This is a genomic window from Flavobacterium sp. GW821-FHT12A05 (assembly GCF_058807735.1).
Genome location: NZ_JBXAQY010000002.1, coordinates 57,672 through 288,357, shown reverse-complemented (window position 1 = coordinate 288,357; position 230,686 = coordinate 57,672). Strand labels below are relative to the sequence as shown.

At 33.9% G+C, this 230,686-nt stretch carries 175 protein-coding genes, 8 tRNA genes, 4 pseudogenes and 1 riboswitch (2 of these 188 only partly in view); of the genes and pseudogenes, 114 read left to right on the top strand and 73 right to left on the bottom strand.

Going from position 1 to position 230,686, the window contains the following annotated elements:
• Both AC1RRQ_RS04585 and nadE read right to left on the bottom strand, forming a co-directional pair.
• A protein-coding gene (locus AC1RRQ_RS04585) for a response regulator transcription factor (protein WP_026730588.1) crosses the window boundary here: on the bottom strand, positions 1–128 show its 5' portion. It extends 502 nt beyond the left edge of the window; the window shows 128 of its 630 coding nt (coding positions 1–128); its start codon is at positions 126–128; its stop codon lies off the left edge, out of view.
• Positions 129–220: 92 nt separating this feature from the next.
• Positions 221–1,027 (bottom strand): NAD(+) synthase, encoded by an 807-nt coding sequence (nadE, locus tag AC1RRQ_RS04580; RefSeq protein ID WP_493021847.1) that lies wholly within the window; start codon positions 1,025–1,027, stop codon positions 221–223.
• Positions 1,028–1,128: 101 nt separating this feature from the next.
• Here nadE and gldB point away from each other — a divergent pair, with 101 nt between their 5' ends.
• Together gldB and gldC are read left to right on the top strand one after the other, a co-directional pair.
• Positions 1,129–2,085, top strand: a complete 957-nt coding sequence (gene gldB / locus AC1RRQ_RS04575; RefSeq protein ID WP_493021846.1) for a gliding motility lipoprotein GldB — start codon at positions 1,129–1,131, stop codon at positions 2,083–2,085.
• A complete protein-coding gene (gldC, locus tag AC1RRQ_RS04570) occupies positions 2,085–2,420 on the top strand; it encodes a gliding motility protein GldC (protein ID WP_493021844.1) in 336 nt (111 codons plus the stop codon). Before gldB ends, gldC begins: the two co-directional genes overlap by 1 nt.
• Positions 2,421–2,587: 167 nt before the next feature.
• Here the strand turns inward: gldC and AC1RRQ_RS04565 are convergent, their stop codons facing one another.
• The 3 genes from AC1RRQ_RS04565 to AC1RRQ_RS04555 form a co-directional block, all read right to left on the bottom strand.
• Positions 2,588–3,217 (bottom strand): hypothetical protein, encoded by a 630-nt coding sequence (locus AC1RRQ_RS04565; RefSeq protein WP_493021842.1) that lies wholly within the window; start codon positions 3,215–3,217, stop codon positions 2,588–2,590.
• A 198-nt stretch (positions 3,218–3,415) separates the two neighbouring features.
• A complete protein-coding gene (gene yihA, locus AC1RRQ_RS04560) occupies positions 3,416–4,048 on the bottom strand; it encodes a ribosome biogenesis GTP-binding protein YihA/YsxC (protein ID WP_493021840.1) in 633 nt (210 codons plus the stop codon).
• A 42-nt stretch (positions 4,049–4,090) separates the two neighbouring features.
• A complete protein-coding gene (locus AC1RRQ_RS04555; RefSeq protein WP_493021838.1) occupies positions 4,091–4,855 on the bottom strand; it encodes an alpha/beta fold hydrolase in 765 nt (254 codons plus the stop codon).
• Positions 4,856–5,222: 367 nt separating this feature from the next.
• Here AC1RRQ_RS04555 and AC1RRQ_RS04550 point away from each other — a divergent pair, with 367 nt between their 5' ends.
• From AC1RRQ_RS04550 to AC1RRQ_RS04465, 18 genes are all read left to right on the top strand, one after another.
• Entirely contained in the window at positions 5,223–5,696 is a 474-nt protein-coding gene (locus tag AC1RRQ_RS04550) for a division/cell wall cluster transcriptional repressor MraZ (RefSeq protein WP_493021836.1), read from the top strand.
• A complete protein-coding gene (gene rsmH / locus AC1RRQ_RS04545) occupies positions 5,671–6,579 on the top strand; it encodes a 16S rRNA (cytosine(1402)-N(4))-methyltransferase RsmH (protein WP_493021834.1) in 909 nt (302 codons plus the stop codon). Before AC1RRQ_RS04550 ends, rsmH begins: the two co-directional genes overlap by 26 nt.
• Positions 6,580–6,595: 16 nt before the next feature.
• Complete coding sequence (locus tag AC1RRQ_RS04540) at positions 6,596–6,943, top strand: FtsL-like putative cell division protein (protein ID WP_071636466.1); 348 nt, start codon at positions 6,596–6,598, stop codon at positions 6,941–6,943.
• The gene (locus tag AC1RRQ_RS04535) at positions 6,934–8,943 is read left to right on the top strand and encodes a penicillin-binding protein (RefSeq protein WP_493021831.1); all 2,010 of its coding nucleotides are present in this window, start codon (positions 6,934–6,936) and stop codon (positions 8,941–8,943) included. The genes AC1RRQ_RS04540 and AC1RRQ_RS04535 overlap by 10 nt, the downstream gene beginning before the upstream one ends.
• Complete coding sequence (locus AC1RRQ_RS04530) at positions 8,940–10,403, top strand: UDP-N-acetylmuramoyl-L-alanyl-D-glutamate--2,6-diaminopimelate ligase (RefSeq protein ID WP_493021830.1); 1,464 nt, start codon at positions 8,940–8,942, stop codon at positions 10,401–10,403. The genes AC1RRQ_RS04535 and AC1RRQ_RS04530 overlap by 4 nt, the downstream gene beginning before the upstream one ends.
• A 76-nt stretch (positions 10,404–10,479) precedes the next feature.
• Entirely contained in the window at positions 10,480–11,715 is a 1,236-nt protein-coding gene (gene mraY, locus AC1RRQ_RS04525) for a phospho-N-acetylmuramoyl-pentapeptide-transferase (protein WP_493021829.1), read from the top strand.
• On the top strand, positions 11,716–13,047 hold the full coding sequence (gene murD / locus AC1RRQ_RS04520; RefSeq protein ID WP_493021828.1) for a UDP-N-acetylmuramoyl-L-alanine--D-glutamate ligase: 1,332 nt from the start codon (positions 11,716–11,718) through the stop codon (positions 13,045–13,047).
• Positions 13,048–13,130: 83 nt separating this feature from the next.
• Positions 13,131–13,334 (top strand): four helix bundle protein, encoded by a 204-nt coding sequence (locus AC1RRQ_RS04515; protein ID WP_493021827.1) that lies wholly within the window; start codon positions 13,131–13,133, stop codon positions 13,332–13,334.
• Positions 13,335–13,540: 206 nt separating this feature from the next.
• Positions 13,541–14,860 (top strand): FtsW/RodA/SpoVE family cell cycle protein, encoded by a 1,320-nt coding sequence (locus AC1RRQ_RS04510; RefSeq protein WP_493021825.1) that lies wholly within the window; start codon positions 13,541–13,543, stop codon positions 14,858–14,860.
• A gap of 49 nt (positions 14,861–14,909) precedes the next feature.
• On the top strand, positions 14,910–15,995 hold the full coding sequence (murG, locus tag AC1RRQ_RS04505; protein ID WP_493021823.1) for an undecaprenyldiphospho-muramoylpentapeptide beta-N-acetylglucosaminyltransferase: 1,086 nt from the start codon (positions 14,910–14,912) through the stop codon (positions 15,993–15,995).
• A 188-nt stretch (positions 15,996–16,183) separates the two neighbouring features.
• Entirely contained in the window at positions 16,184–17,533 is a 1,350-nt protein-coding gene (murC, locus tag AC1RRQ_RS04500) for a UDP-N-acetylmuramate--L-alanine ligase (protein ID WP_493021821.1), read from the top strand.
• Positions 17,520–18,242, top strand: a complete 723-nt coding sequence (locus tag AC1RRQ_RS04495) for a cell division protein FtsQ/DivIB (protein ID WP_493021819.1) — start codon at positions 17,520–17,522, stop codon at positions 18,240–18,242. Before murC ends, AC1RRQ_RS04495 begins: the two co-directional genes overlap by 14 nt.
• Positions 18,243–18,248: 6 nt before the next feature.
• Positions 18,249–19,655 (top strand): cell division protein FtsA, encoded by a 1,407-nt coding sequence (gene ftsA / locus AC1RRQ_RS04490; protein ID WP_493021817.1) that lies wholly within the window; start codon positions 18,249–18,251, stop codon positions 19,653–19,655.
• 85 nt (positions 19,656–19,740) lie between these two features.
• Positions 19,741–21,729 carry a cell division protein FtsZ gene (gene ftsZ, locus AC1RRQ_RS04485; RefSeq protein WP_493021815.1) on the top strand — a complete coding sequence of 663 codons (1,989 nt, stop codon included), beginning with the start codon at positions 19,741–19,743 and terminating at the stop codon, positions 21,727–21,729.
• A gap of 206 nt (positions 21,730–21,935) precedes the next feature.
• The gene (locus tag AC1RRQ_RS04480; protein ID WP_493021814.1) at positions 21,936–22,385 is read left to right on the top strand and encodes a GatB/YqeY domain-containing protein; all 450 of its coding nucleotides are present in this window, start codon (positions 21,936–21,938) and stop codon (positions 22,383–22,385) included.
• A gap of 72 nt (positions 22,386–22,457) precedes the next feature.
• A tRNA-Arg gene (locus AC1RRQ_RS04475) sits at positions 22,458–22,531 on the top strand.
• Positions 22,532–23,237: 706 nt separating this feature from the next.
• Positions 23,238–27,446: an MBG domain-containing protein gene (locus tag AC1RRQ_RS04470; protein ID WP_493021812.1), complete on the top strand. Its 4,209-nt coding sequence runs from the start codon at positions 23,238–23,240 to the stop codon at positions 27,444–27,446.
• An 84-nt stretch (positions 27,447–27,530) separates the two neighbouring features.
• Positions 27,531–28,421, top strand: coding sequence for a PorP/SprF family type IX secretion system membrane protein (locus tag AC1RRQ_RS04465; protein WP_493021810.1), 891 nt, complete (start codon positions 27,531–27,533; stop codon positions 28,419–28,421).
• 311 nt (positions 28,422–28,732) lie between these two features.
• Here AC1RRQ_RS04465 and AC1RRQ_RS04460 read toward each other — a convergent pair whose 3' ends face one another.
• Positions 28,733–29,452, bottom strand: coding sequence for a DUF3667 domain-containing protein (locus AC1RRQ_RS04460; RefSeq protein WP_493021808.1), 720 nt, complete (start codon positions 29,450–29,452; stop codon positions 28,733–28,735).
• Between the two features lie 354 nt (positions 29,453–29,806).
• On the opposite strand from AC1RRQ_RS04460, the gene AC1RRQ_RS04455 reads away from it, so the two are divergent.
• Positions 29,807–30,607, top strand: a complete 801-nt coding sequence (locus AC1RRQ_RS04455; RefSeq protein ID WP_493021806.1) for a zinc-dependent peptidase — start codon at positions 29,807–29,809, stop codon at positions 30,605–30,607.
• Positions 30,608–30,737: 130 nt separating this feature from the next.
• Here the strand turns inward: AC1RRQ_RS04455 and AC1RRQ_RS04450 are convergent, their stop codons facing one another.
• The 8 genes from AC1RRQ_RS04450 to AC1RRQ_RS04415 form a co-directional block, all read right to left on the bottom strand.
• Entirely contained in the window at positions 30,738–31,589 is an 852-nt protein-coding gene (locus AC1RRQ_RS04450; RefSeq protein ID WP_493021804.1) for an alpha/beta fold hydrolase, read from the bottom strand.
• A gap of 150 nt (positions 31,590–31,739) precedes the next feature.
• Positions 31,740–32,420, bottom strand: coding sequence for a metal-dependent hydrolase (locus tag AC1RRQ_RS04445; RefSeq protein ID WP_493021802.1), 681 nt, complete (start codon positions 32,418–32,420; stop codon positions 31,740–31,742).
• Positions 32,421–32,535: 115 nt separating this feature from the next.
• Positions 32,536–34,377: a TlpA disulfide reductase family protein gene (locus tag AC1RRQ_RS04440; RefSeq protein WP_493021800.1), complete on the bottom strand. Its 1,842-nt coding sequence runs from the start codon at positions 34,375–34,377 to the stop codon at positions 32,536–32,538.
• Between the two features lie 172 nt (positions 34,378–34,549).
• The gene (locus AC1RRQ_RS04435; RefSeq protein WP_493021798.1) at positions 34,550–35,422 is read right to left on the bottom strand and encodes a class I SAM-dependent methyltransferase; all 873 of its coding nucleotides are present in this window, start codon (positions 35,420–35,422) and stop codon (positions 34,550–34,552) included.
• A gap of 8 nt (positions 35,423–35,430) precedes the next feature.
• The gene (locus AC1RRQ_RS04430) at positions 35,431–35,895 is read right to left on the bottom strand and encodes an Mpo1 family 2-hydroxy fatty acid dioxygenase (RefSeq protein WP_493021796.1); all 465 of its coding nucleotides are present in this window, start codon (positions 35,893–35,895) and stop codon (positions 35,431–35,433) included.
• Between the two features lie 46 nt (positions 35,896–35,941).
• Positions 35,942–36,481 carry a DUF2199 domain-containing protein gene (locus tag AC1RRQ_RS04425; protein WP_493021794.1) on the bottom strand — a complete coding sequence of 180 codons (540 nt, stop codon included), beginning with the start codon at positions 36,479–36,481 and terminating at the stop codon, positions 35,942–35,944.
• A gap of 77 nt (positions 36,482–36,558) precedes the next feature.
• Complete coding sequence (locus AC1RRQ_RS04420) at positions 36,559–37,788, bottom strand: TMEM143 family protein (protein ID WP_493021792.1); 1,230 nt, start codon at positions 37,786–37,788, stop codon at positions 36,559–36,561.
• 269 nt (positions 37,789–38,057) lie between these two features.
• On the bottom strand, positions 38,058–38,285 hold the full coding sequence (locus AC1RRQ_RS04415; RefSeq protein WP_493021790.1) for a hypothetical protein: 228 nt from the start codon (positions 38,283–38,285) through the stop codon (positions 38,058–38,060).
• 92 nt (positions 38,286–38,377) lie between these two features.
• Here AC1RRQ_RS04415 and AC1RRQ_RS04410 point away from each other — a divergent pair, with 92 nt between their 5' ends.
• The gene (locus AC1RRQ_RS04410; RefSeq protein WP_493021788.1) at positions 38,378–39,070 is read left to right on the top strand and encodes a S24 family peptidase; all 693 of its coding nucleotides are present in this window, start codon (positions 38,378–38,380) and stop codon (positions 39,068–39,070) included.
• Positions 39,071–39,303: 233 nt separating this feature from the next.
• On the opposite strand, the gene AC1RRQ_RS04405 is transcribed toward AC1RRQ_RS04410, so the two are convergent.
• Complete coding sequence (locus AC1RRQ_RS04405; protein WP_493021786.1) at positions 39,304–39,771, bottom strand: hypothetical protein; 468 nt, start codon at positions 39,769–39,771, stop codon at positions 39,304–39,306.
• Positions 39,772–39,992: 221 nt separating this feature from the next.
• Here AC1RRQ_RS04405 and AC1RRQ_RS04400 point away from each other — a divergent pair, with 221 nt between their 5' ends.
• The gene (locus AC1RRQ_RS04400) at positions 39,993–40,409 is read left to right on the top strand and encodes a DoxX family protein (RefSeq protein ID WP_493021784.1); all 417 of its coding nucleotides are present in this window, start codon (positions 39,993–39,995) and stop codon (positions 40,407–40,409) included.
• A gap of 157 nt (positions 40,410–40,566) precedes the next feature.
• Here AC1RRQ_RS04400 and AC1RRQ_RS04395 read toward each other — a convergent pair whose 3' ends face one another.
• Positions 40,567–41,280, bottom strand: coding sequence for a LytR/AlgR family response regulator transcription factor (locus tag AC1RRQ_RS04395; protein ID WP_493021782.1), 714 nt, complete (start codon positions 41,278–41,280; stop codon positions 40,567–40,569).
• The gene (locus AC1RRQ_RS04390) at positions 41,253–42,251 is read right to left on the bottom strand and encodes a sensor histidine kinase (RefSeq protein ID WP_493021780.1); all 999 of its coding nucleotides are present in this window, start codon (positions 42,249–42,251) and stop codon (positions 41,253–41,255) included. The genes AC1RRQ_RS04395 and AC1RRQ_RS04390 overlap by 28 nt, the downstream gene beginning before the upstream one ends.
• 180 nt (positions 42,252–42,431) lie before the next feature.
• On the opposite strand from AC1RRQ_RS04390, the gene AC1RRQ_RS04385 reads away from it, so the two are divergent.
• The 5 genes from AC1RRQ_RS04385 (at position 42,432) to AC1RRQ_RS04365 (ending at position 47,596) form a co-directional block, all read left to right on the top strand.
• Entirely contained in the window at positions 42,432–43,421 is a 990-nt protein-coding gene (locus tag AC1RRQ_RS04385; RefSeq protein WP_493021779.1) for a hypothetical protein, read from the top strand.
• Positions 43,422–43,451: 30 nt separating this feature from the next.
• A complete protein-coding gene (locus tag AC1RRQ_RS04380) occupies positions 43,452–43,664 on the top strand; it encodes a hypothetical protein (protein WP_071636493.1) in 213 nt (70 codons plus the stop codon).
• 249 nt (positions 43,665–43,913) lie between these two features.
• Entirely contained in the window at positions 43,914–45,446 is a 1,533-nt protein-coding gene (locus tag AC1RRQ_RS04375) for a SulP family inorganic anion transporter (RefSeq protein WP_493021777.1), read from the top strand.
• A 309-nt stretch (positions 45,447–45,755) separates the two neighbouring features.
• Positions 45,756–46,664 carry a helix-turn-helix domain-containing protein gene (locus AC1RRQ_RS04370; protein WP_493021775.1) on the top strand — a complete coding sequence of 303 codons (909 nt, stop codon included), beginning with the start codon at positions 45,756–45,758 and terminating at the stop codon, positions 46,662–46,664.
• Positions 46,665–46,756: 92 nt separating this feature from the next.
• Complete coding sequence (locus tag AC1RRQ_RS04365; RefSeq protein ID WP_493021774.1) at positions 46,757–47,596, top strand: oxidoreductase; 840 nt, start codon at positions 46,757–46,759, stop codon at positions 47,594–47,596.
• Positions 47,597–47,761: 165 nt separating this feature from the next.
• Here the strand turns inward: AC1RRQ_RS04365 and AC1RRQ_RS04360 are convergent, their stop codons facing one another.
• The 11 genes and pseudogenes from AC1RRQ_RS04360 to miaB all read right to left on the bottom strand — a co-directional run bounded on the left by AC1RRQ_RS04360 (position 47,762) and on the right by miaB (position 57,829).
• Entirely contained in the window at positions 47,762–48,964 is a 1,203-nt protein-coding gene (locus AC1RRQ_RS04360; protein WP_493021772.1) for an alkaline phosphatase family protein, read from the bottom strand.
• A gap of 236 nt (positions 48,965–49,200) precedes the next feature.
• Positions 49,201–50,832 carry a chaperonin GroEL gene (gene groL, locus AC1RRQ_RS04355; RefSeq protein ID WP_493021770.1) on the bottom strand — a complete coding sequence of 544 codons (1,632 nt, stop codon included), beginning with the start codon at positions 50,830–50,832 and terminating at the stop codon, positions 49,201–49,203.
• Positions 50,833–50,874: 42 nt separating this feature from the next.
• Positions 50,875–51,231, bottom strand: a complete 357-nt coding sequence (locus AC1RRQ_RS04350; RefSeq protein ID WP_493021768.1) for a four helix bundle protein — start codon at positions 51,229–51,231, stop codon at positions 50,875–50,877.
• 81 nt (positions 51,232–51,312) lie between these two features.
• Positions 51,313–51,588: a co-chaperone GroES gene (locus AC1RRQ_RS04345; RefSeq protein WP_012023920.1), complete on the bottom strand. Its 276-nt coding sequence runs from the start codon at positions 51,586–51,588 to the stop codon at positions 51,313–51,315.
• A 146-nt stretch (positions 51,589–51,734) separates the two neighbouring features.
• Positions 51,735–52,076, bottom strand: a complete 342-nt coding sequence (secG, locus tag AC1RRQ_RS04340; protein WP_493021766.1) for a preprotein translocase subunit SecG — start codon at positions 52,074–52,076, stop codon at positions 51,735–51,737.
• Positions 52,077–52,080: 4 nt separating this feature from the next.
• Positions 52,081–52,596, bottom strand: a pseudogene (locus AC1RRQ_RS04335) (tetratricopeptide repeat protein); the annotation flags it as partial.
• A gap of 1,044 nt (positions 52,597–53,640) precedes the next feature.
• Positions 53,641–53,790 (bottom strand): annotated as a pseudogene (locus AC1RRQ_RS04330) (DUF8458 domain-containing protein); the annotation flags it as partial.
• Positions 53,791–53,934: 144 nt separating this feature from the next.
• Complete coding sequence (locus AC1RRQ_RS04325; RefSeq protein WP_493021764.1) at positions 53,935–54,444, bottom strand: LptE family protein; 510 nt, start codon at positions 54,442–54,444, stop codon at positions 53,935–53,937.
• Between the two features lie 99 nt (positions 54,445–54,543).
• Positions 54,544–55,800 carry a sigma-54 interaction domain-containing protein gene (locus AC1RRQ_RS04320; RefSeq protein WP_493021762.1) on the bottom strand — a complete coding sequence of 419 codons (1,257 nt, stop codon included), beginning with the start codon at positions 55,798–55,800 and terminating at the stop codon, positions 54,544–54,546.
• 125 nt (positions 55,801–55,925) lie between these two features.
• Entirely contained in the window at positions 55,926–56,297 is a 372-nt protein-coding gene (locus AC1RRQ_RS04315) for a GxxExxY protein (RefSeq protein WP_493021760.1), read from the bottom strand.
• A gap of 86 nt (positions 56,298–56,383) precedes the next feature.
• Complete coding sequence (miaB, locus tag AC1RRQ_RS04310) at positions 56,384–57,829, bottom strand: tRNA (N6-isopentenyl adenosine(37)-C2)-methylthiotransferase MiaB (protein WP_493021758.1); 1,446 nt, start codon at positions 57,827–57,829, stop codon at positions 56,384–56,386.
• 334 nt (positions 57,830–58,163) lie between these two features.
• Between miaB and topA the strand changes: the two genes are divergently transcribed.
• The 8 genes from topA (at position 58,164) to AC1RRQ_RS04270 (ending at position 69,187) form a co-directional block, all read left to right on the top strand.
• Complete coding sequence (gene topA / locus AC1RRQ_RS04305) at positions 58,164–60,680, top strand: type I DNA topoisomerase (RefSeq protein ID WP_493021756.1); 2,517 nt, start codon at positions 58,164–58,166, stop codon at positions 60,678–60,680.
• A gap of 3 nt (positions 60,681–60,683) precedes the next feature.
• Positions 60,684–61,835, top strand: a complete 1,152-nt coding sequence (locus AC1RRQ_RS04300; protein WP_493021753.1) for a formimidoylglutamase — start codon at positions 60,684–60,686, stop codon at positions 61,833–61,835.
• 263 nt (positions 61,836–62,098) lie between these two features.
• A complete protein-coding gene (gene porK / locus AC1RRQ_RS04295; RefSeq protein ID WP_493021751.1) occupies positions 62,099–63,502 on the top strand; it encodes a T9SS ring complex lipoprotein PorK/GldK in 1,404 nt (467 codons plus the stop codon).
• A 69-nt stretch (positions 63,503–63,571) separates the two neighbouring features.
• On the top strand, positions 63,572–64,219 hold the full coding sequence (gene porL, locus AC1RRQ_RS04290) for a type IX secretion system motor protein PorL/GldL (RefSeq protein WP_493021749.1): 648 nt from the start codon (positions 63,572–63,574) through the stop codon (positions 64,217–64,219).
• Between the two features lie 49 nt (positions 64,220–64,268).
• Positions 64,269–65,810 carry a type IX secretion system motor protein PorM/GldM gene (gene porM, locus AC1RRQ_RS04285; RefSeq protein ID WP_493021747.1) on the top strand — a complete coding sequence of 514 codons (1,542 nt, stop codon included), beginning with the start codon at positions 64,269–64,271 and terminating at the stop codon, positions 65,808–65,810.
• Positions 65,811–65,854: 44 nt separating this feature from the next.
• A complete protein-coding gene (porN, locus tag AC1RRQ_RS04280; RefSeq protein WP_493021745.1) occupies positions 65,855–66,844 on the top strand; it encodes a type IX secretion system ring subunit PorN/GldN in 990 nt (329 codons plus the stop codon).
• A 202-nt stretch (positions 66,845–67,046) separates the two neighbouring features.
• Entirely contained in the window at positions 67,047–68,036 is a 990-nt protein-coding gene (gene porN, locus AC1RRQ_RS04275; RefSeq protein ID WP_493022281.1) for a type IX secretion system ring subunit PorN/GldN, read from the top strand.
• Positions 68,037–68,113: 77 nt separating this feature from the next.
• Complete coding sequence (locus AC1RRQ_RS04270; RefSeq protein WP_493021743.1) at positions 68,114–69,187, top strand: NAD(P)/FAD-dependent oxidoreductase; 1,074 nt, start codon at positions 68,114–68,116, stop codon at positions 69,185–69,187.
• Here AC1RRQ_RS04270 and AC1RRQ_RS04265 read toward each other — a convergent pair.
• Complete coding sequence (locus AC1RRQ_RS04265; protein WP_493021741.1) at positions 69,168–69,551, bottom strand: DUF983 domain-containing protein; 384 nt, start codon at positions 69,549–69,551, stop codon at positions 69,168–69,170. The genes AC1RRQ_RS04270 and AC1RRQ_RS04265 overlap by 20 nt on opposite strands.
• Positions 69,552–69,986: 435 nt before the next feature.
• On the opposite strand from AC1RRQ_RS04265, the gene AC1RRQ_RS04260 reads away from it, so the two are divergent.
• Both AC1RRQ_RS04260 and AC1RRQ_RS04255 read left to right on the top strand, forming a co-directional pair.
• Positions 69,987–70,994: a TerC/Alx family metal homeostasis membrane protein gene (locus AC1RRQ_RS04260; protein WP_493021739.1), complete on the top strand. Its 1,008-nt coding sequence runs from the start codon at positions 69,987–69,989 to the stop codon at positions 70,992–70,994.
• A gap of 254 nt (positions 70,995–71,248) precedes the next feature.
• Positions 71,249–73,162, top strand: a complete 1,914-nt coding sequence (locus AC1RRQ_RS04255; protein ID WP_493021738.1) for an ABC-F family ATP-binding cassette domain-containing protein — start codon at positions 71,249–71,251, stop codon at positions 73,160–73,162.
• A 369-nt stretch (positions 73,163–73,531) separates the two neighbouring features.
• Here the strand turns inward: AC1RRQ_RS04255 and AC1RRQ_RS04250 are convergent, their stop codons facing one another.
• Positions 73,532–74,494: an App1 family protein phosphatidate phosphatase gene (locus AC1RRQ_RS04250; RefSeq protein WP_493021736.1), complete on the bottom strand. Its 963-nt coding sequence runs from the start codon at positions 74,492–74,494 to the stop codon at positions 73,532–73,534.
• A 63-nt stretch (positions 74,495–74,557) separates the two neighbouring features.
• Between AC1RRQ_RS04250 and AC1RRQ_RS04245 the strand changes: the two genes are divergently transcribed.
• Positions 74,558–75,427 carry a diacylglycerol/lipid kinase family protein gene (locus AC1RRQ_RS04245; RefSeq protein WP_493021734.1) on the top strand — a complete coding sequence of 290 codons (870 nt, stop codon included), beginning with the start codon at positions 74,558–74,560 and terminating at the stop codon, positions 75,425–75,427.
• A gap of 3 nt (positions 75,428–75,430) precedes the next feature.
• Here AC1RRQ_RS04245 and AC1RRQ_RS04240 read toward each other — a convergent pair whose 3' ends face one another.
• Together AC1RRQ_RS04240 and AC1RRQ_RS04235 are read right to left on the bottom strand one after the other, a co-directional pair.
• Positions 75,431–76,576, bottom strand: a complete 1,146-nt coding sequence (locus AC1RRQ_RS04240; RefSeq protein WP_493021732.1) for a GNAT family N-acetyltransferase — start codon at positions 76,574–76,576, stop codon at positions 75,431–75,433.
• Between the two features lie 117 nt (positions 76,577–76,693).
• Positions 76,694–77,182: a DUF1761 domain-containing protein gene (locus AC1RRQ_RS04235; protein ID WP_493021730.1), complete on the bottom strand. Its 489-nt coding sequence runs from the start codon at positions 77,180–77,182 to the stop codon at positions 76,694–76,696.
• Positions 77,183–77,366: 184 nt separating this feature from the next.
• Here AC1RRQ_RS04235 and AC1RRQ_RS04230 point away from each other — a divergent pair, with 184 nt between their 5' ends.
• Positions 77,367–78,080: a leucine-rich repeat domain-containing protein gene (locus AC1RRQ_RS04230; protein ID WP_493021729.1), complete on the top strand. Its 714-nt coding sequence runs from the start codon at positions 77,367–77,369 to the stop codon at positions 78,078–78,080.
• Between the two features lie 118 nt (positions 78,081–78,198).
• Here AC1RRQ_RS04230 and AC1RRQ_RS04225 read toward each other — a convergent pair whose 3' ends face one another.
• Positions 78,199–79,179, bottom strand: coding sequence for a helix-turn-helix transcriptional regulator (locus AC1RRQ_RS04225; RefSeq protein WP_493021727.1), 981 nt, complete (start codon positions 79,177–79,179; stop codon positions 78,199–78,201).
• A gap of 346 nt (positions 79,180–79,525) precedes the next feature.
• On the opposite strand from AC1RRQ_RS04225, the gene AC1RRQ_RS04220 reads away from it, so the two are divergent.
• The 13 genes from AC1RRQ_RS04220 to AC1RRQ_RS04160 all read left to right on the top strand — a co-directional run bounded on the left by AC1RRQ_RS04220 (position 79,526) and on the right by AC1RRQ_RS04160 (position 107,013).
• Positions 79,526–79,831, top strand: coding sequence for a hypothetical protein (locus AC1RRQ_RS04220; protein WP_493021725.1), 306 nt, complete (start codon positions 79,526–79,528; stop codon positions 79,829–79,831).
• A 216-nt stretch (positions 79,832–80,047) separates the two neighbouring features.
• Complete coding sequence (locus AC1RRQ_RS04215; protein ID WP_493021723.1) at positions 80,048–81,496, top strand: MBOAT family O-acyltransferase; 1,449 nt, start codon at positions 80,048–80,050, stop codon at positions 81,494–81,496.
• 7 nt (positions 81,497–81,503) lie between these two features.
• Positions 81,504–82,550, top strand: coding sequence for an alginate O-acetyltransferase AlgX-related protein (locus AC1RRQ_RS04210; RefSeq protein ID WP_493021721.1), 1,047 nt, complete (start codon positions 81,504–81,506; stop codon positions 82,548–82,550).
• A 307-nt stretch (positions 82,551–82,857) separates the two neighbouring features.
• A complete protein-coding gene (locus AC1RRQ_RS04205; protein WP_493021719.1) occupies positions 82,858–84,846 on the top strand; it encodes a fibronectin type III domain-containing protein in 1,989 nt (662 codons plus the stop codon).
• A gap of 4 nt (positions 84,847–84,850) precedes the next feature.
• Entirely contained in the window at positions 84,851–89,932 is a 5,082-nt protein-coding gene (locus AC1RRQ_RS04200; RefSeq protein ID WP_493021716.1) for a T9SS type A sorting domain-containing protein, read from the top strand.
• Between the two features lie 4 nt (positions 89,933–89,936).
• On the top strand, positions 89,937–95,138 hold the full coding sequence (locus AC1RRQ_RS04195) for an AHH domain-containing protein (protein WP_493021714.1): 5,202 nt from the start codon (positions 89,937–89,939) through the stop codon (positions 95,136–95,138).
• Positions 95,139–95,142: 4 nt separating this feature from the next.
• On the top strand, positions 95,143–95,835 hold the full coding sequence (locus tag AC1RRQ_RS04190; RefSeq protein WP_493021712.1) for a hypothetical protein: 693 nt from the start codon (positions 95,143–95,145) through the stop codon (positions 95,833–95,835).
• A 3-nt stretch (positions 95,836–95,838) separates the two neighbouring features.
• Positions 95,839–96,189 carry a hypothetical protein gene (locus AC1RRQ_RS04185; RefSeq protein WP_493021710.1) on the top strand — a complete coding sequence of 117 codons (351 nt, stop codon included), beginning with the start codon at positions 95,839–95,841 and terminating at the stop codon, positions 96,187–96,189.
• On the top strand, positions 96,189–97,037 hold the full coding sequence (locus AC1RRQ_RS04180) for a hypothetical protein (protein WP_493021708.1): 849 nt from the start codon (positions 96,189–96,191) through the stop codon (positions 97,035–97,037). The genes AC1RRQ_RS04185 and AC1RRQ_RS04180 overlap by 1 nt, the downstream gene beginning before the upstream one ends.
• A gap of 31 nt (positions 97,038–97,068) precedes the next feature.
• A complete protein-coding gene (locus tag AC1RRQ_RS04175; RefSeq protein ID WP_493021706.1) occupies positions 97,069–98,370 on the top strand; it encodes an IPT/TIG domain-containing protein in 1,302 nt (433 codons plus the stop codon).
• Positions 98,371–98,451: 81 nt separating this feature from the next.
• On the top strand, positions 98,452–99,795 hold the full coding sequence (locus AC1RRQ_RS04170; protein ID WP_493021704.1) for a PKD domain-containing protein: 1,344 nt from the start codon (positions 98,452–98,454) through the stop codon (positions 99,793–99,795).
• A 7-nt stretch (positions 99,796–99,802) separates the two neighbouring features.
• Complete coding sequence (locus AC1RRQ_RS04165) at positions 99,803–102,259, top strand: TonB-dependent receptor (protein WP_493021702.1); 2,457 nt, start codon at positions 99,803–99,805, stop codon at positions 102,257–102,259.
• A gap of 89 nt (positions 102,260–102,348) precedes the next feature.
• The gene (locus AC1RRQ_RS04160) at positions 102,349–107,013 is read left to right on the top strand and encodes a hypothetical protein (protein ID WP_493021700.1); all 4,665 of its coding nucleotides are present in this window, start codon (positions 102,349–102,351) and stop codon (positions 107,011–107,013) included.
• Positions 107,014–107,086: 73 nt separating this feature from the next.
• Here the strand turns inward: AC1RRQ_RS04160 and AC1RRQ_RS04155 are convergent, their stop codons facing one another.
• Positions 107,087–107,440 (bottom strand): hypothetical protein, encoded by a 354-nt coding sequence (locus tag AC1RRQ_RS04155; RefSeq protein ID WP_493021698.1) that lies wholly within the window; start codon positions 107,438–107,440, stop codon positions 107,087–107,089.
• 104 nt (positions 107,441–107,544) lie between these two features.
• Here AC1RRQ_RS04155 and AC1RRQ_RS04150 point away from each other — a divergent pair, with 104 nt between their 5' ends.
• The gene (locus tag AC1RRQ_RS04150; RefSeq protein WP_493021696.1) at positions 107,545–107,865 is read left to right on the top strand and encodes a hypothetical protein; all 321 of its coding nucleotides are present in this window, start codon (positions 107,545–107,547) and stop codon (positions 107,863–107,865) included.
• A gap of 176 nt (positions 107,866–108,041) precedes the next feature.
• Positions 108,042–109,319, top strand: a complete 1,278-nt coding sequence (locus tag AC1RRQ_RS04145) for a RidA family protein (RefSeq protein ID WP_493021694.1) — start codon at positions 108,042–108,044, stop codon at positions 109,317–109,319.
• A gap of 105 nt (positions 109,320–109,424) precedes the next feature.
• Here the strand turns inward: AC1RRQ_RS04145 and AC1RRQ_RS04140 are convergent, their stop codons facing one another.
• Both AC1RRQ_RS04140 and AC1RRQ_RS04135 read right to left on the bottom strand, forming a co-directional pair.
• Positions 109,425–110,519, bottom strand: a complete 1,095-nt coding sequence (locus AC1RRQ_RS04140; protein ID WP_493021692.1) for a Ppx/GppA phosphatase family protein — start codon at positions 110,517–110,519, stop codon at positions 109,425–109,427.
• Positions 110,520–111,205: 686 nt separating this feature from the next.
• Positions 111,206–116,074 carry a RecQ family ATP-dependent DNA helicase gene (locus tag AC1RRQ_RS04135; protein ID WP_493021690.1) on the bottom strand — a complete coding sequence of 1,623 codons (4,869 nt, stop codon included), beginning with the start codon at positions 116,072–116,074 and terminating at the stop codon, positions 111,206–111,208.
• Positions 116,075–116,334: 260 nt separating this feature from the next.
• Between AC1RRQ_RS04135 and AC1RRQ_RS04130 the strand changes: the two genes are divergently transcribed.
• Positions 116,335–116,508, top strand: a complete 174-nt coding sequence (locus AC1RRQ_RS04130) for a hypothetical protein (protein WP_493021688.1) — start codon at positions 116,335–116,337, stop codon at positions 116,506–116,508.
• A gap of 243 nt (positions 116,509–116,751) precedes the next feature.
• Here AC1RRQ_RS04130 and AC1RRQ_RS04125 read toward each other — a convergent pair whose 3' ends face one another.
• From AC1RRQ_RS04125 to AC1RRQ_RS04090, 8 genes are all read right to left on the bottom strand, one after another.
• Positions 116,752–117,000, bottom strand: a complete 249-nt coding sequence (locus AC1RRQ_RS04125; RefSeq protein WP_493021686.1) for a GIY-YIG nuclease family protein — start codon at positions 116,998–117,000, stop codon at positions 116,752–116,754.
• Positions 117,001–117,056: 56 nt separating this feature from the next.
• Positions 117,057–117,129, bottom strand: a tRNA-Met gene (locus AC1RRQ_RS04120).
• A 127-nt stretch (positions 117,130–117,256) separates the two neighbouring features.
• On the bottom strand, positions 117,257–117,781 hold the full coding sequence (locus AC1RRQ_RS04115) for a DUF4269 domain-containing protein (RefSeq protein ID WP_493021684.1): 525 nt from the start codon (positions 117,779–117,781) through the stop codon (positions 117,257–117,259).
• 8 nt (positions 117,782–117,789) lie between these two features.
• Positions 117,790–119,304: a glycosyltransferase family 39 protein gene (locus AC1RRQ_RS04110; protein ID WP_493021682.1), complete on the bottom strand. Its 1,515-nt coding sequence runs from the start codon at positions 119,302–119,304 to the stop codon at positions 117,790–117,792.
• A gap of 215 nt (positions 119,305–119,519) precedes the next feature.
• Positions 119,520–120,068, bottom strand: a complete 549-nt coding sequence (locus AC1RRQ_RS04105) for a DUF4494 domain-containing protein (RefSeq protein WP_493021680.1) — start codon at positions 120,066–120,068, stop codon at positions 119,520–119,522.
• A gap of 182 nt (positions 120,069–120,250) precedes the next feature.
• The gene (locus AC1RRQ_RS04100) at positions 120,251–121,810 is read right to left on the bottom strand and encodes a PKD-like domain-containing protein (protein ID WP_493021678.1); all 1,560 of its coding nucleotides are present in this window, start codon (positions 121,808–121,810) and stop codon (positions 120,251–120,253) included.
• A gap of 17 nt (positions 121,811–121,827) precedes the next feature.
• Positions 121,828–122,985 (bottom strand): YncE family protein, encoded by a 1,158-nt coding sequence (locus AC1RRQ_RS04095; RefSeq protein WP_493021676.1) that lies wholly within the window; start codon positions 122,983–122,985, stop codon positions 121,828–121,830.
• 32 nt (positions 122,986–123,017) lie between these two features.
• A complete protein-coding gene (locus AC1RRQ_RS04090; protein WP_493021674.1) occupies positions 123,018–125,087 on the bottom strand; it encodes a TonB-dependent receptor in 2,070 nt (689 codons plus the stop codon).
• A 77-nt stretch (positions 125,088–125,164) separates the two neighbouring features.
• Positions 125,165–125,402, bottom strand: a riboswitch (cobalamin riboswitch).
• A gap of 229 nt (positions 125,403–125,631) precedes the next feature.
• On the opposite strand from AC1RRQ_RS04090, the gene AC1RRQ_RS04085 reads away from it, so the two are divergent.
• The 9 genes and pseudogenes from AC1RRQ_RS04085 to AC1RRQ_RS04045 all read left to right on the top strand — a co-directional run bounded on the left by AC1RRQ_RS04085 (position 125,632) and on the right by AC1RRQ_RS04045 (position 140,284).
• A complete protein-coding gene (locus AC1RRQ_RS04085) occupies positions 125,632–131,295 on the top strand; it encodes a DUF5977 domain-containing protein (RefSeq protein ID WP_493021672.1) in 5,664 nt (1,887 codons plus the stop codon).
• Between the two features lie 33 nt (positions 131,296–131,328).
• Positions 131,329–134,697 carry a DUF6443 domain-containing protein gene (locus AC1RRQ_RS04080; RefSeq protein WP_493021670.1) on the top strand — a complete coding sequence of 1,123 codons (3,369 nt, stop codon included), beginning with the start codon at positions 131,329–131,331 and terminating at the stop codon, positions 134,695–134,697.
• A gap of 406 nt (positions 134,698–135,103) precedes the next feature.
• A pseudogene (locus tag AC1RRQ_RS04075) lies at positions 135,104–135,268 on the top strand (IS1 family transposase); the annotation flags it as partial.
• A gap of 52 nt (positions 135,269–135,320) precedes the next feature.
• Positions 135,321–135,434: pseudogene (locus AC1RRQ_RS04070) on the top strand (RHS repeat domain-containing protein); the annotation flags it as partial.
• 589 nt (positions 135,435–136,023) lie between these two features.
• Complete coding sequence (locus tag AC1RRQ_RS04065; protein ID WP_493021668.1) at positions 136,024–136,560, top strand: hypothetical protein; 537 nt, start codon at positions 136,024–136,026, stop codon at positions 136,558–136,560.
• A 975-nt stretch (positions 136,561–137,535) separates the two neighbouring features.
• Positions 137,536–137,895, top strand: coding sequence for a hypothetical protein (locus AC1RRQ_RS04060; protein ID WP_493021666.1), 360 nt, complete (start codon positions 137,536–137,538; stop codon positions 137,893–137,895).
• Between the two features lie 273 nt (positions 137,896–138,168).
• Entirely contained in the window at positions 138,169–138,780 is a 612-nt protein-coding gene (locus tag AC1RRQ_RS04055) for a hypothetical protein (protein ID WP_493021664.1), read from the top strand.
• 241 nt (positions 138,781–139,021) lie between these two features.
• Positions 139,022–139,369 carry a YbbC/YhhH family protein gene (locus tag AC1RRQ_RS04050; protein ID WP_493021663.1) on the top strand — a complete coding sequence of 116 codons (348 nt, stop codon included), beginning with the start codon at positions 139,022–139,024 and terminating at the stop codon, positions 139,367–139,369.
• A 276-nt stretch (positions 139,370–139,645) separates the two neighbouring features.
• Positions 139,646–140,284, top strand: coding sequence for a hypothetical protein (locus tag AC1RRQ_RS04045; RefSeq protein WP_493021661.1), 639 nt, complete (start codon positions 139,646–139,648; stop codon positions 140,282–140,284).
• A 277-nt stretch (positions 140,285–140,561) separates the two neighbouring features.
• Here the strand turns inward: AC1RRQ_RS04045 and AC1RRQ_RS04040 are convergent.
• From AC1RRQ_RS04040 to AC1RRQ_RS04015, 6 genes are all read right to left on the bottom strand, one after another.
• A tRNA-Glu gene (locus AC1RRQ_RS04040) sits at positions 140,562–140,633 on the bottom strand.
• 293 nt (positions 140,634–140,926) lie between these two features.
• The gene (locus tag AC1RRQ_RS04035) at positions 140,927–141,334 is read right to left on the bottom strand and encodes a helix-turn-helix domain-containing protein (protein ID WP_493021659.1); all 408 of its coding nucleotides are present in this window, start codon (positions 141,332–141,334) and stop codon (positions 140,927–140,929) included.
• Positions 141,335–141,509: 175 nt separating this feature from the next.
• A complete protein-coding gene (locus AC1RRQ_RS04030; RefSeq protein ID WP_493021656.1) occupies positions 141,510–142,016 on the bottom strand; it encodes a GNAT family N-acetyltransferase in 507 nt (168 codons plus the stop codon).
• A 235-nt stretch (positions 142,017–142,251) separates the two neighbouring features.
• The gene (locus AC1RRQ_RS04025) at positions 142,252–143,016 is read right to left on the bottom strand and encodes a ThuA domain-containing protein (RefSeq protein ID WP_493021654.1); all 765 of its coding nucleotides are present in this window, start codon (positions 143,014–143,016) and stop codon (positions 142,252–142,254) included.
• Between the two features lie 123 nt (positions 143,017–143,139).
• The gene (locus AC1RRQ_RS04020; RefSeq protein WP_493021652.1) at positions 143,140–143,679 is read right to left on the bottom strand and encodes a DUF4468 domain-containing protein; all 540 of its coding nucleotides are present in this window, start codon (positions 143,677–143,679) and stop codon (positions 143,140–143,142) included.
• 91 nt (positions 143,680–143,770) lie between these two features.
• Positions 143,771–143,843, bottom strand: a tRNA-Met gene (locus AC1RRQ_RS04015).
• A gap of 116 nt (positions 143,844–143,959) precedes the next feature.
• Here AC1RRQ_RS04015 and era point away from each other — a divergent pair.
• The 3 genes from era to AC1RRQ_RS04000 all read left to right on the top strand — a co-directional run bounded on the left by era (position 143,960) and on the right by AC1RRQ_RS04000 (position 149,331).
• Positions 143,960–144,841, top strand: a complete 882-nt coding sequence (gene era, locus AC1RRQ_RS04010; protein WP_493021650.1) for a GTPase Era — start codon at positions 143,960–143,962, stop codon at positions 144,839–144,841.
• A gap of 282 nt (positions 144,842–145,123) precedes the next feature.
• Positions 145,124–146,431: a ribosome biogenesis GTPase Der gene (gene der, locus AC1RRQ_RS04005; protein ID WP_493021648.1), complete on the top strand. Its 1,308-nt coding sequence runs from the start codon at positions 145,124–145,126 to the stop codon at positions 146,429–146,431.
• A 134-nt stretch (positions 146,432–146,565) separates the two neighbouring features.
• Positions 146,566–149,331, top strand: coding sequence for an outer membrane beta-barrel protein (locus tag AC1RRQ_RS04000; RefSeq protein ID WP_493021646.1), 2,766 nt, complete (start codon positions 146,566–146,568; stop codon positions 149,329–149,331).
• Positions 149,332–149,437: 106 nt separating this feature from the next.
• Here AC1RRQ_RS04000 and AC1RRQ_RS03995 read toward each other — a convergent pair whose 3' ends face one another.
• The 8 genes from AC1RRQ_RS03995 to AC1RRQ_RS03960 all read right to left on the bottom strand — a co-directional run bounded on the left by AC1RRQ_RS03995 (position 149,438) and on the right by AC1RRQ_RS03960 (position 157,013).
• Positions 149,438–150,175 carry a DUF2490 domain-containing protein gene (locus tag AC1RRQ_RS03995; RefSeq protein ID WP_493021644.1) on the bottom strand — a complete coding sequence of 246 codons (738 nt, stop codon included), beginning with the start codon at positions 150,173–150,175 and terminating at the stop codon, positions 149,438–149,440.
• A gap of 169 nt (positions 150,176–150,344) precedes the next feature.
• Complete coding sequence (locus AC1RRQ_RS03990) at positions 150,345–152,891, bottom strand: TonB-dependent receptor (protein WP_493021642.1); 2,547 nt, start codon at positions 152,889–152,891, stop codon at positions 150,345–150,347.
• A gap of 250 nt (positions 152,892–153,141) precedes the next feature.
• On the bottom strand, positions 153,142–153,555 hold the full coding sequence (locus tag AC1RRQ_RS03985; protein ID WP_053470541.1) for an RrF2 family transcriptional regulator: 414 nt from the start codon (positions 153,553–153,555) through the stop codon (positions 153,142–153,144).
• Positions 153,556–153,683: 128 nt separating this feature from the next.
• On the bottom strand, positions 153,684–154,514 hold the full coding sequence (locus AC1RRQ_RS03980; RefSeq protein ID WP_493021639.1) for a TPM domain-containing protein: 831 nt from the start codon (positions 154,512–154,514) through the stop codon (positions 153,684–153,686).
• 3 nt (positions 154,515–154,517) lie between these two features.
• Complete coding sequence (locus tag AC1RRQ_RS03975) at positions 154,518–154,955, bottom strand: TPM domain-containing protein (protein WP_493021637.1); 438 nt, start codon at positions 154,953–154,955, stop codon at positions 154,518–154,520.
• Positions 154,956–155,040: 85 nt separating this feature from the next.
• The gene (locus tag AC1RRQ_RS03970) at positions 155,041–155,622 is read right to left on the bottom strand and encodes a LemA family protein (RefSeq protein ID WP_042563964.1); all 582 of its coding nucleotides are present in this window, start codon (positions 155,620–155,622) and stop codon (positions 155,041–155,043) included.
• A gap of 34 nt (positions 155,623–155,656) precedes the next feature.
• Positions 155,657–155,989 (bottom strand): MerR family transcriptional regulator, encoded by a 333-nt coding sequence (locus AC1RRQ_RS03965; RefSeq protein WP_493021635.1) that lies wholly within the window; start codon positions 155,987–155,989, stop codon positions 155,657–155,659.
• Positions 155,990–156,035: 46 nt separating this feature from the next.
• Positions 156,036–157,013 carry a M23 family metallopeptidase gene (locus AC1RRQ_RS03960; RefSeq protein WP_493021633.1) on the bottom strand — a complete coding sequence of 326 codons (978 nt, stop codon included), beginning with the start codon at positions 157,011–157,013 and terminating at the stop codon, positions 156,036–156,038.
• Between the two features lie 256 nt (positions 157,014–157,269).
• On the opposite strand from AC1RRQ_RS03960, the gene alaS reads away from it, so the two are divergent.
• Positions 157,270–159,900 (top strand): alanine--tRNA ligase, encoded by a 2,631-nt coding sequence (gene alaS, locus AC1RRQ_RS03955; protein ID WP_493021631.1) that lies wholly within the window; start codon positions 157,270–157,272, stop codon positions 159,898–159,900.
• A gap of 282 nt (positions 159,901–160,182) precedes the next feature.
• Here the strand turns inward: alaS and AC1RRQ_RS03950 are convergent, their stop codons facing one another.
• Positions 160,183–161,928 carry an ABC transporter ATP-binding protein gene (locus AC1RRQ_RS03950; protein ID WP_493021629.1) on the bottom strand — a complete coding sequence of 582 codons (1,746 nt, stop codon included), beginning with the start codon at positions 161,926–161,928 and terminating at the stop codon, positions 160,183–160,185.
• A 317-nt stretch (positions 161,929–162,245) separates the two neighbouring features.
• On the opposite strand from AC1RRQ_RS03950, the gene AC1RRQ_RS03945 reads away from it, so the two are divergent.
• From AC1RRQ_RS03945 to AC1RRQ_RS03925, 5 genes are all read left to right on the top strand, one after another.
• The gene (locus AC1RRQ_RS03945) at positions 162,246–163,028 is read left to right on the top strand and encodes a hypothetical protein (RefSeq protein WP_493021627.1); all 783 of its coding nucleotides are present in this window, start codon (positions 162,246–162,248) and stop codon (positions 163,026–163,028) included.
• A gap of 104 nt (positions 163,029–163,132) precedes the next feature.
• On the top strand, positions 163,133–164,089 hold the full coding sequence (locus AC1RRQ_RS03940) for a GSCFA domain-containing protein (RefSeq protein ID WP_493021625.1): 957 nt from the start codon (positions 163,133–163,135) through the stop codon (positions 164,087–164,089).
• A 240-nt stretch (positions 164,090–164,329) separates the two neighbouring features.
• Positions 164,330–169,432 carry a translocation/assembly module TamB domain-containing protein gene (locus AC1RRQ_RS03935; protein WP_493021623.1) on the top strand — a complete coding sequence of 1,701 codons (5,103 nt, stop codon included), beginning with the start codon at positions 164,330–164,332 and terminating at the stop codon, positions 169,430–169,432.
• Positions 169,416–171,731 (top strand): translocation and assembly module lipoprotein TamL, encoded by a 2,316-nt coding sequence (gene tamL / locus AC1RRQ_RS03930; RefSeq protein ID WP_493021621.1) that lies wholly within the window; start codon positions 169,416–169,418, stop codon positions 171,729–171,731. Before AC1RRQ_RS03935 ends, tamL begins: the two co-directional genes overlap by 17 nt.
• 244 nt (positions 171,732–171,975) lie before the next feature.
• Positions 171,976–172,605 (top strand): DUF4230 domain-containing protein, encoded by a 630-nt coding sequence (locus AC1RRQ_RS03925; RefSeq protein WP_493021619.1) that lies wholly within the window; start codon positions 171,976–171,978, stop codon positions 172,603–172,605.
• A gap of 184 nt (positions 172,606–172,789) precedes the next feature.
• Here AC1RRQ_RS03925 and AC1RRQ_RS03920 read toward each other — a convergent pair whose 3' ends face one another.
• The 3 genes from AC1RRQ_RS03920 to AC1RRQ_RS03910 all read right to left on the bottom strand — a co-directional run bounded on the left by AC1RRQ_RS03920 (position 172,790) and on the right by AC1RRQ_RS03910 (position 175,644).
• The gene (locus AC1RRQ_RS03920; RefSeq protein ID WP_493021617.1) at positions 172,790–174,547 is read right to left on the bottom strand and encodes an aromatic amino acid hydroxylase; all 1,758 of its coding nucleotides are present in this window, start codon (positions 174,545–174,547) and stop codon (positions 172,790–172,792) included.
• Positions 174,548–174,685: 138 nt separating this feature from the next.
• Entirely contained in the window at positions 174,686–175,132 is a 447-nt protein-coding gene (locus tag AC1RRQ_RS03915; RefSeq protein ID WP_493021615.1) for a hypothetical protein, read from the bottom strand.
• A gap of 101 nt (positions 175,133–175,233) precedes the next feature.
• Complete coding sequence (locus AC1RRQ_RS03910; RefSeq protein WP_493021613.1) at positions 175,234–175,644, bottom strand: group III truncated hemoglobin; 411 nt, start codon at positions 175,642–175,644, stop codon at positions 175,234–175,236.
• Positions 175,645–176,029: 385 nt separating this feature from the next.
• Here AC1RRQ_RS03910 and AC1RRQ_RS03905 point away from each other — a divergent pair, with 385 nt between their 5' ends.
• Positions 176,030–178,186, top strand: coding sequence for an RICIN domain-containing protein (locus AC1RRQ_RS03905; protein ID WP_493021611.1), 2,157 nt, complete (start codon positions 176,030–176,032; stop codon positions 178,184–178,186).
• Positions 178,187–178,263: 77 nt separating this feature from the next.
• Here the strand turns inward: AC1RRQ_RS03905 and ilvA are convergent, their stop codons facing one another.
• The 4 genes from ilvA to AC1RRQ_RS03885 form a co-directional block, all read right to left on the bottom strand.
• Positions 178,264–179,508, bottom strand: a complete 1,245-nt coding sequence (ilvA, locus tag AC1RRQ_RS03900; RefSeq protein ID WP_493021609.1) for a threonine ammonia-lyase IlvA — start codon at positions 179,506–179,508, stop codon at positions 178,264–178,266.
• A gap of 343 nt (positions 179,509–179,851) precedes the next feature.
• Positions 179,852–180,391, bottom strand: coding sequence for a DUF4136 domain-containing protein (locus AC1RRQ_RS03895; RefSeq protein WP_493021607.1), 540 nt, complete (start codon positions 180,389–180,391; stop codon positions 179,852–179,854).
• 46 nt (positions 180,392–180,437) lie between these two features.
• The gene (gene hutU, locus AC1RRQ_RS03890) at positions 180,438–182,417 is read right to left on the bottom strand and encodes a urocanate hydratase (protein ID WP_493021605.1); all 1,980 of its coding nucleotides are present in this window, start codon (positions 182,415–182,417) and stop codon (positions 180,438–180,440) included.
• 500 nt (positions 182,418–182,917) lie between these two features.
• Positions 182,918–183,103 carry a C1orf53 family protein gene (locus AC1RRQ_RS03885; RefSeq protein ID WP_493021603.1) on the bottom strand — a complete coding sequence of 62 codons (186 nt, stop codon included), beginning with the start codon at positions 183,101–183,103 and terminating at the stop codon, positions 182,918–182,920.
• A 117-nt stretch (positions 183,104–183,220) separates the two neighbouring features.
• Here AC1RRQ_RS03885 and AC1RRQ_RS03880 point away from each other — a divergent pair, with 117 nt between their 5' ends.
• The 5 genes from AC1RRQ_RS03880 to AC1RRQ_RS03860 all read left to right on the top strand — a co-directional run bounded on the left by AC1RRQ_RS03880 (position 183,221) and on the right by AC1RRQ_RS03860 (position 189,566).
• Positions 183,221–183,556 carry a hypothetical protein gene (locus AC1RRQ_RS03880; protein WP_493021601.1) on the top strand — a complete coding sequence of 112 codons (336 nt, stop codon included), beginning with the start codon at positions 183,221–183,223 and terminating at the stop codon, positions 183,554–183,556.
• Positions 183,553–184,461: a 1-aminocyclopropane-1-carboxylate deaminase/D-cysteine desulfhydrase gene (locus AC1RRQ_RS03875; RefSeq protein ID WP_493021599.1), complete on the top strand. Its 909-nt coding sequence runs from the start codon at positions 183,553–183,555 to the stop codon at positions 184,459–184,461. The genes AC1RRQ_RS03880 and AC1RRQ_RS03875 overlap by 4 nt, the downstream gene beginning before the upstream one ends.
• Entirely contained in the window at positions 184,454–185,344 is an 891-nt protein-coding gene (locus AC1RRQ_RS03870; protein ID WP_493021597.1) for a glucosaminidase domain-containing protein, read from the top strand. The genes AC1RRQ_RS03875 and AC1RRQ_RS03870 overlap by 8 nt, the downstream gene beginning before the upstream one ends.
• A 104-nt stretch (positions 185,345–185,448) precedes the next feature.
• The gene (gene hemL / locus AC1RRQ_RS03865; RefSeq protein WP_493021595.1) at positions 185,449–186,735 is read left to right on the top strand and encodes a glutamate-1-semialdehyde 2,1-aminomutase; all 1,287 of its coding nucleotides are present in this window, start codon (positions 185,449–185,451) and stop codon (positions 186,733–186,735) included.
• A 359-nt stretch (positions 186,736–187,094) separates the two neighbouring features.
• The gene (locus tag AC1RRQ_RS03860; RefSeq protein WP_493021593.1) at positions 187,095–189,566 is read left to right on the top strand and encodes a zinc-dependent metalloprotease; all 2,472 of its coding nucleotides are present in this window, start codon (positions 187,095–187,097) and stop codon (positions 189,564–189,566) included.
• A 52-nt stretch (positions 189,567–189,618) separates the two neighbouring features.
• On the opposite strand, the gene AC1RRQ_RS03855 is transcribed toward AC1RRQ_RS03860, so the two are convergent.
• The gene (locus tag AC1RRQ_RS03855; protein ID WP_493021591.1) at positions 189,619–190,350 is read right to left on the bottom strand and encodes a DUF4890 domain-containing protein; all 732 of its coding nucleotides are present in this window, start codon (positions 190,348–190,350) and stop codon (positions 189,619–189,621) included.
• Between the two features lie 209 nt (positions 190,351–190,559).
• Here AC1RRQ_RS03855 and AC1RRQ_RS03850 point away from each other — a divergent pair, with 209 nt between their 5' ends.
• The gene (locus AC1RRQ_RS03850) at positions 190,560–190,943 is read left to right on the top strand and encodes a hypothetical protein (protein WP_493021589.1); all 384 of its coding nucleotides are present in this window, start codon (positions 190,560–190,562) and stop codon (positions 190,941–190,943) included.
• 38 nt (positions 190,944–190,981) lie between these two features.
• On the opposite strand, the gene AC1RRQ_RS03845 is transcribed toward AC1RRQ_RS03850, so the two are convergent.
• Positions 190,982–191,413, bottom strand: coding sequence for a DUF4890 domain-containing protein (locus tag AC1RRQ_RS03845; RefSeq protein WP_493021586.1), 432 nt, complete (start codon positions 191,411–191,413; stop codon positions 190,982–190,984).
• A gap of 188 nt (positions 191,414–191,601) precedes the next feature.
• Between AC1RRQ_RS03845 and AC1RRQ_RS03840 the strand changes: the two genes are divergently transcribed.
• Positions 191,602–192,606 carry a 2-hydroxyacid dehydrogenase gene (locus AC1RRQ_RS03840; RefSeq protein ID WP_493021584.1) on the top strand — a complete coding sequence of 335 codons (1,005 nt, stop codon included), beginning with the start codon at positions 191,602–191,604 and terminating at the stop codon, positions 192,604–192,606.
• A 78-nt stretch (positions 192,607–192,684) separates the two neighbouring features.
• Positions 192,685–193,281 (top strand): hypothetical protein, encoded by a 597-nt coding sequence (locus AC1RRQ_RS03835; protein WP_493021582.1) that lies wholly within the window; start codon positions 192,685–192,687, stop codon positions 193,279–193,281.
• A 21-nt stretch (positions 193,282–193,302) separates the two neighbouring features.
• Here the strand turns inward: AC1RRQ_RS03835 and AC1RRQ_RS03830 are convergent, their stop codons facing one another.
• The 3 genes from AC1RRQ_RS03830 to lysS all read right to left on the bottom strand — a co-directional run bounded on the left by AC1RRQ_RS03830 (position 193,303) and on the right by lysS (position 195,645).
• On the bottom strand, positions 193,303–193,623 hold the full coding sequence (locus tag AC1RRQ_RS03830; protein ID WP_493021580.1) for a type II toxin-antitoxin system RelE/ParE family toxin: 321 nt from the start codon (positions 193,621–193,623) through the stop codon (positions 193,303–193,305).
• Positions 193,608–193,841 carry a hypothetical protein gene (locus AC1RRQ_RS03825; RefSeq protein ID WP_493021578.1) on the bottom strand — a complete coding sequence of 78 codons (234 nt, stop codon included), beginning with the start codon at positions 193,839–193,841 and terminating at the stop codon, positions 193,608–193,610. Before AC1RRQ_RS03825 ends, AC1RRQ_RS03830 begins: the two co-directional genes overlap by 16 nt.
• Before the next feature lie 100 nt (positions 193,842–193,941).
• Positions 193,942–195,645: a lysine--tRNA ligase gene (gene lysS / locus AC1RRQ_RS03820; protein ID WP_493021576.1), complete on the bottom strand. Its 1,704-nt coding sequence runs from the start codon at positions 195,643–195,645 to the stop codon at positions 193,942–193,944.
• A gap of 333 nt (positions 195,646–195,978) precedes the next feature.
• Between lysS and AC1RRQ_RS03815 the strand changes: the two genes are divergently transcribed.
• From AC1RRQ_RS03815 to AC1RRQ_RS03800, 4 genes are all read left to right on the top strand, one after another.
• Positions 195,979–196,731: a hypothetical protein gene (locus AC1RRQ_RS03815; RefSeq protein ID WP_493021574.1), complete on the top strand. Its 753-nt coding sequence runs from the start codon at positions 195,979–195,981 to the stop codon at positions 196,729–196,731.
• 5 nt (positions 196,732–196,736) lie between these two features.
• Entirely contained in the window at positions 196,737–197,438 is a 702-nt protein-coding gene (gene lipB, locus AC1RRQ_RS03810; RefSeq protein ID WP_493021572.1) for a lipoyl(octanoyl) transferase LipB, read from the top strand.
• 17 nt (positions 197,439–197,455) lie between these two features.
• A complete protein-coding gene (locus tag AC1RRQ_RS03805; RefSeq protein ID WP_493021570.1) occupies positions 197,456–198,274 on the top strand; it encodes an AraC family transcriptional regulator in 819 nt (272 codons plus the stop codon).
• Positions 198,275–198,352: 78 nt separating this feature from the next.
• Positions 198,353–198,943, top strand: coding sequence for an NAD(P)H-dependent oxidoreductase (locus tag AC1RRQ_RS03800; RefSeq protein WP_493021568.1), 591 nt, complete (start codon positions 198,353–198,355; stop codon positions 198,941–198,943).
• A gap of 51 nt (positions 198,944–198,994) precedes the next feature.
• Here AC1RRQ_RS03800 and rnhB read toward each other — a convergent pair whose 3' ends face one another.
• Positions 198,995–199,660, bottom strand: coding sequence for a ribonuclease HII (rnhB, locus tag AC1RRQ_RS03795; RefSeq protein ID WP_493021566.1), 666 nt, complete (start codon positions 199,658–199,660; stop codon positions 198,995–198,997).
• 335 nt (positions 199,661–199,995) lie between these two features.
• Between rnhB and AC1RRQ_RS03790 the strand changes: the two genes are divergently transcribed.
• From AC1RRQ_RS03790 to AC1RRQ_RS03760, 7 genes are all read left to right on the top strand, one after another.
• A complete protein-coding gene (locus AC1RRQ_RS03790) occupies positions 199,996–203,157 on the top strand; it encodes a SusC/RagA family TonB-linked outer membrane protein (protein ID WP_493021564.1) in 3,162 nt (1,053 codons plus the stop codon).
• Positions 203,158–203,161: 4 nt separating this feature from the next.
• Positions 203,162–204,634: a RagB/SusD family nutrient uptake outer membrane protein gene (locus AC1RRQ_RS03785; protein WP_493021562.1), complete on the top strand. Its 1,473-nt coding sequence runs from the start codon at positions 203,162–203,164 to the stop codon at positions 204,632–204,634.
• Between the two features lie 169 nt (positions 204,635–204,803).
• Positions 204,804–206,780, top strand: coding sequence for a putative porin (locus AC1RRQ_RS03780; protein ID WP_493021560.1), 1,977 nt, complete (start codon positions 204,804–204,806; stop codon positions 206,778–206,780).
• 46 nt (positions 206,781–206,826) lie between these two features.
• Positions 206,827–208,188 (top strand): pyridoxal-phosphate dependent enzyme, encoded by a 1,362-nt coding sequence (locus tag AC1RRQ_RS03775; protein ID WP_493021558.1) that lies wholly within the window; start codon positions 206,827–206,829, stop codon positions 208,186–208,188.
• Between the two features lie 83 nt (positions 208,189–208,271).
• Positions 208,272–208,754: a 3'-5' exonuclease gene (locus AC1RRQ_RS03770; RefSeq protein WP_493021554.1), complete on the top strand. Its 483-nt coding sequence runs from the start codon at positions 208,272–208,274 to the stop codon at positions 208,752–208,754.
• A gap of 75 nt (positions 208,755–208,829) precedes the next feature.
• Entirely contained in the window at positions 208,830–210,101 is a 1,272-nt protein-coding gene (locus tag AC1RRQ_RS03765; RefSeq protein ID WP_493021553.1) for a DUF2851 family protein, read from the top strand.
• A 91-nt stretch (positions 210,102–210,192) separates the two neighbouring features.
• Positions 210,193–210,420, top strand: coding sequence for a PspC family transcriptional regulator (locus AC1RRQ_RS03760; RefSeq protein WP_007810860.1), 228 nt, complete (start codon positions 210,193–210,195; stop codon positions 210,418–210,420).
• Positions 210,421–210,493: 73 nt separating this feature from the next.
• On the opposite strand, the gene AC1RRQ_RS03755 is transcribed toward AC1RRQ_RS03760, so the two are convergent.
• Entirely contained in the window at positions 210,494–211,945 is a 1,452-nt protein-coding gene (locus AC1RRQ_RS03755; RefSeq protein ID WP_493021552.1) for an amino acid permease, read from the bottom strand.
• Positions 211,946–212,219: 274 nt separating this feature from the next.
• On the opposite strand from AC1RRQ_RS03755, the gene AC1RRQ_RS03750 reads away from it, so the two are divergent.
• The 20 genes from AC1RRQ_RS03750 to AC1RRQ_RS03655 all read left to right on the top strand — a co-directional run.
• Positions 212,220–213,110 carry a ComEA family DNA-binding protein gene (locus tag AC1RRQ_RS03750; RefSeq protein ID WP_493021551.1) on the top strand — a complete coding sequence of 297 codons (891 nt, stop codon included), beginning with the start codon at positions 212,220–212,222 and terminating at the stop codon, positions 213,108–213,110.
• Between the two features lie 14 nt (positions 213,111–213,124).
• Positions 213,125–214,267 carry an acyl-CoA dehydrogenase family protein gene (locus AC1RRQ_RS03745; protein ID WP_493021550.1) on the top strand — a complete coding sequence of 381 codons (1,143 nt, stop codon included), beginning with the start codon at positions 213,125–213,127 and terminating at the stop codon, positions 214,265–214,267.
• A 91-nt stretch (positions 214,268–214,358) separates the two neighbouring features.
• Complete coding sequence (gene rpsU, locus AC1RRQ_RS03740) at positions 214,359–214,553, top strand: 30S ribosomal protein S21 (RefSeq protein WP_012024008.1); 195 nt, start codon at positions 214,359–214,361, stop codon at positions 214,551–214,553.
• A gap of 134 nt (positions 214,554–214,687) precedes the next feature.
• A complete protein-coding gene (locus AC1RRQ_RS03735) occupies positions 214,688–215,581 on the top strand; it encodes a tyrosine-type recombinase/integrase (RefSeq protein ID WP_493021549.1) in 894 nt (297 codons plus the stop codon).
• Between the two features lie 34 nt (positions 215,582–215,615).
• Positions 215,616–215,918 carry a ribosome hibernation-promoting factor, HPF/YfiA family gene (gene hpf, locus AC1RRQ_RS03730; protein WP_053472330.1) on the top strand — a complete coding sequence of 101 codons (303 nt, stop codon included), beginning with the start codon at positions 215,616–215,618 and terminating at the stop codon, positions 215,916–215,918.
• Between the two features lie 90 nt (positions 215,919–216,008).
• A tRNA-Thr gene (locus tag AC1RRQ_RS03725) sits at positions 216,009–216,082 on the top strand.
• Positions 216,083–216,147: 65 nt separating this feature from the next.
• Positions 216,148–216,228: transfer RNA gene (locus AC1RRQ_RS03720), tRNA-Tyr, on the top strand.
• A gap of 89 nt (positions 216,229–216,317) precedes the next feature.
• A tRNA-Thr gene (locus AC1RRQ_RS03715) sits at positions 216,318–216,389 on the top strand.
• Between the two features lie 55 nt (positions 216,390–216,444).
• Complete coding sequence (gene tuf, locus AC1RRQ_RS03710; protein ID WP_493021548.1) at positions 216,445–217,632, top strand: elongation factor Tu; 1,188 nt, start codon at positions 216,445–216,447, stop codon at positions 217,630–217,632.
• Between the two features lie 61 nt (positions 217,633–217,693).
• Positions 217,694–217,764 (top strand) — tRNA-Trp (locus AC1RRQ_RS03705).
• A gap of 18 nt (positions 217,765–217,782) precedes the next feature.
• Entirely contained in the window at positions 217,783–217,980 is a 198-nt protein-coding gene (gene secE / locus AC1RRQ_RS03700) for a preprotein translocase subunit SecE (RefSeq protein WP_008466927.1), read from the top strand.
• A gap of 10 nt (positions 217,981–217,990) precedes the next feature.
• Complete coding sequence (gene nusG, locus AC1RRQ_RS03695; protein WP_029273444.1) at positions 217,991–218,542, top strand: transcription termination/antitermination protein NusG; 552 nt, start codon at positions 217,991–217,993, stop codon at positions 218,540–218,542.
• A 66-nt stretch (positions 218,543–218,608) separates the two neighbouring features.
• Complete coding sequence (gene rplK, locus AC1RRQ_RS03690; RefSeq protein ID WP_144338356.1) at positions 218,609–219,046, top strand: 50S ribosomal protein L11; 438 nt, start codon at positions 218,609–218,611, stop codon at positions 219,044–219,046.
• A 13-nt stretch (positions 219,047–219,059) separates the two neighbouring features.
• A complete protein-coding gene (gene rplA / locus AC1RRQ_RS03685; protein ID WP_012024013.1) occupies positions 219,060–219,749 on the top strand; it encodes a 50S ribosomal protein L1 in 690 nt (229 codons plus the stop codon).
• Between the two features lie 22 nt (positions 219,750–219,771).
• Complete coding sequence (gene rplJ, locus AC1RRQ_RS03680; protein ID WP_042564008.1) at positions 219,772–220,275, top strand: 50S ribosomal protein L10; 504 nt, start codon at positions 219,772–219,774, stop codon at positions 220,273–220,275.
• Positions 220,276–220,365: 90 nt separating this feature from the next.
• Positions 220,366–220,737 (top strand): 50S ribosomal protein L7/L12, encoded by a 372-nt coding sequence (rplL, locus tag AC1RRQ_RS03675; RefSeq protein ID WP_007807437.1) that lies wholly within the window; start codon positions 220,366–220,368, stop codon positions 220,735–220,737.
• A gap of 264 nt (positions 220,738–221,001) precedes the next feature.
• Positions 221,002–224,814: a DNA-directed RNA polymerase subunit beta gene (gene rpoB / locus AC1RRQ_RS03670; RefSeq protein ID WP_053472304.1), complete on the top strand. Its 3,813-nt coding sequence runs from the start codon at positions 221,002–221,004 to the stop codon at positions 224,812–224,814.
• A 282-nt stretch (positions 224,815–225,096) separates the two neighbouring features.
• The gene (gene rpoC, locus AC1RRQ_RS03665) at positions 225,097–229,404 is read left to right on the top strand and encodes a DNA-directed RNA polymerase subunit beta' (RefSeq protein ID WP_493021545.1); all 4,308 of its coding nucleotides are present in this window, start codon (positions 225,097–225,099) and stop codon (positions 229,402–229,404) included.
• An 11-nt stretch (positions 229,405–229,415) separates the two neighbouring features.
• Positions 229,416–229,727, top strand: a complete 312-nt coding sequence (locus AC1RRQ_RS03660; protein WP_493021543.1) for a DUF3467 domain-containing protein — start codon at positions 229,416–229,418, stop codon at positions 229,725–229,727.
• Positions 229,728–230,078: 351 nt separating this feature from the next.
• Positions 230,079–230,686, top strand: the 5' portion of a protein-coding gene (locus tag AC1RRQ_RS03655; protein ID WP_493021542.1) for a hypothetical protein. Its footprint extends 130 nt past the window's final position; the window shows 608 of its 738 coding nt (coding positions 1–608); the start codon lies at positions 230,079–230,081; its stop codon lies beyond the right edge, outside the window.

Below are 230,686 nucleotides of genomic sequence, written 5' to 3'. Positions count from 1 at the left end.
AGAATATCTCTAACCATTGAAAAATTGCCTACGTTGGCAACAATTGAAATTTGATCGTGGTCTTTAAAATAAGACTTAACGCCAAAGTGAGTCACAGGATGATTGTCTGCAAGACATACTTTAATCATAATTTTACCTTTTTAGAATTGTTATCATGTTTTTGGAACTGTAAAATTAATAAATAAATTCTGTAATTAATTGCAGACAAATGTTAAAAAAATTATTTTAACGTTTTTGGTATTAAACAAACGGGTATTGCTTCCATTTTATGCTTGTTGCTGGTGTTTAATCTTTTATAGATTTCAAAGACAGATTTTTCTCGCCCATTAAAGTCATCTGCCGTATTTCCTGACTCCGCGGCTAACATTGCCCATTCAAGTTCGTCGTAACTTGCCCCTAATTGGTCTTCATCTGTCCTGTTATCACCAAAAAGTCCATCGGTTGGAGCAGCTGTTAAAATTGAGTTAGGAATTGCTAAAAACTCTCCCAAAGCATAAACATCCGACTTCATTAAATCAGCAATTGGACTTAAATCGACACCGCCATCTCCGTATTTTGTGTAAAATCCTACGCCAAAATCTTCTACTTTATTGCCTGTTCCTGCTACTAAAAGCCCGTGAATCCCGGCTAAATAGTACAATGAAGTCATTCTTAAACGTGCTCTTGTGTTGGCTAACGATAAATTAACTTTTGTTGAATCTTTTGTAGTTGGCACAGCAGCCTTAAAAGCTTCAAAAGTGTCAGTTAAATCCGTTTTTACACTCAAAACATTAGGAAAACGCTTAGATAATTGCTCAATATGTTCTCTCCCTCTTGATACTTGACTTTCAGCCTGGTGAATTGGCATTTCTACACATAAAACCTGTAAACCCGTTTGCGCACACAGCGTTGAGGTTACCGCAGAGTCAACTCCGCCCGAAATTCCTATTACAAAACCGTTTACTTTTGCGTTGACAGCGTAATTTTTTAACCACTCAACAATATGTGTATTTACTTTTTCTGTTTGAATTGTGCTTTTTTTAGCCATAATAGTTCAAGTTTTAAGATGCAGGGATGTATATTTGCAGAATTATTTTTTTAAGTAACCAATTACTTAAATTCCAGCAACACAAATCTAATTAAAATAAAATGAAAATTTATCGCTTTGTAGTGGTTCTGTGCTTGTTTTTTTTGTCTTGTGACCAAAAAACAAAGGTTGAAAAAGAGGTTGAAGAAATACCGGTTGATATTAAGGTAGAACGTTTTGATAAAGTGTTTTTTGAGACCAAACCTCAGGATTTGGCTAAGGTAAAAAAGCAGTATCCATTCTTTTTTCCTGAAGGAAATGACGACAGTGTCTGGCTGCAAAAAATGCAGGAACCAATTTGGAGAGAAGTGTATGAAGAAGTACAAAAAAAATACGCCAATTTTGAGCCTGTACGTGAAGAATTTGACGAGCTTTTTAAACACGTAAAATATTATTTTCCAAAAACTAAAACGCCAAAAGTAATTACGGTAATTGGAGAAATGGATTATAATGCAAAAGCCATTTATGCAGACAGCCTTGTAATTGTGGCATTAGAATTATATTTAGGAAAAGATCATAAGTTCTATGAGTTTCCTAATTATCTAAAATACAATTTTGAAGAAAAACAAATGATGCCAGATGTTGTTTCGAGTTTTACGTATCGAAATATTCCGGCTTATCAGGATAAAAATTTAATTTCTCAAATGATTTTTGAAGGGAAGCAATTATATGCAAAAGATTTGCTTTTACCTAAATATACAGATGCAGATAAAATAGGCTATACGCCGGAACAGATAAAATGGTGCGAAGAAAATGAAAACTATATGTGGCGTTATTTTCTGGAAAACGAAATGCTGTATAGTTTAGACCCTAAGCTTACTAGTCGTTTTATAAATCCGGCTCCATTTTCTAAATTTTATTTAGAAATAGATAACGATTCACCAGGAAGAGTGGGTGCCTGGATTGGCTGGCAGATTGTTCGTTCGTATATGAAGAACAATACTGTTTCGCTGTCAGAATTATTAAAAACAGACCCAAAAGTAGTATTCGAAAAGTCCAAATATAAACCTAAGAAATAATGTCAAATACAATAAAATCAGAAATTAAATTCAACGTTGAATTAGATGAAAACCGCGTTCCCGAAAAATTAACATGGAGTGCGCAAGACGGTGGTGTTCAGGCTGAAGAAGCAAAAGCAATAATGTTGTCTATTTGGGACAGCAAAGCGCAGGAAACAATGCGTATCGATTTATGGACAAAAGATATGCCGGTAGACGAAATGAAAATTTTCTTTCACCAGACTTTAGTTGCCATGTCTGATACTTTTAAACGTGCTACAGACGACGAAAAAATGTCTGACACAATGAAAGACTTCTGTGATTATTTTGCAGAAAAACTGGAACTTACTAAGTAATAGAAATTCCAATAATAAAAATCCCAAATTCCAATTCAAGAAGGAAATTTCAATAATAAAAATCCCAAATTCCAATTGCAAGATTGAAATTTGGGATTTTTTTATTTAGTCTTTCGTTTATTTGGAATTTGGAATTTCAAATATTGGATTTTTTTAATTGAATATTTTTATTTGACAGATCTTTGATCCAAGTCTTTAAATATTCGCCTTAAAGCTCCTTCCATTAATTGACTGGAATTTTTATAGAATGATATATTGTCTTTAAGTTTACCTGAGTTTTGGGTATTTCCGTCAGGTGGTGCAGTTACTTTTGAAGTTCTCCCAATTACATTTTGAGAATAAATAATCTCTTGCAGATTTAAATCGTAAATCTCAACAATTACAGAACCTTCGTTTCTTCCTGTATCGTTGTCGTTTTGATAAAGTTCGAGAGAAGAAAAATCGCTTTTGTTTTTTCTGGTCGAAATATTAATAAAGAAATCGAAACCAGTTCCGTCTTTTAATTCCTTAAGTTTTGTTTTACTTGGGTTTAAGGGGATTTTGCGTGTAACAAGTAATCCTTTAACATCGTGAATATAAGACACTCGTTCGCCTAAATGATTTTTGAAATATTTTAAAGATGAAGCGGTCAATTTATCTTGAGAACTGCCAGGACAATCTAATTCATTCAACAGCCATTTTCCCGAAGTAAAGTCAACGCCGGTTCTTTGTCCTGTAACAAATGTATACGACGGAGTGGTACACGATGAAAAGCTGATAAAGAGGAAAGTGCAAAATAAGAGTAAAGTTTTCTTCATAAACTATATTTTTGAATTCGTCTCAAATGTAGTTAAAAAGAAATTTCAATGAATACAAAAAAAGAAATACCAATATTTAAATTCCAAATTCCAATAAAAAAGATAATACTCAATAAAAAAAAACTCCAAATTCCAATTGTGAGTTTGGAATTTGGAATTTTATATTTTTTGGAATTTCAATATTGAAATTTAAGTTTCTTAAATTGAGTTTAAAAAACCGCTGTTGTTTTTAAAAACTTCCTGATTTACTTCGTCAATGTAAGAAAGTAGTTCTTCTTTACCAATTGATTCTGTAGACGAGGTAACGAAATACTGAGGCATTTCGGCCCAGTTGTTGGCAAACATTTGTTTTTTGTAAGCGGCAATATGCGAATCGATTTTTACTTTACTGATTTTATCGGCTTTGGTAAAAATAATGCAAAACGGAATTTCACTTTCGCCCATGTAAGACATAAATTCAATGTCTATTTTTTGAGCTTCGTGGCGAATATCAATCAAAACAAAAGCGCAAACCAGTTGTTCTCTGTTTTCAAAATAATCCGTAATAAACTGCTGGAATATCGATTTTGTCTTTTTTGAAACTTTAGCATAACCATAACCCGGTAAATCGACCAAAAACCAATTGTTGTTGATTTTAAAGTGATTTATCAGCTGTGTTTTCCCTGGTCTTCCAGATGTTTTTGCTAAGTTTTTATGATTGGTAATCATGTTTATCAATGATGATTTACCAACGTTTGATCTGCCTATAAATGCATATTCCGGAATGAAATCTTTCGGGCATTTTGATGCATCAGAATTACTGATAATAAATTCGGCGGTATTAATTTTCATGCTTTTTGGTTTTAAAACCTCCTTAAAATTGAAAGTTAGATGCTATAAATTCTTCTCAACAAGCCATTGTTCAAGAATTTTGTTGAATTCCTGAGGATGTTCCATCATAGCAGCGTGTCCACATTTGTCAATCCAATATAAAGTTGAATTAGGCAATAAAGTGTCAAATTCTTCAGCAACATTTGGCGGTGTTACGGCGTCATTTTTACCCCAGATGATACAGGTTTCGACTGTCATTTTAGGTAAATCTTTTGCCATATTATGACGAATTGCGCTCTTTGCAATTGTTAAGGTTTTAATCAATTTTATACGGTCGTTTACGGTCGCATAAACTTCATCGATTAATTCCGGTGTTGCTATTTTTGGGTCATAAAATACATCTTCAGCCTTCTTTTTGATGTATTCATAATCGCCTCTTTTTGGGTAACTGTCACCCATTGCGCTTTCGTAAAGTCCAGAACTTCCGGTAATTACAAGTCCGGCTACTTTTTCAGGATATAATTTTGTGTGGTAAAGTGCAATGTGCCCGCCCAATGAATTTCCTAATAAAATAACCTTATCAAAACCTTTAAAAGTGATAAAGTCCTTAACGTATTTTGCAAAACTTTTTACGTTCGTTTTTAAAATACTTTGTGTGTATATTGGCAAATCCGGGATAACAACTTTGTATCCTTTCGTTGGGAAATATTCTGCTACAGCATCAAAGTTACTAAGACCTCCCATTAATCCGTGTAAAATTACGATAGGAGTTCCTTCTCCAGCTTCAAAATAGCTGTATCTGCCTTCTTTTTTGTAGTGTTTGTCCATCTAATCTAATGCCAATTTCAATTTCGACAAATATAGGGTTAAATAAATAAAAATGAATTTTTGCCGCCATTTTTTAACTAGATAATTTTAGTAGAATATCTAAGTGTTTAAAAATCAGCTTTTTCTTATATTATGTAAATGTTAAAACTATTGCATTATAATTAATTTTTTAAGAGAAATAGTATTTAATTTTTGCAATTGTTAAAAGAATCTTTCTTTGGGCTGATTAATGTCTAAACTATTGATTGCTTAATGTTTATGTGAAGTGGTAGGAATGTGGTTAAACTTATTAACAAAGTGGTATATAGTGGTAATATGTGGTAAAATTTTTTATATTTTTGCTGTATAACATGTTAATAGATTTTTCTTGAACACAATTGTAGGAACATACGAGTGTAAAGTCGATGCTAAAGGGAGGCTGATGTTGCCTGCACCCTTGAAAAAGCAGCTGGCTGCCTCTCTTCAGGACGGTTTCGTTTTGAAGCGCTCGGTTTTTCAGCAGTGTTTGGAGTTATATCCAATGGAAGAATGGAATTTGATGATGGCGAAAATTAACAAGTTGAATCGTTTTGTAAAAAAGAACAATGATTTCATCCGCAGATTTACTGCCGGCGTAAAAGTGGTAGATATTGATGCATTAGGAAGATTGTTGGTGCCAAAAGATTTGGTGACTTTTTCTGGTATTTCTAAAGATGTGGTTTTTTCATCTGCGGTTAATATTGTGGAAATTTGGGATAAAGATTTATACGAGAAATCAATAAGCGGCGAAGATATGGATTTTGCAGATTTAGCCGAGGAAGTAATGGGAAATATTAATGACGACGACAATGGAATATCATAATCCGGTTTTACTTCATCCAACAGTTGATGGTTTAAATATTAAGCCAGACGGCATTTATGTAGATGTAACGTTTGGCGGCGGGGGGCACTCAAAAGAAATCTTGAGACGATTAGGGCCAAACGGAAAATTATTTGCTTTTGATCAGGATGAAGATGCGCTGGCAAATGCGCTGCCTGATGAAAGATTTACCTTGATTAATGAAAATTTTAGGTTTATAAAAAGGTTTCTTCGTTTTCATGGTGTTAAAGGAGTAGACGGAATTTTAGCAGATTTGGGAGTTTCATCTCACCAATTCGATGTTCCGGAAAGAGGTTTTTCAACCAGATTTGATGCCGAACTGGATATGCGGATGAGTCAAAAGAATGATTTAAATGCTTATCGGGTGGTTAACGAATATGAAGAACAGGATTTACGTCGTGTTTTTTTTGATTATGGGGAGTTGAAAAATGCACCGGTTTTAGCAAGAACCATTGTAGAAGCGAGACATGATTATCCAATTAAAACGACTGACGAGTTAAAAGATGTTTTGAAAAAGCATTTACCGGAGAAAGTTCGAAATAAAATATTGGCTCAAATTTATCAGGCCATTCGAATTGAGGTAAATCAGGAAATGGATGTGCTGAAAGAGTTTATTGAGCAGTCTCTTGAAATTTTGAACCCGGGCGGACGATTCTCAGTAATCTCTTATCATTCTTTAGAAGACAGACTGGTAAAAAGATTTATTAAAAACGGAATGTTTGAAGGAGAACCGGAACGCGATTTTTTTGGAAACTTTTCGGTGCCGTTTAAAAGTATAGGTAAGCTGATTGTTCCGGATGATGCCGAAATCAAAATAAACAATAGAGCAAGAAGTGCAAAATTGAGAATTGCTGAAAAGATATAATATATATAGGTAGAAAATGAAGAGTGGAGTATTTGGCATATTAAAAGCAAGATTTCTAATTAACGATGACGCGGTAAAAAACTGGCGGTTCATTGTTTTTATAATTCTGCTGGCAATTTTGATGATTGCAAATACACAGCGATACGAACAAAAAGTATTTGAAATCGCAAAACTAAATAATGAAGTAAAAGAGCTGAGATCAGAATTTGTAGATCGACGTTCAGAATTAATGAAGCTGAAAATGGAGTCAACGATCTCGGATAAAATGCTCGAAAAGCAGATTTTTCCGTCGACAGTTCCTCCGGTTAAGATAGAAGTTGAAAAAGAAGAAGAAAAAAGTTTCTTTAAAAGAATATGGCAGTAGACGATAAACATATATCCTACAGAATTTACCTCGTAGCAGTTTTCATCTTTTTGATGGCAATTGCTATTGTCGTTAAATTAACCAATATTCAATGGGTTGAAGGAGATTATTACAGAAAACTGGCCAAGCAGCGTACGGTTAGAAATTTTGTAATTCCGGCAAATAAAGGAAATATCTATTCGGCAGACGGAAGTTTATTGGCAACATCAATTCCTAATTATGAAATTCGTTTTGATGCCAAAGCGCCAAAAACAGAAACATTCGAAAAATACGTAAAAGGATTATCAGATTCGTTAGCAACAGTTTTAGATAAACCAGGAAGTTATTTCGAAAGAGAATTGCGAAAAGCAAGAACAAATAAAAACCGTTACTTTTTAATTGCGCGCAATTTAAGTTATACTGAATATGTAAAAATTAAAGGATTTCCATTATTCAATTTAGGAGCTTTTAAAGGCGGTATTATTATAGAGCAGGAAACGGTTAGAAAACATCCGATAGGAAAAATTGCCGAAAGAACAATTGGTTATGATCGTATTGATCCTGCAACCGGAGTAGAAGTTGGAAAAGGAATTGAGTGGGCTTTTAAAAATTATCTAAACGGAAAAGACGGAAAAATTTTAAAGCAGAAAATTGCAAAAGGCCAGTGGAAACCTATTCGTGATGTAAACGAAGTAGATCCTATTGATGGTTACGATGTGATTTCTACGATAGATGTTTTTATTCAGGATATTGCGCACCACGCTTTGTTGAAACAATTGGAAGATTACGAAGCAGATCACGGTTGTGTGGTGGTTATGGAAACAGAAACTGGGTACGTAAAAGCAATTTCTAATTTAGGAAGAGCAGAAGACGGGTCTTATTATGAAACAACAAATTATGCAATTGCTGAATCTCACGAACCTGGATCGACTTTTAAATTGGTCGATTTAATGGCAATTTTAGAAGATAAAGTAGCTGATACAAGTACGGTTTATGACAGCCACGGAGGTCAGGTAAGATACTATGGTCGCCCGGTTAATGATTCGCACAGAGGTGGTTACGGAAAGGTTACATTGGCACGCGGCTTTGAACTTTCGTCAAATACGGTAATGGTTCAGGCGGTTTATGAAAATTACAAAACCGATCCAAGAAAATTTGTAAATCACATTAATAGCTACGGATTAAATAAGACGTTAGGATTGCATTTTAAAGGAGAAGGAAGACCATATATTCCGCAGCCTGGAGATAAACATTGGTCGGGAATTTCGCTTCCGTGGATGGCTTTTGGTTATGGAGTTTCAGTAACGCCAATGCAGACATTAGCGCTTTATAATTCGATTGCGAATAACGGAGTAATGGTGAAACCTCAATTTGTTTCTGAAATTAAAGAATGGAACAAAACCATCAAGAAATTTGATGTTGAAGTCATAAATCCAAAAGTTTGTTCGCCTGAAACAATTAAAAAGGTGAAAGCAGTTTTAGCAAACGTGGTAAAAAAAGGAACAGGTTCTAAATTGTATTCGAAAGATTTTTCGATGGCAGGAAAAACGGGAACGGCTCAGGTAAATTATGGAGGTAAAGAAGGAAAATCGGCATTGTATTATGCTTCTTCTTTCGTAGGATATTTTCCGGCAGATCATCCAAAATACTCTTGTATCGTAGTGGTTCATAAACCGAATACATCTAAGAATAATTATTACGGAGCAGATGTTGCAGGACCAGTTTTTAAAAGAATCGCTCAAAAAATATTTACTGATGCACCATCAACAAATAAAATCAAAAGACTGGATTCTAAAATTCAAAAACAAGAAAGCAGTTATGATAAATACATTGTTGAAGACAATAAAAAATTAAATCAAATTCCTGATTTAAAAGGAATGCCGGGAATGGATGCCATTGCTTTACTCGAAAATTTAGGTTTAAAAGTGAAAGTAAACGGAGTAGGAAAAGTAAAAAAACAGTCGTTACAAGCTGGACAAAATATTAGTAAAAACTCAACAATAGTATTAGAATTATCGTGAAAATACTAAAAGACATATTATATAAAGTGGCTATCGAATCTGTAACAGGTTCGACAGAAATTGGCATTCAAAAAATCGAATTCGATTCTAGAAAAGTAGAATCAAATGATGTTTTTGTGGCTATTCGGGGTTCGCTTTCAGATGGGCATGATTATATCGAAAAAGCAATTCAGTTAGGTGCAAAAGCAATTATCTGCGATACACTTCCTGAAAATATCGAAAAAGAAGTTACGTATGTTCAGGTAAAAGATACCAATTCGGCATTGGCTTTTATCGCGGCTAATTATTTTGGAGATCCATCTTCAAAACTAAAATTAGTAGGCGTAACGGGAACAAACGGAAAAACAACCATTGCGTCGTTATTATTTCAGTTGTTTCAAAAAGCCGGTTTTAAAGTTGGTTTATTGTCAACTGTAAAAATCATGGTCGATGAAACAGAATATCCTGCAACGCATACGACTCCGGATTCTATTACAATTAATCATTATTTAAATGAAATGATTGAGGCTGGAGTAACGCATTGTTTTATGGAAGTAAGTTCACACGGAATCCATCAAAAACGTACAGAAGCTTTGCATTTTGTAGGCGGGATTTTTACGAATCTTTCGCACGATCATTTAGATTATCATCCAACTTTTGCAGAATACAGAGATGTAAAAAAATCATTTTTTGATTCGCTGCCAAAAACAGCTTTTGCATTATCAAACATTGATGATAAAAACGGAACTGTAATGCTGCAAAATACTGTGGCAAGAAAGTTTACATACGCGCTAAAAACGTATGCAGATTTTAAAGCAACAATTTTAGAAAGCCAATTGTCTGGTTTACTGTTAAAAGTAAATGACAATGAAGTTTGGGTAAAACTAATTGGAACTTTTAATGCTTACAATGTTTTGGCTATTTACGGAACTGCTATAGAGTTGGGAATGGATAGTCTTGAGGCGTTGCGCTTATTGTCTGATTTAGAGAGTGTTTCGGGACGTTTTCAATACATTGTTACTGATTCTAAAGTAACTGCTATTGTAGATTATGCTCATACACCGGATGCTTTGGAAAATGTTTTAAAAACAATTGAAGACATCCGTACAAAAAACGAACAATTGATTACAGTTGTAGGCTGCGGCGGAAACAGAGATAAAACAAAAAGACCAATTATGGCAAAAATTGCGACAGATCTTAGTGATAAAGCAATTTTAACATCAGACAATCCAAGAAACGAAGATCCGGAAGTGATTTTAGATGAAATGGAACAAGGCGTTGAAGCTCATAATTACAAAAAAATATTGAGGATAACTGATAGAAAACAGGCTATTAAAACGGCTTGTCAATTGGCTCAGCCCAACGATATTATTTTAATTGCCGGAAAAGGACATGAAACCTATCAGGAAATAAAAGGAGTGCGTCATCATTTTGATGATATGGAAACGGTAAAAGAAATTTTAGATCAACTAAACAAATAATATCCAGATTTACAATTCCAAATACCACAGAATAAACGGGATTTGAAGTTTAAGAAAGGAATTAAAATAAAGAGATATGTTATACTATTTATTTGAATATTTAGACAAAACACTGGACTGGCCAGGAACAGGAGTTTTTCAGTACATCACATTTAGATCGGCTTTGGCATTTATGCTTTCGCTGCTTTTATCAACGATTTACGGAAAAAGAATTATCAACTTCTTACGCAATCAGCAAGTAGGAGAAACTGTTCGTGAATTAGGTCTTGCAGGTCAAAATGAAAAAGCAGGAACGCCGACAATGGGAGGACTGATTATCATTTTTGCTACCATAGTTCCGGTTTTGTTATTTGCTCGTTTGCATAATATTTATATCGTTTTGCTTATTGTAACCACGCTTTGGATGGGAACAATTGGTTTTGTTGACGATTATATCAAAATATTCAAAAAAGATAAACAAGGACTTAAAGGGATTTTTAAAGTTATTGGGCAGGTTGGTCTTGGAATTATTGTAGGTGCAGTTCTTTATTTTAACCCTGCTGTAACTGTAAGAACAGATACCGGAAGAACGGATGTTTTTAAAACAGCTAATGTTAGTACAACGGTAATTTTGCCAGCTCCAATAGAAGAAAAATCTACAGCAACTACAATTCCGTTCGTAAAAAATAATGAGTTTGATTATGCCGAAGTATTGTCATTTTTAGGTGACGGATACGAAAAATGGGCTTGGCTGGTATTTATTCCGGTTGTGATTTTTATTATCACAGCAGTTTCAAACGGGGCGAATTTAACAGATGGAATCGACGGACTCGCCGCTGGAACATCCGCAATTTCCGTTCTCGCGCTTGGAATATTTACATTCGTTTCGGGAAATATTATTTTCTCCAACTATCTTAATATAATGTACATACCCAACTCCGGTGAGATGACGGTTTTTATATCCGCTTTTGTCGGGGCACTAATTGGATTTCTTTGGTATAACTCATTTCCCGCATCGGTTTTTATGGGAGATACTGGAAGTTTAACTATTGGAGGAATCATTGCCGTTTTAGCAATTGCCGTTCGTAAAGAAATTTTAATCGTTTTATTCTGCGGAATATTCCTTGCAGAAAGTGCTTCGGTAATTATTCAGGTAGCTTATTTTAAATATACAAAGAAACGTTTTGGCGAAGGCCGAAGAATTTTTCTGATGTCGCCGCTGCATCATCATTACCAGAAAAAAGGATACCACGAAAGTAAAATCGTGACCCGTTTCTGGATTGTAGCGATCATGTTAGCCATATTATCAATTGTTACCTTAAAATTAAGATAGATGAGGCTGGTAGTATTAGGTGGAGGAGAAAGCGGTGTAGGTACTGCTATTCTCGGAAAGAAAAAGGGATACGATGTTTTTGTATCTGATTTTGGAAAGATAAAAGAGAGTTACAAAGAAGTTCTTATCATTAATAAAATTGCCTGGGAAGAAGAACAGCATACTGAAGATTTAATTCTAAATGCTGATGTGGTGATGAAAAGCCCCGGAATTCCAGAGAAATCTCCGATAGTAAAAAAGCTGATTGCAGCAGGAGTAAAAGTGATTTCGGAAATTGAATTTGCCAAGCCTTTTACAGAAGCAATGACAATTGGAATTACCGGAAGTAATGGTAAAACGACCACTACAATGCTTACGTATCATTTGCTTAAATCGGCAGGATTAAATGTAGGATTGGGAGGTAATATCGGAAAAAGTTTCGCCTGGCAGGTAGCCGAAAATAAATTTGATGCATACGTTCTTGAATTAAGCAGTTTTCAGCTGGACGGAATTATAGATTACAGGCCGGATATTGCAATTATAACCAATATCAGCCCGGATCATTTAGATCGATATGAATATAAATATGAAAACTATATCGATTCAAAGTTCCGAATAACGATGAATCAAACCGAGGGCGATTATCTCATTTACGATGCAGACGATGAGGCAAGCGCAGAATGGTTAAAAAAGAACAAAACAAAAGCAAAATTAATTCCTTTTTCATTGACGAAAAAATTTGATGAAGGGGCTTCTATAAATAACAACAAAATGGAAATAAAGATCAACCAAGAAGAGTTTACAATGGAAACAGAACACATTGCGTTAGAAGGAAAACATAACATGAAAAACGCAATGGCAGCAAGCTCTGTAGCAAAATTGATGCAAATTAGAAATGCAACAATACGCGAAAGTTTATCTAATTTTCAAGGTGTTGAACACCGTTTAGAGAAAGTATTAAAAATCCAGAATGTACAATACATCAACGATTCGAAAGCAACAAATGTAAATGCTACTTTCTTTGCGCTGGACAGTATGAATGTACCTACGGTTTGGATTGTTGGAGGAGTTGATAAAGGAAACGATTATAACGAATTAATGTCATTAGTTCGCGAAAAAGTAAAAGCCATTATCTGTCTTGGAGTTGATAATCATAAAATTATTAACGCATTTGGAGATGTTGTAGATATTATGGTAGAAGTTAATAATATGAACGATGCTGTAAAAACAGCACAGAGATTAACAGAAAAAGGTGATGCCGTTTTATTGTCTCCAGCCTGCGCTAGTTTCGATTTATTCGAAAACTACGAAGACAGAGGGAAGCAATTCAAACAAGCAGTACACAATTTATAATTTTAGATTTTAGAGTTTAGATTTTAGATTGTTTCTAAACTTTGAGATTTTAGATTAATAAATGTTTTAAGTTCTTTTTGATTATGACGACGGATGAAATGAAAGTGAGAACAAAAAGGTTCTCTTTAATGATTATTGGATTGGCTGAAAAAATGCCAAATACAAATGTGGTTAGATCAATAACTAATCAAATAGTGCGGAGTGGAACATCGATTGGGGCAAATTATCGGGCTGTATGCAGAGCCAGAAGCGATAGGGAGTTTGTTTCTAAAATGAATATAGTTTAGAAGAGGCAGATGAAACTTTGTTTTGGTTAGAAATTATAAAAGAAAAAATGTGGATTGCAAAATCTGAATTAGAAATTATTTGGAAAGAAGGAAATGAGTTAACAGCCATTTTTGTCAGCAGTCTAAAAACGGTAAACAGCAGAATAAATAAATAAGAAAATTAAAGATTTTAAGAATAATCTAAAATCTAAAATCAGAAATCTAAAATGAAAGAACTGGTAAATAAATTAAAAGGAGATAGAGTAATATGGTCATTCGTGGCTTTATTGGCGTTGTTTTCGTTTATGCCTGTTTTTAGTGCGAGTAGTAATCTGGCGTATATAGGTCACGGAACCGGAAATACATTGGGTTATTTGGTAAAACATTTGGCGCACGTTTGTATCGGTTTCTTGATTATTTACTGGGTTCACAAAGTGCCGTATCATTATTTTAGAGCGATCTCAAAAATTGCGCTTCCGGTAGTTTGGCTGTTGTTATTGTATACGTTGTTAAAAGGAACCGTAATTGCGGGAGCAAACGCAAGTCGTTGGATTCAGGTTCCGTTTATTGGAATTACGTTTCAAACATCGACTTTAGCAGCAAGTGTATTATTTATTTATGTTGCACGTTATTTGTCAAAAACCAAAGAAGAAAATGAACCGTTTCAAACTTCATTAATTCAGCTTTGGGTTCCGGTATTTATCACTTTGGCACTAATATTACCAGCCAACTTTTCGACCACTGCGTTGATTTTTTCAATGGTGATGATGCTTACGTTCATTGGTAAATATCCATTAAAATATATTGGTTTTATTATAGGTTCGGGAGTTGCCATGCTGGCATTTTTCCTTTTGGTAGCTAAGGCGTTTCCAGAGTCCAGATTCTTTAGCAGGGTATCAACCTGGGAAAGTCGTATAATGAACTTTACAACTGATAAACCGGATGAAGACGATTATCAGATTGAAAAAGCAAAAATTGCAATTGCATCCGGAAGATTAGGCGGATTAGGCCCGGGAAAAAGTGTTCAGAAAAACTTTTTACCACAATCATCTTCAGATTTTATTTATGCCATTGTAGTAGAAGAATATGGTTTAGTAGGCGGGGTTTCGATATTAGTTCTGTATTTATTGTTATTGTTCCGATTTGTGATTGCATCGCATAAAGCTAATACGTTATTTGGGAAATTAGTTGTCGTAGGCCTCGGATTCCCCATGATATTTCAGGCTATGATTAACATGGCGGTTGCAGTCGAATTACTGCCGGTAACAGGGCAGACACTTCCGCTGATAAGTTCTGGAGGTAGTTCGATCTGGATGACTTGTTTCTCTCTTGGAATTATTATCAGTGTAACTAAAAAAGACGAAGAAATCGCCGAAGAACAGGAAGAAAAAGCAAGAAGAAAAGAAGCGCTTCAAAGATTGATAGATAAAGAATTGGCCGAAGACGATCTGCCGGTTGATGAAAGAGAAGAAATTTACGAAGACGAAGCTATGTATTCAATTCAGGATAATTCAAGAAATCCGATGAATGCAGTTTTAAACAAATAATAAAAGAATAACAAAGGATAAATAGTTTAAAAGATAACTATTACGAGATATGACAAAGTATAAATTCATACTAAGCGGAGGAGGAACAGGAGGACATATTTATCCTGCGATTGCGATTGCAAATGAATTAAAATTACAATTTCCTGATGCTGAATTCCTTTTTGTTGGTGCCAAAGACAAAATGGAAATGCAGAAAGTGCCTCAGGCAGGTTATGAAATAAAAGGTCTTTGGATAGCTGGTTTGCAAAGAAAACTGACGCTTCAAAACATGATGTTTCCTCTAAAATTAGCAACAAGTTTGTTAGAATCAAGAAGAATCATCAAACAATTTAAACCTAATGTAGCAATAGGAACAGGTGGTTTTGCCAGCGGACCTTTATTACAAGCAGCAGGTTCGGCGGGAATTCCAACGGTAATTCAGGAACAGAATTCTTTTCCGGGAATAACGAATAAATTGTTGAGCAAAAAAGCAAATGCAATTTGTGTGGCGTATGAAAACCTGGAAAGATTTTTTCCGAAAGAGAAAATCGTTTTAACCGGAAACCCTGTTCGTCAGGATTTAATTGATATTGACAGCAAGCGCGATGAAGCCATTGCTTTTTATGGTTTAGATCCAAATAAAAAAACGTTATTGGTTTTAGGAGGCAGTTTAGGTGCAAGAAGAATCAATCAGTTAATTGAAAAAGAATTATCAAATTTTCTTTCACAAGACGTTCAGATCATCTGGCAGTGCGGAAAATTATATTTTGAAGATTATAAAAAACACAATCAGCAAAGCGTAAGAGTAGTTGATTTTATCGAAAGAATGGATTTTGTTTACGCTGCGGCCGATGTCATTATTTCGAGAGCAGGAGCATCATCAGTTTCAGAATTATGCATTGTAGGGAAACCGGTTATTTTTATCCCGTCTCCTAATGTTGCTGAAGATCACCAAACTAAAAATGCACAAGCCATTGTAGATGCAAAAGGTGCAATTTTGTTGAAAGAATCTGAGCTGGAGAGCGAGTTTAGCATTGTTTTTGAAGCGCTGCTGAAAGATGATGGAAAACAAAAACAATTGAGTGCAAATATTAAAAAATTAGCACGTCCGGATGCCGTTAAGGTAATTGTGGAAGAAATTAAAAAGTTGTTATAATGTAACTTTTTCTAAATATTATGAAACATTTAGAAATATGCAGCATGCTATTTTAGGCAATTTGGTCAAATAAGAACAGAGAAAATACAAAGGCTTAATTATTAGTTTTTTATGGAATAAAAAGCAATAAATAAGTTTTGGAAATAAAATTAAAGAATAAGGTTTTACGGCTTAAAGCAAAAATTAAAATGAATTTAAATCAAATACAAAACGTTTATTTTATTGGTATTGGAGGCATCGGAATGAGTGCCCTGGCCCGCTATTTTAAATATATCGGAAAACAGGTTTCAGGTTACGACAAAACGCCGTCAATGCTTACAAATGAATTAATCGAAAGCGGTATTGATATTCATTTTGAAGATAATATTGATTTGATTCCGAGTGATTATTTTGCCGAGAATACGCTGGTGATCTTTACACCCGCAGTTCCCAAATCACATTCAGAATGGAATTATTTTATCGAAAGAAATTACGAAATTAAAAAGCGTGCCGAGGTTTTAGGGATTATCACCAAAGACACTTTTAGTTTTGCAGTTGCCGGAACACATGGTAAAACAACCACTTCAAGTATTTTAGGACATATTCTATACGAAAGCGGTGCAGATGTTACAGCATTTGTAGGGGGAATTGTAGAGAATTATAATTCAAATTTAATTGGAACCGGAAAAACCGTAACCGTTGTAGAAGCAGATGAATTCGATCGTTCATTTCTGCATTTACATCCTAATATTGCCTGCATTACCTCTATGGATGCAGATCATTTGGATATATACGGAACAAGCGATGCAATTGAAGCTTCGTTTGTGGAGTTTGCATCAAAAGTAGAAGATAAGAGCAAGTTGTTTATAACCAAAGAATTACCTCTAGAAGGTGTTCAGTGTGCTATAAACGAAGATGCCGTTTACAAAGCATATAATGTTCGAATTGAAGACGGAAGTTATGTTTTTGATGTGCAGACGCCGTCAGAAATTATAAAAGATCTTCATTTTGGACTGCCGGGAAAACACAATCTAATGAATGGGTTAATGGCTATTGCGATGGCAAAAACTTATGGCACCCCGACCGATGCCATTGCAAGAGCTATTGCCTCGTTTAACGGAATCAGAAGACGTTTTTCTTATCAGATTAAATCTGAAAAGTTAGTTTATATAGATGACTATGCACATCATCCAACAGAAATAAATGCTGTTCATCAGGCAGTTAGAGAATTGTATCCGGGACGTAAAGTACTGGCTGTGTTTCAGCCGCATTTGTTTAGCCGAACAAGAGATTTTGCTGACGGATTTGCGGAAAGCTTATCGCAGTTTGATGAAGTATTTTTAATGGATATTTATCCTGCACGCGAATTACCGATGGAAGGGATTACATCGCAATGGCTGTTAGGAAAAATGACAAATTCGAACAAAAAAATTGTTACAAAAGAACATTTATTAGCAGAAATCAAAGCCAGTGATGCGCCAATAATTGTAACAATAGGAGCTGGTGATATTGGAGAAATGGTGCCATCAATCAAAAAAATGCTAAATGAAAATATTTAATTGGACAAATATTCGATTAGTACTCATTTTAGGGCTTGTTCTTTTTCTATATTCTTTCGCACAACATCGAAATGGAGATAGAAAATTGAAAAAATCTATGGTTGTTTTTGTAGGAGAAAATACGCTTTTTGTGAAGCCTGAAACGGTTAATAAATTGTTGATAGAAAATAAAAGAGACGCTTCCAGTATTAGAAAAGATGAACTAGATTTGAATAAGATAGAGAAAACCCTTGATACGCAAGACATGATTGAGAAGTCAGATGTTTTTGTAAGTATCGACGGCGTTCTAAAAGCGGTAGTAAAACAGAAGACACCAATAGCAAGAGTTTATGATGGTGATCGCTCTTTTTATATTGACTATGAGGGTAATAAAATGCCCTTGTCAGATAATTTTACCGCGCGTGTTCCCATTATTTCCGGGGCAATAAATGAAAAAAATAACGAAGATTTAGCTGCTTTATTTCGCACAATTTACGACGATGCGTTTTTGAAAAAAAACATCATTGCGATTCAAATTATGCCGAATGGCAGCCTAAAAATGTTTAACCGAAACTATGATTACGTCATAGATTTTGGTCGTACAATGAATGTTGATAGAAAATTTAATAACTATAAAGCCTTTTTTCAAAAAGCGGTTTTAGATAGTTCGTTATATAAATACAGTAAGATTGACCTTAGGTTTACGGAACAAGTAGTTTGCACAAAATAATAGAAAATGGAAAAAGATAACATTGCAGTAGGTCTAGATATTGGAACGACAAAGATAGTTGCCATGATCGGCAAGAAGAATGAGTATGGTAAACTGGAAATTTTGGGTATAGGTAAATCCAAAAGTTTAGGTGTGGCCAGAGGCGTTGTAAATAATATTACACAAACAATTCAATCGATTCAGCAAGCGATCCTTGAAGCAGAAAATAATTCAGGTTATAAAATAAAAGATGTTGTTGTGGGTATTGCCGGACAGCACATCAGAAGTATACAGCATACAGATTACATCAGCCGTAATAATCCGGAAGAGGTAATTGGCGAAAAAGATATTCAGCTTTTAATCGATCAGGTAAACAAACTGGCGATGTTACCGGGAGAAGAAATTATTCACGTTTTGCCGCAGGAATTTAAAATCGACGGACAATCGGAAATAAAAGAACCTATCGGAATGTATGGCGGAAGATTAGAATCTAGTTTTCACGTTGTAGTAGGACAGGCATCTTCTATTAGAAACGTAGGAAGATGTATCCAGAGTTCAGGAATCGAATTATCAGGATTGACATTAGAACCATTAGCTTCGGCAGATGCGGTTTTAAGTCAGGAAGAAAAAGAAGCTGGTGTTGCACTTATCGATATTGGGGGCGGAACAACAGATTTAGCCATTTTTAAAGACGGTATTATTCGTCATACGGCTGTAATTCCTTTTGGAGGAAATGTAATTACAGATGATATTAAAGAAGGCTGTTCGATTATCGAAAAACAAGCAGAGCTTTTAAAAATAAAATTCGGATCGGCTTGGCCGGGAGAAAATAAAGACAACGAAATTGTTTCTATTCCTGGTTTAAGAGGCAGAGAACCAAAAGAAATTTCGCTTAAAAACCTATCTAAAATTATTCACGCCCGTGTGGTGGAAATTGTGGAACAGGTTTTTGCAGAAATTAAAGCTTACGGACACGAAGATCCTCGTAAAAAACTAATCGCAGGAATCGTTCTTACAGGTGGCGGCGCGCAGCTAAAACATATTAAGCAGTTAGTAGAGTACATTACAGGTATGGATACAAGAATTGGGTATCCAAATGAGCATTTGGCAGGAAACTCAAGCGAAGAAATTTCCAGCCCGTTATTTGCAACAGCTGTAGGTTTAGTAATGAACAGTATCGAAAACAGTACGCAAAGTGCCGTTAGAATGGAAATCGTAAATGAGCAGCCAAGAGTGGTTTACAGAAATGTACCTCCGCCGGTGCAGCGATACGAAGTCGAAGAAAACTACGTTGAACAAGTAGAAGCCTTTGAAGAAACAAGAGAAGTTAAAACAGCAAAGGTCGAAGCGGAATCTACGGAAACAAAAATTAGAAGATCATTTTTTGATAGATATGTCGATAAAATCAAAGATTTTTTAGACAACGCAGAATAAGAGAATAAAAAGAGAAAAGGATTACTTTTTGCCCCAAGTCAAGAAGTAAAAAATGTACTAAATAAGAATTTCAAAAACCAAAAAGATGATGAGCAACTCAGAATTTGGAAGTATTTCATTTGATTTACCAAAAAACCAATCAAATGTAATCAAAGTAATAGGTGTAGGTGGAGGTGGTAGTAACGCTATTAACCACATGTTTAAACAAGGTATTAAAGGTGTTGATTTTATAGTTTGTAATACCGATTCACAAGCACTACAGAACAGTTCAGTGCCTAACAAAATCCAGTTAGGTATGAATTTAACAGAAGGTCTTGGAGCAGGAGCAAATCCTGATGTAGGACAGCAGTCTGCTATTGAGAGTATCGCTGATATTGAGAAAATGTTAGACCGTGGTACCAAAATGGTATTTATTACCGCTGGTATGGGTGGAGGAACCGGTACAGGTGCAGCTCCCGTTATCGCACAATTAGCAAAAGAAAGAGAAATCCTTACAGTTGGTATCGTGACAATTCCGTTTCAGTTTGAAGGGAAAGTACGTCAGGAGCAAGCGTTATTAGGAATCGAAAAATTACGTAAACAAGTTGACTCTTTAATTGTAATTAACAATAACAAATTAAGAGAAGTTTACGGAAACCTTGGTTTTAAAGCCGGATTCTCTAAAGCAGACGAAGTTTTGGCAACAGCCTCCAGAGGTATTGCCGAAGTAATTACGCACCACTATACTCAAAATATCGATTTACGTGATGCTAAAACTGTTTTGGCAAACAGTGGAACAGCGATCATGGGATCTTCAGTATCAGAAGGTGAAAACAGAGCAAAAGATGCGATTGTATCAGCATTAGATTCTCCGTTATTAAATGACAATAAAATTACAGGAGCCAAAAACGTATTGTTGCTTATCGTTTCTGGGTCTAACGAAATAACGCTTGACGAAATTGGTGAAATCAACGATCACATTCAGGCAGAAGCAGGTTACAATGCAAATATTATCATGGGAGTTGGTGAAGACGAATCTCTTGGTGAAGCTATTGCTGTAACTATTATCGCTACTGGTTTTGATGTTGAACAACAAAATGAAATCGTTAATACTGAGCCTAAAAAAATCATTCATACGTTAGAAGATGAACAAAGAAGCGTTCATAATTTAACAAACAGAACACTTACTTCTTTTGATTTAAATGCAGAAACACCTACAGCAAAATCAGAGGAGAAAATTGTTTTTGATTTAATGGAAGATACGGTTGCTCCCGTAGTACAAACTCCAGCTGCGCCGGTAAAAACACCAACAATCAATCAGGAAGAATTGGTAGTAATGTCTGAGTTTATTAAAAACCTGGATGTAACTTTCGAAATCGTTTCGCCAATTACTGATATTGATTTTAAAATTTCGACTCCGGCAGCAGAAACTATTCAGGAAGTAAAACAACCTGTACAGCAAAGAACTTTTGAAAGAGAAGAACAACAAACTACTTTTTCATTTGATTTACCGCTTTTCAAATCTGAGCCAGAAGTGAGAAGAGAGCCGGTTGTAGAGCAAGACAATAAAATTGTTTTCGAACTGTCAAACGAAACTCGTAATATTAAAGTAAATGATCCGGTTTCATTTGTACCTGTAACAGAACTTTCTGATAAGGGAATCATCAAATATTCGTTAGAAGAATATATGGAAGTGGAGAATGAGTTGACTTCTTCAAAACCAGTTGAAAAAGTGATCGAAGATGTTGTTCCTGAGGAATTAAACATTACTTTAAAACCAAGAGTTGATTTTGCAAGTCAGCCTGATTTTTCAACAACTTCAGAAGTTTCTCCATTGGAATTAACAATTGAAGAAACACTTCGTTTAAGAGCTGAAGAAAGAAGAAAGAAACTGAAAGAATTTAATTATAAATTCCACAATAACGTTTCAAGAATTGACGAGTTGGAAAAAGAACCAGCTTACAAAAGATTAGGAATTGATTTATCGAATTCTCAATCAAACAATACAAATTCAAGAATTTCGGTTGGAACAGATAGTAACAACGATTTGCAATTGCGTTCAAATAATTCATTTTTGCACGACAACGTAGATTAATTTTACAATCATAATATTAGGGTAGCCCGAAAATTGGATTTAATTTTCGGGTTATTTTTTTTATCTTCGCACAGAATTTAGAAATTTGACTTCTTTACTTAACTTTTAAAGTTAATTCTGTTGTCAGTTCGAGTGAAGTCGAGAACACTTTTAATACAATGTCAATTTATAAGCAATTAGCTTATTCAAATAAAAAAATATAAAAGATGAGTTTACAAGCAAAAATCATGGACGAGATCAAAACCGCCATGAAAGCAAAAGATACAGTAGCATTAGAGTCATTAAGAGCAATTAAGTCTGAATTATTATTGGCTTCAACAGCTTCAGGATCTAAAGAAGATTTGTCAGAAGAAGACGAAATTAAATTACTTCAAAGATTAGTTAAAACTCGTAAAGAAAGTGCCAGGATTTTCACAGAACAAAATCGTCCTGATTTAGCTGAACCAGAATTAGCGCAAGTTGCGGTAATCGAGAAGTTTTTACCAGCTCAATTAAGCGAAGAAGAAGTAGAAGCAGTAATTGCAAAAATTATTGCCGAAACAGGAGCTTCAGGAATTGCTTCAATGGGTAAAGTTATGGGCTTAGCTTCTGCACAATTAGGCGGAACAGCTGAAGGAAAAACCATTTCTACAATTGTAAAAAAATTACTTTCGTAAATAATTTTAGATTTTAGAGTTCAGATTTTAGATTCAATCTACACTCTAAAATCATAAATCTAAAATATAACTGACCGCGTAGTTCAACTGGATAGAATATCAGATTTCGGCTCTGAGGGTTGGGGGTTCGAACCCCTCCGCGGTCACAAAAAAAGGCAAAATACATTATGTATTTTGCCTTTTTTATTTTCTGAATAAGAATGATCACATATTCTTTTTGTGAGTCTTAATTCATCTTTTTTATGGTAAACATTCGGTTTTAAGTTGCATTGCAACCTCTTTTATTCAATTTCAGATTCTTCTTTATTTCATTTATTAGATTCGATATATTGTCATTGAAGTACTAAATCATATCATTTTTGTTTGTATTTTAAGATTATACGTATTTATGTTTTTAATTAAACAAGATGTTTCGCATAAAAAAGTCTTTATGTATCAATTTTATAACTTTTAGAGGTCAAAAGAGACCTTAATTACCCCAATATTTGAATAACCAAATAGTCTAAATCTCAATGTTTGCTGGACTTCCTGATGTATGGGGCAATGTATTTACAGTCAGTATGTTGTGTTTTTGGTTCAATTTTTTAATGTAGAATCTCCAAAGTTCGATTCTTGTTAAAAGGAATTTTCATAATTGCCAGTTTTATTATTTGATGAGTTTGTAAATAAGTTAAGAGTCACTTTATGGCTAAAATTAAAATTTAGACTATAAGAATAGGGCTTTTTGATTCTCTTGTAAAAAGTGAATTACTGTGTTTTTAAAGATTTTAAAAAGAAATAAAAATAAACTAAAAAAGAGGAGAATGGAAGAATAGAAAATTAACAGAATGAAAAAAAATGTAATTAAAAAAAATGAATAGAAATAAAATGAAAATGAACAAAAATTTACTTATTGTATTTGCTTTTCTCCTATTTAATTTAGGGTATGGGCAAACAATTAATGCCAGTGATCCTGTTTTAGCATCAATGAATACGGTGTATGGTGTTCCATCGAATTCGGAAAGTTTTTCAGTATCTGGAACTAATATTGACCAAAGGATTACTGTTACACCTCCTTTAGGATTTGAAGTTAGTAGAAACGGAAGTATTTTTACAGATACAGTTATTATTAACACCCCTACCGGTGGTAGAGGAGATATTGGAGGTACAACAATTTATATTCGATTAAAGGGGACAATTCCTGCAGGCCTTTATGGAGGGGAAGGGGAGAGTTTATATTTAACAAGCCCAGGGGCTGGAGATGTAGAGATATCTATGGTGCCAAGTATTGTTAATAAAGCTGGGTTAACTATTTATGTAAGTAATACAAGTAAGGTGTATGGTGACTCAAACCCTGGGTTTACAGTTGCTAATTATGTAGGATTTGTTCTTACGGACAATATAAATAGTTTAACAGCCCCAATTAAGCTTGGAACTATTGCTGATAAAACAAGTGCTGCAGGAGTATATAATATTACAGTTACTGGAGGAGAGTCTCCAAATTATAATATATATAGTATTTCTGGTAAGTTAACTATTACGAAAGCTCCCTTAACTATTACCACAAATAGTGATACTAGGAAGTATGGTCAAGATAATCCGGCTTTCACAGTAAGTTATAATGGTTTTGTTAATGGAGAAACTGAAGCAAATTTAACTACAAAACCTACAATTAGTACTCTTGCAGTTGCAACAAGTCCTGTAGGGAAATATGACATTACAGCTAGTGGTGCTGTTTCATCAAACTATGATATTAGTTATCCTGCTCCAAAAGGAGTATTAGATGTTACTCCTGCAAAATTAACTATTACGACAAAAGATAATAGCAAAGTTTACGGATCAGTAAACCCTAATTTAACAGTAAGTTATAATGGTTTTGTTAATGGAGACACCGAAGCGAGTTTAACCACAAAACCTACAATTGCTACTCTTGCAGTTACAACAAGTCCTGTAGGAAAATATGAAATTACAGCTAGCGGAGCAGCTTCATCAAACTATGATATTAGTTATGGTACACCAAATGGTTTCTTAGATGTTACTCCTGCAAAATTAACGATTACCACAAAAGACAATAGTAAAGTTTACGGATCAGTTAATCCTGATTTAACAGTAACTTATAATGGTTTTGTTAATGGAGAAACCGAAACAAATTTAACCACAAAACCTACAATTACGACTCTTGCAGTTACAACAAGCCCTGTAGGGAAATACGAAATTACAGCTAGTGGCGCAGCTTCATCAAACTATGAAATTAGTTATGGTACGCCAAATGGTTTCTTAGATGTTACTCCTGCAAAATTAACTATCACCACAAAAGATAATAGTAAAGTTTACGGATCAGTTAATCCTGATTTAACAGTAACTTATGATGGTTTTGTTAATGGAGAAACCGAAACAAATTTAACCACAAAACCTACAATTACTACTCTTGCAGTTACAACAAGTCCAGTAGGAAAATATGAAATTACAGCTAGTGGAGCGGCTTCATCAAACTATGAAATTAGTTATGGTACACCAAACGGTTTCTTAGATGTTACTCCTGCAAAATTGACTATTACTACAAAGGATAATAGTAAAGCTTACGGATCAGTAAATCCTGATTTAACAGCAGATTACGCTGGTTTTGTTAATGGAGATAACGAAACAAATTTAACTAGTCCAGTTAAATTTGAAACTACTGCAATTACAACAAGTCCAGTTGGGAAATATGAAATTACAGCTAGTGGTGCAACTTCATCAAATTATGTGATTAGTTATGGTACGCCAAATGGATTTTTAACTATTAATCCTGCAGATTTAACTATAACAGCAGATAGAATTACAAAAAAACACGGAGAAAAAAATCCAGCTTTAACAGTACAATATTCTGGATTTGTAAATCAGGAAAATGAATCAAATTTAACTACTAAACCAATAATTGCAACTACGGCAGATACTAACAGTGCAATAGGAGAGTACCCTATCATAGTTAGCGGAGCAACTGCATTAAACTATAATATTAAGTTTGTTGGTAATGTGTTAGAAGTGATTGCTTCAAATGATGCAGGTTTATCTGATATTGTTATCAGCAATGGTAATTTAGATAAACCAGTTGATGCAAATACAAAAGATTATACAATAGAGGTTCCAAATGAGGTTAATACTTATGTAGTTAATCCGGTACCAAGCAATCCAAATGCGACGGTTGAAATGATCGTGGATGGAAAAGTTGTTGACTCAGCGGACCCTATAGATTTAAAAGTAGGAGATAACCCAATTACTATAGTTGTTACAGCTGAAGATGGAACTACACAAGAGACTTATACCGTAATTGTTACAAGAGATCCATCTCATAATTCAGGTCTAACTGATTTAGTACCTAGTGCGGGAACTTTAAGTCCAACTTTTGCAGAAGGAACTACAGCTTACACTGATACGGTATCTAATGATGTTACAAGTATAACGCTGACACCAATTACAGCAGATTCTACAGCAACGGTAACCATTAATGGAAAAGCAGTACCTAGTGGAGCTGCTTCAGAAGAAATTCCTTTAGAAGTTGGTAAAAATGAAATTACTACTGTAGTAACGGCTCAGGACGGAACTACAACGACTTATACAGTAGAGGTAACAAGACAGCCATCTAACAATTCAGGTTTAACAGATTTAGCAATCAGTGAAGGAACTTTAAGTCCAGCTTTCGCAGAAGGAACGACAGCTTATACAGCTTTAGTACCTAATAATGTTGAAAACATAACTGTTACACCAATTACAGCAGATCCTACAGCAACAATAACGGTTAACGGAATACCAGTACCTAGTGGAACAGCTTCGGCAGACCTTCCATTAAAAGTTGGTGAAAATGAAATCAAAACTGTAGTGACTGCTGAGGACGGAACAACTACTACTTATACAGTAATTGTTACAAGAGAGCCTTCTGATAATGCAGGTTTAGCAGATATTACAGTTAGTGAAGGTACTTTAAACCCAGTTTTTGATACAGATACACACGATTACAAAGTAGATGTTCCTTATGCAACAGATTCAATTGTAATTACTCCTGTAACTACAGATCCAACTGAAACAGTTGAAATGATAGTTGATGGAAAAGTTATTGACCCTGCAAATCCGGTAGATTTAAAAGTAGGAGACAATGTAATTACAGTAGTTGTTACAGCAGAAGACGGTACAACAAAAGAAACTTATACAGTTGTTGTAACCAGAGAAGAGGCACCGCTTTCTAATAACTCAGGTTTAACAGATTTAGCAGTAAATAAAGGAACTTTAAGTCCAGCTTTCGCAGAAGAAACGACAGCTTATACAGATACAGTGGCTAATGATGTTACAGGAATTACTGTTACACCGGTAACAGCTGATCCTACAGCAACAATAACCGTTAATGGAGTAGAAGTACCAAGTGGAACTGCTTCAGCAAACCTTCCATTAGTAGTTGGTGAAAATACAATTACAACGGTAGTAACAGCTCAGGATGGAACTATCACTACTTATACAGTAGTTGTTACAAGAGAGCCTTCTAGTGAAGCAGGTTTAGCGGATATTGTAGTTAGCGATGGTGCTTTAAGCCCAGCTTTTAACACAGATACACATGATTATAAAGTTGACGTTCCATTCGAAACAGATACAATTGTAATTACGCCTGAAACAATTGACCCAACAGCAACAGTTGCTATGATCGTTGATGGACAAACAGTTGATCCTGCAGCTCCAATAGATTTAAAAGTAGGAGACAATGTAATTACTGTAGTTGTTACAGCCGAAGACGGAACTCAGGAAATCTATACTGTTATTGTAAATAGAGCAGATGATGTACCGCCGGTAATTATTCCTTCGAATATTATTACTCCAAACGGAGATGGTAAAAATGATTTCTGGGTTATTCCTGGTATAGATAAATATCCTGCCAATTCAGTTAAAGTTTTTGATCGTGCAGCTAGATTAGTATACTCTAAAGAGCATTACAACAATGAGTGGGATGGTACTTACAAAGGATCTCCACTTACTCAGGATACTTATTACTATCTAATTGATCTTGGATCTGGTTTACCTAAAGTTAAAGGATTTATCACAATTGTTAGAGACTAACAATTAAGAGTAAAAGATATAAAGAATAGTAAAAATGGTTATTAGGTTAACCGTATAGACACGAATATAATGAAAATTGAATCAATGAAAACAATCTATATAAAGGTAATTTTGTTCCTGAGTATTATATTAGGATCAAGTACCGCGGCAAATGCACAGCTGACAGAATATGAGGCTATGTATTTTCAAAATCAATACTTAAACAACCCTGCGATGGCAGGGTTAGAGGAAGGAATAAAATTGAACGTTGGTTACCAGCGTCAATGGGATGAAGTTCCTGGAAATCCTGTGTTAATGAATGGAACTATTGAATATAATTCTGGAAACAGATCGGCGTTAGGACTAAACTTTAATAGTGACAGAGCGGGTTTAATTACCAGAACAAGAGCAGTAGCAACCTATGCGTATCATTTACCAGTAGGCTTTGAACAAAATCTTCATTTTGGATTATCTGCAGGAGCAAAATTTTCTGCTCTTGACCGAAGCAAAATTGTTGGAGATATGGGAGATATTTCTGTAGAGAATTTTAATCAGAGTGCAAAATTTGATGGAGAACTGGGTATGGCGTATACCAGCAAATTATGGACAATTCAGGTATCATTGCCAAGCCTTAATAATCTTTTATTAAATACAGATGATGGGGTAAAAAAATATGTAGACCGTTCTACGTTTTATTCAGCAGTGAGTTATAAGATTTTATTGTCTAATCAAGATGAAAACTTAAACGTTGAGCCATTGCTTGCTTATAGAGGAGTTATGGGACATAAAGATATTTTAGACGCTGGAGCAAGATTTAATTTTACAGATTATAAAATGAATTTAGCAGCATTTTATCATACCAATAAGACGGTGTCTACAGCATTTGGAATGTCACTAGAAAAAGTGGGTATCTTCTTGTCTTTCTCAAGATATTTTGGAGAGCTTGGTGCTTATGCAAACAATACTATTGAATGCGGACTTAATTATAAAATATAATAAATAAAGTCTGTTTAAAGAGCTAAGGGATATGTAATATATATTCCTTGGCTTTTTAATTTGGTTTTAAAAAAAAAGACCTATTTCGTTATGAAATAGGTCTTTTTTTTTACTTTTTCTCAGATCGTTTTCTAAAATTTTTTATCAGCACCAAAATCGAGCATACAAAAACAATAATGTAAACAACTGCCAGTGCTGGTTTCTCGAACTTTAAGGTTTCAAAATTGAATTGTTTATATAGCGTTGAGCCTAGAATGATTGCTATAATGCTAAAGATAAATACTGATGCTTTACTTTTATTTTCCATAGTTTTAGTGTTTTAAAATATCAATTATAATTCCTATTACATTTAAAGAAATTACCGCAGTTGCTAATCCTAATATATTTGATGCCAAAGCTTTTACATAGCTCATAGGTTTCTTTTTGTCGAAAAAATTGCCAATAGCCCAGCTGGTATAAAGAATACCTAAAGCATTTGCAGCTTGTACTAAGTCAATTTTTGTTAAGCCTTGAATTATAGCAAATAAAGCAGAAATCAACATGCCAATTCCCATTACAAAACAGAGCAGGATTAGAATTTCAAAAAAATTATAACCATATTTTCTGAAGAATATTTTGGTCCAAAAACCAATAAATAATCCCAATATTATGTTGGCATAACCATAATGATCCTGAATCCATGTAAAAATTTTACCTGTTGTGGTTTGCTGCAAAACCTTTTCATATTTTGCATAGCTTACCTCCTCGACATGAAAAAAATGATTAGCAATAGAATAAATAAGAGAAGTTACAATTATAAAAATAATGGGTTTTACAAGTCGGGTTCTGTTTTCCGAGAAGAATTGTTTTATATGATCTCCGGGATTGGTTATTAAGCCCTTTATGGTATAAAAAATACCTCTTTCAAGATGTAAAACGTGCTCAATTTCGTGAATTATGTAATGTTTGTCAATCCTTTTAAGTTTTGCAGGTTGTCCGCAGTTTGAACAATAATTTAAGTTTACTTCGCTGTTACAGTTTATGCAATTCATTTATTTTGGTTTAATAATTTGGTCACTTTACCTGTTTGCGATAAACTCAGTAAAATTGCTGCTAAATTGTTTATGTTATTTAGAAAATAGCCAAATCTTCTAATTTTAGACCGACTTTCTGCCAATAAATTAAATTTATTTTCAGCGAATATAACAAATAATACGAAATTATTTTGTCGAATTTTATTTAAAATCCTGCAGCAATATTTCATAAACAGCCTCTGGAAAAAATTTTCCAGACAAATTTTAACCTTAAAATGTTTAAAGCTTATTAAAAGAAATATTTAATTTCAATTTTATATTTTAGCCAAACAGGATCAATGAAGCTTTCTGTTTTTTAATCGAAGTAAAACTATGCTCGCTCTCCTTTTTATTGGAATTCTTATAGGTACTTTATTCATTATAATAATCATTTTCAGAATTATTGAACCTACTTATTTATTACTGTTTAACAAACCGCTGTATATATTCTGGTATCCAATTCTGAATAAAATAGAAGCAGATGATAAAGCAGTTTTACGCCGCGAATTTCCATTTTATCTAAAACTTTCAGATAAAAAGAAAGGATATTTTGAGCATCGGGTAAAATGTTTTATCGATCGGTATAATTTTGATGGAAAAGACATTGAAGTTACACAGGAAATGCAATTAATTATTGCCGGAACTTACGTAATGCTGACTTTTGGAATGCGAACCTATTTACTTGAGTTATTTGAAAATATTATCATTTACCCAACAGTTTACTATTCAACAATCAATCAGGATTATCATAAAGGAGAATACAATCCTAGAATGAAATCAGTCGTTTTTTCGTGGGAAGATTTCCTGAGCGGACATCAAACAAAAGATAATATCAACCTCGGATTACATGAATTTACACATGTCCTGCATTTTTATTCCAGAAAAAGCTCAGATCCCAGTGCTGTGATTTTCTACGATGAATTTACCGAAATTGAGAAATATTTCGATCAGGAAAATTTAACCAATAAACTAAAAGAAAAACAATACTTTAGAGATTACGCCTACACTAATAAATTCGAATTTCTGGCCGTTATTTTAGAACACTTTTTTGAAACTCCGGAAATCTTTAAAAAAGAATTCCCGGAGTTATATGAACACGTAAAAGTGATGATTAATTTTAAAGAAGAAGTTTAAGAAATATTCTCTATTTTTTCAGGAGCTTAATCCAGCCATACACTATATCTTTTGTGCTGAACACCAGCACAAAAGGATGCCGTTCCTGTCTGGGCTAAGGCACTCGTTTACAAAAGAAATTTCGGGAAATCTATTTCGTATTCTGTATAAAATTATCGATGTAATTGACCACCAGTGGAATATTTTGATGCTGAGGAGCATGACCTGTTTGCGGCAGTACAATTAACTGTGATGTTGGAAGCTGTCTGGTCAGCGGGTACCAATTCTCTACAGCGAAACTAGTATCGTGATCTCCGGAAATTATTAAAATAGGTGTTTTTGTTGTTTTCAGTTTATCTCTAAAATTATCTTTGTCTTCGGCAGCGCCTTCACCACCTGCAAAATACAGTTGAAAAACTTCCATAGTCGATGGAATCTTAGAAACATCAATTCTTTTACCAATTCTATCATGCGAAGCTTTTGCCGCTTTCTTACTTTCTTCCGATTCTGGTTCGAAGAATAGGATAACTTCATCGTTAAAATCATTTATTGGTTTTAAAGCGTGATCCAGAAAAGATTGTTCCAGTGGTACAACTTTTTTTCCTATAGGACCTGTACCTAGCAATATAGTTTGTGTAACCAATTCCGGATATTGATGCGTTGCTCCCTGCGTAACCAATCCGCCGTAAGACCAGCCCATTAAAATTGCTTTTTTAATTTTAAGAAAATCAGCCAGATCTTTTACATCTTTGGCCACTTCTTTAATATCTGTTGGTAATTTTCCGGTAGAATAACCAATTCCCGAATAATCAAAAGTAATAACCTGATGTTTTTCGGCCAGCAGATCCAAAAACAACGGATCCCAAGTGTCAAGTGTTCCTCTAAAACGGTTAATTAAAATAATTGGATTTCCCTCGCCAATTGATCTGTAAGCAATTTTTCGTCCAGCAATATCTGCAAATTGAGTTTCAGAGTTTGTTGCATCTATTTTTAATGTACTCATTACTTTTAGTTTTTAGGTTAATAATGAATTAAGAAACAATTTTAATGCCTTTTGAAAAAATATTTAAATTCAGGCTTCTGTAGAATAAGCCGTTTCTTTTCTTTTTTTATTTCGCTAAAAAAAATAACATTTCACGAAATATAGAAAATATTACAGCTCGATTGTATCCCCAATTTTAGGTAAAAAGAGACTCAGACCAGCATTTTTAAAATCATTTAAAGCCTTTTGATGATCCATTTTTATGAAACCAAACGTATCGTAATGAACGCCTAATATTTTGGTAACTTCAACCAGTTTAGAAGCTTCAATCGCTTCTTCAATTCCCATAGTTAAACCATCTCCAATTGGGAAAACCGCAAAATCAAGTTTGGTAAATTTCGGAATCAGTTTCATGTCTAAAGTCAAAGCAGTGTCGCCGCTGTAATAAAAATTTCCATCAACAGTTGTGAGAACAAAACCTGTAGCAATACCGCCGTAAGTTCCGTCCATAAAACTACTCGGATGCTGTGCTATAACACATTTTACAGTTCCAAAATCAAAACTGAATTTCCCACCCGGGTTTATTGGGTGTGCATTTTCGATTCCGTTTTTTAAAAGCCAGTTGTAGATTTCAAAATTTCCAAGCACTTTTGCTCCAGTATTTTTCGCAATCCTTTCTACATCCAGAATATGATCGTAATGCGCATGCGAAATAAAAATATAATCAGCTTTTATTTCGTCAACATTAATATGCTTTGCTAACTCATTTGGTGTAATAAAAGGGTCAAAAAGAAGATGTTTTCCATTAGCATAAACAGAAAAACACGAATGGCCGTAATACGTTAGTTTCATAAGATATCTTTTTTAAGGATTAATAATCTGCTGATTTTTAGTTCAATAAAGATACCAATAAAAAATGCGCAGTTGTTTTTACTGCGCATTTTAGACTTTAAGATTTTGAGTAAATCTATTTTAATTCATTGTCAATCATTTCTCCTAAGCTGCCATTATCATGGCCTGAAAATAGAATATTTCCATCTTTTCCAATAAGAATAGAGGTTGGAATTCCTTCTATCTTGTAATTAGCCACCACTTCTGATTTAGAATCAAAAACAACATTAAAATTGTATTTTTTTTCTGTTATATAGTTGGTAACGTTTTTTAAAACTTCATCTTTTTTTTTATTTTCCCAGGTATTTATAAATAAAAAAGCGACATCCTTGTCTTTGTATTGCGTAACTAAGTCCTGCATTTTAGGGAAAGAAGCTTTACAAGGTCCGCACCAGGTTGCCCAAAAATCAAGCACCACAACTTTACCTTTATAATCTGAAAGTTTGACTTCTTTTCCGTCCAGATTTTTCAGTGCAAAATCAGTTGCAGCAGCAGTTCCAAAAGTATCTATTACATTTTTAGCTCTGGCCGCTTTAAGATTTTGATCTGCTTTTTCTTTTAATTTTTCATACCCGTCAAGAGGAAGATTTTGTGCAATGTATATATCTTTTAATTTGGTAAGGAATATGGCTGGAGGAACCGTATTACGGTTAATTTCATTTTCAATATAGTCTTTAATTTCTCCCTGGCTTTTTACTTTTTCAAGAATCGCTAAGTAGCATTCTTTACCGTTAGCATCTAGGCCGTCAACTTTTCTTAAACTGTCCTGATAATTAAACGCCTCTTTGTATTTACCTTGTTTGTAAAGTATATGTGCATACGTATCAGCATACATATTGTACAAGCCTTGATATTCCGGAAAAAAGTTTTCTTTTTTCTTTTCTTCCAAAAGGTCTAACGATCTTTTAGAAATGATTGCCGCAAAGTCAAGATCTTTACCGGGAGCTTTTAAGGAGCCTCCAGACAAAACCCACGCAGCATCATTATATGTGCTTGAAGGATTATATAAATAAGACTCGATTGATTTTGCTTTTTCAAGATCTTTTTTATCCAGATATATACTTGCTAAATTTCCATAGAAATAACTTAACGACCTTTTAGAATGGTCTTTATATTTTGTTTTAAGCGTATTTATTGATTCTAAAACATAAGCCTCATTCTTATTAGGATGATCCATAAAACCTCGAATAAAGATCGTTTTTTGCATTTCCCCGTTTGGGTATCGCTTTAAGACATCTTTTTTAATTTTTTCTGTTTCTGCTGTCATACCATACCTTCCGTATATATAATAAGCGGTAACTAAACTACTTTCAGTGTTTTTCTTCACACATCTTTCGGCAAAAGCTATTGTTTCATTCTTAAGCTCTGATTTTTTAACTTTTCCCAGATTGTACAAGTAATTCAAATAAGGTTTGTCATTTTTTAATTCAGGATATTTTTTGAACAAAGCTTCATATTCAGCAACCAGATTCTCGGGCTTATCATCTAAATCTAGTTTTAATAAATTAATACCATAATGGCGAATAAAAATTTCGTTAGCCAGCGTTTTGCCTAATTCAGACTCATTTTCTGTTTTAAGAGGCACGATGTATCCTTTATTGTTATTGTTATCGGCAATTTTTTGCAAGTCGCTTATTACAACTAAAATCGTTCTGGCAGCATCTGGAACTTTTGCGGTAAATTCATAACCTTTTTCGCTTTTCTTTAATGAACTTAAATCTAAACCAAAATCATCATCAAAAGCATATAGAACATTAGCTTTAGAGTTAGGTTCTATTACTAAACCTGTTGGAGGTTCGTATACATAAGTATTTTCGGCACCGGCTTTAAACGTGGAGTTTTTTAAATAGATTTTTCCGTTTTGAGAAAATACATTGCTAATGAGGGCAAAGAATAGCAAAAAGGTGATTTTTTTCATTCGTTTGTGGTTTTTTGGTTAGGTTATTTCTTAAATAGTTAACGAATCGCAAAAGTATATATTGCTGTGCTTATTGATTTTTTATTAAGAAAATATTAGCAGAAATTATTCACAAGAAGAAAAAAATGATTTTGTTATTAAAGGATGAAAAGTATTGATAATCAGTAGGTTGCTATTGTTTTGCAGCAAAAACAGTTCTATAAAATTCATAACCTTTTTCAGATCGATTAGGAAGGAATTTACAACGGTATTCATCGGCGCCTAAATCTTCTAAAAGCTGTAAGCCAAATTGGTTTAAATAATGTGATAATTCATCAGGTTTAAAGCCAAAAGTCCAATGTTCTTCCAGCTTTTCAAGATCATCTAAAAGTTTTTTACCGCCTAAAAATGATTCAGGATTATCAAGTATATCTTTATGTACATAAGTAAATATTACAGAACTGTTTTGGGCAAATTTAGAAATGAAAGAAAAGGTGCTTTTTACAGCTTCTTCGGTTAAATAATTCGTTACACCTTCCCATATTACTACAGTAGGTTTAGAAAAATCTAAATTATTCTGTATAGCCAATTGATCCAGACTTTGTTTATTAAAATCGATTTGAAGGAAACGCACATTTTCAGGAATTTTACCAATACGATTTTGGTAGATTTCGGCTTTAAAATTTGATGTATTAGGATGATCGATTTCTATTACCGGAATTGTTTTTAGAAAATCAAGCCGAACTGCTCTGGTATCAAAACCAGCGCCTAATAAAATGACCTGTTTTGCACCATTTGAAACCGCTTTTTGCAGCAATTCATCGATATATTTTGTTCTGGCAATTCCAGAAGAAAATGCACCCGGAATCTTTTTATTGATTGTATTGCTTATGTATTTTGAAACAATATGATATTTAGATAAATGAACTGCCAGTCTTAATTTAGAATCCAGAAAATGAATCGCGTAGGGATCCGAAAATAATCTGTCGGTTATAGTTCGCTGTGTTTCTAACGCTCTAAAGAAAGCCATGTATTGCGCCGTTCTGCTTGTTTTTTCTGCTTTCATGACAATGCTTATTTTCTGGAAAATAAATTGTCGACAACCCAAGCCGGACCAATTAGCAGAAACTGAAGATCTTTTAAGAAAGAAGGTTTTTTGCCTTCGATATTATGACCATAAAACTGCCCAATCCAAGCAATTACAAAAACACCAATCGAGAATATCCATAACGGAAAAACCTGCCCGATATAATAATTTACGATAAGACAAATTGCCGAAAAAATCGCAATTTTAACCGCCATTGCAATCGATAACCGGATGTAGAAAATAAGAACAAAAAGTAAAACCACAAAAGCCCAGTTTTCGATAATCGGCAAATTGAGTTTTAAAGTATTAGCAATAACACCACTGGGAATGCTCATTAACAAACCCACGATAGAAAAATAAATTGCCGGAACGCAAATATAATGTATCGCTTTGTTTTTTGGGTTTTGATGACTTACGGCATATTCTGCAAACCATTGCTCTAATGTTCTCATTGTTTTGGTTTTAAGGTTAGTTACCGTAAATCTAATAAAATTTCCTTTAGTTTTTACCGTGCTGTATTTTCATTATTTGATCGACAATTGAAACGGCTTTTTCAAAGGTTATTCCGTTTTCCTGATCGATGGTTAAAGGATGATTTTCTTCGATCATTTTTATCTCGGGAATAAACCCCAGCTCTTGTTCGATAGCAACAGTTTTAAGAGAAATGGTTTTGCCATACGTTGGAACATCGGTCTGCATCCACCCAAAATAAGGTTCCTGATTTACACGGTTAGGATCTTCCCATAAATCCATTCTCACACAAAAATTAGCCTCGCTTATAGTTGTCCAGACATTAAAAACCAGATCTTCATGATAATCAATTATGGAGATTGTTAATCGTCCTTTGTGAAAAAAATGTTCTTCATCGACATAACACCAGCTGCCGCCAAATTCAATTCGTTTTTCTCTTTCTTCTACAGGAATTGCAAAATAATAAGCCGGATATTCATTGCCAAAACACAAAGGCATTTCGTCGAAAGTCTCTCCGCAGCAAGAGCATTTGTAACCCTGCTGGTTGTTTTCTTTTTTTAAATTCAAAATGTAAATTTTAAATAGATTATACAATCGAAAATAATTTCGAGTAGGATAAAATTAGTTTTTAAGATTTTGAAATCCTAGTTTTGATTGTATTCAAAAACGCTGTCCCACAATTCATCGATTTTAACCAAAGCTTCGTTTAACGGAATAACACTCCATTTCCCGTTAGTTTCGATTCCAAGGCCAATACTTTTTAGTTTTAGCAAAGCATCGTTAACGTCAAAATCTAAGTCGGTTTTTAATTTCGAGGCAAACCAGGATTCAATCTGCAAATCTAATTCTTGTGCGGTTAATGGGTTTTGGCTTCGGTTTAAAAAAGCATAAGCCAGAATAGTTTCCTTTAAAGCTTCTTCTTCAGATGAATTTAAAAGTGAATAAAAAGCACCGCTGTTGTTTCCGAGATTCTTAAAATACAAACTGTCGGCCAGCATTTTAGAATATCTAATTTTCTTGTTTACAAAATTATTGTACTGACGGAAACAATAAGCCGATAGGATTCCCAACGCAATTAAACCTTGATTTAAGGATGTTTTGCTGTTTAGTAAATCAATCGTTTCACCGGTTTGATAAGCGTCGTACATATTTAGTAAGGCCGGAATTACTTTGGCGCTTAATAACGAAATACCGCCAAAAATTCCCGGAACCCAAAGTAGCATTTTGTCTTTTAAAGACATTTTAGGAACTGCATTTGGAAAAATAGTTTCTAGATCGTTTTTTGGAACGCGTTTAAAGATTTTTAAAGCAATAGAACCTGGATCGATTGGCATTTTTCCTAATTTGACTTTCTTTTGAGTCAAATAATCGGCGTCGCTGTAATTAAGATAAATCAAAACCCTGTCATAATATTCGATTTCGACTTCTTTTTTCCAGAAATAGAATTTCTTTATTTTTTCTTTTGCCTTATGATGCCCGCGAACATACAATTCGTAATCCTTAAAAGCATTAAAATCGATAGATAGGTTTAAACCAATCAAATCAGATTCGTCAAAAGCTTCTTTTAAGGTTTCCTGATTAACTCTGTAGTAATTACCGCGTTCTAAAACGGTAAGCAGGGTTTGTTTAAAAACTAAAAAATCGCTTTTGCCAATGTAGCCTTCGCGTTCTTTTTCGCTTAAATCCGGATCGTATAAAGCGTAGTTTTGCTTTAGGTTTCGGTTGAGGTTAAAAGATTCGTAATGATAATAATGTTCGATAATTTCGAACAATTTTTTAAAATTATCAACTTTTTGAGGATCTTCGGCGAAAGCTGCAATTTGTTGCTCGAGTAAGAATTCCTTATTAAAGGGAATATAATGTTCTCGTTTCATATCGATTTTGGGCTTTAATTTGCTTTAAGGCTTAGAAGCTGCAAAGATATGGTTTTGTTATTGCTTTTGCATTAAAAAACAAAAGCCGTAAGATGATTTACGGCTTTAATTTCTTAGGGAAATACATTAGATAAATTAGGATTAGGTGCTTATCTAATTATTATATCTATTGGGATCAATAGATTTATTTTGGTCCCTCTCATAATACTTTTATGTAGGAAATGATATTATGAGTTCTTTTGGCGAAAAAAGAATGGGACCTTATTTTATTATTGTTTCTTTTTTTCTTCTTGTAACCTTTGGGCCTGACTTTCTCTTACAATTCTATATTCGTTATCAAGCCTCTTATATTCGGCTTTAATAATATCGCAAATAATGCCTACACGGTCGCCTCGAATAGATTTTCGAATATAGTCGTAAGAATAACCGTGCTTTTCTTTGATGATTTTTAAGACATCTTGGTTGTAACTTGGCTGAGATTTTATATTTTTGCCCATTGCAATATTTGTATTAAAAGTAAGACAAATATACGTAAGACATTTCTTAGTAACAAATAATTGTAGGATATTTTTTAAATAAAAATAAAATTATGGCGGAAAATACAATAAAAAGAATAAAGCAGTATTTAGATCACAAAGGCATTAGAGTTAGGACTTTTGAAAGGGTAGTGGGGATGTCTAATGGTTCTTTTGCAAGTCAGTTAAAACACGACAAGACTATTGGTGTAGATAAGTTAGAAAATATCTTAAGTCAATACCATGATATTAACGCAGAATGGCTTTTAAAAGGCACAGGAGATATGCTGCTTTATGACAGTTTAAATGAAAACAGGGCGCTTTATAGAAAGACTGAAAGAGCACAAAGTCATAATATTCCAATTTATGACGTAGAAAGCACAGATGAAATTGCTGATTTGTTTGGCGAAAACAAAAATCAAAAACCGGTTAGTTTTTTAAATGTTCCCCGAATTTCTGAATTTGATGGTGCATTGTATGTAGTGGGAGAAAGTATGTATCCGTTGCTTAGAAGCGGTGACATTGTAATCTACAAGAAGATAAATAATCCGGAACAAAATATTATTTGGGGCGAGATGTATTTGATCTATGTAAAAAATGATGATAATGAATATTTCCTGACCAGATATTTAAAGAAGTCAGAGCGTGAATCGTATGTACAGTTTGTATCGCAAAACCCGGATCATCAAACGGTAGAATTTCCTATAAGCAGTATTAAGGTGCTGGCTTTAATTAAAGCTTCGGTTAGAGTTAATACTCAGTTTTAATAAAAAAGTAAAAGTGGGATTTCTAATCGTTACCAGCGATTTGAAATCCCACTTTTTGTTCCAAAAAAAAGTGACAAAATTTACAAGCTTTCTTGTGAAAAAAAACTATATTCTAAAATAAAAATTATTGCATACAAGTATACAGCGAATAAAAATTTGGACAATACGTATTTATACCTGTTTTTTTATTTTTTTAGGTGCAAAGAGGCAAAGGTGCAGAGGGACAAAGTTTTTTATTCAGACTTGAGTTTGTTTAATCGGATTACTTTTTCAATGTATTGCAAGAGGTTTTCTCTTTCAAGAGAAAAAGAAGCATTTTTACCTTCATTTTTCAAGTATAAATCGACAATACTTTCGGCATCCATATTTTTATTGAGATGATGATGCAGGGTATATTTTATTAAATCATCAAAAAAAAGTTCTTTCAAGCGTCCTTTTTTGAGCGTTTTGGTATCGCCATTTTTTATTTTTTCTATTTCAGATTCGGGCAGATCAATGGTCAGAAATGCAGTATCTACAGGAACTTTTGAAAGCATTTCTTTAGTTGTCTTTCCCGTAGCATTGCAGTAAGCACAAGGCGCGGGAACCCATTTTAATTCTTTATTTAAACGTCGTATATCTTCCCGATCTACAAATCCTTTTCCCAGGCATCTTGGGCATTCTAAATCTGATTTTTTAAATAACAATTTAAAAATGGACATTTCTTCTACAGTTTTTGTTAACGTTTAATGGCTATGCGAAGGTAATTATTTATGTAAGAAGATTTTTTTACAGAAGTTATTTTTGATAGAAAACTTCTCCACAATAAACTCTTAAACATGGATATTTCACAACGATTCAATCAGGAGTATGCAAAGTAGTTTGCTGTGAAATGTTATAAATTTGATTGAAGATTTTTAATCAAAAAAATAAAACTTTCAATATGGAAAATATACAAACCAATAAAACGCAGGACTTTTTTAGAATTCTGTTAGGTCTTTTTATGATAACGGCCGCCATTGGCCATTTTACTTTTCAAAGAACCGATTTTCAGGCACAGGTTCCTAATTGGGTTCCGCTAGATAAAGATCTTGTTGTCATTCTATCTGGAATTGTAGAAATAACTTTGGGACTTAGTATGTTGTTCTTAACACGATATAAAGTGTTTGTGGGCATTGCGCTGGCTGTATTTTACATTTTAGTTTTTCCGGGAAATATCGCCCAATATTTAAATAAAACTCCCGCTTTCGGACTCGACACTGATCAAGCCCGTTTAATAAGATTGTTTTTTCAGCCTGTTTTAATTTTTCTGGCTTTGTGGTCTACTGGGGCGATTAAGTATTTTGAAAGGAAGGTTTAGTGATTAATTTTGTAATCTGCTTTTTGTCTAATTGTTACGGGCACGAATTGCAAATCCGCGCTATCGTTGCGTGAATGTTTTGCGCACAGATACACAGATAGCAGACAAAGATAGCGCGGAACTTTTTAAAAATTATCTAATTATCTAAATTGTCAAATTATCTAATCGAAAGATTATCCAATAAAATCTGATACTTTCTCCCCACAGGAATAATTTCCCCGTTCGACATGGTGAGGTTTTTAAAAGTAACCGCCGAGATTTTGTTTGCATTTACAATATAAGAACGATGTACCTGTACAAAACTTTTACAATCTATTTCAGAAGAAATACTCGAAAGCGAACCATAAATAATATGAGGTAAATTGTGTTTTGTGCTGTAGAGTTTCATGTAATTGCCGAGACTTTCGATATAAATAATATCAGAAATAGGCATATCGATTGTTTGTCCGTTTAAGCGGTAAGAGAACGTTTTTGCGTTGGTATTGATTTCTTTTTTAAGGCTGTTTCCTGAGAAATACGTTTTGGCTTTTTCTATAGCTTTAGCAAATTTTTCGGGCGAAATAGGTTTTAGCAAATAATCGATCGCATCGTTTTGGTAAGCCGAAAGCGCAAAATCAGAATAAGCGGTAGTGACAATCGTCAGTGGCCGGTTGGGTTGTAACTCCATTAATTCTACGCCCGAAATTACAGGCATATTAATATCAAGAAAAATAATATCATATTGGTTGGCATTAAGCATTTTTACGGCTTCCATACCACTAAAAGCGCTTCCGGAATGTTCCAGTTCGTCAAATTTAGAGATGTGCGAAATCAACGCTTTATGCGCCGGCGATTCATCATCGATTATAAGACAGCGGTAGGTAATTGCCATATACTTAATTTTACAACAAACATATTTTTCTCTTTTTTACAGCTCAAATTATGATGCAAACCGTAAACTTCTAAACGTCTTTTTAAGTTTTCAATTCCAATTCCGGTGCTCGAAAGTCGTGATCCCGAATCGAGATAATTGTTTTTTATCGTAAAAGACAAATTTCGGCATTTTACTTTTAAGTCTAATATAATAAACGGTTCGGCAGTTTCGGCAGAGAATTTAACTGCATTTTCTACCAAAGGTAAAAAGAATAAAGGCGGGATCTCGATTTCATCAAAAGCACCTTCAAGTTTTTGAGTCACTTTTAAACGTTCGTTTCTAAAAGTATAATATTCAATGTATTTTTTTACGAAAGCAATTTCTTCTTCAACCAAAACATAATCTTTTTTTGAGGCTTCGATTTGGTAACGCAGCATATCCGAAAGATTCAGGATTCGGTCTGGAACTTTATCCGGCTCCGAAAGAGATTCTCCATAAAGATTATTCATGGCATTCAATAAAAAGTGCGGATTCAATTGCTGTTTTAAAAATGAAAGTTCCGATTTGAAATTCATGATATCCTTATCAGCATCCATGATTTTTTTGGTGATCACGACATGCATAAAATAGAAAAACATTCCGTTGATAATCAGCGATAATATCTGAAGTGTTTTGAAATTGCCTAAACCAACCAACGGAAAAAACCAATTCATGAAAAAGTAAAACGAAGTCCAGTAAACGGCAAAGAGGATAAAGAATGTTTTAAGCTTTTTTTTAAACAAAAAAGGCCTGATGATAAAGACGTTAAAGATCGTTACCCAGACAATACAAGGAAAATAACCTATTGAAACTTTCTCGATCATATAAGGCCAGTCATGACCCGCTAATTTTATTTCGTCGTATATACAGGCCAAAATAACCAAAATTATAAAGGTGTGTACGATGAGGTTTCTAAGAAAAAAGTTCTGATAAATTTTGAGAATCTTCATAACGGCAAAATTAGTTTAATATTATAGTTTGCAGCTGTTTGCAGGACATAAATTATACAAACGCCATTCGTATAAATGATACGCCACTGGTATAAATATCCTATTATAATAGAAGCTTCTCGATTACTTTTGACCAGAATTTCAAGTATCATCCAAAACAAATTTTATACATTCCAGTTTATGAAATCAAGAATTATTTCGGTCTTAATTGTTTTTACTTCTTTGCATACAATGGCGCAGGAAAAAGAACCAGGCATCAAAACTTTTGGTAAAGCCATCGTGGATAAATTCCCAACAACACGAACTTTTGATGTGCAATATGAACAGTTAGGGCCTTCAAATTACAATTCTGATTTGTTTGGAGATAAATTTGAGAGAGGTAGATTCGAAAGCCACAATCGTTTTAAAGCTGCTTTTAATCTGCCTTTTTATACTACAAAATCAAAACGATTTGCATTGATTTCTTCCCTTCGATATAAATACGAAAGTTATGAATTTGGCGATATTTATAATTACAACAGCGCACAGACTTATTCGAGAGATCGTCAGGAATTTCATTATTGGGCAGGAGCTTTGACTGCAACTTATATGTCATCGCTGTTTAAAAAACCGATTATTTACAGCGGAACAATAAGTTTTGACGGAAACGAAGATGATTTTCAGCGTGTAAAAGGATTTGCGTCCGCAGTACTCGTACTGAAACGAACACCAAGTACAACAATTACGATTGGAGCTTTGGCATTGTTAGATCCATCCTCAATTGTTCCTGTAACGCCGCTTTTTTCTATTAATCATAAATTTAAAGATTCAAAATGGGATATGGATTTTATTTTACCACAGCGACTTTTGTTTAGAAGAGAGTTGTTAGAAAATGGAAGAATTTCGCTGGGAACTGAATTGAATTCTGAAAGTTTTTACTTAAATTTAAACTCCTCAAATTTAAATGGCGTTTACGAGCTCAATCAGCTGGAGTTAAAATCCGGGATAACCTACGAATATTGCTTTACGCCAAAATTAATTTCATTTATAAAAGCTGGTGTTAATAATGTTGTAAGTACGCGAATTACCGAAAAAGGAGAACGTACCAATCGATATGTTTACGATCAAAAAGAAGATGCACAAGGCTATTTTAGAATTGGCGTATCCTACAATCTTTTTAAGCAGAAATAATTCAGGATTTAAAAATTAAAATAAATAGTTATGGTTGTTGAGGTTTTTAAAACAAATGTTTACAAAGAATCAGACAAAAATTATGTCATAGCCGTTATTCAAACACAGTTTCCGGATTATAAAATTAATTTTGATCTCGAAGACTGCGATAAAATATTGCGTGTAGAAGGTGTTGAACCGCAGTATAATGATATTATAGATTATGTAAATTGTCTGGGCTATACCTGCATTCGTTTAGATTAACATTTTGTTAAATAAATCAGGTAAAAATACGCAGCTGTATATCTCGCTTTATAGATAGTTTTGTGCGATAATCTCATCCAAAAATAAAAACTACTCAAATGACAAGTTTCATTCTTTCGTTGTTCATTTTACTTTTAGAACAATTGTGTTAATCTAACCATTGTTTTTGCTCACGGCTTTTTAACGTGGTTTTTTCATGCTAAAAAGCTTTGTTCTGTTTTTGGGCATTATTTTCTACATTTGTGCCTTATGAAAAAAGCTTTCCAACTCTTCGATTTTACTCAAAAGGTAAATTACAAAAATGAAATTTTAGCCGGTTTAACGGTTGCTATGACGATGATTCCAGAATCGTTGTCGTTTGCTATTTTGGCTGGATTTCCGCCATTGGTTGGTTTGTACGCGGCTTTTATTGCCGGATTAGTCACGGCTATTTTTGGCGGAAGACCCGGAATGATTTCGGGCGGGGCAGGAGCAACGGTAATTGTTTTGATTGCCCTGATGAAATCGCACGGAATAGAATATGTTTTTGCGGCTGTCGCTCTGGGCGGTGTAGTGCAAATTTGTATTGGACTTTTTAAACTCGGAAAATTTATTCGGTTAGTTCCTCAGCCTGTTATGTTTGGTTTCGTAAACGGATTAGCGGTTGTTATTTTCATGTCGCAATTAGAGCAGTTTAAAACCAGGGTGAACGGTCAGGTTTCATGGCTTCAGGGAACTCCTTTAGATATCATGCTTGGTTTGGTGGCACTTACAGTTGCGATCGTACTTATTTTTCCTAAAATTACAAAAGCAGTTCCGGCATCGTTAGTAGCAATTATGGTTGTTTTTGCTTTGGTCATTATTTTTAATATCGAAACCAAAACCGTTGAAGATATTGCCTCAGTTCAAGGCGGATTTCCTCCTTTTCATATTCCAAATATTCCTGTTTCGTTTGATACTTTAAAGGTGATATTTCCGTATTCGGTTATTGTGGCAGCAGTTGGTTTAACTGAAGGTTTGCTTACGCTGAATTTAGTCGACGAAATCACCGGAACACGCGGTAACAGCAATCGCGAATGTATTGCTCAGGGAAGCTCGAATATTTTAAATGGGTTTTTCTACGGAATGGGAGGTTGTCCTATGATTGCTCAAACTCTGGTAAACCTGGGAGCGGGTTCACGTGCCAGACTTTCGGGAATTATTGCTGCTTTGACCATTTTACTGATTATACTTTTTGGAGCACCCATAATTGGAAAATTACCAATGGCCGCTTTAGTGGGCGTTATGATGATGGTGGCTATTACAACTTTTGAATGGGCAAGTTTCAGGATTATCAATAAAATGCCCAAACACGATATTTTTGTCGGTATTTTGGTGGCTTTAATTACTATTGTACTGCATAATCTGGCTTTGGCAGTTTTAATTGGCGTGATTATTTCTGCTTTGGTTTTTGCCTGGGAAAGTGCCAAAAGAATTCGTGCAAGACATTTTATTGATGATGATGGAGTGAAACATTATGAAATTTACGGGCCGTTATTCTTTGGCTCCATAACTGCTTTTTTAGAAAAATTCGATGTTCAAAACGATCCCAATCATGTAATAATTGATTTTAAAGAAAGCCGTGTTGCCGATATGTCGGCGATTGAAGCGTTGAACAATCTAACCAAAAAATACCGTCAGGAAAATAAAACAATAGAATTACAGCACCTAAGCGCAGACTGCAGGCAATTGCTTAAAAATGCCGATGCGGTAATTAACGTTAATGTTATTGAAGATCCTACTTATAAAGTAGTGTCTCGATAATTGTTAATTGTGAATTGTTAATGATAAATTCCAATTTTCTGTAGAGACGCACTGCAGTGCGTCTACATTTGCTGATCATATTACGTGTAATAAATTTTATCTCGTAAACCCAACAGGTTTTTAAAACCTGTCGGGTTTGTTTGTTTAATGTTGAGTTTGTCAGGCTGAGCGAAGTCGAAGCCCTATTACCAATTAAAAAGCCCTTCGACTCCGCTCAGGGTGACACTCAAAACACTATCTGAAATTATCTAATTTTCTAAATTGTCAAATTATCTAATTAAGAAAGATTGATTTTCGTAACTTAGCCAAATGAAACTGACAGAAACTTTAGAAGATTTTTACACTGTAAAAGTAAATGGAATGCCGGAGAATCTTAAAAAAGAAATCGGACATTTTAATGTTTTTAAATTAGACGATTTTGTGGGGAGTATCTGCAAACCATTTCCTTACACCAGAAAAGATTTTTATAAAATCAGTTTAATCATTGGTAAAAACAAGGTTCATTATGCCGATAAGATTTCGGTTATTGAAGATCAGGCTTTGTTTTTTGCAAATCCGCAGATTCCTTATAATTGGGAACAAGTTGATGAAAATCAAACGGGGTTTTTCTGCATTTTTACGGATGCTTTTTTTAGCCAATATGGAAATTTAAAAGAATATCCTTTATTTCAGCCAGGCGGAAATCCCATCGTTCCAATTTCTACAGAATTAGCCGAATCTCTAAAATCGGTTTATTTAAGAATGTTTGACGAAATTAATTCAGATTATGCTTTTAAATATGACGTACTTAGAAATTTGGTTTTCGAAATTATTCATCTTGCACTCAAAACGCAGACTGTAACTACTTCATTATATAGTAAATCGAATGCTACAATTCGGATTTCGTCTTTGTTTTTGGAATTGTTAGAACGTCAGTTTCCCATTGAATCGATAACGCAGCAAATTAATTTTCGTTCGCCTTCTGAATATGCAAATCAGTTAAATGTGCATGTGAATCATCTGAATAAAGCATTAAAAGAAACAACCGGAAAAACAACTTCGCAGATTATTTCTGAAAGAATTGTTCAGGAAGCCATGATTCTGCTAAAGCAAACCAATTGGAATATTAATGAAATTGCGTGGTGTTTAGGCTTCGAAGAATTGTCTCATTTTATCAATTTCTTTAAGAAAAATGTTCAGGTTTCGCCTAAAAACTATCGTTTGGCAGAAATTGTTTGATTTTCGTAACTTCTTGCTTGATTAGTTTAATTTTTTAGAGGTACTTCGCCAATACCTTTGTCCTGTAATTAAAACGTAAAAAATTTAAAATCATGGGAAATAACAAAGTTTGGTTTATTACAGGTGCTTCAAAAGGACTTGGATTAGAATTAGCTAAAAAATTATTAGCAGAAGGTTATAAAGTAGCGGCAACCTCAAGAAGTGAAGAGGCTTTGGTAAAAGCAATAGGAAACCCATCTGAAAATTTTCTTCCTTTAGAAATGGATTTGGTGGATGAAAAAAGCGTTAAAAATGCTATTGAAGTTGCTGTAAGTCATTTTAAAACAATTGATGTTTTAGTAAACAATGCCGGTTATGGATTGTTAGGGGCATTAGAAGAATTGACCGATGCAGAAGCAAGAAAAAATTACGAGGTAAATGTTTTCGGATTATTGAATGTAATTAGAAATACAATGCCTTATATGCGTGCAGCAAGATCTGGACATATTTTTAATATTTCTTCTGTTGGAGGATATTATGGAGAATTTCCGGGATGGGGAATTTATTGCTCTACAAAATTTGCAGTTGCTGGTTTAACAGAGTCTTTAGCAGCAGAAGTAAGATCATTTGGAGTTCATGCCACAATCGTTTATCCGGGTTATTTTAGAACGGATTTCTTAAAAGACAGTTCATTATTACTGCCTCAAAACCCAATTGCAGATTATAAAGAAGTAAGACAATCTGAAAGTGCACACAAGGAAGATATCAATCAAAATCAGCCTGGAGATCCGGTAAAATTGGCTGAAGCTTTAATAAAAGCAAGTCAAGATCAAAATCCACCATTGCATTTGTTTTTAGGAGAAGATGCTTATAATATGGCAAATCAAAAAATAGCAAGTGTTCAAAAGGAATTGGAGGGATGGAAAGCGGTTTCGGTTTCGACTGGTTTTTAATTAGATAATGTGACAATTAGATAATTAGAAAATGATATTATAAAGATTGGCGTTAATTTATTCAAATAGTAAACCCGACAGGTTTTTAAAACCTGTCGGGTTTGTTGTGTTTATATGTTTGTCAATTAATTTTCTAATTATCAAATTTTCTCATTGCCACATTCTCTAATTAGCCAGCATCGATTTTACATCGCTTAACTTCCCATCAACTTGATCAATTTGTAAGCCTAAAATATGAGCAATTAGAGGATAAACAGAAACGTTTTGAAATGTTTTAACCGTTTTGTCAACTTTAAAAGCGGGGCCTTTTGCATAAAAAATAGCATGCATATCTTTTTCGTTATTGTCATAACCGTGTGTACCGCCTTTTACATGTGTACTTTCTTTGCTGACTAAACTATATCCTTTATTGGCTTCGATAACAAAATCATGTACACGCGGATTGGTTCCGTAATGAAGTCTTTCCGGAACTTCGGTTGATTTCCAGAATTTGATATGCGGTACTTTTTTTAAAGCTTTTGCAATAGAATCTTGATAACCGGCTTTTGCCTGAATGCTCATAATAGGGTTAATTACGTCTTTATACCCCAGCCATTCCGGTTTTAGGTAATCCAGAACAGCGACTTTTTTATCATTGCTGATATCTGCCATTCCGTGATCTGAAACGATAATTAAATTGATTTTTTTTCCAATTGCTAACTGGTCTAATTTTTTAGACAATTGCCCCATTATAGAATCCATTTTGATTACCATTTTTTTGTTTTCAGGAGAAAGCGGACCAAAATTATGTCCGGTATGATCTGGTTCGTCAAAGTATAAAGTCACTAAATGCGGACGTTGTTTTTCTGGGAGCTGCAGCCATTTTAAAACAGTATCGATTCTGGCTCCGTATGGAATTTTATTGTCGTAATTTTTAAAATAGCTTGGATTTCTTTTATCAATATCAGAACCCGGCCAAAAGAAAGAAGCTGCTTTTACGCCTTGTTGCTCGGCTACATTCCAAATTGGATTTCCGCCATAAAAACGCGAATCATTTTTTGCTTTAGAGGATAATGAAAACGATTCGTTTAGTGATGCATCATAAAAAACATTATTAATAATTCCGTGATGATCCGGATAAAGACCAGTTACAATAGAATAATGATTTGGGAAAGTTTTGCTTGGATAAGAAGGTTTCATAGACTTGGCATGAGTACCTTCTTTTGCAATTTGTTTTAAGTTTGGAAGATTAAATTGTTTTGCATAATCCCAGCGAAATCCATCCATAGAAACTAAAACTACGTAAGAGTCTTTATTATTTTGGGCTTGTAAAAAGAATGAAAGTGAAAGAAAAACTAAAGATAGGAGTGAATTAAAATGCTTTTTCATTTTTTATATTATTATGATGCAGCAAAGGTATTGATAACAGATTTTTTAAAGAAAAAGAGAATGTTAAATAAAAGGGTTGCCACGAATCGCACGAATTTCCACGAATTACTTTGCACATAAATATTGCCACACATTAAAAGATTTCCACAGATTATAATCTTTTTAATCCTTTAATCTGTGGCAAAAAAAACGCCGGATATAAATCCAGCGTTTTTAGGTTTTAAGAAGAGAATGAATTACATCATTCCTGGCATTCCGCCTCCCATTGGCATTCCGCCTCCGGCATTTTCTTCTTTAATATCAATTAATGCACATTCTGTAGTTAAGATCATTCCAGAAACCGAAGCAGCATTTTCAAGAGCTACACGAGTTACTTTTTTAGGATCGATAATTCCAGCTGAAAGCATATCTACATATTCGTCAGTTTTTGCATTGTATCCAAAATCACCTGAACCTTCAGAAACTTTAGCTACAACAACAGAACCTTCAAGACCTGCATTTTCAACAATTGTTCTTAAAGGAGATTCAACTGCGCGAGATACAATCTGGATTCCAGTTGCTTCGTCAGCGTTGTCCGCTTTAAGTGCTGCTAAAGCTGCTTTTGCTCTTAATAAAGCAACACCGCCTCCGGCAACAATTCCTTCTTCTACAGCAGCACGAGTTGCGTGTAATGCATCATCAACTCTGTCTTTTTTCTCTTTCATTTCAACTTCAGAAGCTGCACCAACATAAAGAACTGCAACACCTCCGGCTAATTTAGCTAAACGCTCTTGTAATTTTTCTCTATCATAATCAGATGTTGTAGTTTCCATCTGACCTTTAATTTGGTTTACACGGTTTTTGATGATATCTGCTTCACCAGCACCGCTTACGATAGTTGTATTGTCTTTATCGATAGAAACTCTTTTTGCGTTTCCTAACATATCGATAGTTGTGTTTTCAAGTGTATATCCTCTTTCTTCAGAGATTACAGTTCCTCCAGTTAAGATTGCGATATCTTCTAACATTGCTTTTCTTCTGTCTCCAAAGCCAGGTGCTTTTACAGCAGCGATTTTTAATGCTCCACGTAGTTTGTTTACTACTAATGTAGATAATGCTTCTCCGTCAACATCTTCAGCAATAATCAATAATGGCTTTCCTGATTGTGCAACTGGCTCTAAAACTGGCAATAATTCTTTTAGAGAAGAAACTTTTTTGTCGTATAATAAGATGTATGGAGAGTCTAATTCAACTTCCATTTTCTCAGGGTTTGTTACGAAGTAAGGAGAAAGGTATCCTCTGTCAAACTGCATTCCTTCAACAACATCAACGAAAGTATCAGTTCCTTTAGCTTCTTCAACAGTAATAACACCTTCTTTACCCACTTTTGCAAAAGCAGTAGCGATTAATTCACCAATAACTTCGTCGTTATTTGCAGAGATAGAAGCAATTTGTTTGATTTTGTCAGAATCGCTTCCAACAACTTTAGCTTGTTTTGCTAAATCGGCAACAATAGCTTCAACAGCTTTATCGATACCACGTTTTAAATCCATTGGGTTTGCACCTGCAGCAACGTTTTTAAGACCTTCTTTTACGATAGCCTGAGCTAAAACTGTAGCAGTTGTAGTTCCGTCACCCGCTAAATCATTGGTTTTAGAAGCAACTTCTTTTACCATTTGCGCGCCCATATTTTCTAATGGGTCTTTTAATTCGATTTCTTTTGCAACCGAAACACCATCTTTAGTAACTGTTGGTCCGCCAAATGATTTTCCGATGATTACGTTACGACCTTTTGGTCCTAGAGTTACTTTTACAGCATTTGCTAATGCATCAACACCACGTTTTAATCCGTCACGTGCTTCAATATCAAATTTTATATCTTTTGCCATTTTTTATTTGCTTTAGGCAGTAGGCTTTAAGCTTTATGCTTTCTACTGCTGAATTAATTTTTGTTTTAATTTGTAAATTTTGCTTTTTATACTATTAATTTTTTCTATTTGATTTTCAGCAATTTCATTATTTAGATATTGCAGATCTTTAGCTAAAATTAAAAGATATTCTGCTTCATTTGCAGAACCTAAAGCTATGTTGAGAAATTGATTGAATTCTTTGTCGCTGTTTCTTCCACATCCTTCGCTAATATTTGTAGGAATTGAAGAAGAAGCTCTTCTTATTTGACTTGTTAATCCATAAAGTTCTTCTTTTGGAAAAAGAGAAGTTATTTTATAGATTTCTAAAGTAAAAGAATGACTAAGCGCCCAAATATCATATTTTTTGAAATCTCTCATTTTTGTTTTTGCTTTAAGCTTTAGGCAATATGCTTTAAGCTTCTAAAAGCTTACAGCCTATCGCTTATAGCCTACAGCTATTTAGATTATCGCCAAGATATCATCCTCACGCATGATCAAATAATCAGTGCCTTCCAGTTTTAATTCTGTTCCTGCATATTTACCATAAAGTACGGTGTCGCCAACTTTTACGGTCATGGTGTGATCTTTAGATCCGTTTCCTACTGCCACTACAGTTCCTTTTTGTGGTTTCTCTTTGGCAGTATCTGGAATAAAAATCCCTGAAGCAGTTTTGGTTTCAGCAGCAACAGGCTCAATAAGTACGCGATCTGAAAGCGGTTTAATGTTTAAGGCCATGATTTTATATTTTATATTATTATAAGTTATACGTTTTTTATGTTCTATTGGATTTCAGAAATTATGCCATGCTCTATAAACTGACATTTTTTCTTAAAAAAAATGCCAGCTTTGACAGGCTGGCATTTTAATTTATATCAAAATTATTATTTTGCTGCAGGTGCTGCCGGAGCAGGAGTTTGTTGCGCTGGTGCAGCTGGTGTAGTTGCAGCAGGAGCTGTGCCTTTTTCAATGATTTTAGATCCAGTATCTCCTAAAGCTCCAGTGAAGCTTAAGCTAGAAAGTAAGATTAAAGCAATCAAAATAGTAGCTAGTGTCCAGGTACTTTTATCTAAAAAGTCAGTTGTTTTTTGTACACCACCTAACATTTGAGTTCCGCTGATAGTAGAAGATAATCCTCCTCCTTTAGGGTTTTGTACCATAATCACTACGATCAATAGAAAGCAAACTATTGTGATTAAAACTAAGAAAATTGAAAATGTGCTCATTGTATTAATTGTTATTGTTATTTTGTTGTAAAATCTTTATATCCGAAATACGGTCTGCAAAGAAACTAATTTTTTCTGGATATTTCAAAATTAATATTTCATATGCTTGTATGGCCTTTGTATATTTCTTTTGTTCCAGATATACACGGGCTAAAGTCTCTGTCATTAGGTATGAATTCTCCTCTTCATTGATGTTAAACTGCACCGGAGGATTTGACATTGTAGGCTTAATTGGAGAGATTTTAGGATTTGTTTCTATAAATCTGTCAATTATTTCTGCCTTTTTCTTCTTTTCTTCTTCGGCATCTATTACTTCAATTGCTTCAATTGTTTTTTTTTCAACAATTTCCAGTTCTTTCGGTTCTTCAGGTTCTTTTTCTAATTCCTCTTCAACCTCTTTTAATTCTTCTTTTGGAGCTTCGGTACTGCGGTCAATAGGTTCTGCTCTTGCTAATTGAAGCCATTCTTGGAAAGAATGTTTTTCACTAACAGAAAAATCGATTGGTTTTCCTATTTCTAAATTCTCCTGAGCTTCTTTTACACTTTCTGGAGTTTCAACTTCAGGAACTTCAGCATCGGGAGTTTCAATTTGAAGAAGTTCAACTTCTGGAGTTTCAATTTCCAATTGTTCTTCCACGGCAACAGGTTCTTCAGTAGTTTTTTCTTCTTCAAAAGTAACTGTTGAAGCTTCTTTAATAGAAACTAAAATAGATTCTTCGATTGGGTCAACGTGTACTTCTGGAATTTCATCATCTACTACTTCATCAAAAAAAGTTATTCTGACAATAGGCTGACTAATAACAGGATCGGCAGATTTCTCTTCAACTTCTGTTACTTCTTTAAATGTATTTAGAATTTCTTCTTCGCTAGGCGTTACAACTGACTCGTTTATAATGGGTTCAACTGTTTCTTCTTTTATATCTGCTGTTGTAACTTCTTCAAAAGTGCTCAGAATTTCTTCTTCAATTATAGGCTCTGTTATTTCAACTTCGTCTACCTTTTTAAAAGTATTTAATATTTCTTCCTCACTTGGAGTTATAATAGTTTCTTCAATAACAGGTTCTTCTTCTTTTTCTTCAACTTTTGTTACTTCCTGAAAAGAATTGAATATTTCTTCTTCATTAAGAATACCAATTGGCTGTTCGTTAACTGCTTCTTCTGTTACTGCCTCAACTTCGGTTACTTCTTTAAAAGTATCCAAAATTTCTTCTTCGCTAAGAATTACAATAGGTTCCTCATTTACAGGTTCTATTGTGCTTTCTTCTTCTGTTTTTATTGGTTCTGCAAAAGTGTTTTCTTCTGTTTTTTCTTCTTCTTTAACAGGAGCTTCAAAAACAACAGTTGTAGCTTCTTTAATTGATTTTAGAATAGATTGCTCAATTGGATCAATTCGAACTTCTGGAGTTTTGTTTACTTCTTCAAAAGAAACCACTTCGCTGTCAAAAACTTTTATTTCTAAAAGATCTTTTAGTTTTTGATCGTAATATTCGCTCTGAATAGAGGTAAAAGATTCAGAAGTAATAAAATCAAACAAAACCGAACGATCTGCAGTATGTGCTGCAGTTACTTTTAAGGCATAATTATACTTAAAGCTGTTTTGATCGTAAAGTCCTTTTAGTCGAAGCGCTCTTGCACTTTGAAAATATGGAAATTCATTCAAAACACTTCCTAATGCTTCCGCCTGCTTTTCTGTAATAGCATCGGGTTTGTTCATTAAGTAGGTATAATCAGTAACGTTCATTGTTTGTTGTTTAATCGTTTAGTTGTTTATTTGTTTAATCGTTTATTTGTTTAACTGGTTTGTGTTTGTCATTATATCGATTTAACGAATAGACGATTTAACAGTTAAACAAAAAAACTACCATTTAGCTAATGATTCATTAAAAATATCCTGAGTGATTCTTTCAAAAATAGTTTTTACGGCTTCATTTAAAACAGATCCGGTTGGTAGTGCACCTCCTGGGAAATCATAATAAAACTCAAACGGTTTTTCGAAATCATCAGCTTCTTTCTTTTTGTTGGTGAACCTAACATTAACCCGAATCGTTAAACGGTTTTGAGCTGCCGGACGTTCTGGATCTGCAGTTGCAGTCATAGGAGTGGTTCTAAAATCAACAATTTCTCCTTCATAAACTAATTCTCCTCCCGTACTTACTAGGTTTAAGTTCGTTTGATTCATGATTAAATCCTGCAAAGCCAATGTAAAATCCCTGTCAATTCCAGGTTCAATTAAATCAGCATTATTATGGAAAAAGTTAACCTGAAAAGTTTTAGCATCTACTGGTGCTGCACCTGTAAAGTTGTAGGCTCCGCAGCCGCTAAAAGTTGTTGCAACTAATACTATTAAAAGATATTTTAAGTGTTTCATTTTGTTTTATAAGAATTGCTTCGTCAGTTTGCTGACACGAGGGTCAAAGATATTCATTTCGTTTAAAACATTTTTGTGTCTTAACATCTTTGTAGCAAATTACAAATCGAATTGTTTAATTTTTCGGTATAATGTTCTTTCAGAAATGCCTAATTCATCTGCCGCAGCTTTTCGTTTTCCTTTGTTTTTTTCTAATGATTTTTTGATCATTTCGATTTCTTTCTGCTCTAAACGTAAAACTTCCTCTTCCTCGATCGTTTCGGCAAACAAATAGTTGTCTTCGGGCATCTGATAGTTTTCTTCGCGAACTGTTGGGGTCATAACAGCAGTTCTTGGTTCTTCTTCAAAATCAATTTCACTGTCGTTTTCCTGCGAACCGTATATTTTCTGAATTAAATTTGGATTTATATCCTGCACTTTTGAAGTGCCGTTTTTCATTAATTCCAGAGTTAGTTTTTTCAGATCGTTCAGGTCGCTTTTCATATCAAAAAGGACTTTGTATAAAATGTCTCTTTCGGTACTGAAATCACTTTCTTTCTTTTTGTCGTTTATTACCGAAGGCAGATTGCTTCCTTCTGTTGGCAAATAAGAAGATAGAGTAGCAGCTGAAATATCACGATTGGTTTCTAAAACCGAAATTTGTTCGGCCACATTTCGAAGCTGACGAATGTTTCCATTCCATCTAAATTTTTGAAGAAGATGTACTGCATCGTCGTCTAATTTTAATGGTGGCATTTTGTATTTATGAGCAAAATCGGCAACAAATTTTCTAAACAATAAATGGATGTCTTCATTTCGCTCACGCAAAGGAGGTAATGTGATCTCGACTGTCGTTAAACGATAATACAAATCTTCACGAAATTTTCCTTTTTCGATCGCATTGAACAAATTCACATTGGTAGCGGCTACAATACGTACGTTGGTTTTTTGAACCTGAGACGAACCTACTTTTATAAATTCTCCGTTTTCCAGAACACGAAGTAATCTAACTTGGGTTGTAAGAGGTAATTCACCAACTTCATCAAGAAAAATAGTACCGCCGTCGGCTACTTCAAAATAACCTTCACGAGTGCTTGTTGCTCCTGTAAAGGCCCCTTTTTCGTGTCCGAAAAGTTCACTGTCAATAGTTCCTTCTGGAATGGCTCCGCAGTTTACTGCAATATATTTACCATGCTTTCTGTGTGAAAGCGAATGAATAATTCTTGGAATGTTTTCTTTACCAACACCACTTTCCCCAGTTACCATAACCGAAATATCAGTTGGAGCAACCTGAATGGCTTTTTCAATGGCACGATTTAATTTTGGGTCATTACCAATAATTTCAAATCGTTGTTTTATTGCTTGAACTGTTTCCATTTATATATTTGTTTCAAGTTTTTGTTTGTTTCAGGTTTCAGGTTATACCTAGAACTTAAAACTTTGGCTTGTATTTTTTTCTTTTGCCACGAATTTCACGAATTCCACGAATTTTTAAAATTGGGTTAATGAATAACTCTTTTGTGCTGTAACGACTTTTTATTAAAGTTAACAATAATTCCTAAATCGCTATCTGCCAGTCTTAAATAATTTATTGTTTGAGCAGTATACTCATCGATAATTTCTTTTGATGCTTTTACTTCTAAAATGATTTCATCGTAAACTACAAAATCGGCATAAAATTTATGTGCAAGAACAATGTCTTTGTATTGAATGTCATATTTCTTTTCACGCTCAAAAGGAATATTATGTTTTTTAAATTCGTATTCCAATGCATCTTTATAAACAATTTCAAGGAGTCCTCCGCCAAGGATTCTATGAATTTCCATGCAAATACCTACAATTTTAAAATATTCTTCTTTTCTATATAATTCCATATTTTGTTTTTAAGACAAATTTATAGAATCATAATTTATTTGAAAGAAAATTCGTGCAAATTAGTGTAATTCGTGGCAAACAAATTTTAATTCATTTCAGAATACCCAACTGCTTCTCCTTTTAATGTTCCGGAAGTACAGCTTGTGATTTTTACGTTTACGAAATCACCAATTTTATAATTCTCTTTTGGAAAAACTACTGTAATACTTTGAGAGTTTCTTCCTGAGAATTCTTCTTTTGATTTTTTAGAAACTTTCTCTACTAAAACTTCTACAACTTGCCCAACAAATTCTTCGCTTCTAAACCAAGCATGTTTTTGCTGTAAGTCTACAATTTCCTGTAATCTTCTGGCTTTGGTTTCTTCTTCAACATCGTCTTTCATTTTTCTTCCGGCTAAAGTTCCAGGACGTTCAGAATACGAATACATATAACCAAAATTATATTTTACATATTCCATTAAGCTCATTGTATCTTGATGATCTTGTTCAGTTTCTGTTGGGAAACCTGCAATCATATCCTGTGAAATAGAAGCATCTGGAACAATCGCTTTAATTTTATCAATCAAAGCCATATATTCTTCACGCGTGTGCAGACGATTCATTTCTTTTAAAATTCTATTACTTCCAGATTGAACCGGTAAGTGAATGTGTTTACAGATATTTGGATATTTAGCAATAACATGTAAAATGCTTTCGTGCATATCCTGTGGATTAGAAGTCGAAAATCTGATACGCATTTTTGGGAAACCAACCGCAACCATTTCTAATAATTGATCAAAATCGACTGCAGTGGCTTTTTGCATTTCAGAAGCATTTACGAAATCTTTTTTTAAACCGCCTCCGTACCAAAGGTAACTGTCAACGTTTTGTCCTAAAAGTGTGATTTCCTTAAATCCTTTGTTCCACAAATCCTGAATTTCATTCATGATACTTTGTGGTTCACGGCTGCGCTCACGTCCGCGAGTAAAAGGCACAACGCAAAATGTACACATATTATCGCATCCACGGGTGATAGAAACCAAAGCGGTGATTCCGTTGCTCATTAAACGAACAGGCGAAATGTCTCCGTAAGTTTCTTCTTTTGATAAAATTACATTGATGGCATCGCGGCCTTCTTCAACTTCTGCTAATAAATTAGGCAGATCTTTGTAAGCATCAGGTCCAACAACAAGGTCAACTATTTTTTCTTCTTCCAAAAATTGACTTTTTAAACGTTCGGCCATACAGCCTAAAACGCCTACTTTCATTTTTGGATTGGTACGCTTAACGGCATTATATTTCTCCAGACGTTTACGAATAGTTTGTTCTGCTTTATCACGAATAGAGCAGGTATTTACCAAAACTAAATCGGCTTCTTCTAAAACCGATGTTGTATTATAACCACCGTTAGATAAAATGGATGCTACGACTTCACTATCCGAAAAATTCATCGCACAACCATAACTTTCTATAAAAAGCTTCTTCGTGTTTTCGGGTTTATTTTCTAAAACAAGACTTTCACCTTGTTTACTTTCTTCAATAATCTTTTCCATTGTAAAATTTCAAAGTGCAAAGATAGCGTAAATACGGTCAATATGACAAGATGGCAGAAGATAAATTTTAAGATTGTAGATTTTAGATTTTTCTCTCTAACAAAAAAAGCTTATCCTCTTTTTGGTGTGTGTAATCTAAAATCTACAATCTCCAATCTAAAATAAAAGAATTTGGCGGTCTAAATCCGTTAAAAGTTATACCTATATATATAATAAAGAATATTACAGATAAATCTGCAATTTTAAGTTTCATAATATCAAAATACCTCAAAAATTCATTCGTAAGGTTAATATTTAAAAAAAATAAATACTTTTGTTGCAGAAAATAAGAGCAATGGCAAAGAATTTAGTAATAGTGGAGTCACCTGCAAAGGCGAAAACGATCGAGAAATTTCTTGGGAGTGATTTTCAGGTGGAGTCAAGTTATGGTCACATAGCCGACTTACCATCAAAGGAAATAGGAGTAGATGTAGAGAATGGTTTTAAACCTAAATATGAAGTTTCTCCGGATAAAAAGGCTTTGGTGAGTAAGCTTAAAACACTATCTAAGAATGCCGAAACGGTTTGGTTAGCAAGTGATGAGGACCGCGAGGGGGAGGCTATTTCATGGCACCTGGCGGAAGAACTGAAACTGGATACAAAAAAAACAAAACGAATTGTTTTTCATGAAATCACCAAAACGGCGATTCTTAAAGCAATCGATAATCCAAGAGAAATCGATTATAATTTAGTAAATGCACAGCAGGCACGTCGTGTTCTGGATCGTTTAGTGGGTTATGAATTGTCTCCGGTTTTATGGAGAAAAATTAAAGGCGGACTTTCTGCTGGTCGTGTACAGTCTGTTTCTGTACGTTTGATTGTAGAGAGAGAACGCGAAATCCAAAACTTTAATGCAGTTGCAAGTTATTCTATAGTTGCTGAATTTGTAAACGAAGCCGGAAAAGCTTTTAAAGCAAAACTGCCAAAGAACTTCAATACAAAAAAAGAAGCCGAAGAGTTTTTAAATAAAAACATCGGTTCTAAATATAAGGTAGCCGATTTAGAAACTAAACCTACCAAAAAATCTCCAACAGCGCCTTTTACAACTTCTACATTGCAGCAGGAAGCGGCTAGAAAATTGTATTTGCCAGTTGGAATTACAATGCAGTTAGCACAGCGTTTATACGAGGCGGGACTTATTACTTATATGAGAACCGACAGCGTTAACCTTTCGAAAGAAGCGATGAGTGCTGCTGAAGCTGAAATCATAAAATCGTACGGAAAAGAATTCTCAAAACCGAGAACTTTTGCAACAAAGAGTAAAGGGGCACAAGAAGCGCACGAAGCAATTCGTCCTACTGATATGTCGCGTCATACTGTAAATATCGATCGTGATCAGGCTCGTTTATATGATTTGATCTGGAAAAGAACTTTGGCTTCGCAAATGAGCGATGCACAGCTTGAAAGAACAAACGTAAAAATTGAAGCAGATAATCATGAGGAAATTTTTACAGCTTCGGGAGAAGTTTTACTTTTTGAAGGTTTCTTGAAAGTTTATTTAGAAGGCCACGATGATGATGAAGAAGAGCAAGAAGGAATGCTTCCTGCTTTAAAAGTAAACGAAAAACTGGCTAATAACTACATTACAGCTACAGAACGATATTCAAGACCGCCGGCACGTTATACAGAGGCTTCTTTGGTTAAAAAACTGGAGGAACTAGGAATCGGACGTCCGTCTACTTATGCGCCGACTATTTCGACTATCATCAATAGAAATTATGTTGAAAAAGGAACTCTTGAAGGTCAGGAACGTAATTATACACAGCTTACTTTGCAAAACAGTAAAGTAGGAGAGAAGCTTTTAAAAGAAAACACAGGTTCTGACAAAGGAAAATTGGTTCCAACAGATATTGGAACTATCGTAACAGATTTCCTTGTTAAGAACTTCGGAAATATTTTAGATTACAATTTTACTGCAAAAGTAGAACAGGATTTTGATGAAATTGCCGAAGGAAATATTGACTGGGCAATTATGATGCAGGAATTCTACAATAAATTTCACCCAAATGTAAAAGAGGTTGAGGCCAATGCTGAACGCGAAAGCGGTGAAAGAATTTTAGGAAAAGATGCTGACGGAAGACAAGTTTCTGTTCGTTTAGGAAAATTTGGACCAATGGCTCAAATTGGAGAAGCAGACGATGAAGATAAAAAGTTTGCCAGCTTAATGGCAGATCAAAATATTGGAAATATCACGCTTGAAGAAGCTTTGAATTTATTTTTGCTTCCTAAAAATTTAGGAGATTATAAAGGAGAAGAAGTAGAGGTAAGTAATGGTCGTTATGGACCTTACGTACGTCACGGAAGTGTGTTTATTTCGTTGCCTCGAGGAGAAGATCCTTTAGGAGTTACAAAAGAAAGAGCTCAGGAACTAATTGACGAAAAAGCACTTGCCGATGCGCCAATTGCGGTTTACAAAGGAGAAGCTGTTCAAAAAGGTGTGGGACGTTTTGGTCCATTCATCAAATGGAATGGTCTTTTTGTTAATGTAAGCAAAAAATACAATTTTGATAATTTATCTCAGGCAGATGTAGAGGAATTAATTGAAGATAAATTACAGAAAAATATAGATAAAGTTCTTCACAATTGGGAAGAAGAAGGTATTTTGGTTGAAAAAGCGCGTTGGGGACGCTCAGTTATCACTAAAGGCAAAATCAAAATTGAATTAAGTAAAGATGTTGATGCAACAAAATTAACATTGGACGAAGTTCAGGAAATGATTGCTAAGAAGACACCAGCGAAAAAAGCACCGGCAAAAAAAGCCGCAACAACCAAGAAAGCACCGGCTAAAAAACCAGCTGCAAAAAAGAAATAAAAAATGGAATTTGATTTTTTAGAGCCTTTACATGATGGAATTTTAAAATTCATCGGTTCATTATCTTCACAAGAACTGGGGAGCAAAATTGTTTTGCATACTCAGGATCAATTTCCTGATATTAGTAAAATTAATATTGCTATTGTTGGAGTTTTAGAAGACCGTCGTAACGCTGGCTCGATCCATGAAGTTAATCTTACTTCTATTCGAAAAAAGCTTTACAGTATGTTTCCAGGTAACTGGGATGCATCAATTGCAGACTTAGGAGATATTCTCGCAGGAGATTCTGTAGAGGATACTTATTTTGCAGTTAAAAAAGTTACATCTACCTTAATTAAGAATAAAGTCATTCCTATAGTCCTGGGAGGTTCCCAGGATTTAACTTATGCTTTGTATCGTGCTTACGACGATTTAGAGCAAATGGTTAACATGGTTGCTGTAGATAATAAATTTGATTTTGGTAAAGAAAATGAATCTGTTTCGGCTAATTCATACTTAACTCAAATCATTATAAACGAGCCTAATAACTTGTTTAATTATTGTAATATTGGATATCAGACTTATTACAATTCTCAGGAAGAGATTGATTTAATCGAGAAATTGTTTTTTGATGCTTACCGTTTAGGTGAGATTTCAAATAACATTGCTTTGGCAGAACCTGTTTTTAGGGATGCCGATTTAGTAAGTATCGATTTGAATTCAGTAAAATCTTCAGCTTCAGCTAATATGGTTTCTTTTGAGCCAAATGGTTTTAACGGAAAAGAGATTTGTTCTCTGGCAAGATATGCTGGAATTAGTGATAAAGTTTCTTCTTTTGGAGTGTTTAATCACAATAGCACAGTGTCGGAAGCGCCTATGGTTGCTCAGATTGTATGGTATTTTATAGAAGGGTATCACTATCGTTCAAAAGAATATCCATTTGGAAGCAGAACTAATTATTTAAAATATATTGTGCCTCTTGAAGAAGAAGAACTTGTTTTTTACAAAAGTGACAAAACAGAGCGCTGGTGGATAGAAATTCCGTTTGAAACAAATGGTCACAATAAATTAAAAAGAAATACGTTATTACCGTGTTCTTATGACGAATATTTGAGCGCATGTAACCAAGAATTGCCAGAAAGATGGTGGAAAGCACAGCGAAAAAACGCTTTGTAAAGAGAAATTTCGAAAGAAATCTTATTTTTTTTAATTATTATAAAAATAAGTTAAATAATTTAGTAAGATAATGTTTATATAATATAAAATTTAACGTTTTACGTCGGTTTTTTTAATCAGTTTATCGATGAAATATTTTTTTTTTATTTTATTTAACATTATTTTTGAACGGTAAAATAAATTTCGCAAGTAGTATTGTTTTTTAGATAAATAATAAATACGTTTACGGACTTTTAATAATGAATAGATAATCCCAAATTTATATGAAGAAGTTTATTGCATTTGCAGCAATGTTAACACTAGTAATCGGCTGTGGTAAGTCAGGTGACAAAGGTGAATTAGTTGGTGTTACAGGAGGGAAATGGCATCCCGAGAAGCCTTATGGAATGACATTAGTTCCGGGTGGATCTTTTATTATGGGTAAATCAGACGCTGATTTAGCTAACGTGGAAGATGCTCCAACTAAATCAGTAACGGTACGTTCATTTTATATGGACGAAACTGAGATCACGAATAGTGAGTACCGTCAATTTGTAGAATGGGTAAAAGATTCTACAATGAGAGTTCGTCTTGCTATTTTAGCTGATGAAACTGGTCAAAAAAGCACAGGTGGAAAAGGTGCTAAAGGTGGAAGCATCGCAGATTATGCATTTAATGATTCTGAGCCAGATAAAATGACGGCTTACGATAAATATATGTATGACAACTACTATAGCGTAGGAACAAAAGATGATCCGTATGCTGGTAGAAAATTAAACAAAAAAGTTAAGTTAATTAGAGATACAAAAGCTTATCCAGATGAGTATTATGCTGAGGTAATGGATTCTATGTATTTACCAATTGAAGAATCATACAATGGTTTAAGAACAATTGATGTAAATAAATTGAAATTCCGTTATTCTTGGATGGATATTCAGGCAGCTGCAAAAGCTAAAGTTGGAAAAAGAAAAGACTTCGTTAAAACTGAACAAGTTAGTGTTTACCCTGATACTACTGTTTGGATTAAAGATTTCGCATATTCATATAATGAGCCAATGCACAACGATTATTTCTGGCATAAAGCTTATGGAGATTATCCAGTAGTAGGTGTAACTTGGAAACAAGCTAAAGCATTCTGTGCCTGGAGAACTTTAAACAAAAACAGCTACATTAAATCTAAGAAAAAAGGACGTGATTTAGTTAACTCTTTCAGGCTTCCAACTGAAGCTGAATGGGAGTATGCTGCAAGAGGCGGTCTGGAATCTGCAACTTACCCTTGGGGAGGACCTTATACTAAGAGTGACAGAGGTTGTTTCTTAGCTAACTTCAAACCAAACAGAGGAGATTATGCTGCTGATGAGGCTTTGTATACTGTTGAAGCTAAATCATACGATCCAAATGGATACGGATTATACAACATGGCAGGAAACGTTTCTGAGTGGACAGATTCAGCTTATAATCCAAATGCATACGAATATGTTTCTACAATGAACCCTAACGTAATTGATGGAAACAACCAAAGAAAAGTTGTTCGTGGAGGATCTTGGAAAGACGTTGCTTACTTCCTACAGGTAAGTACTCGTGATCACGAATATGCTGATTCTGCTAGAAGTTATATTGGTTTCAGAACTGTACAAGATTACATGGGAACTCAAGTAACCGGAGGAACTAAAAAAAGTAAATTATAATTATTTAAATCCAAATTTTTTAAAAACCAAATCGAATCTATTTTAAATTAAAACCTAAAAAAAAGTATTATGGCATTATTAAGTAAAAAAGTGATGAATTTCGCTTATGGTATGGGAGCGGCAGTAGTAATTATTGGAGCATTATTCAAAATTACTCACTTTGAAATTGGACCATTGACAGGAACTGTTATGTTATCAATCGGATTGGTAACTGAAGCATTAATCTTCGCTCTTTCTGCTTTCGAACCAGTTGAAGACGAATTAGACTGGACTCTTGTTTACCCTGAATTAGCTAACGGACAAGCTAGAACTAAAGCTGCTAAAGCAGAAACTCCATCTGATGCTCAAGGATTGTTGTCTCAAAAATTAGATGCAATGTTGAAAGAAGCTAAAGTTGATGGTGAGTTAATGTCAAGCTTAGGAAACAGCATCAAAAATTTCGAAGGAGCTGCAAAAGCAATTTCTCCTACAGTTGATTCTATCGCTGGACAAAAGAAATATGCTGAAGAAATGTCTTTAGCTGCTGCACAAATGGAATCATTAAACAGCTTATATAAAGTACAATTAGAAAGTGCTTCAAGAAATGCACAAGCAAACAGTGAAATTGCTGAAAACGCTTCTAAATTAAAAGAACAAATGGCATCTATGACTGCAAACATTGCTTCATTAAACAGTGTTTATGGTGGTATGCTTTCTGCAATGAGTAACAAAGGATAATTAGTTTTTGACTATATATTAAATATTAATAAGAACTAATTAGAAAAAAATGGCAGGAGGAAAATTAACCCCTAGACAGAAGATGATTAACCTGATGTATCTGGTTTTCATCGCAATGTTAGCAATGAACGTATCAAAAGAAGTTATTTCTGCTTTTGGTTTGATGAACGAAAAATTTGAAGGTGCAAATACAAGTTCAACAGAAACAAATGCAAGTTTATTAACCTCTTTAGATCAAAAAGCTGCTGAAGCAAAAGGAGAATTTGCTATTGCTGCAGTTACAGCTCACAAAGTTGAAGCAATCTCTAAAGACTTTTACGATTATATCGGATCTTTAAAAACTCAAGCCGTTAAAGGATTTGAAGTTGATAAAGAAACTGGAAAAATGCCATACGAGTCTATGGATAGAGGTGATAACATTGACGACTGGTTTACAGGAGACGGTTACACTAAAAAAGGAAACGAAATTATCGCTAAAATCGAGAAATATAAATCAGATATTAAAGCTGCTTTAGGTACAGATAAAAAATATGCTGGTATTATTTCTGAGGTTGAGAAAAAATTTGATGTTTCTGACGTAAAAAACAAAGAAGGTATTAAAGAAAAATACTTAGCATACCACTTCAAAGGTTTTCCTGCAATTGCATCAGCTGCTAAACTTTCAGCTTGGCAGAATGACGTTAAGAAAACAGAAGCTGACGTTTATAACAGTGCTTTAGGAAAAGCTGCAGTTGCTGCTGCTTCTTACAGCAACTACCAAGCAATTGTTGTTTTAGATAAAAATGCTTACTTCCAAGGAGAAAAAGTTACTGGTAAAGTAGTTTTAGGTCGTTATGACGAAAATACAAAACCAACTTCATTCCAAGGTCCTGGACAAATCGTAAACGGACAAGCTGTTATCTCTTTAACTGCTGGAGGTGTTGGAGAACAAGATATTAACGGACAATTTACTTTCCTAGAAGACGGAAAAAATATTCCTTTAAAATTTAAAGGTACTTATGTAGTTGTTCCAAAACCAAATTCAGCTACTATCTCTGCTGATAAAATGAATGTTGTTTATAGAGGAGTTGTTAACCCAATCTCTGTATCATTCGCTGGTGTAGATGCTAACAAAATTGTGGCAAGTGCACCTGGATTATCATCAGCTGGTAAACCTGGAAAATATAACATGAGCCCAGGTCAAGGTACTGAGGCTACAATTTCTGTAACTGGTACATTACCAAACGGAGATAAAGTTACAGATAAGAAATCATTCAGAATTAAAGGTATTCCTGGTCCAACAGGTACAATTAGAGGAGAAATGGGAGTTGTTAAAGGTCCTAAATCTAACTTAGAAATTGCTACTATTGGAGCTAAATTACTTGATTTTGATTTTGAAGTTGGTTTAGATGTTGTAGGATTTAATATGAAAATCGCTGGACAGCCTACAGTTGTTGTTAGTGGTAATAAATTGAATGCTCAATGTAAATCAGTTCTTTCTAGAGCTGGTAAAGGAGACCAGGTTACTATTTCTGAAATCAAAACTAAACTTGTTGGAGCTGGTAGTTATTTATTACCAAGAACTGCTCCGGTAATTTACGAAATACAATAATAAAGTAGTTTAGACTACGTTCAATATCTTATAACGATACCACGATGAAAGTAAGAAATTTTTTAATAGCTATTGTTTCTATCGCTGGAGGTTTTGCTTCTAACGCGCAATCTAATTTGCTTAATGCGAAGACTCCTGCTCAAATTGGACTTAAAACTCCTGCGCAGCTTATTTCAGATAATGATAAGCCTTTAGCTTACGGATATGTTGATGATAGAGATATCTTGATGGGAAAAACTACTTGGGAGATTATTGATTTGAATGAAAAAATCAACTTTCCAATGTACTTTCCTGTAGATACAGCTAATATTGGTTCGGATAGACGTTCTTTATATGATGTTTTGACGAAAGCCATTACAAAAGGCAAAATAACTGAAGTTTATTCTGATAGTTATTTCAATACTAAAAAATCTATGAAAGACATCCAGGGTGCTTTATCTCGTATTGATACTACAGATGCTGGTAGAGAGCTTATCAACCAATATCCTGATGACTATAAATCACGTGTTGTGAAGAAAAAAGTAGTTACAGGAACTGGTAAAAAGAAAGTTGTTACTTATGTAGATGAAACAGTTGGACCAACAAGAACAGTTCCTTCTGAGTATATCTTGAAACAAGATCTTACTTCTGCAGATGTTACACAATACAAAATTAAAGGATACTGGTATTTTGACAAACGTCAAAGTGAGTTGAAATATCGTTTACTTGGAATTTGTCCTGTAACTCCAGACGTTTATACAATGAATAGTGACGAAAAGGATTATATTGAGTTATTTTGGGTTTTCTTCCCAAATGCTCGTGAAGCATTGCATGATGCAAAAGCTTTTAACGACAATAACTCAGCACTTCCAATTTCATTTGATCAAATATTAAACTCTAGACGTTTTAATGCTGTAGTTTACAAAGAGGAAAACCTTTATGGAGACAGAGCAATCAGTGATTACATGAAAGACAACGCACAAAATCAATTGTTAGAATCTGAAAGAGTAAAAGAGAAGATTCGTAACTTCGAACAAGATATGTGGAATTACTAAGTGTTTGAAAATAAAATATTTAAAAAACTCTTACTATATTTGTAGTAAGAGTTTTTTTTATGCTTAAGATTTAAGTGTATTTCTGTTAAAAAATAAATATTGCTCCCAATTCTTATTGCTTTTTTATTAAATTTGCCTTCTGTAAGAAAAATAACAATAAACAATATAAACTTACGTTTAATTTCTTATAATATGTATCATGATGAAAGTAAGAGATTTTTTAATGACAGTTTGTGCTGTCATGGCTGGATTTGGTGCTAATGCACAATCAAATCTGCTTAATGCAAAAACGGCTGATCAAATTGGACTTAAAACTGCAGCACAGAATATATCTGATAATGATAAGCCTTTAGCTTATGGTTATATAGATGATAGAGATGTTTTGATGGGGAAAACAGTTTGGGAAATTATCGATTTAAACGAGAAGATTAATTTTCCTTTGTATTTTCCTGTAGATACTGCCAATATTGGTCCTGATAGGCGTTCACTCTATGATGTATTGACTAAGGCTATTAGAAAAGGAAGAATAACTGAGGTCTATACAGATAGTTATTTCAATACCAAAAAGTCTATGAAAGATATTGAGGCAGCATTATCTCGTGTAGATACTACGGATGCTGGTAGAGAACTTATCAATCAATATCCGGATGACTACAGAACGCGAGTTGTAAAGAAAAAAGTAGTAACCGGTACTGGTAAAAAGAAAGTTGTTACTTATGTAGATGAAACAGTTGGGCCAACAAGAACAGTTCCTTCTGAGTATATTTTGAAACAAGATCTTACTTCTGCAGATGTTACACAATATAAAATTAAAGGATACTGGTATTTTGATAAACGCCAGAGTGAATTGAAATATCGTTTGCTTGGAATTTGCCCGGTAACACCAGACGTTTATACAATGAATAGCGACGAAAAGGATTATATAGAATTGTTCTGGGTCTTCTTTCCGGATGCGCGTATAGTTTTGAATGAAGCGAAAGTTTTTAACGACAAGAATTCTGCACTTCCCTTTTCTTTTGATCAGGTCTTAAATTCAAGACGTTTTAATGCAGTTATCTATAAAGAAGAAAATACATATGGCGATCGAGAGATTAAAGATTATATAAAAGACGATGCACTGCATCAGTTATTAGAGTCTGAAAGAGTAAAAGAAAAAATACGCAACTTCGAAGAAGATATGTGGAATTACTAAAGACTTAAATCTAAAATTATACGAAAAACTCTTGCTACCTTTGCAGTAAGAGTTTTTTATTTTTATTACACTACACAATGCTTGATTATTTAATCGTCGGATCTGGATTAGCAGGAATTTCTTTTGCCGAAGCTGCTTTAAAGAACAATAAATCTATTTTAGTAATAGACAATATGTCTCAAGTATCTTCAAGGGTAGCCGGAGGATTCTATAATCCTGTTATTTTAAAGAGATTTAGTGAAGTTTGGAATGCGCAGGAACAATTAGTTCTAATGAACGATTTTTATGATCGAATTGAAGACAAGCTCCAAACGAAATTTAATTTCAAACTCCCAATATTAAGAAAGTTTTTTTCTATAGAAGAACAGAATAACTGGTTTGCAGCTTCTGATAAAAGAAACTTAGCCCCTTTTTTGTCTACAAAATTAATTTTCAAAAAATATAAAGGTATTGATTCTCCTTACGATTATGGTGAGGTTCTGCATACAGGTTATGTAGATACAATGTTGTTGTTAGATACTTATCGAGAGTATCTGCAAGAAAATGATTTACTTTTGGCACAATCTTTTGACTGGGGATATCTTGAGTTTTTTGATTTTGGGATTCAGTATAAAAATATCAAAGCACGTCATGTTATTTTTGCAGAAGGATTCGGGCTGCATAAAAATCCGTTTTTTAATTATTTGCCATTAGATGGAACGAAAGGAGAAATGTTTGTAATAAAAGCTCCTGGTTTAGACTTGGATGTTATTGTAAATACAAGTGTTTTTATTTTGCCTATGGGTAATGATTTGTTTAAAGTAGGTGCAACCTACAATTGGCAGGATAAAACAGATTTGCCAACTGCCGAAGGAAAACAGGAATTAATAGATCGAATACAAGAAATAATAACCTGCGATTTTGAAATCGTAGAACATTATGGTGGAGTTCGCCCTACTGTAAAAGACAGAAGACCTTTAATAGGAACTCACGAACAGTTTAAATCGCTCCATATTCTTAACGGATTAGGAACACGAGGTGTTATGCTTGGACCTGCAATGGCCAAAGTTTTATATGATTATATAGAAAATGAAATTCCTTTAGATCGCGAAATCGACATTAAGCGTTTTCATAAAAGATATTTAAAGAGCCTTAACTCTGACCGGCCTTAGGATCATACGAAATAAACATGTTAATGTATAAATTTCTGGAAAGCCTAAGCACAAACGGAAATAATAGAATTAAGGTAATAACTATAGCAATAAATGATTGTTCTATACTTGCTCCAAAAAATACAAACGAAACAATAAAGGCTGCGATTCCAACAGCGACATTTAAACCGTAACTTACATACATTGCTCCATAAAAGAACGATGGTTCAATTTGATATTTTAAACCGCAGTGACTGCAATTTTCGTTCATTTTTAGAACTTTAGTCAAATGAAGTGGATTTCTGTCTGAATACATGCTTTCTTTTTGGCATCTTGGACAACTTCCTGTTAAAATACTATTTAGTTTCGATCCTTTTTTCAACATTATTATACGGTATTATTGGATATACTCTTGCAGAGTTTTTCTTTTTGAGGAGTAATTTTCTTTTTTTAGTAAAGGAATATTACGTGTAAATCTTTTAAAGCAGAATAATACAAATATACCTATTTTGTTGGAACTATTAGTTGAATCGGAAGTTAGTTTTTTTTGAGTTTTGGTAAAACAATAAACCAGAATATCCGTTTTGGAGTAAGTATTGTAAAGGCATATTTTGCATTTTAATCTTTATTGCCAATTTAAATAAATCGTCCAGAGATTCTAAAAATAATGATTAACGGTTTGTAAGAATCAATATTTGTTTCAATGACATGTTAATCGTAATATTGCGCGAAATGAAAAAAACTTCTATAAAATAAACAGGTAGAACCATTAGGCTTACAATAGCTCATAAATAATTTACAATTTAATTAATATTTAAAAATGAATCAACACCCTATTTTTTCAGAACATCCTGGTTTAATAATAGTATTTGCGGTTGCAGTAGTAATCATGCTGTTGTTAGATTTAGGAATCTTCAACAAGAAAAGTCATGTCGTAACCAATAAAGAAGCTATAACATGGTCATTGGTATGGATAAGTTTAGCAATGATTTTTAGTGGTTTGATTTATCATTTTGCAGGAGACGCTAAATTTTATGAATTTCAATCGGCTTATTGGATAGAGAAAGCACTTTCTGTAGATAATCTATTTGTATTTATATTAGTTTTTAAATTTTTCGATGTTCAAAACGAAAACAAACACAAAGTACTGTTTTGGGGTATTATAGGTGCCTTGGTTTTACGAGCTATATTTATATTCTCAGGAGCATTTTTAATAGAACTTACGTATCTAAACAAACTATTAAGTCTTGTTGGAGTAGAAGGCTTCAAATACGATATTAATTTAATCATGACAGCCTTTGGATTGTTCCTTGTTTATGCAGGAATTAAATCTTGGTCTGCAGGAGATGAAGATGACGAAGAAGATTACAACAATACAAGAGGAGCGAGGTTAATTAGAAGATTTTTTAGTGTTTCTGATAAATACGATGGTAATAAATTCTTTACGTACGAAAACGGAAAAAAACTAGCAACACCGCTTTTAGTAGTGGTAACAGTAATCGAGTTTACAGATTTATTATTTGCAGTAGATTCTATTCCGGCGATTTTCGCAATTTCAAACGATCCATTTATCCTTTATACTTCTAATATTTTTGCCATTTTAGGATTAAGAGCCTTGTTCTTCTTATTAGATAACTTCATTCACTTATTTAGTAAATTACAATACGGACTGGCCATTATCCTATCGTTCATTGGTATTAAAATGATTATTGCTCCATTCTACCATATAGATTCGATTTATTCATTGATCGTTATTGCAGGAATTTTGGTGATATCAGTAGTATTATCCATTTTATTACCCGAGCCAAAAGAAGTAACTGAGGTATAAAAAAGAAAGAAAAACGATTTATAAAAACGGGTAGAAGTCTAAAAGATTTCTACCCGTTTTTTTATAATTATTGGTGTTGAAACAAAAGAACTTAAGCAATAAAAAAGGATTTTTTATCCTCAAAAAGCCTTGTAATATTTGTTTTATAACGACAGTCGAAACTTAAATTAATTGTCATACTTTTGCACTTTCAAAAAGTAAAGCAAATAAGGCGTTTATAAAACCTTTCCAGCTTGCCACAATAGTTACACATTATGCTTAATATACACAATCTTTCGGTTTCTTTTGGAGGAACATATTTATTTGAAGAAGTTACCTTTCGTTTAGGTGCCGGCGACCGCGTAGGTCTTGTTGGTAAAAACGGAGCAGGTAAATCGACAATGCTAAAAATGTTAGCAAGAGATTTTGCTCCTGATTCCGGAGTTATTTCTCAGGAAAAAGATATCCGAATGGGTTTTCTGCGTCAGGATATAGATTTTGAACGCGGAAGAACAGTATTAGAAGAAGCGTATGAAGCCTTTACAGACATTAAAATTGTAGAGAAAAAATTAGAAGAAATCAACCATCAATTGGTTACCAGAACCGATTATGAAAGCGAAGAATACGGACAAATCATCGAAGATTTATCTGATTACACCCATCGTTTTGAACTTCTTGGAGGTTATAATTATGTAGGAGATACAGAGAAAATTCTTTTAGGACTTGGTTTTAAAAGAGAAGTATTTAACAACCAAACCGAAACATTTTCAGGAGGTTGGAGAATGCGTATCGAATTAGCAAAATTACTATTGCAGTCAAATGATGTATTGCTTCTGGATGAGCCAACCAACCACTTAGATATCGAAAGTATCATTTGGTTAGAAAGTTTCCTGCGCAATTATCCCGGAGTAGTCGTAATTGTTTCGCACGATAAAATGTTCCTGGATAATGTTACAAACCGTACAATCGAAATCTCTTTAGGAAAAGCATACGATTTTAATAAACCATATTCTCAATATTTAGAATTGCGTCATGAAATTCGTGAAAAGCAATTGGCAACTCAAAAAAACCAAGCTAAAAAGATTGAGGAAACAGAAAAATTAATCGAAAAGTTCCGTGCTAAAGCATCAAAAGCTTCGATGGCGCAATCGTTAATTAAAAAGTTAGATAAAGTAGAAAGAATCGAAGTTGATGAAGACGATAATTCAGTAATGAATATTTCGTTTCCGGTTTCAAAAGAGCCAGGAAAAGTTGTGATTGAAGCAGAAAATGTAACAAAAGCATACGGTGACAAAACGATTCTTAAAGACATTAGTTTATTAGTAGAAAGAGGAAGCAAAATTGCTTTTGTGGGGCAGAACGGACAAGGGAAATCAACTTTCATTAAAGCACTTGTAAATGAGTTTGAGTATCAGGGAAACATCAAATTAGGGCACAACGTACAATTGGGGTATTTTGCTCAAAATCAGGCAGAATATCTTGATGGAGAAATCACATTGTTACAAACAATGGAAGATGCTGCAACAGACACCAACCGAATGAAAGTTCGTGATATGTTAGGATCATTTTTGTTTCGTGGTGACGATGTAGAGAAAAAAGTAAAAGTACTTTCAGGAGGCGAGCGTAACCGTTTGGCTCTTTGTAAGCTATTATTACAGCCAATTAACGTATTGCTGATGGATGAGCCTACGAACCACTTAGATATTAAATCTAAGAACGTTCTAAAAGCGGCACTTCAAAAATTTGGAGGTACTTTGTTATTGGTTTCTCACGATAGAGATTTCCTGCAGGGGATGTCGAATATCGTTTACGAATTTAAAGATCAAAAAATCAAAGAATATCTTGGAGACATCAATTACTTCCTAGAGCAGCGTAATCTTGAAAACATGCGCGAAGTAGAGAAAAAAGATGTTGAAAAAGCCGTGGCACCAAAAGAAAACAATAAAACGTCATACGAAGACCAGAAAAAAGGAAAAGCACTTCAAAACCGATTAAGTAAAATCGAAAGTCAAATAAAACAATTAGAAAAAGATATTCAGCACGACGATAAAATGCTGGCTTCTAATTATGACAAGCATATCGAAGATGCATCATTTTTTACCGCATACAACAAAAAGAAACAAGATCTGGACCAATTGCTGATAGATTGGGAAATCGTTCAGGAGGAGATTGATAGTTTTAACGCTTAGTTTAGTTTTCAGTCTCAGTCACAGTTTACACAAACCATTGTCACAGTTTTAAATTTTGGCAATGGTTTTTTTTGTTGTTTTTAGGAGCTATTTCCAGCTTTCCGTTTCAAGTCCTCACTAAAAAAACTTTATTTTCTAAGCCATAAAACGAGCTTCCGTTGGTCGCTGTTTTCCGGCAAGAAAATAAGGTTTTTTAGTTCCGGGCTTTACACTTCAATCTGGGCTAGTGACTCTGTTTAAACGAATTTTTTGTCATCCCGAGGAACGAGGGATCTTCGTTAGTAACTCTTCAATCTTTGTCGAGCTTCTTGCGAAGATCCCTCGTTCCTCGGGATGACAAGATTGCGGATGTTTCTAATATTTTACAAACTACTTAATAATCTCAATACTTTTAGAATGCGCAATCGCTTCGCTGCTTTCTTTAAAATAGCAGACAGAAACGTCAAGTGATTGTAGATTTTTCATGATTTTTTTTACTTCCGTTTTTTGAGTTTTACCAGTCTGCCTAATGTAAACGGCAATTACAGTAACGGGAAATATTTTGCAGATGCGTTCGTATAAAACTGGATCGTGCTGCGAATCATCACCTAAAAGCACATATTTTAGGTTGGGATAAAATTCCAGCACATGTTTTATTTTTTCAAATTTATGATCGTGATTTCCTCTTCCGCTCATAAAGAAATCTGTTATTCCTCGTTTAATATCTTTTAATAGAATAACAGCTCTTGGAAGCTTATGTATTTTGGTGAATTTTACAATAAATCGGTATAAATTCCATTCACTGCTCGAGACATAAAAAAAAGCATTTTCTTCGCCTTTATTATTTCTTCCTGCCGAACTTAAAGCCTGATAATGGGTTACAACATCTTTAAAAACTTTTCGGTCGTTTACATTTTTAAAAAGTAAAATGTACATTTTCCTGAAGATATTCCGCGTATGCGAAATCAAAAAAGTATCGTCAATATCAGAAATGATGCCCAGATTTCCTTTATGCGGACGTATGAAACTGGCTTTAGAAGTAATGATTTTATTATCGTATTTTATACTCACTTCGTATTCTATCCACCCAAAAGGGGTTTCTTTCTCAAGCGGAATACAAAATTTAAAATAACCATCGTCAAGCGTTTTGGTATGGATTTCCAGATTGCCGCATTTGAGATAAACATCAAAATTTTGAATTGTTTTTATCCTAAATTGATTGACAATCGAACGCGCGTTTTTGAGGTTTTTCTTCTGGAAATCATATTCATACGTTCTTTTAAAAACATGCCCCATCACAATTAATTCCTCTTCATTGGCATAACCTCGATATAATTGTAGAATTGGTTTCATTAATTGCGTATATTTATAGTAGACTGTAAATTAATTATTTTAATTGGTTTTAAAAATAAAAATTTGAAAAAGAATATCATATTTGTTGTAAATCCTATTTCGGGAGACCTTGATAAATCAGATTTAATCGAGGCTGTACAAGAATTTGCAACGACAAATCATTTTGATCTGGAAGTTTATGAAACTACCGGAAAAAATGATATTAGAAAAATACAAGCCCTGTACGATCAATATCAGCCGGAACGGATTGTGGTGGCCGGAGGTGACGGAACTATTAAAATGGTTGCCGAGGCGATGGAAGAACACGATGTTATTATAGGGATTCTGCCAGCAGGTTCGGCAAACGGACTTTCGGTCGATTTGAATTTGCCTGCCGGAATCGAAGAGAACCTAAAAATTGCCTTTTTACATCATTATATCGAAATGGATATGATTTGTATTAACGGCAAGAAAAGCATCCATTTAAGCGATATTGGTTTAAATGCTAATCTGGTTAAAAATTATGAGGAAAGTGATGTTAGGGGTTTTTGGGGTTATGCGCTGCAGGCCTTTACGACATTAACAGAATCCGAAGAACCTTTTGTAGCGACTATTTCGGCAAACAATAAAACGGTTGAACACGTGGCACGTATGATTGTAATTGCTAATTCTCAGAAATACGGAACAGGCGTAATTATTAATCCGAATGGTGCGATGAATGATGGCAAATTCGAATTGGTAATTTTAAAAAGTTTGGATCTGCTTTTAATTGGAAAAATTATCACCGGAAACATGCCAATTGATTCTGAAGATATTGTGATTATTTCGACAGATAAAGCAGAAATAAAAACCGATTATCCAGTTCATTTTCAGATTGATGGTGAATATTGCGGTGCGCAAAGTTCGCTGGAAATTCATATTCTGCATAAACAGATGAAATTGGCGATTCCTTAATTCCTATTTAAACGGATTACGTTCCTGCCATTCCGTTTTAGGTTCGAGATAATTAAAAAATCTGGCAATATTATGATTGATCAGCGCATTGCTGTGCGTAATTAAACCGTACATTTTTACCGGTTTTGCTCCAACGGAACTTTTTATTTCAAGTGCCGTTCTGGCAAAAACAATTTCTTTGAATCCTTTTTTGATAGAATATCCAATCATGTCGTATAACATATTTAAATACAGCATTTTTTCGCGCTGAATGCTTTCGTCATATCCTAAAAAATAAGTGTCCATTACATCGCCATTTTTTATCAAAGTATTAAAACCAACGAGTTTTTCATCTAAAAAATAACCATACAATAAGAAATCTTCTTTCATGATTTCTTTAAAAAAGCTAAAATGATTGCGTGCCAAAAAGAAGGTATTGAAAGGCGCATTTTTGGCTACATGAAAATACAAATCGTAAATAACATCTTCATATTTTCGAATGTCAGACAAAGACATTTGCTGTTTTTGAATTCCTTCGGCTTTTTTGCGTGCTCGCTTGTATTGATCTCTATATTTTTTTGAAAGGGCATCGATATAATCCTGTTCTGATTTCCAATTTTCATTGATTTCAAAAATCATATTGGGCTGCGTCGAAAAAGTATAGTTATTTTTAAATTCAGCTTGCAGCGGCTCAATTTCCTTTGCCGTAAAATCTTTTATACTGGTTATGTGAACTTTTTTTCCGCTTTCTTTTAAATCTTTTTTTAGCTGATTAATAGCTTTGTGAAGTGTTTTGATTGCCTTTGATTCTTTTACATTTTTATCAAAAGCAAAGGCATTTTGACCTGTAAGCATGTTATTTCCAACGAATAATACATGCGAAGCAAAATTCTTGAGAGCAAAATTACGAACCGAAGTTTTTAAGCATTGGTCACGTTCTCCAAAAGATTCCAGTTTTTCGGCAAATAAAAATTGGGTTAAAACAATTCCTATTAGTTTTTCTTCTTTAAAAATACCAATAAAATGGCAGACCATGTTTACCGGACAAGAATTTTCCAGAACTTCAAGGTATTCACGCGTCAAAAAAATGTTATCTATGGCCAGCAAATTCCATTCTGAAGGCAGTAATGATGCGCTGTTGTAGAGTTTAAAAGAATAAGTTGTATTCAAAAGTGTGAGCTAATTTCTTCAAAATTAGATAATATTTATAATAACTTACTTTCTTTAAGTTATTATTAAGAAAAACCCGTTTGAGTTTTGGTTTCAAACGGGTTCTGTATGTTTAATTTATGCATATCCGCAGATAATACCGCCCATTAAAGTCAGTGTTACGATCCAGTATCCTGCATGTATTAAAATGTATCTCCATGATTTTCTTTCGAATAAACCATTAATTCCTACTATTGGCAGAGCAAAAAACAATCCTGATATAAAACCATGCAGCGCCCCGTGTTTAAAAGTGCGATAAGCTGTTCCGTAATCGGCCATAAAAGCAGCAAAAGAAGGTTTTGCGCTGGCAATTAAAGGCGGACCGCCAACCATACCAACTGCTCCGGATTGATGAATTGTCAGTGCCATTAATACCATCGTAATCATAAGCGAGAAAATGTAAGTAAGCCCGAAAATTTTGAGCATACTTCCTTTTTGAAGTTCCTCCTGTGTAAGATTACTTTCTCTCATCCAGATCGTTCCAAATACTTTTGGGTGATACCAGATAAAGCCTACGACAAGAGTTACAATCGCAGAAACTAGTAATGCATAAAAGTTAAATTCCATAATATTAGGTTTTTATAATTAGTTACTTCAAAATTAATCAAAAAATAATAATACAGGATATAATTTAAAAACCAGAAAAATCGTACGATATTTTTATTTATCAACACTTTATCGACATTCGATGCTTTATATCTAGTAATTATTTAATTTTGATCTCAAGAAAAACATAACCCCCAAGTCTGTTATGAAAAGCTTAGCCACACTTTTTTTAGCATTTGTTTTTTCTCTAAATACTTTTGCAGATACTGTTTCGGATAAAGAGAAAGACGTGCTGATAAAACTATACCACGCGACGAATGGTTCGCAGTGGAAAATAAAATGGGATTTATCGTTGTCGGTTTCAACTTGGCATGGTGTTCATGCCGAAAATGGAAAAGTAACAGCCCTAAATTTGGCCGATAATAATTTGCAAGGCGAACTGCCTTTAGAATTTTTTGACCTCATAAATTTGGTTGCTGTAGACTTGCATAAAAATAATCTGAAAGGGGAATTATCAGCCGAAATAGGAAAGTTGAATCAGTTACAAATTTTGTGTTTGTCTGATAATGAAATTGAAGGCACACTACCCAATTCGCTTTATAAAATTTCGAATTTAAAAGTACTCCTTTTAAACAGCAACAAATTTTCGGGCAGTTTTAGTTCTGAAATTGGGAACTTAAAATATTTGCAAAACCTGAGTTTGTTCGATAATAGTTTTGAAGGAGAGATCCCAAAAGAACTGGAAAAATTAAATAATTTGTCTGAGTTGAATCTTTCCTATAATAAGTTCAAAGGTTCAGTATCAAGAAACCTGACTTTGTTAGATTCTTTAAATATGACAATGTTTGATGATAACGGAAATCCGTTTTTGTTAGATGTAAATGAAGAAAGAAAAATAGAAAATATTACCGTAAATTAATCGTGCTTATGAATGAATTTTACTCGTTGAAACAAGTTGATTAAATATATTTAGTTAATTGTAAAAAAGCCGTAATTCGTTACGGCTTTTTTTATTTTTGGTGTTGAATTATTAAAAACTATAATTCATGTACAAATGTTTTTGGAGAGATGCCAAAATGTTCTTTGAATTTGGATGCAAAATAAGAGTGATTAGTAAAATTAAGCTGATCAGAAACTTGAGAAATTGAAAATTGTTTTGTTTCAAGCATTTCTTTGGCAAGAAGCAATTTATTTTCCATAAAAAAAACATTTGGAGTATCGCCAGTAATTTTATTAAAAAGAGTTTTAAACTTAGATTCAGACATATAAGCCTTTTCTGCCAGCACCTTTATGCTCGGAAAATGATTATGAACATTTTCTACTAAGTACATTTGTGTAGCAATAATAGCCGTAAGATCTGTTTTATCAACAGTTTGTATAATAATAGGTTTCTCGGCTATTTTTCTTAAAAAATTGGCAAGCAGCATATGCATAGTTCCGCTTAAGTAAAGATCGTAAATAGAACCTCCGGCTTCTTTTTTTCTTAAAGTATCTAGAATATGAAAACTGTCATTACTCATTCTGCCAAAACGTATCACAGTGTTTTCATTAGGATCAATTATTTTATCAATATTATCAAATATGATTTTGTGCTTTGCTAAAAACTCCTTTATGAGGCTTTTTTTTATAAATATACAAAGTGCAAATATTTTAGTACCTGCATGAATATGAAAATCAGACTCTAATGAACTATCAAAAAGACACATATTATATTGCCATCTGGTTACATCATAGGTACGCTTATTAATATCAATTTTGGCATCCCCGTCTGTGAGATTATAATATAATGCGATAAAATCACTATTAGGATTTTTTTGAATAATGCGTACATCTTCATTGTATTGCACATTTACAAAGTAAGTTACAATTCCGTCTCCACAGTCTAAAAAATACCTGGTTCCGCCTTCTACTTCTTCGGGAATTTTGATAAAGTGATCCTCTACTTGTCCGCCCAACTGTTGTGCATAATGATCGATCCAATTCAGATCTGCACCATAAAAATGTTCAATTGTTCTCACAGGAATATGATTTGTTTTTTATAAAGTTAACTTTTATTTGTTAATGTATTGATTTATAGTTGGTTTTTTGGTGTGTTTTAATCCGGAAGTATTTAACGATAACAATATTTCATGACAGCTGAAATCTGTTTTTGCTGTATATAACAGAATTAGGTTAATTGTAAAAAAGCCGTAATTCGTTACGGCTTTTTTTATTTGTAATAATATATAAACATTGAAATAATATTTAACTTTGGCCGAATAAATTTGGCTTTAGTTTTTAAAGGAGTCAATTTTTTTATAACTTTAAGTTTAAATTCAAATTAAAGATCAGAAGAAAAAATATTAACCTTTTTACTCTAAAATTATGACATTACAATATCAAGGTGAACAATACGGAAAGGCCGCTACATTTACATTAAGAATTATTGGAAACAACCTTTCAAAAAGCAGTTCTAACTACCAAATCGATTTATTAGTTGGAGATAAAAAAGTGCCTACTTTTACAAGTGAAATTCATCAAAGTCTTTCAAATTGTTTAAAAGAGATTTACTTATTTAGAAAACATAACGGGATTAAATTTGACGAATCGTCAGAGAAAATAACTTCTCTTTATGTTCCTTACGATAAGGTTTTATACAATTACAATAAATTTGCTTTGTTTAGAGCATAAGTTTTTTAAAAAATAGTATAAAGGCTGTTCAATTTTTGAGCAGCCTTTTTGGTTATAATTGGATTATATTTTAATTATAAAACTTATTCTGAATAAGATTTTAATACTTTAAAAAAAAGTTATAAAAGTAATCTAGATAAAACTATATTTGGCGCGTAAAAAATAATTTAATCCATTAAATAGATCTTGATTAGGTCTTAGTATAAAACCCCAAATATGCTCTTTAATTCTTTAAGTTTTGCAATATTTTTACCTGTAGTATTTTTATTATATTGGTTTGTTGCAAAAAAATCTTTGAAACTCCAGAATATTTTACTTTTAATTGCAAGTTATTTTTTTTATGCTTGTTGGGATTGGCGGTTTTTATTTTTACTTGTTTTTTCTACTTTATTAGATTATTACACTGGAATTAAAATGTCAGATACTAAAAATCAAAATATTAAAAAGTTTTGGTTTTGGTTTAGTATATCTGTAAACCTTGGTTTTCTTGGCGTTTTTAAATATTATAATTTTTTTGCGGCTTCTTTTGCTGATGCAGTTTCAAACTTTGGACTTACTATAAGTCCTTGGACTTTAAAAGTAATTTTACCAGTAGGAATATCTTTTTATACTTTTCATGGATTGTCTTATGTAATTGATATTTATAAAGGCAGAATAAAAGCAGAGAAGAATTTTGTAGATTACTCTGTTTTTGTGAGCTTTTTTCCTCTATTAGTAGCGGGGCCAATTGAAAGAGCTACTCATCTTTTGCCTCAAATAAAAAAAGAAAGGAATTTCGATTATTTAAAAGCGGTCGATGGATTAAAACAAATTTTGTGGGGATTATTTAAAAAAGTTGTAATTGCAGACCAATGTGCAGAATATGCTAATATAATCTTTAATGGTTCGACAGATTATTCAGGAATTACACTTTTATTAGGTGCAATCTTTTTTACATTTCAAATTTATGGTGACTTTTCAGGTTATTCTGATATTGCAATAGGTACAGCAAGACTTTTTGGAATCGACTTACTGAGGAATTTTGCATTTCCATATTTTTCAAGAGATATAGCTGAATTCTGGAGGCGCTGGCACATATCTTTATCAACCTGGTTTAGAGATTATTTGTACATACCATTAGGAGGGAGTAAAGGAGGAAACTGGATGAAAGTTAGAAATACTTTTATAATATTTCTTGTTAGCGGCTTTTGGCATGGAGCAAATTGGACTTTTATTATTTGGGGCTTTTTAAATGCTTTGTATATAATGCCTTCTATAATTTTTAATACCAATAGAACTAATCTTGACATTGTAGCTCAAGGAAAATATTTTCCAACAGTAAAAGAGCTGTTGTCTATGTTTCTCACTTTTAGTTTAACTGTTTTTGCATGGATTTTCTTTAGGGCAGAAAACTTAACGCACGCGTGGGGAATAATCTCAAAAATATTTTCCAAAAGCTTGTTTGTTCATCCTAATTTTCACAAGGACGATGTTGTTAAGCCCTTAATGATAATATTAATCGTTTTCATGTTGATAGAATGGTTAGGGAGGGAAGAACAATATGCTATTGCCAGATTGGGTGTAAAATTGCCTAGAGCAGTTAGATGGGGTTTGTATTATTTAATTGTTATTGCAATCTTCTGGTTTGGTGATAATGAGCAGCAGTTTATCTACTTTCAATTTTAAGGTGTTTATGATGAAGAAATTTATGTTATCCGTTTTATGGTTTTTATTGCCAATTATTATTCTCAATTTATTCACATTTACATTTTATAATAAGCCAGAAGGAGGAGATTTATTAAGATTAGGGTATATAATTGATTTATATCCTAATTATAGAGATATGTTTTCTAAAGAGTTTGAAAATAAAATTTATTATACTCAAATTTCAGAGAAACCAAAGACTACAAAATTTGAAGTTTTGACTATAGGGGACTCGTTTTCCGAACAAGATTCTTTTGGGTATAAAAATTATTTGGCCAAAGGTAAAAAAACACTGCACATTGATAGATTTCTATCTGATAATCAAATACAAACTTTGTATAGTTTGCTAAAAGGTGATTTCTTTGAGCAATATAATTTTGAATATGTAATTCTTCAAAATGTAGAACGCAATTTTATAAGTAATAGTAAAAAGTTTGATGCCAATAAAGTAATTACTTGCGATAAGCTTTATGATTTAATTGATTTAGATAAAGTAAAAGACAAAGTAGAATTTAATAGATTTAAATTTCCGTCGAACAGTATTTTTAAGTTTCCATATTTTACCTACAAGTATTATTCTGAAAAGACATTTCTATTTGATCAGATGGTTTACAAAACTGAAATGTCTCAGAACTTTTTTTCGGTAGATAATAAAGAATTATTGTTTTTGAAAAATGATTTAGCTGCAATCGAAAATAATAATACGAAAGAGAATGTTGAAGAATTAAACAAAATTTTAAATGATATAAGTAATTTGTTGAAGAAAAAGGGGATAAAATTAATTGTATTGCCAGCTCCAGATAAATATGATGTTTATTATGATTTTATATTGGACAAAACTTTATTTCCGAAACCATTATTTTTTGATCACCTAAAAGAAATGCATAAGGAATATATTTACATCGATAGCAAAAGTGTAATCTCATCGAATCTTAATCGCAAAAAAGACCTCTATTTTTATGATGATACTCATTGGTCACCTTGGACATCTAAAATCATTGCAGAAGAAATAGAAAAACAGATGAATTTAAATTAAAAAATAGTATAAAAGCTGTTCAAAAATTGAACAGCTTTTTTGCTTATAATTGGATTATATTTTAATTATAAAATTCAATTCAGAATAGGATTTTACTTACTTAACATAATAACAACATCTTTAAAGGCTTATAACTCCGTGAATTTATTTTTATTATGTAAATAATTCCCACAAATTTATTTAAAATATTATTTTTGTTTTTTTTAACATGGAAATAATTACATCTTAAATGTCCCCAAATAAGCTCCTTTTTTTCTTTTTATTATTTATCTCAATTTCATATTCACAAAATAAACGTGCTGCTGTTATGGTGAATGCCAGAGCACAAAAAGATAAAATTTTAATTCGATGGGCTGTTAATTCTCCGGCCGAATGGCAGAAAGCCAACAAAAAAGGATTTGTTGTTACCAGAACAACAGTTCTACGAGACGGGAATGTGTTGTCTAAACCTGAAAAAACACTTCTAACTCCAAAACCATTAACTCCTGAACCGCTGGATTCCTGGATGGATTTGGTACAAAAGGACAATAACGTTGCTATTATTGCACAATCTATTTATGGCGAAAGTTTTGAAATATCGTCTGCTAAAGAAGGCGATTTGGCAAAAATAGTAAACATGGCAGACGAATTGGATCAACGATACACTTTTGCTCTATATGCCGCGGATATGAGTTTTACAGGCGCAGTAAAAGCAGGCTGGGGATTTGTAGATACAAACGTAAAGAAAAATGAGGTATATGCTTATCAGGTAAGTGTTTTTGAAAGTCCGCAGGTTAAAGAGTCTTCTTATATGATTGGCTTAAAGGATTATAGTGAACTACCGGCTCCAACAGATTTTATTGCAGTTCCTGATGATAAAAAAGTACTGCTTTCATGGGATTATGAAACTTTTAAAAGAATTTATACTTCGTTTATGGTTGAGAAATCTTCTGATGGTATAAATTTTAGTCCTATAGCAGCAACACCTTTAGTTAATCTAAATGATAAAGAGGATCATCCATCTAAAAATATGTATTATGTTGATACACTTAGTGTAAATAACAAAATCTATCATTACAGATTGTACGGAATAACTTCATTTGGAGAAAAAGGAGAATTTACGAAACCCATTACGGTAACAGGTGTTGAGGCAATCGTTACTCCAGCCAGACTTGTAGACTACAACATCATAAATTCAAATGAAGTTAATTTAGAATGGGATTATCCAAAAGAGTCAGAGGGTTTTATTCAAGGATATGAAATTAATCTGGCCAATAATGATAAAGGACCTTATAAAGTGGTTTCTAAAATTATCCCGCCATCAGAAAGAAAACTCAACTTTAAGGACAATTTATTTCCTTCAAATTATTTTACAATTTCTGTTGTTGGCAAAAATAATCAGAGATTAACATCTCAGAGTATGCTGGTACAGCCAGTTGATTCTATACCGCCTGCTAAACCAATTGGATTAGAAGGAGTAATTGATAGTTTGGGAACGGTTAGGCTGAAATGGAAACCAAATCAGGAAAAAGATTTAAGAGGATATCGAATTTTAAAAGCAAATAACACAGGAGAAGAATTTGTAGATATTTATCACCAATCATACGTAGGAACTGAGTACAAAGACAGCGTGAGTTTAAAAATGACCAATAGTAAAGTGTACTATAGAATTGCGGCCGAAGATATGCGTTTTAATATCTCTGATCCATCTGATATCCTTATCCTTGACAAGCCTGATAAAATTCCGCCGGCAGCACCAATTTTTAAAGATTACGAGAATAAAGACGGAAAAGTGCATTTAAAATGGATACGAAGCTATAGTGAAGATGTAGTAAGTTATAGTTTAAGAAGGAGAGAAAAAGGTCAGGAAAAATGGCAGGAAATTAAACAAATAAACGATACTATTCAGGAATTCACAGATGACAGGGTAGAGAATAGAAAAACGTATCAATATGCTATTTTGGCTAAAGATAAAAGCAATCTTTGGTCATCGTTAGATCATTCTACGGTAACAGTTAGCGTATTAAATTTTACGCCCGTAAAAATAATTACATTCCTGCAGGGAACAGCCGACAGAGAAAATAAAAAAATAGTACTCTCTTGGGATTATGCAAAAAATAAAAGTAAAGTTATTGGGCTGAGTATTTATAAAAATGCAAAAGGAACCCCGCCGACTTTATGGAAAGAGTTGAATGGCGATATTTTTACTTTAGAAGATAAAAATTTAAAAATTAATCAGGAATACGAATATCATTTAATTCCAAATCTGGAAAGTGATAGTCCGGCAAAAGCAGAGACTTTAACAGTTATATATTAAGCCTATGAAGAAATTTTACCTATTAGTCATTTTATTGATCTGCGGATTTGGATTTGCTCAAGGAACACAGTATGTAATAAAAATTTCTAACCTTAGTTATTCAATTAATAGAGGGGTTAAAAATAACACAAGTTCTAATATTAGAATTACAGTCCGTTTTAAAGATGGGACAAAGGCAGATCTTTATTATAGAGATATTCGTAATAATGGAGACAAAGAAGTTAATCTGGATGTAGCTTCTATTGTTAGAAATTCTAAGCCGATAGCTATAGATTGTTATGCCTTTGTAAATTTTAGAACAGGATCAGATGCAGACGGTACAATATCAAGAAATGTTGATATGTTTTGCCCTAGTGGAAGTTTTAGCGGAAGTTATTCTCCAAGAATGTCTAATATAACTTTTAACTATAAAATTGAACCTAAATTTTATATTACCCGAACTGGCGACGACATTCTGCCTACACATTCCAAAAAAACGATGACCGCCACACCTGGTTATGATTCATATTATTACAGATGGCAGTACACCTTAATACCAAATGCAACTGCAACGCAATGGATAGATTTGCCGCAATATAATACTTCGCCAAGTCTTACTGTCGATGCAGTAGATATCCTTGGGGCAAATACCGGTTTAAATATTGGTAAGAATATATATTTTAGAATAAAACCTTGTATAGAAACACCGGGGATTAGTACACTAATACAATATTCAATACGTGCATCTGCCCCAAAAGTTGTGTCATTTGAACCATTTCAGCCTAAATGTACAGATGAAAATAATGGTGCTGTAAAACTTGTTTTTAGCAGAGGCTTATTTGCCGGTGAAAAACTAAATTATACTTTGATTGATGCTGACACCGGAACTCCAGCAAATTACAATGGTGAATTAGCAATTGGCACAGATAAAACTGTTACATTAAATAATTTGCGTGGAGGGAAATATACCTTACAATTAATAGGATTTAAAGATGGATTAAATACTGCTATTAATGAAGATGTTTTTGATTTGACAACTTTTAGCATTATACCCCCTCCACCAGTAAATTTTACATTAGACAAAACAGATGTTGTGTGTAATGGAGCTGGAGATGGTACCATAACAATAAGCCCTACTGGAGGTACCCGTAATGTTGCAGGCAATGATTCTTATTCAATAAATAAAGGACCTTGGACACCATTTCCAAATAATGAGGCTTATATTCTTAAAGAGGTAAAACCTGGAATTTATAAAATAAGAGTCAGGGATATGAATGGATGTGTTGCCAGAGAGCAATCATTATTAAATGGAAAGATCGTATTAGGAGAAGAAATAATTAAGGAGATAGAAATTAAACAGCCAGATCCATTAATAGTAGATTTTGAAGAACCAGTGCACCCAACTTTTTTTAATGCAAAAAACGGAAAGTTAAAAGCCATTGTAAAAGGCGGCACAATAGATGGAAATAAATATTGGTATGAATGGAAACATAGTGATGGAACACAATATCCTACTACAACTCAGTATGACGCCGTTAATAAAACATACACCATAACATTAACGGGTGCTCCTGCTGGAGAATACAAATTAACAGTACGAGATAAAAATTATAATGCAGCAGCAGTCAAAACAGGTTGTACAATTTTTGAATCAAAACAAGTTTTAATAGAGCCGGCTAAAATTGAAATTGTTTTAGAAATACAACAGCCTATTTCCTGTAATTCAGAAAGCTTAAATCCGGTTGGAAATGGAGATAAAGCAGCAGATGGAATTTTAAAAGCAACTGTAAAAGGTGGTATGGTATACACGGGAACTGATAATGGCGGACAGCCATATAAATTTATCTGGTCAAAGTATAATACTGCACAAGGAAAATGGGATTTATTAGAAGATTATAAAACAAATACTGCGACTGGTCTTTCAGAAGGGAAGTACTCTTTAAACGTTGTAGATGCTAACGGAATAGTACAAGGAACTTACAATGAAATAGAGTTAGTAACTGCCGTTCCGGCCGTGCAGGATATTTTAGAGCCAAATAAAGTAGAAGTTTCTTTTAGTCTTGGAAATGTTTCTTGTCATGGAGGAAATAACGGATGGGCAACCGCAGCTGTGATTGGAGGAGCTGGGTCTTATAAATATAAATGGTTTAATACGGGCGGAGGAACTGTTGCCGAAAATAAGGCATCAAATTTAACTGCCGGAACATATACTGTTGAAGTTACGGATAAAAATGGATGTTATACTACAGCAGAAGTTGAGATAACGGAGCCTTTAGACGCTGTGAAAATTGTCTATGAAGAAATTTTTACACCTACTTTTTCAGGAGCTACAAATGGTAGAATTGTTGCCAAAATAACAGGAGGAACACCTAATAAAGTTACAGGTTCTTATCATTATGAATGGAAAAATAAAGAAGGTAATGTTCAGGCCGCAACGGCTCAAATAGTTAATGGGGTTTTTACAATTACCCTTAATGGTGTTCCTGCCGATACTTACTATTTAACAATTAAAGATGAAAATTATAATGAAGCAGCGAATCAAATTGTTAACTGTTCCGTATTAGAGTCTGAAGTTAAATTAACAGAACCCGACCCTTTAAAAGTAGTTTTTGAAATCGTTCAAACTATTTCATGTAATGTAAATAATGAGTTTGGTGATGATAAAGACACAACTCCAAATGACGGACAACGTGATGAATCTCAGGATGGAATTTTGAAAGCGCACGTAACAGGAGGAACGCCGCTCGCATTAGATAAAAATGATGGATTGCCATACTATTTTTATTGGAAAAAACAGCAGGCTGATGGCTCGTGGCTTGCTTTACCAAATATTAAAGGCGAAACAGCATCAAATCTCTCTCACGGAAATTATGCGCTGAATGTAAAAGACAGAAATGGAATTGTTTTAGGAACTTATGTAAACAATTTACTTGTACAAGAAATAGATGTTACACAATTAATGCAGCAGCCTCCAAAATTATCGGTAAGCATTACCAAAGGTGATGTTTTCTGTAACCAAGGAAATGATGGATGGGCCAAAGCAAATGTAGTGGGAGGAACCCCTCCTTATGAATACAAATGGTCTAATGGTATAGAAATCGACGAAAATACGGTTTTAAAAGCAGGAATATATTCAGTTTTAATTACAGATTGGAAAAAGTGTACAACATTTGAAAGCATTGAAATTAAAGAGCCTAAAGCGCCATTAACGATAGCCTATAAAGAAGTTGTTAATCCGAGTTTTTACAAAGCTACAAACGGAAAAATTGTAGTAGAAGTTAAAGGAGGAACTATAGCAGCCGACAATACGTATTGGTTTGAATGGAAAAATAGTAAAGGGATAGTACAAACTACTACAACAACTAGTTTTGCGAATGATATTTATACTATTTCCTTAAACGGACTTGGTGAAGAAACGTACACACTAACTGTTCGTGATGCTAATTATAATGCTGCCACAAATAAAGCAAGCTGTACGGTAGCAAATTCTGTTACAGCCTTAGACGATCCAGATCCGCTTGAAGTTACTTTTGAAGTAATTCGTACTATTTCTTGTAATGTGAATAATGAATTTGGAAATGAAACGGATTCGAAACCTCTAGATAATCAAAGAGATGAATCACAAGATGGAATTTTAAAAGCTCATGTAAAAGGCGGAATCCAACTGCCGGCAAGTAAAAATAATGGGCTGCCATATTACTATACATGGAAGAAAAAACAAAAAGACGGCTCGTGGACGCTTTGGAACAATACAGGTGAAACAGCAGAATATCTTTCTGAAGGAACGTATGCATTGAATGTTGAAGATGCTAACGGAATAAAACTGGGAACTTACATTAATAACGTTTTAGTTCAAGAAAAAGATGTAGAGAAATATATTGCGCAGCCAGATAAACTGAATTTAAGTTTTACCAAGTTTGACGTTGGTTGTACAACTGGCGATGACGGCTGGGCAGAAGCACATGTAACAGGAGGAACTCCGCCTTATACTTACGAATGGACAAATGGAGCCACAACTTCAAAAATAGAAAACATTACTACAAACAATTATTTTGTAATGGTAAAGGATGATAAAGGATGCGTGGTTCAGGGAAGTATTTTTGTGGGAGATCCTAACGGAATATTTACTACAGAAACAGTCAAAGATCCTATTTGTTATAAAGGTAATGATGGTTCTATAGAACTGAATGTTACTGGAGGTAACTTGCCTTACTCTTATTTATGGAATACAGGAGCGGTTACCAAAGATTTAAACAATCTTACAGCAGGTAATTATGAAGTAGCTATAACATGTCCTGATTGTTGTGTTTACAAGAAAAAATTTGTTTTAAAAGATCCTGAGCCAGTTATTGTTAATGTTGGTTCAGACAGGACTTTATGCAGTGAACAAAGTGTAGATTTAAACGCTTCAATAGCAGATCCGAAAGCGCAATACAGCTGGACATCTACAAACGGATTTACCTCAAATGAAGCAAAAATCAACGTATCAAAAGCAGGAACTTATCATGTAAAAGTGACTTCGGCTTTAGGCTGTATAGGCGAAGATGAAATTGTAATTAAGACAAGTCAGGCAGCAATAAGCTCAGAGTTTTTATTGAGTTCACAAGCCTATTTAGACGAAGAAGTAATTTTGGTTAATACAAGTAATCCTTTTGGAGAAAGCACGGATTGGGTTATTCCTAATGGAGTAAAAATCGTAGAGCAGAAAGAAAAATTTATAACACTAAAATTTGATGCGGTAGGTGTTTATTCAATTGGTTTGCAGCAAACACAAGGAGAATGTTATGCAGTATATACCAAAAATATTACGGTTGAACAGCGAAGTACTTTACCTAACACAGGAACAGCATCGCAATTTATTGTAGACTTTATTGTAACCCCAAGTCCAAGTGATGGTAATTTTAAAGCAATTGTAAATTTAGAAAATAACAGTGCCATAAATCTAAGACTGTTCTCGTCTAGCGGACAAAATACTATGATTCAGAAACAAGAATCTGGAAAGAAAAAATATGAAGTAGATTTTAATACCTCATTATCATCCGGAATATATGTTTTAGTATTAGAGACAGGACAGCAAACATTGGTTAAAAAAATTATCATCTATTAAAAAAATGAAGAACCTTTTCAATAGCATTTACATATTTGTTGTATTTCTGTTTTTTAATGTATCTGGATATGCACAACTATATCCAGTTCAGTTAACTCCTATTTTTAATAGTCCGTATAGCGTCAAAATATCTGATTATGCAACTAGTATGGATACTAAATTGCAGCTGCTGATCAACCCAACAGATATTACTATATCGCAAAGGCGAGTACGCTTAAAGTTGTATATACAAGGCAATGGGCTTAATATACAAAGTAGTGATTTTGCACAAGAGCAACGACCAATATTCATTAATGGAGGCGAACTGCAAACGTTAACCAATGTTGATATAGCATCACTTTTCAGGTTAGAAAATCTACAAGGAATTTCTCCGGCACAATATGCTAATCCTTTGCCAGAAGGAATGTATAATTTTTGTTTTGAGATGTACGATTTCGCAACCAATCAAAAGATATCGCAAAAAAGCTGCGCCGGTTTGTATTTGATATTAAACGATCCTCCAATATTAAATACACCGCAGAAAAACGAACAAATTGCTTCGACGGAATTTCCTAATATTTTATTTACCTGGACGCCGCGTCAGATTAATGCAACAAATGTTTCTTATAAATTTGAATTAAAACAGCTTTTTGATCCAACACTAGATCCGCAGATTGGATTTCAAATGGCTCCAATTTTATATGAAGAAACCCTTTTTGGTACCGCATTATTATATAATCTGAGCATGCCAATTCTTACTCCGGGACTTCGTTATGCGTGGAGAGTAAGAGCAGTTTCAACTACAGGACTTTCAGAGAATGCTGTTTTTAAAAATGATGGATATAGTGAAATTTATTCCTTTAAATATACTGCTTCCTGCGCGGCACCTACATTTTTGTTAAGTGAAGCCCAAAGCTCCAAAAGCGTAAAAATAACATGGGAAGGAGTACCGGAACACACACGTTACCAAGTACAATACAAAAAACAAGATGTTCGTAACGCACAATGGTTTTCGTCAAATAGTTTAAACAAACAGAGTTTAATTACCAATTTAGAACCGGGAGTTACCTATCAATTTAGAGTAGGTTCAAGTTGTGATCCAGTCGAAGATGGAGTTCAGTCTTTTACTTATTCCGGAATAAACACATTTACAACACCTACAGAAACCAATGGTGTACCTGCTTATAATTGTGGTATTGTACCTCAAATTAATATTCAGAATCAAAAACCGCTTACTAATTTAATTCAAAGCGAAACTTTTAAAGCTGGTGATTTCCCAGTAACTATTTTAGAACTTAAAGGAGAAAATAGCCCATATTCAGGACGAGGATATATCATTGTGCCTTACTTAGCCGATACTAAAATTGCAGTTGAGTTTAAGGATATTGTCATCAATACAGATTATCAATTGATAAGCGGAATTGTAGAGACAAGCTATAATCCAGATTGGAAAAACGTTACCGATGTAGAAGATTTTACCGGAGAAGGTCAAGGCGGACAAATCGAAGAAACTGTTCCATTTATAATCAAAGATATCGTTATCAATCCTAACGGTGATATAGTTGTAAATGGTGCAGACGGCCAGCAGGTAATTATTCCGGGAGGAAAAGATACTGTAATTACAGATAGTGGAGTTAAAGATGCTGACGGAAACGTTGTTGTCCCTCCAAAAGTTTATACCGTAGACAGCGAAGGAAACGGCAGTAATCAAGGTGTTGCAGTTGCCGATGGAGGAAAACCAACTCCTGAAAATACCGACGGTGTAGATAAAAGCGGACAAGCCACAGCATTTACAGCCAAAGGAATTTCGATTGCATTTTCTGGAAATGGCAGTAAATATGCTTTTGACGTAATGCCAAGTAATGCGTCTTCGGTTTTACAAAAGCTTTATAAAAAAGTTGATAATAAAGCACTGCCTTACAAAGCCGTTTTAAATGGCGATTCAGATACATTGCTGGGTACAGTTACGGTTACAGACTCCAATATAAAATTGGACAGTATTGTTTTTAAAACCCAAAATGGAGCTAAAATAAACTTTACCAGAAATGATAAAGTATTTGTTCTTACCGTAAAAGGAAATCTGAGTTATGCCGAAGAACAAATATTAGCGACCGTAAAACAAGGCAAGAAATGGCAGGTTATTGGGGCATTTATGTTGGTACATATTTCTCCAAAAGATGTTAATGTAGCATTGGTTCCTACTGATGACGCATCTAGAGATAAGCTTGATGAAATTAGTACTGAAACGCAGAAAATTTACAGCAAAGTAGGAGTTAAAATAAATTTCAAGAAAGAACAAACACTAGAAGGTTTCGAGCGTGTTGTCCCAAACAGCGTTACTAAAATTCAAACAGAAAAGAACACCCTTACATCAACTTATAGTGCAGAGCAGCAAGCCATAAATGCCCTGTATAAAGGGGACGGAAATAGTTATGTCCTATTTGTAACAAATAAAGCTTCAAGTACAGGACAAGACGGTTATATGCGTTTGAATGGCCAGTTTGGTTATGTATTTAATTCAGCCAGTGATAAAACACCTGCACACGAGTTAGGTCACGGTATTTTTAAATTAGAACATCCTTTTGAGGCTTACAAAACATCAGAAAAAAGTACTGATTTCCTAATGGATTACAGCTCAGGAACTGTACTAAATCATCAAGACTGGAAACAAATTAATGATCCTGCATTTAAGTTGTATTCGTTTCAGAGTCAGACTAGTGGGGAGCTGGCAGGTGGACTTGGTATTTCGCCAAATTGGAAGTTTGTAAATAATGGTAATGAAACAACGGTCGCTTATCTTGAAGTTGCTGAAAAAGGATTTGTAGGTGGATTTAAAAGTGGTAACAAGACATATAAGTGGGATTCAATAAACAAAATCTATGTGAATGATGCTGACAAAACGGATGTTTTTAAGTTATCAGATACCAAACCAAAAATAAATGAGACTAAAATTTATTTGTTTTTTGATAATGATAAATCAATCACCGCTCATAAATATCTTAGAACAGTTTACAATGAAGAGCTAAAGCTAAAACTCGATAGTAAAGATCCTGCTGTATTAAGTGCGTTTATAGATAAATATGCTACTAAAGATAACTTTAAGCGTGAAAAAGAAGATAGAGCTACTTTTTGGGGCTATGTAGCGTGCAATGGATGTAATTATGATGGAGCTGGTGATGGGAAAGATATTAGTTACGCCAATTATTTAGAAGGTTTAGGGAAAAATGCAAATAAAGGTTATAAAGATGACCCTGAAAATGTTAATGCGGCGAAAAGTCATGTTTACGATTATTCAAATATAATTTCAGACAAAGAAAAAAATAAAATTCTTTCTGAACTGTCAGGCATTAAAGCAGATTCTGGTATTGCTACTAAAATATTTTTGACAGATACAAAAACCCTTCCTGCTAAACGTAAAGAAATAACCGATTATTTAGCTAGTTTAAAAGGGTTAGAAATTGCACTTTGGGTAGATTTTGATGCGAATGGAAAAGCAACAATAAAAACTACTTTAGGAGATAAAATTGAAGGAAATGGCAGTGCCGAAATGAATAAATACCTTCAGTATTTAGCAGAGGTATTACCAAAATTTGAAGGTAAATACGTTGCCTTTAATCCTTTAACAGCTATGCTGGATGGCTTAGCAGGTCTTATAGGTAAACTAAAAGTACCGGATCGTTTTTATAACCCAGATGCAGCTGACTATAATTCGTTTCCAGCTGAAGTATATTCATATGTTTCCTTATCTATTGCAAAAGACAAAATTAACGCTGTAATTGGTAATCCAATTTATACCGAAAAATATTCTGCAAGCAGAGCAGATTTTGCTTTTACTTGTGGTGTATGGAATGGATTTATTGGCGTTGTTGAAGCTTTGCCTGCTGGTGCTTCAATGATAATCAAAATACCGGGAGGTATTTTTAGTTTGATTGTTAATGAAGATGGCGCTCGAACAAAATTTAAGGAAAAAATCTCTAAGCTTAGCTGGGAAAGCATTGGAACAATGATATCAGATGAATGGCATGAAGCTACTGCTAATCCATGTATGGTGCATTATACTAGTGGAGAAGTAGTTTTTGTCATAGCTTCCTGTTTTATAGGTGCTGGTGAAATAAAAGGAGCATCTGCATTTTTTCAGACGATTGAAAAATTAGATGTTATTGGTCAGGCAATAGGTAAATTTGCAAAATTTGCAAGCCCATATGTAAAAGCAGGGTTAACTAGAGCTGGAAAATTTGTTATTGCTCCAATAATAAAATTAGAACCTGCAATTAGTGTTAAATTAAGAAGTTATCTCACCCAAGGTTTAAATAAAATAATTAAAAAATCTGAAAAGCAAATCATAATTAATTTGCATGCTACAGATGGAGGGAAATTTTTAGTAGATGGTATAGAAAAGAGTCCGGAAGAGTTAGGAGAATTGTTAAGCAAACAATTAGCAAAAGAGCAAGAGATTGTATTATTGTCTTGTAATGATTTAGCTAGTGCTAAAGCATTATCTGAAGCGACTGGTAAAACAGTTTATACGACTGAAGGAAGTCTTACTATTTATAAAGATGGAGTTAAACGTGCAGAAGGTACAGATTGGTATAAAGTAGAACCCAATGGTAATGCCACTAAAGTAGAACCACCAGTAAATGAGTGTATCAATTGTACTGGAGAAGGTGTGGATATGGGTAAACGAAAAGAGTTTATACTTGATACTCCTGAAGATTTATACGAAAAAATTGAATATTATAGAGCTACAGTACGTGATGTAATAAATACTGAAGAAGCAAAAGCTTATGCACTAAAATATTTTAATAAAAATGTGAAAGGGCAAACTTTTGAAGAATGGTGGGAATATGCAAAAAGATATAATGTAGCTGATGATCTTAATTTTGAAATACACCACATTATTCCTGTAAAAGTTTTAGGAAAAAATCCTAAATTAAAAGAGTTATTATTTTGGGCTGAAAAGAATGGGAAGAAATTTGAGTTTAATGGATTAGATAATTCTATTCCAATACAAAAGAAAAAAGCTAATATTGGATTGAATGGACATACTAATCACCCAGCGTATGACAAAGCAATTCAACAAAAATTAGATGAAATATTAGAAAATGAAACATATTCTGAATTAAGGAAGTTCAATGAAGTTCAAAAATTAATTAATGATACCAAACAAAAACTGGAAAATGAAGTTTTATTGGGAACTAAAGATGTTAATCACATAATAAATTTATAATAGGATGAAATATTATAAAATACTCCCTAAGTTTAATAATGATAATGGGAGAATATCAAGCAACGCTAGTGTCGATAACTTACCTGAAATAGAAAATGAATTAGGAAAAATTAGGTATGGTGAGATTGTAGAAAGTTTTCCCATAATAGATTCTTTTTATTTAGAAAGTTTTGATGATGAAAAGTATTGGGAATATCAATTAAATGACATACACTCGTTTATAGGAAAAGCAAAAGTGATAACAGGTTGGTTTGTATCTGAAAAATTGAAAAAGCTATTTTCTGGTTTTAAAATTTCAGAACCACATTATTTCTATTCTAGTAAGTTATTATATCATGAAGAAATATATGAATATTTTATATTTCAATTTTCTGGTAAAAATATTTACAAGGAATTAACTTCATACATCGATTTTTCTAAATCCGAGTTTATAAATCCAACAACTGGAGAGTTGCATTTTTTTAATGATATAGATCATTACGCTGAACAAAGTGAAGAACTTTATTTTGAAAAAGACACTGATTTCATAAAGAAAAAAATAGTATTAAAAGATGATTTAGACTTTTTTTCTATGCAGAGTTTTTTTAAGGATAATATAATTTCAGAGAGATTAAAACAATCAATCGAGGAAAATGAAATTAGAGGTTTTGAGTTTTCAGAATTGGATTATGAGGTAGTTGTTGAAGTTGACAAATAATATATGAGAATAATAAACCCCGAAGATTTTCCAATTAGTATGACTTCTGATAATATTGAAATTCAGGCAGAAATGATGATGGCAATGCCGCCTTCAGAAGAATGGAGAAAAATATCTGATCTAATAAGTTATGAAGAAAGAAATCTAATAAGAGAGAGAATTAAGGAAATTCAGGAAGCGAAAGAGAAAAAGCGCTGGGAATCTTTAACCTTAGAAGAGCAAGAAAATGAAGAAAGAAAAATTGAAAGTAGTATCGATGAAGATGCTAAAAAATTTAGAGGTAATATTTTGCAGCAAGAATGGGATTCTATTGAATTAGAAAAAAGAGATGATGAAGACAAACAAAATTTATAATGAACAATATTAAAAAAAGCTTTTTTGCTGTATTATTTCTTTTAATAAGTATTTGCGGTTTCGCGCAAAAAATTAAAATAGACAAAGGAGAAATAAAGCTGGACGATAAAACAATTGGTTTTATAGAAGGTAAAAAGCCTTTTTTTAGAATCTTAAGTTTAGACAAAAATTATGGAGTTACGGTAGAATTAAAAAAAGCTCCAAATGAAGAATCTTTAATCTTGCCTTGGATTGAATTGCAAGATGAAGAATCAGGAAAATATAATGAATTAGAATTTAAGAGCAGAAAATTTAGCGCTTTTAATTATGACCGAAGTGTGGTATACGAATTATTAGATAGAAATTATATCAATGCAGAAGGTTTAAATAAAGCTGCTTTAGAAAGTTTTATCAACGGAGAATCAACAGGTATTTCTGCAAAAAGATATGGAGTTCAGGGTCAGCTTAACAATGCAGAAAATATAGCAGATACTTATGAATTAGGAATCGATGATTATGGGGTTATTTATAGTATAAGAGCGCAAAATCCGGATCCCGAAGATAAAAGAATTGGGTATATAAGAATGACTTCACCTTCTTCAAACGGAGATTTAAAGTATGAAGTTATAGATCTGGATAACAATTTAATAGCAACATGGTTTGCCAGAGGCGGATCTTTCAGCGGTTATGAAAAATTATTAAACCAGGAACTTATTACATTCAATGGAAAAGTATTTAAAGCTGCTTTTGAAAACAGAGGAAATCCAATAGGTTACAAGATGAGTAACGATATAACAGCAATGAATATCGTAAGGGTTCTGGTTGGGAATGGCTATACTTTAGGGAGCATCCTTAATAAAAGAAATTAAATAAGAATAATTAATATATACAATGATGAAAATGAAAAAAAGAGTTTTATTAGCAGCAATTTTTCAGTTTTTACTAGTTTTAAATAGCTGTAGCTCAGACTCAGGAGATAATGGAACTCCAACACCTGAACCACCGGTTGTAGTAAAAACGGCAAAAATTACTTCATATTCTAAAAACGCAGGCGAAACCGGAGAGACAATTAGCATATATGGTGAAAATTTTTCAGATAAAGTAAATGATATCGCAGTAACTTTTGACGGAGTTGCGGTGACAGTAATTTCGGCTAAAGCAGGAGAAGTTACATTCAAATTGCCAGCCACAGAAAAAGTTCTTCCTAAATTGATAGTTACAGTTGGCGGAAAAGAAGCGGCTAACGAAGTCAAAAATAATTACGAAGGAAATATAGGTATTCTTCCAGCTCGTTCTTTACAAAATTGGGTAGTTCAGGAAAATAGCTCTAAAAGAGATGGAGCATCATCATTTATTCAAATGGTAAATGATAAAGCACTGTATATGGGAGGTGTCTTAAAAACTACAGACGGTGGAATTTCATGGACACAATGGGCCGAAGGTTCAGCATTTCACGCAACTGTAAACGATGAAGGATGGAGTAGTACAGTAGGAGCAAATAAACTTAATAAAGTTAAAGTAGGCGGCAGTACAGGAACAGAAACGTTTGCTAATATAGAAAACACTACCGAAGCTTATTATGCAATGTATGTGGATGCTAATATGAAAGATGGCACAGTTGTAACACAAAAAGGTAGAGTTTTCTCAACATCTAATGGTGTTGATTTTAAAAAATCTTATGAATTAGGAGATAACACGGCTAATCTTTTTCAATCAACAAAAATCGACAATAATCATATTTGGGTAATTGGTTATAAATCAATTAAAAATAAAGAAGGTTTTGCTGGCGACCGGCCTTTTATTTTATTCAAAAATAACACAACAGATGGATGGAAAGAATACCCTTTTGTTAATGAAGATGCAGGTTATTTTGCAAGAGAGATTTCCTTTGTTGATAACGAAAACGGATTTCTTTTAATTAATCATTACTACCAGACTTTACTAGACGTTAAGTTATTTAAAACAACAAATGGAGGTGATTCCTGGACTCAAGTTTACGACGGAGAAATGTTTTCGAAATTTACTTTTAAAGATGCTAATACAGGTTGGGCAGTTTTAGATAATAAAATCTACAAAACTACAAATGGTGGAACTTCATGGGCTTTAGATTATACTCATGATGAAAACATTGGAAATATTTCATATAAAAATAATGTGGTTTGGGCGTTTTCTAAAAACAAGATAATCAAACGTTATTTATAATTTCTAAGTGATAGAAAATTCTATATATAAAATAAAAGCACTGCAGTATTTTAATAACTGCAGTGTTTTAAAATGCACTGAATGAAAAAAACTTTACTCTTATTCTTACTTATTGTTTTTACCTCTTGTTATCAGGAAACTTCTATAGCCATAGAAGGTGATTTTACGACTTCGTATGCCAACCTCGATGAATCGATACCCGTTATTATTAAAATAGATAATAAAATAACTGGTGCAGATACATATGAATGGACATTTGAAGGCGGTAATCCTGCTGTTTCAAATTCTAAAAATCCGGGAGAGATCTTATACAACAAACAAGGAACTTATATTATTAAGTTAAAAGCATCAAATGTAGACGGAGAGAGTAGAGAGTTTACCAAAACGGTTTCAATTAAAGACGGAATTAAGATTGAGTTTACACATGAAATTGTAAAAAGTAATTATTCTCCTGTTGAGGTCATTTTAAAAAATTCGACTATTGGAGAAGGCTTAACTTTTAAATGGGAATTTCAGGATGGATCACCTGCATCTTTTACAGGAAAAACACCGCCAAATGTTGTATTTACAACTCCTGGAGACCACATTATATCTTTGACTGTATCTAATGGTTTTGAATCTGATAAACAGACAAAAACAATTACAGTTGCTCCCTATTTAGTAAGTCTGTTTACTTATGAACCAAAATTTGAAGATGACGATTATCAAGCGTCAGTCACAATTAATTTTACTAATAAGTCAATTAGTGCAACAAGTTATAAATGGAGTTTTGAAGGCGGAAATCCAGCTGTTTCAACAGAACAGAATCCAACAGTTGTTTTTACTAATCCAGGCAGTCATGAAGTTACTTTAGAAGCTATTAATGATAAAACAAGCCAGATTTTTAAATCAGTAATTACAGTTCTTCCAGATACTAATCTTCGTGTTTTGACGAATGTTAAACTCGGAATAAATTCGGCACATAATAACAATAATATTGGCGCAATGTTCTCGACAGTTACACGCCAGGTTTATAAAGCAAACGAAATTAACGATCAAAACAGCAATTTAATAGATATTGTTTTTCAGGGTTTAAACAGCAATTTTACCTACAATAGATTTGTATCTCCAGACCAGGCAAACAATTATGGGTTTTTATCATTAAAAAATGCACAAAGCACCATTTTTATAAACTCTCAAAATTTATGCAATTGCGGTTTAAATTTTACCGAAGCACAATTTGATGCTATGGTAAATGACACGCCTATAAAATCATTAAATATAAGTTATACAGCAGGAGGAGCACAAGAATTTGGTTTCACATATCCAAGAATAATTCTGTTTAAAACACAAGACGGCCGAAAAGGTGCGATTAAAATTAAAGACATGGTAAAGAACGGAACAAGTTCTTATATTTTATGTGATATCAAAGTTCAAAAACAATAAACCATAAATGAAGAGAGAGAATAAGAAAATCTTGTTTTGGTTATGTATTGTTTTTGCCTGTTGTTTTTGCAGGAAAGGATATGCTCAAGATGTAGATCTGGAGAATTTTTATAAACCAAATTTTAAAGTAACAGGAAATGTGAATGCCAATATGATGTATTACAAATCTAATATGGAAAATTCGCGTGAACCATTTACTTATTTGTTTTCTGGAAGTTTAAACATAAGTGCTTTTAATTTTAGCGTTCCGTTATTTTATAGTATTACCAATCAAGGAAATAATTTAGGCTATACAGCCCCATTTGATTTTAACAGATTAAGTATTATGCCCAAATACAAATGGGTAAAAGCATACATAGGAAATGTGAGTATGACCTTTTCACCTTACACATTAAGCGGTTATCCGTTTAAAGGATTAGGATTAGAACTTACACCAAATGGCCCTTTTAAAGTAAGTTTAATGGGAGGGCAGCTTTTGAAAGCAGTTTCAGAAGAAAAAGCCATGGGAGGAATTCCGGTTTACCAGCGTTTTGGATATGGAGCAAAAGTGGGGTTTGAGAAAGCACAATACAAATTAGGATGGATTGGTTTTTATGCCAAAGATGATATTAATTCATTAAACATGACCAATGATAAAGGAGTTACGCCAAAAGAAAACTTTGTAAACAGTTTACTTTTCAGCACTTCTTTAGTAAAAAATCTGAATTTAAATGTAGAGTATGCCTTGTCTGTTTTAACAGACGATACACGAAGCAGGCCTATTTCTGGCGGCGGTTTTAGAGATAAGTTATTTTCAAGTAAAGAAAGTACAAGTTTTATGAACGCATTTAATGTTAATTTCGATTACAATATTCAAAAAAGTACAGTAGGATTAACATACGAACGTATTGATCCTAATTATAATACATTAGGAGCTTTGTATTTTAATAACGACTTAGAGAATATAGCGCTGCGTTTTGCGAGACCTTTTTATCAGGATAGAATTACGGTTTCAACCAGTTTAGGATTTCAAAGAGACGATCTCGAAAAAGTAAAGAAGCAGGATACTAAACGAGTAGTAGGTTCTATTAATATGAATTATAGAGTAACAGATCAATTTAATATTACCGGTAGTTATTCCAATTTTTCAACCTATACCAATAAAAAATTAGATCAGTTTGAGCTTATAAACAATCCAAATGTAGTGCAGTCAGATACTTTGGATTACAGACAATTGTCACAAAATGCCAATGTGAATATGTCTTATGCTTTTGGAAAAAAGAGAAATCAAAATTTAAATTTCAACTATAGTATTGCCGGTCAGGCCAATGAACAAGGCGGCGTAATACGAAAAGGCCAGGCAAGTACAGTTCAAAATTATAATCTGGCACACACAGTAAGTTTTTTGACAACAAAAATGTCATTAAACAGCTCACTTAATTATACCAATAATCAAGTAAGCCGAAACAATAATTCTTCGATGGGAGCTTCAGTTGGAGCTTCAAAAAAATTATTCAAAGACAAGTTCAATACCAATCTTGGATTTCTGTATAACAACTCACAAGGAAACATGAATTCAAGTTCTGTATTTGGTATTAAGTTCAACAACAGTTACGTAATGCTCGAAAGACATAACTTTAGTTTAAATGTCATTTCAATGTTTAGAAGCAGTACTAATACGCAGAAATTTAATGATTTAACCGCAACCTTAAATTACTCTTGTTCGCTTGATAAAATCAAACTGCCGGCTAAAAAAGAACCTAAAAAAGAAAAAGAAATAGTTTTAAATCCTATTCTAAAAATAAACTATAAAGACAAAACTTACGAAGGTACGAGAGACGAAATTATAAAACAGCTTCAGGATATGCAGTCGGCACTTCGTCCTATGCCTAAAGAAGATTCAGATGATTTACAGCATTTGCTTACGCTTACAACTTTAACTCCTGATGACGATAGTTTTAAAGAAAAAGCATTGAATTATCTAAAAGCATACGATTTAAATAACGACATCTTAGATAAATACAACCAATATCTCCTTGAAACGGCAAAAAGTTTAAGAGAAGAAATGCTGCGCAAAGATGAAGGTTTTGAAAATGATTATGTTATGGCTCTGGGACGAGTAAATAAACATAAGATGAATGGTGTAAATGAAAAGGATGTTACAGATAAAGTAAGTTATAATTCTTATTTGAAGCTTGTAGAAAGAAAAAACAAAAAACTGCAGCCTTTATTAGTTCACCGCTGGATGCTGCATGAAATTGCAGTACTTTCAAATACACCGGCAGATCAGATGTCTCAAAATGAAAACCTTTCGAATTTTAATAAAGAAGAACTGGGACATTTCTTTAAAATGATGAAAGAGAAGAAAACAGAGGACGAAGTAGTAGAAGAATTAAAAATAAAATTAATCCCATTTTATCATAATCTCGCACTTAAAAATGTAACAGATGATGAGGTTGATTTTAAATTTTTAAAGAATAATTAAGGATCAGGATGCGCTCTTGCATAAGTAAGAGTTTAAAATATAAAAAAGGTAGTATGCTTTATTTTTCAGAAAAACAGAATTATTTGCTTATGAAAAAAAATTACAAAATACATTTAGCTGGGCTGTTAATGATGCTCTCGGTTGTTTTTTCTTATGGGCAGGATATAGCTCCTCCTAAAGAATTAGGCGCCGCTTCCAGTTCTATACAAAAGATCGAAGCAGCTGATCGCTGGGTAGATAAATTTTCGAATCAGGATTTGGTAGAATTGCCAATTGGGATTCGTAATACAGTAAATAATATTCAATACTCTATCGGTATTACAAAGGCGACTTTTTCTCCTGAGTATACTACTTTGACTGTTTTTTGTAGAGTTGATATTCCGCAGAAAGATAAAAACGGACAGCCAATGCAGCTTTTCTTTGGTGCAGATAATGTTAAATTATCACATCAGGGAGGTATTATGGGCGAAGCCAAATTAGTATTGCTGGGCAATGTCGATATTCCGTTTAGCGATAATAAATGGCAGCTTTCCTTATATGGAGGTTTCGATATGGCAACCGGAAATGTAAATGATCTGACTTATGTAAAAATTGACTGTGATGGTTTTAAAGAAATGAAAGTTTCGGGAGCAGTAGAATTTTCTAGAAATTTAATTCTGCCAATAGATCCATTGACTAAAACTGTTGACGAAGCAAAAACGACTATTCCTAAAACATACTACAACGGAAAAACAGTTCAAATACCAAATAGAGTTCGAGGCGAATTTAGCTTTACAGCCGGAAGCTGGAATGATATTTTAGTAAATGTAAGCTTGCAGCCATTTGTTTTAAAAGACAAACGAAACGGAAAAGATTTCGATGGTAATTTTCAGTTTCTGGTAAATAATGCAGTACTGGATTTAAGTGATTTAAAAAATGATCCCGTAGTTGTTTTTCCGGAATATTACGCGAAAAATGCACTTTTAGTACCCAGTCAGGAAGCGTGGAAAGGCGTATTTGTTCAGACTTTTGATGTAGGTCTGCCCAAAGAATTTCAAACCACAGATACCGCATCAAGTAAAGAAAGACTGCACGTAGGAGCACAAAACCTTATCATCGATAAATTTGGAGTTTCGGGTACTTTTTATGCCGATAATGTTTTTCCTTTAGACAGAGGAATAACAAGTCAGGAAAAATCATGGGCCTATTCCTTAGACCATATCGATGTAACTATTGCGGCCAATACCTTTGTAAAAGCAAATTTAAAAGGCCAGATCCTTTTACCCATAAGTAAAGCATCAACAGAGAAAAAAGAAACCCCGGCTCCTGCAGCAAATGGAGCAGGAAATACGCCGCCTAAACAACAGCAGACAAATAGAGCAGGATTAGAGTACAATGGTTTTATCTCTATGGAAGAACAACAATTAGTTGTTATTACAAAAGACTCCATAGCCTTTGATATCTGGAAAGCAAAAGCCTTATTACTGCCTAATAGTTCTGTAGAATTAAAATTAGTCAACGGACGTTTTTTACCTAAAGCAAACTTAAATGGTTCGGTTTCTTTTGGTACCAATAAAGGAGCAACAGATGATAAAGACGTAGAAGGAAAACGTACGGTAGATTTTAAAGGTATTACCTTTGAAAATCTGCAGTTGCAAACCGTTTCGCCTATTATTTCGGTTCGAAACATGGGGTATAAAGGCACAGTTGCTTTTGGAAATTTCCCCGTTTCTATTGGAAACATAAATGTAGCCATTAATGGAGATAATTCCAGAATTGATTTTGATTTAGGAATTAACCTGATGGAAAGCGTTGGTGCCGGAGCCACAGCCCGAATTGGGATAAAGGGTAAAATGTACGATGACGGATACAGACAGCGAAGTCGTTACGACGGTCTGGATTTATCGGCCATTAATATTGATTGCAAATTCAGCGGATTAACAATAAAAGGAGGTCTTATCTTAATGGAAAAAGATCCTGTGTATGGAAATGGATTCAACGCAGATCTTGAAGTTGATGTGGCCGGTGTTGTTAATGTAAAAGCAAAAGCTATTTTTGGACGTACCACTTTTAGATACTGGTATTTTGATGCTGCCGTAAAATGGCCGCCAACTCCTGCACCTTTTATGATTAACGGTTTTGGAGGAGGAGCTTATTATAAAATGCGCCGAAATTCAGATATTGCCATTGGCGACTTTTCTCCATCAGGATTAAGTTATACTCCAGACGAAAAAATAAATCTGGGTGTTAAAGCTTTAATTTATTTTCACGTAGGTTCAGAAACAATCTGCGATGGTGAAGCAGGATTTGAAATCGCGTTTAACTCAAAAGGAGGAGTAAACAGATTAGCTATTTTTGGGAAAGCCAATGTTATGGCAAAAATACCGGGACTTAAAAACGTCACGGATTTAATGACTAAAGTAGCCACAAATGTTACAGCTAAGAAAAGTTTCTTAGGAGTTACAGAAAGTGATCTTAAAGGTTCTTTTGCCAGCAAATATATTCCAGAGGCGAAAGAAGCAATTCCCGGAGATTTATCGGCTGCGGTAGGAATAAAAATGGCAGCAGCTATTGAATTTGATTTTGAAAATAATTCGATGCACGCCACAACAGATGTATACATCAATACGCCAGGAAATTTCCTTTCAGGAACAGGACCGGGAGGACGAGCAGTTTGGGGAGTTTTCCACAAAGATCCAAAAGATTGGTACATGTACATGGGAACACCTGATGACCGATGCGGTATAAAAATAGGCGTAGCCGGAATGTATTTAAAAACAACAAGCTACTTTATGGCTGGAACACTACTTCCGGGAAGCCCGCCGCCGCCGCCTCAGGTTGCACAGATTTTAGGTGTCGATTTAAAAGAGCTCGACTATATGCGTGACGAAAACGCATTGGCAAATGGAGGAGGTATAGCCTTTGGAGCCAGTTTAGATTTTGATACCGGAGATTTAAGTTTCTTACTTTTTTACGCTCGTTTTCAGGCAGGAATGGGATTCGATATTATGCTTAAAGATTATCAGGAAGCAAGATGTTCTAACACGGGAGATCGTGTTGGTATAAACGGATGGTATGCTAACGGACAATCTTATGCTTACCTGCAGGGAGAATTAGGAATTAGAATTAAATTATCATTTTTAAAATTAAAAGTTCCTATTGTTTCAGGAGGAGCCGCTGTTTTATTACAGGCAAAATTACCAAATCCGGTTTGGATGCGAGGCTACATGGCAGGTAACATGAGTATATTGGGAGGATTAATAAAAGGAAAATTCCGCTTTAAATTTGAAATAGGAGAAGAATGTCAATTTGAAAATGCTTCGCCATTAGGAGGTATTAAATTAATAACCGATGTAACTCCAAAACAAAGTACAACAGACGTAGATGTTTTTGCCGTACCGCAAGCCGCGTTTTCAATGAAAGTCAACGAAGCTTTTGTAATTCCCGAAGATGCAGGCGATGTTACTTATAAAGTAATATTAGAAAAATTTAAAGTCTTTGATGGAACAAAAGAAATTCCGGGTGTTTTTGAATGGAGTGCTGCAAAGGACCGAGTTAATTTTGTATCAACAGATATTCTGCCTCCGCACAAAGAGCTTAAAGTTCAGGTTGAGGTTAGTTTTCAAAAAATGGTAAACGGTTCTTTTCAGGCTATTAAAGTAGACGGAAAAGTAGCTACAGAATATGAAGAAAGAATATTTACAACAGGAAGTGCTCCTAACCATATTCCGCTTACCAATATTAAATATTCATATCCAATTGTAGATCAAAAATATTTCCTTGAAGAAGAATATCCTAAAGGGTATATTCAGCTAAAACGAGGACAGGATTATTTATTTGAAGATTCAAATTGGGAAACCAGTATAAAAATGGATCAGGACGGAACTTCAAATTCAAAAGCTGTAGCGTTTAATTATGATACAGGTTCAAACGAAGTATATTACAATTTGCCAAACATAGATCAGGATAAGAAATACAATTTTTCAATCGTAAGTAGTTTGAAACAGAATCCAACCAAATCTACTTCAGCAGGTGTAAAAACCAATACAATTAATAATGAAGGGAATGATATTCAAGTAAAAGAAAATCAGGCCGATGCATTGTCTAAAGCGGAAGGAAGCATTGATCGTTTGACCTATTCGTTTAATACGAGTAAATACAGAACCTTTGCATCTAAAATGAATGCAATAAGCACACAAAGCTATAATTTTGGAGTTCTCTATTCAGATGTTATTTATTTAACCAACACAATTTCAAGTCAGGAAGCATTTGATCTAGTTGAGCTTAGAGGAGTAAATTACAGCGATAATAAAGCAATTATAACAGCCGAATCAAAACTAAACGATCAATATTATACAACAGATATTTTTCCTTATCTATACAAAGATTATCCTTTAAATGGTAATTTCTCGATCAGTAATAGAGATACAAGCGAGTTAGGAGTTGTACCTGCAAAAGCAATACCGCTTAATGCTTATTATATGACTAGTATAGAAAACGAAGTTAACGAATCGTGGACAAAAGAGAATTTTCCGTTTAAGTATAATTTGCCGTTGCTTTATAAACAAGACTGGATGGATTTAAACAATCAAATTGTAAACTCTTACGTAAACGGAGAAGCAGGTGTTTCGGCACTTGCACAGCGATTTATAAACAGCAATTTCCTATTTATGCGATACGGAAATTACGAAATAGTAATGAAATATAATCTCCCGGGAGATAAACAAGCGAATCAGTTTGTTTATAAATTCAAAAACAACAATAATTTTAGATAAGCTTAATTATCAAATAAGCATTCTTAAAAAAGAAAATGCCGCTTAATTTTAAGCGGCATTTTTTATAATTATATTATTTGCTCCTGCCAAAAAACAATAAAAAGGCGGCATAAATTTGAAGAATTGACTGCAAAATAATGATGATTCCGTTTAAAGGATGATTAGCTAATTCATATTTTATAATTGGAGGAAGTACATTTATTCCTAAAATAATTAAAACCAATAAAACATATTTAGTCCAGCTTACCTCAAATCTAATGAGTATTGCGAGTATTAGCATTAATGAAACAGATATGATACCTGATTTTACTCCCAATTTTGATGAAGGTATTTCGGTTGACATAAAAAAGTTGACCACCCCAAGTGCTGCAGAGATAAAGATCAAATTTGATGATTTAATATAATTTGGCTTTGAAGAAATTTTCATTTTTAGTTTTTTATTTTATTGGTTATCATATAAGATAACCAAATTTTACAAAAGTATTATCAAATTTGAATCTTTATAAAGTTAACTTAATTCTCATAATTAAAATGAAAGAAATTAAAGATCTACAAGATATCAAAAAATTGACAACGGAGTTTCTAACCACATTAAAACCAGCAGAAGATGAAAAAGATTGTTATGTAGCCGAAATCAAACTATTAGATTATTACGAATTAGGTTCTGTAATTACTAATATGCTAAAATTGTGTATTTTGGCTTTGGAGCATGACGAGCATAAAATTTCGGAAACAGGAAAAGATCAATCAATAAATGTTGGACTCATGCTCGAAGTTGTATTACAGCTGTTTCCCTTAGATGAATTTGAATTTCTTAGCGAAATGAAACAAATGGCTGCTTCAAAGTTATAAAAAGCAGCCCTTTTGATTTATTTTAAAAAAACCTTATGACTACATTCTAATGTCTTATCGTGAATTATTTTGAATTCTAACCTCAATAAATTTGATTCAGCCAAAATATGGCGCTTAATTCTTTTCTTGATTTAAGCAGAAAAACTTCAAATTATTAATTAGATAAACAAAACAAAATGGCTTCAAATAAATTAAATGCAGTATTAGCTAGAAATACTGAAAATGCTCCAAAAAGTATCGGTCCTTATTCACAAACCGTCGCTTTTTCTCATTACAATAATCTTTCGGCACAATTACCTATCGATCCAAAATCGGGTAAAATAGTTGCTGGCGGTGTAAAAGAACAAGCAGAACAATGTTTTAAAAACATCAAAGCCATTGTAGAAAGCATTGATCACGTTATGAGCGATGTTGTTAAAATCACGGTTTTTGTTACCAATATTAAAGACATTGATACAGTAGACGAAGTTTATAAAACTTTCTTCGCAACTTATATGCCTACAAGAACTACAGTTGCAGTTGCAGCTTTGCCTAAAAATGCATTGGTACAAATAGAAGCATTAGTTTCCAACGGCGAAGGCACAATCCCAAATGCGCCTCAATCTGGTGATTTGATAAAGCTTACCAACAATACGGCAAATGCGCCGCTAAGTGCTTTGTCTGCGCAAACAGTTTCATTTTCTCATTACAATAACCTTTCGGCTCAATTGCCTATCGATCCCAAAACAGGCAGATTGGTTATTGGCGGTGTAAAAGAGCAAACGGTACAATGTTTAAAAAATATTAAGGCAGTTTTAGAAAGTATCGATGTTCCTTTAGATGATGTTGTAAAGATTAATATCTTCCTTAAAAACCTTTCAGATATTGATGCTGTAAACGAAGTTTATACCACGTTTTTCCCAGATTCGGCGATTGCAAGAGCTGTGGCTTATTTTCCAGCACGTACAACAATTGCAGCTTCAGCATTGCCTATGCACGCTTTGGTACAGATAGAAGCAGTAGTTTCTCACGGAGACGGAACGCCTCCGCAAGCCATTGAAGACAGACACGGAATCGTTATAAAAGCAAACAATACAGAACATGTGCCAAAGTGCTCAATATCGACACAAACGGTGGCTTTTTCTCATTATAATCATCTTTCGGCTCAATTGCCTTTAGATCCAAAAACGGGTAAACTTGTAACCGGAGGTATAAAAGAACAAGCAGAACAATGCTTGAAAAATAGTAAGGCAATTTTAGAAAGCATCAACCATGTCATGGATGATGTGGTTAAAGTAAATATCTTCCTTAAAAACATCGAAGATATTGAGGCTGTAGATAATGTTTATATAAAATTCTTCCCGAGTGGTATTCCTGCCCGCAGAACAGTTGGTGTATCGGCTTTGCTTAAAGATGCGTTAATTCAGATAGATGTAGTGGCAGCAAATGCAGAAGGAACACCTCCAAACGCATAGCGATTAATAATAAGAATCAGCAATCTATTATAATTATAAAAGGGCTGTCTCAATTTTTATTTGAGGCAGCCCTTTATATTAATTTTGGTTTATAAAGTAATACTTTTAAAAATTAGTATTTACTTTTTTAGAGCGATCTGCAATGTACGAGATAAGCCAGATTACCTGTCCGTCTTTTACAAAGTATATTTTTTTAGTCTCTAAATTTGGAATCGCTTCAAGGCACGAAACAAGAATATTATTGGCAGATATTAAGTATTTCTGTTCGTATGTACTTAAAACTCTCGCAGCTTCTGAATTGGTTTTAGCAAGACTGGTAAATTTACTGAAGTTATTTTTTAGAATTGCATCGTAATCTATAACGTCTTGTAAGGTTAAAGCAATATAATGCTCTTTTACATTTTCATTATAGAATAAAGTTGAGAATGCCCAAACAGCGCCACCTGATAAATATATCTTATCCTTTTTTAATAAAAGAGGATTTTTGTCAAACAGATCTTTTACTTTTTTACGCAGCACCTGATTAAAATCAAAAGACTTTTCCTGATAAGTCGACATGTCATTTGCCTGAGACGGATTTAGAACTGTTTTTTGTACAGCATCTGTAAGTGTCATTGTACCAAAATCTAATTCTAAAGGTATAAACTCAAGTTTGTTGTCTTTTAATTCATCAATATAACCGCCTTTAGTTGTTTGAGCACCAATATCAAGAAGAAAAGCATTTGCATAATCAACAGGAGGCATAGCACCTTTTACTAATGTTTTAGGTTCTTCGTTAACATCAAGTATTTCAAGTTCTTTATTGGTAAGAGTAGCAATTTTGCTTTTTAAAGCGTCAATATTACGAGCATTTGCAAAAACCGGAGCGGCTACGATAAAGATATTTTCTTCAAGAATTTTGTGCTCGGCTCTTATTTTTTTCAATTGATCAACAACTGTAACAGTCGTTTTGTTGATGTCTTCCTGAGTAAGTTCTCCGTTAGCCGAAATATGATCGGCAAAAGGAATTCTTTCAGTCCAGAAAGAAAGGATTTTATAGTCAGCTTTCTTAATGTTATTTACATCTAGAACTGAAACTTTTATTGCTCTGCGTCCAATTTCAATTCCCGCATAAATACTTTTTTGAGAAAATGCATTGATGGAAAAAAATAAATTTAAAAGAACAAAAAATAGAATCTGGGGTGTGTTGTTTTTAAGCATTGTGTTTAAATATGATTATATATAATTTGTTTTTGGATAAGGACTTTAAGGCAATTTCATGGTATTTGTGTGAAAGTCATAATTTTGTATCGAAAATAACGGGTTTCAATATAAGATTGCAAATTTATAAAAACATTTACTAAAATAAACTCCGTTATTAAGAAAACATATTAATTAATTTATTGTTGTGTATTGAAGTTAGTTTTTCTTTACAAAATGCTTTTGTTTTGGATTTTTTTGCCTTACAAAAGCAGTGTAAAACTTTTATCATTTTGATAGCTAGTCATATCATTTTGATAAATGTTTATAGGATAGATAATATTGTTTTGTTTTTATTTTGTTGGTATTCATTTGTTTAAGATGTCTTTCGTTGTTTTGGCATGCAGTTTGAGTTTAGATAAGCAAAAAACAATGAATTAAAAATAAAGAATATGAAAGTAAATAAAATAAGAAAAAAAGATAAATTGAACCTAGATATAGCACATAACTCAATCCGAACAAAAGATAGAATCGTTAACTCAATTGTGTTTACTATAGTTTTTTGTATCGCTATTTTTATAATTTCCAGAATAGTTTAGATTTTGTATGAGTTTCTGTTGCTATTATTACCGTGCCAGTTTTTAAGTATTTTTACTGTGAATATTTGGGAGAGGGGAGTGTGATATTTTTTCGTATAAAACAAATAACTAAGTTTTAATTGTGTCAATAATTTCAAAATAAAGTTCAGGTAAGATTATTTTGATATCCTGTGAGGTTTCTTCCTTAAACCAGTACAATATGAAATTCACTTTTACACTTTTTAGTTCATAGTGTTTTGATTTCATTTCCTCAATTTTTTTAATGAATAACTTTGAGAACTTCAATACAGATTGCCCGTTTGAATTTAAGCATTCATCATCATTAACATATAGCATCTCTCCACAGGCCAGTTGGGAAACTAAAATCTGTTTGTTAATAAAATAGTCTAGCCAAATGTCTTTAAAGGTTGCGTGTACAGCAATTTTATCCGGTGCAGCATAAACTTCAAAATCATTTATTTGTTTCAAATTTTCTGCAGCCAAATGATTGAAATAGTTTGCATTTACGTGAATGTTTAGATTGCTTTTAGCTCGGGTCATCGCTACGTATACTTGTCGCTTACATTCATCTGTAGTCATATTAAAATTCTCAAGCAAAAGGAATACATTATCAAATTCTTTTCCTTTAGCTTTATGAATGGTTGACACAAAAATTGTTTCGCCATTTTCATTATAAAAATCCTCCAATTTAGATTCCCGAATTAAAACTTCTAAATCAGATTTGTATTTTTTATAAGGATTAGTGGTTTCAAAATCTTTGATGATATTGAGGCAAATCTCTAATTTATTGCTATTGCCGAAGGTTTTTGTTAGCTCTCGTTTAGCATTGTTCCAAACTTCATCGCTGATGGTGTAAATATCAGGTCCTAAATCTACCTTATTCATTAAATACCGAACTTCAACAAGATTACACAAACTAAAACCATCATTAGATTGTATCAGTTTTGCCTTGATATCATTCTTTAAAAGTAAACCAGTAACTTTTATAGCCTCCTCATTAGTTTTTGTGAGTACGCAGGTAGTTCCGGAAAGATCTGTGTTAACGATATCATTTACAAGAGGCGTAATAAGATTACTGTTTTGATATCTGACAACCTTGATTTTTCCATTATCGCTTTGATTTGCAATGATTGGTGTTTCTTTTAGGCGGTGTTGAATTTGTTGGACAAATTGATTCGAAAATGAAACCAGATTAGTTTTACTACGATAATTTTCAATCAATTCATGTTTTATGGCCTTGTTGTCATAAATGAACTGTTGAAGATATTTAGAACTTGCTCCCCTAAATTCATAAATATTTTGATCATCATCTCCCACAGCAATAACCCTCATTTCTTCATTTTGTTCCATCAATGCGTTTATAAGAGCAAACTCATCCGCATTCATATCCTGAGCTTCGTCAATTACTAAAACAGCTTTAGTAATTTTATTAGCCTCGACATCACCGTTTTTAATTCTTTCAACCGTCATGTTTAAAATATCGGTCGATTTTTCTAAAGTACCAACCTTACCCAAAAGATCAAAACAGTAAGAATGGAATGTTTTAATTTCGATAAAGTTTGCTGCATTACCAATCAGTTTTAATAAACGTTTTTTAAATTCGGTAGCTGCAGCCCTTGAAAATGTCAGCATTAACAATTGCTCGTGCTTAACATCCTCCATTAATAGGAGCGAAGCCAGTTTGTGGATTAATACCTTTGTTTTTCCACTACCTGGACCAGCAGCGACCACTATGTGTTGTGTTTCATTGTCTTTTATAATTTTTAATTGTGTAGGTGAAAGATCTCCAAATAGCTGCCTGAATTTTGCAGGAGTAATATTCCGCGTAATCTCATTCTGTCTCTCACTGCCTTTAAAATATTTGTTTAAGAAAGAGCTATAATTAAGCTGAAAATAATCTTCTACAAACTGAAGTGCATCTCTGTAATCTTTAATCATTCTTTGGGCATATTCGCCCACTATGTGTATTTGCTGAACTTTACTTTGGTAAAACTGGTTGAGCTTTTGATAATCATCTTTAGTATATCGTTTTTTATTATCTTGTTCAGTTCGCTCAATGGTTAAACGATTATAAACGACAAGAAAACCGCCTTCTATCTTTATTGCCTCAATTCGCGAAAGATAGAACAACGTGTCTTCAATGTCATAAATACTTATTTCTTTTTTGAAAAGGCTTAAGCTATTATCATAAGCAGCTTTTAGTTCGTGTACTGAAAATTCAACTAAAATCTCCTCTTTATCTGTCTGATCTTTTATTACTTCGGTGCGCGTTTTATCATAAAAGAAATTAATGATAAATGTTGCAAGTTCATGACGTTTTTCGAGTTTGTCTTTTAATTGTTCTTTAGTTTGAAGACAAAGTACAGCAATGTAGTTCTTGGAATGTTGTGAGTTCTTTCTTTTAATCCAGTTCTTAATAGACCAAAAGTTAATTATCGTTTTTAGTTTATTAGTGTTTACATCGTTACAGTCATTTTTTTCAGCCAGCTCGTTTAATTCTTTCAAATGAAAAATACTTTCTTCTTCTTTGAACACTGATAGTAAAAAGTTTTCAATTTTGCTGTACGACTCTACGATAGCAAGAGAACGGTTTTTGTTGTCTGTGTTCTTGATAAATGCAGTCAAATCCTTGGCATCGGCGAGAATATTTTCTTCACGAAATAAGGTTATTACATTAATAACTTCTTCTTTTTTAATGCCTAAATGATCGCTAATATAGTCTACCCTTGATTCGGGAGTTTCGTTGTTCGTCTCCTTTCTACTTTTGCTTGAAAAGAGTTTTTTTATAATACGTACACCATGTTCTTTTTGCTTTTCTTCAAATTTTTCCGAAGTGTTTATTTTATCAATGGCTTCTTGGGCATTTTTAGATAAAATACTGCTAGCAAATATCCTCGGCATATTTTGTCCACGTTTTAAATATCCCGCGTCTTCAAGGGCGGCAATTGCGGTGGTAACACGTGTTTCTATTTCTACAACATTATCATCCCAACCTGCCTTTCGCGCGATTTCCAATGCTGAATAAGATATTTGAGAACGAAATCTTGTAATATCCTTTATTGCTTTCCATACTTGCTGAATTTCCTTAATTGAAAGTTTAGTCTGGTTTAGCAAAATAAAATGCTTACTGAGATCTTCTTCGTTAAACAACACAAAACAATCAGCCGAAATATTTTCATCCCTGCCTGCGCGTCCTGCTTCCTGCACATAGTTTTCAAGTGAATCTGAAATTTCATAATGAATCACCATGCCTATATCTTTCTTGTCTACTCCCATACCAAATGCAGAAGTAGCCACCATAATTTGCACTTCACCATTTAAAAAGGCATCCTGATTTTTGGTTTTTTCCTGTTTATCCATTTTGCCATGGTATGGTTTTGCATTAAAACCGTCTTTTATTAACTGCTCGGCAAGTTTGTAAGCTTTGAGCGTTCTGGACACATAGATAATTGTGGGACAGTTTTTTTCTTCAATTAAATCCCGGGTAGTCAAATATTTCTCTTCTTCATTTTGCTTTTCATAAACTTTATATTGAAGGTTAGTTCTTGACGCTTTCGACGTAAATATTTCAAGATTCAGCGATAACTTTTCTCTAAAGTAATCCCGAATATCTTCAATTACCTTCTGTTTGGCTGTTGCGGTAAAGCAAGATACCGGTATACCATCTTCAAGGTTTTTCTTTTCCTGAATTAATTTTATAAAATCGCCAATGTATAGATAATCAACCCTGAAATCTTGTCCCCATGACGAAAAACAGTGTGCTTCATCAATTACAAAACGGGCCACTTTTCGACCTAAAATCAGCTTTTCGATCGTTTTTGAACGCAGTGATTCAGGTGAAATATATAGAATAGAAGCAGAGCCGTCTTCAATCCTTTCAAACGATTTGCCTCTTTCAATCGGATCTAATAGTCCGTTGATAGTAACTGCGTCAGTTATGCCATTTCTTTCAAGGTTGTCGACTTGGTCTTTCATTAACGACTGAAGCGGAGAAATTATGATAGTCAACCCTTTCGAGTTTTCGGCACTCATAAGAGCTGGAACCTGAAATGTAATTGATTTTCCGCCGCCAGTTGGAAAAACAGCCAGTATCGACTTGTTGTTAACGGCGGCCTTAACAGCTTTTTCCTGAAGTGGTTCACCACCATAAGTTCGGTAAGAATCAAAGCCAAAGAATTTTTTTAGTCCTTTGTAGGTGTCCAATGCGTTGTTACAGTAAGTACAACCCGTTAAACAAGGTTTACTTCGTAATAATAGCATTATGCGTTCTACCTCGGGATAGTTTTTAAGGACCCATGGAGGTGTAATGGAATGAACCTTTTTATGAATTATAAATGAATTAATCAGCGACAGGCAATACGCCAATTCGATAGGATGTTCAGATATTGTTTTGGTGAGATCTGACTGTTCACAAATTTCACCGTGGAATTTTAATCTAATCTGCGCTTCTGCATCATAACTTGTATTCATATAATTTACAAACCGAAAAAAAGCTCCGAACTCTTTTGTACGATTTAAAAGAAGATGAAAAATTTCTTTCAGGGTTTCATCCGTTTGCCTAAAAGCGGCAATTTCACTATTGAATAAATCTCGTGCTTTAATGGAATCGTTTAACGGGTTGTTTACATCTTCCGTCTGAAGTTTATCATCTTTTAATAACGCATGGTAAGGTTTAGTTGGAAATAGCAAAGGAGATAAATGTAACGTATCAATTATGTTTGAAGAGTTAATGCCAGCATCATGAATTACTTTACCTATATATTTTATATCGTGATTTAAAATGTTGTGTCCGCATATATAATCGTCACCTTTAAGGAATTCTGCGAAATCTCCCAAAGATGCTTTATGGAATTGATTACCATTTTCTTTAATTGCACCTATATCAAGGATTTTACCTTTTGTTGGTTCAATTTCGGTATCAATGAATGTAATTAAACGAGTATTCTTTTTTTCATCTATTAGCATTAAACTCAACAAGATTATGGTTTTTTAAATCAAACTATAAATACATAAATGTTTAACGGCGAGTAGGATATGTAGCTAATTTAGTGTTTAATTTCTAGATTTAAAACACTTATGTTAAATCAAGGTTTTTGCTTTGCCAGAACTCTGTAACTTTTCAGCTATATTTGTTTTAGCCAGAAGAACTCAGGTCAAAAGTTAGCAATTTCCGGTAGTCGTAAGGAGTTGGTAGTAATTTTTTCAGACAAGAGTATTAGCATCAATCAGGGAATTATATGATAAAAGATATTTGGAAACAACCTGCAAAAGGTTTTACTGAAGCAACAATTGGAAGAACAGAAGAGCAAATTGTTCAAAAAGAAGTTGAAATTAGTTTTAAGAAGTGGCACAAAGTCAGAGATATTTGCGCAGCGTTTGTTGGAACATCTCGAAGAGCTGGGATTTACTGAGATTGTATTCATGAGCATTTTTTTAAATTAAATTTATGGAACAAAAAAAGCTACAGATCGCTCTGAAGCTTTAATCGTTGTAGCGGGAATTCAAATATTCGACGTGGCGTATATAAGTCCAACCAACGGTTTAATTTTTGAAATAAAAAAAAGCTCCAGATTTCTCTGAAGCTTTGTCTTAGTAGCGGGAACAGGACTCGAACCTGTGTCCGCCGTGGCGGATAATAGCCCGATGATCTATGATTAGGAAATAAGACTTTTAATGAATTCTCTTCCTACTCCAGTTTTTAGGTGTTTTTCTCTTTTAAGAGTTTCTGTTTTAGAATTGAAGAATTCAACATGAATTACTTTCCATGGTCTGAATTTTGGAGTATAACCTTTTGTTTCAAGAAAGTTATGTGATTTAAATCTTTCAATTAGATTAGAAGTAAAACCCGTATAAGTTTTTTTGAATTTTTCAGAATAAAGAATGTAGACAACAAATTCATCCATATCATAAATATTATAACAAAAAAACACCACTTGTATTAAGTGGTGTTTTTTATTAGTAGCGGGAACAGGACTCGAACCTGTGACCTTCGGGTTATGAGCCCGACGAGCTGCCTACTGCTCTATCCCGCGATGTTTCGTGTGCAAAGATAAGTACTAAATACTGTTATGCAAAGAAATTAATGAAAAATTTTTGTTAAATCAATCTTCAGTTGTAACTGTTTGGTTTGTAGCAAATTGAAAACTTGTTTTGTTTGAGTTAGATCTTGTATTCGAGTAATTCTAAGTATGGATTGCTTTTTAAACCTAATAATTTTCCAAAAGCTGGTTCAGTTTTGTAACCATTTTGCTTGAGTTTGACGATTTCTAATCGAAAGTTTTCACCTTTTGATTCCAGAATTTGATGTTCGATAATCATGTGTTTGTAACCATTTTGATCTTTGGTTGGAATGTTTTGTCCAAAGAGTTCTATTTCGAAATCATTTATTTTGAAGTTTACAACAATAGAATCGTGCTCATTAATTGTAGTTTCCTGAATTTTAAATTCGGTTTCATTTTTGAAAAAAGCAGAAACTTTATTGATAAATTCGGTTTTGTTTTTCCAATAGCAAACAATATCGAGATCACTGTTTTTAATATCAATATTTATCGGGATTGTGCCAACCAGAATTGGATCAAATTCAGATAAAAATTCTAAAACCTTATTTTGGGTTAAGATTTCGTAAGCCTGAATTTGTCTGGGATTTCCGGTTTTTAAATAGTCGATATTGGTAAAATCAATCATTAATTTAATTATTCCTTGATATAATTTTTTTCTTCGTTAATTTCCTGCTGCAATCTTTTATTGATGTTGACTTTGGCATTAGTAAAAACAAAAATTGTTGTTTCGTATTCTCGGGCGTATTTATTTGTGATTTGACCCGCTGTAAAAGCAGATTCAAAATACGGACTTGTTTCTTTAAATTCATTACTATTTTCTTCAAATTCCTTAACCCGAATGAGGTTTTTGTAATAGACATTTAAGTTGAACCAATTTACATAATCGGCATTAAAAGAAACGGCTTTAATTCCTTTTTTGGTATAAAAATTAATGGCCCCGGCTTGCCCGTAATTGTCGCAAAGTACTAACGTATTTTCTGATTTAGGAAACAAAGCATAAACCGAATCGGTTTTTTGGGCGAGTTCTTTCCAGCCCAGCATATCGGCAAAATCTTGAGGCAAATCGTGTTTTTTGCCGTCTTCCCAGTAATAAGTTTCGAGTTTTGCAGTAACTATTTTTTCCGGACTTTTATTTGGGAAAACCAGATAGTACATTGGAACAAAAAATAGCAGCGGAAGTGCAATTAAAACGGGCTTTAAATAGCGTTTCCACCCTGTTTTTAAAACATCTGCAAGAAAAACGGAACCAAATGCAATGTAAATAGGGTACAACCCAATTGCATAATAGGCTTTGGCTTTAAAGTATAAAAACACAAGTAGTGTTAAGATTATCGAAGCAAAAAAGAGCTTGAATTTTTCAAATGGTTTATAGAATAATAAGGCGTAAAACGAAGCAAGAATAACAAAGAAGGATCCAATAAAAAAGAAAAGCTGTTCTTTTAAAAAATCGGTGCGGTTTACATTTACCAATTGTGTTTCGGCCAATTCTTTCATGTGATGTACAATAGGAAAATGATTGTTGTACTGCCATAACAGATTAGGCAGAATCAAAATCAATCCTAAAATCAATGCGAAATAGAGTTTTTTCTCTGCTAGTATTTTTCTTTGTTTCGAAAGTAGAAACGCTGGCAGAAGTCCGATTAAGAGAAAGATAATATTATATTTATTTAGAAATCCAAGAGCAAAAACAACTGCTCCAATGTAAAGCCATTTAGGTTTTTCGGTAATAATATATTGTATTAAAATATAATAAAATGTCGTCCAGCACAAAACATCAAATGAATTGGGCTGATACAACATGTTGATTCTTAATAATGCAGAGAAAACAATACATGTCGCGCCTAAGACCAAAGCATAAAGGTTTCCTTTTAAGCTTTCGATTGTTTTCCAAACAACTAAAAGTGTCAAAGAGCCAAAAAGAGCAGGGAAGAACTTAACCCAAAAAACAGAATTCCCGAGCAGTAAAATAAGATAGGAAAACCAGGAAGTAACAGGCGGAACAGATAAATATCCCCAAGCCAAATGATGTGCCTGATCCAGATGCAGGTATTCGTCGCGCTGCAAATCATATTCGGGACTTAGTAAAACATACTGCAGCACAAATTTTAGTATAATAAACCCAATTAGAATGAGTGTTTTTTTGGTCATGGAGCTTTTGGTTTTTAATAAAAGGTTTTGTATCAGTTAAATAAAATGCAAAGCGAATATAGGATTTATTTTGATTTTTTATTTGGATGAAATTCTGTTTTCTGAAAATAAAAAAGCCCCAGATTTCTCTGAAGCTAATTTGTTAAAATTTCAATATTGAGAATTAATTCTTAATTGGAATTTGGAATTTTAATTTTTTTGGAATTTTAGAAAATTTATTCCTCCTCTGCAGTTTCAAACTCCATGTGGTCTACTATTTCTTCATCTGCTTTTACAGTTTTTGAAGCTTTTAGTGCATTGAATCTTTCCAGCATTTCGGTTTCTCCTTCTTCACCGCTGAAATATGGGAAAACGTCCATAATTGGTGATTCTGAAATGGCAGGAATAGAATATTCTCCCATTGTGTTTTTCATCACATGAATCGTGTTATCATAAGCTTCTCTCACATCGTTTGCCTGAACCAGCATATACATGTTTGATTTTCTTTCTTTACCGCTTTCTTCATCATAAGCAATTAAAGAAACTTTTGATTTAAACCAGCGATCGGTATTCTCAAACGGATGTATTTCGGCATAATTTGCCACTTTTATATTCGTGATTTTAAATTCTTCACTAATATAAGCCGCCATTTCTTCATTAATTCTTTTTTCGGCTTCTGTATAAGATATTGCATCTACCAAATAAGGTTCTGTTAAAACTTTTTGGCCTCCAGTTTCATCTGTTTTTCTATATTTTACTTTGCATTCGTACCAAATTGCGCTCATCTTTTCTATTTTTTAAGGATGCCAAAGATAGATTTTACAGCAAAATAAATAGCCGAAATACTGAAATAGATATTCACAATTTAAGGAATTTTTTGGTAACGTACTGACTGTTTTGGTTTTAGCTGTGAATTAAAAAAGCCTCAGATTTCCTGAGGCTTTTTCCAAAAAACATGATTTCTAAATTATGGTAAATTTAAATCTTTAAATCCTGAAACTTCTGTAGAAACTTCGCCTAACCATGCGCCTTCGGCACGGTTAGAATTGTAAACTTTAATAAAGTCGATTCCTTTTAGTTTAACCGATTCTCCTTTTGCGTTTACAGCCCAGCTGATATCGATTTGACCTCTTACATCAGTATTAGCCCAGTTGTCTGTGTAACCCCAATCATAAGCTGGATTGGCCCAGTTTGTTCCTGTTCCTGATTTATCGTAAATGTTAGATTTTAAGAACGTTCCTTTAAAAGTTACCGTGTTTCCTTTCCATAATGGGTAGAAAGTTTGTTTATGGAACTGGTTTTTAGAAAGATATCCTGTTTGTCCCTGATTGTCTGTCCAGCGAATATATTTAGGTTCGTTTGGATTCGTTGGTTCAGTTTCTGGTTTATAATATGTGATCTCGTAGTTTTTAATTGTAGTTGGTTTGTTGTGTTCAGAACCTGCAATTTCAAACCATTCGTCGTCTGCTTTTCCGTTTCCGTTTGCGTCGTATGAAACCATTACAATTCCCGGTTCAGACCAATCTGTAAAAGCATTACCCAGAACAACAAAATCATTTCCGTCTTTATTAACGATGGTGTGGTCAAAACCAAATTGTACGTAACCGCCAAATCCGCCTAAACTTACCATACTTCCGGTAGTTAAAGCTGTTTCTGCTTTTACTCGCATTGTTTCATCGGTATCTGTTGCAGTAGCAGCAGGCAGGGCATTTACAAATTGTCCCGGTGCAGGGAAGAAATCAAATACACGTGCAATTCTGTTTAAATACGTTTTTTCGGCAACTGTTACAGAGAAAGTTTTAGAACTTTCGCCAACGCCATTTTTAGCTTTAAACTCAATATTGTAAGTTCCTGCGTTTGCAAAAACATAAAAGAAACTTGCTGTTACGGCTGTTTCCTGACCATTTACAATCCATTTGTAAGTTGCGCCCGAAGCATTTGCTACTTGTGGTTCAACTTTAAACCATTGCATTTTATCAATAGCAAAACCTCCTGCAGGATTTGGTAAAGTAATTTCTGGTGCGCTTGCCAAAATGCTGATCGTACGTCCATCTGCAAAAGTAAAAGTCATGATTCCGTTTGCCAACGATACCGAAATAATTTCGGCTGCATCTTTTCCTTTTTGTCCAGCTGCCGAAACTCCGGTATCTACATTATCAATAAACCAATTTCCGTTGCTTCCAATAGCAATTTTTGGAGCTTCACCTTTATCTCCGCTTTCTCCTTTAGCCGATTTTCCGGTATCAACACCATCGATCCACCAGTTTCCGTTGTCTCCAATTTTTATAAAAGATGAGGTATTGCGAACCGTTAGTTTCGATCCGTCGCTCATGGTAATAACATAGCTTCCTTCTTTGGTTTCGTAGCTTACAACATATAATCTTTTGTTTAGAACATCAAGTAAGTTTTCATATTGAGCCATTCTGTTTTTCAAGTCATTGACGTCATTTTTAAGATCGTTAATATCGTCCTTATAACATCCTGAAAGAAGCAGGACAAGCGACAATGCTAGTAAAATTTTCTTCATTTTTTTTAATTTAAGGTTTATGGTTTAATTATTGTTTTTTTAGTTTTAAAGGCAAAATGAGCCGGAATATCTCCTGTGGTTACTACGAATTTTGTGTTTCCGTTTTTATCAACGCAGTATAATTTTCCTGGAGAAACATAATCTCCGGCATCTGTTACGTATACATTTAAAGAGATAGGATCTACAGCAAGTCCGTAAGGGGTTTTAATTTCGTCGGTGACTGATTTTGGCAGAAAACTTTCTGAAAGCAGTGTTTCGGTTTTAACATTAATCATGGAATAATTAATGATCCAGTCGAAAGTTTTGTAATTAAATTCAGAACCAATTATATAAGCTTTGTCGCCCACAATTGTGAGGTTAGAACATGTAATATCAAAAGTTTTTTTGATGTTATCTGTTTTGGTATCAATTACAAATAATTTAGGACGGATGTCATAATAATCGCCGCGAGAGCTTACATACAAATCTCCATCCTGATCGGCTTCAAGTCTGTGAAGGTTGATGGCAACTTCTATATCTTTAATTTTTGTAAAAGTTTTTAAATCGATTACCGAAACGGTTTTTTCATAATTTGGCGGACTATATCCTCCTGAATTGGCAACATAAAGTTTTGTACCTACAATTGCCATTTCTTCTGGCTGACGGCCCACTTTTACGGTTTTTGTAATAGCAAGAGATGTAGTGTCTATTTCGGCAACAAAACCATTTGGAGAGTTTTCTCCTAATTGTACCTCGCCATCGTAAGCGCTTACATAAGCTTTTCCGTTAGCAAAAGTTACGTAGCGGCAGTTTTTTACATCAATTACTTTAAGGCGTTTTGCGGTAACAGCATCCATAACCTCAACCTTGTTAGAGTTGTTGATTACGGCATATATTTTTGAACCGTAAATGGCAATATCGTTTCCAACATCTCCTAAACCTAAAGTGGCTTCAGGATTTGCTTGCCCGTAAACGTTACGTTTGTAAACACCGCTTGCATAATCGTAATAATCCAGTGAAGCTTTGTTCATGTTCATATTACCTTCGTTAAGAAGATAAAAACCCTCTACGGTTGTAACCGTTTCTGGTGGTAAAACCACGATTTCTTCAGGAATAATAGGATCTTCTTCCTGACATCCCTGAAAGACAATTGCTGCAAATGCGAGTAAGAACCAAAATTTGAAATTTGTTTTCATTGTTGCGATTTTAATTGTTGATGCTATTTGTTTTAAAGATTTATTGAAAGACTTAATCGGTAATTTCTTCCCGGCATTGGAAAATTGAGCACGACATCGTAATATTGATTGAATAAATTGTTTACCTCTCCGCTTATTTTTACCGGAAGTTTTGCCATTTTTCCGTTCCAAATAAGAGCCATGTCGCTGGTATACCAAGGTTTTACATAGTTAACAAGAATGTTTGCTTTCTGGCTGTATCGTTCGCCGGTGTAAATAAAACTGTAGTTTAAATTCCAGTTTTTCCAGTTGATGGATGAAGTTAATGTACCGCTGTTTCTAGGCGTATACGGAATTTGATCCCCATAAGTAGTGCCTTTTGGGGTAATATCAATTGCTTGTTGATACGTATAACTAAGACCGAGATCTAAGAATATTTGTTCAGGGAATTTGAAAACGAAGTTGGTATTTAATTCTAATCCGCGAATGTCGACTTCTCCTAAATTCATCATCGTCCACCTAAAAAGATTAGAAGACGGCATTGCAATGATTTTGTCTTTTACCCGATTGTAGTAAACATCGGCCTGAAAGGATGCCGACTGTAAAAACTTTTTCGGCTCTATAATATAAGTAGTTCCAAAGTCGTATTGCGTTGTAAATTCCGGACGCAAAGAACTGTTACCAATAAAAGTGTAATATAAATCGTTGAAAGTAGGCATTCGGAAAGACTCTTTGTAAAAAGCCCTGATTCTGAAATTCTTTATATCAAATGGCTGAAAAGAAGCAGATAAAACGGGACAAAAAACATGCTGACTGTCTCCTTGCTGGTAATATTTGACTTGTTCGTCGACATAAGCCCCAAGTAAGTTTGCCTGAATATCAAGACGTTTCCAGTGCATTTCGCTTGAGATTGCGCCCAAATAAGAATATCGGGTAGGATAAGGGAAACGGTACAAATTGGCATCGAGCGTATTTATGGAGAAATCTGTTGCAAGAGACATTTTCCACCAGTCTTTTATATGGTAGAGATTGACAATTGAAGCGTAAAATTCGTTTTGGTAATACTTATTGTCCAATGCGCCTTGAAGTGTTTTATAATCCGGATCAATGTAACGGCTGTAATCTCGGCTGAATTTTACATTGGCAAGCATTTCGTGTTTTTCGAAGAAAGAATTTTGAACCGAGGCATGAATGAAGAAATTTCGATCCCATTGGCGTTGTACATATTCATACTTGTTTGCTAAAATGGCACCGGGAAGACCTCGTTCAGAATCGTAATAATAGGCTTTAAGACTGGCTTGTCCGTTTGTACCAAATTTTGCGTTTAAGTTTAACTCGGCACGAAGAGCGTTGATATCTCCGTTTTGACGAACGGCTGTGGTGTCGTAACCGTCTTTTTTCTGATATCTGTATTTGTATTTTCCATCCGCTTTCATCCATTCAATATTCGATGAAAGGGAAATTTTTGAAGTTATTTTTTGCTGATAGAGAAGAGAAGGATTCACCAATCCGAAAGATCCGGTTTTAAAAGAAGCCCGAGCATTTGCATTTTTACCCGATTCAAAAACAGGGATTTTCGATTTTAGAAATAAAGTATTCGAAGCAAAAAATCCACGTGCCGGCTGAAAAATAGTCGATTTTTGACCGTTATAAAGTTCGATGGCTTCGATATTGTCGAGAGAATATTTTCCCAGATCGACTTGTCCGTTTTGAGCATTTCCCACCGTCATTCCGTCGTAAAAAACCGCTGTGTGAGCACTTCCTAAACTTCGTACGTTTATGGTTTTTAAACCGCCAATTCCGCCATAATCTTTTAACTGCACGCCCGAAAAATACCGAACAGCATCGGCAACAGAAAGGCTGTTGAGGTTTTCAAGCTGCTTGCCGGATAAAATCTGAACCGGCATAGGCGACTCTATCCTGAACTCGCGTTTACTTGCGGTTAGAATAACTTCGTTTAACGGAAGCGGTTTTAAAGAGTCAAGCTCCTTATTTTTAGGATTATGCTGCGCAAAAATCAGATTCGTGAATAAAATCCAAAGTAAGAAACATAACCCACCATGTATTAGGCTTAAATGCCTGTTTTTACATACGTGCATAGCAAAATAGTCTATTTGTGACAAATAGTTTTAAACGGAAAAATTAAAATCAAATGTTAGTTTGATATTGTGTCTGCTTCAAAACTTTGGTCCGCGAAAGCCTGAAATTATATACAGTGGCAGGTCTCCTGACTTATTCCCATTTTGAGCCGCCTTCCCACATTTGAGAAAAAATGCAGTGGCAAAAGATTAGATTTTGAAAGCTGTGAATCGCTTTCTTGTCTGTCAAAATGTTGCATGGAACTTACAGTAACGGGCTTGTTCAGGATTTACACCTGATTCCCTCTTCGTTAGCTGAAATCGAAAAATCGCAGCTAAACCATTGCGGGTGCAAATGTAAATAAACTATGTTTGGTTATGGGGGTGTTTTTGAGAAAAAAGTTTTGAGTGCTCTTTATTTTTGTTATTACAGAAATAGATTACAGCGTTTTTGAGCTATGTTCGAAGATCAAACTAAACTTAATGCTTTTACGGAAAGACGTAAAAAATGAGCCGAATAAAAAATTATTTTCGTGCGCAGAATTAAAAATACCTCAAATTCTGTAAAAGTGATTAAACAATAAGATTAATGAGAACTCCAGTAAACCATCATAAAATGCATAGAATATTTTCTAACCAAGTTCTTAAAATAATAGTACGATTTTCAATATTTATGTTTTGTCTGCAGATTCAGGCACAAACGGAAACGAATACTTTTCAAACTCCAAATTTTGCTCCAAAATCTCCCGAGGCTGCAGCTTTTTTAAAGTATGGCGAATATCCTGTTGATCTGGCTACTGGTGTTCCTGGTATATCGATACCATTGTATACTATTGATTTAAAGGATTTCAAGATGCCAATATCTTTAGATTACCACGCTTCTGGTATAAAAGTTAATCAGGAAGCAACCTGGGTAGGTCTTGGCTGGAATCTAAATGCCGGTGCTCAAGTAGTTTTAAGTCCAAGAGACGACATCGACGAAAACAATCCTAATATAGATGTAATTCCAGATGGAGATGCCATTATTGCTTATTTTAAGCTGCATCCTTATGATCAAGGTGCTGTTTCAAATTTAGATTATAATCTAGATAAGTCCAGGGTAAAAGATATGTATGTTTTTTCATCGCCTACGGTAAATGGAAGTTTTTATATTAGAAATTTTGCCAGTAATGATGTTGTTACAATACCGCCAAATGCTTTTAAAGTTGAACTTTTAGGAGCAAATAGAGAAAACATGAAATTTAGAATAACAGATCCACAGGGAAATGTTTATTCGCTTAATACTACAGAAATTTCTATGCAAGCGATGACTCATAGTGATCACTATATAAGCGCGTGGTATGTTGATGAAATTAAAACACCATCAAATAATAAAATAACCTTCACCTATCAGGATGATGGAACTTTAACGGATAAAAGCTTTTCTCAAAGAGTAGAGGTAAAAAACATTGTAGAAAGACTAGAGTGCGCTGGAGGCAATATTTCCAGAGGTCAAATAGGCGAGGTAATTGACGCGACAGGAAATACGGATACTTTTTTAAAAAAAATAAAAGAAATTACTTTTAATGATGGTAACTCCAAAATCGTATTTACAAAGAATTTAGGAAGGCAGGATTTGGTTAATGGAGCTGGAAACGGATATTTGAGCAAAATTGAAATCCAGCAATTACTAGATGTAGGCTTTAGAAATGTAAAGGGCTATACTTTTGATTACTCTTATTTCAATCCATCAGGAAGCTATTACTCAGACAAAAGATTAAAGCTGGACAGAGTCGTTAATTTACTAGGCAGAGTCGAGCAAGAGTTTACCTATTCAAATGTTTCTTTACCAAATAAGACTTCAAAAGGGCAGGATTTTTTTGGATATAATAATGGAAAAAGTAATAATGTAGATTTAATTCCTAAACATTATATCTCTTATCCTTATCCAACAGAAGTGGGCAGGGCAAATCGCGTTGTAAATTCTTTAGAGAATCAGGCAGGAATTTTAAAAGAAATACATTATCCTACAAAAGGATGGACAAAATTTAATTATGAAACAAACGAGTTTTATGGAGTTGACCTTTTTGGTAAATATACCCCTGTAATTGTAAACAGTAGTGTTATACAAGGTACAGGCGGCTCGGCACCAATAAAGGAAGGCCCAGGTATTGATGGGGTAATATGTTTGAATCCAAATCCTGATGATTGTGTTAATTATGTATCAATTCCTTTTACGGCAACAGAGGCTCAAGGACAATTAATGTTTGAAAAGGATAATGGACGTTCATCTGATCCCACTATTTCTAAACATTATCGTGCTTTGGTTAGGGTATTTTCTGGTGGAATTGAAGTTTATAATTCTGGTCCTGACAGTTTTACTCAACCGTTTAAAATTCCTTTGGCATTAAAAGAATCCGGTACAATAGAAGTTGAAGTATATGGGAAGTATATGAGTGTTAGGAATTTACAGCTTAAATATGTAAATAACGATCCTGTACCAAAAAATAACTTAGGCGCCGGACTTAGAATTGCAAGCATAGAAAATTATGACAATGACAACACCTTAGCGCTAAAGAAACAATATGATTACTCTGATATTGCTGATGCAGGACATACGAGCGGTCAGTTGATCAATAGAATGAGTACTACTTTCCAGTCAAACAATTTTACCAATTATACTTTTATTCAATGTGGTCAAAGCGGGTCATCAGGAGGAATAGGTTGTACAGGAGGACTCAGTTATACGGCTACTTACACTATTAGTTCAAATTCCAGATTTGGTATAGAGGGAAACTCTATTGCTTATAAATATGTAAAAGAAAAACAGATTGATGTTAAAAATCAAACTAATAACGGATATACTCAATATGAATTTACGACTGCTTCAGATGAAATACCTTTTGGAAATCCGACAGTACAAATCGCTGCCGGGTGGAAAAGAGGTAAAGTTTTGAACAAGAAAGTCTATAAAACAGAAGGAACAGCGGCTTATATAGTAGAGGAAGAGAAAAACACTTATTTTGAAGATCCTTCTAATACTTCTTTTTACAATGGATTTAAGATGTTTCGTATGGGAACTACTAATAATCATGAGAATTCTGTAGATCCTCTAACTCCAATGTGTCCGTATGATGCAAATGGAGGAGTAGAAATATTGCGAACAATTGAACCTATAACCTATAATATTCCAATTTTATGGTTCTACCAAAAAACATCCGAGAAAACGAGTTATTTTTATAATTCATCCAATATTTTGAAAGGTAAAGTAGTAAGCAATACTACTTTTAATTATGGCAATCCATCGCATTTGCAATTAACATCGCAAACAACAACTAACTCAGTTGGAGAAACATTACTGACTAAATATTTTTATGCTCCTGATCCAGAGATGATTTCAAAACCGTTTAGTTCAGATTTGGCATCAGCAAATATGATAGGAATCCCTTTAAATACACAAACATTTAAAGATGGAGCTAAAATGTCAGAGCAGCTTACTAGTTATGAGAAAAGCAGTGCAACAAGCAATCTGCTTCTTCCGAGATTTGTTTATGCTAACAAAGGAGCAGCAACAATAGATTTAAATTTAGATAAAAAAATCACCTATGATTTATATGATGAAAAAGGAAATGTGCTGCAATACACTATAGACGGAGGAACTCCGGTGTCTATTATTTGGGGATACAATAAAACCCAGCCAATTGCTAAAATTGATAATTTGGCTTACGGTACAATTTCTGCCGAGACTATTGCAAATCTGCAGGCACTGTCTAATGATGATTCGGATAATTGCTTGTCAGATAATTGTTCGGAACAAAAACTGCGAAACGGACTGAACGCATTCAGAAATTCACTCCCAAATGTTTTTATCTCTACTTATACCTATAATCCGTTAATAGGGGTTACAAGTATTACCGATCCTAAAGGATTTACCACTTATTATGAATATGATGCAGATCAAAGATTAAGGTTTGTAAAAGATAAGGATTTAAATGTGCTTCAAAAATATTGTTATAATTATAAAGGCCAGACTATAGATTGTGGAGACAACTCTTCAGGCAGTGTTAAGATTTATAAAAGTGCAGCACAAACAGGAACATTTACCAAAAATAATTGTATGGCAGGAGGAACGCCTTCTAGTGTGGTTTACAGTCAGGGAGCGGCTGTTGTAACATCAAATATTTCACAAGCTGATGCAGATTCAAAGGGACTTGCTAAATTTAATGCAGATGGTCAGATCTATGCTAATGCAAATGCATCTTGTACCTATTACAGTATAGCCCAAAGCGGTTCGTTTACGAAAAATAATTGTAGCCCAGGAGCGATAGGTTCAAATGTGGTTTACAGTCAGGCAGCTGGGGTTGTAACATCAAACATTTCACAAGCTGATGCCGATGCATTAGGACTTGCTAAATTTAATGTAGATGGTCAGTCCTATGCTAATGCTAATGGATATTGTACCTATTACAGCGCAGCACAAAACGGTTCGTTTGCAAAAAACAGTTGTGCTGCAGGAGGAGCAGGTTCCAGTGTAGTATACAGTCAGAATTCGGGAGTTTTAACTTCTAGAATTTCACAAGCTGATGCCGATGCATTAGGACTTGCTAAATTTAATTCAGATGGTCAATCTTATGCCAATGCAAACGGATATTGTACGTATTACAGTGCTGCGCAAAGCGGTTCGTTTACAAGAAATAATTGTGCTTCGGGCGGATCACCTTCCAGCGTGACTTACAACCAGGCAGCAGGGGCATCAACATCAAACATTTCGCAAGCAGATGCCGATGCATTGGGGCTTGCTAAATTTAATACTGACGGGCAGTATTATGCTAATACAAATGCTGTTTGTACCTTTTATAATGCAGCAGTAAGTAAAGTTTTCTATAGAAATAATTGTCCAGCTGGCGCTGATCCGGGAACATTTACTTATTCTGTTCCTTACGGAACTTATGTTAGCAATGTCTCTCAGGAAAATGCAGATCAATTAGCACAAAATGCCATAAATACGTATGGGCAAAATGCAGCAAATGCAGAAGCGGTATGTACTTTTTATAGTGCAGCACAAAACGGTTCGTTTACAAAAAACAATTGTGCTTCAGGCGGAACAGGTTCTACTGTAACTTATAGCCAGAATAGGGGAGTTTTAACTTCTACAATTTCTCAGGCCGATGCCGATGCATTGGGACTTGCTAAATTTAATGCAGATGGTCAGTCTTATGCCAATGCAAACGGAAATTGTACGTATTACAGTGCTTCACAAAGTGGATCATTTGCTAAAAATGATTGCGGTCCTGGAGGAGTACCTTCAAGCGTATCTTACACTCAGGCAGCAGGAGCGCAGACTTCAAATATTTCCCAAGCTGATGCAGATTCAAAAGGACTTGCTTTGTTCCAGGCAAACGGACAAGCTAATGCGAATACAAATGGAAGTTGTACGTATAGTAATGCAGCAATTAGTAAAACTTTTACCAAAAACGATTGTCCGGCAAATGGTACTCCGGGAACGTATACTTATACTGTTCCTGCGGGCAAATACACTAGCGGTTCACAAACAACGGCAGATAGATTGGCTCAAAATGATATAGATGCAAACGGACAATATAATGCCAATATGATTGCAGAATGCTTTTTTTACAGCGCTGCTAAATCAGGTGTATTTGCAAAAAATGATTGCGGAGGAGGTTTATCAGGAAGTTATGTTACTTATACAGTTCCAAGTAGAAAATATATCTCAAATTCTCAGGCAAGTGCAGATGATTTAGCACAGTCAGATGTAAATAATAATGGTCAGGCTTATGCCAACGCAAATGGTGTTTGTATTTATAATAGTATTGCCAGAAGTGGGTTGTTTACCAGAAGTAATTGTGGACAAAATCAATTTGGTTCAACGGTGTCTTATAATCAAGCAGCAGGAGCTGTTACTTCATCAGTTTCTCAGGCAGATGCCGATGCTCTGGGTCTTGCTAAATTTAACACTGACGGACAAGCTTATGCAGATGTCAATGGTACATGCACTACCAGAGAAGTTGACTTTTTATTTGAACGTTATTTTGATCCTTCTAGTAGAGTACTTAGTATCGACGCTTGGGCTACGGGAACAAATCATAATGGAGCCACATTAAAATTTACAGTTAATTTTTTACGCCTGTCCGGAGCAGCAGCAAGTCAGGAAGTTGTTGTAGAATTTGCAGCTGGCCAGAGCAGTAAGTTTACTTCTCTTACATTAAACGCTAAGAGTATTGTAAGTGTTACTTTACTGGTGATTAAAAAATAGATATTAAAGGCCTAATAAGATAAACATAGATTTATGAGAAAATATATAACAATCCTAATCGTATTATTGGCAACGGCAAATGCTTTGGGACAAACTTTCAGTGATGATAATTTTATTTATACAATATCTCCCAAAAAAGCAATTCAGTCTGGTAATTTAAATACGCTTACCAAGGACGAAATGAATCAAAATATCAGTTATTTTGATGGACTTGGGCGTCCGGTGCAGACTATAGCAGTAGGACAGGGTGGAAACGGACAGGATCTTGTTACTCCCGTTAAGTACGATGGTTTGGGCAGACAGTTAATAGAGTATCTCCCTTATGCCGCTTCTAACGGAGGCAGCACTTACCCGAGAATTGATCAGCTTACAGCAGAAAATGCTACAGTATCATTTTATACAAATTACAAAAACACTTCTAATCCATTTTCAGAAAAAATATTGGAGCAGTCTCCTTTAAGCAGAGTCTTAAAACAAGCTGCACCGGGAGCTTCCTGGGGTAAAGACAGCGGTCACGAAATCAAATTAGACTATCAGTCTAATGCCGAAGGAGAAGTAAGATTGTTTAAAGCAAATACATCTTGGGATGTGGGTTCAGGATTGTATGAAATAAGCTTTGCAGATGCGGGGAATTATGAAGCAGATAAACTGTATAAGAATATAACCTATGATGAAAACAGTGCTAATAATCCATTAGAAACTGCTGGTTCAACAGTAGAATTTAAAAACAAAGAAGGCCAGATAGTTCTAAAAAGAACCTATGATGCCGGTAATAAACACGATACTTATTATGTTTATGACCTCTATGGAAACCTGACTTATGTTATTCCTCCAAAAGCAGACGGTGTAATCAATGCCGATATCTTAAACGATTTATGTTATCAATATAAATACGACAACAAAAACCGTTTGGCTGAGAAAAAACTTCCCGGAAAACAATGGGAATTTATTGTATATGATAAATTAGACAGACCCGTTGCCACAGGACCTGCCAATTCTCCTTTTTCGGATTTAACTACTGTGGGATGGATCATAACCAAATACGATGCTTTTAACCGCCCAATTTATACCGGATGGAACAATCAGACTTGTAATGCCTTGGCAAGAAAATCACTTCAGGATGCTCAAAACGCAGCGACTGTATTGTTTGAAACCAAACAGACATCTGGAACTATAGATAACATACAGGTATATTACAGCAACAACATTGCGCCAACTAGTTTTAAACTTTTAAGCGTTAATTATTATGACGATTATAATTACCCAAATGCACCTGCACTTCCAACTGCGGTTGAGGGCGAAACTGTTTTAAGCAATGTAAAAAGTCTTGCGACAGGAAACTGGACGAGAGTGCTTACTACAGCCTTAAGCACAGCAGGCGAAACCAGTACTACGATTTATGATACTAAAGCACGCCCAATGCGAACTCATTTACAGAATTATCTGGGAGGTTATACTCTGGCAGACAGTAAGCTTGATTTTGCAGGTAAGGTACTTTACACGATTTCAAAGCACAAACGAACTTCAGGAAGTACAGAATTAAGTATCAGAGAAGAGTTTACTTATTCGCCTCAGGACCGCGTACTAACTCATACCCACCAGATAAACAACGGACCTGTTGAGGTTATTGCTAATAATAACTACGATGAAATGGGGCAGCTTATTTCTAAAAAAGTTGGAAACAATATCCAGAACATTAACTATACCTACAATATTAGAGGATGGCTTACGGCAATTAACGACGTCAGTGCGCTTTCAAAACCAAACGATCCAAAAGATTTGTTTGCTTTTAAGATTAATTATGATGTTCCGTCAGCTTTTAGCGGGGTAAACGGACTCTACAATGGCAATATCTCCGAGACCCAGTGGGCCACAAATTCAGATAACGGAATTGTAAGATCCTACGGTTATAAATACGATAACCTGAACCGTTTAAAAGAAAGTATTTCTGCAAAAAGCGGAGTGGTAAATAATGCTTACAACGAGACTTTAGGGTACGATAAAAATGGAAATATTACAAATCTAACTCGTAACGGAGAGAGCGAAACAGCCCAGCTTATTGATAATTTGGCTTATACTTATTCAAATGATAAAAGCAACCAGCTGACAAAAGTAATCGACAACAGTAACAAAGCACTGGGTTTTATAGATAATACCCAGACTACTGACGATTATATGTATGATCTTAACGGAAACATGATCTCTGATGCCAACAAAAGCATCACCTCGATTGCCTACAACCATTTAAATCTGCCACTTAAAATAACCTTTGCCTCGACAGGAAATATTCTTTACATTTACAATGCAGAAGGGCAGAAAGTACAGAAAATCGTAAATCGTGCCGGTACAGCAGCTGTTACAACAGATTATCTGGGAGGTTATCAATACGAGAACAGTACTTTAAAGTTTTTCCCAACAGCCGAAGGTTATGTAGAACCTTCATCAGGTTCTTATAAATATGTTTACCAGTACAAGGATCATTTGGGTAATATTCGTTTAAGTTATGATAAAAACTTAGCCATTCAGGAAGAAAACAATTATTATCCTTTTGGGTTAAAACACATGGGGTACAATGGTGTTAAAATTGGTGCGGAGAATAAATATAAGTACAACGGCAAGGAATTGCAAGATGAGTTAGGGCTTAACTTCTACGACTATGGAGCACGTAATTATGATCCAGCAATTGGTCGCTGGATGAATATTGACCCGCTGGCAGAGAAAAATCCTAATCAAACCCCGTTCTTATATTGTAATGCAAATCCAGTAATTTTTATGGATCCTAATGGAAAAGATGGAATTATAGTTATAAAAGGGGGACAGATAACAATATCGTCAAATGTATATCTATATGGGAAAGGTGCTACAAAATCTGTAGTTTCTCAAATGCAAAAAGATATAAATTCAAAATGGGGAGGAACATTTAGTTCAAAATCATTGGATGGGAAACACTCTTTTAAAGTGAATTTTAAAGTAAAAGTTGACTTATATGAAGGAAAAGAGAAAAATGACCCAACGATAATACCTGAGAATTGGGATTCGGATAATAGAGATAATTTTATTGATGTGAATGATGATGTTGAAAGATCTTACGTAAATTATGATGGAGATGAAGGAGAATGGAGAAGTACAGGACGAAATGGAAAATCGTTAGCTCAAGATGATTCAGCTCCCCATGAAGTAGGACACTTATTAGGTTTAATAGATAGGTATACTGATGGTAAAGGAGCACATCCAGGATGGGGAAGTAATATAATGGGAAAAGGTTCAAAAGGAAAAGTGCAACAAAAAAATATAGACGGGATTCTTCTAGACGCAATGAAAGCATATGACGAGTGGTCAAAAGATAAAGATAATGAAGGTAAAGAATTTAGATATGAAATTAATAGTCGCCCAAATAAATAGAGTAATTAGAAATTGTTTTTTTAACTTACTAATCATTGATCTTTTATTAATATTTTTATATTACTATTTTCAACCTCTATGTGAACCTTGTATAGATTTGCACAATTGTCCATTGTGTATATCAAAAGAACAATATGTTATAATTTATTTAGGAATAGCATTGAATTTAATACTCGGCGTATATTGTCTTTTAAAAAAGAAAAGATATATTTAGATATATTGAAAAGGTTGGTAGTGTTACAGATTAGGTGTTTTTATAATTTAACCACTTAACTAACTAAAAAGTAAGATTAAACTTTAATTATTGAATAGAAAAAGAGACGGCTGGCAGGTCGTCTGTTTCGTTTTTTGTCTTTTAATAAGCCTTAAATTGCTTTTGCCATACCTAAGTGTTTCAAATTAGGTCATGAAAATAAAATGTAATTTTTGCAATGGTAGATGCATAAAAAATGGATTTCAATCTAACGGAAATCAACGTTATAAATGTTATGTCTGCCAAAAAAGACAGCAGATTGACTACAGCTACAACGCTTATAAAAGGGATATCAATCAGGAGATAGTACTATTCTCCTGCTGGCCCCCCCGCTACCGCACGAATCCTTTCGTGTGGCGCAAAGATAATCCCTGCTCTTGGGAGGTGGATGAACATTGACCCGTTAGCGGAAAAAATGCGCAGACATAGTCCATATAATTATGCATTTAATAATCCAATATTTTTTATTGATCCTGATGGAATGGCACCAAGTGATATTATATTTTTATCTCGAAATAAAGATGGCTCAACAAAGGAAGAATTAAAGTATAGAAATGGTAATTTTTATCATAATGGAGGAAAAGGAGCAAGATATGATCCAAAAGAAGGTAATAAAACATTAAATACGGTACTTTCAGCTTTCAGAAAAATTGAAGGATCAAACGATAAAGTTTTGAAAGGCGCGCTTTTTGTTTTAGAAAATTCAAAACAGACCCACACAATTGGAGAAACAATGGGAAAAGAAAGGTCTAATTTTGTTACAACTCAATTTCATGAAAAGGATCTCGACAACTATCAAGCATCAGAGGATGTGAAAAATAGCAAACCTGTAGATACAAATACATTATTTGATTTTTCAAATGATGCTAAAGAAAATTTTGAAAGTCAGGAAGGAATTCCAGACTCAGATTTTACAACAGTAGTTCATGAAATGAGACATATGTATGATTATGATCGAGGAAAAATGGCTGATTCTGTAGGGAAATCAGCGGAAAAAGATCCGGCAGAAAAACGAGCCGTAGATTTCGAAAATAGAGGAAGAGCATTAATTAATTTACCAAAAAGAACAACTTATGGGGGCTTACCATTCAATCTTAATTAGAGTTTTAATTACAGTAATAATATTATCTTCTTGTTCAAAAGAAAAAGAAATAAACTATTATGATTTATATTCAATAAAAAAAAAGCAAAATGAGGCTATTAAAGTAAACTATTATATGTTATTCTGTGCTAATAATACGCAAATATGTCAGGTTGAGGCATCTGAAATTTTTTATTCATACATGAAAAACAATATTACTGGTGCATATGATGATTATTTTAATGCCATATTAAATCATAAGCTATCTATGAAAGTAGATTCAAAAGATCATGTTTGTTTTACAATCAATAAAGTTATTGAACAAGATTATAAAAACTTAAATAGAAATGACTTTTTAAAAAAATACGCTTTGATAAGTGCAGATAAAAAAAGGTTTTTAATAAATAATAAAATAAAAGAGAATGATGGAGTTTTAAATGTAGCTTATTTTCTTTTTAAAAATGGATTTGGAATAACCTTTGATGATTATTTAGGTTCGTATTATGTTAACGATTTTACTCAAAATTAGCATATTAAAATATAATTAGTCAATAGCAGAGTATACTTTAGGTGAGTCCATTCTATTTCTTTTGCCCCCGCTCCCGCACGAATCCTTTCGTGTGGCGTAAAGATAATCGACAAAAAATGTAAAGAAAAAAGGATTCTAATATTGTTAGAATCCTTTCTTTTGATACGTTCTCAAATCTAGATTTTAACTAGCATGTAGCCACACGAAAGGATTCGTGCGGGAGCGGGGGGAGAGAATCCGACAAACATTTAAAATGCAAAAACCAATAATGAAAAAATAATTTTTAATTATGAAAAAAGTTTCTTTTTGTTTAAACGTTGCAACCATTGCACTAGTAATTGCAACTTCAAATTCGTTTTATAATGATTATACAATGTCTTTTGATATTTTTTTATTCGTATCAATAATTTTAAATTTTTTACTTTTTAAATTTAGAAAATTTCATTTAATTAAGAATTATTTAATTATTTCAATTATTCAAATAGTGTATAGTTTATTAACCGTTACATCTAATATTGAGTTGGAGTACCAAAGGTCTAGGTTGTGCAATATATTTTCTAAATCAGAGATTTTTAATTCAAACATATTATCATTTTTAGAAAATGTTTCAATTCTTATTTTTGTTTTATTAATAATTTTAGAACTTAGATTCATTTATATTTCTATAATTTCAGATCCCCACTCCCGCACGAATCCTTTCGTGTGGCGCAAAGATAATCGACAAAAAATGTAAAGAAAAAAGGATTCTAATATTGTTAGAATCCTTTCTTTTGATACGTTCTCAAAACTAGATTTTAACTAGCATATAGCCACACGAAAGGATTCGTGCGGGGCTATTGACGCGTTTTGGAAAAAACAGTCTGAAAAGAATGAAAGATTAATGAAGCTCCCTTTGGGATAATATAATAACATATGAAAATTTTTTTTTTAGTTTTTGTAATAGTTTTAATAATGAATTGTCAATCGTGTTCTACTATGCGAAATGATAAATTAGATGATTATGTTGAAAATGTATATTTAAATTGCAAAAGTAAATGCAATCTAAATTTCAATAACCTTTTCAAATATGATAAATTATACATTTTCGGTGTAGGAGTATCGAACGAAGAAGTTAGTAAAAAAATTGGGTTTACATACACTGGGGATAAGGATATATCTCGACTCATATTGTTTGTTAAAAATAATACAATAGTATATGAGCAAAATTTAATTTTTAATGATTCAGAATCTTATAAAGTTTTTTTCGTAACGGATAAAGAGTTCTTTACAAATGATGTGAAATTTTCTTTGCAAAAAAAAGAAAATACTTTTATGCTTAAGCCTATCGAATATTAGCATGTATATTATAAAACTTTAAAGTTCCCCGCTCCCGCACGAATCCTTTCGTGTGGCTCAAAGATAATCGACAAAAAATATAAAGAAAAAAGGATTCTAATATTGTTAGAATCCTTTCTTTTGATACGTTCTTAAATCTAGATTTTAACTAGCATATATCCACACAAAAGGATTCGTGCGGGAGCGGGGAATTTGGTGATGGTTTTGAACAACACATATTTAGCCCTTATGAAATGATTAATAAAGATAATGCATATAAATTACTTGAAAAATATGGAAAAGGTTGGAATTTTAAAGATTAAGAAAATAGTTATATTTTTTATCCCTATATTTTTCTTTTTTGTGCTTAGTTGTAAAAAAGAAAGTATTAATAAAGAAGCTGTTATCGCAAACAACTTCATACAATTGGTAGATACGTTTGCCTACAAGAAAGGAACATTTATACCTGTTCCATTTATAGAAGAGGAAAAGTTTGATTCCAATAGAAAAAAGATAATTCCAAAGACTGCATTTGCTGTTAACTTGGTAGATTCAATTGTTGTTGATAAAATAATCAATAGAGATATAAATGATTTATTTAGTCACAATTCCAAATTTAAGGAATTATATAGTGAACTTTTTACAAAAGGAAAATATGAAAATTTTCAGGTATCTTCTCATTTTCCAAAGTCAATTGGTAAATATAAAATTTACACTGACTCTTCAATTGATAAACCAAACTTTGTTGGTGAGGTTGAGTTTTGTAATTTTAAATTGTATGAGGATAAAATTATGTTTGTTTTAATTAAATCTGTAGGACACAGTAAAAAAGCCGATTTAATTATTTTGAAGCGCACTAATAATGTATGGAAGATTGTTGATAGAACGAATTTATTTGTTTCTTGATTTTATAGCACCGCTTCCGCACGAATCCTTTCGTATGGCGTAAAGATAATCGACAAAAAATGTAAAGAAAAAAGGATTCTAATATTGTTAGAATCCTTTCTTTTGATACGTTCTCAAATCTAGATTTTAATTGGTATGCGGTTACACGAAAGGATTTAACCGAGAGCGAGGAGTAACTCAAAAAAGGCTCATAGAAAAAATGAAATTTCACCAAATGAAAATAAGACTTAAAATCTAAAATATGAAAAAGCATAATGTAATATTAGTAGTTTTTTTATTAATATCCTTTAATTCATTCTCCCAAGAAAAAACGAAGTTGAAAAAGGTAATAAAATCTGAAACAGAAAAAACTAATTTAGTTTTTAAGGATTTAGTTCCAGATAAAGAAACTGCAGTAAAAGTAGCTGAAGCAATTTTGGTGCCTATATATGGTGAAAAGATTTATAAACAGAGACCGTTTGTGGCAACATTGAAATCGTCAAATGTTTGGGCTGTAGAAGGAACATTGCATATGACAAAAGGTGGTGTTGCTTACATAGAGATACAAAAGAAAGATTGTAAGATATTGAAAGTTTATCATGAAAAATGACAAAGTAAACGAGTTATAACATAGCTTGATAGTTCAGATCCAATAGTTCATAATAGCCAGTCCCGAGCTCCCACACGAATCCTTTCGTGTGGTGCAAAGATAATCGACAAAAAATGTAAAGAAAAAGGATTCTAATATTATTAGAATCCTTTCTTTTGATATGTTCTCGAAACTAGATTTTAACTAGCATATAGCCACACGAAAGGATTCGTGCGGTAGCGGGGTCTTTTTACTGACCATATGGATTATACTATTAGAAATTTAAATTAATTAATTATGAAAAAAATAATCTTTTTAAGATTGTTATTTATTACTATTATGTTTGTAAGTTGTAATGGTCAAGTAGTAAGTAAAGAAGATATTAACGAGTATATTAAAAGTAAAAGTGAATTTGACAAAAATTTAACTTCTCATTTTCCAAATAAACTTGTTGCATATCCATATACAATTATTAACAATAAAAATAAATCTAAAAATGATATTTGTTTCATGCTATACGAGAGTAATGTAGATTCATTAAAAATTGATTCTGTCATAAATAAATATCATTATGTTGCTAAATATACATACCGAGATTCATGTCTTTTTTTAATTAATAGATTCGAAACAAAAGATACTTATGAAAACAGAAAAAAGGTTGAAATATTAGATTCACTGTTAATAAATAGAGATTGCTATAAGATGAAGTATCCAGTACCAAATTTTAAGGTTTATAATCCTGTAGATGAAAGTAACATAAAACTAGATGAAAGTTTTAATATTTATGTATTAGATGCTAAATCAGGAAATCGCTTTGAAAATTTCGACTTACTACCTAATCTACAAATGCCTCCTGAATGGCAAAATGGATATTCAAAAGGAATAGCAATTAGCAAAAAGAGTAAGACTTTAATATATTGGGGTATTATTTGGTAAGTAACCCCGCTCCCGCACGAATCCTTTCGTGTGGCGCAAAGATAATCGACAAAAAATGTAAAGAAAAAAGGATTCTAATATTGTTAGAATCCTTTCTTTTGATATGTTCTCAAATCTAGATTTTAACTAACATATAGCCACACGAAAGGATTCGTGCGGGAGCGGTGCAAATGTCTCTAGACTTTTGCGCTTTTTTTTGTTTAGAAATAATCAAAATTTTAGAAGTTTCCTATTTAGCCCAAACAAAAAAAGCTCCAGATTTCTCTGAAGCTTTTTGTAGTCCGTGGGGGAATCGAACCCCCCTTACCAGGATGAAAACCTGGCGTCCTAACCGATAGACGAACGGACCTGTTTTGCTATTGCGGGTGCAAAAATGCAACTATTTTAGGAATGTGCAAAAGATTTCAAAAAAAACTTTTTTAATAATTAGGAGAAAAAAATGCTTTTAGCAATGAACCTTCTCAAATAAATTAAATTAATGTTTTTGTATTTATTTGATTAATAAATGGTTGTTTTGCCAGAAGAAAACTGATGAAGAAAATTTATCGATTCTTTTTATTAAAAAAAATAATTTACAGAAAAGTGAAAAAATATCAATTTGAAGGAATATTCTTATGAAGTTTTCTGCGCTTTTTAAAAAACTCATTTATTTGTTAATGATTTTTCTAAAATTTTAATCTGTTCCTCTTTTGCTTTCAAAAGTTCTAAATTTAATCTTTTAATTTCTTCTAAGGCTTCAAGCCATTTTTCCATTGGATTTACATTAAAAGTTGGGTAATAATTATAGCCGTTAGATTGATCGTTAAAAGTATTCGATATAATATTTATCGCTTGTTCTTCATCAAAGTTCTGAAAAGCTTCAACAGGAATTCTCAAGACTGCTGAGATTTGTTTCAACAGATTATCTTCAATTACATCTTTCTGCTCCAGCATAGAAATTTTCTTTTGATTCCAGTCTTCTCCCAAATCATAAGCCAATGCTTCTTGTTTTATGTTAAGCATTTCTCTAAAACGTTTTACGTTTCTTCCCTGATGTATTTTCTGTTCCATAAATGAGTTTTAGTTTTCTAAAGGCTCAAAGATAAAGCCATTCGGATTAAAAAGACTGAATTTCAAAGATAAAAAAATATCGTCTTAAAACATTCTTTTTGTCAGATATTATATCCAAATCTGGAATAGTTTATCTGTTCGAAAAATTGGAATTTTCCTAGTGCGAACGGCTCGTTTATGAACGTAATCTTTCTATTTTAAAATAGGCTAGTTCTTCTTCATTTCGTATCAAATTATTTAATCGTTCAAATCCGGCTTTTTGCAGCACATTTTGCGATCCGGTGTTATCGAGATCTGTTATGGCTACAACTTCATTCGTATTTGTGTTTGCAAAACTATATTGTGTTATGGCCTTGCATACCTCTGTAGCAATACCTTTTCCCCAATATGCTCTGCTAAGTACGTACCCAATCTCTATTTGACTTGTGTCGTGTACAAAAATACGTGCAACGCACATTCCTATAAAATTGTTATTTGTAGTGTCAAATATTGCCCATCGGCTAAGGTTTTTCTTTTTATAATTTTCAAGCAATTCATTAAACATCTCTACATATCTTTCTGGAGAAGTCTCAGGAAGATATTCTGTAACTTGATTATCTTTAAAAAGAGCTAAAAATGTTTGTTGTTCCTGAGGTAAAAATTCGCGAATAATTATTCTTGGGCTTTGGTAAAGAGTAGACATTAAATAAAAAGTTTAGAAGTTGTTAGCTAAAAATAATAGCAGTATTTTTCTTTTGTAAGTACAATCAAATTTACAAAATATAAAGAATGTAAACTTTTCGCTTTTCAAAAATGTTTAAGGATTTTGTGCGATTCTTTTAGAAAAGTGTATGCTTATAAGTCTCGATATTTATGCTAAATTAAAAGATGATTTATTTGTTGATTAATTTTTCAAGCCTTGCTATCATTTCAACTCTTTATCTTCCTATAGCATAAGTGATTCCTCCAAGTAAATGCTGTAAAAAAAGAGGATCATTGTAACTTTCAGGACTGTGCCCTAATGCAGTGTAAAATGCTCTGCCGCCATCATATTCATGATACCATGCCAAAGGATGATTATCGCCATGTTTACCACCTTTATATGAAGACTCATCAATTTTTATAAGCACATTTACGTTTGGATTTAGATATTTAAAATTGTACCATTCGTCCTTACGTTCCCAAATTGCAGGAAGATGTTTTGTAGATGGATGTTCGTGATCTACAATTATAAGTTTAGCATTCTGCGGTTCAGGATGTCCTTCAAAGATGCCGCCAATCATTTGTGTGTACCAATACCAATCTGGTTCGCAGTTTGTGGCCGAATGAATGCCAACAAAACCATTTCCATTTTTTATGAATTTTTGCAAAGCCAATTTTTGACTTTCGTCTAAAACATGGCCTGAGGCACTTAAAAATATAACAGCTTGGTATTGCTTTAAGTTTTTTGAATTAATTGCCAGAGAGTCTTCAGTAGCATCTACAATAAAATCATTTTCCTGTCCCAGTTTTTTTATCGCTGCAATTCCGGAAGGAATGCTTTCATGTCTGAAACCATTAGTTTTAGAAAAAATCAGTACTTTTTTGGTTTTATAAGAAACGGTCTGTTCTTTGTTTTTTATATGGAAAGAAACTAGAAAATAACTTGTCAGTACAATAAAGCTGAATAAAAATGATTTTTTTATCGAAAACTGGTGGCTCATTTTAGAAAATTTTATTTTGGGAAGATAGAAAAAAAATCTGTTGGCTGTATTTTCCTGGCTGTCACAAAATATTGAAAACAAAAAAAGCTCCAGATTTCTCTGAAGCTTTTACAGTCTTATGATTTACCATTCATTTTCTTGTTCTAAAGGTGCATTAAGAATTTTCTCGATCATCAAAATCTTCTTTGGCATTTCAGAATAAATAAAGTCTTTAATTTCTACCCATTTTCTTTTACGAAATTTTAAGTAATCTTTGTCAGTATGAGGATATTCTTTGTCTTCAGTAATAGCTCCCATAGATATACCCATACCGGTGTGTGTAATATTATCGATTAATACTTTGCATCGTCCTTTTTTAAAAAACACATTTATATTAAAATCAATCACACCGTTAGCGCTATTCATAAATTCATTTTTACTATAGCGCATCTCTTGCTTAATTTTAATAACTCCATTGTTTTTATCAGATTGAATAATGTTTTTATTAAAATTATTTTGTCCTCCGTAATAATCAATCAATTTAGTATTAAGTCTCTCGAAAAGAATTTCTTTTGATTTCGTGGAGTCGACTTGAATAATTTTTTCAAAAACTAAAGATTGCGAAAAACAACTACATGAAATTGTTAAGACAAATAGGAGAATTATTAATGATGTTTTTCTCATTGCAGTAAAATTTATTTTTATCAAATATAAAAAGATAAATATTGCTATAAATAAAAAACACCACTTGTAATAAGTGGTGTTTTTCTCTTAGTAGCGGGAACAGGACTCGAACCTGTGACCTTCGGGTTATGAGCCCGACGAGCTGCCTACTGCTCTATCCCGCGATGTTTCGGGTGCAAAGATACGCCGATTTTTAAGAAATCCAACGAAAACTTAAAAAAATGTTTTATTTTCTGTATTGAGTTGATATGACTACCTTTGCATCTTAAATATTACGCAAATGTCACATAAAGCAGGTTTTGTAAACATAATCGGGAATCCAAATGTTGGAAAATCGACACTAATGAACGCCTTTGTTGGAGAAAGATTATCCATCATTACATCAAAAGCACAAACAACACGTCACAGAATCTTAGGAATCGTAAATGGCGAAGATTTTCAGCTGGTACTTTCAGATACTCCAGGAATTATAAAACCAGCTTATGAAATGCAGGAGTCGATGATGAACTTCGTAAAATCGGCTTTTGAAGATGCTGATATCCTGATTTATATGGTCGAAATAGGAGAGCAGGACTTAAAAGACGAAGCTTTCTTTAATAAAATCATTTATGCTAAAATTCCGGTTTTGTTATTGTTGAATAAAATCGACAATTCAAATCAGGAACAATTAGAAGAACAGGTTGCTTTTTGGAAAGAAAAAGTGCCAAATGCAGAAATTTTCCCAATCTCGGCTTTACAGAACTTTAATGTTCCGGAAGTTTTTGGAAGAATTATCGAACTATTGCCAGAATCTCCGGCATATTACCCTAAAGATCAATTAACAGATAAACCAGAGCGCTTTTTTGTAAACGAAACCATTCGTGAGAAAATCTTATTGAATTATGCAAAAGAGATTCCGTACGCGGTTGAAATCGTGACTGAAGAATTTTTTGAAGACGAAAAAATTATCCGAATCCGTTCTGTAATTATGGTCGAACGCGATACGCAAAAAGGAATCATCATAGGACATAAAGGCGCCGCTTTAAAGAAAGTTGGAATGGACGCTCGTGTCGATTTAGAAAAGTTTTTCGGGAAACAAATTCACATTGAACTTTATGTAAAAGTGAACAAAAACTGGAGAAGCAATGCTAATATGCTGAAACGATTCGGTTATAATCAATAAAAAAGAGTTTTTCAGTCACAGTCACAGTTTTCAGACTGCGACTGTACACTGCGACTGAGAACTAAAATATAGCAGGAAACAGCTCCTAAAAAAGTAGTCAGTTTTCAGTTTATAGTCACAGTTTTATAAGTTTTTTTACTGAAAACTTAAAACTGATAACTGCAAACTAAAAAAGACTACCTTTGCAAAAAATTAAAATAAAGCATTTTGGATTTATAAATGATAGAATTTTAGGAAACTAAAAGTCTAAAATCTAAAATCTGAAATCTAAAATTTACACAAATGAATAACATTGTTGCGATAGTAGGAAGACCTAATGTGGGGAAATCAACCCTTTTTAATAGGCTGATACAAAGAAGAGAAGCTATTGTAGATTCAGTATCTGGGGTTACCCGTGATAGAAACTATGGTAAAAGCGAGTGGAATGGAAAAGAGTTTTCTGTTATTGATACGGGTGGATACGTTCGCGGATCTGATGACGTATTTGAAGGTGAAATACGTAAACAAGTAGAACTTGCTATCGACGAAGCCGATGTTATTATTTTTGTAGTAGATGTTGAAGAAGGTATTACACCAATGGATGAAACGGTTGCAAAATTACTTCGTAAAGTAACCAAACCAGTTTTATTGGCTGTAAATAAAGTAGATAACGCAATGCGCGAAAAAGATGCGATTGAGTTTTATAATCTTGGTTTAGGAGATTATTTTACTTTCGCAAGTATTTCAGGTAGCGGAACAGGAGATTTATTAGATGCTTTAATTGATGCTTTTCCTGAAAAAGAACCAGTTGAGGTTACTGAGGAATTGCCTCGTTTTGCGGTTGTAGGTCGTCCAAATGCAGGAAAATCTAGTTTTATTAATGCATTAATTGGTCAGGATCGTTATATCGTAACTGATATTGCGGGTACAACACGTGATGCAATTGATACAAAATTTGACCGTTTTGGATTTGAATTTAACTTGGTCGATACTGCGGGAATCCGTCGTAAGGCAAAAGTTAAGGAAGATTTAGAATTTTACTCTGTAATGCGTTCTGTAAGAGCAATTGAGCATGCAGATGTTTGTATATTAGTAATTGATGCGACTCGTGGTTTTGAAGGTCAGGATCAAAGTATTTTTTGGCTTGCCGAGAAAAACCGTAAAGGTGTTGTAATCTTGGTAAACAAATGGGATTTGGTTGAAAAAGATACGATGTCGAGCCGTGATTACGAAGAAAAAATTAAAAAGGAATTAATGCCTTTTACAGATGTGCCAATTTTGTTCGTTTCGGCTTTAACTAAGCAGCGTTTATTGAAGGCTTTAGAAGCTACGGTTCAGGTTTTTGAAAATAGAAAACAAAGAATCCCAACTTCAAAATTCAACGAATATATGTTGAAAGTGATCGAAGCTTATCCGCCGCCGGCAACAAAAGGGAAATATGTAAAAATTAAATACTGTATGCAATTGCCAACTCAAACGCCTCAGTTTGTATTTTTTGCCAATATGCCGCAATATGTAAAAGAACCATATAAGAGATATCTTGAGAATAAAATTCGCGATAATTGGGATTTCGCAGGAGTTCCAATCGATATTTATATCAGAGAAAAATAAGAAAGAAAGTCCCCAAAATAAAGGGGACTTTTTTTTGCCTTTTTTTTATGGCACATTATTTGAATAAACGTTAAAACTACAATTAAACCTTTGTGTTTTTTTGTAGTCTAACCAATCTAACTAACCAATTTTTTATGACCAAGATTTATTCATTTTTATCCTTTTTATTTCTTTTTGTCTTAACAGCCAACGCACAAAACGACATTACTATTAGAGGAACCGTCCTCGACGTTAATACACAATTGCCTATGGAAATGGCAACTGTTTACTTTACTACAATAAAAGATTCTACCGTTATTGAATATGCCACCACAGATAAAAACGGTGCTTTTAGAATGGATATCAAAAAATACGACAAACCTGTTTTCCTAAAGGTTAGTTATATGGGATATCAAACTTATTACGAAGAATACAAAGGACTTACCGAAAGTAAAGATTTTGGAAAGCTTTACATGATCGAAAACGTAAATGCATTGAACGATGTGGTTATAAAAACCGAAGCAGCGCCAATTACCATCAAAAAAGATACCTTAGAATTTAATGCAGCTTCATATAAAGTCCGCCCGGATTCTAATGTCGAGACTTTATTAAAACAACTTCCGGGATTTGATGTCGATAACGACGGAAAAATTACGGTAAACGGACGAGAAGTCAATCAGGTTTTGGTAAACGGAAAAACTTTTTTTGATAAAGACGGAGCCATCGCAATTAAAAATTTACCTGCCGATATTATAAAGAAAATCCAGGTTTCGGATTTTAAAACCAAAAAAGAAGAACTCTCCAAGCAAGAATCGACTTCAGATTTTTCGAGCATTAATATTACTATTGATGAAAAGAAAAACAAAGGTTATTTTGGAAAAGTAATGGGAGGTTATGGTACAGATGATCGTTATGAAGCCAATGTCAACCTAAATTATTTTAATAATAAACAGAAGATAAGTCTGCTGGCATCGTCTAATAATATCAACTCTACCGGCTTTTCTATGGATGATGTTTTTGATAATATGGGCGGAGGACGAAACAGCAGCGGAAAAGGCGGAAACGGCAATTCTGGCGGTGGTGGCGGTGGAAAAGGAATTACGCAGTCTAACTTAGTTGGACTTAATTATTCTGATGACTGGACAAAAGATCTGCTGGCTATGGGAAGTTATAATTTTACGAATACAGTTAACAAAAACGACAGTAAATCAAATGAGCTTAGCTTTCAGCCAACAGGAAATATTTTAACAGAAGCAGCTTCTAAATCCAGAAATGAAAATACAGGAAACAATGTCAACTTTGAATTGGAATATAAAATTAATCCTAAAACGCGAATTGTTGTTGCTCCAAGACTTAATCAATCACATACAAATTCTAATTCGGTTTCTTCAAGTTTTACTGAAGATGAAAATGGAAATGCTCTGAATGAAAGTAAAGGAAGTTCCTCTTCAGAAGGTAATAATACGAGCTTTGGAAATACAATAAACTTTAATAGAGCTTTTGAAAAAAAGTCTCGTAATTTAAGTTTAGTTTTTACAAATAATAATACCGATAGTGATTCTGATGCCTTGAATATTTCAGAAACTGTTTTTTATAAGGGAGATAAGCCAAATGATTTTAGAAATCAAAAAACAAAAAATAAAACGACAAGTGATTCTTATTCAGCTGATTTAGAATATATAGAACCAATAACAGATTCGCTGAGAATTAGAATAGGAACTAATTTCGATTGGAAAAGTTCTAGTAATGATGAAAGAACTTTTAGTTTTGATCCTGACACACAAGATTATACTGATTTTAATTTAGCTTTTAGTAATTATACAAATTCAACTCAAAATTCAGTTACGCCAAAAGTGGGTCTTACTTTGCAAAAGAATAAATTTACAATCAATTTAGATAGTCGAACATCAATTGTAAATTTTGATAATCACTCCTTGTATTTAAATAATGCGACAGATTTAAATAAAAAATACGCGCTGCCATTTGCGTCTGCTTTGCTGCGATATAAATTTGACCGTTCTAAAAATTTATCATTTAGATATGAGTATTCAAACGCACTGCCTTCTGCCAATCAGTTAATGCCTGTTATTAATTTGAATAATCCATTAAATACAATTGTTGGAAATCCTAATTTGAATCCGGTAGAGAAAAACAGCATTAATTTTAATTTTAGAAATTACGATTTTAGATCTCGTTCAGGATATAATGTTTATTTGAAAGGGGATTATTATGATAATGATATTGTGTCGTCTACCATTTTTGATAGTGGAAAAAGAAACACAACTTATGTAAATATTTCCGGAGTTTATAACGCTTCTATTGGTGCAAATTGGAATCAGTCTGTTAAATCCGGAGCACATACTTTGCGTTATGGTTTAGGTATAAATGCAAATTATTCTTTTGATAAAGGATTTACAGATGCTGTTATGTATAATGCAAAATCAGTAGGATTGTCGCCAAAGGTTTATATGTCTTACGATTATGGAGAAATCCTGACAATTGCGCCATCTTATAATTTATCATACAATCAATCGAAATATGAAAATTATTCAAGAGACGCAACTTCAAACGTGGTACACCGAATTAATTTACAGACTACAACGTATTGGCCGGAGAATTTAATCTTCGGAAATGATTTTGGTTATACTTATAATTCTAATATTTCAGGCGATTTCAAGAAAGATTTCTATTTATGGAATACAAGTTTGTCTTACGGATTTTTAGATAAAAAGCTGTACGCAAAAGTAAAAGTATACGATGTTTTAAATCAGAATTTAAGTGCAACACGAACTATTTCTGCAACAGCTATCAGCGATGAAGAAAATACCGTTTTAAGACGTTATGTAATGTTTTCTCTAGCATATAAAATAGGAAATTTTTCAGGAGCCGAAAAAGGAGGGAAGAAAAGACAGAGGGATTAGTTCCTTTGAAGGTTCAAAGGAGCAGAGGTTCAGAGGGACAAAGAAAAACAGAAAAAAGCCTGATCAAATTGAAAATTTGATCAGGCTTTTTTCTAAAATCTAAAATCTAAAATCTACGATCAATTTTATGATAAAACGTAAATCTTATAATATCGCGATCGTAAAAATCTACGCCGCTGGCGCGTCTTTGAAAACTTTTTAAATACCCTAATTCTAAGCCAATATTTGGATTAATATGGTAACGAAGCGAAGCATAAAGCCGATTCTGATCGAAAGTATTCCGCTTGTTATCTTTTCCAAAGTTGAACATGATTTCATTAGAAATGGTGCCTTTTAAGCTTTGTTTTTCTTTTTTCCAAAGATCAAAAGTCGACTGTAATCTATAACGGAAACGGAATGCAAATGTAAAATCGTCAAGCAATTCTGTTTTCGTAGCTCGCTGCATAAAACGTTCTTCCAGCTGAAACCGATTATGGAAAGTGATTTTTGCCACATCATTAATAAAAGTAACATCCTGTTGTGCTCTATATTCTGGGATAGAAAAATCAGGATCAATAGCTGGCGTTTGAGTATTTACATTAAAATAAGCAAAACCACCGCCTAAATCTATAATTTTTGCTGCCCTGTACCGCCCCTGAATTCTTATAACAAATAAATTTTGATGGATAGGATTTAGAAAACTTCGATTATCAAATTCAGAATGAATGGCCCACTTTTCAGTAAGCGGAAAAATATTATAATAACGAATCCAGGCCAGTGTCTGCTGTTCTGTATTCTTTTTATTTTGTGCCGATAAAAAAGGACTTATAAGACCTAATACAAATACTAATTTGAAAATTTTCATTCAACATACAAATTCAGGCTGCGAATATATACAAACCAGAATCGATTTACAGCAGAATAAAATTGAGTTTAAGCAGTAATTTGTGATTTCAGACTTTATAAATAAAAAAACGAGATGCATATAAAACGCATCCCGTTAATTTAGTTTTTAGTTTTAATCTTAATCTTTCTTATAAGTTATATTTCAATGTAACTCCGTAAGTTCTTTGATCTCCAAGTACACCGGCATATTGTCCTGCGTTACCTCCTGCAGGTAATAATTGTTCGTAGTAATCTTTGTTTAATAAGTTACGTCCCCAAAAGTGAACGGATAAACCTTGTGAAGCACGGAACCCTAAACGAGCATTAAAAATAGCATAACCCGGAACAACTAAATATTTTGAAGCCGAAGGGCTTGAAGAAAATTCAGAACGAGCATAAGAATCAATAGCTAAGAAAACTTTTCCAGCGTTTCCAAAGAATCTTGCATTGTCCGAAAGTTCACCTCCTAAAGATCCTGCCCATCTTGAAGCACCTGGAAGATTAGTTCCAGAAACATCTTTAAATGATACCGGAGCTCCAGTTTCTTCTAATGGAAGCGGTGCATTTGTAAATTTTACATAAGTACCATCTGTATAGGTTGCAGCTCCATTTATTGTTAAGTGAGAGCTGATAACAAAACTTGCGTCTAATTCTACACCTTGTACACGAACTTTGTCTGCATTGGCAAGATAACCACGGTTTACACCCAATTCAGCAGCCTGAACGTTTGTTTGGAAATCTTTAATATCAGTTTTAAATACAGCTAAATTGAAAATTGAATTTCTGAAAGGAGAAGTTTTTACTCCAATTTCATAATGATTTACTTTTTCTGGTTTAATAACCGCAAGATCTAATAAAGGAGCACCTTTTGAGTCCGTTGGAAGTCCTGCAACGTTTACACCAACTGGTTTGTAACTTTTAGCGTAAGTTGCATAAGCATTGATTTTATCGTTTGCTTTAAAAGTAAGCGTTAAGTTTCCGGAAAAGTCTGTATTATCAGTGCTTGAATCAAAAGATTGATCAGAATAAACCATTTTTTTCAATGCTAATAATGCAGGGTCAGAAGTTTGTAAACCTCCGTATGTTGTACGAGCATAATGTGCATCTTTTTTGTCAAAATTATATCTTAAACCTGGTAAAATATGCAAACGATCTGTAATCGACCAGTCAATTTGAGCAAAAACAGCAGCACTTGACGATCTGATTCTTGCATCGGTTTTAATTCCGTATCCTTCAAAAAGACCTGGAGTTTTCCATAATGGGCTTGTTGTACTTTGAGAGAATCTCCATTGTGCACTTCCAGATTCTTCTGTACCATCAGTTTGTGATGTTTGATCAATAAAGAATACTCCCGCAACACCGCTGATTCTAGAAGTAAGCTGACCTGCGTAACGAACCTCTTGTGTAATTTGTGTTTGTCTTGTTGGGTTTTGAGATTTAGCCAATACTTGTAATCCTGTAAAATCTCTATCATTTGATGGATCCCAGTTCCAGAAACGCCAAGCAGTTGTTGAAGTTAAAGTTCCGCCTCCAATTTTAGTGTCAACATTTAACGAAAGACCACCCATGTCCTGATTAGAACGCCATGGAGTATCTTGATCAATTCTACGATCAAAAGCATTCTGGCTTGGTAACTGATAATTTAAATCTTTAATAATAGCATCAAACTGGCGGTAAGCAGCTCTTTGAGTAGGAGCAACACCAGCAACAACTTGCGCATATCCATCAGGACGCTGTGTTGTAATATCTGCAGCAAAAATAACATTAGTATTTACGGTTGGAGTCCAAAGTAACTGACCTCTAATACCTTGGTTGTTTAATGTGTTAGTACTTCTTCCCGTTGCAACATTATCAACTAAACCATCACGAGACGTACCTGAGAAAGATAATCTACCAGCCACTTTTTTTCCTAAAGCACCAGTAACCGAAGCTTTAGCCTGCAGGAAAGAATAATTTCCGTAACTAACTTCAAAATCAGCACCAGAAGTAAAACTTGGTTTACGAGTGGTAATATTAAATGCTCCAGAAGTTGTATTTTTTCCGAATAAAGAACCTTGCGGTCCGCGTAAAACCTCAATTTGTTCTACGTCGATAAAGTCAAGAGTTGTAGCAGCTGGACGAGCGTAGTAAACACCGTCTACATAAAATCCAACTCCCGGATCAATTCCGTCATTTGTTAACCCAAATGGAGAACCTAAACTTCTAATATTGATACCGGTATTTCTTGGGTTAGAAGAATAAAGCTGTACCGAAGGAACTAATTCTTTAATACGGTTAACGTTAAAAGCTCCGGTTTGTTCTGCTTGTTTTCCTGTAATAACAGAAATAGCAATAGGCACATCCTGAACTTTTTCGATTCTTCGTCTTGAAGAAACGACCACTTCAATAAGTTCGTTTTCTTCTTTAAGAGCAACCTGAATTGGGTTTACTGGTATTGCAGTAACTTCGATTTCGGTAGTTGTATATCCAACATACTGAATTAAAAGAGTCAAAGGTAATCTTCCTTTTGAATCGATTATAAATTTACCGCTATTGTCTGTAATGGCACTTATAGTAGTTCCTTTTATTACCACGTTTACAGCTTCTAATGGAACATTTTCACTTGTTGTAACTACGCCTTCAATATTTTGAGCAAATGAGACAGAGAAGGTTAAAAAGAATAATATTGTAAAGATATTTTGTATAGATGTTTTCATTTTTATATTAAGTATATGTGATTAGTAGAATTTAAAATAAATTTTTTTTAAATCAACATATACACATCATAGATGAATTTCTTTTTACAGAAGCAGAAAGCTTTGTTTGTTTATTTTGCAAAAGTTTTGATACACCTGATCGACTAAAATGTACTTTCATGTTAAAAAATTTGTAAATGGTTAGTTAATTATTTTTGGCAAATATATATAATTAATTCTATCGATTTACTAGACTTTATAAAATATTTTTTTATTTATTTACTAACGAAGCTATTGTGATGCCTTCCATTGCCTTTAAAGTTTTGTCTCTAATAAGCATTAAACCGTGACGCAGACTGCATTCAGACTCGGTTTTACAATCAGAGCAAGGCTCGTAAAAATTTAAAGAAGCACATGGCAAAAGAGCAATTGCACCGTCAAATAATCGGTGAATTTCTGCCAAAGTGATGTCATTTTTTGATTTTATTAGATAATATCCACCAAATTTTCCCTGCTTACTGCTCACAAAACGTCCTCGTTTTAGATCTAATAAGATTTGTTCTAAAAACTTTTTAGGAATGTTAGCGCCATCAGCAATTTCTATAGTCCTAGAAATGTGATTTTCGTCTTGTTCTGCTAAATAAAGTAAGGCCTTAAGGGCGTATTTTGCTTTATGTGATAACATCTATCTTTTTAATTATTAATTGTAAATTATGAATTATAAATTTTTAGTTTAGAATGTAAAACTAAACAAAACCTGAAACTAAACAAAGCCTGAAACAAAAAACTGAAAACTGCGACTGAAAACTGAAATTACCAGCTTCCGCTTGAACCACCGCCAGAGAATCCGCCTCCGCCAAATCCACCGCCGAAGCCTCCGCCTCCGCCAAAACCACCTCCGGATGATCCTCCGCCAAAACCACCAAATCCGCCGCCGCTTCTTCCAAGATTACTTAGAATAATTACGTCAAGCAGGCTAGGGCCTCCGCCGCCATTGTTGCCGGAATTTCCTCCACCGCCTCTTTTACCGCGTGATAGTAAAATTAAAACAATTACAACAATAACAATAATTGGGAATATTGGAAAATCTTTTCCTTTCGTTTGTTTCCTTTCGCCTTTGTATTTGCCTGTAAAAACATCAAAAAGAGCGTCGGCACCTTTATCTAGTCCGCGATAATAACTTCCGGCTTTAAATTCCGGGATAATAATATTACGAATAATGGTTCCGCCAATACCGGCCGTTAATCTGTCTTCTAAACCATAACCGGGATTGATTGCAATTTTCTTTTCGGCTTTAGCCAATAAAATAATCACACCATTGTCCTCTTTTGCTTGTCCTAATCCCCAGGTTTGAGCCCATTTTGTGGCCAACTGGCTTACATCTTCTCCTTTTAAACTTTCAATTGTAATAACTACAATTTGAGTTGAAGTAGAATCTGAATATCGAATTAGTTTTTCTTCAAGCTGTGATTTCTCAGACGCGCTTAAAACATTTGCGTAATCGTAAACTGAGGTTTGAAAATCAGGTTTTTTGGGAATCTCAAATTGCGCAAAAATACTATTACAGATAAAAAACGCGATAAACAAAAAGCTAAACTGAAAAATTCTATTGGAATTTGAGATTGTATTTTTGGAATTTTTCATTATTTATCCTTTTGAGATTTCGTTAGATAATTCGTTTGTATCGTCTTCTAATGAAGGAAAGTATTTTTTGAGCTGTTCTCCGGCATTTAAAATACCGTCGACAATACCTTGTTTAAAGTTACCGGACTTAAAGTGATTGGTCATGATGTCTTTGGTACAATGCCAAAAATCATCGGCAACAACATCGTTAATTCCTTTATCGCCGCAAATAACAAAGTTTTTATCATCAACTGCAAAATAGAGCAGTACACCATTTTGTAATCTGGTTTCGTCCATTCGCAATTCATGAAAAACATCTAAAGCTCGATCGTAATGAGCTTTAGATGTTGTTTTTTCTATATGTACTCTAATCTCGCCAGAAGTGTTTTTTTCGGCCACACGAATAGCTTCAACAATTTCTTGTTCTTCTTCTTTGGATAAAAAATCTTCTACTTTTGACATTGAAATTATTTTAGAGTTTAGATTGTAGATTTTAGATTGCAGATTTAATCTGAAATCTAAAATCGTTAATCAAAAATATTAAATCTTAGAATTTTACTTCAACTGGTTTTTCAGCACCTGCAACAGCTTCAAAATATGGTTTTTCTTTGTAGCTTAAAAACCAGCTGTTTGGAATTGCCAGAACATAACCATTATAATCTTGTACAGCTTCGTTAAAACGAGTTCTTGCCGTTAAAATTTGATTCTCAGTACTTGCCAATTCGTCTTGCAATTTCAAGAAATTCTCGTTTGCTTTTAATGTTGGATATTGTTCAACAGAAACCAATAATCTAGACAAAGATGAAGATACACCACTTTGAGCCTGGTTGTATTGCGCTAATTGTTCAGGAGTTACATTGCTTGGATCGATTGTTACCGAAGTAGCTTTTGCACGAGCCTCTATTACAGCAGTCAAAGTTGATTTTTCGAAATCAGCAGCACCTTTTACAGTATTTACCAAGTTTCCAATAAGGTCATTTCTTCTTTGGTAAGTAGTACTCACATTTCCCCACTCTTTGTTAACGGCTTGATTTTTTTGCAAACCAGTATTTTTAATTCCAATCGACCAAAATGCGATAATAGCGATCAGTGCTATAATAATTCCAACAGGTATTAACCACTTTTTCATATTTGTTTTGATTTAAGTTTATTTCTATTTTTAATTACAATTCGTTTTTAATGTCGTTTAACTGTGTTTTTATGGTCTCTAATTTACGTATTATTTCGAATTTATCTAATGTTTTCTTCTGACCCTCTTTTAAATGCGTTTTGGCACCTTCAAGTGTAAAACCTCTTTCTTTTACCAAATGATAAATCAACTGCAGATTGGTTATATCGTCTGGTGTGAACATTCTGTTGCCTTTGGCGTTCTTTTTTGGTTTCAGGATATCAAATTCACTGTCCCAAAATCGTATCAAGGATGCATTGACATTAAAAGCTTTGGCAACTTCGCCAATGCTGTAATATCTTTTATCTTTTGAAAGCTCAATATGCATGTTTTTTTATTTCTAATTTATTTCAAAAATAATACTTTTTGTAGTATTAATCTAATGACTGATTTTCCTGGTTTGCCATTTGCGAAATTGCAACGTATTCTGCGGCCGAAATATTTCCGTAATAGAAATTTAACGGATTCACAACTTTACCATCTTTATGCACTTCATAATGGCAGTGCGGCCCTTCAGATCTTCCTGTACTTCCTACATAACCAATAACATCGCCTCTTTTTACTCGCTGTCCGGGTCTGCAGTTGTATTTGCTTAAATGCGCGTACAAACTTTCGTATCCAAAACCGTGCCTGATCACGACATGGTTTCCAAATCCCGAAGCCGTATTGTCAGCCCTTTCGACTACGCCGTCGCCGGTGGCATAAACCGGAGCGCCGGTGTTGGCAGTAAAATCCATTCCGTTGTGCATTTTTCGCACTTTCGTGAAAGGATCGATTCTATATCCAAAACCAGAAGCAACACGTTTTAAATTTTCATTTTGAACAGGCTGAATCGCCGGAATTGCTAATAACAGACTTTCTTTTGCGCCGGCTAATTTCAATATTTCATCTAATGATTTAGATTGAATGGCCAATTCTTTCGAAAGTTTATCAACTCGTTTAGTGGTATTTAAAACCAATTGCGAATTGTTGTAACCTTCTAAAGCTTTATATCTTTCAGAATTTCTAAAACCTGCTTTTCTTATAGAATCGGGAATTTCTGCTTTATTAAAATATACTCTGTAAATATTATTGTCACGTTCTTCTAAAGCATCTGCAGCAGCGTCGATTTCGTCCAGTTTTTTATTCAAAATAGAATACTGCAGCTTTAAATTTTCAATTTCTCGTGCCTGTAAACGGTCTTTTGGCGTTTCGAAATACGGGGTATTAAGTAAAAGTATAAAAACTAAAAAACCAAATAGGGCCGAAGCCACTAAAAACAACAATGCGTAACCAATTTTGATTCTTTTTCTGGTTTTTATTTTCGTATAAGCCAGATTTTCTGAGTCGTAATAATATTTTACTTTCGCCATATTTTAAAATACCCTATTTTTGCAGCTTGTAAAATTAGTTAGTCGAACAAAATTACTAAATGTTTCAGTTGTTCGGGGCTTTTTTTTTCAAGAATAAAAATAATTAGATAATGTGTCAATTTGATAATTAGATAATGCATTAAGAACGAAATTTATTGTTATAAATTTGAGTTTTTAATTAAAAAGATCTAAATGTCAGATTTTCAGATTAATGATTATCTAATTGACACATTATCATATTATCTCATTATAAAACATGAAATCACAAGACGTACGTAAACAATTTTTAGATTTTTTTGAGAGCAAAGGACATACCATTGTCCCATCGGCTCCTATTGTGCTTAAAGACGATCCAACCTTAATGTTCAATAACTCGGGAATGGCCCAGTTTAAAGAATTTTTCTTAGGAAACGGAACGCCAAAAAGCCCAAGAATCGCCGATACGCAAAAATGTCTTCGTGTTTCAGGAAAACATAATGATCTTGAAGAAGTGGGTATCGATACGTATCACCACACTATGTTTGAGATGTTAGGAAACTGGTCTTTTGGAGATTACTTCAAAAAAGAAGCAATTAACTGGGCTTGGGAACTATTGACAGAAGTTTATAAAATTCCAAAAGAGAATCTTTATGTTTCTGTTTTTGAAGGAAGTAAAGATGATAATGTTCCGTTTGACCAGGAAGCTTGGGATATCTGGAAAACATTAATCGACGAAGACCGAATTATTCTTGGAAACAAAAAAGATAATTTCTGGGAAATGGGAGATCAGGGACCATGCGGACCTTGTTCTGAAATTCACGTTGATTTACGTACTCCGGAAGAAAAAGCATTGGTTTCTGGAAAAAGTTTGGTAAACAATGATCACCCGCAAGTGGTTGAAATCTGGAATAATGTATTCATGGAATTCAACCGTAAAGCTGACGGTTCTCTTGAAAAACTTCCTGCACAGCACGTAGATACCGGAATGGGATTTGAGCGTTTGTGTATGGCATTACAAGGAAAAACATCAAACTATGATACTGATGTTTTCATGCCTTTGATTAGAGAAATCGAAACCATTACTGGAGCAAAATATACAGTTAAAGCTTCAAACGAAGCAGAAGAAAAAGTAAATATCGCAATTCGTGTTATTGCAGATCACGTTCGTGCCGTAGCTTTTGCTATTGCCGATGGACAATTGCCGTCTAACACTGGAGCTGGTTATGTAATTCGCAGGATTTTACGTCGTGCTATTCGTTATGGATTTACTTTCTTAAATACTAAAGAACCATTTATTTATAAATTGGTTGAAACTTTAAGTGAGCAAATGGGAGATTCTTTCCCGGAAATCAGAACACAGAAAGCACTTTGCTCGAATGTTATTCGTGAAGAAGAAAACTCATTCTTACGTACATTAGATCAGGGATTAATTCTTTTAGACGCTGTAATTTTAAATAATCAAGGAGATACAATCGATGGTAAAAAAGCATTTGAATTGTATGATACTTACGGTTTTCCAATCGATTTAACGGCTTTGATTCTTTCTGAAAAAGGATTGAAATTAGACGAAGCAGGATTCCAGGAACAACTGCAATTGCAAAAAGAAAGATCTCGTGCTGCATCAAAAGTAACGGCTGGAGACTGGAATGTAATTGTTGAAGATGATATTCAGGAATTTGTTGGATATGACAGATTATCACAACAAGTTAAAATCACTAAATACAGAAGAGTTGATAGTGTAAAAGATGGAGAAATCTATCAATTGGTTTTCAATGCAACTCCATTTTACGGAGAAAGCGGAGGACAAACAGGTGACAAAGGATATTTAGAATCTCAAAACGGAGATATTATTTATATTATTGATACTAAAAAAGAAAACAATCAAACGATACATTTAACACAATCGTTACCAGAAAATATTACGGCAACTTTTAATGCTGTTGTTGATGCTAATCAAAGAGCTAAAACTTCGTCAAACCACTCGGCTACGCATTTATTGCACCAAGGTTTGCGCAAGATTTTAGGAACACATATTGAGCAAAAAGGTTCGATGGTTCGTAATGCTTCATTGCGTTTTGACTTTTCTCATTTCTCTAAAGTTACAGATGAAGAATTAGCAGAAGTAGAAAACTTTGTAAATGCAAGGATTCGTGAAAGTTTACCATTAATAGAAAAAAGAGCAATTCCAAAAGAGCAGGCTCTTGAAGATGGAGCAATTGCTTTGTTTGGAGAGAAATACGGAGATTTAGTACGTACCATTAAATTTGGAGATTCTGTCGAATTATGTGGAGGAACACACGTTGCGAATACATCTGATATCTGGCATTTCAAGATTGTTTCTGAAGGTGCTGTTGCAGCTGGAATTAGAAGAATTGAAGCAATTACAAGTGAAGCGGCTAAAGAATATTTTGAGTCTCAGGCAGTTTCTTTATCTGAAATTAAAGAAGCACTTAAAAATGCTCAAGATCCGGTAAAATCGATTTTGGCATTACAAGATGAAAATGCACAGTTGAAAAAGCAGTTGGAAGTTTTATTGAAAGATAAAGCAAAAAACATGAAAGCTGATTTAGCTAAAGAATTACAAGAAATCAACGGAGTTCAATTCTTAGCAAAACAAGTAGATTTAAACCCAGAAGGAGCAAAAGATTTAGCTTACGAATTAGGTAATGCTTATCATAACCTATTTGTAGTTTTCGCTACAGCTCATGAAGGAAAACCAATGTTAACGTGCTACATCTCTAAAGAAATTGTTGCTGAGAAAAACCTAAATGCCGGACAGGTAGTTCGCGAATTAGGAAAATATATCCAAGGTGGAGGAGGAGGTCAGCCTTTCTTTGCAACTGCAGGAGGTAAAAATGTTGACGGAATCGCAGAGGCGCTTACTAAGGCCGTTGATTTTTTGAAGTAAGATTCTAGTTTCTAAGATGCTAAGGTTCTAAGGGACTAAGCTTTTATAATTCACAACAACCCGACAGGTTTTAAAAACCTGTCGGGTTTTGTATTTAATATAGATTCAATAGCGTCCAGCTTTAGCTGGATGAAAAAAGGTGAATTAGAAAGGGCTTTAGCCAAACTATTACGTTTGGCTAAAGCCCTTCAACTTTAATTTATAATCCATCCAGCGAAAGCTAGACGCTATTCAAAAAACTTAGTCCCTTAGAACCTTAGCCTCTTAGCAACTTAAAAAAAACTATTTTCTTTCGCCTATTTGCTGGCGCCACATTGCATAATACAATCCTTTCTCCACAATCAAATCATCATGTTTACCTTGCTCGATGATTTTACCTTGCTCTAAAACAAAAATTCTATCAGCGTGCATTACGGTTGATAAACGGTGTGCGATTAAAACTGTGATTCGGTTTTTATCTGAAATATTACGGATTGTAGCATTAATTTCTTCTTCGGTAATAGAATCCAGAGCAGAAGTTGCTTCATCAAAAATCAATAAATTCGGATTTCTAAGAATGGCTCTTGCGATAGACAAACGTTGTTTTTCACCGCCCGAAACTTTGATTCCGCCCTCACCAATCGTAGTGTTTAATCCATCTTCGGCACGTCTTAAAAGCTTATCGCAGCTTGCGCGTTTTAAGGCATCGTATAAATCTTCATCGGTTGCATTAGGCTTAACAAACAAAAGATTCTCGCGAATAGTTCCGGAGAATAATTGGGCATCCTGTGTAACGAAACCTAATTGCTTTCTTAGGTCAAGTAAATCTATATCAGTTGAATCAATATCATTATAAAAAACATGACCTTCGGCAGGCGTATACAATCCAACGAGTAATTTTACCAAAGTTGTTTTTCCGGAACCAGAAGGACCGACAAACGCTACGGTTTGGCCTTGCTTAATTTCAAAATTGATATTTTCAACTGCTTTGAATTTTGCCGTTTTATGCTGAAAACTTACATTCGAAAATAATAAAGACTGAATCGCGCCAACATGTTTTGGGTTTTTCGGACGAAATTCTTTTGGAGCGCTTAATAAGGTTTTGAAATTCTCCATCGATACTTTGGTTTCGTTCAAAGCAATAATGAAATTTCCAAGTTCCTGAAGTGGGCCAAAAATGAAGAAAGTAAAGAAAACCATCGTTAACAAATCGCCAACAATAATTTTTCCTCCAAATAAGAAATAGTACAAAGTAAAAACCACACAGGTTCTTAAAAAATGAACCGTTGTTCCTTGAATAAAACTCAAACTTCTAATAAAACGGATTTTTTCTAATTCTAATTGCAGAATTTTAAAAGTGTTTAAGTTCAAACGCTTCTCTTCCTGGTAAGTCAAACCTAAACTTTTTACCAATTCGATATTTCGTAAACTTTCTGTTGTAGAACCCGCCAAAGCATTGGTTTGATTGACAATTTTCTTAGAAACGATTTTGATTTTTTTACCTAGATACGAACTAACCAAAGCAATAATTGGAGCCGTTACTAAAAATATAATCGAAATACGATAATCAATTCGGGCTACATATAGAATTACAAAAATGAACCCAATAATAGTTTGAAAAATAAGCGAAATAGAAAGCGTAATCAACTTTTCAGAATCAGAACGAACTTTGGTTAATTTGCTTAAAGTTTCACCGCTTCGCTGATCTTCAAATTCGGCATAAGGTAAATCGAGCGATTTTTTGATTCCGTCGGTATACATTTGAGCGCCGGTTCTCTGGATCACCACATTGGTGAAATAATCCTGAAAGTTTTTGGTAATTCTGGAAATCATGGCAGCGCCAAGTGAAAGACCAAGCCAGAAGGATAAAGATTTGATAAAACCGGCCGCATTTCCGTCGTATTTATGCAAACCAACACCGCAGTCCTGCATTAATTTACCGGTAATAATAGAATCTGATAAACTGAAACAAATGTTTATAGAGGCCATAATCAAAGCAAAAAATAGAAGCATTTTATGTCTGATTATATAAGAATATAATAATTTCATATAGGAATATTAAAAAAATGGAAGATGCAAAAGTAAGCAAATGTTTTAGTTTGCGGTGATGGTTTTTGTTATTAAAAATGTAATTTTTATTTCTTTTTTTGTTTTGTATGTAGTAAAAAATAAGAAAACAGCTAGGTGTTTATACGTTTTTTTACTTTTAGTTAATTTTTTTTGATATAAAAAATCTGTCTATATAGTTTGCCGTTAGTAAGTTATAAGTGTTTAAGCTACATTATTTCTTTTTGATGTGGAATCACGTAAGGTTTTGGTTTAAGGTTGTTTTACGTTTGCAGCATAACAAATTTAACCAAGTCAAAATGAAAAAAATTTTATGCCTTTTTAGCGCATTATCAATGGTGCTAATTTCTTCTTGTTCAAGTGATGATAATAATTCATCAGAATCTGAAAATGCAGTATTATTACCAAAAAAAATTACTGAAACAGTTGTAGAAGACGGAAAATCAGGAAGTCTTACTTACACTTTTTCGTATGACGGAAACAAATTGAAAGAAATCGCTCTTTCAGATGCTTCTAGATCTGTTTACACGTACACAGGAGATCTTATTACTAAAGTTGAATTGTTTAAATCAGGTATTTTACAATCTACAGATGTGTATGCTTACGAAGCAGGAAAATTAGTTTCTAAAATTACTACAAGAGAATCTAACAAAAGCAGTCAAAGAAAATTAACTTTCGTTTATAACGCAAACGGAACAGTTAACGCAAACGAATCTGAAATTATCGACAGACAAGAAATTAAATACGATTCAACTACTCTTTATACTTTTGCAAACGGAAACATTGCTTCTTCAGAGTATATTAATGGAGAAAGAGAAAAAATCACAAGTACTTTTGATGATAAGAAAAGCCCATACATTAACATTACTGGAGCGAAACTTTTATTGGATTTAGATGATAATTTCGATTTTTACTCAGCAAACAATACAGTAAAAAATGTTACTGTTTCTTACGATAGTAAAGGTGAAGTAACTCAAACAGTAACTGTAACAAAAACTAACAAATATAACGCTGGTAATTACGTTACTGAATTATTTTCTGGAGACGCTAAAAACTCTGAAAAATTAGAGATTGCTTACTAATTAGTTTCTAATAATTATATAAGTCCCCAATCAGTTAATGTTGATTGGGGATTTTTTTGATCCATAAATAAGTTTTAAACCGTATTTTTGAATAAAAAAATCAAATGCAGTTTAGAACCCAGATTTCAATTTTAAAAAGTAATAATCCAATCGATTATAATTCGAAAATACTTTCTATGGGGTCTTGTTTTGCCGAAAACATGGCATCTAAATTTGATTATTTTAAATTTCAGAATGAAACAAATCCATTCGGAATTATATTTAACCCCGTTTCAATAGAGAAATTATTCAGCCGAATTTGTAACGAAGATTTATTTACAGAAAAAGACATTTTCTTTTATAACGAACGCTGGCATAGTTTTGAGGTTCATTCTGATTTAAGCAATTCTGATAGACAAGAATTGCTGGAATCGCTTAATAAAGCCACTACAGAAACTTACAAGCAAATTAAAGAAGCTACACATATTATTATCACTTTTGGAACTTCCTGGGTTTACCGAAATCTGGAAGGTACAGAAATCGCTGCCAATTGCCATAAAGTTCCTCAAAAGCAATTCTCAAAAGAATTATTATCTATTGATACAATTCAGCAAAGCATTCAAAACACTATCAATTTAGTTCATGCTTTAAATCCTGAGATTAATTTCATTTTCACAATTTCGCCTGTACGCCATATAAAAGATGGTTTTGTAGAAAATCAATTAAGTAAATCGCATTTGTTCACCGCATTGCATTCTGTTCTGAATACTGGACACTTAAAACGGAACACTGAATACTTTCCTTCCTACGAAATCATGATGGACGAACTTCGCGATTATCGTTTTTATAACGAAGATATGCTGCATCCTAACCAAATTGCGATCGATTATATCTGGAAACTTTTCAGTGAAAACTATATCTCACAAGAAAGCACAGCAGTAATGCAGGAAGTAGATGAAATTCAAAAAAGTCTCCGCCATCGCAGCTTCAATCCAGAATCGGATCAGCATCAAAAGTTCCTCGCAAAACTCCAGCAGAAAATTAATCTTCTGGGAGAAAAATTACCACATATTAAATTCTAGTTTGGTTTTCGCTGAATAAATATCATCATTTCTAGAAACCCATTGCTATAGAAATAAAAGACTTTGCGCCTTATGTCTTTGTGGCTAAATCTTAAAGTAAGAAATTAACTATTTAACAGTAAAATTTTGGAATAAATGCTAATAATTATGTAAATTGTTAAAGGTTTAAATTTTGCATTTTTGTAAAATGTCTAACTGTGCTTTTTTCAGAAGCAATCAAATCCAGCATTTTATTGACATATGAATAAGAAACCCATTCATTATTTAAAAAAAATACTTCGTGTACTGTTATGGTGCGTGGTTTCTGTAGTGGCACTTTTATTACTTCTTATCATTCTAATTCAGGTTCCTTCGGTTCAAAATTACGTCAAAGACAAAGCGATAACCTATCTCCACGAAAAAATTAAAACTAAAGTTTCTTTAGACCATATTTCAATTAAATTTCCCAAAGATGTAGTGCTGGAAGGTTTTTATTTTGAAGACCAAAAGAAGGATACTTTGTTGGCAGGTAAACGTTTAGAACTCGATGTTGACCTTTTTAAATTAGTCAGTAGCGAACTCGAAATCAATTCAGTTTCACTTGAAAATGTAAAAGCCAATATTTCCAGAAATAAAGACGGCGTTTTTAATTTTGATTATATCATAAAAGCATTCGAATCAAAAGAGCCAAAGGTTGAAGATCCAAATGCCAAACCGTTTAAAATTTCGGTTGTAAAAGTAAATCTGGATAACGTTAAATTTAATTTTAAAGACGATTTTTCTAAAAACGACATTGCCGTAAAACTGACACATTTCGATACAAAATTCAATAAATTCGATTTAGATAAAATGGATTTTGACATTCCAAATATCGATCTGGACGGATTAAAATTAGTTTTAAATCAGGATGTTGTTGAGAAAATTGCCGAAGTTTCCGTAGAAACCGTCGACACCATTTCAAAACGAAAAGACTTCAAATTAAAACTAGGCAAAATCAGTTTATCAAAAATTGATATTGCCTATGATAATAAAGACTCCAAATTAGATTCAGGAATAAAACTCGGAAATTTAGATTTGTCCGTTAACGAAATTGATTTAAACAAACAGCTTTTAGATTTCGATACTTTCGAACTTAAAAACCTAAGCGGTAATTTAAGATTAGGTGTAAAAGACAAACAAATTCAAGCGCCAAGTTTAGATACAACAGCCATAAAACAAGCAGGCTGGAAAGCAAAACTTAATAAAGTCAACATACAAAATATTGCCTTTAAATTTGATGATATGCAATCGAAACCAGCTGTAAAAGGAATTGATTACAGTCATTTAGATTTGAGTAAATTCAATTTGGAGGCCGAGAAATTGTATTATGGCAACGACACTATTTCGGGTAATATAAAAGCATTGGCCGCAACAGAAAAAAGCGGTTTGAACATTCAGTCCTTAAAAACAGATTTTTTCTACGGGCCTAAAAATGCCTATTTAAATAATTTGTATTTAAAAACACCGCAAACACTGGTACAAGATAAGATTAAAGTAGAATACAAATCACTCGCAGCACTTCAAAAAGATATAGCTAATCTTGCGGTCGATGCCAATTTAAAAGATTCGAAAATAGGATTTAAAGACATCTTGTTGTTTGTTCCGGATTTACAAAAAACAAATCCGTTTAAAAGTAATCCAAATGCCGTTTTATACGTAAACAGCCGTGTGAGCGGAAAGGTAAAAGATTTGAATATTCCGCTATTTGAAATGAGCGGCATTGGAACCACAAAAGTTTCCCTTTCGGGGAAGATAATCGGACTGCCTGATGCTCAAAAAGCCTATTACGATTTGAATATCAAAAAAATAGCCAGTACATCAAAAGATATAAATATGTTTGTGCCGGCCGGAACAATTCCGAAAAACATACAGCTTCCGTCGCAAATAAACCTGCAGGGAAAATTTAAAGGTTCTGTTCAGAATTTCAAAACCAATCTGGCTTTAAACAGTAGTTTCGGAAATGCAAAAGTAGATGCCTTATTCGATCAGCGTGTTAAGAAAAAAGAGAAATACGACGCAACGGTTTATTTACTTGATTTTAATTTAGGCCGATTAATTAAAAACGATTCAATCGGGAAAATTACGCTTAAAGCCAAAGTAAAAGGAAAAGGTCTGGACCCGAAAACAGCGCAGGCTGAATTAGATGGAATTGTGCAGAAAGCAGTTTTCAATAGATATACTTATAGAGATTTAGCCTTAAAAGGAAATATTGCAAATGGTTCATTCGCAGTAAAATCAGGAATGCAGGACCCTAATTTAAATTTTGATTTGGCAGCGAGCGGAAATACACAAGAAAAGTATCCATCCATAAAACTAAAACTAAACCTGGATATTGCTGATCTGGAAAAACTAAATCTTCATGCCGGACCTATGAAACTTCGTGGTAATGTCGACGCCGATATTGCCAATAGTAATCCGGATTTCCTGAATGGAAAAGTGTTTCTATCAAACATTCAGATTTTGCAAGGAGCAGAACCAATCGTTTTAGATTCGGTTCGTGTTATTGCATTTTCAGATAATACACGAAATAATATTAAAATCTCGTCTCAGTTTTTAAAAGCCGAAGTTGATGGAAAATACAAATTGACCACATTGACAGCGGCAATAAAAAAATCATTGTCAAAATATATTGATTTGAAAACCCCAAAAGCAAACGGAGAGTCTGACGAACAGCGTTTGGCTTTTACATTAACGGTTGATAATGACCCGATTCTTTTTAAACTGATTCCGAAACTGACAGGTTTAGAACCAATTAAAATTACCGGAAAATACAATAACGTAACCGATTCGTTGGAAATAAGAGGAACAATCCCAAGAATCGTATACGCAGAAAATACAATTGCCGACGGGAAAATTAATGTTGAAGCCAAAGAAAATGCTTTAGAATATTCTGTTTCTGTTGCCACAATCGAAAGCGGGTCATTAAAAATTCCGTTTACGAGTTTGTCCGGAAAAGTAGAAAATAATCTTTTGACTTATGCACTTGAAGTTCAGGATACAAAAAACAAACCTCAATATTTTATTGCAGGAGAATTTAAGGCAGAAGATTCTAAAAACATTTTTAAGATTGATGCCGAAAATTTCATTTTAAATTACGATAAATGGAATATCGATCCGGAAAATGCAATCGAATTTGGCGATAAACGTCTTTATGTCAATAAATTTTTCCTAAATAATAACGGAAATGAATTAAAAGTACAATCGCAGGGAACAGGAGATAATGCACCATTGCAAGTCGATTTTGTAAACTTCAAAATCGAAACCATTATGAATATGGTTAAAAAGGACAAATTACTGATGCAGGGTTTAATTAACGGAAACGCAGTTGCAGAAAATGTAATGACAAAACCGACTTTTACTTCGGATTTAAAAATTGATGATTTTGCTTTTCAAGGAGAAGCGGTGGGCGATATTCAAATAAAGGTTGATAATAAAACCGATAATTTACTAAATGCAAATGTGGCATTGACCGGAGAAGGAAACGAAGTAAACCTGACTGGAAATTATAAAATGGACGATGGAAATCTGGATTTCAATTTAGATTTAAATAAGTTGTACATCAAAAGTATTCAGGGATTTACAATGGGCAACGTAACGGATGGTACTGGATATTTATCCGGAAATTTCAAAATTGCAGGTAATGCATCGAGTCCGAAAGTATCGGGAGAATTAGATTTTAATGATACCGGTTTTAGAATCACACAGCTGAATTCATTTTTCAAAACAGATAAGGAAAAAATCACCTTTAATAATGATGTAATTACTTTTGATAAGTTCACGCTTCATGACGAAAATGACAACGAATTATCGGTTGACGGAACCATTCAATCTCCAGATTTCAAAGCCTACAATTTTGGTTTGGTGGTTACAGCCGATGATTTTAGAGCCATACATTCTAAAGAAGTCGATAATGATTTGTTTTATGGTGATATGTTCCTGGATACTAAGCTGAACATCAAAGGAAATTTGGATAGCCCGATTGTCGACGGAACAATTAAAATTAATAAAGAAACCAAGTTTACGGTGGTAATGCCGCAATCAGATCCTTCAATCGCAGATCGCGAAGGAATTGTTGAGTTTGTCGACGAAGATAATATGTATTTAAGACAAACGGTTGATTTACAAAATAAACTCGATCAGTCTGAAGTAAAAGGAATGGATGTAAATGTGGCCATTTCTATTGATAAAGAAGCGGAACTGACTTTGCTTATTGACAAAGCAAACGGCGATTATTTAAACCTAAAAGGCGAAGCCGAATTGGTTGGTGGTATCGATAAATCAGGAAAAACGACTTTAACAGGTAAATATGAGTTCTCTGATGGGGCTTATGAAATGAATTTTAACGGAATCAAAAGAAAATTTGAAATCCAGAAAGGAAGTTATATTACCTGGAATGGCGAACCAACAATGGCTAATTTAAATATTACGGCAATTTATAAAGTAAATACGGCGCCAATTGATTTATTGGGAAATCAGCTGCCAAGCGACAATGCAGCAGTAAGAAACACATACAAACAAAAACTTCCGTTTCAGACTTTATTGAAAATGAACGGAGAATTAATGAAACCGGATATCTCATTTGGAATTGTACTTCCGGATGGTAATTACGATGTTTCTTCGGATGTTGTGACTTTAACTCAGACGAAACTAAAACAATTAGAACAAGATCCGGCAGAATTAAACAAACAGGTTTTTGCCCTTTTATTATTAAACCGATTTGTGGGCGAAAATCCATTTGCAAGTGAAAGCGGCGGTACCAATGCAGAATCTTTGGCCAGACAAAGTGTGAGTAAAATTCTTTCGCAGCAATTAAACAATCTTGCCGGAGAATTAATTACCGGATTTGAAGTCAATTTTGATTTAGAATCTACAGAAGATTATACTTCCGGAAACATGCAGAACAGAACCGATTTGAATGTTGCGGTTTCTAAAAAACTGCTTGATGACAGATTGAAAGTAACCGTAGGAAGCAGTTTTGGAGTTGAAGGCGCAGAACGTGCCAATGAAGAAAGTACCAATATTGCCGGAGACGTGGCACTGGATTATCAGCTTACAAAAGACGGCCGTTATATGGTTCGTGCTTACAGAAAAAATCAATATCAGGTAGCGGTTGAAGGCCAGGTGGTAGAAACGGGTGTTGCTTTTATTATTACAATGAGTTACAATAAATTCAGAGAGCTTTTTCATCGTTCAGAACAAGAAAAACAAATGTTGAAAGAAGAAAAAATCCGGAATGAAAAAAGAAAGCAAAAAGAGAAAGAAGAAAAAGAATTAAAAGAGAATCAGGAAGAAAATCAAATTAAAGGCAATGAACAAAAAACATAAACATATAGAAAATTGGTATGTAAAGTATTTTGTACTGTTTTGCCTGTTTTTTGTTTTAGGCTGCAGTAATACAAAATATCTTCCGGAAGGCGATTTGCTTTACACAGGAGGTTCTGTAACAGTGAAAGATTCTTTAATAAAGAAAAAAGAAAGAAAAGCACTCGAAACAGAATTAGAAGGTTTGTTACGTCCAAAACCCAACAAACAAATTCTCGGTTTACGTCCTAAACTATGGATTTACAATATTGCAGGAGAACCAAAAAAACAAAAAGGAACCCGATATTGGCTTCGTAATAAAGTAGGGGAACCGCCTGTACTTTTCAGTAAAGTCGATTTAGATTATAATGCCTCTGTTTTGCGAAATTTTACCGAAAACCGAGGTTATTTTAAAACCCGTGTCAGCGCCGATTCTACCGTTAGAAATAAACGAGTTACGGCAGAATATACTGTTATACCCAAAAAACAATATATTATTAAAAGCGTGACTTTTCCAGATGATTCTCTGGCCATGTCCAGAATTATTGGAAGATCAAGCCGAAGAAGTTTATTGAAAGTAGGAAAACCATACGACTTAGATGTCATAAAAGCCGAAAGAGAACGAATTGACGCCAGACTTAAAGAGAAAGGTTATTTCTACTTTAATCCGGATTATCTTCTGGCTCAGGTTGACAGCAGTAAAGGCGATCATGAAGTAAAAATTAGATTGGTAATTAAACCCGATACGCCTCCAAAAGCACTTACAGCCTATAAGATTAATAAGATTTTTGTTTATCCCAATTTTTCTTTGTCAAATGACAGCGTGGTGTACAGGCAGAAAAATATAACGCAGTATAAAGATTTTACCATTATTGATACTACGGAGACTTTTAAACCAAGAGTTTACGATCGAACCATATATTTTAAAAAAGGAGATTTATACAACAGAAAAGACCATAATTTGACCTTAAATCGGTTCGTAAATCTGGGAACTTTTAGTTTTGTAAAAAACGAATTTAAACCATCAGATAGTATTCCGAATACTTTAGATTCGTATTATTATCTAACGCTTCTGCCTAAAAAGTTTATTCGGGTTGAGGTTTTAGGTAAAACAAATTCAGCCAGTTATACCGGAACAGAATTGAATGTAAATTGGAATAACCGAAATTTACTTAAAGGCGCAGAACTATTTACCGTGTCCGTTTTTGGCGGTGCCGATTTCCAGCTTGGCGGGGTAAACAAAGGAAAGAACATTTATAAACTAGGAGCAGAAACCAGTTTAACCTGGCCAAGATTTATTACGCCGTTTAATATAGAAGGAAACAGCGAATATGTGCCAAGAACCAAAGCAACTTTGCGATACGAGTATCAAAAAAGAACACAGTTGTATGCGCTTAATTCCTTTAATACTTCTTTTGGGTATTTGTGGAAAGAAAATATAAGAAAAGAACATCAGCTAAATGTAATTGATGTTACGTACGTGAGTCCAAATCATGTTACACCGGAATATTTAGAAGATATTGAGGAAGATGCAGCGTTAGGAAAAGTAATTGAAAAACAGTTGATTTTTGGCCCAACTTACAATTACACCTACACAAACACAATGCAGAAACGCCGAAAAAATACGATCTATTTTAATGGAGAATTAGATTTGGCAGGAAACATAACAGGTTTAGTTACAGGTGCAGATTATAAAGACAATGTAAAAACGATATTCGACGTTCCGTTTAGCCAATATGTAAAAATCAGAACCGATTTCAGGCATTATTTAAAACTAGGAAAAGAAAGCGAATTGGCCAGCAGATTAATTGTCGGAGCAGGAATTGCCTACGGAAATTCAAGAACGCTGCCAACATCGAAACAATTTGTAGTAGGAGGAACCAATAGTATTCGAGCCTTTAGAGCCAGAACTTTAGGGCCGGGAAGTTATGTGATTCCGCCAACAGTAAATAACAATTATACACCAGATCAATCGGCAGATTTGAAACTGGAATTTAATACAGAATACAGAGCAAAGCTGTTTAGTATTGTAAGAGGAGCAGTTTTTGTCGATGTGGGAAATATTTGGCTTTTACACGCCGATCCTGATAAACCAGGAGCCGAAATCTCAAAAGATTTTATGAAAGAACTAGCGATAGGCGCCGGTGCCGGTTTGCGTTTCGATTTATCATTTTTGATTTTAAGAACCGATTTGGCTTTTCCTCTTAGAAATCCGGCCCTCCCGGATGGACAGCGCTGGGTAATCGATGATATTAATTTCGGAAGCGGATCATGGCGAAAAGACAACCTGATTTTAAATATTGCTATCGGATATCCGTTTTAAAAAGTTTTTTTTGCCATTCTTTTCCGCCACGAATTTACTTCGTCAGTTCGCTATCGCTCGGGTCACGAATTACACTAATTAGTAGTTTGCTCATAATTATCAATTTCACGAATTTTAATTCGTGAAATTGATAGAAAAACACAAAGTTGAGATTAGTGTAATTCGTGTAATTCGTGGCAGAAAAAAAATAATTCGCAGCGAAAAAATCTAAAAAAGGAGTAAATTGGTCTAATAAAATAATAGAATGCAAAATTTAATAAAGAGAATAATAGTTTTAGCTGCGCTTGTACTTGTGATAGTTCTGGCTTTTAAATATTGTCAGTTCAAAAAAGACGACGATTCTACAATCGATTATAATACCAATTTAATTCAGCAGCAAATTTTAAACGTTGGAAAATTGGTTGTAACCGAAGGACATTTCTCCGAAGTGATCACATATAAAAATCAGCAGAAATATTTGATGGATATGGTTTCTTTTGAAAAGAAAGCCCTTGTTGTTGTAAATGCAAATGTTACCGTTGCTTACGATTTACATAAAATGAAATACGATATCGATGAAAAAAACAAAACCATCACCATTCTAAATATTCCAAAAGAAGAAATCACAATAAATCCTGATATTCAGTTTTATGATGTAGAGCAAAGTAAACTGAATCCGTTTACGGGCGATGATTACAATAAAATCAATAAATCGGTAAAAGCCAACTTGGCAAAAAAAATCGAAAATTCAACCCTGAAAACAAACGCCCAAAACCGATTAATAAGCGAATTGTCTAAGATTTTAATTCTAACCAATTCAATGGGCTGGAAATTAGAATACAACGGAAAAACAATTGAATCAGAAACCGAGTTAAATCAGGATTTGAAGCTTTAATTTTAAGGTTCAGAGAGGCAAAGGTTCAAAGGGACAAAGATTCTTAGTTTTGTCATTGCGAGGAACGAAGCAACCACACTATTAAAATACACTAAATGAGATTGCTTCGTTCCTCGCAATGCCTATGAGTAAATAAAAACCTGAGTTCACCAGTTTAAATCCGTAAAATCCGCGGGCAATAATTTTATACAGCTTCCTTATCAAAAATCAAATCCAATCCGCCGGAAATTAAATGTGCAATTTCGGGACGTTTTTCTTTCAATTGATCTAAATGAACCAGAACCTCTTGCAAAAGCTGTTTTTCATCAGAATCTTTTAAAAGCTCTGCGATTTCTACAGCTAATAACCAATCGTTCGAATGATTGTTTTTTAGATTTTCAAAAACAGATTTCAGTTCTGTTTTAGCACTTTTATTTTTTCTAATATCTCTAACTGATGCATATAGATTTTCTAAATCATCACGTTCATCAGTATGTTTTGCTTTAATAGTTTTAGATGAGGGAACGATATTAATTAAGTCAAAACTATTAACATCGGCAGGACCTGAAAATGCCGAAATCACTTTTTTACCAATTGCCATATCGTAATTTCCCCAATCAGGCTGAAACAAAACAGTTTCGCCATGTGTTACCGTGCAATTTCTAAAACTAATCAGAATAATTTCTCCGTGTAAGTTTCGGGATCCGGTAATAATTTCACCTTCAACAATAATGTTGCCTTCAAATTCCAGTTTTACTGTTTCATTTTCTACAATGCTGTACGCCTGTAAATCCTTCGGACTCATATCTTCAATTGCCAGATTAAAACCTTTTAGTTTTCCAATCGGGCTTCCAAATCCGTGTGGATGCGTTAAAGTTCCGTGGCCGACTAATTCTTTTTCGCGATACGATAAAGCTGTTTTTCCGGTTGTTTGAATGTAAACCGGTTTTCCTTCCTCTTCAATAACATTGGTGAAAACTCCCGAAATTTGCAAACCAGTACTTAATTCAATTGTACCTAAAGCATTCGACTGAATTAGCTTTTTAATTCCCGAAAGACCTCCGGTACGCAGCGCCATTTTGTTTGCAAACTCTTCTAAAACCAAACTTAAATACGAAAAATTAGGCGTTACATAAAGTTGCGGCTGTAACTGTGTAATATCAAAATTCTGATTCGCAGCCGAAATATCGTAAGGGATTTTTTTTACGTTATCTGTCATACACCAGGCGCTTTCTCCAATAGAAGAAAGTAATCCGGCGCCGTAAATTTTTGGATCTTCAACCGTTCCAATCAAACCATATTCAACAGTCCACCAATGCAGGTTTCTAATTTGGGCCATTTCAGACAATTCGCCCATATCATTTTGTAAATCGGCAACTGCTTTTTCGGCTTCGTCAATTTTTTCCTGTGGAGTATCTTCGGCTTCTTTTAAAATAGAAAGCAAACGAATCGCTTCATACATTTGATAATCTTTGTGAGATGAAATCGCTTTACAGCCAATTTCGCCAAAACGTCTCAAATATTCCGCATATTCAGGATTTGCAATAATAGGAGCGTGGCCGGCACCTTCGTGAATAATATCCGGTGCTGGTGTATATTCTAGATGTTCTAATTGTCTGATATCTGAAGCAATAACCAAAACGTTATACGCCTGAAACTCCATAAAAGCATTTGGCGGAATAAACCCGTCAACCGCAACGGCAGCCCAGCCAATTTCGGTTAGAATACGGTTCATTCCGTACATACTCGGAATAGAATCAATTTCGATTCCGGTTTTACGAAGACCTTCTAAATAAGAATGATGCGCCACTTTAGAAAGATAATCTACGTTTTTACGCATAACATATCGCCAAACCGCCTGATTAATTGGAGTATAATCACTATAATCCTGAGGCTTAATAAATTGCTTTAAATGTTTTGGCAATCGTTCTAATAACGGATTGGTTTCTATAGATGCATTCATTTCGAAAACGTTGTAGATTAGAATGTAAAATTACGAATTTAGGTCGCTAATTTTTGCTATTCTTCACAATATTTTTATTCGAAATTGATTTTTATTGCGTTTTTATAGATTTTGAAGTTAGAGTAGAAATAAGAAATTTTAGCAGTCGTTGTTTTCGAAACTTACTTTTTCCATTGTTTTTTCATAGTTTTCAACCTCTTTTTTGGTCATTGAAACCTCTTTGATATCTACTTTTAATTGTTTTTTGGCATCAGGACTAATCCATAAACCGGTAAAAGTATTTCCGATTTTTTGTAAAATTAAAACACCGCTGAAATTATGTTCTACCATTACAAATTCATTCTCTTTCTTTTTGCTTTGCGTAGGATAAATTTGAATCCAATTATTTGATTTATTGTATCGATACATTGCGGCATACATTAAATCGGCATTACATTGATTTTCTTCTGTCTGGATGTAAACGGTTATTGGTGTTTTTCCATCAATAGTTCCTTTATATAAATTAGAAACCCGAGGCTGCGTTTGTGCGTTTGAATGATTAAAAAAAGAGAAACAAATAATAAAGAACAGGATAACTTTTTTCATTTTAAAGTATAGATTGATTTTGATTTGGGCTTTTAGCGGTATTTTGCTCAATCAAATTTATCTAATTAAAAATAGTATCCAAATCTAATTGTTGATTTTTTTTAAGATTTACCTGATGCGTTTCGCAGTTCATTTTCGGCATTTCTAAAATAATCAATTTTATGATTGAACATATACGCCATATTTGTGGCACGCATTTTAGCTTCTTCGGTAATCGGACCGGCAAATTGTGCGTCTATTGAAGTATTAAAAAGAGAAATCCAGCGGTCGAAATGCGTTTTATCTACAGGTAATTGTTTGTGCGGCGGAAAAGGAGTTCCGGAATAAGCTCTTACATCAAATAAAATAGTCTGCCAGAATCCGTACATTTTTTGCAGATGCGGTTCCCAGCGATCCTGCAGTTTATCATTGAAGATAGGTCCCAAAAGATCATCTTTCCTAACACTGTCATAAAAGGTATTAACCATTTGTTTTATGTCTTCTAAAGTTGAAATGTCTTTAAGCTCTGCCATGATTTTAGATGTAAAAAATTCAAATGCAAAAATAAGCTATAACTCGAAATTTATTCCATGATATTTGTCATTTGTGAAATTTTTATAATAAAATCAAGGTATTAGATTCAATTTAAAAGGTTGATTTTTAAAAGATTGTAATTGTATAAAAATTGGATGTGAATTTTTATACGCTTTTTGTGTTTTAAGTGTTTGATAAATAAGTGTTTAAAAAAAATAAAGATAAGGTTTTGTTAAGGTAATTTTTACAAATGATGTGTATTTGTAAAGTTGTAATTATATCGTTTTCGTAAAAAATACTATAATTTAGATCCGTTTTAATAAAAATAATCATAATAAAATGAGAAAAAAGTTAACTATCTAAAAACCACAAAAAAGAAAAAAGATGCACAAAACTACTCAAAAACCTACAAATCGAGTAAAAGCTTTTATGACCCAAGTCGTTATTATAATGCTTTTCTTTAGTATCAAAATTAATGCTCAAACGGTTACACCTTATATAACATCAGGTGATCAAACGAGATTATTACAACAGCAGGGTACTGTAAGTTTCGGTACAAATTCCGGAACGAATCCTTCTACGGTTACTGTTAATGCCGGAACTACTTATCAAACTATGGACGGCTTTGGTTACACACTTACCGAGGGAAGCGCCGAAGTAATAAGCGGCATGGCAGCAACACAGCAAAATCAATTACTGAATGATTTATATAATCCTACGACGGGATTAAATGCCAGTTTAATTCGTATTAGTATTGCGGCTTCAGATTTAAGCAGTTCTTCTTATAGTTATAACGAAACTTCTGGAGATACTAATATGAATAACTTTAGTCTAAACGGACCAGATTTGACGTATTTAATTCCGATTATCAAAAAAATCCAGCAGATCAATCCAAACATCAAAATATTAGCAACACCTTGGTCAGCGCCGCGCTGGATGAAAACCAATGGTTCCTGGGTTGGCGGAAGTCTGCAGACACAATACTACGCAGCTTATGCCAGATATTTTGTAAAATATATTGCAGCTATGCAGGCGCAGGGAATTCCGATTTGGGGAATCACACCGCAAAATGAACCTGAAAATCCACACAATGAGCCTAGCATGTTAATGAATTCTACAGAACAAAAGAATTTCATTAATCAACAACTTGGGCCACAATTGGCAGCAGCTGGTTACGGAGGTGTCAAAATTATAGCTTTCGATCATAATTGCGACAATACAGCCTATCCTATTGATGTTTTAAACAACAGCAGTTATGTAGATGGAGCGGCGTTTCATTTGTATTTAGGAAACATTTCAGCTATGTCAACTGTGCGAAATGCCACAAACAAAAACGTATATTTTACAGAACAATATACAGGTTCAGGTGGCAGCTTTGGCGGCGATTTTGGCTGGCACATGCAAAACGTTGTGATTGGAAGTACCAATAACTGGTCTAAAACAGTTTTAGAATGGAATGCGGCAAATAACTCAAGTTTAGGACCTCGTACTCCAGGCGGATGCAGCACTTGTTTAGGTGCAATTACAGTAAACAACAGTACAAGTTATACTAGAAATGTGGCTTATTACATTATTGGCCAAATCTCAAAATATGTAAAGCCGGGCGCAGTAAGAATTGGTTCTTCAAGCTCAAGCGGCAGTATTTTATCAGTTGGATTTAAAAATCCCGATGGTTCTATTGCTCTTGTGGTTTATAATACTTCGGGCTCATCAAATACAATAAAAGTTGTGTCGGGATCATCTGCATTTAATTATGCTGTTCCGGGATCATCAGCAGTTACTTTTACATGGGGAGCAGGAACACCGCCTCCAACAGGTTTTCCGGGATACTATAATATTATTTCAAGAAATAGTAATAAAGGATTAGATGTAGCCGATAATTCGACTACAAGTGGCGGCAGAATTCAGCAATATGATATAACTGGCGGCGGCGGCAATAACCAGAGATGGAAATTTGTTTCTGACGGAGCAGGGAATTATTATATAATCGTAAAATCAACTGGAATGTATCTGGCTGTAGAAAATAATGGAACAGCAAATGGATTGAAAGTACAGCAAAGATCTTTTGTTAATTCTAATGAATTTAAATGGACTGTTGAAAGTCTTGGCGGAGGTTATTATAAAATTACCAATGTAAATACGGGTAAATCTCTTGATGTTGAAAGTGTTTCTACAGCAAATGGGGCTAATATTCAGGTTTGGGATTACACAGGAGGACTAAATCAGCAATGGCAATTGGTTCAGGTAGAATCAACGGCGAAAAAAGTTTTAACAGAAATTACAGCTGATAGCGAAACTTCAAACGATATGGCGATTTTTATTAATGCAGCAAATGATTATTTAAAAATCGATACCAATCATGAAGGAAGTGCTTCTGTAGAAATATTCAATATTGCAGGACAAAACATCATAACAAAAAATGTGGATTTTGTAAAAGGAAATCAATCTGAAATAGAAGTTTCAAGACTTCCAAAAGGAGTTTATATCGTAAGAGTAAATGACAATACAGGTTCTTATACTAAAAAAGTATTGAAACAATAATACATCGAGAATTCAATTAGTAATTTTATATTGATGTTTAAAAGGCTGTCTGATTTATTTAGACAGCCTTTTATTTTTTATCCAATTAATTGCGTAAACAAATCCTGATTGTCATTTAAATATTGAAATTCAAATCCGTATTGTGTCATTTTCATTTTAATAGGCATGATGTCTTTTTTCTTTTTCAATTCTAAACCTACTACCACAGAACCAACTTCGCGGCTGTTTTTCTTAGCAAACTGAAAATAAGTGATGTCATCATCAGGGCCTAAAATATTATTTACAAATTCTTTTAAAGCTCCCGGACGCTGTGGAAACTGAATCATAAAATAATGCATTAAACCTTCGTAAAGCAACGAACGCTCTTTTATTTCGGCCGTTCTTTCAATGTCGTTATTGCTTCCGCTTACTACGCAGACCACATTTTTTCCTTTAATTTTATCTTTATAAAAATCCAAAGCCGCAATGGTCAAAGCACCTGCTGGCTCTACAACCATGGCTTCTTCATTATATAAACGCAAAATAGTGGTACAGACTTTTCCTTCGGGAACCAGAATAATATCTTCCAGATTATAGCGGCATATTTCAAAAGTTTTATCGCCAACTTGTTTTACCGCCGCGCCGTCAACAAACTTGTCAATCGTTTTTAAAGCAGTATTTTTATTTTCCTCTATTGAAGTTTTCATCGAAGGTGCGCCTTTTGGTTCAACGCCTATTATTTTAGTATTCGGGCTCAAATGTTTAAAAACTTCGGATAATCCGGACGCCAGCCCGCCACCGCCGATTGGCACAAAAACATAATCGATAGGTTCTTTACAACTTTCCAGAATTTCCAAACCAACAGTTCCTTGTCCGGCAATTACTTTTTCGTCATCAAAAGGATGAATAAATGTTTTGTGGTTTTTGATAGCATCTGCAGTCGCCGACGCGTAAGCATCATCGAAAGTATCACCCGTTAAGACAATTTCTACAAACGATTTTCCAAACAATTGTACTTGTTTTACTTTTTGCTTTGGAGTTGTTTTAGGCATGTAAATTTTGCCTTTTATATGCAGTAAATTACAGGAATAAGCCACGCCTTGAGCATGATTTCCTGCACTGGCACAAACAATTCCGTTGGCTTTTTCTTTTTCATTTAACGAAGAAATCTTATTATAAGCGCCTCTAATTTTATACGAACGAACAATTTGTAAATCTTCCCGCTTTAATAAAATAGTCGATTTGAATTCATCTGAAAGATTTAGATTTTGGGTTAAAGGCGTCGCGGGAACTACGTTTTCGAGCTGCTTTTTTGCGTTAAGTACTTCGTTAAATAAACTCATAATTGTTGTTTTTTGCCACGAATTCCACTAATGTCCACTAATTTTATCTAGAAGCTGACAAAAAAAAATTCGTGCTAATTTGTGTAATTCGTGGCGATTTGAAATCTTTTTTAAAATAAAAAACCTCCCAATTGGGAGGTTTCTATAAATTATATTTTACAAACTTATATAACACCTCGCCATCACTGCTGAATTGCAATAATGCTGATAATAGCGATAATAATGTTGTTAAAGTTTTTCATTTTTTTTGTTTCCTGAGGAACAAATGTATTAATTATTTTGGAAAGTTCACCACTATTTAAAGTTTTATAAAAAGCTGAAAACTGAAAACTGCGACTGGATATTACTTTTTAACCGGCGGATATTGTGCCATAATTTTATTTACGAATTCGGCAATTCTTTGATCCTTTTTGTCGATGTTTCGAGTTAAAGTTCCCAGACCTTCACCTTGCCAGATCATTTCTTTCTTTTTGGCATCGATTAAATCAATGTACAAAGTACCTTCCGTAGAAGTAGAAACAGTAGTTTGGTTTCCTCCGTACATCATCCAAGGATTCCAACCCCAGCCCCAGCCGTAACCCCATCCGGCACTAAACTGATTTACATCAACCTGCTCTCTTGATTTAGTAAAAATGTTTACTAATAAATCAGGATTCTCACTTTTTGTAAATCCTTTAGCCTGCATTTCGTTATCTATAGCGCGAAGGATACGTCTTTTATCCAAATCAGAAATCTCGACCTTATCAATTCCGGGCTTAAAGAAAGCATACGTTTTATAGGGCGTAAAATCGACATTTTTGTCGTAATCAGAGTATACAGTAACACTGCTGCATGATGAAAGTATCAATAGCAGTAAAATCGGAACTAATTTGAATGTTTTCATAGTTATTAGAAATTTAATGTTCTCGTTTTGTTTGTTTTTAAGAACCTTAACTAAGCAAACTTTCGTCTACCATATTAGGTAAAGTTACTTTTAATAATGGCTCGACTTGCATTGCTCTTTTTATAGCAAAAATAGCTTCGTCATTTCTGGCCCAGCTTCGTCTTGAAATTCCGTTGTTAACATCCCAGAAAAGCATTGATGCTAAACGTTTTGAAGCCTCTTTAGAACCATCAAGAACCATACCAAAGCCACCATTTATAACCTCTCCCCAGCCAACGCCGCCGCCATTATGTATGGATACCCAGGTTGCTCCTCTAAAACTGTCGCCAATCACGTTTTGAATTGCCATATCGGCGGTAAAACGGGATCCGTCGTAAATATTCGAAGTTTCTCTGTAAGGCGAGTCAGTTCCGGAAACATCATGGTGATCGCGTCCTAAAACAACAGCTCCAATTTCGCCTTTTGCGATAGCCTGATTAAAAGCTTCTGCGATTTTAATTCTTCCTTCGGCATCAGCATAAAGAATTCGGGCCTGCGAACCTACAACCAGTTTATTTTCCTGCGCACCTTTAATCCATTTAATATTATCCTGCATTTGCTGCTGAATTTCACTTGGAGAAGTCTTGGCTAATTCCTCTAAAACCTGACTTGCAATAGTATCTGTTTTTTGCAAATCTTCTGGTTTTCCAGAAGTACAAACCCATCTAAAAGGTCCAAATCCGTAATCGAAACACATTGGTCCCATAATATCCTGTACATAACTCGGATATTTAAAATCGATATTATTTTCGGCCATTACATCAGCACCAGCACGTGAAGCTTCCAATAAAAAAGCATTTCCGTAATCAAAAAAGTACGTTCCTTTTGCCGTATGTTTATTAATAGCTGCTGCATGACGGCGTAAGGTTTCCTGAACTTTTTCTTTGAATAATTCCGGATTTTCGGCCATCATTTTGTTTGCGTCTTCAAAAGAAATTCCAACCGGATAATAACCTCCGGCCCATGGATTATGAAGCGAAGTCTGATCTGAACCTAAATCAATTTTGACATTTTCCTGATCAAAACGTTCCCAAACATCTACCACATTTCCTAAGTATGCAATCGAAACGGTTTCTTTATTGGCTTTCGCCAAAGCTACTCTGGCAACCAATTCGTCAGTCGAAGTTACGACTTCATTTATCCATCCCTGCTCGTGACGAATTTTCGTGATTTTTGGGTTTACTTCGGCACAAACCGTAATACAACCGGCAATATTTCCGGCTTTTGGCTGTGCACCAGACATACCGCCAAGTCCAGAAGTTACGAATAAACTTCCTTCTGGATTTTGTTTTATTTTTCTAAAACCGTTTAAAACCGTAATTGTCGTTCCGTGTACAATTCCCTGTGGGCCAATGTACATATAACTTCCGGCTGTCATTTGTCCGTATTGAGAAACTCCCAAGGTGTTCATTTTTTCCCAATCGTCAGGTTTAGAATAATTTGGGATCACCATTCCGTTGGTTACCACAACTCTCGGTGCTTCTTTATGCGAAGGGAATAATCCCATCGGGTGACCTGAATACATGGTTAAAGTCTGCTCGTCTGTCATTTCAGACAAATACTGCATCGTCAATAAATATTGTGCCCAGTTCTGGAAAACAGCTCCATTACCGCCGTACGTAATTAATTCATGCGGATGCTGCGCCACGGCGTAATCCAGATTGTTCTGAATCATGTGCATAATCGCTTTTGCCTGCAATGATTTTCCAGGATATTCGTCAATTGGTCTTGCGTACATTCTATAATCAGGGCGAAGACGGTACATATAAATACGCCCGTATTTTTCTAATTCTTCTGAAAATTCAGGAATTAATTCAGCATGATGTTTTGGATCAAAATAACGCAAAGCATTTTTTAAAGCCAGCTTTTTTTCTTCTGCCGAAAGAATTTCTTTTCTCTTTGGCGCATGATTAATAGCCGGATCGTAATCCTTTTTTTGAGGTAATACAGATGGAATTCCTTGTTTTATTTCTTCTTGAAAAGTCATTTTTTTTAGGTACTTAGTTGCTAAGGTTCTAAGGTGCTAAGGTAATTCAGCAACATTAACAACAGATTAATTTTTTTTGTTTTTAAAATTATGCCGCCCCGCTGGGGCTTAAATGTGACTGATTGGCTTGTTTCTATAAATATTTTGCTCCGATGGAGCTTAATTAGATCAAACAGATCTAAAGCCTTGGAAAGGCGTAATATTTATAGAAAACAATAATCACGTAATACAAAAGCTCCATAAGAGCGAAATGTGGTTATCAATGAAAATTCAATTCAAAAAATAATTATCTCATTTTTAAATTGGCTCATTGGCACATTGTCACATTTTCTAATTAAAAACTAGGGATAGCGGATATCCGACCTATGATAGGATTTGTGGATGGTAATCCTAAATTTTCGTAACAGAATATCCATATAAATATTTTAGATTGTTGATTTTAGATTTTAGATTGTTAATCTGTTTTTCAAAATTATCTCATTATCAAATTGACACATTATCTAATTTGATTTCTTTCTAATTTCTCCCGTTCTTTTATCAAATCCGTACGGGCAGTGACGGCAGCCGCTTTTACAGCAATACCCTCTTTTTAAATGATGTTTTTCAGTAAAGCATTTATAACCTTCGGGCGTATAGTAAAAATCTTCGCCTTCGATTAATTTATTTTCATTACTTTGCTCTTTCATAAATCTGCTTCGCGTTCGTGTTTCGGTAACTTTAAAAATCAAAAATATAAATATTTGATTATGATTTTATTGAAATCGAACAATTTTATAGCTACAAATTTATAAATTTTACAGCCAATGTTTCTGATTGTTGCCAAATATTTAATTCCGAATGGTTATCGTGGAATGGCTGTATTTCCATTTGTGATTGTAAAATATGGTTTTGATAAAACCAATGTCGTTTTTGTTAATCACGAAAAAATCCATTTAAGACAGCAGTTAGAAATGCTGATAATTCCGTTTTTTGTCTGGTATTTATTGGAGTATTTAATTCGTTTACTTCAATATAAAAATGCAGCTTTGGCATATCAAAATATAAGTTTTGAAAGAGAAGCTTATGCAAAAGAAACGGATTTGAGTTATTTAAAAAATCGTTCCTTTTTCCGGTTTTTAAACTATATTGCGCTAAAATGAAACCAACTATAAATCAATCCATTCCAATCATTTTCCCAAATGATATTTCGTTAACTATAAAGCGTGAAGACCTTATTCATCCGTTTATTTCGGGGAATAAATTTAGAAAGTTAAAATACAATTTACTTCAGGCGAAAGCCGAAAACAAAGAAACATTTTTGACTTTTGGCGGTGCTTTTTCAAATCATATTGCGGCTGCGGCATTTGCGGGCAAAGAGCAGGGATTTAAAACAATCGGCGTTATTCGCGGTGATGAGCTTTTTGATAAAATAGAAGAGAATCCAACGCTGAAATTTGCTCAGGAAAACGGAATGCAGTTTGAGTTTGTTTCCCGTGAGGATTATCGTTTAAAAAGTGATCCGGCATTTATACAAAAGCTGAAAGACAAGTTTGGCGATTTTTATTTGGTTCCTGAAGGCGGTACCAATGAGCTTGCCGTAAAAGGCTGCGAAGAGATTTTGACAGAAGAAGACGTCGTTTTTGATTACGTTTGCTGTGCTGTTGGAACTGGTGGTACAATTTCGGGATTAATTAATAATTCGCTGCCAAATCAGAAAATTTTAGGGTTTCCAGCGTTAAAAGGTGACTTTTTAACCGATGAAATTCGTATTTTTGCAAAAAAAGATAACTGGAATTTAATTTCTGACTATCATTTTGGAGGTTATGGCAAAATAAATGTAGAGCTGATCGAATTTATAAATGCTTTTCTTGAAGAAACAAAAGTGCCCTTAGATCCAATTTATACAGGAAAGATGGTTTTTGGCGTTATAGATTTAATAAACAAAAATTATTTTCCTGCACATTCAAAAATATTACTCATTCATACTGGCGGATTGCAGGGAATTGAAGGAATGAATATAAAATTGAAGCAGAAAAAATTACCAATACTCAACAACAATGATTAAAAAAATAGTATTGCTTTTTACAGTTATAGTTTTAGCAAGCTGTTCGTCGAGCAAGCCTGCTATCGCAACGACCAAAAAAGCGGCTGTACACCAAAGCAGGACCGCAGCAGCTAAAAAACCTGTTTATGCTAAACCTACAGCAAAATATCCTTCTACAAATAATACAACTGAGGTTATTCAATCTACTTCAAAAACAGTTGTTACCAGCGATTTAATCAATAATTACATTTTGCAGTTTAAAGATATTGCAATTGGAAACATGAAAACATACGGAATTCCGGCCAGTATTATTTTGGCGCAGGGAATTTTAGAATCGGGTGCGGGTAGAGGTGACCTTGCGGTTGAAGCTAACAATCATTTTGGAATAAAATGCCACAAAGACTGGCTGGGCGAAAGTGTTCGACACGACGACGACTCGGCTCAGGAATGTTTTAGAAAATACCCGGAAGCAGCAGAATCTTATAGAGATCATGCTTTGTTTTTGGTTGGAAAAAAGAGATATGAAGCCTTATTTACTTTCGAAAAAGACGACTACAAAGCCTGGGCAAAAGGACTAAGAGCTGCGGGTTATGCAACAGATCCTAATTATCCGGATAAATTGATCAGCTATATTGAGCGCTACAATCTGCATCAATACGATTGTTTGGTTACAGGCAAAAACTATACTCCAATTAATAAGTCAACGGCAGCACCAACTAAGAGTCCGTCAAGACCTGTTAATTCAAATTCGAATTCAAACGATCCAAATTTATACGAAGTCCAAAAAGGAGATACTTTATATTCTATTTCGAAAAAATTCAACTTATTGGTTGATGATTTAAAACAGAAGAATAATTTAACCGATAATGCGATCTCGATTGGGCAGAGGTTGAGAGTTAAGTAATCAGTTTTCAGTTTTCAGTCTCAGTCTCAGTTTTCAATTATCAGTTTTCCAGTTGTGGCTTTGGAATAATCTAAAATCTAAATTCAGAAATCTAAAATATAAAAATGTTATATAAAAGAAGTAGTCAGCTTTTTGCTGAAGCAGAAAAAGTAATTCCGGGAGGAGTAAATTCACCAGTAAGAGCATTTAAAGCAGTAGGCGGAACTCCAATTTTTGTAAAAAGTGCCAAAGGTGCTTATTTGTATGATGAGGACGGAAACAAATTAATAGATTACATTAACTCTTGGGGACCAATGGTTTTAGGTCATGCTTATCAGCCGGTTGTTGATGCCGTAATCGAAAAAGCAAAACTGGGAACTTCATTTGGAATGCCAACAGAACTGGAAACAGAAATCGCAGCTTTGGCCGTTTCTATGGTTCCGAATATTGATAAAATTAGATTTGTAAATTCAGGTACAGAGGCTTGTATGAGCGCTATTCGTCTGGCTCGTGGTTTTACAAAAAGAGATAAAATAGTAAAATTTGCAGGTTGTTACCACGGACATTCCGATTCATTCCTGATTCAGGCAGGAAGCGGTGCTGTAACTTTTGGTTCGCCAAACAGCCCGGGTGTAACAGAAGGAACTGCAAAAGATACTTTGTTAGCTAAATACAATGATTTAGAGAATGTAAAAGCTTTAATCGAAGCGAATAAAGGAGAAATCGCTGCGATTATTATCGAAGCGGTTGCAGGAAATATGGGATGTATCCCGCCAGCAAAAGGTTTCTTGGAAGGTTTAAGAGAATTGTGTACAGCAAACGGAATTTTACTGATTTTTGATGAGGTAATGACTGGTTTCCGTTTGGCTCGTGGCGGCGTTCAGGAATTGTATAATGTCAATGCTGATATTGTAACGTTTGGAAAAGTAATTGGCGGCGGACTTCCGGTTGGCGCTTTTGCTGCTCGTGAAGAAATCATGAATTATTTAGCGCCTCTTGGACCTGTTTATCAGGCAGGAACATTATCTGGAAATCCATTAGCAATGGCGGCTGGATATGCAATGTTAAAAGCTCTTGATAACGACCGTGAAATTTTTACCCGTTTAGAAGAAAAGACAGCTTATTTAGAAGCAGGAATTGATAGAGTTTTAAAAGCAAATAATGTTGTTTTTACTATTAATAGAGTAGGTTCTATGATTTCTGTACATTTTGATGCAAATCCGGTTACAGATTTTCAAACGGCTGCAAAAGGTGATAATGAAACGTTTAAGAAATTCTTTCACGGATTATTACAGGAAGGAATTTACATTGCACCTTCTGCTTACGAAACCTGGTTTATTACGGATGCCTTAACGTATGAAGATTTAGATTTTACGATTAATGCTATCGATAAGGTTTCAAAAACTTTTTAAATCTTAGAAAAGATATTATATTTTTTTTCAATTTGAGGTTCAGCTTTTTCATTAAAGCTGAACCTTTTTTAATATAATATTCTGCTACAGATTACGGGATTAAAATGATTTAAAAAATGTGTTGAGAAATTCACGCAGATTTGGCAGATTTTTGATAGCATTTCCTAAAGAATGATCTGCTAAATCTGCCGAATCTGCGTTAAAAAAAATAAGCACATTCAGAAATAAAAAATCTATCCTACTCTTAAATTTGACTTTCAATATATTTAGTTAATGTAATGTTAATAATAAGGTTCTTTCTTAATTATTTAGAATAAAATTTACTTTTGTTTCTAAAACAACCATTAAACCCATAATAAATGAAGAGATTTTTCATTTTTATAATGATGACAGTTTTTATGCTGTTTAGTACCTCACAATATGCTCAATCGGGTAAAAAGAAAGCAAAAGATGAACCAGTTACTGCTCCTCCGGAGAAAAAATCAGAATCGACAATTAAAGAATACAGCAAGGTTATCACCAAAGATGCGATATCTGACGAAGGATTATTTACGGTTCATAAAGTAGATAAAAAGTATTATTTCGAAATTCCGAATAAGTATTTAAACAAAGACATGCTTTTAGTAAGCAGGCTTTCTAAACTGCCGTCTAATTTGGGTGGAGGATATGTAAACGCAGGTTCTGAAACTAACGAGCAGTTGATTGTCTGGCAGCGTTTTCAGGATAAGATTCTCATCAAATCTAAATCCTATAATTCGGTTGCAAACGATACGCTGCCTATTAGTATTTCGGTAAAATCAAATAATTACGAACCTACCTTATTTGTTTTTGATATTGTGGCATTTAGCAAAGATTCTGCAAACACGGTTATTGATGTTACAAAATTTTATAGTACAGATGTTAAGGCAATCAGCGGAATATCTGCAGAAATGCGAGAAACTTATAAAGTAAAGGGATTAGACGATTCGAGAAGTTTTATCAATACCATTAAAAGTTTCCCTATGAATATTGAAGTGATTCAGGATATGACCTATAGTGCTTCAAAACCTTCTATGCTGGAGGAAACAGAATCAATAAGCATTCAAATGAATCAATCGATGATTTTACTGCCCGAAGTACCAATGAAACCAAGATTAGCTGATCCGCGTGTGGGATGGTTTACGGTAAGTCAATACGATTACGGAAGCAATGAATTAAAATCGGATCTTAAAACTTATATCCAGCGCTGGAGGTTAGAACCAAAAGATCCTGAGGCGTATAACAGAGGAGAATTGGTGGAGCCGATAAAACCGATCGTTTATTACTTAGATCCTGCAACTCCTGAAAAGTTGAAAAAATACATCAAATTAGGAATTGAAGAATGGCAGAAACCTTTTGAAACAGCTGGTTTTAAAAATGCTATTATTGCCAAAGATGCCCCAACAAAAGAAGAAGATCCTGATTTTAGTCCGGAAGATATTCGTTATTCTGTTATTCGATATGTGGCAAGTACAACCCGAAATGCAGTTGGGCCAAGTGTTTCAGATCCTAGAACCGGAGAAATTATTGAAAGTGATGTGATCTGGTACCACAATCATTTGCGATCTTATAGAAACCGATATTTGTTAGAAACAGGAGCAGCAAATCCGTCAGCGAGAACTTTACAAACCAGTGATGAAGAAATGGGAGAAATGATGCGAATGGTTATTGCGCATGAAGTGGGACATGCTCTGGGCTTTCCGCATAATATGGGAGCAAGCTGTGCGTATGATGTAGAAAGTTATAGAAACGGCGATTTTACGCAGCAAAACGGAATTTCGGCCAGTATAATGGATTATGCCCGTTTTAATTATATCGCACAGCCGGGAGATAAAAATATTCGTTTTATTCGTAAAATGGGTGCTTACGATCATTATGCTTTGAATTGGGGATACAGAGTAATCCCGAATGCGAAATCTCCAGAAGCAGAAGTTGCAGTTTTAGATAAATGGATTTTAGACAAAGCAGGAAATCCTCTTTATAAATTTGGAAAACAAAGCAGTGCTTTTGATCCGACTTCTCAAACAGAAGATATTGGAAATAATTCAATGAAGGCGAGTTCGTACGGACTTAAAAATTTAGAATATGTAGCGGCGCATTTAAACGAATGGACAAGTAACGTTACCAATAATTATGCTGATTTAGATGAGGTTTATAAAGAATTGCTTGATGCCTGGAGCAGATATGTAGGTCATGTTGTAACCAATGTTGGCGGTATATATGAAAACACCAAAAAGCCAAATCAGACCGGAAATGTATATGAAGTGGTGCCAAAAGCAAAACAAATTGAAGCAATGAACTGGCTTCAGACAAATGCTTTTGCTTCGCCAACATGGATTGTAAACATCAATACTTTAAAAAATACCGACTTTGCCGGTTATGCAGAAAGATTTAGAAGTCTGCAGGTTCGCCACTTAAATAGTTTGTTAAGCATTGGGCGCATTGGAAGGCTGATGGATAATGAAATTTTGGGAGGAGATAATTACAAAGCTTTGGATTTATTAAAAGATACACGAAAAGGCATCTGGAAAGAAACGGCAACACCAGCAAATGTTACCATATACAGAAGAAACTTGCAGCGCGGTTATATCGACAGAATGGGCGCTTTAATGACGGAAGAAATTAAACCAGCGGACAGATCAGTGATCTATTACAATGTAGGTCAATCTGATGTAAGGTCTTTGGTTCGCGGCGAGTTAAATGCTTTAAGAACTACGCTTGTAGCAGCAAAAGCAAGACCGGTAAATACAGAAACAAAATACCATTATGAAGATTGTATCAAACGAATCGATTTGATTTTAAATCCAAAATAAGATTTTATAAAAACAAAAAAGAGGCTTTTAAAGCCTCTTTTTTTTGATAAGATTATTTCATTTTATCTTTTCTGTATTCTTTCATTTTGTCTTTGCGTTCTTTTTGAATTGCGGTCCATTTTTTATATTGATCTGCATTCAAAATAGATTTCATTTTTGCATCAGTCGCTTTGTGATCTTCTTCCATTTGTTTTCTCATGGCTTTTCTTTCGGCATCAGTTGGTTTTGCATCACCTCTGCTTTTTCTAAGCGTTTCCATTTTTGCACTTCTATCAGATAAAAGCTGGCTTACTTGTTTTTGCTGATCGGCATTTAAGTTTAGATCAGTTGTTAACTTTTGCAAATGTGCCTGATCACGTTCCTGTGGTGTTTTAAAATGACCTTTATGATCTCCTTTTCGGCTGTGTTCTTTTTTTAGAGCCGTCCATTTTGTGTATTGATCAGCATTTAAAATGGCTTTCATTTTAGCATCATTTGCGTCTCTTTCGGCAGTAATTTGTTTTTTAAAAGCTTCTCTTTCTTCGGCAGTAGGTTTTGTTTTACTGTCTTTTCTTGCCTCTCTAAATTTTTCTGCTTTAGCACTTCTATCAGCCAAAAGTTGTTTTACCTGATCCTGCTGTTTTTTATCTAAATTCAAATCAGAAGTTAACTTTTGTAAATGTTTTTCGTTACGTTGTTCAGGAGTTAATCTTTCTCGTTGATCACGTGCTGGTTTCTGATTGATGTCTTGTGCAAAACTTACTATTCCAACGAATAATAAAGCAGCCATAAATAATTTTTTCATTTTTCGTTTTTTTTAAAGGTTTATACCCATTAGACTTCAAAGGGTTTGCTAAGTTTAATTGAATTTTCAGGTTTATCTTTTATTTAACAATTTGTCTTAAAATTTAATTTAAAGATTTAAGACCTGATATTCGTGTAATATATCGTGTTGTGTTTTCTTTTAAATGAGGAATTGCCTAGTTTTGAAAGCCTGATAATACAGTAAGATTTATGAAGTTAAGGAAGATAACAGTAAACGAAAATATCTATTTGTACAAGATGCAAGGAGAAGTACATCTTGTAACAGAAGATAGTGTTTTATCGGTAAAAATATTTTTAAAAGATTACAAGCTGACGCCTTTAGTATTAAATTTTCATACCTGGGATGATCCCATAATTGGTTTTCCTTTAAATAATGGATTTCCGCTTTTTAATTCCCTTTTAGGCAAAGAGGAGAAGATTAATCTTAACAGACCGAAATATATAAGAGAATGTATTTTGTACGGTGAAAAAAAAGGCTGGGACGGTAAAAATAAACTGGGACCGCTTGATGGCTTAAAAATGCTGGAAGATTTAGGATATGATACTTCTGTTCTTCTTCCTAAAACAAAATAAAAAAAAAGAGGCTTAACGGCCTCTTTTGTAAACTATAATTAGTTGCTTTCTTTTTTGTATTCTTTCATTTTTTCTCTGGCTTTATCTTTATTTTTTTCTTGTAAAGAATGCCATTTTGTGTACTGGTCAGCAGTTAGAATCGATTTCATTTTAGCGTCGTTTGCTTCTTTTTCAGCTTTCAATTCGGTTTTAAAAGCTTCTCTTTCTGCATCGGTTGGTTTTGTGTTATTGTCTTTTCTTGCCTCTCTAAATTTTTCTGCTTTAGCGCTTCTGTCAGCCAATAATTGTTTTACCTGAGCTTGTTGATTGGCGTCTAAACTCAATTCAGAAGTCAGTTTTTGTAACTGTTTTTCATTACGCTGCTCCGGAGTTAATCTTTCTCTTTGTTCACGAGCTGGTTTTTGGTCAGTGTCTTGTGCAAAGCTTGCTATTCCAACAAATAACATCGCTGCAATAAATAATTTTTTCATGATTTGTCTTTTTAAGGTTATAGCGTTTAGACTATATTAAACTGATTTGGTTTAATTATATTGTTAAAATTATTTATTTAACAGATTGTATCGTAGTTTATTAAAGCAGTTTATTCTTGCGATATACCAATTTAATTGCTTATTTTTAAGATACCAATTAAGTATAGAACCCAAAAAAAAACACTCCCATGAACAGCAAAATTGCCTTTTTCTCGACGCAGCCTTATGATAAAACTTTCTTTAATAAGTACAATACTGATTTTGGGTTTGAATTAGATTTCTTCGAAACGCAATTGAATCCGCAAACGGTTATTTTAATTGAAAATGCCGATATCGTTTGTGTTTTTGTAAACGATATTGTAAATGAAGCGGTGATAAAACAATTGGCTGAAAAAAAGGTAAAAATAATCGCATTGCGTTGCGCCGGTTTTAATAATGTTGATTTAGAAGCAGCAAAAAAATACAATTTAAAAGTGTGCCGTGTTCCAGCTTATTCGCCACAAGCTGTTGCAGAACATGCCATGGCCATGATTTTAACTTTAAACAGAAAAACACATAAAGCCTACAACAGAGTCCGCGAGCAGAATTTCTCCCTAAACGGATTGTTAGGTTTTGACTTATTCGGAAAAACGATAGGAATTATTGGAACGGGAAATATAGGCAAAGCTTTTTCAAAAATTGCCTTAGGTTTTGGCTGTAAAGTTTTGGCTTACGATATTGTAACAAATGATGAAATGATAAAAGACGGTGTTGCTTTTGTTGAGTTACACGAAATCTTTAAATCAAGTGATATCATTTCGCTTCATTGTCCCTTAAACGCTCAGACAAAACATGTTATTAATGAAGAATCGATTGCTTTAATGAAAGACAGCGTTATGATTATCAATACAAGCCGAGGCGGATTGATAGAAACTTCAAGCGTTATTGAAGGTTTAAAAGAGGGTAAAATAGGTTATCTTGGAATTGATGTTTACGAGCAGGAAGAAAAACTTTTCTTTAGAGATTTATCTGCAGATATTATTCAGGATGACGCAATTCAGCGTTTAATGAGTTTTCCAAATGTTCTGGTAACCGCGCATCAGGCCTTTTTTACCAACGAAGCCTTAACGCAGATTGCATTAGTAACTTTCAATAACATAAAATCATTATTATCGAAAAACGATATTGAAAACAAAGCGGCTCTGCTGGTTTGAATTATCTTATGCGTAAACCTGACAGGTTTCAAAAACCTGTCGGGTTTAGAAAGAATTTATAATTAAAAATATGAGATTATGAAAAGTAAAATTCTAATTACAATTGCAATTTTGGCGTTGTATTCCTGCCAGAATAAAAACGAATCAAAGAATATAGTTAAAACGATTGTTCAGGATACCTTATCGAAAACAATTGGCGGAACGGCCAATTTAAGCGATGCACCGCCAAGAGATGATAAAGCAGTCGAACTGATCAGGAAACAATTAGCTGTTTTGTTAAAGAAAGATTTTCCGGCCATGACAAAGGATGATCGCTATTTTTATTATGAAGAGTTTGATTTAAACAATGATAAGAAAAACGAATATTTTGTTGGTTTCTCTAATTCGTATTTCTGCGGAAGCGGAGGCTGTTCAGGTTATGTTTTAAATAACGACGGAAGTGTAATTAATCATTTCACCGTAACCGATTTTCCAATTTATGTAACGACATCTTCAACTGAAAAATTTTACGATCTTATAGTTGAAAGTGGAGGCAAGCTGCATAATGTGAAAATGAAGAATGGAAAATATCCATCAAATCCTTCTGTGCAGGAAATTCATAAAGGAGAAATTCCAAAAGAAAGTACAAAGGTTTTGGATATTGCTGCTAAAAAATATGAGAAGTATTCATTTTAAAAAGCAAAACCCGACAGGTTTTTAAGACATGTCGGGTTTTCTTTTTAAGATTTTAGAAAGTAATTTAGGATTTCGTCTATTATCCCAAAATGCTATCACAATCAATTCTGTTATATTTGTTTTGTAAAATATATTATAATGACCTAATGTTGATGTTCTAATATCTGGAAAACTGGTTTTAATATAAATTTCAGGATTATCAGCTAAAAACTTAATTCTTTGTGATATTTCTAAAACTAATTTTTTTGAATAAGTTTTTGATTTGTTTCTTTTATTCCAATAACTCAATATTTTTCTTCTTTGATTAACTGCAGTATTAGTCCAAATTATTCTGACAGCCATTCTAGATCTTCTTTGTCTAAATCTTCCTGAGAAATAACCCTTCCATATTTTATATCTTCTTCGCTTTCTTTCAGCATATCCAATTCATACTGCTCAAATTGATAAACCTTTGAAGAATCTGCATTTTTTAGAAGATTTCTAATTTTTTCTAAAAGATTAACATCTTCGATATTTTTTAGTTTATCAAAAATTTCTAATTTTATTTCTAAAGTGCTCATAATAATGCATTTTAATTAATCAAAGTTATGTAAATAAAACGAAAACCCGATAAGTATTAAAACCTATCGGGTTATATTTATTATAAAATAAGACAAATGTCTATCCTGCCAATTCCACAGTTTTAAACTCACCGTCAACAACAACTTTAGTCAAACCATGTTTAGATAAGTTTTTCATAGAGGCATCCCATTTTTTACCGCTTAAATTAGCCGTAACTTTTAGCTGCCCTAATTCCATTTTATTTTCGTTTGCTTTCAATAAAGTAATGATTACTTTTTCTTCATCAGAAAGCTCGATCTGAGCTAATTTTTTCTCCGGACGCATTTGCGGGAACAATAAAACCTCCTGAATAGAAGCATTATTAGTTAAGTACATAATCAAACGGTCCATTCCAATTCCCATTCCAGAAGTAGGAGGCATACCGTATTCAAGCGCTCTTAAGAAATCTTCGTCGATAATTCCGTTTGCTTCATCATCACCTTTTGCAGCCAATCGCATTTGATCTTCAAAACGCTCACGCTGATCAATAGGATCATTTAATTCCGAATAAGCATTTGCAATTTCTTTTCCGCAAACCATTAATTCAAAACGCTCAGTTAAGTCCGGATTATCGCGGTGCTCTTTACAAAGCGGTGACATTTCTTTAGGATAATCAGTAATGAAAGTTGGCTGAATATAATTTCCTTCACATTTAGATCCAAAAATCTCATCAATCAATTTTCCTTTACCCATTGTTTTATCCACTTCAATTCCCATTCCTCTAGCTGCTTCAAACAATTCTTGTTCTGTTTTTCCAGAAATGTCGAAACCAGTAAAATGTTTAATAGAATCAGTCATTGTAACGCGTGCATAAGGCGCTTTAAAGTTGATTTTGTGCTCGCCAAAAGTAACTTCGCTTGTACCATTTACAGCAACGGCGCAATGCTCTAATAAGCCTTCTGCAAATTCCATCATCCAGTTGTAGTCTTTATAAGCTACATATATTTCCATTGCAGTAAATTCAGGATTATGCGTTCTGTCCATACCTTCGTTACGGAAGTTTCTAGAAAACTCATAAACACCTTCAAATCCACCAACAATTAATCTTTTTAAGTATAACTCGTTCGCAATACGCATGTAAAGCGGAATATCAAGCGAATTATGATGTGTAATAAATGGTCTCGCCGAAGCACCACCAGGAATTGATTGTAAAACCGGAGTATCAACTTCAAGATATCCTGCATCGTTAAAATAACCACGCATTGCAGTGAATAACTTTGTACGTTTAATGAAAGTTTCTTTTACTTGCGGATTCACCGTTAAATCTACATAACGCATTCTGTAACGTAACTCAGCATCATTAAAAGCATCATGTACGTTTCCTTCTTCGTCAACTTTTGGAAGCGGAAGCGGACGTAATGTTTTGCTTAAGAAAGTAAATCCGTCAACGCGAACGCATTGTGCACCTACTTTTGTAGTAAACAATTCACCTTCAATACCAATAAAGTCACCTAAATCAGTTAATTTTTTAAATACCTGATTGTATAAAGTTTTATCGTCACCTTCACACAAAACATCGCGATTTACGTATAATTGAATACGTCCTTCGCTATCCTGCAATTCAGCAAAACAAGCTTTTCCCTGATCTCTCACGCTCATCAAACGACCCGCAACGATAACCTTCTTACCTTCTTCAAATGACTCCTTTATTTGCTTAGAAGTATGATTTACAGGAAAAAGATTAGCTGGATAAGGATTGATTCCCAGACTGCGTAAGTTTTGAAGTTTTTCTCTTCTGATGATTTCTTGTTCTGATAATGCCATTTTGTGCTCTTTTTTTAAGTGTGCAAAGATAAAGAAAAGAATGTAGATTTTAGAATGCAGTTTTAGATTTTTTACAGCAGCAATTTATTGGGTTTCAATCTATAAAATGATGGATGAATGGCGCTCGGATTTTGTGGATGAAACAGGTCTAGGCAGATTATGTTTAACCCGTTTCATCCGCAAAATCTGTGGTTAATTTTTCCCTTAAACGATTAAACAAATCAACAGTTAAAAAATAAAAATCTCTAAAATCTTAGCAGCTTAGAATCTCAGAACCTCAGAATCTAAAAAAACAAAATAGAGTTCGTATATTTGATAAAAAATTATACTACGATGAAATTATACAAACTACTTAGTTTTTCTTTTTTAATAGCTCTTCTAACGAGCTGTACTTTCACCGAAAATATTTATATCAACGATAACGGAACCGGAAAATTCTCTGTAGACCTGGATGGTTCTGCTTTAATGGAAATGGCTGGAGATCAAATTGGAAACCAAATGGGAACCGACGCGAAAAAAGAAATCGATTCTAGTTTTACTTTCAAACAATTATTCGACGAGAAAAAAGACAGTATTGCAAAATTATCTCCAGAGGTTCAAAAAGAGCTGAAAAAACTGGAAAATTTTGTAGTTAATACTAAAATGAGCGCAGAGAAAAAGCAGTTTTTAATGACTTTATCTTCTGATTTTAAAAATGTAAATGAAATGCAGGATATTCTGCAAACTCTTAGTACGCTTCAAAAACTAGAAGGCGGCGCTGCAGTAACTCCTCTAGGGAGTGGTTTTGGGAATAATTACAGCAATTTAAGTTACAGCTATGACGGAAAAAAATTCACCAGAAAAGCAGTGATAGATACTCAAAAAAAGGCACAAAAACCAAAAGATTCTGCCGGAGATATGTCTAAAATGATGTTTGCTTCGTCGAGTTATGTTATCAAATATCACTTTCCAAAAAAGATTAAAAAAGTATCCAATCCAAACGCTTTATTCAGCGAAGACCGAAAATCAATTACAATTCAATACCCTTTCACGGATTATATGGAGAATCCTGACAAACTTAACTTTGATGTTGAGTTTGAAAAATAATTAAAATGAATAAAAAAATTCAACTTCAAGATCTGGGAAACAGAGATTATAAATCGACTTGGGAATATCAGGAACAGCTTTTTCAGGATATTGTCGACTTAAAAATCAAAAACAGAAGAGAAGAACTAGACTTGCCAACACAAAATTATTTACTGTTTGTTGAGCATCCGCATGTTTATACATTAGGTAAAAGCGGCGATTTAGAAAACTTATTGTTAAACGAAAAACAGCTCGAAGCAAAAGGAGCGACTTTTTATAAAATTAACCGTGGCGGCGATATTACCTATCACGGACCAGGACAAATTGTAGGATATCCAATTCTGGATTTAGAAAATTTCTTTACAGATATTCATAAATACCTACGTCTGCTAGAAGAATCTATGATTCTGACTTTGGCAGAATACGGATTAGAATCGGGTAGAAGCGAAGGCGAAACAGGAGTTTGGCTGGGAGCTGGAACTCCGTTTGCACGTAAAATATGTGCAATGGGCGTTCGTGCCTCGCGATGGGTAACTATGCATGGATTTGCTTTAAACGTAAATGTAGATTTAGGTTATTTCGATAATATAATTCCGTGTGGTATTCGCGGAAAAGGCGTTACCTCTTTAAACGTCGAACTTGGCGTAGAAAAAGTAGATGAAGACGAAGTAAAGTCTAAAATCATAAAACATTTAACGCATTTGTTTGAAGCAGAATTTATTAAATAAGCTTCTAAAAATATAGGATGAAAAATGCTGAAGAAAATAACAATTACAGAATTGCGGTTCCTTCAGCATTTGAAACCGTTTTTTCTCACTTTTATTTCGCCGAAAATAAAACAGAATTTCCCATAACAAAAACCTTATTGCCGAGTTTTCAAACCATTCTTGTTTTTAACTTCGGAACAAAATCATCTTTAAAATCACAGCAGAATACTTTTTTAGAGGTGGAGAAATGCATTGTTTTGGGGCCGATTAAGCAAGCTTTTGATTATACTCTGGAACCCAATTCAGAAATTTTAGTTGCCAATTTTAAGGAAGATGCTTTTTACAGATTCTTTGGTAATGCCCTTTTTGATTCACTGCCCATTCATCCTGATGATTTGATTAATGAAAATTGCTTTACTCTTTTGTGGGAAGAGCTTCAAAAACTTTCTGATACTAAAGAACGTGTCGATTATATTTTAGATTTCTGCAAACCCTATTTAAGGGAACAAAAAGAAATCACGACACTTTTAGCAGATTTTCAAAACGAAAATTTAAACCCGATAAAAGCGATAGCTTCGCAGATCAATCAAACCGAAAGAAATATTCAGCTCAACCAAAAAAAGATTTTTGGTTATACAATTAAAGAAGCCAATCGGTACGAAAGGTTTTTAAAAGCAGTAAATCAAATTCAGAAAAACATACTAAACGAGTCTAAAACAGATTGGTTAACGATTGTTGATGAATGCGGTTATTACGATCAAAGTCAGTTTATTCATGACTTTAAATATTATATGAATATTTCGCCAACCAAATTCCTCAAATTCCAAAACGATATCTGCAGTTCAAAAGCAGAATAAAGGCGATTTCGTTTTCTTACAATTGCTGCCCAGACAAGCGTTTTACATTTGTCATGTCAATCTTTAAAAACAGAAAACATGAAAAATTTAGTTATTTATGCGCATCCAAATCCAGCAAGTTTAAACCATTTCTTTAAACAAACAATTGTTGAAAGTCTGAAAAATTCAGGAGAAGAAATTGTAGTCCGCGATTTAAACGAAATCAATTTTAATCCGGTTCTTTCTTTGGATGATATGCGCGGCCAAAGAATGGGACAGGTTTCGGAAGAGGTAAAAACGGAACAGGATTTTATTTCCTGGGCAGATCAAATTATTTTTGTTTATCCTATTTGGTGGACTGGAATGCCGGCTATTATGAAAGGTTATATCGATCGCGTTTTTAGTTACGGATTTGCTTATCGATACGATCAGGGCGTTCAAAAAGGACTACTGACAGGAAAGAAAACGGTTATTGTCAATTCGCACGGGAAATCGAATGCAGAATACCAAGCAATGGGAATGGATAAAGCGTTGGCCTTGACTTCTGATACCGGAATTTTTACTTATTGTGGTTTAGAAATTAAAAAGCATTTTTATTTTGATAAAGCTGACCGCGCTTCGGCAAAAAATATTTCAGAATGGGAAAATCAGATTAAAATGCTTTTTGAAGAGAAAACGATATGCAATTAACAAATAACAACGAAAAAAAAGACTTATCGTAAAATGATAAGTCTTTTTTGATTATTCGAAAAAGTTGAGTTCTAATTGATCCGGTAAGAGTCTAAAACTCATTCTGTGGTATTTTGTTGTACCGTATTTTTTAATCGCTTCGCGATGTTCTTTGGTTGGATATCCCTTGTTTTGTTTCCAGTTGTACATAGGGAATTCTTCGTGAATTTGATCCATATATTCATCCCGATACGTTTTGGCTAAAATCGAAGCAGCGGCAATACTCAGGTATTTTCCGTCACCTTTTATAATACTTTGATTGGGAATTGATTTTAATAATTCAATTTCTTCTGGCGAAAACTGTTTTCCAAAAGTGTTTTTTAATCCCAGTTTAGCATTCAAAGAACGGTTTCCATCAACGATAATGTATTCCGGAACATGCTTTAATTTTAAGATACATTCCTGCATTCCTTTCATTGAAGCATTTAGAATATTGATTTCGTCAATTTCATCTGGGAATAAATGCGTTACTGAAAAGCAAAGTGCCTGTTCCTCAATTACTGGCTTTAAAAGTGCTCTTGCTTTTTCAGACAATTGTTTACTGTCATTTAATATTTTGTTTTCAAATGCTTCGGGTAAAATTACCGCTGCTGCGGTCACCGGCCCCGCTAAACAGCCTCGTCCGGCTTCGTCAGTACCAGTTTCTAAAATAAATCCCGAATAATTAAGTTGCAGCATGCCTTTGTATTGAATCGCAAATATTATAATTATTTTCTAAAAAGTATTTAAAAAATATGCTAAAAAAAGAGTCTGAAATCTTTTTACATCCATTATTGAAAATATTTTAAACTCTTAATTTTTAACGTTTTATTTAATTTTTTTGTTTCATATAGTTTTGAATTACTTGTAAATGAAAAATTATTTTAAAGTTGGTTTTTTATTAAAGATGTTACGTGTAAGTATTTGTAATGATTAAAAAGTAAGAAAAATATTTAAATTTTTAACATTTTAAAATTGTCAATGTAGGAAAATAATTTCAATTTTGTCAGGTTATTAACTTAAAATGATTTAGAATGAAATTAAGATTTACATCTATTTTAACATTATTGTTTTTCTTATGCGTCCAATTCTCTTTTGCGCAGGAAAGAACAATTTCAGGAATTGTTTCGGATGGAAGTGGTGTTGTTCCGGGAGTTAACGTGATTGTAAAAGGAACGAAGAATAGCACTCAAACCGATTTTGATGGTAAGTATACAGTAAAAGCAAAGGCGGGAGATGTTTTGGTATTTTCTTACATGGGAATGCAGGATTTTGTAGCAACGGTTGGAAACAGTTCTACTGTAAATGCTAAAATGAAGGAAGATGGTAAGGAATTGGATGAAGTAGTTGTTGTGGCTTATGGTAAAGCAAAAAAAACTTCTTATACAGGATCTGCTACTCAGATTAAATCAGAACAGCTTGAAAATAGACCATTGACTAATGCACTTTCAGCATTAGAAGGAAGTACTTCTGGGGTTCAGATTCAAAGTTCTGCAGGTCAGCCCGGAGCAGCACCAGAAGTAAGAATACGAGGATTCAGTTCAGTTAACGGATCCAATACACCATTGTATATTGTAGATGGAGTTCCTTATGCAGGAGATATAAGTAATTTAAATTCGACTGACATTGAAAGTTTTACAGTTTTAAAAGATGCTTCTTCAACATCTTTATATGGTTCAAAGGCTGCAAATGGAGTAATTATAATTACAACGAAATCAGGAAAGTCACAAAAAGATAAATTCTCACTGAATATGAGTACTGGTATGACTTCCAGATCTATAAAGGATTATAAAAGAGTTGATGCTTATCAATATTATCCTTTAGAATGGGAAGCAATTAGAAACAGTCGCCCAATGGGAGATCAGGCACAAATTGATGCGGCAAATGCTTATGCATCAACAAGAGTTGCACAAGTGTTGGTAACAAATCCGTTTAATGTTCCTGCTAATAGTATAGTGGGTTCAGATGGTAAATTAAACCCTAATGCACAATTATTATATCCTGAGGATTTAAACTGGGAAAAACAATTGGAAAGAGCTGGAGTACGTAAAAATGTAGATTTTTCATATCAGGGAAAATCAGATAGATCAAATTATTTTGCTTCTTTAGGACATCTTAATGAAGAGGGATATATCCGAAATTCAGGTTTTGAAAGAACGACAGGAAGACTAAATTTGAACACAAGTTTAAATGATTGGTTTAAAACCGGCGTGAATATTTCCGGAGCATTAACGAATTCTAAATTAGGAGTTGATGGTGTCGAGAATACAAGTTCGTTCAGCAATCCTTTTATGTCAATGAGAACAATGGGACCAATTTATCCTGTTTTTGATCACACTGCAACTGGGGATTATGTATTAGACATTTCCGGGAACAAAGTATATTCAACTAAAAGAGGATCGGGAGCTGCAAATGGAAGAAATGTGGTATATGAAACATTAAATAATACAGATGTAGTTAAAGGTCTTGCTATTTCTGCGAGAACTTTCTTTGAAGTAAGTTTTTTAAAAGATTTCAAGTTTACTACAAATATTTCGATTGATAAGTCTTACTACAACAGAACATATTCATACAATACTTTAATTGGAGACGGTGCACCGGCTGGATTGATGGGTAAGGATGATAAAATTTTAACAGGTATAACATATAATCAATTGCTTAACTATTCTAAAAAAATAGGAAACCATAATATAACGGCATTAATTGGTCATGAAAGCTTTGATTATGAAAGAGACTGGACAAGTGGAAGTAAAACAGGTCAGGTAGTGCCAGATAATATAGAATTTATAAATTATGCGACAGCAACTGGTTTAACTTCATATACTAGAAATTATGCGACAGAATCGTATTTTTCAAGAGTAGGATACGATTATATGGACAAATATATCTTTTCTGCGTCGTTTCGTAGAGATGGATCTTCAAAATTTGCTAGTAAATGGGGAGATTTTTGGTCATTTGGTGGAGCTTGGGTTATCTCTAAAGAAAATTTCCTTGCGGATAGTTCTTGGATTAATGATTTGAAATTAAGAGCATCAATTGGAGAAGTTGGAAATGATTCTCATATCATAAGTGATCGTAATGATTCGGGTTCTCAAATAAATGGTTTAAATTATTATGTAAGTCAGCCAACTTTTAGTTTAGGTAATGATAATGGTAATGAGGGAGGAATCGTTACTTATGCAGCTGGTGCTCCAGATTTAAAATGGGAAGTAAACACTCAGAAAGATTTAGCTGTAGAATTTGGGTTGTTTAAAAATAGACTTAAAGGAAGCGTAGAGTATTACCATAGAAATACCGATGGACTTATTTTTGCGGTACCAAATCCGTTGTCTTCTGGGTTAGATTATAGAATGGAAAACATTGGCTCTATGTATAATAGAGGTTTCGAGGTTTCATTAGACGGTGTAATTCTTAAAACAAATGATTTCTCATGGAGTTTAAATATTAATGCGTCAACTATTAAAAATGAAATTACAAAATTGCCACAAAAAGAAATTATAGATGGAACTAAAAGATTAACTGTAGGACAATCTATCTATGATTACTGGTTAAGAGATTGGTATGGAGTAGATCCGGCAGATGGGTATGCATTATATGTTGCCGATCCTGAAAAAATGGTTGCCAATGATCCTACAGGACGAGTTGTAAATGGAGTAAATGTAACAACAGATCAAAACAAAGCACTTTATCATTATGCAGGTTCTGCAATACCGGATTTATTTGGAAGTTTTGGAAGTACGTTCAAATACAAAGAACTTCAGTTAAATGTTATGTTCTCTTACCAAATTGGCGGTCAAATGTATGATACAAATTATTCCACTTTAATGCAATCGGGTAATAATTATGGTTCAGCTTTTAGTACAGATATTCTTGATAGATGGCAAAAACCAGGAGATATTACAGATGTTCCTAGATTAGATGTTAATAGAAGTCCACAATCAAATGCTCCTTCAGACAGATGGTTAGTAGGATCTGATTATTTATCGCTGCGACAAATTAATCTTTCGTATAAATTACCTTCTGATTTGATATCGAAATTAATGATTGATAATGCTTCAGTTTACATAAATGGTGAAAACCTTTTATTGTTTACTAAACGTCAGGGAATGGATCCAACTCAAAGTTTTAACGGAACAACTCAAAACAGATACATTCCTTCGAGAGTAATTACGTTAGGTGTTAATTTAAATTTTTAAGAACATGAAATCAATATATATTAAACTGGTATTTTTTGTACTATCGATAGTGATCTTAGGATCCTGTTCAGATGATTTTTTGGATAAAAAGCCAACAGAGTTTGTTGACTATGAGGGTGCAACAAAAACAACCGAAAATTTAATGACTCTTTTAAATGGAATTCACAGATCTTTATATATAAGATATGAAAATCAAAATGAATCTGGTTTAGGGGGATTAATGCAGCAAACTGATTTAGCAGGAGAAGATATAGTTTTTCCAATTACAAATGGTTGGTTTTTACAGGTATATAATTGGAGTGCATTCAATAATGAAAACTCTCAGGATATTCGTTTCGCGTATCGAACGTATTATGAAATTATACGAAATGCAAATACAATCATAAACGCATCCGATGCTGCAATTGGCACGACAGCTGATAAAAATATTGTGAAAGGACAAGCTTTACTGTATCGTGCATTTTGTCATTTTCAATTGGTGCAATTGTATGGTAAAAGATATGTAAACGGCGAAACAAATTCCCAATTGGGAGTTCCGATTATTTTAACTGTTGGGAATGATAATTTTCCACGTTCTACAGTTGAAGAAGTATATGCCCAAATTAATAAAGATTTAGATGAAGCCAATGTTTTATTAGTTGGCTTTTCAAAAGAAAATAACTCACATTTAGACTTAAAGGTAGGGCAAGGTCTAAAAGCAAGAGTGGCTTTGACACAAGGAAACTGGGCAATAGCAGCAGATTATGCTAATAAAGCAAGAACTGGAAAAACGTTAATGGCCGCGACAGATTATGTTACAGGTTTTAATGACTACAATAATAAAGAATGGATGTGGGGAAGTCATATTAACGAAGTACAAACGCAATATTTTGGGAATTTTGGAGCCTATATGTCGAGAAATTTTAGCTCAACAGTAATACGTTCTTGTCCTAAAGCAATTAGCAGTAAGCTGTATGCTATGATTCCTGTTACAGATGTACGTTCGAATATCTTTAGTAAAGATGGTACTCATCCAAATCTTGGACTTTCAGATGATTTTGCAAAATTTCCGTATACAAGTCAAAAATTCTTAGCTGCTGGTACAGGCGACAGTAGATGTGATGTGCCTTATATGCGTGCAGCCGAAATGTATTTGATAGAAGCTGAGGCAAAAGCGAGATTAGGACAAGCCAATGCAGCTCAGATACTTTTTGATTTAGAAAAAAGTAGAAATCCGGAGTATACTTTATCGACTAATACGGGACAAGCTTTAGTTGATGAAATCTTAATTCAAAGACGAATAGAGTTATGGGGAGAAGGATTTAGATTTTTTGACTTAAAAAGAACAAATGTTGCTTTAGACAGAACAGGAGCAAATCATGATTCAGGAATTACAAACGGTGTGATGAATGTACAGCCAACTGATAAAAGATGGCAATGGTTAATTCCAAGAGCTGAAATTAATGCAAATCCTTTAATAGTTCAAAATGAACTATAACCACTCTTTATAATTTCATATTAGACTGCCCAATATTTTGGGCAGTTTTTTTTTATTCAGCATTAAAAAACTTCTCAATACTAACAATTTGTTTTTTTTCGTTTATACGTTTTTATCTTTTACCTTTGTCAACAAAATTTGCCGAAATAATTTTATATAACGCTATCAAATGAGAATATTCATTTTTTTATATCTATTAATTATACCAACCTTATTGTTTTCTCAAGAAAAAACTACTACTAAAAAAAGTAGTTTAGATATGAATACACAATATTCTAGTATAACCGACACTGTTAAAAAGAAAAAGTCGATAGTAGCTAAGATAGATCAGTATAAAATTATTACGCTGGAACATGATACTACTTATGTAGATACATCGCTGACAATAAAAAGTGCCTACAAACAAAATCATCTTAGAAAAGATCTTTTTGGACTTTTAGAATTTTCGAATATTGGTCTGCCATTGAATACTTTACAATACAGTTTAACGAGTTTTTCTCCGTATCCGGAAATTGGTTTTAATGCAAAACACTATAATTATATACAAGCAGATGAGATAAGATATTACTCAGCTCCAACACCTTTTACTGAACTGTTTTTTAATACAACAATCAACAAAGGACAAAATGTAGATTCGTTTATTACGCTGAATACATCAAAAAACCTGAATTTTTCTATTGCTTATAGAGGGTTGCGTTCAGAAGGAGATTACATAAATCAGTTAGTGAGTTCTGGAAGTTTTAGATTTACTACAAGTTACGCAACAACCAGCAGGCGATATGCAATTAATCTGCATTATACCTATCAGGATAATATGAACGAAGAAAATGGCGGTATTACGACACCGGCAGATTTCGAAAGTAACGATCCGGATTTTAAAAACCGTCAGCGTTTGCAGGTTTATCTAACAGATGCAGAATCATTATTGAAAGGAAGACGTTTGTTTTTTGATCATGCTTTTAGAATAAATCCTAAAAATGGTGACAATAATTTATACATAAATCATCAATTCAACTACGAAAACAAATCGTACGAATACAAGCAGCCAACGGTTCTTTCAGCAGTTGATGGAATATCAACTCCGGTAAGACGTTTTGGACAGTCGTATGTAACAAGCAATATAAACGATCAAACCCATTTTGAGAGATTGTATAATAAAGTAGGAGTAGCTTATGAAAATTCTCTTTTAGGAAAATTTAATTTCTTTGTAGATGATTATAGATCAAACTATAAGTACAATAGAATTCTAATAGACGCTTCGGGAAATGTTATTCCTGATAATTTATTTCTGCAGATTAATAATTTTGGAGGACAGTTTGAATATCAAAAAAACAAATGGAACGGACGATTTTTGTACACACGTTCTATTACAAACCAGTCTTTATCTGATTTAGATGCAAAATTGCGTTATGACTTAAACGATAAAATTCAGTTTGATTTTAGATATAGAAATATTAATAAACTGCCAAACAATAATTATAATTTATACCAAAGCAGTTACGTAGAATATAATTGGTCAAACAATTTTAAAAACGAAAAGATTAATTTATTAGGAGCTGTTATATCTACTCCTTGGGTAAATGCAGAAGTACAATATACCGTGTTAAATGATCATTTGTATTTTGCAGATAAATCAACACCAGCAGAAGCTGCACTGCGAACACAAATTATAAAGCCGGCGCAATACGGAAATGCAATAAATTATTTAGAGATTAAGGCAAATAGAGAATTTAAATTCGGAAAATTTGCATTAGATAATACTTTATTATATCAAAAAGTAGATCAGTCAGATTTGATTTTAAATGTTCCTGATTTTGTAACCAGAAACACATTTTACTATACAAACTATTTTTTCAAAAAAGCATTATACGCTCAAGGAGGAGTTGTGTTTAATTACTTTACTAAATATTATGGTAATGGTTACAACCCGGTTATTGGAGAGTTTTTTGTTCAGAACACAAAAGAAATTGGAAATTATGCCACTTTTGATGTTTTTGTAAATGCAAGAATACGTCAAACACGTTTCTATTTAAAAGCAGAACATATAAACGCTTTATTTTCAAGCAGCAATTATTATTCAGCGCCTAATAATCCGTATCGTGATTTCGTGATCAGATTTGGTTTAGTTTGGAATTTCTTCCAATAAAAACCAGATACAATTTATCTTAATACCACATAAAACTTAAATAAAAATGGACTTTTCAAATAACATTTTAGAAACAATTGGTAATACACCATTGGTAAAACTCAACAAAATTGTTGCTGAAATTGATGCGTTAGTATTAGCAAAAGTCGAAACATTTAATCCGGGAAATTCTGTAAAAGACAGAATGGCCGTGAAAATGATTGAAGATGCAGAAGCTGACGGCAGACTTAAACCTGGAGGAACTATAATTGAAGGAACTTCGGGAAATACCGGAATGGGATTGGCACTTGTTGCGATTGTAAAAGGTTACAAATTGATTTGTGTAATCTCAGACAAACAGTCTAAAGAAAAAATGGATATTCTTCGTGCTGTTGGAGCAAAAGTTGTTGTTTGCCCTACAGATGTTGAACCTACAGATCCTCGTTCGTATTATTCAGTTTCAAAGCGTTTAGCTGAAGAAACACCAAATTCATGGTATGTAAACCAGTACGATAATATGTCAAATTCGTTGGCACATTACGAGCAGACAGGGCCAGAAATATGGAAACAAACCGAAGGTAAAATCACGCACTTTGTTGTGGGAGTTGGAACTGGAGGAACCATTTCGGGAGTTGGAAAATACTTGAAAGAGAAAAATCCAAATATTAAAATTTGGGGAATTGATACTTATGGATCAGTTTTTAAAAAGTATCATGAAACAGGAATCTTTGACGAAAACGAAATTTACTCGTATATAACTGAAGGGATTGGAGAAGACATTCTGCCAAAAAATGTTGACTTTTCTTTAATTGACGGATTTACCAAAGTAACCGATAAAGATGCAGCAGTTTACACCAGAAAGATTGCTCTTGAAGAAGCTATTTTTGTTGGTAACTCAGCAGGAGCTTGTATAAAAGGGTTACTTCAGTTAAAAGAACATTTTAAACCAGATGATGTTGTTGTAGTTTTATTTCACGATTCTGGAAGCCGTTACGTAGGTAAAATGTTTAATGATGACTGGATGCGTGAGCGCGGATTTCTGGAAGAAAACGTGACTAAAGCTGAAGACGTTATCAAAGATCATATCGACAAAGAATTGATTGTGGTACGTACAGAGGAATTAGTATCGCATGCAATTGAAAGAATGCGTAAATATAAAATCTCGCAAATTCCTGTTGTTGATATAAACGGTTTTGTAGGTTCTGTTGACGAAACAGATCTATTTAGAAGTTACGTTGCAGATAAAAATGTAGCCGAAAAACCTATTAAAGAAGTAATGGGAAAACCTTTTCCAATCGTAAAATTAGGAACACCAATCGAAGAAGTATCAAAACTTTTTAGCAAAGAAAATGATGCTGTTTTGGTTGATCTAGGAAACGGAAATCACCATATTATTACCAAATATGATATTATTGGTTCTATAAAATAAGAACCTGTGAATAAATTCTATCCATAAATCTGATTGTTTTGCAATTAGGTTTATGGATTTTTTATCTTTTTAAAATACTTAAAATGAATTTTACAGCTATAGATTTTGAAACGGCAACGGGTTATCATCCTTGTTCTGTGGGGATCGTTACAGTACAAAACGGAATTATTGTAGATGAGTTCGTTACTTTAATAAAACCGCCAAAAAATGAGTACAATCCGTTTACGATTCGGGTACATGGCATTTATCCAAAAGATACTGTAAACTCAAAATCATTTGCACAGGTTTATCCCGAAATTGAAAAGAGACTTAAAAACAGAGTGGTAGTGGCGCACAACGAAAGTTTTGATCGTAATGTTTTAATGAAATCAATGTTACTGTATGGTTTAAATTATGAAGATTTAAATATTGCTCCAAAATGGGAATGCACTGTGAAAATTTATAAGGCAAAAGGATTAAAGCCAACCAAACTAAGCGATTGCTGTCGTGAAATGAATATACAATTAAATCATCACGAAGCACTTTCGGATGCAAGAGCTTGTGCTAAATTATATATGCTTCGTTAAATATTATTTATTTTGTAAGAATAATATTAAAATTTAGTATTTTTAGATTTTTGTTTTACACTATAAAATCTAAAAATGAGAGAAGACTTTCTTCATTATCTCTGGAAGTTCAAGAAGTTTGACACCTTGAATTTAAAAACTGCTCAAAATGAAGCAGTAACAATTATAAAAACAGGAGACTATTTAGAACTTTCCGGGCCTGATTTTTTTAATGCCCAAATAGAAATTGGAAATCAAAAATGGGCAGGAAATGTTGAAATTCATTTAAAATCTTCAGATTGGTATTTGCACAATCATGAAAAAGATCCCGCTTATGTAAACGTAATTCTGCACGTTGTCTGGGAGAATGATACGGCAATTTTTAGAGAAGATAATACCGAAATTCCGGTCTTGGTTCTTAAAGATTACGTCGCTTGGGAAATAATTGAAAATTACAATGCGCTGATTTCTCCAAAAACCTGGATTTCCTGCGAAAGGCAAATAAAGGAAATCGATGCTTTTGTTTTTAAAAACTGGCAGGAAAGATTGTTTTTTGAACGTTTAGAACGCAAATCGAAATTTGTTTTTCAATTACTGGAAGAGACCAATCAAGATTGGGAAGCTGTCTTATTTTGCTTATTGGCAAAGAATTTTGGTTTAAATACAAATGGGCCGGCTTTTCTGCAAATGTCAAAATCAATTCCTTTTTCGGTTATTAGAAAAGAAAGTTTCGAAGTCGAAAATCTCGAAGCATTGCTTTTTGGAACTTTAGGTTTGTTAGATGAAGAAAAAGAAGACGTTTATTTTAAGGATTTAAAGTTTCGATACTTTTATCTGCTTCATAAATATCAATTAGAGAAAACATTTAGTAATGCGGTTCAGTTTTTTAAGCACCGTCCAGACAATTTCCCAACGATTCGGCTTTCACAATTAGCTAATTTATACAACCTTAATCAAAACTTGTTCTCCAAAGTAATTGACCTAAAATCAGTTTCAGAAGTTTATAGGCTATTAAATGCTTCCGTAAGTTCCTATTGGAAGAATCATTATCAGTTCGATAAAGTAAGCCCGCAGAAAGCCAAAATTGTGTCAAAATCATTTCAGGATTTGATAATCATCAATACTATAATTCCAATTCAGTTTGCGTATGCAGTTGTAAGAGGAGAATCTATTTCGGAGGATTTAATTGAGTTTATGAATCAGATTGCACCAGAAAAGAATGCGATTATAGAGAAGTTTAATTTTTTTGGAATCAAATCTAAAAACGCTTTTGAAACACAGACTTTGCTAGAACTAAAAAATGAATATTGCAATCACAAAAGCTGTTTGAAATGCGCAGTGGGAATGGAGCTTCTTAAAAATAATTAGAGAATTAGAAAATGGGGTAATAAGATAATTTGTATTTTTGTAATCCTGAGCAATGCGTAAGGAATCTAAAATCTAAATTCTAAAATAAAACATGTCAGCTATCTTAAAACTCAAATTCTTTTTCGAAAAATACGGTTTTCACGTTTCGTCAAGACTGGCAGATAAACTAGGAATGCGTGTAACGAGTGTCAGGTTGTTTTTTATCTACATTTCGTTTGTCACGGCAGGGTTAGGATTTGGAGTTTACCTGACTTTGGCTTTTTGGATTCGTCTAAAAGATTTAATTCGGGCAAAAAGAACCTCTGTTTTTGATTTATAATCTAAAAAACTAAACATAAAAAAAGGATCATAATTAAATTATGATCCTTTTGTGTTTTTATAATGTTTGGAAATTATTTGTCCGGATTGTTTAATTTACTGTTTTTCTTACCGTAAACAAAGTAAATAACAATACCTAATGCCATCCATACAACAAGTCTCGCCCAGCTCTCGTTTGGTAACGCATACATTAAAGCCAAACAAATTAAAACTCCTGCAATTGGTACAAACGGAACCAAAGGAGTTCTGAAAGCTCTTGGTGCATCTGGCATTCTTTTACGCATAACCATAACACCTATACATACTAATACGAACGCTAATAAAGTACCAATACTTACCATATGTCCTAAATCACTTACTGGTACAAGACCTGCAAATAAACTTACGAATACTAAAAAGAAAACGTTAGTTTTCCAAGGTGTACGGAATTTTGAGTGGATTTCGCTAAAGAAAGGAGGTAATAAACCATCTTTACTCATAGTATAGAAAACACGGCTTTGTCCCATAAGCATTACTAATATTACAGAAGTATAACCTGCAAGAATTGCAATAATTAAACCTGTTTGTAAAAAGTCATATCCAGTTACGGCAAATGCAGTAGCAGCTGGTTTAGCATCGCCTGCAAATTTATAATAAGGTACAAGTCCTGTCATAACGTGAGAGAACAATACATATAACAGCGTACAGATAATTAATGAACCTAAAATACCAATTGGCATTCCTTTTTGTGGGTTTTTAGCTTCTTGTGCAGCTGTAGAGACAGCGTCAAAACCAATGAAAGCAAAAAATACAGTTCCAGCTCCGGCAGCAATTCCAGACCATCCAAATTTTCCAAAAACTCCAGTGTTTTCAGGAATGTAAGGTACATAGTTAGTTGGGTCAATAAATTTCCATCCTAATACGATAAAGATAATTACAACAGCTACTTTTACTACAACTAATATATTGTTGATAGTGGCAGATTCTTTTGTACCTTTTATTAATAGTAATGAAAGTAGTGAAACGATAAAGATTGCCGGTAAATTAACAATTCCTCCTTCTACAACGGTACCATTACTTAAAGTTAAAGTTTCCCAGGGAGAACAAATTAAATCTGGCGGCAAATGAATATTGAATTTTGCAAGTAATTCAAGAAGGTACCGTGACCAGCTCACACCAACGGTTGCGGCCCCTAAAGCATATTCTAAAACTAAATCCCAACCAATAATCCAAGCCATAAATTCTCCCATAGTGGCATAAGAATAAGTGTAGGCACTTCCGGCAACAGGTATCATTGAAGCAAATTCAGCATAACAGAGTCCCGCAAATGCGCAGCCTACTGCAGCTAAAACAAAAGAAATTGTAACGGCTGGACCTGCGTGATCAGCAGCAGCAATTCCTGTTAGCGAAAATAGTCCCGCTCCAATAATTGCTCCAACTCCAAGTGCAACAAGCGAACGTGAAGATAAGGTTCTTTTTAGTCCTTTCTCAGATTCGGATGCTTCACCAAGCAATACCGAAAGAGGTTTAGTTTTCCAAATTGACATACTATAATATTGGTTTATTTGTTATTAAGCTCCAAATGTATTGTTTTTTGTAAAAAATAAAAACAATTATCATATTTTAAGTTATAAAATATTTAATTTTTTGAAGAAACCTAAATTATACATTCTTTGTATGCTGAGATTCATCAATTTAATTGGAGGAAAGCTGCAGTATGTGTATTTATCAATAAAATTCATTTTTTACTACTATTCTTGTTAAATTTATTTATTTTTTCTTATTTTCGAGTTTTTTATACGATTTATAATTTTATTAAAAATGAATTTTAAGGCTCTTAATAAGTATTTTAGGTTTACAAATCAGCAGCGTACGGGACTTTTTTTGCTTTTTGTTATAATAATTGTGTTACAGTTGGTTTATTTCTTTGTTGATTTTTCACAGCCAGAAAAAAACTTTCCAGAAGAACGAGAATGGCTGTCATTGCAAACAGAAATTGATGAGGCCAAACAAGAAAAATTTAATGAAAGACAAAAGGTATATACTTTTAATCCTAACTTTATTTCAGATTATAAAGGATATAAACTCGGAATGTCTGTTCAGGAAATTGACCGCTTATTGGCTTTTCGAAAAGAAAATAAATATGTAAACTCAGCGGAGGAGTTTCAAAATGTAACTCAAATTTCTGATTCTTTATTAAAAGTGATTTCTCCATTATTTAAATTTCCGGATTGGACGAAGCAGAAAAAGAATGATTTTAAAACAGAGAAAAACGAATATGTTCAAAAAACATTCTCTGCTAAACCAAAAATTGTGATTACCGATATTAATTTGGCTGCCCAGGAAGATTTGATAAAAATATATGGTATTGGTGAAGCTTTGTCTGCAAGAATATTAAAACAAAAAGAAATATTAGGAGGTTTTGTTTCGATGGAACAGCTAGAAGATGTTTGGGGGCTCTCGCCCGAGGTAATAGTCGAATTAAATAGTCATTTTAAAGCTGTCATTCCTTCAAATTTTAAAAGAATAGCGATAAACGACGCTTCTCTAAAAGAATTATCGCAGTTTCCATATTTTAAATATTCTCTTGCAAAACAAATTATAACTTACAGAAGTATGAACGGAAATTTTAATAATATTGAGGATTTGTCAAAAATTAAAGGTTTTCCTGTTGAAAAAGCAAAAATAATTAGTTTATATTTGGAGTTCTAAAAAAATACTAAACAATGAACTTTGATTATAATGAAACGCAGTTAATGATTGTACAGTCTATAAAAGACTTTGCAGAAAAAAATATAAGACCTTATATAATGGAGTGGGATGAGGCACAAATTTTTCCTGTCGACTTGTTTAAAAAACTGGGAGAAATGGGATTTATGGGTGTTTTAGTGCCGGAAGAATACGGAGGATCTGGATTGGGCTATCATGAATACATTACAGTAATTGAGGAAATATCAAAAGTAGATCCTTCGATTGGTTTATCTGTGGCGGCTCATAATTCGCTTTGTACCAATCATATTTTGACTTTTGGTAATGAAGAACAAAAAAGAAAATTTTTGCCCAAATTAGCAACTGCCGAACATATTGGAGCTTGGGGTTTAACAGAACACAATACAGGTTCTGATGCCGGAGGAATGAATACGACAGCTGTTAAAGATGGAGAATTTTGGGTTATTAATGGAGCTAAAAATTTTATTACACATGCAATATCAGGTGATGTTGCAGTTGTAATTGTTCGTACTGGAGAGAAAGGAGATTCTAAAGGAATGACAGCTTTTGTATTAGAAAAAGGAATGGCTGGATTTTCTTCGGGTAAAAAAGAAAACAAATTAGGAATGCGTGCAAGTGAAACCGCAGAATTGGTTTTTGATAATTGCCGTGTCCCTGATGCAAATAGATTAGGTGAAGTTGGGCAGGGATTTGTTCAGGCAATGAAAATTCTGGATGGAGGTCGAATCTCAATTGGAGCATTATCATTAGGGATTTCAAAGGGAGCTTATGAAGCAGCCTTGAAATATTCAAAAGAAAGATATCAGTTTGGTCAGCCAATTAGTAATTTCCAGGGAATTTCATTTAAGCTGGCAGATATGGCTACAGAAATTGAGGCATCGGAATTACTTTTGCATAAAGCTGCTTATTTAAAACAGCAGCATAAACCAGTAACAACATCTGGCGCAATGGCTAAAATGTATGCTTCTGAAGCTTGTGTAAAAATAGCAAACGAGGCAGTTCAAATTCATGGAGGATACGGTTATACCAAAGATTTTCCGGTAGAAAAATTCTATAGAGATTCAAAATTATGTACTATAGGAGAAGGAACAACTGAAATTCAAAAAGTGGTTATCTCAAGAAATTTATTGAAAGAATAGATTTTAGTGTAAAAATAATTCACAATTTATAACCCATAATTAATAATTAATTTTTACATTTGCAGCCTTAACGAGAGGAGGTGTCTATATTATGTTAATTATACCAATTAAAGACGGAGAAAATATCGATAGAGCATTAAAGCGCTATAAAAGAAAATTTGATAAAACAGGAACTGTTCGTCAATTAAGAGCACGTACTGCTTTTATTAAGCCTTCTGTTGTAAAAAGAGCTCAAATTCAAAAAGCTGCTTACATCCAAACTTTGAAAGATAGTTTAGAAAGTTAGTATTTCGCTTTTCAAAAATAATTACCGTTAGTCATCAAAAAGTTTTAACTTTGATGCTAGCGGTTTTTTGTTTTTATAAACTTCGCAAAACAATTTTACCTATATAAATAAGGTGGGTCAAAAAAAACTTTCTTATGCAGTCTAATAAAGAGGCTTTTCGTGATTATTTGCAGTTGGAAAAGAAATATTCTCCACATACGGTTAATGCTTATTTGAAAGATGTAGATTCTTTTGAGGAGTTTAATAGAATTCGTTTTGAGCAGGATGGAATAGAAAAGGTGAATTACAGTCAAATTAGAAGTTGGATTGTTTCTTTGGTAGATAATGAAATTTCTAATGTTTCGGTGAATAGAAAAATGGCTTCGTTAAAAGCTTTTTATAAGTTTCTTTTAAAGATAAAGCAGATAGAGGTTAATCCGATGTTGAAACATAAAGCGCTTAAAACTCCTAAAATTGTTCAAATTCCGTTTTCTGAGAAAGAAGTAAATGATTTGATGCTGGGTGTGGATTCTCCTGTTGGGTTTGAAGAAGTGAGGGATAAGCTTATTGTGGATCTTTTTTATACAACGGGAATGCGTCGGGCGGAATTAATTGGATTAATGTTGAAGAATGTTGATTTGTCTTCTGGTGTGATTAAAGTTTTAGGTAAAAGAAATAAGGAGCGGATTATACCGCTTTTGTCTATTGTTGCAGGTCAAATTGATTTGTATTTAAAGGAGAGGATTCAGCTTGAGGAAATTCGCGATTCGGATTATTTTTTTATTTCGAAAAAAGGGTTAAAATTGAGTGAATCTTTTGTGTATCGATTAATAAATTCTTACTTTAGTAGGGTCTCTGAAAAAGTAAAAAAAAGTCCGCATGTGCTTCGGCATACATTTGCGACTCACTTATTAAATAACGGAGCAGATTTAAATTCAGTTAAGGAATTATTAGGACATTCGAGTTTGGCATCTACGCAGGTTTATACTCATAATAGTTTAGCGGAGCTTAAAAAAGTTTATTCTGATGCGCATCCGAGAAATAAATAGTAATTCTGAAATGTTTAACCCTAAAATTATTATTATGAAGGTAGATGTTCATGCAGTTAACTTTACTGTTGATAGAAAATTGGTTGATTTTATTCAGGAAAGAATGGATAAGCTGGAGAAGTATTATGATCGCGTTGTTTCGGCAGATGTTTTTCTGAAGGTGGAGAGAACAAGTGATAAGGAGAATAAAGCAGTAGAGATTAAGATAAATGTTCCGGGAGATGAATTTTTGGTAAAAAAACAGTGTAAATCATTTGAAGAAGCTGTGGAGCTTTCGGCAGAATCGCTAGAACGTTTGCTGGTAAAAAGGAAAGAAAAAATAAGAGCACACATATAATTGAAATTTTTTTTAAAAAATGTTTTGATTAAAAGATAAAATAGCTACATTTGCAGTCCGTTAGAAATAGCGGACTTTTTTAATGTAATTGCCGATGTAGCTCAGCTGGCTAGAGCAGCTGATTTGTAATCAGCAGGTCGTGGGTTCGAGTCCCTCTATCGGCTCAAAAAATAAGGTTTCAAATGCGATTTGAAACAAGTTCTTTTAAAAGATTGAATTTTAAAAATTAGGGGAGATACTCAAGCGGCCAACGAGGGCAGACTGTAAATCTGCTGTGTGAACTTCGCAGGTTCGAATCCTGCTCTCCCCACAAAAAAAGAAGTTAAGATTTCGGATTTTAGATTTTAGGTTTTTAAAAATCTAAAATCAGAATTCAAAAGTCTAAAATCAGAACTCTCTGCCGGTGTAGCTCAGGGGTAGAGTGCTTCCTTGGTAAGGAAGAGGTCTCGGGTTCAAATCCCGACATTGGCTCAAGTAAGTAGGAAATTGAAAATTAATATATAACTAAGATTAAAAATTAAGTAAAATGGCAAAGGAGAATTTTAATCGTTCCAAACCGCACTTAAACATAGGTACAATTGGACACGTAGATCACGGAAAAACTACATTAACTGCTGCAATTACAAAAGTATTGTCAGATGCTGGTTACTGTCAAGCAAAATCGTTTGATCAAATCGATAACGCTCCAGAGGAGAAAGAAAGAGGTATTACTATTAATACATCACACGTTGAGTACGAAACTGCTAACCGTCACTACGCTCACGTTGACTGTCCTGGTCACGCGGATTACGTAAAGAACATGGTTACTGGTGCTGCTCAAATGGACGGTGCTATCTTAGTAGTTGCTGCTACAGATGGTCCAATGCCACAAACTCGTGAGCACATCCTTTTAGGTCGTCAGGTTGGTATTCCAAGAATCGTTGTTTTCATGAACAAAGTGGATATGGTTGATGATGCTGAGTTGTTAGAGCTTGTTGAAATGGAAATTAGAGATTTATTATCTTTCTACGAATATGATGGAGATAATGGTCCTGTAGTTCAAGGTTCTGCTTTAGGAGGATTGAATAATGATCCTGCTTGGGTACCAAAAATCATTGAATTAATGGATGCTGTTGATGCTTGGATCGAAGAGCCAGTGCGTGACGTAGCAAAACCATTCTTGATGCCGGTTGAAGACGTATTTACAATTACAGGTCGTGGAACTGTTGCTACAGGTCGTATCGAAACTGGTATTGCTAATACAGGTGATGCTGTTGAGATCATTGGTATGGGAGCTGATAAATTAACTTCTACTATTACAGGAGTTGAGATGTTCCGTAAAATCCTTGATAGAGGTGAAGCTGGAGATAACGTAGGTTTATTGTTAAGAGGTATTGATAAAGAATCTATCAAAAGAGGAATGGTTATCATTAAGCCAGGATCAGTAAAACCACACGCTACTTTCAAAGCTGAGGTTTATATCTTGAAAAAAGAAGAAGGTGGACGTCATACTCCATTCCATAATAACTACCGTCCACAGTTCTACGTACGTACAACTGACGTAACAGGAGTTATTACTTTACCAGAAGGAGTAGAGATGGTAATGCCAGGAGATAACTTAACTATCAATGTATCTTTATTAAGCCCAATCGCAATGAGCGTAGGTTTACGTTTCGCTATCCGTGAAGGTGGTAGAACTGTAGGTGCAGGTCAGGTTACTGAAATCGTAGGATAATCCTATAAAAAACTATAAAAAGCCAGTTGATTTTCTTAACTGAAATCACTGGCTTTTAATTACGGGCGTAGTTCAAGGGTAGAATAGCGGTCTCCAAAACCGTTGATGGGGGTTCGAATCCCTCCGCCCGTGCAATAAAAAATATATCAAATGACAAAAGTTACGAATTATTTATCAGAGGCTTTCGAAGAGTTAAAGTCAAATGTTACTTGGCCTGCTTGGGCTGAGGTTCAAAAATTGACAATTGTTGTGGCTGTATTTTCGATTCTGTTCGCTTTGGCAACATGGGGAGTAGACGAATTTTTTGCAAAAGCTTTGGCTGGATTTTTTAACTGGTTAAAAGGATAATTTTTTTGTGATGGCAGATAATAATGTGAAAAAGTGGTATGTGGTTAGAGCTGTAAGCGGCCAGGAAAACAAGGTTAAAGCTTACATCGAAACTGAGATTGCCAGATTAGGTATGGGTGATTATGTTTCCCAAGTTTTAGTGCCTACTGAGAAAGTGGTTACTGTAAAAGAAGGAAAGAAAATGTCTAAGGATAAGGTTTATTTCCCTGGATATGTTATGATCGAAGCTAATTTAGTTGGTGAGATACCTCATATTATTAAATCTATTACAAGTGTAATTGGTTTCTTAGGAGAGATCAAAGGAGGAGAACCTGTTCCTTTGAGATTGTCAGAGGTAAATCGTATGTTAGGTAAAGTAGATGAGCTGGCTGTAAATACAGATACTCGTGCTATTCCTTTCAACTTAGGAGAAACAGTAAAAGTGATCGATGGTCCTTTTAATGGTTTTAACGGTACAGTTGAAAAAATTAATGAAGAAAAGCGTAAACTTGAAGTTATGGTTAAGATTTTCGGAAGAAAAACACCATTAGAATTGAGTTTTATGCAAGTTGAAAAAGTATAATTTTTTGTTACATATAATATCCATTGCAATCGCTTCCAATTGATTGTGATGTTAAATTTTTTAAAAATGGCTAAAGAAATTAGTAAGGTAGTTAAACTACAAGTTAAGGGAGGTGCTGCGAACCCGTCGCCACCGGTTGGACCTGCTTTAGGAGCTGCTGGGGTTAATATCATGGAGTTTTGTAAGCAATTTAATGCTAGAACTCAGGATAAACCTGGCAAAATTTGTCCAGTGCAAATCACTGTGTACAAAGACAAATCATTCGATTTTGTTGTTAAGACTCCTCCAGCAGCAGTTCAGTTAATGGAAGCTGCAAAGCTAAAATCTGGTTCAGGTGAGCCTAACCGTAAAAAAGTAGCTAGCGTTACTTGGGAACAAATTAGAGCAATTGCTGACGACAAAATGCCAGACTTAAATGCATTCACTATTGAGGCTGCAATGAGTATGGTTGCTGGAACAGCTAGATCTATGGGTATAACCGTATCAGGAGATGCTCCTTTTTAATTAAGAAAAAGACATGGCAAAATTAACAAAAAAGCAAAAAGAGGCTGCTTCAAAAATTGAAAAGAACAAATTATACTCTCTAAAAGATGCTGCGGCATTATTGAAAGTTGTTGCTTCTGCAAAATTTGATGAGTCTGTTGATATCGCAGTTCGTTTGGGTGTAGATCCAAGAAAAGCGAATCAAATGGTGAGAGGTGTAGTTACTTTACCTCACGGAACAGGAAAAGACGTTAAAGTATTAGCATTGGTTACTCCGGATAAAGAAGCAGAAGCTAGAGAAGCTGGAGCAGATCACGTTGGTCTTGATGATTACTTACAAAAAATTAAAGATGGTTGGACAGATGTTGATGTTATCATCACTATGCCGGCTGTTATGGGTAAATTAGGTCCATTAGGTCGTATTTTAGGACCTAGAGGTTTAATGCCAAACCCTAAAACAGGTACTGTAACTATGGATGTTGCAAAAGCTGTACAAGAGGTTAAAGCTGGTAAAATTGACTTTAAAGTTGATAAAACTGGTATCGTTCACGCAGGAATTGGTAAAGTTTCTTTTGGAGCTGAGCAAATTGTTGACAACGCACACGAAATTATTCAAACATTAATAAAACTTAAACCAACTGCTGCTAAAGGTACTTACATTAAAGGTATTCACTTAACTAGCACTATGAGTCCAGCTATTGCATTGGATCCAAAAGCAGTATAATTGGTAGTTAAAAATTTTTAGTATGACTAGAGAAGAAAAATCAATCGCGATTGAAAATTTAACTGCGCAGTTAGCTGGTACAAATATTATTTATGTATCGGATATTTCTGGATTAAACGCAGAAACAACTTCAAACTTACGTAGAGCTTGTTTTAAAGCAGGTATTAAATTAGAAGTTGTAAAGAACACTTTGCTTGCAAAAGCAATGGAAGCTTCTGCTAATGATTATGGTGATTTACCTTCAGTTTTGACTGGTAATAGTGCTATCTTCATTTCTGATGTAGCTAATGCTCCTGGAAAAATCATTAAAGATTTCCGTAAGAAATCTGATAAACCAGTTTTAAAAGGTGCTTTCATTAACAATGAAATTTACATCGGAGATAATCAATTAGATGCATTAGCAACTATTAAATCTAAAGAAGAGCTTCTTGGAGAACTTATTGGATTATTACAATCTCCAGCTCAAAGAATTATTTCTGCTTTACAAAACAAATTCGCTGGAAGCGAAGAAGAGGCGGAAGCATAATAATTATTGTAAGGAAGTATTCCTTACAGCTTAGATAAGCGCACAATAAACAAAATATAATTTTACAAATCATTTTAAACGATAGAAAAAATGGCAGATTTGAAACAATTCGCAGAACAATTAGTTAACTTAACAGTTAAAGAAGTTAACGAATTAGCAACAATATTAAAAGACGAGTATGGTATCGAGCCTGCTGCTGCAGCTGTAGTAGTTGCTGCTGGTGGTGGAGAAGGTGCTGCTGAAGAAGCACAAACTGAATTTACAGTTGTATTAAAAGAAGCTGGTGCTTCTAAATTAGCAGTTGTGAAATTAGTAAAAGAACTTACAGGTTTAGGTCTTAAAGAAGCTAAAGATGTAGTTGACGGTGCTCCAAGTAACGTTAAAGAAGGTGTTTCTAAAGAAGAGGCTGAAGGTCTTAAAAAATCATTAGAAGAAGCTGGAGCTGTTGTTGAGTTAAAATAACAAAACACAGTTTAGAACTAGGTTTAGACCTTGGACGGAATCGTCCAAGGGTCTAAACCATTTTTCGTATAATAAAATATATCAAGTTTTATTATCAAATAGTTTAAAATACGAAAAAGTTTTTGATCAATACGAAGAAAAAAAATTGAACTTACTTATACCGGTTTATTTTTAAAGATGTATTGATTATAATAAGAAAGTATAGATTAAACAGTGTGTCTTACACAAAAAAATTACTTTTTTTAATCAAAATTTTGTCCATTGATGATAACAAATCAGACTGAAAGATTGAATTTTGCCTCTACAAAAAATATCCCTGACTATCCAGATTTTCTAGATGTTCAGGTTAAATCTTTTAAAGATTTCTTTCAATTAGAAACGAAATCAGACGAAAGAGGCAACGAAGGGTTATACAACACCTTCATGGAAAACTTCCCAATTACAGATACAAGAAATAACTTTGTATTGGAATTCCTAGATTATTTTGTTGATCCGCCACGTTATACAATTCAAGAATGTATAGAGAGAGGTCTTACTTATAGTGTGCCTTTAAAAGCTAGGTTAAAACTATACTGTACAGATCCAGAACACGAAGATTTTGAAACTATTGTACAAGATGTTTATCTTGGAACAATTCCTTACATGACTCCTAGTGGTACTTTTGTTATTAATGGTGCCGAGCGTGTTGTAGTATCTCAATTACACCGTTCTCCAGGGGTTTTCTTTGGACAGTCATTCCACGCAAATGGAACTAAACTTTATTCTGCAAGAGTAATTCCTTTTAAAGGTTCTTGGATAGAATTCTCTACAGATATTAACAGCGTAATGTACGCTTATATCGATAGAAAGAAAAAATTACCTGTTACAACTTTATTCCGTGCTATCGGTTTCGAAAGAGATAAGGATATCCTTGAAATTTTCGACCTAGCAGAAGAAATTAAAGTTTCTAAAACTGGTATTAAAAAATATATTGGAAGAAGACTTGCTGCACGTGTATTGAATACATGGCATGAGGATTTCGTTGATGAGGATACGGGAGAAGTAGTTTCCATCGAACGTAACGAAATCATCCTTGATCGTGATACCATTATCGACAAAGATAATGTTGAAGAGATCATCGATTCTAACGTTAAATCTATTTTGTTACACAAAGAGGATAATAACCAAGCAGATTATGCTATTATCCACAATACATTACAAAAAGATCCAACAAACTCTGAAAAAGAAGCTGTAGAGCACATTTACCGTCAGTTGCGTAACGCTGAACCGCCTGATGAGGAAACTGCTCGTGGTATTATAGATAAATTGTTCTTCTCTGATCAACGTTATAACTTAGGTGAAGTTGGTCGTTACAGAATGAACAAAAAATTAGATTTAGATATCCCTATGGATAAGCAAGTGCTTACCAAAGAAGATATTATTACAATCGTAAAATATTTGATCGAATTGATCAATTCTAAAGCAGAGATTGATGATATTGATCACTTATCAAACCGTCGTGTTAGAACAGTTGGAGAACAATTGTCTCAACAATTCGGTGTTGGTTTAGCACGTATGGCTAGAACTATTCGTGAGAGAATGAACGTTAGAGATAACGAGGTGTTTACACCAATTGATTTGATTAATGCTAAAACATTATCATCAGTTATCAACTCTTTCTTTGGTACTAACCAGTTATCTCAATTTATGGACCAAACGAATCCATTAGCTGAGATTACACACAAAAGAAGACTTTCTGCACTTGGACCAGGTGGACTTTCGAGAGAGAGAGCTGGTTTCGAGGTTCGTGACGTTCACTATACTCACTATGGTCGTTTATGTCCGATTGAAACTCCTGAGGGACCAAACATTGGTTTGATTTCATCTCTTGGTGTTTATGCAAAAGTAAACGGAATGGGATTCATTGAAACTCCATACCGTAAAGTAACTAATGGTGTAGTTGATTTAGAAAGTACTCCAATTTACTTAAGTGCTGAAGAAGAAGAAGGTAAAATGATTGCTCAGGCAAACATTGAAATGGATGAAACTGGTAAAATTACAGCTAGCAATGTTATTGCTCGTGAGGAAGGTGACTTCCCGGTTGTTGAACCATCTGTAGTTCATTATACAGACGTTGCTCCTAATCAGATCGCTTCGATTTCTGCATCTTTGATTCCTTTCTTGGAGCATGATGATGCGAACCGTGCGTTGATGGGATCAAACATGATGCGTCAGGCAGTTCCTTTGATCCGTCCTGAAGCACCAATTGTAGGTACAGGTTTAGAGCGTCAGGTAGCTTCAGATTCAAGAGTATTAATCAATGCTGAAGGGCATGGAACTGTTGAATATGTAGATGCTAATATCATTACTATTAAATACGATCGTACAGAAGACGAGAGAATGGTTAGTTTTGATGCTGATGAGAAAACATACAACCTTATTAAATTTAGAAAAACCAATCAAGGTACAAGTATTAACTTGAAACCAATCGTAAGAAAAGGTGACAGAGTTATTCCTGGACAAGTATTATCAGAAGGATATGCTACTCAAAATGGAGAATTAGCTTTAGGTAGAAACTTAAAAGTTGCGTTCATGCCATGGAAAGGGTACAACTTCGAGGATGCGATTGTAATTTCTGAAAAAGTAGTTCGTGATGATATTTTTACTTCTATCCACGTTGATGATTATTCATTAGAGGTTAGAGATACTAAGTTAGGAAATGAAGAGTTAACAAACGATATTCCTAACGTTTCTGAAGAAGCTACTAAAGATTTAGATGAAAACGGTATGATTAGAATTGGAGCAGAGGTTAAACCTGGCGACATTTTGATCGGAAAAATTACACCAAAAGGAGAATCAGATCCTACTCCAGAGGAGAAATTGCTTCGCGCAATCTTCGGGGATAAAGCAGGTGATGTAAAAGATGCTTCATTAAAAGCTTCTCCATCTTTACATGGTGTAGTTCTTGACAAAAAATTATTTGCAAGAGCCGTAAAAGATAAACGTAAACGTACTCAGGATAAAGATGCTTTAGGCGCTTTAGAAATGGAATTCGAAACTAAATTTGTTGAATTAAAAGACAGATTGGTTGAAAAATTATTCTTGATCGTTAACGGAAAAACATCTCAAGGTGTAATGAATGATTTGGGTGAAGAAGTTTTACCAAAAGGTAAAAAATATACTCAAAAAATGCTTTACGCAGTAGAAGATTTTGCTCACTTAAGCAAAGGTCAATGGGTTGCTGATGATGCTACTAATAAAATGGTTAATGATTTAATTCATAACTATAAAATTAAGCTGAACGACTTACAAGGATCTTTAAGAAGAGAAAAATTCACTATTACAGTTGGAGATGAATTACCATCTGGAATCTTGAAATTAGCTAAGATTTATATTGCTAAAAAACGTAAACTGAAAGTAGGGGATAAAATGGCGGGACGTCACGGTAACAAAGGTATTGTTGCTAGAATCGTTCGTCATGAAGATATGCCTTTCCTTGAAGACGGAACACCAGTAGATATCGTATTGAATCCACTTGGGGTACCTTCACGTATGAACATTGGTCAGATTTATGAGACTGTTCTTGGATGGGCTGGTATGAACTTGGGTAGAAAATTTGCTACTCCAATTTTTGACGGTGCTTCTCTAGACGAAATCAATGCCTTGACTGATGAAGCTAACGTACCACGTTTTGGACATACTTATCTTTATGATGGTGGAACTGGAGAGCGTTTTGCACAAAAAGCAACTGTGGGTGTAATTTACATGCTTAAATTAGGACACATGGTTGATGATAAGATGCACGCACGTTCTATCGGACCATACTCGTTGATTACACAACAGCCACTTGGAGGTAAAGCTCAATTTGGAGGTCAGCGTTTTGGAGAGATGGAGGTTTGGGCACTTGAGGCTTATGGAGCTTCTAGTACACTACGTGAAATCTTAACTGTTAAGTCTGATGACGTTATTGGTAGAGCTAAAACTTACGAAGCTATCGTTAAGGGTGAAACTATGCCAGAACCAGGTTTACCAGAATCATTCAATGTATTAATGCACGAATTGAAAGGTCTAGGATTAGATCTTCGTTTGGAAGAATAAATAAAAAGTTTTTAGTCACAGTCTCAGTATTCAGTTTAGCACTGAAAACTGGGACTGAGGCTGTTTACTAAATGTTACAAGTTTTTAAAGATTTATACCCGTAACCCGTTCCGATTTTTTATAACAATGCATTGCATTTTATAACTAGCACTTCAAATTTAATTTTGAGGTTTAGAGAAGTAACCCGAGGTAGTAGCTGAATGATTAACTCTTATTTTTTTAAGAGTAGATTATAAATCTAAATTCAATTTTTTAATTGCAAATAAATCAATAGTAAAAACTATGATGAATAACAGAAACAATAAAGATAAGAATCCAGTAAAAAGATTTAACAAAATTTCTATTGGATTGGCTTCACCAGAATCTATCTTGAAAGAATCAAGAGGAGAGGTTTTAAAGCCAGAAACAATTAACTATAGAACGCACAAACCAGAGCGTGACGGACTTTTCTGCGAAAGAATCTTCGGACCAGTAAAAGATTTCGAATGTGCTTGTGGTAAGTATAAAAGAATTCGTTACAAAGGTATCATTTGCGACCGTTGTGGTGTTGAAGTTACAGAGAAAAAAGTACGTCGTGACAGAGTAGGACACATCAACCTTGTTGTGCCAATTGCTCACATCTGGTATTTCCGTTCTCTTCCAAACAAAATTGGTTATATCCTTGGTCTTCCATCTAAGAAATTAGATATGATCATTTACTACGAAAGATACGTAGTAATCCAGGCTGGTATTGCTAAAAATGCAGATGGAGAATCATTACAAAGATTAGATTTCTTAACTGAAGAAGAATATTTAAATATTTTAGATACTCTTCCGCAGGAAAACCAATATTTAGATGATTTAGATCCTAATAAATTTGTTGCCAAAATGGGAGCAGAGTGTATTATGGATTTATTAGCTCGTATTGATTTAGATGCTTTATCTTATGAATTAAGACACAGCGCTAACAACGAAACATCTAAACAACGTAAAACTGAAGCTTTAAAAAGATTACAAGTTGTGGAGTCTTTCCGTGAGTCTAACTTAAACCGCGAAAATCGTCCTGAATGGATGATTATGAAAGTGGTTCCAGTTATCCCGCCAGAATTACGTCCGCTTGTGCCGCTTGATGGAGGTCGTTTTGCAACTTCAGATTTAAATGACTTATACCGTCGTGTAATCATCCGTAACAACCGTTTGAAAAGATTAATGGAGATTAAAGCTCCAGAAGTTATCTTAAGAAACGAGAAACGTATGTTACAAGAATCTGTAGATTCATTATTTGATAACACTCGTAAAGCTTCTGCTGTTAAAACAGAATCTAACAGACCATTAAAATCATTATCTGACTCATTAAAAGGTAAGCAAGGACGTTTCCGTCAAAACTTACTTGGAAAACGTGTGGATTATTCTGCTCGTTCGGTAATTGTTGTTGGTCCTGAGTTAAAATTATTCGAATGCGGATTGCCAAAAGATATGGCATCTGAGTTATACAAACCTTTCGTTATCCGTAAATTGATTGAAAGAGGTATTGTAAAAACAGTAAAATCTGCTAAGAAAATCATTGACAAAAAAGAGCCGGTAGTTTGGGATATCTTAGAAAACGTAATTAAAGGACACCCAGTATTACTGAACCGTGCTCCTACTTTGCACAGACTTGGTATTCAGGCTTTCCAGCCAAAATTAATTGAAGGAAAAGCGATCCAGTTACACCCATTAGTTTGTACGGCTTTCAACGCCGATTTCGACGGGGATCAGATGGCGGTTCACTTACCTTTAGGACCAGAAGCTATTTTAGAGGCTCAATTATTAATGTTGGCTTCTCACAATATCTTGAACCCTGCAAATGGAGCACCTATTACGGTACCATCTCAGGACATGGTTTTGGGTCTGTATTACATGACCAAAGAGCGTATTTCTACAGAAGATCATATTATTTTAGGTCAGGATTTGACTTTCTATTCTGCTGAAGAAGTAAACATTGCATTAAACGAAGGAAGATTAGAATTGAATGCTCGTGTAAAAATTAGAGCAAAAGATTTTAATGACGCTGGAGAATTAGTGTACAAAATCATTCAAACAACTGCAGGACGTGTATTATTTAACGAAGTAGTACCTGAAGCAGCTGGATATATCAATGACGTATTGACTAAGAAAAACCTTAGAGATATTATTGGACACATTTTAAGTGTGACTGATGTACCTACAACGGCAGCTTTCTTGGATAATATGAAAGATATGGGTTATAAATTCGCATTTAGAGGAGGTTTATCATTCTCTCTTGGTGATATTAGAATCCCAGAACAAAAAACGAAGTTAATTGCAGATGCCAGAGAACAAGTTGAAGGTATCTCAACTAACTATAACATGGGTCTTATCACAAATAACGAGCGTTACAACCAAGTTATTGACGTATGGACTTCAGCAAATGCTCAGTTAACAGAATTAGCAATGAAAAATATTAGAGAAGACCAACAAGGTTTCAACTCTGTATATATGATGCTTGACTCTGGGGCGAGGGGTTCTAAGGAACAGATTCGTCAGTTAACTGGTATGCGTGGTTTGATGGCTAAGCCTAAAAAATCTACTGCTGGTGGTGGTGAGATTATTGAAAACCCGATTCTTTCTAACTTTAAGGAAGGTCTTTCGATTCTTGAGTACTTTATTTCTACTCACGGTGCTCGTAAAGGTCTTGCGGATACGGCTCTTAAAACGGCCGATGCTGGTTACTTAACAAGAAGGCTTCATGACGTTTCTCAAGATGTTATTGTTAACATCGAAGATTGTGGAACTCTTAGAGGTGTTGAAGTTGCGGCATTGAAGAAAAATGAGGAAATCGTTGAATCATTAGGAGAAAGAATTTTAGGACGTGTTGCATTGCAAGATGTTATAAACCCACTTACTAATGAAGTAATGGTTCAGTCAGGTCAACAAATTACTGAAGCAATTATGAGAACTATCGAAGCTTCTCCAATTGAAAAAGTAGAAGTTAGATCTCCATTAACTTGTGAAGCTTTAAAAGGTATTTGTGCTAAATGTTACGGTAGAAACTTAGCTACCGGAAAAATGACACAAAGAGGTGAAGCTGTAGGTGTAATTGCAGCTCAGTCTATTGGAGAGCCAGGTACACAGTTAACACTTCGTACGTTCCACGTTGGAGGGGTTGCTGGAGGTATCTCTGAAGAGTCTAGTATTGTTACAAGATTCGCAGGTAGACTTGAGATTGAAGATTTAAAAACTGTTAAAGGTGAAGACAGCGAAGGTAATGCGGTAGATATCGTAGTATCACGTTCAACTGAATTAAAATTAGTTGATGAGAAAACTGGAATCGTCTTAAATACACATAATATTCCTTACGGTTCTAGTATCTTTGTTAAAGATGGTGAAGCTGTAGCTAAAGGAACTGTAATCTGTAAATGGGACCCTTATAATGGTGTAATTGTTTCTGAGTTTACTGGTAAGATTGCTTACGAGGATTTAGAGCAAGGACAATCATTCATGGTTGAAATCGATGAGCAGACTGGTTTCCAGGAAAAAGTAATTTCTGAGGCTAGAAACAAAAAATTAATTCCAACTTTATTAGTTTATGGTAAAGAAGGTGAATTGATTCGTTCTTACAACTTACCAGTAGGTGCACACTTAATGGTTGAAAATGGTGAGAAAATTAAAGCAGGTAAAGTATTAGTGAAAATCCCGCGTCGTTCTTCTAAAGCAGGCGATATCACGGGAGGTTTACCAAGAATTACTGAGCTTCTTGAGGCTCGTAACCCTTCAAACCCAGCAGTTGTATCTGAAATTGATGGTGTTGTTTCTTTTGGAAAAATCAAAAGAGGTAACCGTGAGATCGTTATCGAATCTAAATTTGGTGAAATTAAAAAGTATTTAGTTAAACTTTCAAGCCAGATTTTAGTACAAGAAAATGACTTCGTAAGAGCGGGAGTTCCATTATCTGATGGTGCAATTACACCAGATGATATCTTAAGAATTCAAGGACCAGCAGCTGTTCAACAGTACTTGGTAAATGAAATTCAAGAGGTTTACCGTTTACAAGGGGTAAAAATTAATGACAAGCACTTTGAGGTAGTTATTCGTCAAATGATGCGTAAAGTAAGAGTTCAAGATCCAGGAGATACATTATTCTTAGAAGATCAATTAATTCACACTAAAGATTTCATCGTTCAAAACGATAAATTATATGGTATGAAAGTAGTTGAAGACGCTGGAGATTCTGCTGTATTGAAACCAGGTCAGATTATTTCACCTCGTGAGTTACGTGATGAGAATTCATTATTGAAACGAAATGATAAAAATCTTGTTGTAGCAAGAGACGTAATTACTGCAACTGCAACGCCAGTTCTACAAGGTATTACAAGAGCTTCGTTACAAACTAAATCATTCATTTCTGCTGCTTCTTTCCAAGAAACAACAAAAGTACTTAACGAAGCTGCAGTAGCTGGTAAAGTAGATGATTTAGAAGGATTAAAAGAAAATGTAATTGTTGGACACAGAATTCCTGCGGGAACTGGTATGAGAGAATACGATAACACTATCGTAGGATCTAAAGACGATTACAACGAAATGATGGCTAATAAAGAAGAATACATTTATTAATTTAGGAAACTATGAGTAATCCGAATCAACAACAGGAGCAAATTAATATTGAGTTAGACGAAACAGTTGCAGAAGGAATTTATTCTAATCTTGCGATTATTAATCACTCATCATCAGAGTTTGTTTTAGATTTTGTAAGCATTATGCCGGGGATTCCTAAAGCCAAGGTAAAGTCAAGAATTGTCTTGACACCACAACATGCTAAAAGATTATTAAGAGCAATTGGCGAAAATATTCATCGATTTGAAGCAGCCCACGGCGAAATCAAAGAGACAGAACAAGCGCCAATACCACTTAATTTTGGTCCGGCAGGACAAGCATAAATTTTAAAGCCCCATTTTTAATGGGGCTTTTTTTATATTCCAATTTTAACAAATATGCAGTTTATCTGATTTAATTTACTTTAGTCGACTAAATTTCTTTCCATTCTGTTATTGTTTTAAATTGCTAGTTCCTATGAAAGATTAATTTTTGAAATATAATGACTTAGTAAGGTTAATTTAATTCAAAGTTTAAAAAAGCGCTAATCAAATTAGTGCTTTTTTTATGCTTAAAAATGAGTGCATTAGAGATGATTTAAAAATATTTTCATCCCTTCCCAACCTTTTTATGAAAAATGTTCTCTATATAAGAAAGAGCCCTCCTGAGGGATTTTAATTTAAAAGAGAAACAATATGAAAAAGAAATTCACCTTAGAAATAGCAAATCCTTGTTCTGAAAATTTTGATAAAATGATTCCTAATGCGAGTGGTTCATTTTGTGATTCTTGTATGAAGAATGTAATTGATTTGAGTAAAAAAACTAATTCTGAAGTTGCTAAGTTTATTGCAGAAACGAAAGATAAAAACATTTGTGCCCGATTAAAAGTAACACAGCTGGAACAAGAATTTCAATACAATGAAACCTCTAGAATGCATAATTTTAAATACGCAGCGGTTGCAGCATCTGTTTTGTTAGCTTCAAATCTTACTGCGCAGGAAAAAGAACCTGTTAAAACTGAAGAATCCTACGTAGCACCTACTATTTATAAATTAGGTAAAGTAGCTCAGAATCAAACTGTAAATAAAGAGATTTTGATTACAATAAAAGGAAAATTAATTGAAGCTAAGTCTAATAGACCATTTGGAGGAGAAACCTATTCTAATTTAACGCTTTCTATTAATAATTCAGAAAAAGCGGTAAAGGTAAACCCAAAAACGGGAGAGTTTTCTATAACAACAGAAGTTTCAAAAGACAGTAAAACACTTATGGTTACGATAAGCGGAAATGACTATTATCTTGC

Excerpts from the sequence above, each read along its gene's own strand:
- nadE (WP_493021847.1), bottom strand. The coding sequence starts at position 1,027 with ATGGCTAAAAAAAGCACAATTCAAACAGAAAAAGTAAATACACATATT.
- gldB (WP_493021846.1), top strand. The coding sequence starts at position 1,129 with ATGAAAATTTATCGCTTTGTAGTGGTTCTGTGCTTGTTTTTTTTGTCT.
- gldC (WP_493021844.1), top strand. The coding sequence starts at position 2,085 with ATGTCAAATACAATAAAATCAGAAATTAAATTCAACGTTGAATTAGAT.
- AC1RRQ_RS04565 (WP_493021842.1), bottom strand. The coding sequence starts at position 3,217 with ATGAAGAAAACTTTACTCTTATTTTGCACTTTCCTCTTTATCAGCTTT.
- yihA (WP_493021840.1), bottom strand. The coding sequence starts at position 4,048 with ATGAAAATTAATACCGCCGAATTTATTATCAGTAATTCTGATGCATCA.
- AC1RRQ_RS04555 (WP_493021838.1), bottom strand. The coding sequence starts at position 4,855 with ATGGACAAACACTACAAAAAAGAAGGCAGATACAGCTATTTTGAAGCT.
- rsmH (WP_493021834.1), top strand. The coding sequence starts at position 5,671 with ATGACGACGACAATGGAATATCATAATCCGGTTTTACTTCATCCAACA.
- AC1RRQ_RS04540 (WP_071636466.1), top strand. The coding sequence starts at position 6,596 with ATGAAGAGTGGAGTATTTGGCATATTAAAAGCAAGATTTCTAATTAAC.
- AC1RRQ_RS04535 (WP_493021831.1), top strand. The coding sequence starts at position 6,934 with ATGGCAGTAGACGATAAACATATATCCTACAGAATTTACCTCGTAGCA.
- mraY (WP_493021829.1), top strand. The coding sequence starts at position 10,480 with ATGTTATACTATTTATTTGAATATTTAGACAAAACACTGGACTGGCCA.
- murD (WP_493021828.1), top strand. The coding sequence starts at position 11,716 with ATGAGGCTGGTAGTATTAGGTGGAGGAGAAAGCGGTGTAGGTACTGCT.
- AC1RRQ_RS04515 (WP_493021827.1), top strand. The coding sequence starts at position 13,131 with ATGACGACGGATGAAATGAAAGTGAGAACAAAAAGGTTCTCTTTAATG.
- AC1RRQ_RS04510 (WP_493021825.1), top strand. The coding sequence starts at position 13,541 with ATGAAAGAACTGGTAAATAAATTAAAAGGAGATAGAGTAATATGGTCA.
- murG (WP_493021823.1), top strand. The coding sequence starts at position 14,910 with ATGACAAAGTATAAATTCATACTAAGCGGAGGAGGAACAGGAGGACAT.
- murC (WP_493021821.1), top strand. The coding sequence starts at position 16,184 with ATGAATTTAAATCAAATACAAAACGTTTATTTTATTGGTATTGGAGGC.
- AC1RRQ_RS04495 (WP_493021819.1), top strand. The coding sequence starts at position 17,520 with ATGAAAATATTTAATTGGACAAATATTCGATTAGTACTCATTTTAGGG.
- ftsA (WP_493021817.1), top strand. The coding sequence starts at position 18,249 with ATGGAAAAAGATAACATTGCAGTAGGTCTAGATATTGGAACGACAAAG.
- ftsZ (WP_493021815.1), top strand. The coding sequence starts at position 19,741 with ATGATGAGCAACTCAGAATTTGGAAGTATTTCATTTGATTTACCAAAA.
- AC1RRQ_RS04480 (WP_493021814.1), top strand. The coding sequence starts at position 21,936 with ATGAGTTTACAAGCAAAAATCATGGACGAGATCAAAACCGCCATGAAA.
- AC1RRQ_RS04470 (WP_493021812.1), top strand. The coding sequence starts at position 23,238 with ATGAATAGAAATAAAATGAAAATGAACAAAAATTTACTTATTGTATTT.
- AC1RRQ_RS04465 (WP_493021810.1), top strand. The coding sequence starts at position 27,531 with ATGAAAACAATCTATATAAAGGTAATTTTGTTCCTGAGTATTATATTA.
- AC1RRQ_RS04460 (WP_493021808.1), bottom strand. The coding sequence starts at position 29,452 with ATGAATTGCATAAACTGTAACAGCGAAGTAAACTTAAATTATTGTTCA.
- AC1RRQ_RS04455 (WP_493021806.1), top strand. The coding sequence starts at position 29,807 with ATGCTCGCTCTCCTTTTTATTGGAATTCTTATAGGTACTTTATTCATT.
- AC1RRQ_RS04450 (WP_493021804.1), bottom strand. The coding sequence starts at position 31,589 with ATGAGTACATTAAAAATAGATGCAACAAACTCTGAAACTCAATTTGCA.
- AC1RRQ_RS04445 (WP_493021802.1), bottom strand. The coding sequence starts at position 32,420 with ATGAAACTAACGTATTACGGCCATTCGTGTTTTTCTGTTTATGCTAAT.
- AC1RRQ_RS04440 (WP_493021800.1), bottom strand. The coding sequence starts at position 34,377 with ATGAAAAAAATCACCTTTTTGCTATTCTTTGCCCTCATTAGCAATGTA.
- AC1RRQ_RS04435 (WP_493021798.1), bottom strand. The coding sequence starts at position 35,422 with ATGAAAGCAGAAAAAACAAGCAGAACGGCGCAATACATGGCTTTCTTT.
- AC1RRQ_RS04430 (WP_493021796.1), bottom strand. The coding sequence starts at position 35,895 with ATGAGAACATTAGAGCAATGGTTTGCAGAATATGCCGTAAGTCATCAA.
- AC1RRQ_RS04420 (WP_493021792.1), bottom strand. The coding sequence starts at position 37,788 with ATGAAACGAGAACATTATATTCCCTTTAATAAGGAATTCTTACTCGAG.
- AC1RRQ_RS04415 (WP_493021790.1), bottom strand. The coding sequence starts at position 38,285 with ATGGGCAAAAATATAAAATCTCAGCCAAGTTACAACCAAGATGTCTTA.
- AC1RRQ_RS04410 (WP_493021788.1), top strand. The coding sequence starts at position 38,378 with ATGGCGGAAAATACAATAAAAAGAATAAAGCAGTATTTAGATCACAAA.
- AC1RRQ_RS04405 (WP_493021786.1), bottom strand. The coding sequence starts at position 39,771 with ATGTCCATTTTTAAATTGTTATTTAAAAAATCAGATTTAGAATGCCCA.
- AC1RRQ_RS04400 (WP_493021784.1), top strand. The coding sequence starts at position 39,993 with ATGGAAAATATACAAACCAATAAAACGCAGGACTTTTTTAGAATTCTG.
- AC1RRQ_RS04395 (WP_493021782.1), bottom strand. The coding sequence starts at position 41,280 with ATGGCAATTACCTACCGCTGTCTTATAATCGATGATGAATCGCCGGCG.
- AC1RRQ_RS04390 (WP_493021780.1), bottom strand. The coding sequence starts at position 42,251 with ATGAAGATTCTCAAAATTTATCAGAACTTTTTTCTTAGAAACCTCATC.
- AC1RRQ_RS04385 (WP_493021779.1), top strand. The coding sequence starts at position 42,432 with ATGAAATCAAGAATTATTTCGGTCTTAATTGTTTTTACTTCTTTGCAT.
- AC1RRQ_RS04380 (WP_071636493.1), top strand. The coding sequence starts at position 43,452 with ATGGTTGTTGAGGTTTTTAAAACAAATGTTTACAAAGAATCAGACAAA.
- AC1RRQ_RS04375 (WP_493021777.1), top strand. The coding sequence starts at position 43,914 with ATGAAAAAAGCTTTCCAACTCTTCGATTTTACTCAAAAGGTAAATTAC.
- AC1RRQ_RS04370 (WP_493021775.1), top strand. The coding sequence starts at position 45,756 with ATGAAACTGACAGAAACTTTAGAAGATTTTTACACTGTAAAAGTAAAT.
- AC1RRQ_RS04365 (WP_493021774.1), top strand. The coding sequence starts at position 46,757 with ATGGGAAATAACAAAGTTTGGTTTATTACAGGTGCTTCAAAAGGACTT.
- AC1RRQ_RS04360 (WP_493021772.1), bottom strand. The coding sequence starts at position 48,964 with ATGAAAAAGCATTTTAATTCACTCCTATCTTTAGTTTTTCTTTCACTT.
- groL (WP_493021770.1), bottom strand. The coding sequence starts at position 50,832 with ATGGCAAAAGATATAAAATTTGATATTGAAGCACGTGACGGATTAAAA.
- AC1RRQ_RS04350 (WP_493021768.1), bottom strand. The coding sequence starts at position 51,231 with ATGAGAGATTTCAAAAAATATGATATTTGGGCGCTTAGTCATTCTTTT.
- AC1RRQ_RS04345 (WP_012023920.1), bottom strand. The coding sequence starts at position 51,588 with ATGGCCTTAAACATTAAACCGCTTTCAGATCGCGTACTTATTGAGCCT.
- secG (WP_493021766.1), bottom strand. The coding sequence starts at position 52,076 with ATGAGCACATTTTCAATTTTCTTAGTTTTAATCACAATAGTTTGCTTT.
- AC1RRQ_RS04325 (WP_493021764.1), bottom strand. The coding sequence starts at position 54,444 with ATGAAACACTTAAAATATCTTTTAATAGTATTAGTTGCAACAACTTTT.
- AC1RRQ_RS04320 (WP_493021762.1), bottom strand. The coding sequence starts at position 55,800 with ATGGAAACAGTTCAAGCAATAAAACAACGATTTGAAATTATTGGTAAT.
- AC1RRQ_RS04315 (WP_493021760.1), bottom strand. The coding sequence starts at position 56,297 with ATGGAATTATATAGAAAAGAAGAATATTTTAAAATTGTAGGTATTTGC.
- miaB (WP_493021758.1), bottom strand. The coding sequence starts at position 57,829 with ATGGAAAAGATTATTGAAGAAAGTAAACAAGGTGAAAGTCTTGTTTTA.
- topA (WP_493021756.1), top strand. The coding sequence starts at position 58,164 with ATGGCAAAGAATTTAGTAATAGTGGAGTCACCTGCAAAGGCGAAAACG.
- AC1RRQ_RS04300 (WP_493021753.1), top strand. The coding sequence starts at position 60,684 with ATGGAATTTGATTTTTTAGAGCCTTTACATGATGGAATTTTAAAATTC.
- porK (WP_493021751.1), top strand. The coding sequence starts at position 62,099 with ATGAAGAAGTTTATTGCATTTGCAGCAATGTTAACACTAGTAATCGGC.
- porL (WP_493021749.1), top strand. The coding sequence starts at position 63,572 with ATGGCATTATTAAGTAAAAAAGTGATGAATTTCGCTTATGGTATGGGA.
- porM (WP_493021747.1), top strand. The coding sequence starts at position 64,269 with ATGGCAGGAGGAAAATTAACCCCTAGACAGAAGATGATTAACCTGATG.
- porN (WP_493021745.1), top strand. The coding sequence starts at position 65,855 with ATGAAAGTAAGAAATTTTTTAATAGCTATTGTTTCTATCGCTGGAGGT.
- porN (WP_493022281.1), top strand. The coding sequence starts at position 67,047 with ATGAAAGTAAGAGATTTTTTAATGACAGTTTGTGCTGTCATGGCTGGA.
- AC1RRQ_RS04270 (WP_493021743.1), top strand. The coding sequence starts at position 68,114 with ATGCTTGATTATTTAATCGTCGGATCTGGATTAGCAGGAATTTCTTTT.
- AC1RRQ_RS04265 (WP_493021741.1), bottom strand. The coding sequence starts at position 69,551 with ATGTTGAAAAAAGGATCGAAACTAAATAGTATTTTAACAGGAAGTTGT.
- AC1RRQ_RS04260 (WP_493021739.1), top strand. The coding sequence starts at position 69,987 with ATGAATCAACACCCTATTTTTTCAGAACATCCTGGTTTAATAATAGTA.
- AC1RRQ_RS04255 (WP_493021738.1), top strand. The coding sequence starts at position 71,249 with ATGCTTAATATACACAATCTTTCGGTTTCTTTTGGAGGAACATATTTA.
- AC1RRQ_RS04250 (WP_493021736.1), bottom strand. The coding sequence starts at position 74,494 with ATGAAACCAATTCTACAATTATATCGAGGTTATGCCAATGAAGAGGAA.
- AC1RRQ_RS04235 (WP_493021730.1), bottom strand. The coding sequence starts at position 77,182 with ATGGAATTTAACTTTTATGCATTACTAGTTTCTGCGATTGTAACTCTT.
- AC1RRQ_RS04230 (WP_493021729.1), top strand. The coding sequence starts at position 77,367 with ATGAAAAGCTTAGCCACACTTTTTTTAGCATTTGTTTTTTCTCTAAAT.
- AC1RRQ_RS04220 (WP_493021725.1), top strand. The coding sequence starts at position 79,526 with ATGACATTACAATATCAAGGTGAACAATACGGAAAGGCCGCTACATTT.
- AC1RRQ_RS04215 (WP_493021723.1), top strand. The coding sequence starts at position 80,048 with ATGCTCTTTAATTCTTTAAGTTTTGCAATATTTTTACCTGTAGTATTT.
- AC1RRQ_RS04210 (WP_493021721.1), top strand. The coding sequence starts at position 81,504 with ATGATGAAGAAATTTATGTTATCCGTTTTATGGTTTTTATTGCCAATT.
- AC1RRQ_RS04205 (WP_493021719.1), top strand. The coding sequence starts at position 82,858 with ATGGTGAATGCCAGAGCACAAAAAGATAAAATTTTAATTCGATGGGCT.
- AC1RRQ_RS04200 (WP_493021716.1), top strand. The coding sequence starts at position 84,851 with ATGAAGAAATTTTACCTATTAGTCATTTTATTGATCTGCGGATTTGGA.
- AC1RRQ_RS04195 (WP_493021714.1), top strand. The coding sequence starts at position 89,937 with ATGAAGAACCTTTTCAATAGCATTTACATATTTGTTGTATTTCTGTTT.
- AC1RRQ_RS04190 (WP_493021712.1), top strand. The coding sequence starts at position 95,143 with ATGAAATATTATAAAATACTCCCTAAGTTTAATAATGATAATGGGAGA.
- AC1RRQ_RS04185 (WP_493021710.1), top strand. The coding sequence starts at position 95,839 with ATGAGAATAATAAACCCCGAAGATTTTCCAATTAGTATGACTTCTGAT.
- AC1RRQ_RS04180 (WP_493021708.1), top strand. The coding sequence starts at position 96,189 with ATGAACAATATTAAAAAAAGCTTTTTTGCTGTATTATTTCTTTTAATA.
- AC1RRQ_RS04175 (WP_493021706.1), top strand. The coding sequence starts at position 97,069 with ATGAAAAAAAGAGTTTTATTAGCAGCAATTTTTCAGTTTTTACTAGTT.
- AC1RRQ_RS04170 (WP_493021704.1), top strand. The coding sequence starts at position 98,452 with ATGAAAAAAACTTTACTCTTATTCTTACTTATTGTTTTTACCTCTTGT.
- AC1RRQ_RS04165 (WP_493021702.1), top strand. The coding sequence starts at position 99,803 with ATGAAGAGAGAGAATAAGAAAATCTTGTTTTGGTTATGTATTGTTTTT.
- AC1RRQ_RS04160 (WP_493021700.1), top strand. The coding sequence starts at position 102,349 with ATGAAAAAAAATTACAAAATACATTTAGCTGGGCTGTTAATGATGCTC.
- AC1RRQ_RS04155 (WP_493021698.1), bottom strand. The coding sequence starts at position 107,440 with ATGAAAATTTCTTCAAAGCCAAATTATATTAAATCATCAAATTTGATC.
- AC1RRQ_RS04150 (WP_493021696.1), top strand. The coding sequence starts at position 107,545 with ATGAAAGAAATTAAAGATCTACAAGATATCAAAAAATTGACAACGGAG.
- AC1RRQ_RS04145 (WP_493021694.1), top strand. The coding sequence starts at position 108,042 with ATGGCTTCAAATAAATTAAATGCAGTATTAGCTAGAAATACTGAAAAT.
- AC1RRQ_RS04140 (WP_493021692.1), bottom strand. The coding sequence starts at position 110,519 with ATGCTTAAAAACAACACACCCCAGATTCTATTTTTTGTTCTTTTAAAT.
- AC1RRQ_RS04130 (WP_493021688.1), top strand. The coding sequence starts at position 116,335 with ATGATAAAAGATATTTGGAAACAACCTGCAAAAGGTTTTACTGAAGCA.
- AC1RRQ_RS04125 (WP_493021686.1), bottom strand. The coding sequence starts at position 117,000 with ATGGATGAATTTGTTGTCTACATTCTTTATTCTGAAAAATTCAAAAAA.
- AC1RRQ_RS04115 (WP_493021684.1), bottom strand. The coding sequence starts at position 117,781 with ATGATTGATTTTACCAATATCGACTATTTAAAAACCGGAAATCCCAGA.
- AC1RRQ_RS04110 (WP_493021682.1), bottom strand. The coding sequence starts at position 119,304 with ATGACCAAAAAAACACTCATTCTAATTGGGTTTATTATACTAAAATTT.
- AC1RRQ_RS04105 (WP_493021680.1), bottom strand. The coding sequence starts at position 120,068 with ATGAGCGCAATTTGGTACGAATGCAAAGTAAAATATAGAAAAACAGAT.
- AC1RRQ_RS04100 (WP_493021678.1), bottom strand. The coding sequence starts at position 121,810 with ATGAAGAAAATTTTACTAGCATTGTCGCTTGTCCTGCTTCTTTCAGGA.
- AC1RRQ_RS04095 (WP_493021676.1), bottom strand. The coding sequence starts at position 122,985 with ATGAAAACAAATTTCAAATTTTGGTTCTTACTCGCATTTGCAGCAATT.
- AC1RRQ_RS04085 (WP_493021672.1), top strand. The coding sequence starts at position 125,632 with ATGAGAACTCCAGTAAACCATCATAAAATGCATAGAATATTTTCTAAC.
- AC1RRQ_RS04080 (WP_493021670.1), top strand. The coding sequence starts at position 131,329 with ATGAGAAAATATATAACAATCCTAATCGTATTATTGGCAACGGCAAAT.
- AC1RRQ_RS04065 (WP_493021668.1), top strand. The coding sequence starts at position 136,024 with ATGGGGGCTTACCATTCAATCTTAATTAGAGTTTTAATTACAGTAATA.
- AC1RRQ_RS04060 (WP_493021666.1), top strand. The coding sequence starts at position 137,536 with ATGCGAAATGATAAATTAGATGATTATGTTGAAAATGTATATTTAAAT.
- AC1RRQ_RS04055 (WP_493021664.1), top strand. The coding sequence starts at position 138,169 with ATGGAAAAGGTTGGAATTTTAAAGATTAAGAAAATAGTTATATTTTTT.
- AC1RRQ_RS04050 (WP_493021663.1), top strand. The coding sequence starts at position 139,022 with ATGAAAAAGCATAATGTAATATTAGTAGTTTTTTTATTAATATCCTTT.
- AC1RRQ_RS04045 (WP_493021661.1), top strand. The coding sequence starts at position 139,646 with ATGAAAAAAATAATCTTTTTAAGATTGTTATTTATTACTATTATGTTT.
- AC1RRQ_RS04035 (WP_493021659.1), bottom strand. The coding sequence starts at position 141,334 with ATGGAACAGAAAATACATCAGGGAAGAAACGTAAAACGTTTTAGAGAA.
- AC1RRQ_RS04030 (WP_493021656.1), bottom strand. The coding sequence starts at position 142,016 with ATGTCTACTCTTTACCAAAGCCCAAGAATAATTATTCGCGAATTTTTA.
- AC1RRQ_RS04025 (WP_493021654.1), bottom strand. The coding sequence starts at position 143,016 with ATGAGCCACCAGTTTTCGATAAAAAAATCATTTTTATTCAGCTTTATT.
- AC1RRQ_RS04020 (WP_493021652.1), bottom strand. The coding sequence starts at position 143,679 with ATGAGAAAAACATCATTAATAATTCTCCTATTTGTCTTAACAATTTCA.
- era (WP_493021650.1), top strand. The coding sequence starts at position 143,960 with ATGTCACATAAAGCAGGTTTTGTAAACATAATCGGGAATCCAAATGTT.
- der (WP_493021648.1), top strand. The coding sequence starts at position 145,124 with ATGAATAACATTGTTGCGATAGTAGGAAGACCTAATGTGGGGAAATCA.
- AC1RRQ_RS04000 (WP_493021646.1), top strand. The coding sequence starts at position 146,566 with ATGACCAAGATTTATTCATTTTTATCCTTTTTATTTCTTTTTGTCTTA.
- AC1RRQ_RS03995 (WP_493021644.1), bottom strand. The coding sequence starts at position 150,175 with ATGAAAATTTTCAAATTAGTATTTGTATTAGGTCTTATAAGTCCTTTT.
- AC1RRQ_RS03990 (WP_493021642.1), bottom strand. The coding sequence starts at position 152,891 with ATGAAAACATCTATACAAAATATCTTTACAATATTATTCTTTTTAACC.
- AC1RRQ_RS03985 (WP_053470541.1), bottom strand. The coding sequence starts at position 153,555 with ATGTTATCACATAAAGCAAAATACGCCCTTAAGGCCTTACTTTATTTA.
- AC1RRQ_RS03980 (WP_493021639.1), bottom strand. The coding sequence starts at position 154,514 with ATGAAAAATTCCAAAAATACAATCTCAAATTCCAATAGAATTTTTCAG.
- AC1RRQ_RS03975 (WP_493021637.1), bottom strand. The coding sequence starts at position 154,955 with ATGTCAAAAGTAGAAGATTTTTTATCCAAAGAAGAAGAACAAGAAATT.
- AC1RRQ_RS03970 (WP_042563964.1), bottom strand. The coding sequence starts at position 155,622 with ATGAAAAAGTGGTTAATACCTGTTGGAATTATTATAGCACTGATCGCT.
- AC1RRQ_RS03965 (WP_493021635.1), bottom strand. The coding sequence starts at position 155,989 with ATGCATATTGAGCTTTCAAAAGATAAAAGATATTACAGCATTGGCGAA.
- AC1RRQ_RS03960 (WP_493021633.1), bottom strand. The coding sequence starts at position 157,013 with ATGGCGAAAGTAAAATATTATTACGACTCAGAAAATCTGGCTTATACG.
- alaS (WP_493021631.1), top strand. The coding sequence starts at position 157,270 with ATGAAATCACAAGACGTACGTAAACAATTTTTAGATTTTTTTGAGAGC.
- AC1RRQ_RS03950 (WP_493021629.1), bottom strand. The coding sequence starts at position 161,928 with ATGAAATTATTATATTCTTATATAATCAGACATAAAATGCTTCTATTT.
- AC1RRQ_RS03945 (WP_493021627.1), top strand. The coding sequence starts at position 162,246 with ATGAAAAAAATTTTATGCCTTTTTAGCGCATTATCAATGGTGCTAATT.
- AC1RRQ_RS03940 (WP_493021625.1), top strand. The coding sequence starts at position 163,133 with ATGCAGTTTAGAACCCAGATTTCAATTTTAAAAAGTAATAATCCAATC.
- AC1RRQ_RS03935 (WP_493021623.1), top strand. The coding sequence starts at position 164,330 with ATGAATAAGAAACCCATTCATTATTTAAAAAAAATACTTCGTGTACTG.
- tamL (WP_493021621.1), top strand. The coding sequence starts at position 169,416 with ATGAACAAAAAACATAAACATATAGAAAATTGGTATGTAAAGTATTTT.
- AC1RRQ_RS03925 (WP_493021619.1), top strand. The coding sequence starts at position 171,976 with ATGCAAAATTTAATAAAGAGAATAATAGTTTTAGCTGCGCTTGTACTT.
- AC1RRQ_RS03920 (WP_493021617.1), bottom strand. The coding sequence starts at position 174,547 with ATGAATGCATCTATAGAAACCAATCCGTTATTAGAACGATTGCCAAAA.
- AC1RRQ_RS03915 (WP_493021615.1), bottom strand. The coding sequence starts at position 175,132 with ATGAAAAAAGTTATCCTGTTCTTTATTATTTGTTTCTCTTTTTTTAAT.
- AC1RRQ_RS03910 (WP_493021613.1), bottom strand. The coding sequence starts at position 175,644 with ATGGCAGAGCTTAAAGACATTTCAACTTTAGAAGACATAAAACAAATG.
- AC1RRQ_RS03905 (WP_493021611.1), top strand. The coding sequence starts at position 176,030 with ATGCACAAAACTACTCAAAAACCTACAAATCGAGTAAAAGCTTTTATG.
- ilvA (WP_493021609.1), bottom strand. The coding sequence starts at position 179,508 with ATGAGTTTATTTAACGAAGTACTTAACGCAAAAAAGCAGCTCGAAAAC.
- AC1RRQ_RS03895 (WP_493021607.1), bottom strand. The coding sequence starts at position 180,391 with ATGAAAACATTCAAATTAGTTCCGATTTTACTGCTATTGATACTTTCA.
- hutU (WP_493021605.1), bottom strand. The coding sequence starts at position 182,417 with ATGACTTTTCAAGAAGAAATAAAACAAGGAATTCCATCTGTATTACCT.
- AC1RRQ_RS03885 (WP_493021603.1), bottom strand. The coding sequence starts at position 183,103 with ATGAAAGAGCAAAGTAATGAAAATAAATTAATCGAAGGCGAAGATTTT.
- AC1RRQ_RS03880 (WP_493021601.1), top strand. The coding sequence starts at position 183,221 with ATGTTTCTGATTGTTGCCAAATATTTAATTCCGAATGGTTATCGTGGA.
- AC1RRQ_RS03875 (WP_493021599.1), top strand. The coding sequence starts at position 183,553 with ATGAAACCAACTATAAATCAATCCATTCCAATCATTTTCCCAAATGAT.
- AC1RRQ_RS03870 (WP_493021597.1), top strand. The coding sequence starts at position 184,454 with ATGATTAAAAAAATAGTATTGCTTTTTACAGTTATAGTTTTAGCAAGC.
- hemL (WP_493021595.1), top strand. The coding sequence starts at position 185,449 with ATGTTATATAAAAGAAGTAGTCAGCTTTTTGCTGAAGCAGAAAAAGTA.
- AC1RRQ_RS03860 (WP_493021593.1), top strand. The coding sequence starts at position 187,095 with ATGAAGAGATTTTTCATTTTTATAATGATGACAGTTTTTATGCTGTTT.
- AC1RRQ_RS03855 (WP_493021591.1), bottom strand. The coding sequence starts at position 190,350 with ATGAAAAAATTATTTATGGCTGCTTTATTATTCGTTGGAATAGTAAGT.
- AC1RRQ_RS03850 (WP_493021589.1), top strand. The coding sequence starts at position 190,560 with ATGAAGTTAAGGAAGATAACAGTAAACGAAAATATCTATTTGTACAAG.
- AC1RRQ_RS03845 (WP_493021586.1), bottom strand. The coding sequence starts at position 191,413 with ATGAAAAAATTATTTATTGCAGCGATGTTATTTGTTGGAATAGCAAGC.
- AC1RRQ_RS03840 (WP_493021584.1), top strand. The coding sequence starts at position 191,602 with ATGAACAGCAAAATTGCCTTTTTCTCGACGCAGCCTTATGATAAAACT.
- AC1RRQ_RS03835 (WP_493021582.1), top strand. The coding sequence starts at position 192,685 with ATGAAAAGTAAAATTCTAATTACAATTGCAATTTTGGCGTTGTATTCC.
- AC1RRQ_RS03830 (WP_493021580.1), bottom strand. The coding sequence starts at position 193,623 with ATGGCTGTCAGAATAATTTGGACTAATACTGCAGTTAATCAAAGAAGA.
- AC1RRQ_RS03825 (WP_493021578.1), bottom strand. The coding sequence starts at position 193,841 with ATGAGCACTTTAGAAATAAAATTAGAAATTTTTGATAAACTAAAAAAT.
- lysS (WP_493021576.1), bottom strand. The coding sequence starts at position 195,645 with ATGGCATTATCAGAACAAGAAATCATCAGAAGAGAAAAACTTCAAAAC.
- AC1RRQ_RS03815 (WP_493021574.1), top strand. The coding sequence starts at position 195,979 with ATGAAATTATACAAACTACTTAGTTTTTCTTTTTTAATAGCTCTTCTA.
- lipB (WP_493021572.1), top strand. The coding sequence starts at position 196,737 with ATGAATAAAAAAATTCAACTTCAAGATCTGGGAAACAGAGATTATAAA.
- AC1RRQ_RS03805 (WP_493021570.1), top strand. The coding sequence starts at position 197,456 with ATGAAAAATGCTGAAGAAAATAACAATTACAGAATTGCGGTTCCTTCA.
- AC1RRQ_RS03800 (WP_493021568.1), top strand. The coding sequence starts at position 198,353 with ATGAAAAATTTAGTTATTTATGCGCATCCAAATCCAGCAAGTTTAAAC.
- rnhB (WP_493021566.1), bottom strand. The coding sequence starts at position 199,660 with ATGCTGCAACTTAATTATTCGGGATTTATTTTAGAAACTGGTACTGAC.
- AC1RRQ_RS03790 (WP_493021564.1), top strand. The coding sequence starts at position 199,996 with ATGAAATTAAGATTTACATCTATTTTAACATTATTGTTTTTCTTATGC.
- AC1RRQ_RS03785 (WP_493021562.1), top strand. The coding sequence starts at position 203,162 with ATGAAATCAATATATATTAAACTGGTATTTTTTGTACTATCGATAGTG.
- AC1RRQ_RS03780 (WP_493021560.1), top strand. The coding sequence starts at position 204,804 with ATGAGAATATTCATTTTTTTATATCTATTAATTATACCAACCTTATTG.
- AC1RRQ_RS03775 (WP_493021558.1), top strand. The coding sequence starts at position 206,827 with ATGGACTTTTCAAATAACATTTTAGAAACAATTGGTAATACACCATTG.
- AC1RRQ_RS03770 (WP_493021554.1), top strand. The coding sequence starts at position 208,272 with ATGAATTTTACAGCTATAGATTTTGAAACGGCAACGGGTTATCATCCT.
- AC1RRQ_RS03765 (WP_493021553.1), top strand. The coding sequence starts at position 208,830 with ATGAGAGAAGACTTTCTTCATTATCTCTGGAAGTTCAAGAAGTTTGAC.
- AC1RRQ_RS03760 (WP_007810860.1), top strand. The coding sequence starts at position 210,193 with ATGTCAGCTATCTTAAAACTCAAATTCTTTTTCGAAAAATACGGTTTT.
- AC1RRQ_RS03755 (WP_493021552.1), bottom strand. The coding sequence starts at position 211,945 with ATGTCAATTTGGAAAACTAAACCTCTTTCGGTATTGCTTGGTGAAGCA.
- AC1RRQ_RS03750 (WP_493021551.1), top strand. The coding sequence starts at position 212,220 with ATGAATTTTAAGGCTCTTAATAAGTATTTTAGGTTTACAAATCAGCAG.
- AC1RRQ_RS03745 (WP_493021550.1), top strand. The coding sequence starts at position 213,125 with ATGAACTTTGATTATAATGAAACGCAGTTAATGATTGTACAGTCTATA.
- rpsU (WP_012024008.1), top strand. The coding sequence starts at position 214,359 with ATGTTAATTATACCAATTAAAGACGGAGAAAATATCGATAGAGCATTA.
- AC1RRQ_RS03735 (WP_493021549.1), top strand. The coding sequence starts at position 214,688 with ATGCAGTCTAATAAAGAGGCTTTTCGTGATTATTTGCAGTTGGAAAAG.
- hpf (WP_053472330.1), top strand. The coding sequence starts at position 215,616 with ATGAAGGTAGATGTTCATGCAGTTAACTTTACTGTTGATAGAAAATTG.
- tuf (WP_493021548.1), top strand. The coding sequence starts at position 216,445 with ATGGCAAAGGAGAATTTTAATCGTTCCAAACCGCACTTAAACATAGGT.
- secE (WP_008466927.1), top strand. The coding sequence starts at position 217,783 with ATGACAAAAGTTACGAATTATTTATCAGAGGCTTTCGAAGAGTTAAAG.
- nusG (WP_029273444.1), top strand. The coding sequence starts at position 217,991 with ATGGCAGATAATAATGTGAAAAAGTGGTATGTGGTTAGAGCTGTAAGC.
- rplK (WP_144338356.1), top strand. The coding sequence starts at position 218,609 with ATGGCTAAAGAAATTAGTAAGGTAGTTAAACTACAAGTTAAGGGAGGT.
- rplA (WP_012024013.1), top strand. The coding sequence starts at position 219,060 with ATGGCAAAATTAACAAAAAAGCAAAAAGAGGCTGCTTCAAAAATTGAA.
- rplJ (WP_042564008.1), top strand. The coding sequence starts at position 219,772 with ATGACTAGAGAAGAAAAATCAATCGCGATTGAAAATTTAACTGCGCAG.
- rplL (WP_007807437.1), top strand. The coding sequence starts at position 220,366 with ATGGCAGATTTGAAACAATTCGCAGAACAATTAGTTAACTTAACAGTT.
- rpoB (WP_053472304.1), top strand. The coding sequence starts at position 221,002 with ATGATAACAAATCAGACTGAAAGATTGAATTTTGCCTCTACAAAAAAT.
- rpoC (WP_493021545.1), top strand. The coding sequence starts at position 225,097 with ATGATGAATAACAGAAACAATAAAGATAAGAATCCAGTAAAAAGATTT.
- AC1RRQ_RS03660 (WP_493021543.1), top strand. The coding sequence starts at position 229,416 with ATGAGTAATCCGAATCAACAACAGGAGCAAATTAATATTGAGTTAGAC.